At 73.1% G+C, this 201,004-nt stretch carries 191 protein-coding genes; 99 read left to right on the top strand and 92 right to left on the bottom strand.

From position 1 onward, the window contains the following. A partial coding sequence (locus tag ABD268_RS15405; protein ID WP_344153999.1) for an HNH endonuclease signature motif containing protein occupies positions 1 to 564 on the top strand: 564 nt, incomplete at its 5' end. 178 nt (positions 565 to 742) lie between these two features. Here ABD268_RS15405 and ABD268_RS15400 read toward each other — a convergent pair. Beyond that, entirely contained in the window at positions 743 to 1,339 is a 597-nt protein-coding gene (locus ABD268_RS15400) for a hypothetical protein (protein ID WP_344153997.1), read from the bottom strand. Positions 1,340 to 1,473: 134 nt separating this feature from the next. Continuing rightward, complete coding sequence (locus tag ABD268_RS15395) at positions 1,474 to 2,121, bottom strand: maleylpyruvate isomerase N-terminal domain-containing protein (RefSeq protein WP_344153994.1); 648 nt, start codon at positions 2,119 to 2,121, stop codon at positions 1,474 to 1,476. A gap of 152 nt (positions 2,122 to 2,273) precedes the next feature. On the opposite strand from ABD268_RS15395, the gene ABD268_RS15390 reads away from it, so the two are divergent. The 5 genes from ABD268_RS15390 to ABD268_RS15370 all read left to right on the top strand — a co-directional run bounded on the left by ABD268_RS15390 (position 2,274) and on the right by ABD268_RS15370 (position 7,177). Further along, positions 2,274 to 2,645, top strand: a complete 372-nt coding sequence (locus ABD268_RS15390; protein WP_344153991.1) for a YciI family protein — start codon at positions 2,274 to 2,276, stop codon at positions 2,643 to 2,645. A gap of 17 nt (positions 2,646 to 2,662) precedes the next feature. After that, a complete protein-coding gene (locus ABD268_RS15385) occupies positions 2,663 to 3,892 on the top strand; it encodes an RNA polymerase sigma factor (protein WP_344153988.1) in 1,230 nt (409 codons plus the stop codon). Positions 3,893 to 4,080: 188 nt separating this feature from the next. Beyond that, positions 4,081 to 6,006, top strand: coding sequence for a M3 family metallopeptidase (locus ABD268_RS15380; RefSeq protein ID WP_344153985.1), 1,926 nt, complete (start codon positions 4,081 to 4,083; stop codon positions 6,004 to 6,006). Positions 6,007 to 6,152: 146 nt separating this feature from the next. After that, the gene (locus ABD268_RS15375; protein WP_344153982.1) at positions 6,153 to 6,791 is read left to right on the top strand and encodes a PadR family transcriptional regulator; all 639 of its coding nucleotides are present in this window, start codon (positions 6,153 to 6,155) and stop codon (positions 6,789 to 6,791) included. Continuing rightward, positions 6,788 to 7,177 carry a DUF1707 SHOCT-like domain-containing protein gene (locus ABD268_RS15370; RefSeq protein ID WP_344153979.1) on the top strand — a complete coding sequence of 130 codons (390 nt, stop codon included), beginning with the start codon at positions 6,788 to 6,790 and terminating at the stop codon, positions 7,175 to 7,177. The genes ABD268_RS15375 and ABD268_RS15370 overlap by 4 nt, the downstream gene beginning before the upstream one ends. A 32-nt stretch (positions 7,178 to 7,209) precedes the next feature. On the opposite strand, the gene ABD268_RS15365 is transcribed toward ABD268_RS15370, so the two are convergent. Beyond that, positions 7,210 to 8,001: a hypothetical protein gene (locus ABD268_RS15365; RefSeq protein WP_344153976.1), complete on the bottom strand. Its 792-nt coding sequence runs from the start codon at positions 7,999 to 8,001 to the stop codon at positions 7,210 to 7,212. Positions 8,002 to 8,057: 56 nt separating this feature from the next. Between ABD268_RS15365 and ABD268_RS15360 the strand changes: the two genes are divergently transcribed. The 5 genes from ABD268_RS15360 (at position 8,058) to ABD268_RS15340 (ending at position 13,064) form a co-directional block, all read left to right on the top strand. Continuing rightward, positions 8,058 to 8,333, top strand: coding sequence for a DUF3311 domain-containing protein (locus ABD268_RS15360; RefSeq protein WP_344153973.1), 276 nt, complete (start codon positions 8,058 to 8,060; stop codon positions 8,331 to 8,333). Next, positions 8,330 to 10,000 (top strand): monocarboxylate uptake permease MctP, encoded by a 1,671-nt coding sequence (gene mctP, locus ABD268_RS15355; RefSeq protein ID WP_344153970.1) that lies wholly within the window; start codon positions 8,330 to 8,332, stop codon positions 9,998 to 10,000. Before ABD268_RS15360 ends, mctP begins: the two co-directional genes overlap by 4 nt. Before the next feature lie 88 nt (positions 10,001 to 10,088). Next, entirely contained in the window at positions 10,089 to 11,306 is a 1,218-nt protein-coding gene (locus ABD268_RS15350; protein WP_344153967.1) for an acyl-CoA dehydrogenase family protein, read from the top strand. Continuing rightward, positions 11,306 to 12,406, top strand: a complete 1,101-nt coding sequence (locus ABD268_RS15345; protein ID WP_344153964.1) for an FUSC family protein — start codon at positions 11,306 to 11,308, stop codon at positions 12,404 to 12,406. Before ABD268_RS15350 ends, ABD268_RS15345 begins: the two co-directional genes overlap by 1 nt. A 7-nt stretch (positions 12,407 to 12,413) precedes the next feature. Then, on the top strand, positions 12,414 to 13,064 hold the full coding sequence (locus ABD268_RS15340; RefSeq protein ID WP_344153961.1) for a hypothetical protein: 651 nt from the start codon (positions 12,414 to 12,416) through the stop codon (positions 13,062 to 13,064). Positions 13,065 to 13,182: 118 nt separating this feature from the next. On the opposite strand, the gene ABD268_RS15335 is transcribed toward ABD268_RS15340, so the two are convergent. From ABD268_RS15335 to ABD268_RS15315, 5 genes are all read right to left on the bottom strand, one after another. Then, positions 13,183 to 14,085 carry a GNAT family N-acetyltransferase gene (locus tag ABD268_RS15335; RefSeq protein WP_344153958.1) on the bottom strand — a complete coding sequence of 301 codons (903 nt, stop codon included), beginning with the start codon at positions 14,083 to 14,085 and terminating at the stop codon, positions 13,183 to 13,185. Then, positions 14,082 to 15,005, bottom strand: a complete 924-nt coding sequence (locus ABD268_RS15330) for a GNAT family N-acetyltransferase (RefSeq protein ID WP_344153955.1) — start codon at positions 15,003 to 15,005, stop codon at positions 14,082 to 14,084. The genes ABD268_RS15335 and ABD268_RS15330 overlap by 4 nt, the downstream gene beginning before the upstream one ends. Before the next feature lie 146 nt (positions 15,006 to 15,151). Continuing rightward, positions 15,152 to 15,757 carry a YceI family protein gene (locus ABD268_RS15325; RefSeq protein ID WP_344153952.1) on the bottom strand — a complete coding sequence of 202 codons (606 nt, stop codon included), beginning with the start codon at positions 15,755 to 15,757 and terminating at the stop codon, positions 15,152 to 15,154. Positions 15,758 to 15,851: 94 nt separating this feature from the next. After that, a complete protein-coding gene (locus tag ABD268_RS15320) occupies positions 15,852 to 17,039 on the bottom strand; it encodes an acyl-CoA dehydrogenase family protein (protein WP_344153949.1) in 1,188 nt (395 codons plus the stop codon). Positions 17,040 to 17,130: 91 nt separating this feature from the next. Continuing rightward, the gene (locus ABD268_RS15315) at positions 17,131 to 17,271 is read right to left on the bottom strand and encodes a hypothetical protein (RefSeq protein ID WP_344153947.1); all 141 of its coding nucleotides are present in this window, start codon (positions 17,269 to 17,271) and stop codon (positions 17,131 to 17,133) included. A gap of 262 nt (positions 17,272 to 17,533) precedes the next feature. Between ABD268_RS15315 and ABD268_RS15310 the strand changes: the two genes are divergently transcribed. The 5 genes from ABD268_RS15310 to ABD268_RS15290 all read left to right on the top strand — a co-directional run bounded on the left by ABD268_RS15310 (position 17,534) and on the right by ABD268_RS15290 (position 24,643). Further along, positions 17,534 to 17,803 (top strand): hypothetical protein, encoded by a 270-nt coding sequence (locus ABD268_RS15310; protein WP_425573737.1) that lies wholly within the window; start codon positions 17,534 to 17,536, stop codon positions 17,801 to 17,803. Between the two features lie 71 nt (positions 17,804 to 17,874). Continuing rightward, positions 17,875 to 19,710, top strand: coding sequence for a glutamine--fructose-6-phosphate transaminase (isomerizing) (glmS, locus tag ABD268_RS15305; protein WP_344153944.1), 1,836 nt, complete (start codon positions 17,875 to 17,877; stop codon positions 19,708 to 19,710). Between the two features lie 124 nt (positions 19,711 to 19,834). After that, positions 19,835 to 21,604, top strand: a complete 1,770-nt coding sequence (locus ABD268_RS15300; protein ID WP_344153941.1) for a DEAD/DEAH box helicase — start codon at positions 19,835 to 19,837, stop codon at positions 21,602 to 21,604. Between the two features lie 94 nt (positions 21,605 to 21,698). Next, complete coding sequence (locus ABD268_RS15295) at positions 21,699 to 22,715, top strand: SGNH/GDSL hydrolase family protein (protein WP_344153938.1); 1,017 nt, start codon at positions 21,699 to 21,701, stop codon at positions 22,713 to 22,715. 20 nt (positions 22,716 to 22,735) lie between these two features. After that, positions 22,736 to 24,643 carry a penicillin-binding transpeptidase domain-containing protein gene (locus tag ABD268_RS15290; RefSeq protein ID WP_344153935.1) on the top strand — a complete coding sequence of 636 codons (1,908 nt, stop codon included), beginning with the start codon at positions 22,736 to 22,738 and terminating at the stop codon, positions 24,641 to 24,643. A gap of 39 nt (positions 24,644 to 24,682) precedes the next feature. Here ABD268_RS15290 and ABD268_RS15285 read toward each other — a convergent pair whose 3' ends face one another. Further along, positions 24,683 to 26,782 (bottom strand): elongation factor G-like protein EF-G2, encoded by a 2,100-nt coding sequence (locus ABD268_RS15285; protein WP_344153932.1) that lies wholly within the window; start codon positions 26,780 to 26,782, stop codon positions 24,683 to 24,685. 326 nt (positions 26,783 to 27,108) lie between these two features. On the opposite strand from ABD268_RS15285, the gene ABD268_RS15280 reads away from it, so the two are divergent. Together ABD268_RS15280 and ABD268_RS15275 are read left to right on the top strand one after the other, a co-directional pair. Then, complete coding sequence (locus ABD268_RS15280) at positions 27,109 to 28,566, top strand: NAD-dependent succinate-semialdehyde dehydrogenase (protein ID WP_344153929.1); 1,458 nt, start codon at positions 27,109 to 27,111, stop codon at positions 28,564 to 28,566. Positions 28,567 to 28,605: 39 nt separating this feature from the next. Then, the gene (locus ABD268_RS15275; protein WP_344153926.1) at positions 28,606 to 29,589 is read left to right on the top strand and encodes a DUF2332 domain-containing protein; all 984 of its coding nucleotides are present in this window, start codon (positions 28,606 to 28,608) and stop codon (positions 29,587 to 29,589) included. A 6-nt stretch (positions 29,590 to 29,595) separates the two neighbouring features. Here the strand turns inward: ABD268_RS15275 and ABD268_RS15270 are convergent, their stop codons facing one another. The 5 genes from ABD268_RS15270 to ABD268_RS15250 form a co-directional block, all read right to left on the bottom strand. Then, the gene (locus ABD268_RS15270) at positions 29,596 to 30,591 is read right to left on the bottom strand and encodes a LuxR C-terminal-related transcriptional regulator (RefSeq protein ID WP_344153923.1); all 996 of its coding nucleotides are present in this window, start codon (positions 30,589 to 30,591) and stop codon (positions 29,596 to 29,598) included. A gap of 10 nt (positions 30,592 to 30,601) precedes the next feature. Beyond that, positions 30,602 to 31,210 (bottom strand): TIGR03086 family metal-binding protein, encoded by a 609-nt coding sequence (locus ABD268_RS15265; RefSeq protein ID WP_344153920.1) that lies wholly within the window; start codon positions 31,208 to 31,210, stop codon positions 30,602 to 30,604. Beyond that, entirely contained in the window at positions 31,207 to 32,181 is a 975-nt protein-coding gene (locus tag ABD268_RS15260) for a sigma-70 family RNA polymerase sigma factor (RefSeq protein WP_344153918.1), read from the bottom strand. The genes ABD268_RS15265 and ABD268_RS15260 overlap by 4 nt, the downstream gene beginning before the upstream one ends. Positions 32,182 to 32,259: 78 nt before the next feature. Then, positions 32,260 to 33,882 (bottom strand): glycerol-3-phosphate dehydrogenase/oxidase, encoded by a 1,623-nt coding sequence (locus tag ABD268_RS15255; RefSeq protein ID WP_344153915.1) that lies wholly within the window; start codon positions 33,880 to 33,882, stop codon positions 32,260 to 32,262. Continuing rightward, the gene (locus ABD268_RS15250) at positions 33,879 to 34,508 is read right to left on the bottom strand and encodes a TetR/AcrR family transcriptional regulator (RefSeq protein ID WP_344153912.1); all 630 of its coding nucleotides are present in this window, start codon (positions 34,506 to 34,508) and stop codon (positions 33,879 to 33,881) included. Before ABD268_RS15250 ends, ABD268_RS15255 begins: the two co-directional genes overlap by 4 nt. Before the next feature lie 17 nt (positions 34,509 to 34,525). Between ABD268_RS15250 and ABD268_RS15245 the strand changes: the two genes are divergently transcribed. Both ABD268_RS15245 and ABD268_RS15240 read left to right on the top strand, forming a co-directional pair. Then, positions 34,526 to 36,109, top strand: a complete 1,584-nt coding sequence (locus ABD268_RS15245) for an FAD-binding oxidoreductase (protein ID WP_344153909.1) — start codon at positions 34,526 to 34,528, stop codon at positions 36,107 to 36,109. Next, complete coding sequence (locus ABD268_RS15240; RefSeq protein ID WP_344153906.1) at positions 36,106 to 37,035, top strand: diacylglycerol/lipid kinase family protein; 930 nt, start codon at positions 36,106 to 36,108, stop codon at positions 37,033 to 37,035. Before ABD268_RS15245 ends, ABD268_RS15240 begins: the two co-directional genes overlap by 4 nt. Before the next feature lie 131 nt (positions 37,036 to 37,166). Here ABD268_RS15240 and ABD268_RS15235 read toward each other — a convergent pair whose 3' ends face one another. After that, positions 37,167 to 37,868 carry a pirin family protein gene (locus ABD268_RS15235; RefSeq protein WP_344153903.1) on the bottom strand — a complete coding sequence of 234 codons (702 nt, stop codon included), beginning with the start codon at positions 37,866 to 37,868 and terminating at the stop codon, positions 37,167 to 37,169. Positions 37,869 to 37,883: 15 nt separating this feature from the next. Here ABD268_RS15235 and ABD268_RS15230 point away from each other — a divergent pair, with 15 nt between their 5' ends. After that, entirely contained in the window at positions 37,884 to 39,245 is a 1,362-nt protein-coding gene (locus ABD268_RS15230) for a GH1 family beta-glucosidase (RefSeq protein WP_344153900.1), read from the top strand. Between the two features lie 18 nt (positions 39,246 to 39,263). Here ABD268_RS15230 and ABD268_RS15225 read toward each other — a convergent pair whose 3' ends face one another. The 3 genes from ABD268_RS15225 to ABD268_RS15215 are packed head-to-tail and all read right to left on the bottom strand — an operon-like array spanning position 39,264 to position 43,042. After that, a complete protein-coding gene (locus ABD268_RS15225; protein ID WP_344153897.1) occupies positions 39,264 to 40,409 on the bottom strand; it encodes an aminotransferase class I/II-fold pyridoxal phosphate-dependent enzyme in 1,146 nt (381 codons plus the stop codon). A gap of 21 nt (positions 40,410 to 40,430) precedes the next feature. Then, complete coding sequence (locus ABD268_RS15220) at positions 40,431 to 42,449, bottom strand: oxidoreductase (protein WP_344153894.1); 2,019 nt, start codon at positions 42,447 to 42,449, stop codon at positions 40,431 to 40,433. Next, positions 42,446 to 43,042 carry a PadR family transcriptional regulator gene (locus ABD268_RS15215; protein WP_344153892.1) on the bottom strand — a complete coding sequence of 199 codons (597 nt, stop codon included), beginning with the start codon at positions 43,040 to 43,042 and terminating at the stop codon, positions 42,446 to 42,448. The genes ABD268_RS15220 and ABD268_RS15215 overlap by 4 nt, the downstream gene beginning before the upstream one ends. A 121-nt stretch (positions 43,043 to 43,163) precedes the next feature. Between ABD268_RS15215 and ABD268_RS15210 the strand changes: the two genes are divergently transcribed. The 6 genes from ABD268_RS15210 (at position 43,164) to ABD268_RS15185 (ending at position 50,888) form a co-directional block, all read left to right on the top strand. Further along, the gene (locus ABD268_RS15210; protein ID WP_344153890.1) at positions 43,164 to 47,429 is read left to right on the top strand and encodes an nSTAND1 domain-containing NTPase; all 4,266 of its coding nucleotides are present in this window, start codon (positions 43,164 to 43,166) and stop codon (positions 47,427 to 47,429) included. Positions 47,430 to 47,549: 120 nt separating this feature from the next. Beyond that, positions 47,550 to 47,864 carry a hypothetical protein gene (locus tag ABD268_RS15205; protein WP_344153888.1) on the top strand — a complete coding sequence of 105 codons (315 nt, stop codon included), beginning with the start codon at positions 47,550 to 47,552 and terminating at the stop codon, positions 47,862 to 47,864. Positions 47,865 to 47,903: 39 nt separating this feature from the next. Continuing rightward, the gene (locus tag ABD268_RS15200) at positions 47,904 to 48,365 is read left to right on the top strand and encodes a DUF4396 domain-containing protein (RefSeq protein ID WP_344153886.1); all 462 of its coding nucleotides are present in this window, start codon (positions 47,904 to 47,906) and stop codon (positions 48,363 to 48,365) included. Between the two features lie 17 nt (positions 48,366 to 48,382). Beyond that, on the top strand, positions 48,383 to 49,255 hold the full coding sequence (locus ABD268_RS15195; RefSeq protein ID WP_344153884.1) for an ABC transporter substrate-binding protein: 873 nt from the start codon (positions 48,383 to 48,385) through the stop codon (positions 49,253 to 49,255). Beyond that, positions 49,252 to 50,109, top strand: a complete 858-nt coding sequence (locus ABD268_RS15190) for an amino acid ABC transporter permease (protein ID WP_344153881.1) — start codon at positions 49,252 to 49,254, stop codon at positions 50,107 to 50,109. The genes ABD268_RS15195 and ABD268_RS15190 overlap by 4 nt, the downstream gene beginning before the upstream one ends. Next, a complete protein-coding gene (locus tag ABD268_RS15185) occupies positions 50,106 to 50,888 on the top strand; it encodes an amino acid ABC transporter ATP-binding protein (RefSeq protein WP_344153878.1) in 783 nt (260 codons plus the stop codon). Before ABD268_RS15190 ends, ABD268_RS15185 begins: the two co-directional genes overlap by 4 nt. A gap of 242 nt (positions 50,889 to 51,130) precedes the next feature. Here the strand turns inward: ABD268_RS15185 and ABD268_RS15180 are convergent, their stop codons facing one another. Next, entirely contained in the window at positions 51,131 to 52,081 is a 951-nt protein-coding gene (locus ABD268_RS15180; RefSeq protein WP_344153875.1) for a hypothetical protein, read from the bottom strand. Positions 52,082 to 52,680: 599 nt separating this feature from the next. Between ABD268_RS15180 and ABD268_RS15175 the strand changes: the two genes are divergently transcribed. The 10 genes from ABD268_RS15175 to ABD268_RS15130 all read left to right on the top strand — a co-directional run bounded on the left by ABD268_RS15175 (position 52,681) and on the right by ABD268_RS15130 (position 62,884). Beyond that, complete coding sequence (locus ABD268_RS15175) at positions 52,681 to 53,838, top strand: CaiB/BaiF CoA transferase family protein (RefSeq protein ID WP_344153872.1); 1,158 nt, start codon at positions 52,681 to 52,683, stop codon at positions 53,836 to 53,838. 23 nt (positions 53,839 to 53,861) lie between these two features. After that, positions 53,862 to 54,593, top strand: a complete 732-nt coding sequence (locus ABD268_RS15170; RefSeq protein WP_344153869.1) for a glutamine amidotransferase — start codon at positions 53,862 to 53,864, stop codon at positions 54,591 to 54,593. Between the two features lie 66 nt (positions 54,594 to 54,659). After that, positions 54,660 to 55,400, top strand: coding sequence for a hypothetical protein (locus ABD268_RS15165; protein WP_344153866.1), 741 nt, complete (start codon positions 54,660 to 54,662; stop codon positions 55,398 to 55,400). A 46-nt stretch (positions 55,401 to 55,446) separates the two neighbouring features. Further along, positions 55,447 to 56,892 carry a flavin-containing monooxygenase gene (locus ABD268_RS15160; protein ID WP_344153862.1) on the top strand — a complete coding sequence of 482 codons (1,446 nt, stop codon included), beginning with the start codon at positions 55,447 to 55,449 and terminating at the stop codon, positions 56,890 to 56,892. 67 nt (positions 56,893 to 56,959) lie between these two features. Further along, positions 56,960 to 57,154: a CsbD family protein gene (locus ABD268_RS15155; protein WP_344153859.1), complete on the top strand. Its 195-nt coding sequence runs from the start codon at positions 56,960 to 56,962 to the stop codon at positions 57,152 to 57,154. Positions 57,155 to 57,376: 222 nt separating this feature from the next. Then, positions 57,377 to 58,927, top strand: coding sequence for a DEAD/DEAH box helicase (locus tag ABD268_RS15150; RefSeq protein WP_344153855.1), 1,551 nt, complete (start codon positions 57,377 to 57,379; stop codon positions 58,925 to 58,927). Positions 58,928 to 58,982: 55 nt separating this feature from the next. Continuing rightward, positions 58,983 to 59,669 carry a CPBP family glutamic-type intramembrane protease gene (locus ABD268_RS15145; protein WP_344153852.1) on the top strand — a complete coding sequence of 229 codons (687 nt, stop codon included), beginning with the start codon at positions 58,983 to 58,985 and terminating at the stop codon, positions 59,667 to 59,669. A gap of 241 nt (positions 59,670 to 59,910) precedes the next feature. Further along, positions 59,911 to 61,554, top strand: a complete 1,644-nt coding sequence (locus ABD268_RS15140) for a lipase family protein (RefSeq protein ID WP_344153849.1) — start codon at positions 59,911 to 59,913, stop codon at positions 61,552 to 61,554. Then, positions 61,542 to 62,396 (top strand): hypothetical protein, encoded by an 855-nt coding sequence (locus ABD268_RS15135; protein WP_344153846.1) that lies wholly within the window; start codon positions 61,542 to 61,544, stop codon positions 62,394 to 62,396. Before ABD268_RS15140 ends, ABD268_RS15135 begins: the two co-directional genes overlap by 13 nt. Positions 62,397 to 62,515: 119 nt before the next feature. Beyond that, positions 62,516 to 62,884 carry a hypothetical protein gene (locus ABD268_RS15130; protein WP_344153844.1) on the top strand — a complete coding sequence of 123 codons (369 nt, stop codon included), beginning with the start codon at positions 62,516 to 62,518 and terminating at the stop codon, positions 62,882 to 62,884. Here the strand turns inward: ABD268_RS15130 and ABD268_RS15125 are convergent. Further along, on the bottom strand, positions 62,881 to 63,789 hold the full coding sequence (locus ABD268_RS15125; RefSeq protein ID WP_344153841.1) for an NAD(P)H-binding protein: 909 nt from the start codon (positions 63,787 to 63,789) through the stop codon (positions 62,881 to 62,883). The two genes, ABD268_RS15130 and ABD268_RS15125, sit on opposite strands and share 4 nt — an antisense overlap. A gap of 68 nt (positions 63,790 to 63,857) precedes the next feature. Further along, positions 63,858 to 64,601 carry a MerR family transcriptional regulator gene (locus ABD268_RS15120; RefSeq protein WP_344153838.1) on the bottom strand — a complete coding sequence of 248 codons (744 nt, stop codon included), beginning with the start codon at positions 64,599 to 64,601 and terminating at the stop codon, positions 63,858 to 63,860. A 201-nt stretch (positions 64,602 to 64,802) separates the two neighbouring features. Between ABD268_RS15120 and ABD268_RS15115 the strand changes: the two genes are divergently transcribed. Both ABD268_RS15115 and ABD268_RS15110 read left to right on the top strand, forming a co-directional pair. Next, entirely contained in the window at positions 64,803 to 66,014 is a 1,212-nt protein-coding gene (locus ABD268_RS15115) for an acetyl-CoA C-acetyltransferase (protein WP_344153835.1), read from the top strand. Between the two features lie 223 nt (positions 66,015 to 66,237). Then, complete coding sequence (locus ABD268_RS15110) at positions 66,238 to 68,472, top strand: 3-hydroxyacyl-CoA dehydrogenase NAD-binding domain-containing protein (RefSeq protein WP_344153832.1); 2,235 nt, start codon at positions 66,238 to 66,240, stop codon at positions 68,470 to 68,472. A gap of 89 nt (positions 68,473 to 68,561) precedes the next feature. Here ABD268_RS15110 and ABD268_RS15105 read toward each other — a convergent pair whose 3' ends face one another. Continuing rightward, positions 68,562 to 69,152 (bottom strand): hypothetical protein, encoded by a 591-nt coding sequence (locus tag ABD268_RS15105; protein WP_344153829.1) that lies wholly within the window; start codon positions 69,150 to 69,152, stop codon positions 68,562 to 68,564. 177 nt (positions 69,153 to 69,329) lie between these two features. Between ABD268_RS15105 and ABD268_RS15100 the strand changes: the two genes are divergently transcribed. The 5 genes from ABD268_RS15100 to ABD268_RS15080 are packed head-to-tail and all read left to right on the top strand — an operon-like array spanning position 69,330 to position 73,976. Continuing rightward, a complete protein-coding gene (locus tag ABD268_RS15100; protein WP_344153826.1) occupies positions 69,330 to 70,586 on the top strand; it encodes an acyl-CoA dehydrogenase family protein in 1,257 nt (418 codons plus the stop codon). Next, positions 70,583 to 71,386 carry an SDR family NAD(P)-dependent oxidoreductase gene (locus tag ABD268_RS15095; protein ID WP_344153823.1) on the top strand — a complete coding sequence of 268 codons (804 nt, stop codon included), beginning with the start codon at positions 70,583 to 70,585 and terminating at the stop codon, positions 71,384 to 71,386. The genes ABD268_RS15100 and ABD268_RS15095 overlap by 4 nt, the downstream gene beginning before the upstream one ends. Then, positions 71,386 to 72,732, top strand: a complete 1,347-nt coding sequence (locus tag ABD268_RS15090) for a phosphotransferase family protein (protein ID WP_344153820.1) — start codon at positions 71,386 to 71,388, stop codon at positions 72,730 to 72,732. Before ABD268_RS15095 ends, ABD268_RS15090 begins: the two co-directional genes overlap by 1 nt. Further along, positions 72,732 to 73,427 (top strand): histidine phosphatase family protein, encoded by a 696-nt coding sequence (locus ABD268_RS15085; RefSeq protein WP_344153817.1) that lies wholly within the window; start codon positions 72,732 to 72,734, stop codon positions 73,425 to 73,427. The genes ABD268_RS15090 and ABD268_RS15085 overlap by 1 nt, the downstream gene beginning before the upstream one ends. A gap of 27 nt (positions 73,428 to 73,454) precedes the next feature. Continuing rightward, on the top strand, positions 73,455 to 73,976 hold the full coding sequence (locus ABD268_RS15080; protein WP_344153814.1) for a TetR/AcrR family transcriptional regulator: 522 nt from the start codon (positions 73,455 to 73,457) through the stop codon (positions 73,974 to 73,976). Here the strand turns inward: ABD268_RS15080 and ABD268_RS15075 are convergent. Beyond that, positions 73,960 to 74,748 (bottom strand): SDR family oxidoreductase, encoded by a 789-nt coding sequence (locus ABD268_RS15075; RefSeq protein WP_344153811.1) that lies wholly within the window; start codon positions 74,746 to 74,748, stop codon positions 73,960 to 73,962. The genes ABD268_RS15080 and ABD268_RS15075 overlap by 17 nt on opposite strands. 29 nt (positions 74,749 to 74,777) lie before the next feature. Here ABD268_RS15075 and ABD268_RS15070 point away from each other — a divergent pair, with 29 nt between their 5' ends. Beyond that, positions 74,778 to 75,152 carry a VOC family protein gene (locus tag ABD268_RS15070; RefSeq protein ID WP_344153809.1) on the top strand — a complete coding sequence of 125 codons (375 nt, stop codon included), beginning with the start codon at positions 74,778 to 74,780 and terminating at the stop codon, positions 75,150 to 75,152. Positions 75,153 to 75,178: 26 nt separating this feature from the next. Continuing rightward, positions 75,179 to 76,486, top strand: coding sequence for a flavin-containing monooxygenase (locus ABD268_RS15065; protein WP_344153806.1), 1,308 nt, complete (start codon positions 75,179 to 75,181; stop codon positions 76,484 to 76,486). Positions 76,487 to 76,514: 28 nt separating this feature from the next. On the opposite strand, the gene ABD268_RS15060 is transcribed toward ABD268_RS15065, so the two are convergent. Next, complete coding sequence (locus ABD268_RS15060; protein WP_344153803.1) at positions 76,515 to 77,159, bottom strand: RDD family protein; 645 nt, start codon at positions 77,157 to 77,159, stop codon at positions 76,515 to 76,517. Between the two features lie 223 nt (positions 77,160 to 77,382). On the opposite strand from ABD268_RS15060, the gene ABD268_RS15055 reads away from it, so the two are divergent. From ABD268_RS15055 to ABD268_RS15005, 11 genes are all read left to right on the top strand, one after another. Then, the gene (locus ABD268_RS15055; protein WP_344153800.1) at positions 77,383 to 78,042 is read left to right on the top strand and encodes a PadR family transcriptional regulator; all 660 of its coding nucleotides are present in this window, start codon (positions 77,383 to 77,385) and stop codon (positions 78,040 to 78,042) included. Next, positions 78,039 to 78,761 carry an ABC transporter ATP-binding protein gene (locus tag ABD268_RS15050; RefSeq protein ID WP_344153798.1) on the top strand — a complete coding sequence of 241 codons (723 nt, stop codon included), beginning with the start codon at positions 78,039 to 78,041 and terminating at the stop codon, positions 78,759 to 78,761. Before ABD268_RS15055 ends, ABD268_RS15050 begins: the two co-directional genes overlap by 4 nt. Beyond that, a complete protein-coding gene (locus ABD268_RS15045; protein ID WP_344153795.1) occupies positions 78,758 to 81,430 on the top strand; it encodes an ABC transporter permease in 2,673 nt (890 codons plus the stop codon). The genes ABD268_RS15050 and ABD268_RS15045 overlap by 4 nt, the downstream gene beginning before the upstream one ends. A 68-nt stretch (positions 81,431 to 81,498) precedes the next feature. Beyond that, positions 81,499 to 82,134, top strand: coding sequence for a TetR/AcrR family transcriptional regulator (locus ABD268_RS15040; protein WP_344153792.1), 636 nt, complete (start codon positions 81,499 to 81,501; stop codon positions 82,132 to 82,134). Beyond that, on the top strand, positions 82,131 to 83,003 hold the full coding sequence (locus ABD268_RS15035; RefSeq protein ID WP_344153788.1) for a TIGR03084 family metal-binding protein: 873 nt from the start codon (positions 82,131 to 82,133) through the stop codon (positions 83,001 to 83,003). Before ABD268_RS15040 ends, ABD268_RS15035 begins: the two co-directional genes overlap by 4 nt. Then, positions 82,996 to 84,729: an acyclic terpene utilization AtuA family protein gene (locus tag ABD268_RS15030; protein WP_344153786.1), complete on the top strand. Its 1,734-nt coding sequence runs from the start codon at positions 82,996 to 82,998 to the stop codon at positions 84,727 to 84,729. The genes ABD268_RS15035 and ABD268_RS15030 overlap by 8 nt, the downstream gene beginning before the upstream one ends. After that, positions 84,726 to 85,883 carry an acyl-CoA dehydrogenase family protein gene (locus ABD268_RS15025; RefSeq protein WP_344153783.1) on the top strand — a complete coding sequence of 386 codons (1,158 nt, stop codon included), beginning with the start codon at positions 84,726 to 84,728 and terminating at the stop codon, positions 85,881 to 85,883. Before ABD268_RS15030 ends, ABD268_RS15025 begins: the two co-directional genes overlap by 4 nt. Next, the gene (locus ABD268_RS15020; RefSeq protein WP_344153780.1) at positions 85,880 to 87,502 is read left to right on the top strand and encodes an acyl-CoA carboxylase subunit beta; all 1,623 of its coding nucleotides are present in this window, start codon (positions 85,880 to 85,882) and stop codon (positions 87,500 to 87,502) included. Before ABD268_RS15025 ends, ABD268_RS15020 begins: the two co-directional genes overlap by 4 nt. A 5-nt stretch (positions 87,503 to 87,507) precedes the next feature. Further along, entirely contained in the window at positions 87,508 to 89,553 is a 2,046-nt protein-coding gene (locus ABD268_RS15015; protein ID WP_344153777.1) for an acetyl/propionyl/methylcrotonyl-CoA carboxylase subunit alpha, read from the top strand. After that, on the top strand, positions 89,550 to 90,716 hold the full coding sequence (locus tag ABD268_RS15010; protein WP_344153775.1) for an acyl-CoA dehydrogenase family protein: 1,167 nt from the start codon (positions 89,550 to 89,552) through the stop codon (positions 90,714 to 90,716). The genes ABD268_RS15015 and ABD268_RS15010 overlap by 4 nt, the downstream gene beginning before the upstream one ends. A gap of 37 nt (positions 90,717 to 90,753) precedes the next feature. Then, positions 90,754 to 91,809: a YihY/virulence factor BrkB family protein gene (locus ABD268_RS15005; protein ID WP_344153772.1), complete on the top strand. Its 1,056-nt coding sequence runs from the start codon at positions 90,754 to 90,756 to the stop codon at positions 91,807 to 91,809. On the opposite strand, the gene ABD268_RS15000 is transcribed toward ABD268_RS15005, so the two are convergent. From ABD268_RS15000 to ABD268_RS14960, 9 genes are all read right to left on the bottom strand, one after another. Further along, positions 91,777 to 92,523 carry a tyrosine-protein phosphatase gene (locus ABD268_RS15000; protein WP_344153769.1) on the bottom strand — a complete coding sequence of 249 codons (747 nt, stop codon included), beginning with the start codon at positions 92,521 to 92,523 and terminating at the stop codon, positions 91,777 to 91,779. The genes ABD268_RS15005 and ABD268_RS15000 overlap by 33 nt on opposite strands. A gap of 61 nt (positions 92,524 to 92,584) precedes the next feature. Further along, positions 92,585 to 93,157 carry a protein-L-isoaspartate O-methyltransferase family protein gene (locus ABD268_RS14995; protein WP_344153766.1) on the bottom strand — a complete coding sequence of 191 codons (573 nt, stop codon included), beginning with the start codon at positions 93,155 to 93,157 and terminating at the stop codon, positions 92,585 to 92,587. A 52-nt stretch (positions 93,158 to 93,209) separates the two neighbouring features. After that, complete coding sequence (locus ABD268_RS14990; RefSeq protein WP_344153763.1) at positions 93,210 to 93,995, bottom strand: DUF1295 domain-containing protein; 786 nt, start codon at positions 93,993 to 93,995, stop codon at positions 93,210 to 93,212. 7 nt (positions 93,996 to 94,002) lie between these two features. Then, on the bottom strand, positions 94,003 to 95,319 hold the full coding sequence (locus tag ABD268_RS14985) for a class I SAM-dependent methyltransferase (protein WP_344153761.1): 1,317 nt from the start codon (positions 95,317 to 95,319) through the stop codon (positions 94,003 to 94,005). Beyond that, complete coding sequence (locus ABD268_RS14980) at positions 95,319 to 96,668, bottom strand: class I SAM-dependent methyltransferase (protein ID WP_344153759.1); 1,350 nt, start codon at positions 96,666 to 96,668, stop codon at positions 95,319 to 95,321. The genes ABD268_RS14985 and ABD268_RS14980 overlap by 1 nt, the downstream gene beginning before the upstream one ends. Before the next feature lie 3 nt (positions 96,669 to 96,671). Beyond that, positions 96,672 to 98,789 carry an FAD-dependent oxidoreductase gene (locus ABD268_RS14975; RefSeq protein ID WP_344153757.1) on the bottom strand — a complete coding sequence of 706 codons (2,118 nt, stop codon included), beginning with the start codon at positions 98,787 to 98,789 and terminating at the stop codon, positions 96,672 to 96,674. Next, entirely contained in the window at positions 98,789 to 99,517 is a 729-nt protein-coding gene (locus ABD268_RS14970) for an anti-sigma factor (RefSeq protein WP_344153755.1), read from the bottom strand. The genes ABD268_RS14975 and ABD268_RS14970 overlap by 1 nt, the downstream gene beginning before the upstream one ends. 49 nt (positions 99,518 to 99,566) lie before the next feature. Next, positions 99,567 to 100,169 carry an ECF RNA polymerase sigma factor SigK gene (sigK, locus tag ABD268_RS14965; protein ID WP_344153753.1) on the bottom strand — a complete coding sequence of 201 codons (603 nt, stop codon included), beginning with the start codon at positions 100,167 to 100,169 and terminating at the stop codon, positions 99,567 to 99,569. 38 nt (positions 100,170 to 100,207) lie between these two features. Continuing rightward, the gene (locus tag ABD268_RS14960) at positions 100,208 to 100,855 is read right to left on the bottom strand and encodes a fasciclin domain-containing protein (RefSeq protein ID WP_344153751.1); all 648 of its coding nucleotides are present in this window, start codon (positions 100,853 to 100,855) and stop codon (positions 100,208 to 100,210) included. A 209-nt stretch (positions 100,856 to 101,064) separates the two neighbouring features. Here ABD268_RS14960 and ABD268_RS14955 point away from each other — a divergent pair, with 209 nt between their 5' ends. Continuing rightward, positions 101,065 to 101,418: a GYD domain-containing protein gene (locus tag ABD268_RS14955; protein WP_344153749.1), complete on the top strand. Its 354-nt coding sequence runs from the start codon at positions 101,065 to 101,067 to the stop codon at positions 101,416 to 101,418. Positions 101,419 to 101,433: 15 nt separating this feature from the next. Here ABD268_RS14955 and ABD268_RS14950 read toward each other — a convergent pair whose 3' ends face one another. Then, entirely contained in the window at positions 101,434 to 102,960 is a 1,527-nt protein-coding gene (locus tag ABD268_RS14950) for a molybdopterin-dependent oxidoreductase (RefSeq protein WP_344153747.1), read from the bottom strand. A gap of 56 nt (positions 102,961 to 103,016) precedes the next feature. On the opposite strand from ABD268_RS14950, the gene ABD268_RS14945 reads away from it, so the two are divergent. The 7 genes from ABD268_RS14945 (at position 103,017) to ABD268_RS14915 (ending at position 111,929) form a co-directional block, all read left to right on the top strand. Further along, complete coding sequence (locus tag ABD268_RS14945) at positions 103,017 to 103,799, top strand: enoyl-CoA hydratase-related protein (protein WP_344153744.1); 783 nt, start codon at positions 103,017 to 103,019, stop codon at positions 103,797 to 103,799. A gap of 107 nt (positions 103,800 to 103,906) precedes the next feature. Further along, on the top strand, positions 103,907 to 104,443 hold the full coding sequence (locus ABD268_RS14940; RefSeq protein ID WP_344153741.1) for a SigE family RNA polymerase sigma factor: 537 nt from the start codon (positions 103,907 to 103,909) through the stop codon (positions 104,441 to 104,443). After that, positions 104,440 to 105,714, top strand: a complete 1,275-nt coding sequence (locus ABD268_RS14935) for a hypothetical protein (RefSeq protein WP_344153738.1) — start codon at positions 104,440 to 104,442, stop codon at positions 105,712 to 105,714. The genes ABD268_RS14940 and ABD268_RS14935 overlap by 4 nt, the downstream gene beginning before the upstream one ends. 113 nt (positions 105,715 to 105,827) lie before the next feature. Beyond that, entirely contained in the window at positions 105,828 to 108,020 is a 2,193-nt protein-coding gene (locus tag ABD268_RS14930) for a HelD family protein (protein ID WP_344153735.1), read from the top strand. Between the two features lie 135 nt (positions 108,021 to 108,155). Next, on the top strand, positions 108,156 to 110,111 hold the full coding sequence (locus tag ABD268_RS14925) for an anthranilate synthase family protein (protein WP_344153732.1): 1,956 nt from the start codon (positions 108,156 to 108,158) through the stop codon (positions 110,109 to 110,111). Beyond that, positions 110,101 to 110,685 carry an anthranilate synthase component II gene (locus tag ABD268_RS14920; RefSeq protein WP_344153730.1) on the top strand — a complete coding sequence of 195 codons (585 nt, stop codon included), beginning with the start codon at positions 110,101 to 110,103 and terminating at the stop codon, positions 110,683 to 110,685. Before ABD268_RS14925 ends, ABD268_RS14920 begins: the two co-directional genes overlap by 11 nt. Further along, positions 110,682 to 111,929, top strand: coding sequence for an anthranilate synthase component I family protein (locus ABD268_RS14915; RefSeq protein WP_344153728.1), 1,248 nt, complete (start codon positions 110,682 to 110,684; stop codon positions 111,927 to 111,929). Before ABD268_RS14920 ends, ABD268_RS14915 begins: the two co-directional genes overlap by 4 nt. A gap of 69 nt (positions 111,930 to 111,998) precedes the next feature. Here the strand turns inward: ABD268_RS14915 and ABD268_RS14910 are convergent, their stop codons facing one another. Next, the gene (locus ABD268_RS14910) at positions 111,999 to 112,280 is read right to left on the bottom strand and encodes a hypothetical protein (protein ID WP_344153726.1); all 282 of its coding nucleotides are present in this window, start codon (positions 112,278 to 112,280) and stop codon (positions 111,999 to 112,001) included. Positions 112,281 to 112,657: 377 nt separating this feature from the next. Between ABD268_RS14910 and ABD268_RS14905 the strand changes: the two genes are divergently transcribed. Together ABD268_RS14905 and ABD268_RS14900 are read left to right on the top strand one after the other, a co-directional pair. Next, positions 112,658 to 113,062 (top strand): VOC family protein, encoded by a 405-nt coding sequence (locus ABD268_RS14905; RefSeq protein WP_344153723.1) that lies wholly within the window; start codon positions 112,658 to 112,660, stop codon positions 113,060 to 113,062. A 76-nt stretch (positions 113,063 to 113,138) separates the two neighbouring features. Beyond that, entirely contained in the window at positions 113,139 to 113,615 is a 477-nt protein-coding gene (locus tag ABD268_RS14900; protein WP_344153720.1) for an SRPBCC family protein, read from the top strand. A gap of 28 nt (positions 113,616 to 113,643) precedes the next feature. Here the strand turns inward: ABD268_RS14900 and ABD268_RS14895 are convergent, their stop codons facing one another. The 3 genes from ABD268_RS14895 to ABD268_RS14885 form a co-directional block, all read right to left on the bottom strand. Further along, positions 113,644 to 114,933 carry a PP2C family protein-serine/threonine phosphatase gene (locus tag ABD268_RS14895; RefSeq protein WP_344153717.1) on the bottom strand — a complete coding sequence of 430 codons (1,290 nt, stop codon included), beginning with the start codon at positions 114,931 to 114,933 and terminating at the stop codon, positions 113,644 to 113,646. Positions 114,934 to 115,020: 87 nt separating this feature from the next. After that, complete coding sequence (locus ABD268_RS14890; RefSeq protein WP_344153714.1) at positions 115,021 to 116,310, bottom strand: HNH endonuclease signature motif containing protein; 1,290 nt, start codon at positions 116,308 to 116,310, stop codon at positions 115,021 to 115,023. Between the two features lie 180 nt (positions 116,311 to 116,490). After that, complete coding sequence (locus tag ABD268_RS14885) at positions 116,491 to 117,201, bottom strand: SMP-30/gluconolactonase/LRE family protein (RefSeq protein WP_344153711.1); 711 nt, start codon at positions 117,199 to 117,201, stop codon at positions 116,491 to 116,493. Positions 117,202 to 117,268: 67 nt separating this feature from the next. On the opposite strand from ABD268_RS14885, the gene ABD268_RS14880 reads away from it, so the two are divergent. Then, positions 117,269 to 117,691 (top strand): hypothetical protein, encoded by a 423-nt coding sequence (locus tag ABD268_RS14880; RefSeq protein ID WP_344153709.1) that lies wholly within the window; start codon positions 117,269 to 117,271, stop codon positions 117,689 to 117,691. 58 nt (positions 117,692 to 117,749) lie between these two features. On the opposite strand, the gene ABD268_RS14875 is transcribed toward ABD268_RS14880, so the two are convergent. Next, the gene (locus ABD268_RS14875) at positions 117,750 to 119,129 is read right to left on the bottom strand and encodes a TrpB-like pyridoxal phosphate-dependent enzyme (RefSeq protein WP_344153706.1); all 1,380 of its coding nucleotides are present in this window, start codon (positions 119,127 to 119,129) and stop codon (positions 117,750 to 117,752) included. Positions 119,130 to 119,356: 227 nt separating this feature from the next. On the opposite strand from ABD268_RS14875, the gene ABD268_RS14870 reads away from it, so the two are divergent. From ABD268_RS14870 to ABD268_RS14860, 3 genes are read left to right on the top strand one after another with little or no spacing between them, the layout of a single operon-like run. Beyond that, the gene (locus tag ABD268_RS14870; protein ID WP_344153703.1) at positions 119,357 to 120,580 is read left to right on the top strand and encodes a cytochrome P450 family protein; all 1,224 of its coding nucleotides are present in this window, start codon (positions 119,357 to 119,359) and stop codon (positions 120,578 to 120,580) included. A 54-nt stretch (positions 120,581 to 120,634) separates the two neighbouring features. Next, the gene (locus ABD268_RS14865; RefSeq protein WP_344153700.1) at positions 120,635 to 121,066 is read left to right on the top strand and encodes an SRPBCC family protein; all 432 of its coding nucleotides are present in this window, start codon (positions 120,635 to 120,637) and stop codon (positions 121,064 to 121,066) included. Beyond that, positions 121,063 to 121,668 (top strand): TetR/AcrR family transcriptional regulator, encoded by a 606-nt coding sequence (locus ABD268_RS14860; RefSeq protein ID WP_344153698.1) that lies wholly within the window; start codon positions 121,063 to 121,065, stop codon positions 121,666 to 121,668. Before ABD268_RS14865 ends, ABD268_RS14860 begins: the two co-directional genes overlap by 4 nt. 10 nt (positions 121,669 to 121,678) lie before the next feature. On the opposite strand, the gene ABD268_RS14855 is transcribed toward ABD268_RS14860, so the two are convergent. Next, a complete protein-coding gene (locus ABD268_RS14855; protein WP_344153696.1) occupies positions 121,679 to 122,005 on the bottom strand; it encodes a hypothetical protein in 327 nt (108 codons plus the stop codon). Positions 122,006 to 122,144: 139 nt separating this feature from the next. On the opposite strand from ABD268_RS14855, the gene ABD268_RS14850 reads away from it, so the two are divergent. The 6 genes from ABD268_RS14850 to ABD268_RS14825 all read left to right on the top strand — a co-directional run bounded on the left by ABD268_RS14850 (position 122,145) and on the right by ABD268_RS14825 (position 129,828). Then, complete coding sequence (locus ABD268_RS14850; RefSeq protein ID WP_344153694.1) at positions 122,145 to 122,366, top strand: NAD(P)H-binding protein; 222 nt, start codon at positions 122,145 to 122,147, stop codon at positions 122,364 to 122,366. After that, positions 122,353 to 123,159 (top strand): NAD-dependent epimerase/dehydratase family protein, encoded by an 807-nt coding sequence (locus ABD268_RS14845; protein ID WP_344154009.1) that lies wholly within the window; start codon positions 122,353 to 122,355, stop codon positions 123,157 to 123,159. The genes ABD268_RS14850 and ABD268_RS14845 overlap by 14 nt, the downstream gene beginning before the upstream one ends. Positions 123,160 to 123,291: 132 nt before the next feature. Beyond that, the gene (locus ABD268_RS14840; protein WP_344153691.1) at positions 123,292 to 123,861 is read left to right on the top strand and encodes a DUF2231 domain-containing protein; all 570 of its coding nucleotides are present in this window, start codon (positions 123,292 to 123,294) and stop codon (positions 123,859 to 123,861) included. Between the two features lie 71 nt (positions 123,862 to 123,932). Then, positions 123,933 to 126,320, top strand: a complete 2,388-nt coding sequence (locus ABD268_RS14835) for an ATP-binding protein (RefSeq protein ID WP_344153688.1) — start codon at positions 123,933 to 123,935, stop codon at positions 126,318 to 126,320. A gap of 119 nt (positions 126,321 to 126,439) precedes the next feature. After that, positions 126,440 to 127,423 (top strand): DUF5995 family protein, encoded by a 984-nt coding sequence (locus ABD268_RS14830; protein WP_344153685.1) that lies wholly within the window; start codon positions 126,440 to 126,442, stop codon positions 127,421 to 127,423. A 68-nt stretch (positions 127,424 to 127,491) separates the two neighbouring features. Continuing rightward, positions 127,492 to 129,828 carry a helix-turn-helix transcriptional regulator gene (locus ABD268_RS14825; RefSeq protein ID WP_344153682.1) on the top strand — a complete coding sequence of 779 codons (2,337 nt, stop codon included), beginning with the start codon at positions 127,492 to 127,494 and terminating at the stop codon, positions 129,826 to 129,828. Positions 129,829 to 129,840: 12 nt separating this feature from the next. Here ABD268_RS14825 and ABD268_RS14820 read toward each other — a convergent pair whose 3' ends face one another. After that, positions 129,841 to 130,194 carry an STAS domain-containing protein gene (locus ABD268_RS14820; protein WP_344153679.1) on the bottom strand — a complete coding sequence of 118 codons (354 nt, stop codon included), beginning with the start codon at positions 130,192 to 130,194 and terminating at the stop codon, positions 129,841 to 129,843. Positions 130,195 to 130,438: 244 nt separating this feature from the next. On the opposite strand from ABD268_RS14820, the gene ABD268_RS14815 reads away from it, so the two are divergent. Next, on the top strand, positions 130,439 to 130,579 hold the full coding sequence (locus ABD268_RS14815; RefSeq protein WP_344153676.1) for a hypothetical protein: 141 nt from the start codon (positions 130,439 to 130,441) through the stop codon (positions 130,577 to 130,579). Positions 130,580 to 130,607: 28 nt separating this feature from the next. On the opposite strand, the gene ABD268_RS14810 is transcribed toward ABD268_RS14815, so the two are convergent. Beyond that, positions 130,608 to 131,327, bottom strand: coding sequence for a hypothetical protein (locus ABD268_RS14810; protein ID WP_344153672.1), 720 nt, complete (start codon positions 131,325 to 131,327; stop codon positions 130,608 to 130,610). Positions 131,328 to 131,612: 285 nt separating this feature from the next. Between ABD268_RS14810 and ABD268_RS14805 the strand changes: the two genes are divergently transcribed. After that, positions 131,613 to 131,999: a spore germination protein GerW family protein gene (locus tag ABD268_RS14805; protein WP_344153670.1), complete on the top strand. Its 387-nt coding sequence runs from the start codon at positions 131,613 to 131,615 to the stop codon at positions 131,997 to 131,999. 114 nt (positions 132,000 to 132,113) lie between these two features. Further along, positions 132,114 to 132,326, top strand: coding sequence for a maltokinase N-terminal cap-like domain-containing protein (locus ABD268_RS14800; protein WP_344153667.1), 213 nt, complete (start codon positions 132,114 to 132,116; stop codon positions 132,324 to 132,326). Here ABD268_RS14800 and ABD268_RS14795 read toward each other — a convergent pair. From ABD268_RS14795 to ABD268_RS14725, 15 genes are all read right to left on the bottom strand, one after another. Continuing rightward, entirely contained in the window at positions 132,323 to 132,742 is a 420-nt protein-coding gene (locus tag ABD268_RS14795; protein ID WP_344153664.1) for an NUDIX domain-containing protein, read from the bottom strand. The two genes, ABD268_RS14800 and ABD268_RS14795, sit on opposite strands and share 4 nt — an antisense overlap. Positions 132,743 to 132,774: 32 nt before the next feature. Beyond that, on the bottom strand, positions 132,775 to 133,608 hold the full coding sequence (locus ABD268_RS14790; protein ID WP_344153661.1) for an alpha/beta fold hydrolase: 834 nt from the start codon (positions 133,606 to 133,608) through the stop codon (positions 132,775 to 132,777). 107 nt (positions 133,609 to 133,715) lie between these two features. Then, a complete protein-coding gene (locus ABD268_RS14785) occupies positions 133,716 to 133,970 on the bottom strand; it encodes an acyl carrier protein (RefSeq protein ID WP_344153658.1) in 255 nt (84 codons plus the stop codon). A gap of 2 nt (positions 133,971 to 133,972) precedes the next feature. Further along, complete coding sequence (locus ABD268_RS14780; RefSeq protein WP_344153655.1) at positions 133,973 to 135,343, bottom strand: 2-oxo acid dehydrogenase subunit E2; 1,371 nt, start codon at positions 135,341 to 135,343, stop codon at positions 133,973 to 133,975. Beyond that, positions 135,340 to 136,326, bottom strand: coding sequence for an alpha-ketoacid dehydrogenase subunit beta (locus ABD268_RS14775; protein ID WP_344153652.1), 987 nt, complete (start codon positions 136,324 to 136,326; stop codon positions 135,340 to 135,342). Before ABD268_RS14775 ends, ABD268_RS14780 begins: the two co-directional genes overlap by 4 nt. 3 nt (positions 136,327 to 136,329) lie before the next feature. Next, positions 136,330 to 137,313 (bottom strand): pyruvate dehydrogenase (acetyl-transferring) E1 component subunit alpha, encoded by a 984-nt coding sequence (pdhA, locus tag ABD268_RS14770; RefSeq protein ID WP_344153650.1) that lies wholly within the window; start codon positions 137,311 to 137,313, stop codon positions 136,330 to 136,332. After that, positions 137,310 to 139,040, bottom strand: coding sequence for an acetate--CoA ligase (gene acsA, locus ABD268_RS14765; RefSeq protein ID WP_344153649.1), 1,731 nt, complete (start codon positions 139,038 to 139,040; stop codon positions 137,310 to 137,312). Before acsA ends, pdhA (ABD268_RS14770) begins: the two co-directional genes overlap by 4 nt. A gap of 98 nt (positions 139,041 to 139,138) precedes the next feature. Further along, positions 139,139 to 139,960, bottom strand: a complete 822-nt coding sequence (locus ABD268_RS14760; RefSeq protein WP_344153647.1) for a hypothetical protein — start codon at positions 139,958 to 139,960, stop codon at positions 139,139 to 139,141. Between the two features lie 20 nt (positions 139,961 to 139,980). Beyond that, the gene (locus ABD268_RS14755) at positions 139,981 to 141,339 is read right to left on the bottom strand and encodes a phosphoribosyltransferase family protein (RefSeq protein WP_344153644.1); all 1,359 of its coding nucleotides are present in this window, start codon (positions 141,337 to 141,339) and stop codon (positions 139,981 to 139,983) included. Positions 141,340 to 141,371: 32 nt separating this feature from the next. After that, a complete protein-coding gene (locus ABD268_RS14750) occupies positions 141,372 to 142,901 on the bottom strand; it encodes a sensor histidine kinase (RefSeq protein ID WP_344153641.1) in 1,530 nt (509 codons plus the stop codon). Then, entirely contained in the window at positions 142,898 to 143,626 is a 729-nt protein-coding gene (locus ABD268_RS14745; protein ID WP_344153638.1) for a response regulator transcription factor, read from the bottom strand. The genes ABD268_RS14750 and ABD268_RS14745 overlap by 4 nt, the downstream gene beginning before the upstream one ends. Positions 143,627 to 143,672: 46 nt before the next feature. Then, the gene (locus ABD268_RS14740) at positions 143,673 to 144,530 is read right to left on the bottom strand and encodes a fructosamine kinase family protein (RefSeq protein WP_344153635.1); all 858 of its coding nucleotides are present in this window, start codon (positions 144,528 to 144,530) and stop codon (positions 143,673 to 143,675) included. After that, positions 144,527 to 145,090, bottom strand: a complete 564-nt coding sequence (locus tag ABD268_RS14735) for a low molecular weight protein-tyrosine-phosphatase (protein ID WP_344153632.1) — start codon at positions 145,088 to 145,090, stop codon at positions 144,527 to 144,529. Before ABD268_RS14735 ends, ABD268_RS14740 begins: the two co-directional genes overlap by 4 nt. Further along, complete coding sequence (locus ABD268_RS14730; RefSeq protein WP_344153629.1) at positions 145,087 to 145,485, bottom strand: phage holin family protein; 399 nt, start codon at positions 145,483 to 145,485, stop codon at positions 145,087 to 145,089. Before ABD268_RS14730 ends, ABD268_RS14735 begins: the two co-directional genes overlap by 4 nt. A gap of 18 nt (positions 145,486 to 145,503) precedes the next feature. Next, positions 145,504 to 146,175 carry a GntR family transcriptional regulator gene (locus tag ABD268_RS14725; RefSeq protein ID WP_344153626.1) on the bottom strand — a complete coding sequence of 224 codons (672 nt, stop codon included), beginning with the start codon at positions 146,173 to 146,175 and terminating at the stop codon, positions 145,504 to 145,506. A gap of 109 nt (positions 146,176 to 146,284) precedes the next feature. On the opposite strand from ABD268_RS14725, the gene ABD268_RS14720 reads away from it, so the two are divergent. Next, positions 146,285 to 146,848, top strand: coding sequence for a VanZ family protein (locus ABD268_RS14720; RefSeq protein ID WP_344153624.1), 564 nt, complete (start codon positions 146,285 to 146,287; stop codon positions 146,846 to 146,848). Between the two features lie 25 nt (positions 146,849 to 146,873). Next, positions 146,874 to 147,953, top strand: a complete 1,080-nt coding sequence (gene hisC, locus ABD268_RS14715; protein ID WP_344153622.1) for a histidinol-phosphate transaminase — start codon at positions 146,874 to 146,876, stop codon at positions 147,951 to 147,953. A 27-nt stretch (positions 147,954 to 147,980) separates the two neighbouring features. Here the strand turns inward: hisC and ABD268_RS14710 are convergent, their stop codons facing one another. From ABD268_RS14710 to ABD268_RS14700, 3 genes are read right to left on the bottom strand one after another with little or no spacing between them, the layout of a single operon-like run. Further along, positions 147,981 to 149,255 carry an MFS transporter gene (locus tag ABD268_RS14710; RefSeq protein ID WP_344153619.1) on the bottom strand — a complete coding sequence of 425 codons (1,275 nt, stop codon included), beginning with the start codon at positions 149,253 to 149,255 and terminating at the stop codon, positions 147,981 to 147,983. After that, positions 149,252 to 149,833, bottom strand: a complete 582-nt coding sequence (locus ABD268_RS14705) for a helix-turn-helix domain-containing protein (protein WP_344153616.1) — start codon at positions 149,831 to 149,833, stop codon at positions 149,252 to 149,254. The genes ABD268_RS14710 and ABD268_RS14705 overlap by 4 nt, the downstream gene beginning before the upstream one ends. Positions 149,834 to 149,888: 55 nt before the next feature. Next, positions 149,889 to 150,533, bottom strand: a complete 645-nt coding sequence (locus tag ABD268_RS14700) for a hypothetical protein (protein ID WP_344153613.1) — start codon at positions 150,531 to 150,533, stop codon at positions 149,889 to 149,891. Positions 150,534 to 150,748: 215 nt separating this feature from the next. Here ABD268_RS14700 and ABD268_RS14695 point away from each other — a divergent pair, with 215 nt between their 5' ends. Together ABD268_RS14695 and ABD268_RS14690 are read left to right on the top strand one after the other, a co-directional pair. Then, the gene (locus tag ABD268_RS14695; RefSeq protein WP_344154006.1) at positions 150,749 to 151,663 is read left to right on the top strand and encodes a glutathione S-transferase C-terminal domain-containing protein; all 915 of its coding nucleotides are present in this window, start codon (positions 150,749 to 150,751) and stop codon (positions 151,661 to 151,663) included. A gap of 10 nt (positions 151,664 to 151,673) precedes the next feature. After that, positions 151,674 to 152,588 (top strand): cation diffusion facilitator family transporter, encoded by a 915-nt coding sequence (locus ABD268_RS14690; protein WP_344153610.1) that lies wholly within the window; start codon positions 151,674 to 151,676, stop codon positions 152,586 to 152,588. Between the two features lie 28 nt (positions 152,589 to 152,616). Here the strand turns inward: ABD268_RS14690 and ABD268_RS14685 are convergent, their stop codons facing one another. Genes ABD268_RS14685 through ABD268_RS14675 form a run of 3 tightly spaced genes read right to left on the bottom strand, consistent with a single transcriptional unit; the run spans position 152,617 to position 156,691 of the window. After that, positions 152,617 to 154,452, bottom strand: a complete 1,836-nt coding sequence (locus ABD268_RS14685) for a sugar phosphate isomerase/epimerase and 4-hydroxyphenylpyruvate domain-containing protein (RefSeq protein ID WP_344153606.1) — start codon at positions 154,450 to 154,452, stop codon at positions 152,617 to 152,619. Further along, positions 154,452 to 155,330: a shikimate dehydrogenase gene (locus ABD268_RS14680; protein WP_344153603.1), complete on the bottom strand. Its 879-nt coding sequence runs from the start codon at positions 155,328 to 155,330 to the stop codon at positions 154,452 to 154,454. Before ABD268_RS14680 ends, ABD268_RS14685 begins: the two co-directional genes overlap by 1 nt. After that, a complete protein-coding gene (locus tag ABD268_RS14675) occupies positions 155,327 to 156,691 on the bottom strand; it encodes an MFS transporter (RefSeq protein WP_344153600.1) in 1,365 nt (454 codons plus the stop codon). The genes ABD268_RS14680 and ABD268_RS14675 overlap by 4 nt, the downstream gene beginning before the upstream one ends. Positions 156,692 to 156,801: 110 nt before the next feature. Here ABD268_RS14675 and ABD268_RS14670 point away from each other — a divergent pair, with 110 nt between their 5' ends. Further along, on the top strand, positions 156,802 to 157,836 hold the full coding sequence (locus ABD268_RS14670) for a LacI family DNA-binding transcriptional regulator (protein WP_344153597.1): 1,035 nt from the start codon (positions 156,802 to 156,804) through the stop codon (positions 157,834 to 157,836). A gap of 131 nt (positions 157,837 to 157,967) precedes the next feature. Here the strand turns inward: ABD268_RS14670 and ABD268_RS14665 are convergent, their stop codons facing one another. Continuing rightward, entirely contained in the window at positions 157,968 to 158,435 is a 468-nt protein-coding gene (locus tag ABD268_RS14665) for an SRPBCC family protein (RefSeq protein ID WP_344153594.1), read from the bottom strand. Positions 158,436 to 158,623: 188 nt separating this feature from the next. On the opposite strand from ABD268_RS14665, the gene pdhA (ABD268_RS14660) reads away from it, so the two are divergent. From pdhA (ABD268_RS14660) to ABD268_RS14645, 4 genes are all read left to right on the top strand, one after another. Then, complete coding sequence (pdhA, locus tag ABD268_RS14660) at positions 158,624 to 159,787, top strand: pyruvate dehydrogenase (acetyl-transferring) E1 component subunit alpha (RefSeq protein ID WP_425573734.1); 1,164 nt, start codon at positions 158,624 to 158,626, stop codon at positions 159,785 to 159,787. Next, positions 159,784 to 160,767, top strand: coding sequence for an alpha-ketoacid dehydrogenase subunit beta (locus tag ABD268_RS14655; protein ID WP_344153591.1), 984 nt, complete (start codon positions 159,784 to 159,786; stop codon positions 160,765 to 160,767). The genes pdhA (ABD268_RS14660) and ABD268_RS14655 overlap by 4 nt, the downstream gene beginning before the upstream one ends. Before the next feature lie 10 nt (positions 160,768 to 160,777). Next, entirely contained in the window at positions 160,778 to 162,259 is a 1,482-nt protein-coding gene (locus ABD268_RS14650; RefSeq protein WP_344153588.1) for a dihydrolipoamide acetyltransferase family protein, read from the top strand. A 136-nt stretch (positions 162,260 to 162,395) separates the two neighbouring features. After that, positions 162,396 to 163,724 carry a serine/threonine-protein kinase gene (locus ABD268_RS14645; protein WP_344153584.1) on the top strand — a complete coding sequence of 443 codons (1,329 nt, stop codon included), beginning with the start codon at positions 162,396 to 162,398 and terminating at the stop codon, positions 163,722 to 163,724. A 31-nt stretch (positions 163,725 to 163,755) separates the two neighbouring features. Here ABD268_RS14645 and ABD268_RS14640 read toward each other — a convergent pair whose 3' ends face one another. Next, positions 163,756 to 164,616, bottom strand: a complete 861-nt coding sequence (locus ABD268_RS14640) for an SDR family oxidoreductase (protein WP_344153581.1) — start codon at positions 164,614 to 164,616, stop codon at positions 163,756 to 163,758. 34 nt (positions 164,617 to 164,650) lie between these two features. Beyond that, positions 164,651 to 166,144 carry a carboxyl transferase domain-containing protein gene (locus ABD268_RS14635; RefSeq protein ID WP_344153578.1) on the bottom strand — a complete coding sequence of 498 codons (1,494 nt, stop codon included), beginning with the start codon at positions 166,142 to 166,144 and terminating at the stop codon, positions 164,651 to 164,653. Positions 166,145 to 166,196: 52 nt separating this feature from the next. On the opposite strand from ABD268_RS14635, the gene ABD268_RS14630 reads away from it, so the two are divergent. After that, on the top strand, positions 166,197 to 166,802 hold the full coding sequence (locus ABD268_RS14630) for a nitroreductase family protein (protein WP_344153575.1): 606 nt from the start codon (positions 166,197 to 166,199) through the stop codon (positions 166,800 to 166,802). A 3-nt stretch (positions 166,803 to 166,805) separates the two neighbouring features. On the opposite strand, the gene ABD268_RS14625 is transcribed toward ABD268_RS14630, so the two are convergent. The 5 genes from ABD268_RS14625 to ABD268_RS14605 all read right to left on the bottom strand — a co-directional run bounded on the left by ABD268_RS14625 (position 166,806) and on the right by ABD268_RS14605 (position 171,917). Next, positions 166,806 to 167,816 (bottom strand): NAD-dependent epimerase/dehydratase family protein, encoded by a 1,011-nt coding sequence (locus ABD268_RS14625; protein WP_344153572.1) that lies wholly within the window; start codon positions 167,814 to 167,816, stop codon positions 166,806 to 166,808. Between the two features lie 4 nt (positions 167,817 to 167,820). Next, positions 167,821 to 169,395 carry a M1 family metallopeptidase gene (locus ABD268_RS14620; protein WP_344153569.1) on the bottom strand — a complete coding sequence of 525 codons (1,575 nt, stop codon included), beginning with the start codon at positions 169,393 to 169,395 and terminating at the stop codon, positions 167,821 to 167,823. Beyond that, complete coding sequence (locus ABD268_RS14615) at positions 169,395 to 169,964, bottom strand: RNA polymerase sigma factor (protein ID WP_344153566.1); 570 nt, start codon at positions 169,962 to 169,964, stop codon at positions 169,395 to 169,397. The genes ABD268_RS14620 and ABD268_RS14615 overlap by 1 nt, the downstream gene beginning before the upstream one ends. Positions 169,965 to 170,217: 253 nt before the next feature. Next, complete coding sequence (locus tag ABD268_RS14610; RefSeq protein WP_344153563.1) at positions 170,218 to 171,021, bottom strand: ABC transporter permease; 804 nt, start codon at positions 171,019 to 171,021, stop codon at positions 170,218 to 170,220. Beyond that, positions 171,018 to 171,917 (bottom strand): ABC transporter ATP-binding protein, encoded by a 900-nt coding sequence (locus tag ABD268_RS14605; RefSeq protein ID WP_344153560.1) that lies wholly within the window; start codon positions 171,915 to 171,917, stop codon positions 171,018 to 171,020. The genes ABD268_RS14610 and ABD268_RS14605 overlap by 4 nt, the downstream gene beginning before the upstream one ends. A gap of 123 nt (positions 171,918 to 172,040) precedes the next feature. Between ABD268_RS14605 and ABD268_RS14600 the strand changes: the two genes are divergently transcribed. After that, positions 172,041 to 173,540 carry a serine/threonine-protein kinase gene (locus tag ABD268_RS14600; protein WP_344154001.1) on the top strand — a complete coding sequence of 500 codons (1,500 nt, stop codon included), beginning with the start codon at positions 172,041 to 172,043 and terminating at the stop codon, positions 173,538 to 173,540. 48 nt (positions 173,541 to 173,588) lie between these two features. On the opposite strand, the gene ABD268_RS14595 is transcribed toward ABD268_RS14600, so the two are convergent. Next, the gene (locus ABD268_RS14595; RefSeq protein ID WP_344153557.1) at positions 173,589 to 174,230 is read right to left on the bottom strand and encodes a hypothetical protein; all 642 of its coding nucleotides are present in this window, start codon (positions 174,228 to 174,230) and stop codon (positions 173,589 to 173,591) included. 134 nt (positions 174,231 to 174,364) lie between these two features. Between ABD268_RS14595 and ABD268_RS14590 the strand changes: the two genes are divergently transcribed. Then, positions 174,365 to 175,873, top strand: a complete 1,509-nt coding sequence (locus ABD268_RS14590; protein WP_344153554.1) for an amidohydrolase — start codon at positions 174,365 to 174,367, stop codon at positions 175,871 to 175,873. 41 nt (positions 175,874 to 175,914) lie between these two features. Here ABD268_RS14590 and ABD268_RS14585 read toward each other — a convergent pair whose 3' ends face one another. The 4 genes from ABD268_RS14585 to ABD268_RS14570 all read right to left on the bottom strand — a co-directional run bounded on the left by ABD268_RS14585 (position 175,915) and on the right by ABD268_RS14570 (position 178,363). Continuing rightward, a complete protein-coding gene (locus ABD268_RS14585) occupies positions 175,915 to 177,054 on the bottom strand; it encodes an RNA polymerase sigma factor (RefSeq protein WP_344153551.1) in 1,140 nt (379 codons plus the stop codon). A gap of 9 nt (positions 177,055 to 177,063) precedes the next feature. Then, positions 177,064 to 177,471, bottom strand: coding sequence for a YciI family protein (locus ABD268_RS14580; RefSeq protein WP_344153548.1), 408 nt, complete (start codon positions 177,469 to 177,471; stop codon positions 177,064 to 177,066). A gap of 269 nt (positions 177,472 to 177,740) precedes the next feature. After that, positions 177,741 to 177,884, bottom strand: coding sequence for a hypothetical protein (locus ABD268_RS14575; RefSeq protein ID WP_344153545.1), 144 nt, complete (start codon positions 177,882 to 177,884; stop codon positions 177,741 to 177,743). Between the two features lie 44 nt (positions 177,885 to 177,928). Continuing rightward, positions 177,929 to 178,363 carry a MarR family winged helix-turn-helix transcriptional regulator gene (locus ABD268_RS14570; RefSeq protein ID WP_344153542.1) on the bottom strand — a complete coding sequence of 145 codons (435 nt, stop codon included), beginning with the start codon at positions 178,361 to 178,363 and terminating at the stop codon, positions 177,929 to 177,931. A gap of 152 nt (positions 178,364 to 178,515) precedes the next feature. Here ABD268_RS14570 and ABD268_RS14565 point away from each other — a divergent pair, with 152 nt between their 5' ends. Then, positions 178,516 to 179,700, top strand: a complete 1,185-nt coding sequence (locus tag ABD268_RS14565) for an MFS transporter (RefSeq protein WP_344153539.1) — start codon at positions 178,516 to 178,518, stop codon at positions 179,698 to 179,700. Here ABD268_RS14565 and ABD268_RS14560 read toward each other — a convergent pair whose 3' ends face one another. Beyond that, positions 179,701 to 180,627 carry an SGNH/GDSL hydrolase family protein gene (locus ABD268_RS14560; RefSeq protein ID WP_344153536.1) on the bottom strand — a complete coding sequence of 309 codons (927 nt, stop codon included), beginning with the start codon at positions 180,625 to 180,627 and terminating at the stop codon, positions 179,701 to 179,703. It abuts the gene before it with no gap. A gap of 95 nt (positions 180,628 to 180,722) precedes the next feature. Between ABD268_RS14560 and ABD268_RS14555 the strand changes: the two genes are divergently transcribed. Next, positions 180,723 to 181,733, top strand: coding sequence for a cation diffusion facilitator family transporter (locus ABD268_RS14555; RefSeq protein WP_344153533.1), 1,011 nt, complete (start codon positions 180,723 to 180,725; stop codon positions 181,731 to 181,733). Between the two features lie 21 nt (positions 181,734 to 181,754). On the opposite strand, the gene ABD268_RS14550 is transcribed toward ABD268_RS14555, so the two are convergent. The 4 genes from ABD268_RS14550 to ABD268_RS14535 all read right to left on the bottom strand — a co-directional run bounded on the left by ABD268_RS14550 (position 181,755) and on the right by ABD268_RS14535 (position 184,960). Further along, positions 181,755 to 182,393, bottom strand: a complete 639-nt coding sequence (locus tag ABD268_RS14550; protein ID WP_344153530.1) for a fasciclin domain-containing protein — start codon at positions 182,391 to 182,393, stop codon at positions 181,755 to 181,757. 33 nt (positions 182,394 to 182,426) lie between these two features. Then, entirely contained in the window at positions 182,427 to 183,155 is a 729-nt protein-coding gene (locus ABD268_RS14545) for an anti-sigma factor (RefSeq protein WP_344153527.1), read from the bottom strand. After that, complete coding sequence (locus tag ABD268_RS14540; protein ID WP_344153524.1) at positions 183,152 to 183,697, bottom strand: RNA polymerase sigma factor; 546 nt, start codon at positions 183,695 to 183,697, stop codon at positions 183,152 to 183,154. The genes ABD268_RS14545 and ABD268_RS14540 overlap by 4 nt, the downstream gene beginning before the upstream one ends. Before the next feature lie 81 nt (positions 183,698 to 183,778). After that, positions 183,779 to 184,960 carry a PucR family transcriptional regulator gene (locus ABD268_RS14535; protein WP_344153521.1) on the bottom strand — a complete coding sequence of 394 codons (1,182 nt, stop codon included), beginning with the start codon at positions 184,958 to 184,960 and terminating at the stop codon, positions 183,779 to 183,781. A gap of 97 nt (positions 184,961 to 185,057) precedes the next feature. Here ABD268_RS14535 and ABD268_RS14530 point away from each other — a divergent pair, with 97 nt between their 5' ends. After that, complete coding sequence (locus tag ABD268_RS14530) at positions 185,058 to 186,185, top strand: ferredoxin reductase (RefSeq protein WP_344153518.1); 1,128 nt, start codon at positions 185,058 to 185,060, stop codon at positions 186,183 to 186,185. A gap of 28 nt (positions 186,186 to 186,213) precedes the next feature. After that, on the top strand, positions 186,214 to 187,440 hold the full coding sequence (locus tag ABD268_RS14525; protein ID WP_344153515.1) for a fatty acid desaturase family protein: 1,227 nt from the start codon (positions 186,214 to 186,216) through the stop codon (positions 187,438 to 187,440). Between the two features lie 10 nt (positions 187,441 to 187,450). Here ABD268_RS14525 and ABD268_RS14520 read toward each other — a convergent pair whose 3' ends face one another. From ABD268_RS14520 to ABD268_RS14505, 4 genes are read right to left on the bottom strand one after another with little or no spacing between them, the layout of a single operon-like run. After that, positions 187,451 to 188,086, bottom strand: coding sequence for an HAD family hydrolase (locus tag ABD268_RS14520; RefSeq protein WP_344153512.1), 636 nt, complete (start codon positions 188,084 to 188,086; stop codon positions 187,451 to 187,453). Beyond that, complete coding sequence (locus ABD268_RS14515; RefSeq protein ID WP_344153509.1) at positions 188,083 to 188,559, bottom strand: PTS sugar transporter subunit IIA; 477 nt, start codon at positions 188,557 to 188,559, stop codon at positions 188,083 to 188,085. The genes ABD268_RS14520 and ABD268_RS14515 overlap by 4 nt, the downstream gene beginning before the upstream one ends. Next, a complete protein-coding gene (locus ABD268_RS14510) occupies positions 188,556 to 188,789 on the bottom strand; it encodes a PTS sugar transporter subunit IIB (protein WP_344153506.1) in 234 nt (77 codons plus the stop codon). Before ABD268_RS14510 ends, ABD268_RS14515 begins: the two co-directional genes overlap by 4 nt. Then, on the bottom strand, positions 188,786 to 189,847 hold the full coding sequence (locus tag ABD268_RS14505) for an SIS domain-containing protein (protein ID WP_344153503.1): 1,062 nt from the start codon (positions 189,845 to 189,847) through the stop codon (positions 188,786 to 188,788). The genes ABD268_RS14510 and ABD268_RS14505 overlap by 4 nt, the downstream gene beginning before the upstream one ends. 132 nt (positions 189,848 to 189,979) lie before the next feature. Between ABD268_RS14505 and ABD268_RS14500 the strand changes: the two genes are divergently transcribed. The 3 genes from ABD268_RS14500 to nagA are packed head-to-tail and all read left to right on the top strand — an operon-like array spanning position 189,980 to position 193,178. Further along, positions 189,980 to 190,795 (top strand): GntR family transcriptional regulator, encoded by an 816-nt coding sequence (locus ABD268_RS14500; protein ID WP_344153500.1) that lies wholly within the window; start codon positions 189,980 to 189,982, stop codon positions 190,793 to 190,795. After that, positions 190,792 to 192,048: a PTS transporter subunit EIIC gene (locus tag ABD268_RS14495; RefSeq protein WP_344153497.1), complete on the top strand. Its 1,257-nt coding sequence runs from the start codon at positions 190,792 to 190,794 to the stop codon at positions 192,046 to 192,048. Before ABD268_RS14500 ends, ABD268_RS14495 begins: the two co-directional genes overlap by 4 nt. Positions 192,049 to 192,050: 2 nt before the next feature. Continuing rightward, positions 192,051 to 193,178, top strand: coding sequence for an N-acetylglucosamine-6-phosphate deacetylase (gene nagA, locus ABD268_RS14490; RefSeq protein ID WP_344153489.1), 1,128 nt, complete (start codon positions 192,051 to 192,053; stop codon positions 193,176 to 193,178). Between the two features lie 17 nt (positions 193,179 to 193,195). Here the strand turns inward: nagA and ABD268_RS14485 are convergent, their stop codons facing one another. From ABD268_RS14485 to pgm, 7 genes are all read right to left on the bottom strand, one after another. Continuing rightward, positions 193,196 to 194,875: a formate--tetrahydrofolate ligase gene (locus ABD268_RS14485; RefSeq protein WP_344153486.1), complete on the bottom strand. Its 1,680-nt coding sequence runs from the start codon at positions 194,873 to 194,875 to the stop codon at positions 193,196 to 193,198. Beyond that, a complete protein-coding gene (locus ABD268_RS14480; RefSeq protein ID WP_344153483.1) occupies positions 194,876 to 195,433 on the bottom strand; it encodes a cyclodeaminase/cyclohydrolase family protein in 558 nt (185 codons plus the stop codon). It abuts the gene before it with no gap. Between the two features lie 75 nt (positions 195,434 to 195,508). Next, positions 195,509 to 196,234 (bottom strand): ABC transporter permease subunit, encoded by a 726-nt coding sequence (locus tag ABD268_RS14475; protein ID WP_344153480.1) that lies wholly within the window; start codon positions 196,232 to 196,234, stop codon positions 195,509 to 195,511. Continuing rightward, positions 196,231 to 197,145, bottom strand: coding sequence for an ABC transporter ATP-binding protein (locus ABD268_RS14470; protein ID WP_344153477.1), 915 nt, complete (start codon positions 197,143 to 197,145; stop codon positions 196,231 to 196,233). Before ABD268_RS14470 ends, ABD268_RS14475 begins: the two co-directional genes overlap by 4 nt. Positions 197,146 to 197,194: 49 nt before the next feature. Next, the gene (locus ABD268_RS14465; protein WP_344153474.1) at positions 197,195 to 198,130 is read right to left on the bottom strand and encodes an ABC transporter permease; all 936 of its coding nucleotides are present in this window, start codon (positions 198,128 to 198,130) and stop codon (positions 197,195 to 197,197) included. After that, positions 198,114 to 199,046: an ABC transporter ATP-binding protein gene (locus ABD268_RS14460; RefSeq protein WP_344153471.1), complete on the bottom strand. Its 933-nt coding sequence runs from the start codon at positions 199,044 to 199,046 to the stop codon at positions 198,114 to 198,116. Before ABD268_RS14460 ends, ABD268_RS14465 begins: the two co-directional genes overlap by 17 nt. A 60-nt stretch (positions 199,047 to 199,106) precedes the next feature. Continuing rightward, the gene (gene pgm, locus ABD268_RS14455) at positions 199,107 to 200,762 is read right to left on the bottom strand and encodes a phosphoglucomutase (alpha-D-glucose-1,6-bisphosphate-dependent) (protein ID WP_344153468.1); all 1,656 of its coding nucleotides are present in this window, start codon (positions 200,760 to 200,762) and stop codon (positions 199,107 to 199,109) included. Positions 200,763 to 201,004: the final 242 nt, after the last annotated feature.

Raw genomic sequence — 201,004 nt, 5'->3', positions numbered from 1 at the left:
GACCTGCCCCCGGACTGCCACGGCGCAAGACCCCGGGTCACCGTCACCACGTCCCTGGAGGTGCTGCGCCAGCAGATCGACTGGGCCACCCTCGGCACCACCACCTACACCACTGGCGCCAGCACCGGCGCGCCCCTGGGTGCGGTCACCGACGACGGGCTCGAGCTGGCGCCCTCGGTGATCCGCCGGCTGGCCTGCGACGCCGACATCATCCCCGTCGCCCTCGGCGGCCGCGGCGAGGTCCTCGACGTCGGCCGCACCTGCCGACTGGTCACCCCAGCGATCTGGCGGGCCGTGGTCTGCCGGGACCGGCACTGCGCCTTCCCCGGCTGCACCCGGCCCCCGCTCATGTGCCACGCCCACCACATCACCCACTGGGCCGACGGCGGCCACACCAAGCTCGAGAACCTCGTCCTGCTCTGCGGCCAGCACCACCGGGTCATCCACCACACCCCCTGGCAGGTCCGCCTCAACCCCCACGACGGCAGACCCGAGTTCCGGCCCCCACCCAAACGCGGGCACCCACCCCCGGAGTGGATCAGAAGCAGACCCCGACGCGAGTGACGTAGGGGCGACCGGCCTCTTGGCAGCGCCCGGAGTCCGTCCCTCCTCTCCCATGTCCGTTACGCCCGGCTCGGCTCATCGAGGGCGGACGTGCCCGAACGGTGCTCGCAGTGACTGGACCCTCAGCGTGCAGATCTCCCGGGCCCGACGCGGGACCCAGGAGATCGATCGATGCCGCTCAGACCGTCTGTACGTCTGGCCGGGCGAGGGGGCGCCCGGCGGGCTCCTGAACCCGGCGGGCGTGCCAAATCCCGAGGGCGACGAGCACCAGCAGGAGTCCGGCGCCCACGAGGGAGACGATCGCGGCGATGCCGGCGATCGTGCCGATGGTCGCGAACGCGTAACCGTAGAGCAGCAGGCCGCGCAGGGTGTTGCCCATGAAGAGCGTCTGGCGCAGGCCGCCGAGCGCCTGCCCTTCGGCGGAGGCCTTCTGCTGGTCGGTCATGGCGATGTACTCACCGCTGACCTCCTCGTAGGTGCGGCCGTCGCTGGCCCCGTTCATGTGGACCAGGATGTAGTGGTCGGCGAAGGCCTTGGCCTCGGGCCCGGTGTCGAGCGGGCTCCCGGCGTACTCCTCGAGTGCGTTCCGGTCGGCCGCGGGCAGGCTCTGCAGGGCCTCACCCTCGGGCATGGTGATGCCCTGCATGGACAGCTGATCGTGGACCTGGTCTCCGATGAAGGCGTTGGCCCACACCAGGAGGCCTCCGGCCACCAGCAGCACGGCGGCCAGGCCGACGCCGGCTCCTGAGATGAGCTTGTCGAGTGCCGAGCGCATTGTTCGTCTCCTTGGACTAGTGCGTGATTGTTGTGTATGCAATTGAAAGTTAAATGAGTGGGCCGAGCGGGCGCAGGGCCGGAGGTCGGCTTGTTTCGGCCAAAGGTCCCTTCCCCGCGGGACTTCTGGGGGGCCTAGGCCGGCTGCGGCTGATCGTCCTCGCGCGGCCCGAAGACGCACAGGGCGTCGAGCTGGCCGACGTCCAGCCCGGGCTGCCCCCAGGCCTGCATCTGCCGGCGCGAGCGGCGGGAGAAGATCGCGCGGTAGAGCTCGTACGGCGCCACCTCGGCCGCGGCCTCGACGTCCGGGTCGCCCCACACGCTGCCGTCGCAGCGCACGGTCACGCCGGCCCGACCGACGAGGCGGGGGCCGGCGGAGTCGAGCACCGGGCGCCACAGCTGCTCGGGCAGGCGGCCCAGGGCAAGGGCTTCGTGGAGGTCGGCGTGGTGGACGGTGACGTCCCAGACCAGCGCCGGGCTGGGGCTGTCGGCGACCGAGTCGGCGACCGCGTCCTGCTGTGCGCGGATCTCCTCGACCAGCACGGTGAGCGGGAGCCGGGCCCGCTCCCCGACGTGACGGGCGGTCCACTCCGGGCCGGGTGCGCCGTCCATCCGCCCGGACAGCGCGTCAGCGGGGCCGCCGGCGAGGTGGGCGTAGACGTCCGCGACGGTCCAGGCGGGGGTGGCCGGCACGTGGGTGGACAGCTGCTCCTCGGCCAGGTCGGTCGCGAGCTTGGTCAGCGCGGTGACGTTGTCGCGGTAGAGCTGTCCCCAGTCGGTCACGGGATCACCGTAGGGCCGCAGCGTCCGGGTGTCGCCGCGCGTCCACGCTGGGAACGGAAGAACTTTTCGGAGAAGGTGTCTTATCCGGGCTGACCCGTTCGTGGAGAAGGTGTCCGGGCCAGCGGGGCCCGAGGATTCGAGGAGGAAGAGCCATGACGCAGTACCTGCTGTCCGTGCACCACGTCGAGGGCGAGCCGATGCCGGAGACGATGGAGGAGATGCAGCCGATCTTCGAGGCCGTGGACCGCTTCAACGACAAGCTGCGCGCCGAGGGCGCCTGGGTGTTCGCCGGGGGACTGCACCCGATCTCCTCGGCCACGACCGTCGACGCCACCGGTGAGAAGCCGATCGTGACAGACGGGCCGTTCGCGGAGTCCAAGGAGTGGCTGGGCGGCTTCTGGGTCATCGAGGCTCCGGACCTCGACGCGGCGCTGCGCTGGGCCACCGAGGGGTCTCGCGCCTGCGCCGGGAAGGTCGAGGTCCGTCCCTTCCAGGACGAGCCCCCCGCGGACGAGCCGGCCTGAGGCCCGGCGGGCGGCCGATGGGTGCCACGGACGAGATCGAGCGGATCTACCGCGCCGAGTACGGCCGGGTGGTCGCCTCCCTGGTGCGGCGCTTCGGCGACATCGACGTCGCCGAGGACGCCGCCGCGGAGGCGCTGCTCGCCGCCGTCGAGCGGTGGCCCGTGCACGGCGTACCACCCAACCCGGGCGGGTGGCTGACGACCACCGCGGGCAACCGCGCGATCGACCGGCTCCGCCGCGAGTCGCACCGCGGCGCCAAGCACCGCGCCGCCCTCCTCGTCATGGACGACACCCCGCACGAGCCGACCGGCGTCGTGACCGACGACCGGCTTCGGCTGGTCTTCACCTGCTGCCACCCCGCCCTCGCGCCCGAGGCGCAGGTGGCGCTGACCCTCCGCCTGCTCGGCGGCCTGACCGTCGCCGAGATCGCGCAGGCCTTCCTGGTCCCCGAGACGACGATGGCGCAGCGGCTCACCCGCGCGAAGCGGAAGATCAGGGAGGCCCGGATCCCCTACCGGGTGCCGGCCGCCGAGGACCTCCCGGCCCGGCTCTCGGCCGTGCTCGCGGTGGTCTACCTCATCCACAACGAGGGCTACCTCGCCAGCGGCGCCGGCGCCCCGGTCCGCGCGGAGCTCACCGGCGAGGCGATCCGGCTGGGGCGGCTGCTGCACGACCTGCTCCCGGAGTCGCCGGAGGTGGCCGGCCTGCTCGCGCTGATGCTGCTCAGCGAGGCGCGGCGCCCGGTGCGGGTCGCCGGCGGCGAGCTGGTGCCGCTGCCCGACCAGGACCGCGGCGGCTGGGACCGGGACCTGATCGCCGAGGGGCACGCGCTGGTCCGCGAGTGCCTGGCCCGGTCCGACCGGACCGGCATCGGCCCCGGGCAGTACCAGCTGCTGGCCGCGGTGAACGCCGTGCACACCGACGCGCCCACCACCGCCGACACCGACTGGGCGCAGATCGCCGCGCTCTACGCCCAGCTCGAGGCGGTCGCGCCCAGCCCGATCGTCACCCTGAACCGGGCGGTCGCGGTGGCCGAGCTCGACGGACCTGAGGTGGCCCTGGCGATGGTCGACCGGCTGCCGCTGGCGGCGTACCACGCCTGGCACGTCACGCGTGCCGAGATGCTGCGCCGGCTCGGCCGCAGCGACGAGGCGCGCACGGCGTACGACGCCGCGATCGAGCTGGCGGGCAACGAGGCCGAGCGGGCCTACCTGACGCGGCGCCGGGGGACGCTCCGGGCCCCGTGAGCCCGGGCCCAACGACTCTGGGGGCGGGACCCGGCCGCGCCTAGCGTCGCGGGCAGGAGGCGAGGCCCGTGTGGTTCTGGATCATGATCATCGTGCTGGTGATCGCGTTGGTGGGGGTCATGCTCGGGGCCCGGCGCCGGCGCTGAAAGTGCGCGCCTGACCGGCGGCTTGCCGCCTAGGGTGGCGGCGTGACCGAAGCCCTGACGCCGCTCGCCCTGCCCGACGCCGACCACGCCGAGGAGTGGGTGGAGGGGCGGACCCGCGACGGGCTGGCGGCCGCGCGCGAGCTGGCCGGACGGCTCCGGTCCGAGCCGCCGGCCGACGCCCTCGCCGCGCTGCGCACCTGGGACGAGATCACGCTGCAGCTGGGCAACGTGGACGCGGTCGGCTCGCTGTGGGCCAACGTGCACCCGCTGGAGCCGGTGCGCACCAGCTGCGAGCGGGCCCAGGTCGAGGTCGACAGGCTCGCGACCGAGCTGCGCCAGGACCGCAGGCTGTACGACGTCTTCGCGGCGCTGGACCCCGCCGGCCTGGATCCGGCCGCCACCCGGCTTCTCGACAAGACCCTCGAGGACTTCCGGCGGGCAGGCGTGGACCGGGACGACGCCACCCGCGCCCGGCTCACCGAGATCAACGAGCGGCTGACGACGCTCGCCCAGGACTTCTCCCGCACCATCCGCGACGACGTCCGGACCGTCCGGGTCACCCCGGAGCAGCTCGACGGGATGCCCGCGGACTGGCTCGCGGACCACCCCGCGGACGACGAGGGGCTCGTCACCGTCACGACCGACTACCCGGACTCGGTGCCGGTGCGGATGTTCGCCCACGACCCGGGGGTACGCCGCGAGGTCACCGTCGCCTTCCTCAACCGCGGCTGGCCGCAGAGCGAGCCGCTGCTCACCGAGATGTTCGCGCTGCGCCACGAGCTCGCGAACCTGGTCGGCCACCCCGACTGGGCCTCCTACGACGCCGCGGTGAAGATGATCGGGACCGGCCCGGCCATCCCCGAGTTCATCGACCGGATCACCGCCGCTGCCGAGGACCCGATGCGGCGCGACCTCGAGGTGCTGCTCGAGCGGTTCCGTCGCGACGCGCCGGACGCGACCGCGATCGACCAGGCCGACGCGAGCCACTACGGGGAGCTGGTCCGCAAGGAGCAGCTCGACGTCGACGCCCAGCTGGTGCGCACCTACTTCGACGCCGCCAAGGTGCGCCAGGGCCTGCTCGACGTCACCGGCCGGCTCTTCGGGCTGCACTGGGAGCCGGTGGCCGACACGCCGACCTGGCACGAGGAGGTCACGGCGTACGACGTCCGCGACGCCGACGGCGGTGCGCCGTTCGCCCGGATCTACCTCGACCTGCACCCGCGCGAGGGCAAGTACAAGCACGCGGCCCAGTTCACCCTGGCCGACGGCGTCGCCGGCCGGCAGCTCTCGGAGGGTGCGCTGGTCTGCAACTTCTCCCGCGGCCTGATGGAGCACGACCACGTGGTCACGCTGTTCCACGAGTTCGGCCACCTCGTCCACCACGTGCTCGCCGGCCGCGCCGAGTGGACGCGCTTCTCCGGGGTCGCCACCGAGTGGGACTTCGTGGAGGCGCCCAGCCAGATGCTGGAGGAGTGGGCGTGGGACGCCGACATCCTGCGCAGCTTCGCCACTAACGCCGACGGCGAGCCGATCCCCGCCGACCTGGTCGCGCGGATGCGGGCGGCCGACGACTTCGGGAAGGGCTACCACGCACGCACGCAGATGTTCTACGCCGCGATGTCCTACTGGTTCCACACCGAGCGGCCGGCGGACCTGACCGCGCGGATGCGCGAGCTGCAGGCGGCGTACTCGCCGTTCCCGTGGATCGAGGACACCCACATGTTCGCGAGCTTCGGCCACCTCGGGGGCTACTCCTCGGCGTACTACACCTACATGTGGTCGCTGGTCATCGCCAAGGACCTGTTCAGCGCCTTCGACCCCGAGGACCTGTTCGCGCCCGAGGTGGCCCGCCGCTACCGCGACCTGGTGCTGGCCCCCGGGGGAAGCAGGGACGCCGCCGACCTGGTCGCCGACTTCCTCGGCCGCCCGTACACCTTCGACGCGTACGCCGCCTGGCTGGCGCGCTGAGCAGCGCGGCGCGCTCGCCGGGGCGGGATCGTGCCCCGGTGAGATGTGCCCGAAGAGCCCTTGTCCGGCGTCCCCTCACGCGTACTATGGCGATATATCGCGAACTGTCGACGATAGTCCGCGCCGCGACGGCCTGGGAGGGCGAGATGGGCAGCTGGGACATGGGGAACTGGGCGAGCTGGGGCGGTCCGTGGCCTGCCGGCCGGCCGGGAGGAGGCGGGCTGCCGGGACCGCCGCCGTGGGTGGCCGGGCTGTTCGGCGCGCCCCAGCAGGAGCAGCGTGGACCCAAGGTCCGGCGCGGCGACGTGCGGGCGGCGATCCTCGACGTGCTGCGGGCCAGCCTGAAGGCGGGTGAGCCGGTCAACGGCTACCAGGTGATCCAGCAGATCGCCGAGCGGTCGGGCGGCGCCTGGCGGCCGAGCCCGGGCTCGGTCTACCCGACCATCCAGCAGCTCGAGGACGAGGGCCTGGTGGAGGCCGACGACGAGCGCGGCCGTCGCACGCTGCGGCTGACCGCCGCCGGTCAGACCTACGTCTCCGACAACGCCGACGAGCTGGCCGCCGTGTGGACCCCGTTCGAGTCGCCCCGGCGCGACCAGGAGCACGGCGTCGGCTTCTCCGACCTCAAGCCCGAGATCGGGCAGGTGATGGGCGCGGTCTGGCAGATCGTCACCCAGGGCTCCGAGCGCCAGCGGCGCGACGCGGTCGAGATCCTCGTCGACACCCGGCGTCGCCTCTACGGACTGCTGGCCGACGGCGACGAGGGGGACGAGGCGACGTCATGAGCGACCAGCACCTCCGGCTCAGCGACGCCGAGCGCGACCGGGCGGCGACCGAGCTGGCCGAGCACTACGCGCAGGGCCGACTCACCCCCGAGGAGCACGGCGACCGGCTGGACCGGATCTGGGCCGCCCGGACCCGTGGCGAGCTGACGCCGGTCTTCCGGGACCTGCCCGGCAGCGCGTACGCCCCCGCCCCGCTGCGCGGTCTCTGGCCGGCGGCGCCTCCCGCGCCGAGGCCGCGCGGCCTGCCCGGCCCCCTGATCGCCCTGCTGGTGGTGCTCCTGGTGATCACCGTGCTGACGCACATCCCGATCATCCTGATCGGGCTGCTGGTCTGGTTCTTCGTGGTCCCGCGGCTGCGCCGCCGCACCACCGTCCGGCGCTGGTGACCCGGCGACGAGCTGCCGTGAAGGCCAGGTGGTCAGCTCACCGCCAGCCCGTTCGCGAGCAGCTCGTCGGTCCAGGCGAAGCAGGAGGCCGAGAGCTCGGCCAGGTCGCCGTTGCCGGGCAGCAGCGCCGAGATCCGGTTCGCCACGTCGGCGGGCAGGTCGGTGTGCAGGTAGCGCAGCCCGTAGTCGTGGCGCCAGGGACAGTGCTCGATCCGCAGCAGGCGCACCAGCGGCGAGAGCGCGAAGTTCAGGTAGAACGCGATCGCCTCGGGCATCTGGCCGCGACGCAGTGACCGGTTGACCAGCCACTCGGCGGTGGCGCGCCGCTGCACGATCTGCTCGACGCCCTCCTCGATCGCGCGTCGCATCGCCTCCTCGTCGTCGTGGCGCAGCTCGACCAGCCCGTCGGGGTCGTGCACCACGATCGGGGTGCCGTGCCGGCGAACGTCGATGAACCGGTGTGCGTCGGAGAGCTCGGAGATGTGCAGGTCGACGATCCGGGTCGGCTCCTTGAGCGCTCCCGGCCGCTGCTGGTGGTTGACGAAGCACTGCCGGCCGTCCGGCCAGGTCGCCCTCGGCAGCTCCCACACGTGGTCGACGTCGAAGTCCTCGCGGATCCTGGCCACCAGCCGGTCGTGCACGGCATCGGCCTCGCCCGGGGTGCACAGCAGGTCGACGTCGAGGTCCGACCACTCGTCGTACCCGCCCGTGGCGGCGGAGCCGCCGACCCACACGACGCGGACGTCGGGGTCCGTAGCACCCTGGTCGGCCAGCCAGGCCAGCCAGTCGTCGTAGCGGGACAGGTCCGTGACGAAAGAATTCATGGTGGCTATGGTCACACCCGGCCCGAAAACGGGTACCACTCACTCGGAGGGTACTGATGACAGACAATTCCCCTCGCCCGTCGGGCGACTCGTCACGAGGACTCTGGGTCCTCATCCTGGTGCTGCTGGCACCGGCAGTGGTGATCCCGCTGCTGGTCCCGCTCTACGACAAGACCGACCCCACCCTGTGGGGCTTCCCCTTCTTCTTCTGGGCCCAGCTGGCGATGATCCCGGCCGCCGTCGTGCTCACCGTGGCCTCCTACTACCTCGCGAAGAGCGCCGACCGTCGTGACCGGGCGGCCCGGGCGGCGGGACGGGGGGCACAGCGATGAGCGGCGTCAGCACCATCACGTTCAGCGTCTTCCTGTTCTTCTTCCTGCTGGTCACGGTCCTCGGCTTCGCGGCCGCCCGCTGGCGTCGGGCGAAGGCGCTGGACAACCTCGACGAGTGGGGCCTCGGCGGCCGCGGCTTCGGGACGTTCATCGCCTGGTTCCTGATCGGCGGTGACCTCTACACGGCGTACACGTTCGTGGCGGTGCCCGCCCTGCTGTACGCCGGCAGCTCGATCGGCTTCTTCGCGGTGCCGTACACGATCGTGATCTACCCGCTGATCTTCCTGTTCCTGCCGCGGCTGTGGTCGGTCTCGCACCGGCACGGCTACGTCACCCCGGCCGACTTCGTGCAGGGCCGCTACGACAGTCGCCCCCTGGCGACCGCGGTGGCGCTCACCGGCATCCTCGCGACGATGCCCTACATCGCGCTGCAGCTGGTCGGCATGCAGGTCGTCCTCGAGGTGATGGGCATCGGCACGGACAGCGACAACTGGTTCGTCAAGGACCTCCCGCTGTTCATCGCCTTCGTGGTGCTCGCGGCGTACACCTACTCCTCGGGCCTCCGGGCACCCGCGCTGATCGCGTTCGTCAAGGACCTGCTGATCTACATCGTGATCATCGCCGCCGTGCTCTACCTGCCCTCGCAGGTCGGCGGGTGGGACAACATCTTCGCGACCGCCACCGACTCGTTCGCGAGCTTCAACAGCTCGAACGCCGACGCGATCGCCGCCGGCCAGGCCGCCCCGAAGGGCGTGATCCCGGCGCCGCTGCTGCACTGGGCGTACGCCTCGCTGGCCCTCGGCTCGGCGCTGGCGCTGTTCATGTACCCCCACTCGGTGACCGCGGTGCTGTCGACGCGGGAGCGCTCGGTGATCCGCCGCAACGCCGCGCTGCTGCCGGCGTACTCCTTCCTGCTGGGGCTGCTCGCCCTGCTCGGCTTCGTCGCCATCGCGGCCGGGGTCAAGGTGACCAACCCGCAGCAGGCGGTGCCGCAGCTGTTCGAGAACGAGTTCCCCGACTGGTTCGCCGGCGTCGCGTTCGCGGCCATCGTGATCGGCGCCCTCGTGCCCGCCGCGATCATGTCGATCGCGGCCGCGAACCTGTGGACCCGCAACATCTACAAGGCGTTCATCAACCGGGGCGCCACCCCCTCCCAGGAGGCGCAGCAGAGCAAGCTGGCCTCGCTGCTGGTGAAGTTCGGCGCGCTGGCGTTCGTGCTGTTCGTGTCGACGACCTACGCCCTCGACCTGCAGCTGCTCGGCGGCGTCTGGATCCTGCAGACGTTCCCTGCGATCGTGATCGGGCTCTACACCCGGTTCTTCCACCGGACGGCGCTGTTGGTCGGCTGGGCGGTCGGCATGCTCTACGGCACGTGGACGGCGTACAACAACCCGAAGGTCGGGGACCCCGGGAGCCACTTCGGCAGCCCGCTCGACCCGTTCCTGAGCGTGCCCTGGTCGGACTGGATGCCCTTCGACACCTTGATGTACATCGGTTTCACCGCCCTGCTGCTCAACCTGGTGGTGAGCGTCGGCCTCTCGGTCGGGCTGCGCGCGATGAACATCGACGAGGGTGTCGACCAGACCCACCCCGACGACTACCACGCGGACCTCGGCGACGAGGGCGTCGAGGAGGAGCTGGACCCGGGGGCGCCCGCCCACGCCTGAACGTCTCGGGGCTGACGCGTGCGTCCCGGCGCACGCCTCAGCCCCGAGACAGGGTTTCGGGGCGGTCCGGACTGGCTACTGTCGAGGCGTGACGACCCCATCGTTCGACCTCGACCAGGACCACCTCGACCTGCGGGAATGGGTCCACACCTTCGCCGCGGACGTCGTCCGTCCGGCCGCGGCCGAGTGGGACGAGCGGGAGGAGTTCCCCTGGCCGGTGCTCGAGGAGGCGGCCAAGATCGGGCTCTACTCCCTGGACTTCTTCGCCACCCAGGCGTTCGACGAGACCGGGCTCGGCATCCCGATCACCATGGAGGAGCTGTTCTGGGGTGACGCCGGCATCGGCCTCTCGATCGTCGGCACCGCGCTGGCCGCGGCGGGGGTCCGCGCCAACGGCACCGACGAGCAGGTCGGTGAGTGGGTGCCCCAGATGTTCGGGTCGCCCGGTGACCTGAAGCTCGCGGCGTTCTGCTCCTCCGAGCCCGACGCCGGCTCCGACGTCGGCGCGATGCGCACCCGCGCGACGTACGACGAGGCGAGCGACGAGTGGGTGCTCAACGGGACCAAGACCTGGGCCACCAACGGCGGCCTCGCCGACGTCCACGTCGTCACCGCGGTGGTCGACCCCGAGCTGCGCACCCGCGGGCAGGCCAGCTTCGTGGTGCCGCCCGGGACCAAGGGCCTCAGCCAGGGCCAGAAGTTCCACAAGCACGGCATCCGCGCCTCCCACACCGCCGAGGTGGTCCTCGACGGCGTGCGGGTGCCGGGGCGCTGCCTGCTCGGCGGCAGGGAGAAGCTCGAGGCCAGGATGGCCAGGGCGCGCGAGGGGACCGGCTCCGGCGGCGCGAACGCGAGCATGGCGACCTTCGAGCGGACCCGGCCCGCGGTGGGCGCGCAGGCCATCGGCATCGCGCGCGCGGCGTACGAGGTGGCGCTGGACTACGCGAGGACCCGCGAGCAGTTCGGCAAGCCGATCATCGAGAACCAGGCGATCGCGTTCATGCTGGCCGACATGGCCACCTCGATCGAGGCCTCCCGGCTGCTGGTGTGGCGGGCCGCGTGGATGGCGCGCCAGGGCAAGAGGTTCGAGAACGCCGAGGGGTCGATGTCCAAGCTGTTCGCCGGCGAGACCGCGGTGAAGGTGACCGAGCGCGCCATGCAGATCCTCGGCGGCAACGGCTTCACCCGCGAGTACCCGGTCGAGCGGATGGCGCGCGACGCGAAGATCTACACGATCTTCGAGGGCACCTCCGAGATCCAGCGACTGGTCATCGCGCGTTCGATCTCGGGCTCGCCCATCCGCTGATGCGAGAGGACCTGCGCGCCCGGGTGCGCGAACGCTGGGACGACCCGGTCTTCTGGTCCGCGGTGGTCCAGGTCGCCAAGACCGTGGCCGCGGCGGTGATCGCGTGGATGATCGCGACCCGGGTGTGGCACCTGCCGCTGTCGTTCCTCGCGCCCTGGGCGGCGCTGCTGGTCGTGCACTCGACGGTCTACCGCACCTTCTCCGAGGGTGCCCGCCAGGTCGGCGGAGCCGTGCTCGGCGTGCTGGTGGCCTGGGCGGCGGGGAACCTGTTCGGCCTCGGCCCGACCTCGGTCGCGGTCGCGCTGCTCGTCGGCTTCGCGGCCGGGGCGCTGCCCTGGCTGTCGGGCCAGGGGACGGCCGTGGCGGCGACGGCGGTCGTCGTGCTGACCACCGGTTTCGCCACCGACGACACCATGCTCGTGCACCGTCTCTCGGACACGGCCATCGGGATCGCCACCGGCCTGCTGGTCAACCTCGTCGTCTGGCCGCCGCTGCGGGCGCGCACCGCCATCGCCGCCATGAACGCCCTCGACGACCGGATCGGCGAGCTGCTCGGCGACATCGGGGACGGCCTCGCGGCCGGGTGCACGCGGGAGGACGTGCGCGGCTGGATCGACCGGACCCGGGGCCTCGACCAGGACGTCGACCAGGCCTGGGCGCTGGTGCGGCAGGCCCGCGAGAGCGCGCGGATGAATCCGCGCCGCTCCGCACAGGCGCTGCGCAACCCGCAGGAGTGGCTCCTGCTGCTGCGCCGGCTCGAGCAGGCCGTCGCCGAGACCCGCAGCATGGCCGAGACGATCGACCACGGCATGGACGAGAGCGGCGACTGGCGGTCGGTCTTCCGGGAGGCGTACGTCGTGCTCCTGCGTGACGCCGGGCGGGCGATCACCTCCGCGGACCCGGTCTCGATCCTCGCGGTCCGCGACCGGCTCAACGACCTCGTCGACCGGCTCGGCTCCGAGCAGCCCGCCCCCCGGCTCTGGCCGGTCTACGGCGCGCTGATCATCAACCTGCGCAACATCGTCGACTCGATGGACGAGGTGGCCAAGGCGAACCCGCTGAGCCAGCCGCCGCTCCCGTTCGCCCGGACCGGGCTGTGACCCGGTGGTGACCCGGCGTACGACGGGTGGCGCGGCCCGGGGCGAGCGGCACCGGTTCCGCGGGTCGATCGCCGGCGCCGGCAGCACCAGCGGGACCAGGGTGGTGGTCGGTCAGTGGCGCGAGTCGCCCCTGGGCTCCTTCTCCGACGCGATGGTCGAGACCGCCTCCGGTCACCGGGTGCTGCTCGCGCCGCGGCCCGAGGTGGCCGAGTTCATCGAGGCGACGTACCGCTTCGACGAGACCCGCATCGAGCCGGTCGAGATGGTCGTGGCGGGTCGGACGTGGTCGTTCCGCTCCCCGTCCCTCTCGCTGGACCTCACCGTGGGTGGCCGGACGCCGGTGGGCCGGCTGCTGCGGTGGGTGCCCGCCCGGGTCGCCGAGAGCCCGGCCTGGTGTGCCCTGACCGACCCGGTGGCGCGGGTGGTGCTGCGCGGGGTCCGGACCCGCGGCACCGCCGGCAACGGGCGCCGCGAGTGGTACGGCGCCACCGACACCCGCGCCGTGACCGCCGCGGGCGGCCGCTTCGACGGGCTGGAGCTGGGCGATCTCGCACCCGTCGACCCGCCGTGCCGCTTCGGGTTCTCCTCCACTCCGCGGCGACCCTCGGTCACCGAGGTCGTCACCACCGTCGAGTCGGCGCAGTTGTACCGGCAGTGACCGTCGAGTCGGCGCAGTTGTACGCCGAGCGAGGTCAAACTGCGCCGACTCGGCCGGGCCGCAGCGTGAAACTGCGCCGACTCGGCCGGGCTGGGGCGTGAAACTGCGCCGACTCGGCTCAGAGGTCGATGGCGCGGTTCACCCAGGTGGAGGTGACGACCATCCCGACCCGCTCGTAGATCTCGCGGGCGCCGGCCCGGGTGTCGGTCGAGAGGTAGGAGCGAACCGCGCCGTGCTCGCGGGCCCGGGCGAAGGCGTCGGCCAGGAGGCTGCGCGAGAGGCCGCGGCCGCGGTGGTCGGGGCGGACGGCGACGCGGGCGACGTACCCGCTCTCGCCGGAGAGGAAGACGTGGGTGGCACCGACGAGCTCGCCGCCCGGCGCGTGCAGCAGCCGGAGGTTCCACGGCTCGAAGCCGGGGCGCCCCCAGACCATTGCGCCCCAGTCCTCCAGACTGTGCCGCTGACGGTCTGACCACTCGAGGAACGCGTCCTCGACCAGGGTCCACGCCGCCTCGTGGTCGGCCTCGGTCGCGTCGCGGAGCGTGAAGCCTCCGGGCAGCGGCTGCTCGTCGATCCGACGACCCTCCGGAAGCTCGAGGTCCCAGGCCGTCCAACGCAGCCGGTATCCCAGGTCCGTCATCAGCCGGTCGGCCGCGCTGCCCTGCGGCACCTGGGTGCCGATGACCGTCGACCCGGCCGCGCGGGCGGTCGCCTGCAGCCAGTGCGCGATGGCGGTGCCGATGCCGCGTCCCTGGTGGTCGGGGTGCACCGCGGCGTACGCCGTGTCCGGGCCGGCAAGATCGCCGTACCCGACCAGGCTGTCCCCCTCGAAGACGCCGATCGTGCTCGTGGTGATGTCGTACGACGGGCGCTGCCAGTCGCTCACGACATCCTCGAGCGTCAGGTCCGGCTCGCCCAGGTCGACGACCTCCTCCGCCGCGATCGCGGCATGGACGCCGGGGCCGTCGGCCATCGTGAGCGGCCGGGCGGTGAGGCCCGCGGGGAGGTCGAGGTGGGTCATCGGGTCGCCGCCGGCGTGACCTCGATGGCGCGGTTGACCCAGACCGACGTGATCTGCATGCCGACCTTCTCGTAGAGGCCGAGCGTGCCGGTGCGGGAGTCGGTGGAGAGCTCGCAGCGCTCGGCGCCGCGCTCGACCGCCTGGGCGAAGGCGTCGACCAGGAGCGCCTGGGCCAGGCCCTTGCCGCGCTGGTCCTGGCGGGTCGCGAGCCGGGCGATGAAGGCGCACGTCGGGCTCATCTGCACGACGGCCAGGGCGACGACCTCGCCGGCCGGGTCGGTGACGACGCGGAGGTTCCACGGCTCGAAGCCGGGCCGGCGCGGGATCTCGGCCTCCCACTGCTCGAACGGCTCGCGCTCGCGGGCCGACCACTCCAGGAAGGCGTCCTCCTGCACGGTCCAGCAGGCGCGGTGGTCGTCCTCGGTGGCCGCGCGGACGGCGTACCCCTCGGGCAGCGGGCGCTCCGGGATCCGCGCGCCCTCGGGGAGCTGCAGGACCCAGCTGGTCCAGCGCACGTGGTAGCCGAGAGACTCGAGCAGCTTGTCGCCCGGCGAGTCCTGCGGCACCGGCATGCCGATGACGGAGGCGCCCGCCTCGCGGGCCCGGGCCTGCATCCACAGGGCGAGCCGGGTGCCGATGCCGCGGCCGTTGTGGTCGGGGTGCACCGAGGCGTCGCCCCGGTCGCCGGTGGTCACCTCGGCGTAGCCGATCAGCCGGTCACCCTCGAAGACGCCCACGGCGTGCTCGCTGACGACGTACCCGGGGACCTGCCAGTCGGCGACGATGTCGGCCTCCTCGATGGAGACCTCGCCGGTGTCGGCGAGCTGCTGGGCGGCCATCACCGCGGTCACCGCGGCGGCGTCGGAGGCGACCAGCGGCCGAGCGGTGAGGCCGGCGGGGAGGTCGAGCGTTGCGGTCATGCGCGTCATTGCAGCAGGAAATGGCCGACGGGGCCGCCGAATTTTCTCGGCGGCCCGGTCCGGACCGTGGTGCAGCAGGGTGGTCTCGACAAGCTCGACCACCGGGCCGAGCTCGACCACCGGGCCGAGCTCGACCACCGAAGGTGTCAGGCGCTCTGGATCGCCGAGACGTCGAACTCGAGCTTGATCTTCTCGGAGACGAGCACGCCGCCGGTCTCGAGTGCGGCGTTCCAGGTCAGGTCCCAGTCCTTGCGGTTGATCGCGGTCGCACCCTCGAAGCCGACCCGCAGGTTGCCGAAGGGGTCGCGGGCGGAGCCGGTGGACTCGAACTCGATGGTGACCGGCTTGGCAACACCCTTCATGGTCAGGTCGCCGGTGATCAGCCAGGTGGACTCGTCCTCGCGCTCGACCTTGGTCGAGACGAAGGTGATCTCCTTGTTGTTGTCGGCGTCGAAGAAGTCGGCGGAGCGCAGGTGGCCGTCGCGGTCGGCGACGCCGGTGTCGATGCTGCCGGTCTGGATGGTCAGCTCGACCTTCGAGGCGCCCGGGTTCGCGGCGTCGATGTGGGCCGTGCCCGAGAAGTCGGTGAACTGGCCGCGCACGGTCGTGACCATGGCGTGGCGGGCGCTGAAGCCGAGCCGGCTGTGGGTCGGGTCGATGGTGTAGTCGCCGGTGATGTCCCCGACGGCGGCGGTGGGGGCGTCGAAGGTCTCGACGGGGGCGGCGGTCTTGGTGCTCTTGAAGAAGTTCATGGTCTGCTCCTGCGGTCGGGTTTGTTCAACTTTCAATCATTCAAACCGGACCTCGGTCCGTTTCATTCCCCGACAGGTGTGATCTGGGACACGCTCACCGGAACGCCGACTCCCCGGTCAGCGCCTGGCCGATCACGAGCTGGTGCACCTCGGAGGTGCCCTCGTAGGTGAGCACCGACTCCAGGTTGTTGGCGTGCCGCATGAGCGGGTACTCCAGCGTGATCCCCGCGGCGCCGAGGATCGTGCGGCACTCGCGGGCGATCGCGAGCGCCTCCCGGGTGTTGTTGAGCTTGCCGACGCTGATCGCCGGCGCGGGCAGCCGGCCCTCGTCCTTGAGTCGGCCGAGGTGGAGGGCGAGCAGCATCCCCTTGCCGAGCTCGACGGCCATGTCGGCGAGCTTGGCCTGGGTGAGCTGGTAGGACGCCAGCTGCCGGTCGAAGATCTCGCGCTCGCGCGCGTAGGCGATCGTCGTCTCGAGGCAGTCGCGCGCCGCGCCCAGCGCGCCGAAGATGATCCCGAACCGGGCCTCGGTCAGGCAGGACAGCGGGCCGGAGAGCCCGCGCGCCTCGGGCAGCATCGCCGACGCGGGCAGTCGTACGCCGTCCAGCGCCAGCTCGGCGGTGACCGACGCGCGCAGCGACATCTTGTGCCGGATCTCGGTGGCGGTGAAGCCGGGGGTGCCGGTGGGCACCACGAAGCCGCGCACCCCCTCGTCGGTGCGCGCCCAGATGACGGCGACGTCGGCGACCGAGCCGTTGGTGATCCACATCTTGTTGCCGGTGAGCACCCAGTCGCCCTGCCCGTCGGGGGCCGCGTCACGGACGGCGCGGGTGCGCATGCCGCCGGGGTTGGACCCGAAGTCCGGCTCGGTGAGACCGAAGCAGCCGATCGCCTCCCCGGTCGCCATCCGGGGCAGCCACTCCTCCTTCTGCTCCGGGGAGCCGTGCTTCCAGATCGCGTACATCGCCAGCGACCCCTGCACCGACACGATCGAGCGCAGCCCGGAGTCGCCGGCCTCCATCTCCAGGCAGGCGAGCCCGTACGCCGTGGCGCTGGTGCCCGCGCAGCCGTACCCCTCGAGGTGCATGCCGAGCAGCCCGAGCTTCCCGAACTCCAGGGCGAGGTCACGCACCGGCACCTCCCCGCGCTCGTACCAGCCCGCGATCTCCGGTCGCAGCCGGTCGTCCACGAACGCGCGCACGGTGTCGCGCATGGCGCGGTCCTCCTCGGAGACCAGGGAGTCGGTGTCGAGCAGGGCGAGGGGGGAGAGCGGTCCGGTCATGCCCCCATCATGGCCCGCCCCGGACGCACGAGAGCCGCGGTCCCCGTCGGGGATCGCGGCTCCGGGTGCCGTCTGCGTCAGGCGCTGTGGGTCAGGCGGCGTGGGAGTGCGCCGGGGTCTCGGACGGGGCGTCGGGCGCCGCCACCCAGCGAGCCTCCAGGTGCGCCCACCCACGCTCGTCGACGACCCTCACCCACGTCTGGACGAGACCGCCAGTCATCTGCGTGTTCATGTCAGGACACCTTTCGTTCACCTTCTGTTCACCAAGCGTACCTCACCTCCACCAGGAGGGGTGGAATTCCGCCAAGAACGGCCTCGACGCTCCATTCCGGGGTCCGCTGAAGGCGTCAGGAGCGGCGTCCGCTCCCCTGTGACGGGAGGTGGTCCCACTGCCCGCCGGGCGTCACGCGGCCGTCTCCGGGGATTGCCGACTTCCTGCCCGATTTCGGGCAGGAAGTTGCCGCTGGGGATGGCGCGGGTGCAGCATCGGCGTCGTGCCTGCCCCTCCGGATGCCGCGCTCGTCGCCCGCATCGCCGCCAGCACCGGGCTGTCGCCCGCGGAGGCGGCCCGGGTCGTCGAGGACGTCGTCGCCTTCCACGCCGAGCCGGTGGAGGACTACGTGCGGCGCAGGCACGCGCAGATGAAGACCTACGGGGCGAGGAACGACGAGATCTTCGCCCGTATCGCCGAGGAGCTGGCCGGCCGCGTGGTCGCCGCCCCCGGTCTCAGCGAGCGGCAGCTGCGCCGCATCGTCTATGGCTGATCTCGACCCGGTCGCTGCGCGACCTGCTCGATCAACGAACACGCGAGAACGAACCACGAGGGAGACAAGAGATGTGCGGAATCGTCGGGTACGTCGGCGGCCAGCAGGCCGCGCCGCTGCTGCTGGAGGGCCTGACCAGGCTCGAGCACCGCGGCTACGACTCGGCCGGGGTGGCGGTGCTGGGCACCTCCGGGGTCCGGGTGGCCAAGAAGGCCGGCCGGGTCCGTGACCTGAGCGATGAGCTGCCGAAGCGGTTCGCCGGCAAGGTCGGCATCGGGCACACCCGCTGGGCCACCCACGGCCCGGCGACCGACGTCAACGCGCACCCGCACACCGACACCAAGGGCGACGTGGCGGTGGTCCACAACGGGATCATCGACAACGCCGCCGCGCTGCGCCAGCAGCTGGCCGACGACGGCGTCGACCTCGTCTCCGACACCGACACCGAGGTGCTCGCCCACCTGGTGGCGCGCTCGGACGCGGACACGCTCGAGGGCAAGGTGCGCGACGCGCTCGCGCTCGTCGACGGGACCTACGGGATCGCGGTCATGCACGCGGACTTCCCGGACCGGCTGGTCGTCGCCCGCAACGGCAGCCCGCTGATCATCGGCGTGGGCGAGAAGGAGATGCACGTCGCCTCCGACCTCGCCGCCCTGGTGCGCTACACGACCACCGTCGCCCACCTCGACGACGGCGAGCTGGCCACCCTGACCGCGACCGGCTTCACGACGTACCGCCAGGACCCCGGCTCCAGTGGGCTCAGCACCACCGGCAAGGCCGCCACGACCGTCGACATCGACCCCGCGGCGTACGACGCGGGCGAGTACGACTCGTTCATGTACAAGGAGATGCTCGAGCAGCCGGCCGCGGCCGAGCGGGTGCTGCGCGGCCGCCTCGACGAGCGGTTCGGCACCGCCCACCTCGGCGGGCTGAACATGGATCCACGTGAAACCAGGGCGATCCGCCGCGTGAAGATCCTCGGCTGCGGATCGGCGTACTACGTCGGCCAGATGGGCGCGGCCCTGCTCGAGGAGCTGGCCCGGATCCCGGCGGACGCCGAGGCGGCCAGCGAGTTCCGGTACCGCAACCCGGTCATCGAGCCGGACACGCTCTACGTCGCGGTCAGCCAGTCCGGCGAGACCATCGACACCCTGCTCGCGGTCCAGGAGGTCCGGCGCAAGGGCGGCCGGGTGGTCGGCCTGGTCAACGTCGTGGGCAGCGCGATCGCGCGCGAGTGCGACGGCGGAATCTACCTGCACGCCGGCCCCGAGGTGGCGGTCGCCTCGACCAAGGCGCTGACCAACATGTTCCTCGGCTTCGCGCTGCTCGCCCTCCAGCTCGGCCGGGTGCGCGACCTGTCCATCGCCGACGGCAAGCGGCTGATCGAGGGCCTGTCCCGGATCCCCGGCCAGATCGCGCAGATCCTGGAGCGGGAGGACGAGCTGGCCGAGGTCGCCACCCGGCTCGCGGAGTCGGAGAGCCTGTTCTTCATCGGCCGGGTCCGCGGCTTCCCCGCCGCCCGCGAGGGCGCGCAGAAGTTCAAGGAGATCTCCTACCGGCACGCCGAGGCCTACCAGACCTCCGAGCTCAAGCACGGCCCGCTGGCGCTGATCTCCGAGGCGGTGCCGACCGTCGCGGTCGTGCCGGACGACGAGCTGACCAGCCGCAACGTCGGGGCGCTGCACGAGATCGCGGCCCGGCGCGGTCCCCTGGTCGTGGTCACCCACGAGGGGGTCGACCTCGGCGAGGTCGCGGCGGTGCGGATCGACGTACCCCGCAACGAGCGCGAGCTGGACCCGATCCTGCTCACCGTGCCGCTGCAGATGCTGGCCTACCACGCCGCGCTGCACCTCGGTCACGACATCGACAAGCCGCGGAACCTGGCGAAGTCGGTCACCGTCGAGTAGTCACGGGTACGCCGTACGACGGGCCCCGAGCGCGGCGCATACGGCGCGCTCGGGGCCGGCGTGACGCAGGACTCCGCGTCCGCGAATCGGACGCGGGGGTGGGGACCCACTACCGTCGTACTCCATGAGTACCGAAGAGAACGAGCCCATCCGCGAGGAGACCCCGACCTTCGCTGAGCTCGGGCTCGACGACGCGGTCCTCAAGGCCCTGCGCGACGTGGGCTACGAGACCCCGTCGGCGATCCAGGCGGCCACCATCCCGCCCCTGCTCGAGGGCCGCGACGTCGTGGGCCTGGCCCAGACCGGCACCGGCAAGACCGCCGCCTTCGCGCTGCCGATCCTCTCGCGCCTCGACCTGCGGCAGAAGACGCCCCAGGCGCTGGTGCTCGCCCCGACCCGTGAGCTGGCGCTCCAGGTCTGCGAGGCCTTCGAGAAGTACGCCGCCCGCCTCAAGGGCGTGCACGTGCTGCCCGTCTACGGCGGTCAGGGGTACGGCGTGCAGCTGTCCGCCCTGCGCCGCGGCGTGCACATCGTCGTGGGCACCCCCGGCCGGATCATGGACCACCTGGAGAAGGGCACGCTGGACCTGTCCGAGCTGCGCTTCCTGGTGCTCGACGAGGCCGACGAGATGCTCAACATGGGCTTCGCCGAGGACGTCGAGACGATCCTCGCCGACACCCCCGCGGAGAAGAACGTCGCGCTGTTCTCGGCCACCATGCCGAGCCAGATCCGCCGGATCTCCAAGAAGTACCTCAACGACCCGGTCGAGATCACGGTCAAGAACAAGACCGCCACCGCGGCCAACATCACCCAGCGCTACCTGACGGTGTCCTACCCCCAGAAGGTCGACGCCCTCACGCGCATCCTCGAGGTCGAGAACTTCGAGGGGATGATCGTCTTCGTCCGCACCAAGAACGAGACCGAGACCCTCGCCGAGAAGCTGCGGGCCCGCGGGCTCTCGGCCGCCGCGATCAACGGCGACGTCGTCCAGGCCCAGCGCGAGCGCACCGTCAACCAGCTCAAGTCGGGCAAGCTCGACATCCTGGTCGCCACCGACGTCGCCGCCCGCGGCCTCGACGTCGAGCGGATCAGCCACGTCGTCAACTACGACATCCCCACCGACACCGAGTCCTACGTGCACCGGATCGGCCGCACCGGCCGCGCCGGGCGCAAGGGTGACGCGATCTCGTTCGTGACGCCGCGCGAGCGCTACCTGCTCAAGGCGATCGAGAAGGCCACCCGTCAGCCGCTCACGCAGATGCAGCTGCCGTCGGTGGAGGACGTCAACGTCACCCGGCTCGCGCGCTTCGACGACCAGATCACCGAGGCGCTGGCCAGCACCGACCGGATCGAGAAGTTCCGCGACATCGTGGCCCACTACGTCCGGGAGCACGACGTGCCCGAGGTCGACGTGGCCGCGGCGCTCGCGGTGGTGGCGCAGGGCGAGACCCCGCTGCTGCTCGACCCGGCGCACGAGGTCCGGATCGCCCGCGACCAGCGCCCGCAGCGTGACGGCGCCGGCCGCGGCGACCGTCCCGAGCGCGGCGAGCGCCGCCCGCGCGGCCGCACCGACGTCCCGATGGCGACCTACCGGATCGCGGTCGGCAAGCGCCACAAGGTCGAGCCGCGCCAGATCGTCGGCGCGATCGCCAACGAGGGCGGACTCTCCCGCAGCGACTTCGGGCACATCCAGATCCGTCCCGACTTCTCGCTGGTCGAGCTGCCGGCCGAGCTGCCCGGCACCGCGTGGGACGCGCTGCAGACCACCCGCATCTCCGGCAAGCTCATCGAGCTGCGCCGCGACGAGGGTGCCCCGTCCCGCGGCGCGCAGGGTCCGGAGCGTGGCGGGTACGACCAGAAGCGGAAGCCGCGGGCCAAGAAGCCGAAGTACTAGACCAGGCCGGACGACGCTGGTCAGCACGGGACCTCCGGTGCTTGAGTGAGGCAGGCCACATCGGGGTGGCCGCTCGGCACTCTCGGAGGTCCTCGTGCGCGTCCACCCGCGTCTGCTCGCCCTTGCCGTCCTCGCCCTCTCCGTCCTGGGCTGCGTCACCGCGCTGCCCGCCCCGGCGGCACCCGCCGCGGCGGCGGCCCCGTCGTACGTCGCCCTCGGTGACTCCTACTCCTCGGGCGTCGGGACCCGCAGCTACCTCGACGACGGGACCAGCTGCCAGCGCTCGACGTACGCCTACCCGAGCCTGATCGCGGCGGCGCGCGGCTACGCGCTGAACTTCCGCGCCTGCTCCGGCGCCAAGATCCCCGACGTCACCAACACCCAGCTCGGCGCGCTCACGTCCACCACCAGCTACGTGACGATCTCGATCGGCGGCAACGACGCCGGGTTCGCCGACGTGCTCACCGAGTGCGCGCAGCCCGGCTGGATGAGCAGCTGCAACGGTGCCATCGACGGTGCGCAGTCCTACATCAACAACAAGCTGCCGTCGGCACTGTCGACGCTGTACGCCGCGATCCGCGGCCGGGCGAGCGCCGCCAAGGTGGTCGTGGTGGGCTACCCGCGGATCTTCAACGGGGAGGACTGCAACGCCGGCACCTGGTTCTCGCCGGCCGAGGAGACCCGGCTGAACGCCACCGCCGACCTGCTCAACAGCAAGCTCGCGAGTGCCGCCTCGGCGCATGCCTTCGCCTTCGCCAACCCGACCAGCCGGTTCGTCGGGCACGCGGTCTGCGACGACGTCGAGTGGCTCAACGGGCTGTCGTACCCGGTCAGCGAGAGCTACCACCCCAACCGCGCCGGCCACTCGTCCGGCTACACCCCGCAGGTCAGCCCGCTGCTCACCGGCGCCACCGTGACGGTCAGCGCGGCCACGCTCCGGGCCGCGGCCGCCTCCGGGGGCGCGCTCGCCGCCCGGCAGCGGGCGTACGCCGCCCAGGACGCGGCGATCGTGCCGGAGTCCTTCACGGCCCCCGACCTGACCGGCCGCGAGGCGCGCGTGGCGGCGCGCCGGGCCGGTGTCGACCTCGACCACTGGCTCGCACGCCACTGAGGGCTGGTAGAACCGGGGCCATGGGGGCTCACCGGACCAACGCCTGGACCACCACCGCCGGTCTCGCCACGACCGCGCTCGTCGGCGTGCTGCTGGCCGGGTGCGACTCGGTGTCGAAGGTGACCGGCCCGGACCCCGACGAGGCGGCCGACTCACTGGCCGGCGCCCTGTCCTCGGGGACCTTCACCGACGTGGCATTCACCCAGCAGACGCCGGGCGAGGTCACGAAGGACTACACCGCGACGGTCGAGGGGATGGGCGGCACCGAGCCCGCCGTGACGGCCGGCGCGGTCGAGGAGTCCGGCGACTCCGCCACCGCCACGCTCACCTGGACCTGGCCGGTCGGTGGCCGGGAGTGGACCTACGACACCGAGGCCCGGATGACCGAGGTCGACGACGAGTGGCAGGTCGCCTGGGACCGCGCGCTCGTCGAGCCCAGCCTCACCGACGGCTTCACCCTGGACCTGACGCCGATCGCGGCCGGGCGCGGCCAGATCCTCGGTGCGCGGGGCAGCAAGCTGGTCACCGAGCGGCCCGTGGTCCGCTTCGGCATCGACCGCTCGCGGGTGCCGGCGAAGCGCGCCGGCGCCTCCGCGCGCCGCCTCGCCGCGCTGGTCGACATCGACGCCTCGGCGTACGCCAAGCGGGTCGAGGCCGCCGGCGACAAGGCGTTCGTGGAGGCCATCGTCTACCGCGCCGACGCGGTGCCGGAGTCGGTGGGGGACAACTACGAGGGCATCCCGGGCGTGCTCGCCCTCGGCGACGACCTGCCGCTGGCGCGGACCAAGGAGTTCGCCGCGCCGATCCTGGGCACCGTCGGCGAGGTGACCGCGGAGATGGTCAAGGACCACCCGGAGGTCTACCAGCCCGGTGACGAGGCAGGCCTCTCCGGGCTGCAGGCGAGGTACGACGACCGGCTGCGGGGCACGCCGGGGGCCGTGGTCGACGCGGTCGGGTCGGACGGCAAGGATCGCGAGCTGTTCCGGGTCGGGCCCACGCGGGGCAAGCCGCTGCAGCTGACCCTCGACGAGGAGCTCGAGCTCACGGCCGAACGGCTGCTCGCCGACGTCGGGCCGGCGAGCGCCCTGGTCGCGATCCGTCCCTCGACCGGGAACATCCTGGCCGCCGCGAACGGGCCCGGGAACAACGGCTACAACATGGCGACCTACGGGCAGCTGGCGCCCGGCTCGACGTTCAAGAGCGTCAGCACGCTCGCGCTGCTGCGGGCCGGCCTGACGCCGGACACGGTCGTGCCGTGCACGGCGACGATCACGGTCGACGGCAAGTCGTTCAAGAACTACTCCGACTACCCGGCCGGCGGCATCGGCCGGATCCCGCTGCGGACCGCGCTCGCCAACTCGTGCAACACCGCCTTCATCTCCCAGGCCGGGAAGCTCGGCAACCAGGACCTGGGTGACTCGGCCGCCTCGCTCGGCCTCGGGGTCGACCACGACCTCGGCTTCCCGGCGTACTTCGGGAGCGTCGAGCCGGCCGCGTCGGACACCGAGGCCGCGGCGGACATGATCGGCCAGGGCAAGGTGCTGGCCTCGCCGATGGTGATGGCGACCGTGATCGCCTCGGTGCAGTCCGGCTCGCTGGTCGTGCCGCGCCTGGTCACCTCGGTCGACGTCTCCGCGCCCGACGGGGTCACCCCGGTCTCGGAGCAGGAGGCCGGGTCGCTGCGCTCGATGCTGCGCGGCGTGGTGACCTCCGGCAGCGGCAGCCAGCTGCTCGACGTACCCGGCCCGCCGGTGATCGCGAAGACCGGTACGGCGGAGTTCGAGACCGACGGGAAGGTGCTCACCCACGCCTGGATGATCGCCGCCCAGGGTGACCTCGCCGTCGCCGTCTTCGTCGACAGGGGCGAGTCCGGCTCCGGCACCGCCGGCCCGATCCTCGAGGCGTTCCTGCGGGCCGCGCGTTCGTGAGGGGGCACTTTCCCCGGCTGACCGGGGAAAGTGCCGCGCCTACCGCTCCCGCGGGGGGATCCGGGCGGCGACGTCGTCGGGCATCGGCTCGTAGTGCGCGAAGGACCGGGTGAAGGTGCCCGAGCCGTGGCTGGCCGAGCGCAGGTCGACGGTGTAGCGGACCAGCTCGGTCTGCGGCACCTCCGCCACGATGCTGGTCCGGTCCTCGCCGACCTTGTCGGTGCCGAGCATCCGGGCGCGGCGGGCGGAGAGGTCGCTCATCACCCCGCCCACCAGGTCGTCGGGGACGATGACGGTGACCGTGTCGAAGGGCTCCAGCATCGTGATCGTCGTCGACGCCGCGGCCTCGCGGAGCGCGAGCGCCCCGGCGGTCTGGAAGGCCATGTCGGAGGAGTCGACGCTGTGCGCCTTGCCGTCGGTGAGCGTCACCCGCAGGTCGACGACCGGGTGGCCGTTGCGGACCCCGCGCTCCATCTGGGCGCGCAGCCCCTTCTCGACGCTGGGGATGAACTGGCGGGGCACGGCGCCGCCGACGACCTTGTCGACGAACTCGAAACCGGCCCCCTCGGGCAGCGGCTCCACCTCGATGTCGCACACCGCGAACTGGCCGTGCCCGCCGGACTGCTTCACGTGCCGGCCGTGGCCCTTGGCCGGCCCGGCGAACGTCTCGCGCATCGACACCGTGAACGGCACCTGGTCGACGTTGACGCCGTACCGGGAGGTGAGCCGCTCGAGCAGCACCTCGGCGTGCGTCTCGCCCATGCACCACAGCACGAGCTGGTGGGTCTCGGCGTTGTTCTCGATCCGCAGCGAGGGGTCCTCGGCACCGAGCCGGCCCAGTGCCTGGGAGAGCTTGTCCTCGTCGGCCTTGCTGTGCGCGACGATCGCGATCGGCAGCAGCGGCTCGGGCATCGACCACGGCCGCAGCACCCGGGGGTCCTCGACCGACGAGAGTGTGTCGCCGGTCTCGGCGCGGGTCAGCCGCCCGACCGCGCCGATGTCGCCGGCCACGATCCGGGAGGCGGGCACCTGGACGCGGCCGAAGGGGTACGCCAGCGCGCCGAGCCGCTCGTCCTCGTCGTGGTCGTCGTGGCCGGAGGTCTCACCGAAGAACGACGTGAAGTGGCCCGAGACGTGCACCGGCTGGTCCGGCAGCAGCGACCCCGAGAAGACGCGCACCAGGCTCAGCCGCCCGACGTACGGGTCGCTGGTGGTCCGCACGATCTCGGCCACCAGCGGCCCGTCCGGGTCGCAGGAGATGGACGGGGTCGCCTTGCCGGACGGGGCGAACACGTCGGGCGCCGGGTGCTCGGAGGGCGACGGGAAGCCGCGGGTGGCGAGGTCGAGCAGCTCGCGGCAGCCGACGCCGGTCGTCGAGCAGACCGGCACCACCGGGAAGAACGTCGCGCGGGCCACCGCCCGCTCGAGGTCGGCGGTGAGCACGTCCTCGGCGATCTCCTCCCCGCCGACGTAGCGGTCCATCAGCGTCTCGTCCTCGGACTCCTCGATGACCGCCTCGATCAGCTCGCCGCGCAGGTCCTCCGGCGCCTCCCCACCCGGGGCAAGCAGCCCGGTCAGCGCGGTCACCTCGTCGCCGGAGCGCTGGGGCACGTAGAGCGGCAGCACCTTGTCGCCGAAGGCCTCCTGGGCATGGCGGAGCAGCCCGTCGTAGTCGGCACGGGCCTGGTCGAGCTTCGTGATCACCACCGCGCGCGGCATGCCGACGTCCGCGCACTCGCGCCACAGCGTCAGGGTCGCGTCGTCCACCCCCTCGTTGGCGGCCACCACGAACAGGGCGCAGTCGGCGGCTCGCAGGCCGGCCCGCAGCTCGCCCACGAAGTCGGCGTACCCGGGGGTGTCGACGAGGTTGACCTTGGTGCCGTCGTGGACGAGCGGCGCGACCGCGAGGGAGATGGAGCGGTTGTGCGCCTGCTCGGACTCCTCGAAGTCACAGACGGTGCTTCCCTCCCGCACCGACCCGGCACGGGTGAGGGCACCCGAGGCGGCGAGCAGCGTCTCGACCAGGGTGGTCTTGCCGGAGCCCGACGGCCCCACCAGCACCACGTTGCGGACCCGGTCCGGGCTGCTCGCCTCCAGATCCTGGCCCGATGCTCTGCGCGAGCTCCCCTTGTCCGCCATGTCGTCACCTCGTTCTCGGGCCGTCCGGCCGCCAGGCATGTCTGACTCCGAGGCAACTCCTGTCGGGGCCCGGGCGCAAGGGTCCAGCGGGCGGAGTCTCGACCTGCTCACGCCGGCGCGCGGGGGCCAGGCCCCCGCGCACCGGGTCCGGCTCTGCCGACGACAGGGGACGAAGCGGCGGCGGAGCAGGGGAGAACCCCTCACTGCATGGGGTCAGCAAGGGGTTCGCGTCGACCACAAGGTGCTCCCTCCGGAGTCGACCGTCACAGAATCCCATGACCGCCGGGGGCCTGTCTCTGGTTTGAAGTACGTGCTTGGCTGGGCCCATGAACGGACTCGATCTCCTCGGCCCCGACCAGCGGGGCCTCTTCATCGGCGGCACCTGGCGCGAGGCGGAGGACGGTGCACGCTTCGACGTGATCGACCCGGCCGACGGCTCGGTGATCACCGACGTGGCCGACGCCTCGATCCCCGACGCGGTCGAGGCGCTCGACGCCGCGGTGGCCGCGCAGGCCGACTGGGCGGCCACCCCGCCGCGCGAGCGCGGGGAGATCCTGCGCCGGGCCTTCGAGATGATCATGGAGCGCGCCGACCAGCTCGGCCACCTGATGAGCCTCGAGATGGGCAAGACGGTCAAGGAGGCCAAGGGCGAGGTGGCCTACGGCGCCGAGTTCTTCCGGTGGTACTCCGAGGAGGCGGTCCGGATCCACGGCCGCTGGATGCAGGCCCCCGCCGGCGGCAGCCGGCTGCTGACCATCAAGAAGCCCGTGGGCCCCTGCCTGTTCATCACGCCGTGGAACTTCCCGCTGGCGATGGGCACCCGCAAGATCGGCCCCGCGATCGCCGCCGGCTGCACGATGGTGATCAAGCCGGCCGCCCAGACACCGCTGACGATGCTGGCCCTGGCCGCGGTCCTCGCCGAGGCCGGCCTCCCGGCCGGCGTGCTGAACGTGGTGACCACCAAGCACACCGGCGAGCTCAGCGAGACGCTCCAGGCCGACGACCGGCTCCGCAAGGTCAGCTTCACCGGGTCGACCGGCGTGGGCCGGCTGCTGGTGAAGCAGTCCGCCAACCAGCTCCAGCGGGTCAGCATGGAGCTCGGCGGCAACGCGCCGTTCCTCGTCTTCGACGACGCCGACGTCGACGCCGCGGTGGACGGGGCGATGATCGCGAAGATGCGCAACATGGGCGAGGCCTGCACGGCCGCGAACCGGTTCCTCGTGCACGCCGACGTCGCCGAGGAGTTCGCCGAGAAGCTCGGCAAGCGGATGGGGGCGCTCACCCTCGGCCGCGGCCAGGACGACGGCGTCGACGTCGGCCCGCTCATCGACGAGAAGGCCGTCGAGTCGGTCAGCCAGCTCGTCACCGACGCCGTGCACGACGGCGCCCGGGTGGTCGTCGGCGGCGAGGCGCCGGGCGGCGACGGCTACTTCTACCCGCCGACCGTGCTGCTCGACGTGCCGGCCGACTCCGCGATCAACGTCGAGGAGATCTTCGGCCCGGTCGCCCCGATCACCACCTTCGAGACCGAGGCGGAGGCGGTCCGGCAGGCCAACGCCACCGAGTACGGCCTGTCGTCCTACGTCTTCACCCGCGACCTGTCGCGCACGATCCGGCTCGCGGAGGCGCTCGAGTTCGGCATGGTCGGGGTCAACACCGGCCTGGTCTCCAACCCGGCGGCGCCGTTCGGCGGGGTGAAGGCGAGCGGGTTCGGCCGCGAGGGCGGCTTCGAGGGCATCGAGGAGTACCTCGAGACCACCTACGTCGCGCTGCCGGTGACCTGACGCCGGACCGACCACCGGGCTGCGGCAGGATCGACGACCATGGAGCTGCACACCGACGTCGTCACCCAGTACGCCGACTTCGCGGCCTACGCGCGGGGGTACTCCCCGTGCCTGGAGGAGTGGTCCCTCGGCGTGGTGGACGACCCCGAGGTGCAGGCCTGGATCGCGGGCCTGCCGGGCATCAAGCAGCAGCCGAACCTGGTCTTCGCCGCGGCCCGGTGGCACGGCGTACCGGCTCCCGGGGCGTACGCCGCGCTGCGGGACGCGCTGCTCGGCGACGACGGCCGGATCCGCGCCACGATCCTCGAGCGCTCGACGCAGACCAACGAGGCCGGGCGCCTGGCCACGCTCACCCCGGCGTTCGCGGCGTTGTCGGCGGGGGAGCCGATGGCGCTGCTGGAGGTCGGCGCGAGCGCGGGGCTGTGCCTCTACCCGGACCGGTACCACTACGAGTGGAGCACCGACGGGGGGACCGTGACCGCCGGCGACGGGCCGACGCTGGCCTGCGCCGTCACCGGACCGGCCCCGCTGCCGGCCGAGCCGCCCACGGTGGCGTGGCGCGGCGGTGTCGACCTCAACCCGCTCGACGTCACCGATGACGACGCGATGCGGTGGCTGACCACGCTGGTCTTCCCCGAGCACGACGAGCGCCGGGCGCTGCTGGAGCAGGCGATCGCGGTGGCGCGCACCGAACCGCCCGAGATCGTCCGCGGCAACCTGCTCGAGGAGCTGCCGGACCTCGTCGACCGGGTGGCCGCGCACGGCCCGGTGGTGGTGTTCCACACCGCCGTCATCGCCTACCTCGAGCCGGACGACCGCGTGCGGTTCCACGAGATGATGACCGGGCTGGTGGCCGAGGGCCGCTGCCACTGGGTGAGCAACGAGGGCAAGCGGGTGCTCCCGGACGTGACGGCGACCGGTCCCGAGGTGCCCGACGAGCTCGCCACCTTCGTGATGGGGATCGACGGGCGTGCGGTCGCCTGGACGCACGGCCACGGCCACGCGATGACCTGGCTGGGCTGACTCCGGTCAGACCGGGAGGCCCAGCGTCGCCGCGAGGCGGGCGCGGGACGGGATCTCGAGCTTGCGGTAGACGTGGGAGAGGTGCCACTCGACGGCCTTGACCGTGACCACGAGCTCCTGGGCGATCTCGCGGTTGGTGAGCCCGTGGGCGGCCAGCCGCGCGACCCGGCGCTCGGAGGCGGTGAGCGCCGCGAGCGCCTCGGCCCGGACCCGGCGGGGAGGCTCGCCGAGCCGCTCGAGCAGCCGACGGACCCGGCCCTGGAGTGGCCAGAGCTCCTCGCCGCCGGCGTACTCCTCGGCGCGGCGCAGCAGGGTGAGGGCCTCCGCCGTGCCCCTAGCGCCCGGAGTCAGCATCAGCAGCCCGGCGAGGTCGGTGTCGATCTGCGCGGCCAGCCGCCCGGCCGGGAGCCCGTCGAGGCTCGCCCGGGCCCGGCGGAGCAGGGACAGCGGGTCGGCGCCGGCATCGGTGGTCGCGACCGTCCGCAGCGCGAGGGCCACGGCGTACGGCGACCCGGCGTGCTGCACCAGGTCGAGCTGCTCGCGCGCCAGCCGCGCCGCCTCGGTGCGCTGGCCGAGCCGCACCGCCGCGAGCGCGGCCCCCAGCCGCCACGGCACCAGGCCGGGGTCGATGTCGTGCCCCTCGAGCAGCCGGCCCGCCAGGGCGAAGTGCCGGGCGGCGCGCTCGGGCTCGCCCAGGGCAGCGGCCAGCTCCCCGTGCGCGTGCTGCGCCAGCGCCCCCGTCGGCCCGGGCAGCACGCGGTGCGGCGCCAGCGCGTCGCCGAGGGCGAGCGCCTCGCCGAGGTCGCCGCGGGCGAGGCGGCAGTCCATGGTCGCGGCGAGGAGCAGCACCGTGCCGGCGTCGGGGAGAGCGGCCGCGTCGCGCAGGCCGTCGAGGGCCACCAGCGCCTCGGTGGTCAGGCCCGCGCGGGCCAGCGCGTACCCGCCGAGCAGGGCCTCGGGGAGGTCGCCGAGGGCGCCCTCGACTGCCTCGGACCCGTGCACGGTGCACAGGTTAGGAAGCGGCGCCCGGTCCCGTGCCCGGATTGGCGCGAATCCGTCGTGGTGGACCAGTCAGGTCACGGCCCAGGAACGCGAGCAGCCGGGCGTCGTACGCCGTCCCGGTCGCGGTCAGCTCGGCGCCGAACCGCACCCCGCGGTCCTCCGCGGACACGACGAGGTGCGCCACCGGCAGGAGGTCGCGGGCCAGCCGGGGCGGGACCGGGGCGCCGCGCCCGGTCGCCTGCGCCACGTCCCAGCCGTGCACGGCCACCTCCAGCGCGGCGGTGGCGACGAGCAGCGGCGCGGCCACCGGGAGGTCACCCACCGTCACCAGGCGGGGCGTGGCCCGGGCCCAGGCCCCGAGCAGGGCGCAGGCCTTGTCCTGCAGGGCCGCGACCGGGCTCGGCGACGGGGCCGGCGGGCGCACCTCGACCCAGCCGGCGGCCGCCTCGGTGAAGGCGTCGAGGGAGTCGGCCATGTGGGCGAGCAGCCCGTCGAGCCGCCACGCGGAGCAGGGGGTGGGCCGGTCGAGGACGTCGTCGTCGACGTCGGCGAGGGCGACCCGGGTGTAGCCCAGCGACCGCTCCAGCAGCTCGACGGCACCGTCGAGCGCGGGAATCACCGGGCGACCGGGGCAGGGTGGTCGGCGGGGAGCCGCTCGGGCAGCCCGAAGGTGGCGAACAGCCGCGGGTCGAAGAACGCGCTGACGTGGCGGACCAGGTCGCCGTCCAGCTCGAGGACCTGCAGCTGGAACGGGTGGAAGTCGCCCTCGGGGGCGCGCATGTAGAGGCCGAACGCGGGCTGGCCGTTGGCGGACGTGGCGAGCATCGGCATGTCGTGGGAGCCGCCCGGGCACTCGTTGCCGATCAGCCAGCCGATCTTCGCCGGCCCGCGGAACCAGCTGGTGAACGGCGGCATCTCCCAGACCGCCTCGGCGGTGAGCATGCTGACGATCGTGTCGACGTCCTTGCGCCAGAACGCCTCGACGTACCGGTCCAGCAGCTGGTGCTGCGCGGGGGTCAGGTCGGGCCGGACCGTCTCCTCGGTGAGCCGGCGGTCGGCGAGCTGGGCGTGGGCGCGCTGGAGCGCGGAGTTCACCGCCGCCGTCGAGGTGTCCAGCGCCTCCGCCACCTCGGCCGCGGACCAGCGGAGCACGTCGCGCAGGATCAGCACCGCGCGCTGCCGGGCCGGCAGGTGCTGGAGGGCCGCGACGAACGCGAGGCGGATGGAGTCGCGCTCGGCGACCACGACGGCGGCGTCCGGGACCGGCTCGAGCCAGGCGATCTCGTGGTCCAGCTCGAGCGCGTCCCCGGCGAGCGCGTCGGGGGTGCCCAGGCCGGCCGGCAGCGGGCGGCGGGGCCGCCCCTCCAGGCTGGTCAGGCAGACGTTGGTCGCGATCCGGTACAGCCAGGTCCGCACCGAGGACCGGCCCTCGAAGTCGGCCGCGGCCTTCCATGCCCGCAGAAAGGTCTCCTGGACGAGGTCCTCGGCCTCGTGGACCGACCCGCTCATCCGGTAGCAGTGCGCGAGCAGCTCGCGCTGGTAGCGCTGCGTCAGCGTCGGGAAGTCATCCAGCTCGGTGCTCGTGCTCATCTGCCTGCTCCCTCGTCGTCCGTCCAGTCTGCCTCGTGGGGCAGACCGGCGTCGACGCCCGAAGTCATCGGTGTCGGGTCATCGGGGGCGGGCGGCGATCTCGAGCGCCCGCTCGGCGGCGGGCCGGGCGAGCTCGCGGTCGGCGAGGACGAGGCCGACGCGCGTACGCCGGTCCAGCAGGTCGTCGACGTCGGCGGCGCCCTCGTGGGTGACGCCGAAGAGCAGCTCGGCGAGGGTGACCGGGATGCCGTCGGCGACCGGGGCGAGCAGCTCCTCGTCACCCAGTCCGCTCACCTCGCGGGCGGCGGCCAGCACCAGCTCGGCGTCGGTGCCGTAGCGGCGGACCAGCCGGGGCGAGAGCTCCAGCCGGGCCAGCTCCTCGCGCGGAGCGGCGCCGAGCAGCGGCAGCCGGCGGGTGCGGCACGGCCTCGCGGCCAGGCCGGCTCCGGCGAGGGCGGCGTCCACGGCGTCCTCGGCCATCCGGCGGTACGTCGTGAGCTTGCCGCCGACCACGGTCACCACTCCGGTCCGGGAGGTGAGCACGGCGTGCTTGCGGGACAGGTCGGCGGTGGCGCCGCCGGGGGTGGCACCGTCGGCGCCGTCCGAGGACATGTCGAGCAACGGGCGCAGCCCGGCGAACGCGCCGACGACGTCGTCGCGGTGGAGCTGGCGGGCGAACGCGGCCGAGACGACGTCGAGCAGGAAGCCGATCTCGGGCTCCGACGGCTCGGGCACGTCCGGGACCGGACCCTCCACCGGCTCGTCGGTGAGGCCCACGTAGACGGTGCCGTCGGGCTGCGGCAGCACCAGCACGAAGCGGTTGGTCTCGCCCGGCACCGGCGCGAACACCGAGACCTGCAGCCCGGGCACGCTCTCGGCCCGGAGCACCAGGTGGGTGCCGCGGCTGGGCCGCAGGGTCACCTCGTCGACGAGGTCACCGGCCCAGACGCCGGCGGCGTTGACGACGCCGCGGGTGTGCACGGTCGAGGTCGCGCCGGTGAGCTCGTCGCGCAGCTCGACCTCGGTCCCGGTGGCCGACAGCACGCGGACGTGGGTGCGCACGTGGGCGCCGTACGACGCGGCGGTGCGCGCCACCGTGGTGACCAGCCGGGCGTCGTCCTCGAGCTGGCCGTCCCAGGACAGCAGGCCGCCGCGCAGGCCGGCGGGGCGCAGCGCGGGCGCCAGCCGGAGGGTCTCGGTGGCCGACAGCCGGCGCGGCCGGGGCAGCGTCTCGGGGTGGGTGCGGGCGCCGCGGCGCAGCGCGTCGCCGGCGAGCAGGCCGGCCCGGGTGACGCCGGCCTGGAGGCGGGTGACCGCGGAGTTCAGCGGCACCACCATGGGCATCGGCCGGGCGAGGTGGGGCGCGGTCACCTCCATCAGGATGCCCCGCTCGACCGCGCTCTCGTGGGCGACGCCGACCTGCCCCTTGGCCAGGTAGCGCAGCCCGCCGTGGACCATCTTGGAGGACCACCGGGAGGTGCCGAACGCCAGGTCGTGGGCGTCGACCGCCAGCACCCGGAGCCCACGGGTGGCCGCGTCGAGCGCGACCCCGGCGCCGGTGATCCCCAGCCCGACGACCACCAGGTCGACGTCCGTGGGTGCGTCGGCGAGCCCCGGGGTGATGCGCCGGGAGGCTGCGGCTCGGTCACCAACCGTGAGATCCCGGCTCCCGGACCTGCGGTTCCTGACCGGCTGCGTCATGGCAGCAGCGCCCGGGTCAGCAGCTCGGCGAGCTCGGCGTCGAGCTCGTCCGCGCTGACCGTGTCGTCGACCATGGTGTGGGTCGAGAGCACGAAGCCGTGGGTGGCGAGCACCAGGCTGCGGGCGATGGCCACCGGGTTGCCGGCGCGGACCGCCCCGGACTCCTGGCCCTGCCGGATCGCCGCCGCCACCATCTCCAGGATCGCGTCCTGGGAGCGGCCGCGGCGGGCGAGCAGGTAGGGCAGCAGCAGCTCGGGGTCGAGCTCGACGATGCGCAGGAACAGCTCGTTCTCCCGCAGGTTGCGCACCGACCCGACGAGGTCGCCGACCAGCCGGTCCACGGCCGACGCCTCGGGGTCCTCGGTGGCGACGATCGCGGCCACCACGCCGGCCCACTCCCGGGTCATCAGGTCGCCGAGCAGCTGCTGCATGTCGGACCAGGTGCGGTAGATCGTCATCCGGGACACCCCGGCCCGGCGCGCCACCTCGGTGAGCGTCGTACGCCGCCAGCCGAGGTCGAGGATGCAGTCCCGGGCGGCGTCGAGGTAGCCGTCCCTGGGGCCGGGCTCGTTCTCCCGCTGGTTGCTGCGCGGGCCCTCGGAGCCGTTGTGACGAAGTGACGTCATGTGTCACACTGTAACACGTGCCCCCCGAGAAGACCGCGGTCGAGATGCACCCCCAGCGCTGGGGCGATCCCGCCGCCGCCGCCCCCCTGCCCGAGGCCGCCCGCGGCCTGATCGAGATGGCCTTCGGCCTGGTCGAGCGACCCGCGGTGACGGCCGCCCCGCTGCCGGCCCCGGCGATCGAGCCGGCCCTGCTCGCGGGCCTGCGCGACCTGCTCGGCGCCGAGCACGTGCTCACCGACGACGACTCCCGCCGGCTGCGCACCCGCGGCAAGTCGACCCCGGACCTGCTGCGCGCCCGCGCCGGTGACCTGTCCGACGCGCCGGACGCCGTGGTCCGGCCCGGGGGTGCCGACGACGTCGCGGCCGTGATCGCGTTCGCGGTCGAGCACCACCTCGCGGTGGTGCCCTTCGGTGGCGGTACGTCGGTGACCGGCGGCCTGGCCGCGCGTCGGGACGGGTACGCCGGGCTGGTCAGCCTCGACCTGTGCCGGATGAAGCGGCTGGTCGACGTCGACCCCGTCTCGATGACCGCCACCCTGGAGCCCGGCCTGCGCGGCCCCGAGGCCGAGGCGCTGCTGGCCGAGCTCGGGCTGACCCTCGGCCACTACCCGCAGTCCTTCGAGTACGCCTCCATCGGCGGCTTCGCCGCGACCCGCTCCAGCGGCCAGTCCAGCGCCGGCTACGGCCGCTTCGACTCGCTGGTCGTCGGGCTCACCGTCGTCACCCCGAACGGCCCGCTGACCCTGGGCAGCGCCCCCGCCAACGCGGCCGGCCCCGACCTGCGGCAGCTGGTGCTCGGGTCCGAGGGCGCCTTCGGGGTCATCACGTCGGTGACGGTGCGGGTGCGCCGGCTGCCGGCGGTGAAGCTCTACGAGGGCTGGCGGTGGCCGTCGTTCAGCGCGGGCGCCGCCGCGATGCGCGCGCTGGCCCAGTCCGAGCTGCTGCCGACGGTCATCCGGCTCTCCGACGAGGCCGAGACCTCCCTGAACCTCGCCCGGCCCGACGAGATCGGCGGCAGCGGCGCCGGTGGCTGCCTGATGATCGCCGGCTTCGAGGGCGAGCGGGAGGCCGTCGCGGCCAGGCAGGCGGCCGCGACCGCGGTGCTCACCGGCCTCGGCGGCGAGTGGCTGGGGGAGGAGCCGGGCCTGGCCTGGGCGCACGGCCGCTTCCACGCGCCGTACCTGCGCGACGCGCTGCTCGACGTCGGCGTCCTCGTCGAGACCCTCGAGACCGCGACCTTCTGGTCGAACGCCGAGCGGCTGTACGCCGACGTGAAGGCCGCGCTCGAGTCGGCGCTCGGCGACCCGACGATGGTGCTCTGCCACGTCTCGCACGTCTACGAGACCGGTTGCTCGCTCTACTTCACGGTGGCGACCAGCGAGGGTGACGACCCAGTCGGGCGGTGGCTGACGGCGAAGGCCGCCGCCAGCGACGCGATGATCGCGGCCGGCGCGACGATCACCCACCACCACGCGGTCGGCACCGACCACAAGCCGTGGCTGGCCCAGGAGATCGGGCCGGTCGGGGTCGGCATCCTGCGCGCGGTCAAGGCCGAGCTCGACCCGACCGGGATCCTCAACCCGGGGGTCCTCATCCCATGAGCGCCCTGCCGCAGCCCGGGCCCCGCAGCTTCACCTTCCTGGTCAACCCCGCCTCCGGGGGCGGGGCCGCGCCCGACGCGGTGGTGCCGGTGGCCCGGCTGCTCCGCGAGGCCGGCGCCACGGTCGACGTGACCTACTCGCCCGGCCCGAAGGCGATGGTCTCGCTGGTCGGCGAGGCCGTCGGCCGGGGCGACGTGGTGGTGTCGGTCGGCGGCGACGGGATGCTCTCCTCGCTCGCCGGGCTGGTCGCCGACGGCGGCGGCACGCTCGCGGTGCTGCCCGCCGGACGGGGCAACGACTTCGCCCGGATGCTCGGGCTGCCCGCCGACCCCGTCGGCCAGGCGCGCCTGCTGCTCGAGGGCTCGGTGCGCCGGGTCGACCTGCTCTCGCTGTCCCTGCCCGGCGCTCCGCCGCGCGTGGTCGCGGGATCGGTCTACTCCGGCGTGGACGCCCGCGCCGCCGAGCTGGTGGACCGGGCGCACCGGCTGCCCCGGCGGCTGCAGTACCCGTACGCCGCGCTGCGGTCGCTGGCCACCTACCGGCCCGGCCGCTACCGGGTCTCGGTCGACGGCGTGGAGCGCGAGCACTCCGCCGCCACGGTCGTCGTCGCCAACTCCGCCTACTACGGCCAGGGCATGAAGATCGCGCCCGCGGCCGCGGTCGACGACGGGCGTCTCGACGTCGTCGTGATCGAGGCGGCCTCGCGCCTGGAGCTGATGCGCTCGCTGCCGAAGGTGTACGACGGCTCCCACGTCGCCCTGCCCGAGGTCACCGTCCTGACCGGCACCCGGGTCGAGCTGCGGGCCCGCTCCCGGATGCCCGTCCCGGTCGGTGGCGACGGCGAGCCGCTGGGCGTGCTGCCCGGTCTCGGCGACGACCCCGCCACCGTCGAGCTGCTGCCCGGCGCCCTGTCGATCGTGGCCTGACGCCGTAGGGCAGGCTCTTTCACCGGCTGACCGGGGCTGAAAGTGGAACTTGTCGGGGGAAGCGCCACCTGACAAGTTCCTGTTTCACCGGCTGGCGGGTGAAAGTGCCGGCTCCCATCAGGCCGGCGTGGTCAGCTCGTGAACGTCCAGACGAGCAGCTCGGTGGGCACGGCGGCGGTCAGCTCGAGACCCGGCTGGTCGGTGATCCGGAAGGCGTCGCCGTCGGCCAGCGGCTCGGCCAGCGAGGACCGGGTCAGGGCGCCGCGGGTCACGAAGACGTGCTGCCTCGGCTCGTCGGGGAGGGTGACGGTGGCGCCGCCGGGCAGCCGGGCCACCCAGAACGTCGCGGCGGCGCTGCCGATCCGCACCGTGGCGTCGGAGCGGTGTCCCGAGGCGACCGGCACCAGCTGCCCGTCGGGCAGGGTCACCCGCGCGGCGGCGTACGACGGCTCGATCCCGGGCACGTCGGGCGTCAGCCAGGCCTGCACGAAGCGGGTCGGCCCGGCGTCTGGCGCGGCCATCTCACGGTGCTCGATGCCGGACCCGGCCGACTGCACCTGCACGGTCCCGGGCCGGACCAGCGCCGCGGACCCGGTGCCGTCGGAGTGCTCCAGCGCCCCCTCCAGGACCCAGGTCACGATCTCCACGTCGGCGTGCCGGTGCTCCTCGAACCCGGCGCCCGCGCGGAGCCGGTGGTCGTCGTGGCAGACCAGCGGACCGAACCCGACGTTCCCGGGGTCGTAGTGCCCGCCGAAGGAGAACGAGTGCCGGGTGAGGCGTCCCTCATCTCGGGTACTGAAGCGTTCCGAACTCCGGCGGATCTCCACGGCCACGGGCACAATTGTGCCGTGCCCTCCCCCCAGCCGCCGCGCCGGTTCCCCGAGCTGCCCGCCGGCTTCCGTTTCGGCACCAGCACCGCGGCGTACCAGATCGAGGGGGCGGCCACCGAGGACGGCAGGGGCCCCAGCGTCTGGGACACCTTCTGCGCGCAGGAGGGGAGGATCGCCGACGGGTCCACCGGGGACGTGGCCTGCGACCACTACCACCGGTACGCCGAGGACGTGGCGCTGATGAGGCGCCTGGGCGCCGGCGGCTACCGCTTCTCGCTGTCCTGGCCGCGGATCCAGCCGACCGGCGCGGGCGCGCCGAACGAGAAGGGCCTCGACTTCTACGACCGGCTCATCGACTGCCTGCTCGAGTCCGGGGTGGAGCCGATGGTGACGCTCTTCCACTGGGACCTGCCGCAGGAGCTCGAGGACGACGGCGGCTGGCTGAACCGGGCCACGGTGGACCGGTTCGCCGAGTTCGCCGCGATCGTGGGGGAGCGGTACGCCGACCGGGTGGAGCACTGGATCCCGGTCAACGAGCCCAACGTGTTCTCGTTGCTCGGCTACGCCACCGGCGTGCACGCGCCCGGCCGCACCCTGATGTTCGACTCGCTGCCGGTCTCCCACCACCTGCTGCTCGGCCACGGCCGCGCGGCGATCGCGCTCCGGTCCGCCGGCGCGACCAGCATCGGCTGCGCCAACAACCACGCGCCGATGTGGCCGGCCAGCGACGACGAGGCCGACGTCGGGGCGACCAAGCTGTTCGACGCGCTGTGGAACGGCATGTACGTCGAGCCGATGCTGCTGGGTCGCTACCCCCGCGACCTGATGCCGCTGATGGAGGACGTCATCGCCGACGGCGACATGGCCACGATCCGCCAGCCGCTCGACTTCTACGGGGTCAACTACTACAACCCGATGAAGATCGCGGCCGCCGGCGAGGAGTCGGAGATGCCGTTCGCGTTCCCCGAGCTGGTCGGCTACCCGACCACGGACCTCGGCTGGCCGGTCGTCCCGGACGCCTTGCGGGAGTGGCTGATCACGCTACGGGCCCGCTACCGCGCCGCGCTGCCGCCGATCATGATCACCGAGTCGGGATGCGCCTACGGCACGGGCCCCGACGAGCACGGCGTCGTCGACGACCAGCCGCGCATCGACTACCTCGAGGCGCACCTGGACGCCGTCGCCACCGCGATCCGGCGCGGCGTGGACGTGCGCGGCTACTACACCTGGTCGCTGCTGGACAACTTCGAGTGGGCCGAGGGGTTGACCCAGCGGTTCGGGCTCGTGCACGTCGACTACGAGACCCAGAGGCGCACGCCGAAGCGGTCCTTCGACTGGTACGCCGCGATGATCGCCGCCCAGCCCAAGCACGCCGGCTGAGCGGCGCCGGGCAGCCGGTCAGCCCGTCAGTGCCTTCGCCAGCCGGCCCACGATCGTCTCGAGGCGCTCCGGGCTGGTGGCGAGGTTGAGCCGGGCGTGCCCGGCCAGCCCCGGCTGGTAGTCCGCGCCGGGGGCGACCCGGACGCCGTGCTCCAGCCCGGCCGCCGCCGGGTCGTCGTGGCCGTAGGCGCGCAGGTCGAGCCAGGCCAGGTACGTAGCCTCCAGCGGCCGCATCCGGGCCTCGGGCAGGTGGGCGGCGAGGAGGTCGGCCAGCAGCGCGCGCTGCTCGTCGAGCCGGCGCACCAGGGCGGCGTGCCAGTCGTCGCAGTCGCGCCACGACGCCACCGCCGCGATCATGCCGAGCGGCGAGTAGGCGTGGTTCTGCGGCAGCGGCACCCCCCGCAGCCGCGCCTGCTCGGCCGGGTCCAGGACGACGACCTGGGCGGTGTGCAGCCCGGCGGTGTTGAACGTCTTGGACGGGCTGGTCACCAGGATGCCGCGCTCGTCGACCGAGAGGTACGGCGTGAACACTGGGCCATTCGTCCTCTGGAGGCCCGGGAGCACCAGCGGCCCGTGGATCTCGTCGGCGACCACGCGGGCGTCGTACCGACGGGCCAGTGCGGCGAGCGCCTCCAGCTCCGCGCGTCGCGGCACCCGGCCGAGCGGGTTGTGCGGGTTGCAGAGCAGCAGCGTGCGGGCGCCCGCGCGGAACGCGTCCTCGATCGCCGCGAGGTCCAGCGCGGCGTCGGTCGCGTCCGGGTCGAGCTCGACCGCCACCATCTCCCGGCCCGCGATCGCGACCACGTCGCGGAACGGCGGGTAGCAGGGCAGGGGCACGACGACCGGTCCCGGTGGGCAGAGCACCTCGAGGACGAGCCGGATGCCGGCGATCACGTCCCCGACGACCACGGACGCGTCGTCGGGCGGCGACCAGCCCCAGTGCCGCTGCGCGAACCCGGCGAAGGTCGCGCCGACCCCGCCGTCCCCGAAGGGCGGGTAGCCGGCCGTGCCGCGGCGTACGGCGTCGGTCAGCGCGGCCACCACCGGTGGCGCCAGCGCGTAGTCCATCTCCGCCACCCAGGCCGGCACCACACCCGGCTCGACGGCGCCCCACTTCAGCGGCAGGGCGGCCCGTGCTTGCTCGTCGGTGAGATCAACGATCACGTGGCCGAGGCTAGCCGCGTGTCACAGGCCGGCGGCGACCCGCGTCCCCTGCTCGATCGCGCGCTTGGCGTCCAGCTCGGCGGCCACGTCGGCGCCGCCGACCAGGTGGACGTTCGAGCCGGCGGCGACCAGGTCGTCGTACAGGTGCCGCACCGACTCCTGGCCGGCGCACAGCACCACGTGGTCGACGTCCAGCACCTGCGACTCGCCGTCCACGGTGTAGTGCAGGCCCGCGTCGTCGACCCGGTCGTAGGTGACCCCGCTGACCTGCACCACGCCGGACTGCTTGAGCACCGCCCGGTGCGCCCAGCCCGAGGTCTTGCCGAGCCCGATGCCGATCGGGGTGGTCTTGCGCTGCAGCAGGGTGACGTCGCGGACCGGGGTGCGCGGCTTGCGCTCGGTCAGCCCGCCGGGGTGCACGCCGGGGTCGCCGACACCCCAGTGCGCCATCCAGTCGTCCAGGCCGTCGGCCGGGTCGTGGGTGAGGAAGTGGCTGACGTCCACGCCGATCCCGCCGGCGCCGATCACGGCCACCCGCCTGCCGGGGACGACCGCACCGCTGAGCACCTCGGCGTACGACGCGACCTTGGCGTGGTCGATGCCGTCGAGCTGCGGGGTCCGGCCGACCACGCCGGTCGCCACCACCACCTCGTCGTACGCCGCGAGGTCGGGCGCCGTGGCCTCGGTGTCGAGCCGGACGTCGACGCCGAGGACCTCGAGCCGGCGGGTGTAGTAGCGCAGCGTCTCGCGGAAGTCCTCCTTGCCGGGCACCTGCATCGCGAGCCGGAACTGCCCGCCCAGCTCGGGCGCCTTCTCGAACAGGGTGACGGCGAAGCCGCGCTCGGCGGCCGAGACCGCGGCCGCGAGCCCGGCCGGGCCGGCCCCGACCACGGCGACGGACCTCGCGCGGCGGGTCGGTCCCAGCTCGAGCGGCGCGAGGACGAGCGTGGTCTCCCGGCAGGCGCGCGGGTTCACCAGGCAGGACGCCTTGCGGTTCTGGAACACGTGGTCCAGGCACGCCTGGTTGCAGGCGATGCAGGTGTTGATCTCGTCGGCGCGGCCGGCGGCGGCCTTGGCGACGAAGTCGGGGTCGGCCAGCAGCGGGCGCGCCATCGAGACCAGGTCGGCCTCGCCGGCGGCCAGGATCGACTCGGCCGTCTCGGGGCTGTTGATCCGGTTCGAGGCACAGACCGGGACGGACACCTCGGCCTTGAGCCGCGCCGTCGCCCACCGCCAGGCCCCCTGCGGGACCTGGGTGATGATCGTCGGCACCCGCGCCTCGTGCCAGCCGATGCCGGTGTTGAGCACGGTGACGCCGGCCTCCTCGAGCCCGTGCGCGAGGTCGACGACCTCCTCCCAGGTCTGGCCGCCCTCGACCAGGTCGAGCAGCGAGATCCGGTAGACGATCGGGAAGTCGTCGCCGACCAGCTCCCGGGACCGGCGGACGACCTCCAGCGGGAACCGCATCCGCTTCTCCGCGGTGCCGCCCCACGCGTCGGTGCGGTCGTTGGTGCGGGCGGCGAGGAACTGGTTGACCAGGTACCCCTCCGAGCCCATGATCTCGACCGCGTCGTAGCCCGCCTTCCGGGCCAGTGCCACGCTCCGCGCGAAGTCGGTCGCGGTGCGGTCCACCGCCCGCGTCGACAGCGCGCTCGGCCGGAACGGCGTGATCGGGGACCTCTGCCGGGACGCCGAGACGCTGAGCGGGTGGTAGCCGTACCGTCCCGCGTGCAGCACCTGCAGCGCGATCGCGCCGCCCTCGTCGTGCACCGCCCCGGTGACCTCGCGGTGCCGCATCGCATGCAGCCGCGTGGTCATCTCCGAGGCGAACGGCTTGAGCCAGCCGCGCTTGTTGGGGGCGTAGCCGCCGGTGACGATCAGGCCGACGCCGCCGCGGGCGCGCTCGGCGAAGTACGCCGCCAGCGCCGGCAGGTCGCGGACCCGGTCCTCCAGACCGGTGTGCATCGAGCCCATCACCACGCGGTTGCGCAGCGTGAGGCCGCCCAGCTCGATCGGGGACAGCAGGTGGGGGTAGTTCATCGGGATTCCTCCGGCGATCGGGCTGGGTCTTCCGGTGATCGGGCTGGGTCTTCCGGTGATCGAGCCTGTCGAGATTCCAGGTACTCGGTGAGCCACTCGACCCAGAACCGCTCGAGGCGGATGCCGCCGCGCAGGACGAGGTACTGGTCGAGCTCGTGGCCGGTGAGGGCCTCGGGGTGGGGGTGGTCGCGCTTCTCCAGCTGCTCGTAGTGGGCGAGCCGGAGCCGGTGGTCGGCGAGGTTGGCGCGGACGACCTCGAGCACCGCCCCGCGGTCGCCGTACGACGCGCCACGCATCTTGACGGCCAGCTCGCTGCGCAGCGGCTCCATCGGGGTCGGCTCGGCGAGCCAGCCGGCAAGCACCCGCTCGCCGGCCGGCGAGACGGCGTACTCCTTCTTGTCCGGACGGCCGGACTGGGCGACCTCGGTGACGGTGACCCAGCCGTCGGCGTCCATCCGGGCCAGGACCCGGTAGATCTGCTGGTGCGTGGCGTGCCAGAAGAAGCCGATCGAGCGGCCGAACCGCTTCGCCAGCTCCAGCCCCGACGCGGGCTGCTCGCGCAGGGCGACCAGCAGCGCGTGTTCGAGGGCCATGCGCTCAGGATGCCCGACCTATGCAACGAGTTGCAATAGGGCGTCGATCACCACCAGCGGGGCAGGAGTGACGTCGATGGGCCATTGACCGGGCCTCGGGCCGGTGACGAGAGTCGAGACCATGGGCATCGCGCTGCTCGGGCCCCTGGACGTCGACGGCTCCCGCGCGGCGCTGGGAGCGCGGGACCGCGTGGTGCTGGCGGCCCTGGCCATGGGCCCGCGCCGCACGCTCACCGCGGAGCAGCTCGCCGACGCGGTCTGGGGAGCCTCGCCGCCGGCGTCGTGGCGCAAGAACCTGCAGAGCTGCATCGTGCGGCTGCGCCGGGTCCTCGGCGCGGACGCGATCGTGACGACGCCGCAGGGCTACCGGCTGGCCGTCCCGCACGACGACGTGGACGCCGACCTCTTCGAGCGGCTGGTGGCGCGTGGCCAGGAGCTGCTCACGCTCGGCGAGACCGAGCGGGCGGCGTACACGCTCGAGCGGGCCCTCGCGCTGTGGCGGGGGCCACCGCTCGCGGAGCTGGAGGAGTGGGAGCCGGGCCGGATCGAGGCGGAGCGGCTCGAGGAGCTGCGGTGCGAGGCGGAGGAGCACTGGGTCGACGCGTCGCTGCGGTCCGGCCACCACGGCGAGGTGCTGGCCCAAGCGCAGGCGATGGTGCGGGCCAGCCCGTTGCGGGAGCGGCGCTGGCAGCTGCTGGCGCTGGCGGAGTACCAGTGCGGCCGGCAGGGCGAGGCCCTGCAGACCCTGGCCGACCTCCGCCGGATGCTGGCCCAGGAGCTCGGCATCGACCCGGATCCCGGGAGCGCCGACCTCGAGCAGGCGATCCTGCGCCATGACCCGGTGCTCGACGTGCACCCGGCGGCGACCGCGGCGTCCGACCGCTCGCCGTACCCCGGGCTGAGCGCGTACGACGTCGCCGACGCCGAGGCGTTCTTCGGGCGGGAGCGGGACATCTCGGCCTGCCTCGACCGGCTGCGGACCACCGGCGTGCTGGCCGTCGTCGGGCCGTCCGGCACTGGGAAGTCCTCCCTGGTGCGCGCCGGCGTCGCGGCCTCCCTGCGCCGCGAGGGGTACGACGTGGAGGTCGTCACCCCCGGTCCCCGCCCGCTCGACGCCCTGCCCGCCCGGGGCCGGCCGCGGCGTCGTTCGGTCCTCGTCGTCGACCAGTGCGAGGAGGTGTTCACGCTCTGCGACGACCCGGCGGCGCGCACCGCCTTCCTGGACCGGGTCGTGGCGCGGGCCGGGAGCCCGGGCGACCCCGGCCTCGTGGTGGCCCTGCGCGCGGACCGGACGGGGGACCTCACGACGCACCAGGCCTGCGGCCGCCTCGTCGAGCGCGGCCTCTACCTGCTCGCGTCCATGCGCGAGGACGACCTCCGCGCCGCGATCGAGGGGCCGGCCCGCCAGGCCGGCCTCGTCGTCGAGCCGGGCCTCGTCGACCTGCTGCTGCGCGAGGTCGAGGGGGAGCCGGCCGCGCTGCCGCTGCTCTCGCACAGCCTGCGCGAGACCTGGCTGCGCCGCGAGGGCCGGTCCCTGACCGTGGCCGGCTACCGGGCCTCCGGCGGCATCCGGGAGGCGGTGGCCCGCACCGCGGAGGACGTCTACACGCGGCTCGACGTCCACCAGCGCGACCCGCTGCGTGACCTGCTGCGGCGCCTGGTGGCGCCCGGCCCGGACGGGCAGCCGGTGCTGTCGCGGGTGCCGCTGCGGCTGGTGACCGCCGACCCGGTCCAGGCCGCGATCGTGGACACGCTGATCCGCTCCCGCATCCTGAGCAGCGACGAGGTCTCCGTCGCGCTGACCCACGAGGCGATCGTGCGCGCCTGGCCGCGGCTGCGCCGCTGGCTGGACGAGGACCTCGAGGGCCGGCGGATCCTGCACCACCTCGCCGGCGCCGCGGACGCGTGGGACCGGCTCGGCCGCCCGGCGAGCGACCTCTACCGCGGGGCCCGGCTCCAGCAGGCGCTCGAGTGGTGCGGCCGGGAGCGCCCCGAGCTCGCGCCCGCCGAGCGGGACTTCCTCGAGTCCGGCTGGCGGCTGGCCGAGACCGAGGAGCAGTCGGAGCTGCGGCAGGCCCGCGAGCAGTCCCGGATGATCCACCGGCTGCGGCTGGTCCTGGCCGGGGCGCTGGTCCTCCTGCTCGCGGCGCTGGCGGCGACCGTCTACGCGGCGCACCAGGGCCGGGTCGCGGACCGGAGCGCGAGCCGGGCCCGAGCCGCGGAGGTCGATGCGGTCGCCCGCGGGGCGGGTGCGAACGCCCTGGTGACGCGGGACGTCGACGAGTCGCTGCTGCTCGCGGTGGCCGGCGTACGCCTCGACGACTCGGTCGACACCCGCAACAGCCTGCTGGCGGCCATCGGCAGGTATCCCGCCCTCTTCGCCTCGACGCCGATGCCGGGGCAGGCGCAGGTGCTGCGGCTCGACGTCAGCCCGGACGGGGAGCGCGTCGCCACGATGGACGACCGGCACCGCGTCCGGCTGTTCGACGTCGACAGCGGTGCCCTGCTGGCGCAGCGGCAGGCGGGGGTGGAGCTGGCCGACGCGACCGTGCGCGAACGGCTCCTGGCGTTCTCCCCGGGGGGCCGCACCCTGGCCGTGGGGCTCACCGCGACGCGCGGGCCGTCGGTGGAGCTGCTGGACGCGCGGACGCTGCGCCCGCAGGGCGCGGGCCTCGCGGGGGCCGGCACTCAGGGCTGGCTGGTGACCGACCTGTCGTTCAGCCAGGACGGGCGGCACCTGGCAGCCGGGGTGCGGCGTGTCGGTGCCGCTGGGTCGGGATCGGGGGCGCCCTCGGCCGCGGCCCTGGTCTGGGACCTGCGCCGCGGCGGCGGTCCGGCCACGGTCGACCTGCACGGCGCGAGCTGGCAGTCCGTGGCGCTGAGCCCGGACGGGAGGGTGCTCTACACGACCACGCCGCTGGTCCGGCACGACCTCGTCGGCGGAGGGTCTCGGGTGCTCGGCGCCTCCGGCCTCGACAATCTGTCGATGAGCCCGGACGGCCGGCTGCTGGCCGGGGTGGAGGGTGGTCACGCCGTGCTCCGGGACGGTCGGTCGGGGCGCCTGGTGACCCGCCTGCGCAGCGGCCTGGACGTCGCCCAGGTGCGCTTCTCCACGGACGGTCGCCGGCTCGCCCTGGTGGAGTGGAACGAGCGCCAGGTCGAGATCTGGCAGGTCGCGGCCGACCGCCCCAGGCGGCTGACCACGGTCGCGCTGGACCGCGGGTCGTTCCGGGCCGTGGACTTCTCGGGCGACGCGTCGTACCTCGTGTCGACCAGCGGAGCGTCCACGCTGCGGCGGTGGGACCTCACCGGGCAGCGGCACTACGTCCGCCGTGGCAGCCAGCCGGACCGGCGCGTCCTCGGGGGGTTCGGCGACGTGGCCCCCGACGGCGAGCGCGAGGTGTTCCTGCCCTTCGAGGGGGGCGGCTTCGGCTTCCGGGACCTGGAGTCCGGGGCCGAGACCCGGGTGGTCCCCTGGGGGGAGGGCTTCCGGCACACGCTGGGCACCTGGCACCCGGACGGGATCCACTACGCCACGGCCGTGGGGGACCGGCTGCGGGTCTGGGACGTGCGCTCCGCCCGGAGGGTGGACGGCGCCCGGCTGCCCTCGCGGCGGGTCACCGAGATCGACTACACCCCCGACGGGTCGCGGCTCGCCGTGGCCGAGCTGAGCGGCCGGGTCTCGATGCTGGCGACCTCGACCTGGGAGCCGGTGGGCCGACCGGTCGAGGTGGGGGAGCCCGTGTCCTGGGTGCAGGTCGCCCCCGACGACCGCACGGCGGTGGTGCTGACGGGCGGACCGAGCGGGAACGACCTCTGGATCGACGCCGCCTCCGGCTGGGCCGTGCTCGACCTCGAGCAGGGGAGGGTCGTGCGCCGGGGCGACCTGGGCTTCGCCGACACCAGCTGGCTGGGCCTGTCCCCGGACGGCCGCTACGCGGCGATCACCGGCGGCAGCCCGGCCGAGCGGCTGGACCCGACCGGCACCGACGGCAGGCTGGCGGTCATCGACCTGCGCACCGGCCGCCTGGTGCGCACCCCGGTCGTGGCCCACGCCGGTGCTGCCTGGCAGCTGGACTACTCCCCGGACGGGTCGCGCATCGTGACGGCCGGCCTGGACGGCACCGTCGCCCTCTGGGACGCCGAGGCGGGCACCCTGCTCAGCCGGGTCGAGATCGAGGGCCGTCCCTTCGTGGGCGTGGCGTTCCTGCCCGACGGACGCTCCGCCCGGGCCGTGGAGTGGGGGACCGGCCGGACCTGGATCTGGGACCTGAGCGCCCGGAGCGCCCTGTACTACGCCTGTCGGGCCGCCGGCCGCGAGCTCACCCTCGAGGAGTGGCGCGAGCACTTCGGCGACCGGCCGTACGAGCGCGTCTGCGAGAGCTGACCGGCGGGACACCCGGCGGGATACCCGGCGGATACCGGTGCGGGGCCGGGCGCATACCCGGTCCTGGCAGACCTGGAGGCAGCCGCGGAGCATCCGGCTCCGCCTGTCGAAGGACCCGTCATGAACCGCTACTCGTTGAGGGCCGACTCCCGCCGCTGGTGGTGGCCGGCCGGAGCCGCCGGTGTCGCCGCCTCGGCAGTGCTCGCGGTCTCGCTGCTGGCCACGCCGTCCACCTCCTCCGTCGGTCCGCAGCCGGTCGGGGAGCTCCAGCGCGGGTACGCGCACATCCCGACCGACGACGTCCAGCGCGGGTACGCGCACATCCCGTACCGCCGCTGCCCGCCGCCGCCGGACCCGGCGTACGTCGGGGTCCCGTGGGTCGCGCACACCGACGAGTGCCCGACGCTGGCCCACTGGTGGACCTACGTGCGCTGACCTTGACCTATACCCCTAGGGGGTATATGTTCCCGTGCCATGAACTCCTCCTGGAAGATGGCCGTCACCGCGACCCTGCACTGCCTCACCGGCTGTGCCATCGGTGAGGTGCTCGGCATGGTGCTGGCGACCTGGTGGGGCTGGGGCAACCGGGCGAGCGTGGTGCTGTCGGTCGCCCTGGCGTTCTTCTTCGGCTACCTGCTGACCTTCACCGGCGTACGTCGTGCCGGGCTGGACGTGCCGACCGCGGTCCGCACCGCGCTGGCCGCCGACACCGTCTCGATCCTCACCATGGAGGTCGTCGACAACGGGTTCCTGGTGCTGTGGCCGGGCGCGATGGACGCCACGCTGGCCGACCTGCTGTTCTGGGTCACGCTCGCGGCGTCGCTGGCGATCGCCTTCGTGGTCACGGTGCCGGTCAACCACTGGATGATCGGGCGCGGCAAGGGACACGCGGTGGTCCACGAGATGCACCAGATGGATGAGCACACGCACCACTGAAACCGTAGAATTTGCCCATGAGCCTGCGTGGATCCGTCGTCACCCTGCCGTTGCTGCTGCCGGTTCTCCTGGGTGCCGCCGCCTGCGCGCCCTCGGACGAGAGCCCGACCGCCTCCGACTCGAGCACCGGCGCGGCCTCCTGCGCCAAGGCCGACCTGCCGCTCCGCGAGCCCGGCACCCTCACGATCGGCACCGACTCCCCGGCGTACGACCCGTGGTTCAGCAACAACGACCCGACCAACGGGAAGGGCTACGAGTCGGCGGTGGCGTACGCCGTGGCGGACCAGCTCGGGTTCTCCCGGGACGAGGTCACCTGGGTGAAGGTGCCGTTCAACAGCTCCTACAAGCCCGGGCCGAAGGACTTCGACTTCGACATCAACCAGATCTCCATCACGCCCGCCCGGGCCCAGGTCGTCGACTTCTCCGACGGCTACTACGCGGCGTCGCAGGCGGTGATCGCGCTCAAGGGCACGCCGGGTGCCGAGGCCACCAGCCTCGACGACCTGAAGGGCCTGCGGCTCGGGGCGCAGACCGGGACCACCTCGCTGACCGCGATCCGCGACGTGATCCAGCCCGACCAGGACCCCGCCGTCTTCGAGGACACCAACGCGGCCAAGCAGGCGCTGCAGAACGACCAGGTCGACGCGATCCTCGCCGACCTCCCGACCGCGTTCTACATCAGCGCCGTCGAGATCCCGAACAGCACGATCGTCGGGCAGTTCCAGCCCGAGACCGGGCAGCAGGAGGAGTTCGGCATGCTCTTCGAGAAGGGCAGCGGGCTGGTGCCCTGCGTCAACGACGCGCTCGCGACGCTCCGGAGCGACGGCACCCTCGACGACCTGGAGAAGAAGTGGCTCTCCGACGTCGTCGACGTGCCGACGCTGCAGTGAGCGACTCCTCCGCCTGGTCGCCGAGTCCGCGGGAGCTGGAGCGCCGGCTGCTGCGGCGCCGGCTGCGGCTGCGGTCGACGCTGATCGCCGCGACCGCCCTCGTCGTCGTGTTCGTGGGGCTGGCGGTGCTGGTGGTCACCTCGCCGGGGTGGGACCGGGTCCGCGAGGCGTTCTTCAACGGCCACCACGCGCGCGCCTCGCTGCCGGAGATCCGGGACGCCTTCTGGCTGAACGTGAAGATGTTCATGATCGCCGAGCCGCTGATCCTGGTGCTGGCGCTGTCCCTCGCGATCGCCCGCAGCGCCCGGTCGCCCTGGCTGGTCCCGCTGCGCGTCGCCGCGGTCGGCTACACCGACGTGATCCGCGGGATCCCGACGATCCTGCTGATCCTGCTGCTCGGCTTCGGCATGCCCGGCCTGCGGCTGCAGGGGGTCCCCAACAGTCCGTTCTTCTGGGCCACCACCGCCCTGGTCATCTCCTACAGCGCCTACGTCGCCGAGGTCTTCCGGTCCGGCATCGAGTCGATCCATCCCTCGCAGCTCGCCAGCGCCGAGGCGCTCGGGCTCGGGCGCGCGCAGACGATGCGCTTCGTGGTGGTCCCGCAGGCGGTGCGCCGCGTCGTACCCCCGCTGCTCAACGACTTCGTCTCGCTCCAGAAGGACACGGCGCTGGCGTCCACGCTCGGGGTGTTCGAGGCGGTCTTCGTCGCCCGCGACTACACCAACTACAACTTCAACTACACGCCGTACGTCGTGGTCGCGCTGTTCTTCGTGGCGCTGACGATCCCGCTGGCCAGGTTCACCGACTGGCTCGGACGGCGCTACGCCGAGCGCGAGCGGGCGGGGGCGCGATGAGCCGCCCCGCCGGGGCGGCCCCCGCCGACCTGGCCCCCTCCGAGACGTCGCTGCTCGAGGTGAGCGACCTGCGCAAGTCGTACGGCGAGCGCGTGGTGCTCGCCGACGTCGACCTGGTCGTGCGGCCCCATGACGTGGTCTGCCTGATCGGCTCGTCGGGCTCGGGCAAGTCGACGCTGCTGCGCTGCCTGAACCTGCTCGAGGACATCGACGACGGCGTGATCCGCTTCGACGGACGGGAGATCTCCGACCCCCGGGTCGACCGGCGGGCGGTGCGCAGCCGGATGGGCATGGTCTTCCAGGCCTACAACCTGTTCCCGCACCTGACCGTGCTGGAGAACTGCACGCTCGCGCCCCGGCGGGTGCACGGCCTGTCGCGGGCCGAGGCGGAGGCCCGGGCCCGGGCGCTGCTGGAGCAGTTCGGCCTCTCCGACCAGGCCGGCAAGCATCCCGACCGGCTCTCGGGCGGCCAGCAGCAGCGGGCCGCGCTGGTGCGGGCGCTGTGCACGTCGCCCACCCTGCTGCTGCTCGACGAGATCACCGCCGCGCTCGACCCCGAGCTGGTCGGCGAGGTGCTGACCATCGTGCGCGACCTGGCCGAGCAGGGCACCACGATGATCCTGGCCACCCACGAGATGAGCTTCGCCCGCGAGGTCGCCACCAGCGTGTGCTTCCTGCACGAGGGCCGGATCCTCGAGCAGGGGCCGCCCGACCAGATCCTCACTGCTCCGCGCGAGGCCCGGACGCGGCAGTTCCTGCGGCGGGTGCTGCCGGGCTGAGCTGGCCGGCCGGCCGGGCGTGCCCACGGCTGCTGCTGCGGCGGCGGCCCGCGAGTGGCGGTGAGCTGGCCACCGAATGGGTTGCCGGAATGGTGGCTGGTTCACCGCTGGTCGGGCGGGGCTGGGGGTGGCGGTGAGCTGGCCACCGAATGGGTTGCCGGAATGGTGGCTGGTTCACCGCTGGTCGGGCGGGGCTGGGGGTGGCGGTGAGCTGGCCACCGAATGGGTTGCCGCAACGGTGGCTAGTTCACCGCCCGGTGGTTGCGCGGGCCGACGGCCGCCGAGACGGGAGCGAACAGCAGCCGCCACTGTTCGCCGAACTCCGGCGGCGGCCCGTCGTACCCGTTGGCCACCAGCGCCCGGAACACCTCGCCCACCAGGGTGCGGGCGTGGGCGAGCTTCTCGTGGGTCACCTGGACGTAGGTGATCTGCGCACCGCGCATGAGGGCGTAGCGGTCCAGGTCGGCGACGTACTGCTCCCGCTCCTCCTGGTGCTGCGAGCCCTCGTACTCGACCACCGTCCGCCAGCGTCGGTAGACCAGGTCGCCGATGACGGTCACGTTCTCACCGACCGGGACAGAGGTGTTGACATCAGGGGGCTGCAGGCCTGAGAACTCGAGGACCGAGCGTGTCTCCGACTCCTTCAGTGACCGTGCGCGGGCATCGAGGTGGTCGAGGATCCACACCGCTTCGTGTGCACCCTCGCGCCACGGTGCGGAGAGCGCGAGCGCGCGCACCTCCTCCACGGTGATGTGGCCGTGGTGCAACAACCAGTCGCCGATCTTGATCAGGTCGATCACCCGGGCTCGCGCGGCGTAGGAGATGAACGCGGCGGCGGGTGTCACACCGACGTCGTCGGTCGGCGCGAGCTTCCGGGTGCGATGGAGGAAGACGCCCTCGATGGCCGCGTGGTGGTCGCCCTCGACCACGAAGCGCAGGGGCCACTGCGACCCGAAGTCCAGGCCGAGCTGCCGCAGACGGCTGAGGCCGGTCAGGTGCGCGGAGTCCGGGAGTGCGAGCCGGGCCGCCTCGACCCAGTCCGGCTCCGTCAGCTCGTGGTCCACGTGACGCCAGACCCCGGGGAACACGCGGACGAACCTCCGGCCCTCGAGCATGCGAGAGGTGAGGCCTGCCGCGAGAGCCTGCTGGCGGGTGAAGGGTCCGGCCCTGAGGGCCTCGGGGACAGCTCGCATGCGTCGATGCCACCGGTCACCGGGGACGGAAGAGACCGGGGTCGGGGGCCGCTGTGGACGGCGGTGCGGTGCCGCAGCCTGTGGACAGTCGCCGGCGCGGTCTGGGGCGGTGGGTGAGCCACCGATTCGGCGGCCTGAATGGTGGCCAGCTCACCGCTGCGGGCGGGGGTCGGTGTCGGGCGGTGGGTGAGCCACCGATTGGGCGGCCTGAACGGTGGCCAGCTCACCGCTGCGGGCGGGGGTCGGTGTCGGGCGGTGGGTGAGCCACCGATTCGGCGGCGCAAATGGTGGCCAGCTCACCGCTGCGGGCGGGGGTCGGTGTCGGGCGGTGGGTGAGCCACCGATTCGGCGGCCTGAACGGTGGCCAGCTCACCGCTGCGGGCGGGGGTCGGTGCCGGGCGGTGGGTGAGCCACCGATTGGGCGGCCTGAATGGTGGCCAGCTCACCGCTGCGGGCGGGGGTCGGTGTCGGGCGGTGGGTGAGCCACCGATTCGGCGGCCTGAACGGTGGCCAGCTCACCGCCAGCGGCGCCACCCGCGTCCCCCGCGACAGCTGCGCCACCCTCCCGACCGTGACAGCGCCAATGTCATGATCGCCTCATGAGCTACGAACTCGGCCAGGGGACAGGACCGCTGCGCGGCGTGAAGGTCGTGGAGATCGCCGGCATCGGGCCGGGGCCGCACGCGTGCATGATCCTGGCCGACCTCGGGGCCGACGTGATCCGCGTGGAGCGGCCGGGCGGGCAGCTGCTGGCCGGCGGGCCGCACAACCTGCTCAACCGGGGCCGCCCGAGCGTCGCGCTCGACCTGAAGCAGCCCGAGGCGATCGCCACGGTCCTCGAGCTGGTGAAGGACGCCGACCTGCTCGTCGAGGGGATGCGTCCCGGCGTCGCCGAGCGGCTCGGGCTCGGGCCCGAGGAGTGCCACGCGGTCAACCCGCGACTGGTCTACGGGCGGATGACCGGCTGGGGCCAGGACGGCCCGCTGGCGCAGGCGGCGGGGCACGACATGAACTACATCTCCGTCGCCGGCGCCCTGCACGGGCTCGGCCAGGACAAGGCCCGGCCGCACTTCCCGGCCAACCTGGTCGGCGACTTCGGCGGCGGCTCGACGTACCTGGTCATCGGCCTGCTCGCCGCGCTCCTCGAGGCGCGGGTCGGCGGCGAGGGGCAGGTGGTGGACGCCGCGATCGTCGACGGCACCGCGCACCTCAACGCGATGACCGCGGCGTTCCTCGCGGCCGGCACGTTCACCGAGGAGCGGGCGAGCAACCTGCTCGACGGCGGCGCGCCGTACTACGACCTCTACGAGACCGCCGACGGGCGGCACATGTCGGTCGGGCCGCTGGAGCCGCAGTTCTACGACCTGTTCGTGGACCTGCTCGGCATCGCGGAGGAGGCCCCGGACCGCTTCGACCCCGAGCGCGCCGAGGAGCTCCGGACGCTGATCGCCGAGCGGTTCCGCAGCCGCACCCAGGCCGAGTGGGTGGGGGTCTTCGAGGGCACCGACGCGTGCGTGGCGGGCATCATCCCGATCAGCGAGGCCGCCGAGCACCCGCACCTCAAGGCCCGCGAGACGTACGTCGTGCGCGACGGCATGCTCCAGCCCAGCCCGGCCCCGCGCTTCTCGCGCACCAGGGCCACGCTCACGTCCCCGCCGACACCGCAGGCCGGGTCGGACACCCGTGAGGCCCTGGCCGCCTGGGGGGTCGGGGACGTCGACGGTCTCATCGCCCGGGGCGCCGCGGTCCAGGCCTGAGCCGCAGGCCCGACAATGGGACGGTGAAACCGTTCCTCTTCCTCGGCACCCGCGCCGAGGACGACGTCGCCGAGAGCGAGTACGCCGCGGTGCTGCGCTGCGCCGGCCTCGACGAGCACGACGTACGCCGGGTGCGGCTCGAGCGCGACGAGCTCGGCATGGTCGACCTCGACGACTGGTCGGGGATCGTGCTGGGCGGGGGGCCGTTCAACATCAGCGACCTGGCGTCGGAGAAGTCGCCGGTCCAGCACCGGGTCGAAGCGGAGCTGCGGGGCCTGGCCCTCAAGGTCGTCGCGGAGGACTTCCCCTTCTTCGGCGCCTGCTACGGCATCGGCACCCTCGGCTCCCTGCACGGCGGCGTGGTCGACCGGACCCACGGCGAGCCGATCGGCGCGGTCGGCGTCACCCTCACCGACGCCGGACGGCTGGACCCGCTGTTCGCGCCGGTCCCGCCGTCGTTCCAGGTCTTCCTCGGCCACAAGGAGGCCGTGTCCCGCCTGCCCGAGGACGCGGTGCTGCTGGCCTCCTCGGCGGCCTGCCCGGTGCAGGCGTTCCGGCTCGGGCAGAACGTCTACGCCACCCAGTTCCACCCCGAGCTCGACGTCGACGGCCTGTGCCTGCGCATCGACGCCTACCGGCACCACGGCTACTTCGACCCGCCCCGGGCCGAGGAACTGATGGCGCTGGCCCGGGTCGCCGTCGTCACCGAGCCGCCGCGGCTGCTCGCCCGGTTCGTCGAGCTCTACGCCCGCTGAGCAGCCGGTGAGGCCCGGGGTCGTTGGACCCTGACGTGGCCCGTGTGCCACGCACACGCTGGGGAGATGGAGACGACGTCCGAGACGCCCACGGCACCGGGAGCCGATGCGGCGCTGCTGGAGGCGATGCTGAACCTGACCAGGTTCCATCGTGAGCACGAGAAGTTCTACGCCTCCGCGCCCCGGGAGCAGGCGGTCGTGCTGCAACGGCACGCACGCAGCCTCCAGGCGCTGGCCGACACCTGGTCCGCCGCCGAGGCCGGGCACCGCCCGGTCCTCAGCCCCTACGAGGGTGCCGAGGAGCTCAACAGCCCCGCCGCGCTCCAGCTCGACGGGGTGTTGTTCATGGAGGGCGAGGGCCGGCCGGCCGAGATCGCCCACCTGATCCGCGACCTGCGCCGCGCGGCCGAGGACCAGCGGGAGATCGCCGAGTGGCTGTCCTCGGCGATGGAGGCCTCGTGGGGTGTCGCGTCCGCGCTGCTCGACATCGACGGCCTCGCGGACATGCTGGGCGAACGGCACCGGATCATCGCCAACGACTGGCAGGCGGCCACGATGGGTGGGGTGACGAGCCGGGTCCTCGACCGCGCCGCGGACATCCTGGAGCGGGTCGACTTCACCCCGGCGGCCCTCCGCGCAGACCTGGCGGACGGACGGGTGGCCGCCGGACTCGTCTACTCGGCGGCCGAGCTGATCTCCCACGCCGCCGACCTGTGCTGCGACTCCGCGGGGCTCGTCCACGGCAACGAGCGCCGGTGGCGCGTGTTCCGCCAGCGGGTCGCCGAGGTGGTGGCCGCCCAGCAGTGACGAGACCGGCGTGAGGGTCTTGTGACCGAGCAGTAGGTTCCGTGCCATGAGCACGCGACCCGAGCACGTCGACGTCCTGGTCATCGGCGCCGGCCTCTCCGGCATCGGCGCCGCCTGCCGGCTGCGCACCGAGCACCCGCGGCGCAGCCTCGCGATCCTGGAGAGCCGCGGCGCCAGCGGCGGCACCTGGGACCTCTTCCGCTACCCGGGCATCCGCTCCGACTCCGACATGTTCACCTTCGGCTACCGCTGGCGTCCGTGGCCCGGTGACCGGGCGCTCGCCGACGGCCCGTCGATCCTGGAGTACGTCCGCACGGTCGCCGAGGAGTACGCCGTCGACGAGCTGGTCCGCTACCACCACACCGTGCGCCGGGCGTCGTGGGACTCCGACACCGCGCTGTGGACCGTCGAGGTCGACCGGGACGGCGAGCCGGTGACGATGACGACGAGCTTCCTCTACGCCTGCTCGGGCTACTACGACTACGACGGCGGCTACTCCCCGGAGCTCCCGGGGGCCGAGGAGTTCGCGGGCGAGATCGTGCACCCGCAGGCCTGGCCCGAGGACCTCGACCACACCGGCAAGCGGGTGGTCGTCATCGGCAGCGGCGCCACCGCGGTCACCCTGGTCCCGGCGATGGCGGGCGAGGCCGAGCACGTCACGATGCTGCAGCGCTCCCCGTCGTACGTCCTCTCCCGGCCGGCCCGCGACCCGCTGGCGCAGCGGCTCGAGAGGCTGCCGACCCGGCTGAGCTTCCCGATCGTGCGGTGGAAGGCGATCCTGCTCGCGGTGCTGACCTACCAGCTCGCCCAGCGCCGGCCCGACTTCGTGAAGGGGCTGGTGCGCAAGGCGACCGCCCAGCAGCTGCCGCCCGAGGTGGACGTCGACGTGCACTTCAACCCGGCGTACAACCCCTGGGACCAGCGGCTCTGCTTCGTGCCGGAGGGCGACCTGTTCCGGGCGCTCCGCCACGGCACCGCCTCGATCGTCACCGACCACATCGAGACCTTCACGGAGAAGGGGATCCGGCTCCGGTCCGGCGAGGAGCTGGTGGCCGACGTCATCGTGACCGCGACCGGCCTGAACCTCAAGCCGATGGGTGGGATCGAGCTGGTCGTCGACGGGGAGAAGGTCGACGTCGCGCAGACCATGACCTACCGCACGCTGATGCTCAGCGACGTGCCCAACTTCGCCTTCACGATCGGCTACACCAACAACTCCTGGACGCTGAAGGCCGACCTGGTCGCCGACTACGTGTGCCGGGTGCTCGCGCACCTCGACGAGGTCGGCGCCCGGACGGTGGTGGCGCCGCGGGACCCGGACGTGGCGGAGGAGCGGCTGCTGACGTTCAGCTCCGGCTACGTGCTGCGCGCGCTGGACCGGCTGCCCAAGCAGGGCGACCGCGAGCCGTGGAAGCTGCGGCAGAACTACCTGTACGACGTCCGCTCGCTGCGCCGGGGCCGCCTCGACGACGGCGTCCTGAGGTTTGTCTGACCGGCTGGCGGGCACGAACCACGTGTCACGCGCGGCGCCCGCCGCACGACGATCGACGGAGGATGCGATGAGCTTCAGCGACAAGGCCGGCAACAAGGCCGAGGACCTCGGTGGCAAGGCCAAGGAGGCCACCGGCCGGGCCACCAACGACGAGAACCTCGAGGCCGAGGGCAAGGGCGACCAGACCAAGGCCTCGGCCAAGCAGGCCGGCGAGCACGTCAAGGACGCCGCCAAGGACGTCAAGGACGGCCTCAGCAAGTAGAGGCCCCGAAGTAGTGCCAAATTGGGCGCCAACGGGCTGCTGACCCTAGAGTGGGCTCAGCAGCCCGTTCCGTCTTGCCTCGGGCTTCCGCGCCGGCCGACCCTGAGCACCACCCCGCACGACAACCTGGGCGCCGCGCCCCTCCTCGTGAGGCCTGCTTCTCAGCTCCCGCCGCCGGCGGGATCAGCTTGGCGAGACACGCCAACAGTGAGTGATTCCCCCTTGTCTTCTGCAGTTGCTGGTCAGTCCACCCTGTCCTTCTCCGAGCTCGGCGTCCCCGCCGACCTCTGCGCGGTCCTCGCCGACCGCGGCATCACCACCCCCACCCCCATCCAGACCGCCACGCTCCCTGACTCGCTCGCGGGTCGTGACGTGCTGGGCCGTGGCCGCACCGGCTCCGGCAAGACCTACGCCTTCCTGCTGCCGCTGGTGGCCCGGCTGGTGGCCTCCGGCCGCCAGGCCCGCCCGACCGCGCCGCGTGCCCTGATCCTGGCGCCGACCCGTGAGCTGGTCGGCCAGATCCAGGAGGCGCTCGAGCCGCTGGCCGCGACCGCCGGGCTCTCCACCCGCACCGTCTTCGGGGGCGTGGGTCAGAACCCCCAGGTCCAGGGCCTGCGCCGCGGCGTCGACATCGTCATCGCCTGCCCCGGCCGGCTCGAGGACCTGATCGGCCAGGGCCACTGCACGCTCGGCTCGATCGAGACCACCGTGCTGGACGAGGCCGACCACATGGCCGACCTCGGCTTCCTGCCGGCGGTGCGCCGGCTGCTCGACCAGACCCCGAGGAACGGCCAGCGGCTGCTCTTCTCGGCCACGCTCGACAAGGCGATCGACGTGCTGGTCAAGCGGTTCCTGAGCTCGCCGGTCACCCACGAGGCGGACTCCGCGCAGTCGCCGGTGGCGGCCATGGACCACCACGTGCTCCACCTCGACCGCGAGCACCGGGTGCCCGTCCTCGTCGACCTGACCAGCGCGCCGGGCCGCACGGTCGTGTTCACCCGCACCAAGCACGGCGCCAAGGCGCTGACCCGCCAGCTGAACAAGAACGGCGTCCCCACCGTCGAGCTGCACGGCAACCTGAGCCAGAACGCCCGCACCCGCAACATGGACGCCTTCCACTCCGGCAAGGCGACGACGCTGGTCGCCACGGACATCGCGGCCCGCGGCATCCACGTCGACGACGTGGCGCTCGTGGTCCACGCCGACCCGCCGGTCGAGCACAAGGCCTACCTGCACCGCTCGGGACGTACGGCGCGGGCCGGGGCCGCCGGCACGGTCATCACGCTGATGACCGACGAGCAGGTGCGCGACGTCCGCGACCTGACCCGTGCGGCCGGCATCAAGCCGACGACCACGCGCATCAACGGTGCCGCGCACCCGGTGCTGGTCCAGCTCGCTCCCGGCGACCGGGTGACCGTGCCCGGTGGCCTCGTGGTCGAGGCGCCCGCGCCCGCGCAGGGTGGCGGCAGGCCGAACGGTGGCGACGGCTCCGGGGCTCGCTCCGGTGGCGGCCGCAACCGCTCCCGCCGCGGCCGCGGCGGCCAGGGCTCGCGCGGCACCGGCGGCGCGTCGGGCCAGGCGAAGGGCTCGGCCGGGAGCGCGTCCGGTGGCAAGCCCGGTGGGAAGCCCGGTGGCAAGCCGGGCGGCTCCGCCAACGGCTCGGGCAACGGCGGCGGCTCGCGTCGCCGCTCGGGCGCCGGGGCGAAGGGCGGCCAGTCCCGCCCCGGGTCGGGCACGCACAGCGCCGCGTCGTTCAGCTCCGGGCGCCGCTGACCCAGGGTCCGTGCTCTCCCCCTCCCCCGTACAGTCGCGGCCGAGGGGGTGAGCCGTGCGGACCTGGTTGCAGCGAGCGTTGTGGGACGTCGTCCCGCGCGACCACCGGGAGACGCCGCAGGCGCTGCGGCGTCGCCAGGTGGTCACGATCGCCTTCGTGGTGCTCGGCGGCCTGGTGCTCGGCTTCTCGCTGCGGATCGAGCCGGGCAGCGCCTGGTTCTACCCCGCCACCCTGGTCCTGGCGGGGGTGTGGACGGTGGGGGCGTTCGCGTCCGGTCCGCTGCACCTCGGCCGGATCGCGCACTCCACCGGGCTGCGCCGCCCCGTGGCCACCCCGATCGTGCTGGGGCTCGGGCTCGTCGGCGTCTTCCTGCTGGGCGGCCTGGTGGTCCGGCAGGTGCCGTTCCTCGACGAGCAGGTGCGCTCCGTCCTCGACCACGCCGACGAGGGTGCGTGGCCGCTGCTGGTGCTGGTGACCGTCGTCAACGGCATCGCCGAGGAGCTGTTCTTCCGCGGCGCGGCGTACGCCGCCGTGACCCGCTACCCGGTCCAGGTCACGACCGTCGCCTACACGCTGGCCACGCTGGCCACCGGCAACGTGATGCTGGCGTTCGCGGCGGTGCTGCTGGGCGTCGTCGTCGGCCTGCAGCGCCGGGCGTCGGGCGGGATCCTCGGCCCGGTCCTCACGCACGTGACGTGGTCGGTCTCGATGCTGTTCCTGCTGCCCTGGCTCTTCGGCTGATCCGGCCGTCGCCGTACCTGAACCCGGTGCGTCTCCCGAGACCGAGGCGGTCTGCGGTCTAGCCCAGGAATGGGTTCCCGGGAGTGGCCAGGCGCGCGTGCAGGCGCAGCAGGCGAGCCGGTAGGCAAAGAGTTGCAGCATTCTGTCTCCAGCCCCTGACCCTGGTGCCAGCATCCCGTCACCGGCCCAGGTGGGGCCACCAGCTCGGGGGTGCTGCATGTCGCATCGGAGACCTCGCTCGTTGCCCCGCTCCGTCGTCGCGGTGGTCATCGCGGCCGTCGGAGCGCTCGTCGTCCCAGCAGCTGCCGCTCCGGCGGACGCCGCCGACGACGTCGGCATCCGGTTCGACGGAAGCCCCGGCACGGCAGCCCCGCCCTCGACGCTGGGCGGCTACCTCATGACGCCGTTCGACCCCGACAGCCGGGACCACACCTGGGTCGACTCCGCCGAGGGGCCCACCGGCGACGTCATCTTCGACAGCCCGATGTACCACGCAACGGTCGGCAGCGACTGGGCCACCTGGAGCCACGGCTACACCGGCGACGTGTACCAGAGCAGCTCCAGCAACGAGACGATCATCCTGCCGCAGGGAACTCGGGCGTTCTACTTCTACGCCGAGCCTGACCCGTTCGACTACATCGACATCGTCGCCCAGACCGCGGACGGCACGTCGTCGGGCGACGTGATCGTCAACGGCCGCGGCGGCGCCCGCTACTACGGCTTCTACGCCACCAGCGCCGAGCCGCTCTCGTTCATCACGATCAGCTCGTCCACCGACTTCGCGATCGGCGAGTTCGGCATCGCCTCCGGCAGCACCACCGATGCTGCGGCGCAGGTGCTGTTCGTCCACGGCGTCACGCAGAGCTACACCGACGACACCCTCTTCGCGGGCCTTCGCGGGCCGCTGCGTGACACCTACGGCGCGCAGCTCGTGAACAGCTTCGAGTACTACCAGGACAAGGGCGACGACACCGGCTCCGGGTGTGATCCGGAGGCCGCCGGCCAGGCCGTCCCGCCCACGCCGGACCCCGCCGTGGGGATGCCGTACGACGCCTCCCAGAACGGTGCCCTGTGCGACAGCCAGGGCGACATCGGGCAGAACGCCGTACGCCTCGACCACGAGGTCCAGCGGCTGTACCACGCCCACGGCGACCGACCGGTGATCCTGATGGGCTACAGCATGGGCGGCGAGACGATTCGGTCCATGCTCGCGTACTCGACCTACGCCGGAGACGGCGTCGCCGAGACCATGGTCGACTCGGTGCTCCTCATGCACGGCGTCGAGCAGGGCTCCTGGATCGCGGGTGCGTCAGGGATCGCCGATCTCCCGCTGGCCGGAGGCGCCATCAGCGACCTCATCGGCAAGATCGCACCCAACCCCGGGCGCCCCGCGGTCCGCGAGTTCTCACCATCGGGCGACTACATGCGCTGGCTGGCCTCGCACTCCGACAGGCTGCCTGACATCCCGATGTACAACACGTGGGGTGACGAGCGGGTCTACATGCACTCGTGCGCCCTCTACCTCTTCTGCCACGACACCTTCATGAGCTCCGAAGGCGACGTGATCCTCCAGCCGGGAACCGACGACCCGACCGAGATCCCGAGCGGGGGCGGCCATCGCTTCCTACCGGGGGGGTCGTCCGCGACGCGCTGGCAATGGGCCGAGACGCAGAAGCTCTACTGGGACCCAACCGTCGACGACAAGATGACCCTGCTGATGATCGACCTCGTCAAGTCGCCGATATTCCACAGCAACTACCCGCACACTCAGGACGAGCTGACCGTCAACGACTGCCAGACCGGCGAGCCAGTGAAAGAGACCACGGAGCTGCTCCGGGTCGTGACCGCGCGGATGGAAGGAACGACGTACACATGCGCACCCTGACCAGGATCTCGGGCCGGCGACGGGTCGGCTACACCGTCGCGGCGGCTGCCACCGTCGTGGCCCTCGGAGTCGTGTCCGTGGCGGCTGACCTGACGACCAGCGCGTCCACGTCGAAGGCTGATGCGGCAGCGCCCCCGGCGTACGAGCAGCTCACCAGCGGCTTCCTCGACAAGTCCTCGAGCGACTACTTCCGGATCGATCTGGACAAGACGAGCGCCGACTACGGGCACTTCGTGATCGCGATCCCCGGCGTCGGGCTGGCCTGGGCGCACGGCACCGCGACGGTCTCGCCGCACTCGCCCACCTCCACCACGCTGAGCTTCGACGGGCCGGGCTACCTTGCCGCTGACGCGGTCCTCGACACCGAGTTCGGTGTCAACTACCGACCGCAAGGCGACATCAAGGACGTGCCGGTGAAGCTGCGGGGTGAGATCGACGGCAGGCATGGGACAGGGAGCATCAACGTCTGGATCGACGGCACCCAGTACCACCTGTCCGCGGCGCCGGCGGTGGGCGGCGCCGACCCGGTGGCTGCCCAGCTCGCGGCGTCGCTGGTGGGGCAGGACTGGAAGGCCGTGTACGCGTTGGCCGACGACAGCCTGCGCGCCGACATGTCACAGACCGAGTTCGTCACCTGGATCCAGGGTGAGCTGGGCTCCGGTCACGTCGACGACGTCACGATCACCGGCGACATCACCTACACCACGACGAGCACCGGGATCTCCTACGCCCAGGTGCCCGTGCACGAAGCGGTGACCGTCGATGGTCAGAGCAAGAGTGCCGATGCGACGCTTGTCCTCATCCACGACCAGGGTTCCTGGCGGTGGTTGACCACGAAGTGACGGGCGGCCGACGCGGCCAGGGCGCGGGCCGGTGGGTACAGGCCCTGGCCGCGGCATGCCTGGTGCTCAGCACTGCCGCGTGCGGCCAGCCCCATCCGACGCTCGAGGAGCTCCGGAAGGTGCCCGAGGTGTCGCTCCACCCGCCCGGTGCGACCGCGATCAGGCACGGCGGCGTGGACTCGGACAACAAGATGGGCGGCAACGCCGCAATCCTCACCGACGTGTACGCCACCGACGACACTCCGGCGGCCGTGCTCGACTACTACCGCAACCACCTGGGGTCCGGGTGGACGGAGAACGACGACGCCGGCACGCGCGCCACGCAGTGGGCAGACAGTGCTGCCTGGGAGTCGGACTCGTACCTCTTGAAGGTCGGCATCGACGACAAGGCCTATCGGTCGCGGGTGGCTGCCGGGGACCCGGACGTCGCAGGGAGGCGCACCCTGTTCGAGGTGCAGCTCCAGGCGAACCCGGAGAACGCCTCCTAGCGCGTACCGCCCTCGTCGAGCGCGCGGCGTACCGCCTCCTCGTAGGGCAGCGGGTCGCCCGGCACGACGTCGCGGATCGAGTGGTCGGTGACGACGACCTCGGTGCCCATGGAGTCGATCAGGTTCCGGCCCGTGGTGACGTCGATGTCGGTGATGAGCGCCAGCCAGTACGACGACAGCCGGGGCGTCAGCACCGGCACGCGCACGATCGGCACCCGGTGCCCGGCCGAGATCTCGGCCGCCACCTGGAGCATCTCGAGGTAGGTCATCTCCTTGGGCCCGCCGATCTCGAAGACCCGGTCGTAGGCCTCGGGCCGGCCGATCACCCCGGCCAGGTAGCGGACCACGTCGTCGAGCGCGATCGGCTGGGTGCGGGTCGAGACCCACTTCGGCACGATCATCGCCGGCAGGTTCTTCACCAGCTGGCGGGTCAGCTCCCAGGAGATGCCGCCGGCCCCCACCACGATCGCGGCGCGCAGCACGGTCACGGGCACGCCCGCCTCGCCCAGCAGCCCCTCGACCTCGCGGCGCGAGCGCAGGTGCGGCGAGAGCTTGTCGTCGTCGGAGCCCAGGCCGCCCATGTAGACGATCTGCTGGACCCCGGCCGCCGCGGCGGCCCGGCCGAAGGTGCGCGCGGCCTCGGCGTCCTTGCGCTCGAAGTCCGGGTCGTCCAGCGAGTGCACCAGGTAGACCGCCACGTCGGTCCCCTCGAGCGCGTCGCTGAGCGAGGCGCGGTCCTCCACGTCCCCGCCCACGGGCTGGCCCGGCCCGTCGTACGACTCGGGCCGGCGGGTCATCGCCCGCACCTTCAGGCCGCGGTCCACCAGCACCGGGACCAGGCGCTTGCCGATGAAGCCGGTGGCGCCGGTCACCAAGACCGTGGGCTGCTCGAGGGGTTCGCTCATGCCCCCACCCTAGGAACCGCCGCCCAGAAACGGGGCCAGAAACGGGGGCGGAGACGGGTGCTGCCGCCTCAGGAGCCGTTCGGGGTGCGGCGGGCCCGCTGCGCGATGCCCTCGCGCTTGGTCTCGTCCATGGCGCTCTCGTAGGCGGCCACCAGGCTGGCGATCGACAACGGCTTGAGGCGCTCGACCACCTCGCGGACGCGCTCGGGCGAGGTCCCGGACTCCTTGTAGACCGGCCAGGCCTTGGTGCGGAAGACCTCGTAGAGCTCCTCGGCGATCTGCCGGCCGTGGGTGGCGTACACGTCGGCGGCCGCCAGTGCCGCCTCGGTCGGGAAGCCGAGGTCGAGCAGGCCGAGACCCACGGAGAGCTGCGAGACGACCACCTGGTGCTTGCCGCGCCGGCCCGGGAAGACGACACCGAGGGCGGCGAGCGTGGTCAGGTCATCGTCACCGAGCTCGCGCCCGGCCCGCTGGTCGAGCTCGGCCCGCGACATCTCGATGGGGGACTCGTGCTGCCACGGCGCCAGCATCGTGCGCTGCAGGGCGATGTCGGCGGGGCTGGCGTCGCGGGGGATGTTGGCGACGTACCGCTCGATCGCCGAGAGCGTGAAGCCGTGGCTCTGCAGCTCCTGGACCAGCTCGAGCCGGGCCACGTGGTCGGCGGTGTAGTAGCCCGAGCGGCCGCGCCGGATCGGCGGCGGGACCAGGCCCTTGGTGGTGTAGAAGCGGATGTTGCGCACGCTCATGCCGACCCGGGTGGTCAGCTCGTCGAGCGTGAGCAGGTCACGCGGCGTCTCGACGGTCTCCGTCATCGCGCTCCTTCCGGTCCCGTGGTGAGCCAGGCCACAAGGGGGCTTCCCTTGACCATGACAGCAATAGTGTCACAATCGAGGGAAGTCGTGGTCTCGACAAGCTCGACCACCGGGCAAGCTCGACCACCGGGCAAGCCCGACCACCGGGCGAGCTCACCATCTCCGGCGAGCTCGACCATCTCCAAGAACGCAAGGACGGTCATGGCAGAAGCATTCGTGTACGACCACATCCGTACGCCGCGCGGCAAGGGCAAGAAGGTCGGCTCGCTGCACGAGGTCAAGCCGGTCGACCTCGTGGTCGGCCTGCTGGACGAGATCAAGGTGCGCAACCCCGGGCTGGACCCGAACCGGGTCGACGACGTCGTGCTCGGCGTGGTGTCCCCGGTCGGCGACCAGGGCGGCGACATCGCCAAGACCGCCGCGCTCAAGGCCGGTTACCCCGAGACGGTGGCCGGCGTGCAGCTCAACCGCTTCTGCGCCTCCGGGCTGGAGGCGGTCAACCAGGCCGCCTCGCGCGTCCGTGGCGGTTTCGAGGACCTGATCCTCGCCGGCGGCGTCGAGTCGATGAGCCGGGTCCCGATGGGCTCCGACGGCGGCGCCTGGGCGATGGACCCGGACACCGCGCTGAAGACCGGGTTCGTCCCGCAGGGCATCGGCGCGGACCTGATCGCGACGATCGAGGGCTGGAACCGCGACGACGTCGACGCCTACGCGGCCGAGTCCCACCACCGCGCCGCCAAGGCCTGGGCCAACGGCTACTTCGCGAACGCGGTGATCCCGGTCCGGGACCTCAACGGGATGACGGTGCTCGACCACGACGAGACCATCCGCCCTGACACCAGCCCCGAGGGCCTCGGTGCGCTCAAGCCGTCGTTCGCCGACATCGGCGCCCAGGCCGGCTTCGACGACGTGGCCCTGGAGAAGTACCACTGGGTCGAGCGGATCGACCACGTCCACCACGCCGGCAACTCCTCCGGCATCGTCGACGGCGCCGCGATCATGGCCATCGGCAGCGAGCAGGTCGGCACCGACCTCGGGCTCACCCCGCGGGCCCGCATCCTCGCCACCGCGGTCTCCGGCGCGGACCCCACGATCATGCTGACCGGACCTGCTCCGGCCGCCCGCAAGGCGCTGGCCAAGGCCGGACTGTCGGTCGAGGACATCGACCTGTTCGAGATCAACGAGGCCTTCGCGGCCGTGGCCATGCGGTTCATGCGCGACATGGGCATCAGCCACGAGATCACCAACGTCAACGGCGGCGCGATCGCCATGGGCCACCCGCTCGGCGCCACCGGCGCGATGATCCTCGGCACGCTCGTCGACGAGCTCCAGCGGCGCGACCAGCGCCGCGGCCTCGCCACGCTCTGCGTCGGCGGCGGCATGGGGATCGCGACGATCGTCGAGCTTGTGTGACTTGGACACCGCGCGAGGAACGAGCGCGGTGTCCTCAAGTCGCCAGGTCGAGCAGCGACCGCGGCCGAGGTACGAGGTCGCGACAGAGCGTGTCGAGACCCGGTGAGCCGACAGGCCACGTCAACTGCGAACGCCAACTCCAGAACCCAGGCCCAGGTGGTTTCGAGGCTCAGGCGCTGAGCGCCCTCGCACCTCAACCACCGATCCCCAGAACAGGAACCCCATGAGCACTACCGAGACCCAGACCGCGGTGCGCTACGACAAGGACGCCGACGGCATCGTCACCCTCACCCTCGATGACCCCACCGCCAGCGCCAACACGATGAACGACCTCTACATCGCCTCCATGGCCGCGGCGGTGGACCGGCTGTACGACGAGCTGGCCCAGGACGAGAAGAGCGTGACCGGCGTCGTGGTCGCGAGCGCGAAGAAGACCTTTTTCGCCGGCGGCAACCTGAAGAAGATGGTGCAGGCGACCAAGGACGACGCCGCCGACGTCTTCAAGGCCGGGGAGAGCGTGAAGGCGGCGCTGCGCCGCCTCGAGCAGCTTCCTCGCCCGGTCGTCGCCGCGATCAACGGCGCCGCGCTCGGCGGCGGCCTGGAGATCTGCCTGGCCTGCAACCACCGCGTGCTCGTCGACGACCCCCAGGTCCAGGTCGGGCTGCCGGAGGCCTCGCTCGGCCTGCTGCCCGGCGGCGGTGGGGTGACCCGCACCGTCCGGATGCTCGGCATCCAGTCCGCGCTGATGGACGTCCTGCTGCAGGGCACCCGCTTCAAGCCCGCGCAGGCGCTCGAGAAGGGCCTGGTCGACGAGCTGGTCGCGACCCGCGAGGAGCTGGTGCCGGCCGCCAAGGCCTGGATCAAGGCCAACCCCGACGCGGCCCAGAACCCGTGGGACCAGCCGGGCTACAAGATGCCCGGCGGCACCCCCAGCAACCCCAAGCTCGCGGCGTTCCTGCCGGCGTTCCCGGCGCTGCTGCGCCAGCAGACCAAGGGCGCGGTCTACCCGGCGCAGCGGGCGATCCTGTCCGCCGCGGTCGAGGGGGCGCAGGTCGACTTCGACACCGCCTCGCGGATCGAGTCGCGCTACCTGACCAACCTGGTCGTCAACCAGGGCTCGAAGAACATGATCCAGGCGTTCTTCTTCGACCTCCAGGCGATCAACTCCGGCTCGCTGCGGCCGGACGGGATCCCGCCGTACAAGGCCGTCAAGGTCGGCGTGCTCGGCGCCGGCATGATGGGCGCCGGCATCGCCTACTCCTGTGCCCGGGCCGGCATGGAGGTCGTGCTCAAGGACGTCGCCGCCGAGAGCGCCGCGAAGGGCAAGGCGTACAGCGAGAAGCTGCTCGACAAGGCGATCGCCAAGGGGCGCTCGACCGAGGAGAAGAAGGCCGAGCTACTGGCGCGCATCACGCCGACCGCGGACCCGGCCGACCTCGCCGGGTGCGACCTGGTCATCGAGGCGGTCTTCGAGGACCCGACGCTGAAGAGCAAGGTCTTCGCCGAGATCGCCGAGCACGTCACTGGTCATGAGAGGGGCGACGCGCTGTTGTGCTCCAACACCTCCACGCTGCCGATCACCGAGCTGGCCAAGGGCGTGGACCGGCCCAAGGACTTCATCGGGCTGCACTTCTTCAGCCCGGTCGACAAGATGCCGCTGGTGGAGATCATCCGCGGTGAGCAGACCTCCGACGAGGCGCTGGCCAAGGCGTACGACGTGGTGCAGCAGATCCGCAAGACCCCGATCGTCGTCAACGACAGCCGCGGGTTCTACACCTCGCGGGTGATCGGGACCATGGTCAACGAGGGCCTCGCGATGCTCGCCGAAGGCGTGCACCCGGTCTCGCTGGAGCGGGCCGCGACCCAGGACGGCTACCCGGTCGGCACCCTCCAGCTCTCCGACGAGCTGAACATGGAGCTGTTCAAGAAGATCAGCACCGCGACCCGCGCCGCCGTCGAGGCCTCCGGGCAGACCTACGAGCCGCACCCGGCGGAGGCGGTCATCGACACGATGATCGAGCTCGGGCGGCCCTCGCGGCTCAAGGGTGCCGGCTTCTACGACTACGACGAGTCCGGCAGGCGCCTTTCGCTGTGGAAGGGCCTCGCCGACACCTTCCCGGTCGCCTCTGCCGAGACCGGCAAGGAGCAGCCGCCGTTCCAGGACGTCAAGGACCGGCTGCTGTTCGTGGAATCCCTCGAGACCGCGAAGTGCTTCGAGGAGGGCGTGATCACCTCGGCGGCCGCGGCCAACATCGGCTCGATCATGGGCATCGGTTTCCCGCCGATGACCGGAGGCGCCGCGCAGTACATGCAGGGCTACGAGGGCGCGGACGGTGAGATCGGCCTCGCGGCGTTCGTCAAGCGCGCCGACGAGCTCGCCGAGCGGTACGGCGACCGGTTCCGGCCGACGGCGTACCTGCGGTCGATGGCGGAGAAGGGCGAGACCTTCCCCGCCTGACCGGCCCGCACCGCGACGCAGGCCGGCCCGCCCACCTCCCTCCGACGTGGGCGGGCCGGTGCGCGCTCAGGTTCGGCCCCCGCTGGTGCTCAACGGTGCTGGAACCAGGGGTGGTGCAGGTCGTAGAACGTGGCGTCCTTCATGGCGTAGTCCAGGTCCGCCATCACGTCGGCCGGTGGCTGCACCTGCTCGCCGCGGCGGGCGCTCTCCTCGTCGGTGAAGGCCACCGTCTCGGTGAAGGTGCCGTCGGGCTCGATCGCCAGCGTGGCCCCGAGGATGTCCGGGCGCAGCTCGTGCAGCAGCGTGGTGTCGGCCATCATCGCCTTGAGCCGGGCGGGGTCGTCGACCTTGCCGCGGATGACCTGGACGAACCCGGCCTGGTCGGAGCCGCCCTCCATCATCAGCGTGACGTCGTCGCAGTCGTGGTACTCGACCGGTCCGTCCATCAGGGCCATCATCTGCTCGGCCCAGGCGCCCTGCTCGGGGCGGTTGGAGTTGGCCATCGCGGTCTCGCGGGACTCGAAGCGGACCACGCCGATGAACATGTCGTCGTCGGTGAAGCCGTAGGTGCCGCCGAGCCAGCCACTGGCACCGGACCCGACCTCGTCGACCCACCGCTGGGCCATCGCGCGCAGCTCGTCCTGTCTCCTGCACTTCCCCTGGATGATCTGGATGAACACAGCTCGGCCCTCCTCTCCGCAGGCCACCTCCGGGGTGAGGCGGCACCCTGCTCGCCTTTCGACGCTATTGCGGTGCCGGGACGTCGTCCATGACGCGATCGGGGGAAAAGGCGGGGGCTCGAGCAGTCCGCGGACGGGTGGGCGGGAGGCCGTCGCGCCCCGGCTAGGGTGCCGGGCATGGACTTCGCTCCGTCCGAACGGGCCGCCGACCTGACCGCACGCGTGGCCGAGTTCATGGCCGAGGAGATCGCGCCGGTCGAGCCCGGCTACCACCGCGACCTGGCCGACCTGCGGCGTAGCGGCGACCCGTGGCAGCCCCTGTCGGTCCTCGAGGAGCTCAAGGCCAAGGCCCGGGCGCGGGGGCTGTGGAACCTCTTCCTCCCCCGGGAGCACGCCGGGGACTACGCCGTGCGGTTCGGCACCGACGGCGGGGAGGGCCTGAGCAACGTCGACTACGCCCCGCTGGCCGAGCTGATGGGGCGCTCCGCGATCGCCCCGCTGGTGTTCAACTGCAACGCCCCGGACACGGGGAACATGGAGGTGCTGCTGCGCTACGGCTCGCCCGAGCAGAGGCGCGAGTGGCTGGAGCCGCTGCTGGACGGCCGGATCCGCTCGGCGTTCACGATGACCGAGCCCGACGTCGCCTCCTCCGACGCCACCAACATGGAGGCCACCGCCGTCGTCGACGGCGACGAGGTCGTGGTCAACGGCCGCAAGTGGTGGTCCACCGGGGTCGGCCATCCCGACTGCCAGGTCCTCGTCTTCATGGGGCTGACCGATCCCGAGGAGGACCGGCATCGCCGGCACTCGATGGTGCTGGTGCCGCGGCACGCCCCCGGGGTGAAGGTCGAGCGGATGCTCGACACGATGGGCGTGCACGACGAGCCGCTGGGCCACGGCGAGGTGTCCTTCACCGACGTGCGGGTGCCGGTGGCCAACATCATCAGCGGTCCGGGCGAAGCGTTCGCGATCGCGCAGGGCCGGCTGGGCCCCGGCCGGGTGCACCACTGCATGCGGCTGATCGGCCTGGCCGAGCTGGCACTGGAGCTGGGGTGCACCCGCGCGCTCGAGCGCAGTGCCTTCGGCAAGCCGCTGGCCAACCTCGGCGGCAACCGCGAGCGCATCGCCGAGGCCCGGATCGCGATCGACCAGGCCCGGCTCCTGGTGCTCCACGCGGCGTGGAAGCTCGACGTCGGCGGGCCGCTCAACGCGCTCTCGGAGGTCTCCCAGATCAAGGTGGCGGTGCCGGCGATGGCCCAGAAGGTGATCGACATGGCGATGCAGCTGCACGGCGGCGGCGGGCTCTCCTCGGACTTCCCGCTGGCCGGCGCCTGGACCGCGGCCCGCGCCCTGCGGCTGGCCGACGGTCCCGACGAGGTCCATCGCGGCGTCGTCGCCCGGCTCGAGCTCGGCAAGTACGGGGCCGCGCGATGAGCCGGGTGCTGGTCACCGGCGCGGCCTCGGGGCTCGGGGCGGCACTCTGCGCCGCCTTCGAGGCGCGTGGGGACGAGGTGCTGCGGACCGATGTGGTCTCGACCGGCTCGACCACCGGGGCGGGCTCGACCACTGGGGTGGGCTCGACTGCCGGGATGGACCTGAGGCTCGACATCACCTCGGACGCCGACTGGGCGGCGGCGCTCGCGCACGTGACGGACAGCTGGGGCGGCCTCGACATCCTGGTCAACAACGCGGGCGTCGCCGGCGGCGGCCGGCTCGACGTGGCCACCATGGGGGAGTGGGAGTGGATCACGAACGTCAACCTGTTCGGGGCGGTCCGCGGCACCCGCACGTTCGTCCCCATGCTCAAGCGACAGCGCTCGGGCGCGATCGTGAACGTCGCGTCCCTCGCCGGCCTCGTGCACCCCGCCGGGATGGCGTCGTACAACGCGGTCAAGGCCGCGGTCGTCGCGCTCACCGAGACCACCGGCCACGAGCTCGCGGCGTACGGCGTGACCGCGCACGTCGTGTGCCCGTCGTACTTCCGCACGAACCTGATGGCCTCGCTGCAGGGTGAGGACGCCGCCCTCGGCACGGTGATGACGCGGCTGGTCGAGAGCTCGCCCATCACCGCCGACGACATCGCGGCCGCGGTGGTCGAGGGGCTCGAGCGCGGCGACGAGCTGATCGTGCCGGACCAGCCCGCCCGGGACGCCTGGGCGCTCAAGCAGCACGACCGGGCGGCGTACGACGCGGTGATGCGGGCGCAGGCCGCGAAGCTCGAGAAGGGGATCTGATGGTCTCGACAGGCTCGACCAACGACGACCGCTCGACCAACGACGACCGCTCGACCAACGACGACCGCTCGACCAACGACGACCGCTCGACCAACGACGACCGCTCGACCAACGACGACCGCTCGACCAACGACGACCGCTCGACCAGCGACGGCCGCCCGATCGAGGGGAACCCGGCGAAGCCGGTCCGCGACGAGGACGCCTTCGACGTGGAGGCCGTGGCCGCCTGGCTGCGGGACCACGCCGAGGAGTTCGTCGAGGACCTGGTGGGCACGCCCGAGGTCCGGCAGTTCCCGGGTGGCGCCTCGAACCTGACCTACCTGCTCAGGTACTCCGCGCGGGATCGGGTGCAGCGAGAGCTCATCCTGCGGCGACCGCCGGCGGGAGCGAAGGCCGCCAGCGCCCACGACATGGGCCGCGAGCACCGCATCCAGTCCGCGCTGGCCCCGGTCTTCCCCTACGTGCCCCGGATGGTGGGGTACTGCCGGGACGAGTCGGTGATCGGCTCGGAGTTCTACGTCATGGAGAAGCTCGAGGGCACGATCCTGCGTCGCGACCTGCCCTGGCCGCTCGCCGAGGACGAGGCGTCCGCGCTGTGCGAGCGTGCCCTCGACGTGCTCGTCGACCTGCACTCCGTCGACGTCGAGGCGAGCCCGGAGCTGGCCCGGCTCGGCCGCGGCGAGGGGTACGTCGCGCGTCAGGTGTCCGGCTGGATCGACCGCTTCGAGAAGGCCCGCACCGACGACACCGGTGACTGGTCCGACATCACCGCGTGGATCGAGGAGCACCAGCCCGCCGACGTGGGCCAGCGCCTGATCCACAACGACTTCCGCTTCGACAACATGGTGCTGGATGCCGGCGGCCCGGATACGGGTGCCTCCGGTCGGGAGCTGCGGATCATCGGTGTGCTCGACTGGGAGATGGCCACGGTGGGCGACCCGCTGATGGACCTCGGCGGGATGCTCGCCTACTGGGTCGAGGCGGGCGACGACGAGTTCTTCCAGATGTTCCGTCGCCAGCCGACCACCGAGCCGGGCATGTGGACCCGCGCCCGGATCGTCGAGCACTACTGCGCCCGGATGGGGTTCGAGGTCACCCCCGAGCAGTGGCGGTTCTACGAGGTCTTCGGGCTGTTCCGGCTGGCCGTGATCGCCCAGCAGATCTGGTACCGCTACTACCACCGGCAGACCACCAACGAGGCGTACGCCGTGTTCGGGCCGGCCGTGGGCTACCTGGAGACGCGCTGCCGACAGATCCTGGTCTCGACAAGCTCGACCAACGAAGACCGCTCGACCAACGAAGACCGCTCGACCAACGAAGACCGCTCGACCGGCGAGGGACGCTGATGGGGGTCCTGCTGCTGGTCCGCCACGGCCAGGCCTCGTTCGGCGCCGACGACTACGACGTGCTGTCCGAGACCGGGTGGGAGCAGAGCCGGCTGCTCGGCGCCTGGCTGGCCGAGCGCAAGGTCGTGCCCGACGTGATCTGGCGCGGCGACATGCGCCGGCACCGGGAGACCGCCGAGGGCATGCTGTCCGGGGGCGGCTGGGACACCGCCGTCGAGGTCGACCCGGGCTGGAACGAGTTCGACCACCTCGGCGTCGTGGCGGCCTACGCCGAGGCCGAGGCCGACGTCCCGTCCGGCAGCGCGGAGATGCACGGCGTCGACCGCCGCGAGTTCCAGCGCATCTTCGAGCGGGCCACCGCGCGCTGGACCTCGGGGGCCCACGACGACTACCCCGAGTCGTACGCCGCCTTCGTCGCGCGGGTCCGCGGCGCCCTCGAGCGTGCCTGTGCGGCCGTGGGGCCCGGCGGGACGGCGGTCGCGGTGAGCTCCGGCGGCCCGATCGCCGCCGCCTGCGCGGCCCTCGTCGACCCCACCGGCGAGGACCCGGCCACCTCGGCCCGGCTCTGGGCCCGCTTCAACACCGTGACCGTGAACTCCTCGGTCACCCGGGTGGTCGTCGGCTCCACCGGCCCGCGCCTGCTGACATTCAACGAGCACCCGCATCTCGAGGGCGAGCACCTCACCTACCGCTGAGCCCGGCCTGATCGCAACATCCTCCTGATGGACCGGCTGGACTCGGTCCTCCACGCCATGTTCCGTCTCGTGGTGACCAATGGCCTCCCCGGGCCTTCGTTGCGATCAGTCGCGCGCGAGGCCGGAATCAGTGCGTCGGGCATCGTCAACCACTTCGAGGGCGCGGAGCGGATGTGGACGCTCGCGGCCCACAGGTGGGCGGCGGACCGTGCGTCGTCCCAGATCTATGTCACCGAACCGACCAAGGTGATCGCGCTCTTGGCCCAGAACGCGGACGGCGTGCACGACCAGGCGTTCGACCTGGCACTCACCGTGATCGGCCTCGGTCATCCCGGTGTGGCCGCGGCGATGGCGGATTTCCGTCGGTCCGAGCGGGAACGGCTCGCTCGAGTGGTCCCGGAGCTCGGACGGCGGGATCTGGACCTCTTGGTCGCAGTGATCGAGGGGTTGCGCTTCGCCATGAGCCTGGGCGAAGGGGCGCTGTCCGTGGAGCGGGCTCGAGCTGCACTGGAGCAGTTCGTCGGCGAGCTGCTCACATCAGCTTCTTGAACACCGGCAGCGGGGCGTGCTTCATCACCACCGACAGCGGCGCCCAGGGCAGCGCCGGCACGTGGGCCGAGGCCTTCTCCTTCTCGATCGCCTCGACCATCGCGCGCACGCCCTTCTCGGTGCTGACCATGAGCGGGGTGCTCTGGGCGACGCGCTCGTTCATCTCCGAGGCGATGTAGCCGGGGTAGAGCACGGTGACCTTGATCGGCTTGCCGAGCAGCTCGTTGCGCAGGCCCTCGGCCAGGTGCGCGACGCCGGCCTTCGTGGCGGCGTACGTCGTCATCGACTTGGGCAGCCCGCGCATGGCCGACATCGAGGAGATCATCACGAGGTGGCCCGCGTCCTGGGCGCGGAAGATCTCCATCGCGGCCTCGGCCTGGGTCAGCGCGCCGACGAAGTTGGTCATCGCGGTCTCGCGGTTGGCCGCGTGGCCGCCGGTGCCCAGCGGGGCGCCCTTGCCCAGGCCGGCGTTGATGACGATCCGGTCGATCGTGCGTCCGTCCGCGGCGAAGTCGTCGCGGAACGCGCGGAACACCTCGAAGACCTGGTCGGCGTCGTTGACGTCGAGGGCCCGGATCTCGATCCGCGGCCGTGCTGAGCCTGCGGAGGAGCTCGCGGCCAGGATCTCGTCCCGGAGCTCCTCGAGCCGCTCGATCCGGCGTGCGCACAGCGCGAGGTCGTGTCCGGCGGCCGCGAACTGGCGCGCCATCTCGGCGCCCAGCCCGGAGGAGGCACCGGTGATCAGGATGGTCTTCGACGTGACTCTGCTCATGGAACCTACTCTCGCGTAGGGTCGCGGACATGAGTGGACGGGTCGTGCATTTCGAGATCCCCTTCGACGACGGCGACCGGGCGCGGTCGTTCTACAGGGAGGCCTTCGGCTGGCAGCTCATGGACCTGCCGGGCATGTCCTACACGCTCGCCACGACCGGGCCGACCGGGGAGGAGGGCGCCACCGAGCCCGGCTTCATCAACGGCGGGATGCTGCGCCGGCAGAACCCGAACGACACCCCGGTCATGGTGATCGAGGTCGACGACATCGACGCCGCGCTCGCGAAGATCGAGTCCCTCGGCGGCCAGACGCTGCTCGGCCGGCAGCAGGTCGGCGAGATGGGCTGGGCGGCGTACTTCAAGGACGTCGAGGGCAACAGCATGGGGCTGTGGCAGTCCGTATGAGCCGGGGCCGCATGAGCAGGGGCAGCATGAGCGTCTGCCTCATCGGGGCCGGCGCGTCCGGCATCACCGCGGCCCAGGTGCTGGCCGCCAAAGGCATCGACTTCGACTGCTTCGAGATGGGCTCCGGGGTCGGCGGCAACTGGCGCTACGACAACGACAACGGCGTGAGCTCGGCCTACCGGTCGCTGCACATCAACACCTCGCGCACGGCGATGGAGTACGCCGCGTACCCGATGCCGGAGGACTACCCGGACTACCCGAGCCACTGGCAGATCGCCGCCTACTTCGACGACTTCGTGGACCACTTCGGGCTGCGGGAGCGGATCACCTTCCGCACCGAGGTCGTGAAGGTGGTCTCGGCCGACGGGGGGTACGACGTCACGATCCGCGCGGTCGACGGCAGTGGGGAGCCCGAGACCAGGCACTACGAGCACGTGCTGGTGGCGAACGGCCACCACTGGGATCCGCGCTGGCCGGAGCCGTCGTTCCCCGGAAGCGAGACCTTCCCGGGCACCCAGATGCACGCCCACTACTACCGGACGCCCGACGTCTTCGAGGGCCGGCGCGTGGTGGTCCTCGGGATCGGCAACTCCGCCACCGACATCGCGGTCGAGTCCTCCCGGGTCGCCGACGAGACCTACCTGGCGATGCGGCGGGGCGCGCACGTGCTGCCGAAGTACCTCTTCGGCGTGCCGACCGACCACCTCACCAGCTCGCCGCTGGCCCGCGGCCCGCTGCCGATGCAGAAGCTCGGCATGAAGGCGATGCTCCGGCTCGCGGTCGGCCGGATGACCGATTACGGCCTGCCCGAGCCCGACCACGACGTGCTCCAGGCACACCCGACGATCAGCGCCGACCTGCTGACCCGGCTCGGCCACGGGGACATCACCGTGAAGCCGAACATCGACCGGTTCGAGGGCTCGAAGGTGTTCTTCACCGACGGCAGCGGGGTCGAGGCGGACGTGGTCGTCTACTGCACCGGCTACCGGGTGAGCTTCCCGTTCCTCGACGAGACGGTGGTGCGCGCCGAGGACAACCACGTCGACCTCTACCGGCGGGTCGTCGCGCCGGAGCACCCGGGCCTCTACTTCATCGGGCTGATCCAGCCGCTCGGCGCCGTGATGCCGCTCGCCGAGGAGCAGGCGCACTGGGTGGCCGAGCTGGTCGCGGGCGAGGTGACGCTGCCGCCGGTGCCCGAGATGCGGGCCCAGATCGAGGCGTACGACGCGGCCGTGCGGAAGCGGTACGTCGCCTCGAAGCGGCACACGATCCAGGTCGACACCCACACCTACCGCGGCGAGCTGCGCCGGGAACGCAGAACCCGCCGGGCCTGAGCCCGGCGGGTCCTCGAGTACGTCGGCGTCAGCCCTTGGGCTGGTTGACCACGATCGTGCTCATGATCTTGTCGGCGAAGGTCTGGCGCTTGGAGTCCCACAGCGGCCACAGGTAGCCGATGTAGCAGATGCTGTCGACGATGTGGCACAGGTAGCGGACGAAGGCCATGCCGGCGCCGATCGGCTGGCCGGTCCGCTCGGCGATGAGCTTGATGCCGAGCACGCCCTTGCCGATCGAGTAGCCGGTCCGGCCCTGCTTCATGCAGGTGTTCCAGACGAAGAACGCGATCGAGGTGATGACGCCGACCAGGATCAGGATCGCGGAGGCCGCCCCGCCGTCCATGCTCGTCGTGGTGGTGCCGTCGGCGTTCGTCGTCGTCTCGGCGGAGGCGATGAGGATGCCGTAGCCGATCCACAGCGGGAAGCCGGCCAGCGAGGTGAGCAGCGCGTCGACCAGGTAGGCGCCGACCCGCTTGAACCAGTTGGCGTAGTCGGGGGCCATGCCGTAGCCCGGCATGCCGTACCCGGGCTGCCCGTAGGCGGGCTGTCCGTACGCCGGCTGGCCGTACCCGGGCTGCTCGCCGTACGGGTTGGGCTGCTGCTGGGCGTAGGGGTCGGGCTGCTGGTCGTACGGGTTCTGCGGGCCCTGGGGCGGGTTCCCGGTGCTGGACATCGTGTTCCCCCTGGTGGTGGGTCGAGCCGGTGGGTGGGTCGAAGGTGGCGCCAGCGTAGTGATGGCCGACCCGCACAGGTGTTCCCCCGCGCCACAACCGGCCAAACGTGTCCCGGCAGTTCCGGGGCCACTGAGGTGCATACGTGCGAGGTGCATACGTGGTATACATACCCGGTATCCATCGGTCACGGGGGCCGGTGGGCAACCGCCCGGGGAGGCGCGGATGTCTGTCAAGCAGGCACTGTTGGCGCTGCTGGAGCAGGGGCCGATGTACGGCTACCAGCTCCGCGCCGAGTTCGAGCAGCGGACCGGGGCGACCTGGCCGCTCAACGTCGGGCAGGTCTACACGACCCTGACCCGGCTGGAGCGTGACGGTCTCGTCGAGAGTGCCGAGGGCGCCGAGGACGAGGCCGACCTGGGCGCCGCTCAGGGAGCCAGCCATGGCGTGATCTACCGCGTCACCCCGGCCGGTCGGGACGAGGTCGCGGCGTGGTTCACCACGCCGGTGCCGCGCACCCAGCCGCCCCGCGACGAGCTCGCCATCAAGCTCGCCATCGCCGTCACCGTCCCCGGTGTGGACGTGGGCCGAGTGATCCAGCAGCAGCGCTCGGCGACGATGGCGGCGCTCCAGGACTACACCCGGCTCAAGCGCGGCGGTCGCGCCGCGGCGCCGGAGGATCGTGCCGACATGGCCTGGAGCCTGGTGCTCGACTCGCTGGTCTTCGCCGCCGAGGCGGAGATCCGCTGGCTGGACCACTGCGAGTCCCGGCTCCGCCGCGCCGCCGCCGAGCGGTCCCCGATGGGTGAGAAGTCCCCGGTGGCCGAGAAGTCCCCGGTGGTCGAGCCTGTCGAGACCACGCGCACGAAGGAGCCCCGCCGATGACCGCCGTGCTCCACCTCGACGAGGTGACCCGCGTCCACGGCGAGGGCGCGACCGAGGTGGTCGCCCTGCGCGCGGTCTCGTTCGCGGCGTACGCCGGCGAGCTGGTCGCGGTGATGGGCCCCTCCGGCTCCGGCAAGTCCACGCTGCTGACCCTGGCCGGCGGGCTGGACCAGCCGACGTCCGGCACGGTGTCGGTGGAGGGGTCCGACCTCGCGACGCTCGGCCACAAGGGCCGTGCGCGGATGCGGCGTACGTCGGTGGGCTACGTCTTCCAGGACTTCAACCTGATCCCGGCGCTCACCGCTGCCGAGAACGTCGCCCTGCCGCGCGAGCTGGACGGCGAGCGCACCAGGTCCGCCCGCCGGGCGGCCCGGGCCGCGCTGGACGAGGTCGGCATCGGTGAGCTCGCCGACCGGTTCCCCGACGAGATGTCGGGCGGCCAGCAGCAGCGGGTGGCGATCGCCCGCGCGGTGGTGGGGGAGCGCCGGCTGATCCTGGCCGACGAGCCGACCGGCGCCCTCGACACCGAGACCGGCGAGGACATCCTGCGGCTGCTGCGGGCCCGCTGCGACGCGGGCGCCGCCGGGGTGCTGGTCACCCACGAGGCGCGGCACGCCGCGTGGGCGGACCGGGTGGTCTTCCTGCGCGACGGCGTCGTGGTCGACGAGTCGGGCTCGACCCCGGTGGACGCCCTGCTCGAGCCGGACCTCGCGCGATGAGCAGCTGGCTGTCCGGCTGGCGGCTCGCGCTGAGGCTGGCCCGCCGTGACGCCCTGCGGTCCCGGGGCCGCAGCATCCTGGTCCTGGTGATGATCGCGCTCCCGGTGCTGGGGGTGATCGCCGCCGACGTGGTGCTGCAGACGCAGGACGTGTCCGGGGCGGAGTCGCTCGACCGGCGGCTCGGGGCCGCGGACGCGCGGGTGAGCTTCCAGCAGGGCATCGGGAGGGTGCAGCAGTCCTTCGACCCCGACGAGGCGTCGAGCGGCGACGGGGCTCCGGGCCGGCACCTGGATCCCTCCCGGCTCGCACGGGTGCGCTCGGTGCTCGGGCCCGACGTGCCGGCGATCCCGGTCAGCCGGGGCAGCGTCAGCGTCGACACCGACCATGGCGCCGTGTACGCGGAAACCACGCGCGTCGACCTGACCGACCCGCTCGCCGACGGCCTCTTCGACGTGACCGCCGGCCGCGCGCCGACGGCCTCCGACGAGGTGGTCGTGAACTCGGCGCTGGCCGACCGCGGCTTCGCCCTCGGTGACCGGCTCGAGGTGCAGGGCGCTGACTTGCGGGGCGAGGGGCCGTTCACGGTCGTCGGGATCGGCGAGTCCGCGACGTACCGCGGTTACCCCGTCCTCGTCGGAAGCTCCGCCGAGCTCGTCGACCATGGCAACGGGATGAAGACCTGGCTGGTCGGCGGCGGCCCCGTCTCCTGGGACCAGGTGCGGGAGATCAACGCGGTCGGCGGCCTGGTGCTCTCCCGGGCGGTGATGCTGGACCCGCCGCCGGAGTCCGCGATCCCCGCCGAGATCCGCAGCTGGTCGACCGGGACCGACCAGGCCGTGGTCGCGGTCGTCGTCCTGATCGTGGTGATGGCGCTGATCGAGGTCGTGCTCCTCGCGGGGCCGGCCTTCGCCGTCGGCGCCCGCCGCCAGTCGCGGTCGCTCGCGCTGATGTCCGCGACCGGCGGGACGCCCGCCCAGGCGCGGCGTGTGGTGCTCGCCGGCGGGATCGTGCTCGGCACGACGGGTGCCGCCCTCGGCGTGCTGCTCGGGATCGGGGCCGCGTGGCTGTTGATGCCGCTCGTGCAGCGGTTCTCGAGCTCCTGGTTCGGACCCTTCGACGTGCCGTGGCCGCACCTGGCCGGCATCGCGGCGTTCGGGCTCGTCAGCGCGCTGCTGGCCGCGGTGGTCCCGGCGTGGATCGCGTCCCGCCAGGACGTCGTGGCGGTGCTGGCCGGGCGCCGCGGCGACCGCGCGCCCGGCCTGCGCTCGCCGGTGCTCGGCGTCGTGCTGCTCGGCGCCGGCGTCGCGGGGGCGGCGTACGGCGCGCGGTCGACGTCCAACGGCGAGTACTTCATCGCGGGCGCAGCGATCGTCGCCGTGCTCGGGATGATCCTGCTGGTCCCGGTCGTGGTGGTCGGGCTCGCGAGGTTCTCCGGCCGGTTGCCGCTGACGCTGCGGTACGCCGTCCGCGACGCCGCGCGGCACCGGACCCGGACCGTGCCCGCGGTCGCGGCGGTGGCCGCGACCGTCGCGGGCGTGGTCGCGCTCGGGATCGCGAACACCAGTGACGAGGCCCAGAACGAGGCGGAGTACGTCCCGCAGCTGGCGATCGGCCAGGCGTCGATCACCCAGTGGAAGCCGCGCGAGGCCGCATGGCCGCGGCTGCGGGCCGCCGTGGAGCGGTACGTCCCGGACGCCGCGATCACCGAGGTGCGCGGGATCCCGTCCAGCACCCCGGGCGGCGGCACCGTCGACCTCGCCTTCCGGGTGCGCCACGACGACGGACTGCTCGACGTCTACGGCTCGGCGCTCGGGTCCTCGGTGCTGGTGAGCGACGGGGACCTGCCCACCGTCGTGCCCGGGGTCGCGGAGGCGGACGTCGCCCGCGCCGGCGCCGCGCTGCGGGCGGGACGTGCGGTCGTCTTCGCCTCGCACCGGGTGCGCGCCGACGAAGTACGCGTGACCGGCAGGAGCTATCCCGCACAGGGTGGCCGCGCCCACCTGCTGGGGAAGGTCGACGTCCCCGCCGTGTTCGTGCGGATCCCGGAGGGCCTGGGCACGATCCAGGCGGTCGTGCCCGGCTCGGTCGCGGCGGCCCTGGAATCCGAGTTCACCGCCCCCGCCACGGTGGGGCTGCTGATCGACGCGACGATCACCGCGGGGCAGCAGAAGGACCTCGACGAGGCGGTCCTCGGGATCTCCGACGACACCGGGTTGTACGTCGAGCGCGGCTACCAGGCGCCCGACGAGACGAAGATCCTGCTGCTGGTCCTCGGGGTGCTCGGCGGCGTGCTCATGCTCGGCGGCACGCTGACCGCGACGTTCCTCGCGCTCTCCGACGCGCGCCCCGACCTGGCCACGCTGTCGGCGGTGGGCGCCTCACCGCGCACCCGTCGCGGCGTCGCGGCGGCGTACGCGCTCGTCGTGGGGTTGGTCGGCGGCCTGCTCGGCATCGTGGTCGGGTTCATCCCGGGCGTCGCGATCACCTACCCGCTGACCGGCAGCTCCTGGCGGGCCACCACGGCGACCGGTGAGGCCCTGCCCTCGCACTTCCTCGACGTGCCCTGGCTGCTGGTCGGGTCCCTGGTGGTCGCGCTGCCGCTGCTCACCGCCCTGGTGGTGGGGCTGACCGCCCGCTCGAGGCTTCCGTTGGCGGGCCGCCTGACCTGAGCGGCAGACCACGACCGCACAAAAAGTCAGTCTTGACTGTTTGTTCATGGCGGCCCCATGCTGGCGGGGTGAGCAGCCAGCCGGGGACGGTCCGCGTCCCGCAGGAGGAGCGCACCCGCGCGATGCGGGCGCGGCTGCTCGAGGCGACGGTCGAGTGCCTGGTCGAGCGCGGCTTCAGCGGCACCTCCACGACGCTGGTCTCCGAGCGTGCCGGGGTGAGCCGTGGTGCCCAGCTGCACCACTTCCCGACCAAGAACGCCCTGGTGGTGGCCGCGGTCGAGCACCTCACCGAGGTCCGGGGCGCCGAGCTGGAGAAGGCGGCGGCGGCGCTGCCCACCGGCAGGCGCCGCACCCGTGCGGTGCTGCAGATGCTGGCCGACCACTTCACCTCGCCGGTCTTCACCGCCGCCCTCGAGCTGTGGGTGGCCGCGCGCACCGACGAGACCCTGCTGGCGGCCGTGGCGCCGCTGGAGCAGCGGGTCGGTCGCCAGACGCACCGGCTCACCGTCGAGCTGCTCGGGGCCGACGAGTCCCGGCCGGGAGTCCGGGAGCTCGTCCAGGCCACGCTCGACCTGGTCCGCGGGCTCGGGCTCGCCAACACGATCACCGACGACGCCCGGCGGCGCCGCCGGATCCTCGACCAGTGGGCCGTCGCCCTCGACGACGCCCTCGCCGACGACGATCTCCAGGGGGAGACCGCATGACCGACCTGCTCGACGCGCTGCTCGCGGACCTGAAGGCCGAGGGCGACCTGCTCTGGAACGCGGTCGCCGGCCTCGACGAGGACGGCTGGCGCACACCCACCCCGGCGGCCGGCTGGGACGTCGCCACCCAGGTCGCGCACCTGCTGTGGACCGACGAGGTCGCCGTCGCCGCGGCCACCGACAAGCAGGCCTGGGACGCGCTGGTGCTGCGGGCCATGGAGGACCCGACCGGTTTCGTCGACGCCTCGGCGCACGAGGTCGCGCGGCTCTCGCCGCCGGCGCTGCTCGCCCGCTGGGGCAAGGCCCGCGCGGCGCTCGCGACGGCGCTGCGGGACCATCCGGCCGGCGAGAAGATGCCGTGGTTCGGTCCCCCGATGTCGCCCGCCTCGATGGCCACCGCCCGGTTCATGGAGACCTGGGCGCACGCGGCCGACGTGTACGCCGCCCTCGGGATCGAGCAGTCGGCCCTCCGTGATCGGCAGAGCGACCGGATCCGCAACGTCGCCCACCTGGGCGTGCGAACCCGCGACTTCGCCTTCTCGGTGCACCGGCTGGAGGCGCCGGCCGAGGAGTTCCGGATCGAGCTGAAGGCGCCGTCCGGCGAGGTGTGGACGTGGGGTCCCGAGGGGGCCGCGCAGTCGGTGACCGGATCGGCGTACGACTTCTGCCTGCTGGTCACCCAGCGGGTGAACCGCGAGGACACCGACCTGGTGGCCGTCGGCGAGGACGCCGAGCGGTGGCTGGGGATCGCGCAGGCCTTCGCCGGCCCGCCCGGTGAGGGACGCGCCGCCGCGTCGGTCGAGCCTGCCCCCTCGTCGGTCGAGCCTGCCCCCTCGTCGGTCGAGCCTGTCGAGACCCGTCATGAGTGATCTCGACAGGCTCGATCACCGGTTGGTCGTCGGCAACTGCTCCGGCTTCTACGGCGACCGGCTCTCCGCGATGCGCGAGATGCTCGAGGGCGGGCCGCTGGACGTGCTGACCGGCGACTACCTCGCCGAGCTGACCATGCTCATCCTCGGCAAGGACACGATGAAGGACGCGTCGCTGGGCTATGCGCGGACGTTCGTCCGCCAGGCCGAGGACTGCCTGGGCCTCGCCCTGGAGGGGGGCGTGAAGATCGTCGCCAACGCCGGTGGTCTCAACCCCGCGGGCCTGGCCGACCGGCTCCGTGAGGTCGCGAAGGGACTCGGGCTCGACGCGAGCGTCGCCCACGTCGAGGGCGACGACCTGCGCCCGCGCGCCGAGGAGCTGGGCTGGGAGGGGGCGCTGACCGCCAACGCCTACCTCGGCGGCTTCGGCATCGCCGCCGCGCTGCGGGGCGGCGCCGACGTGGTCGTCACCGGCCGGGTCACCGACGCCTCGCTGGTCGTCGGGCCCGCGGTCGCGCACTTCGGCTGGGGACCCACGGCGTACGACGAGCTGGCCGGCGCGGTGGTCGCCGGACACGTCCTGGAGTGCGGCACCCAGGCCACCGGCGGCAACTTCTCGGGCTTCCGCAGCCTGCCGCACGACGGCCGGCCGCTGGGCTTCCCGCTCGCCGAGCTCGGCGCGGACGGCTCGAGCGTGATCACGAAGCACGACGGCACCGGCGGGGCGGTCACCGTCGACACGGTGACCGCGCAGCTGGTCTACGAGATCCAGTCCACCCACTACCTCGGCCCCGACGTGACCACCGAGCTCGACTCGGTGCAGCTCGAGCAGCAGGGCCCGGACCGGGTGGCGATCTCCGGCGTGCGTGGCTCGGCCCCGCCCGAGCAGCTCAAGGTGTGCGTCAACGAGCTGGGCGGGTTCCGCAACTCGGTGGAGCTGGTGCTCACCGGCCTCGACATCGAGGAGAAGGCCGAGTGGGTGCGGAGGCAGCTGGCCCCCGCGCTGCGCGCAGCGTCGGTCACCTGGACCCGCACCGCCACCCCGCCGCCCGACGCCGACACCGAGGAGGGCGCATCCTGCCTGCTGCGGTGCACGGTCATGGACCCCTCGCCCGACCCGGTCGGCCGCGCGTTCACCAGCGAGGCCGTCGAGCTGGCGCTCGGCTCCTACCCGGGCTTCACGATGACGGCGCCTCCCGGCCCGCCCACGCCGTACGGCGTCTACCGCCCCGCGTACGTCGACCGCGCCGCCGTCACCCACACGGTCGTGCACGCCGACGGCAGCCGCGAGGAGGTCCCGGACCCCACCACGTTCGGTGAGGTGCCGCCCGACGCCGGCCTCCGCCCCTCGCCGTACCCCGCCCCGGCCGACGCCCTCAACCGCCGGATGCCGCTCGGGTCGTTCGTGCACGCGCGCTCCGGGGACAAGGGCGGTGACGCGAACCTCGGGCTGTGGGTGGTCCACGACGGCTCGGAGAAGTACGACGCCCGCGTCACCTGGCTGACCAAGCTGATCACCCCCAAGAAGATCCACGAGCTGGTCCCGGAGGCGGCCGACCTCGAGGTCGAGGTCTTCGTGCTGCCCAACCTCGGTGCGGTCAACGTGCTGGTCCGGGGGCTGCTCGGCCAGGGCGTCGCCGCCTCGACCCGGTTCGACCCGCAGGCCAAAGGGCTCGGCGAGTGGGTCCGGTCGCGGATCGTGCACATCCAGGAGGGGTTGTTGTGACCGAGCATCGGGCGGCCCTGCGTGCGACCGCGGCCGAGTTCGTGCGCCGCGAGGTGGCCCCCCACCTGCAGGAGTGGGAGGACGCGGGCATGGTCCCGCGCGAGCTGCACGCGGCCGCCGCGAAGCAGGGCCTGCTCGGCGTCTCGTTCCCGGAGTCCGTGGGCGGCGAGGGCGGCGACCTGCTCGACTCGGTCGCCCTGCAGGAGGCGATGTTCGAGGCCGGTGCCTCCAGCGGCCTGATGGCCGCCCTGTTCACCGGCGGCATCGCGCTACCGCACCTGGCCGCCAACGGCTCGCCCGAGCTCGTCGACCGGTTCGTCCGGCCGGCGCTGGCCGGTGAGAAGATCGGCTCCCTGGCGATCACCGAGCCCGGCGGCGGCTCGGACGTCGCGGGCATCCGCACCACCGCACGGCGCGAGCCAGGGGCGGATGGCGACGTCTACGTCGTCAACGGCGCCAAGACCTTCATCACCAGCGGGGTGCGCGCCGACTTCGTGACCACTGCCGTGCGCACCGGAGGCCCGGGACATGCGGGGGTCAGCCTCCTGGTCATCGAGAAGGGCACGCCCGGCTTCACCGTCGACCGCGCCCTGGCCAAGATGGGCTGGCACTGCTCCGACACCGCGGAGCTGTCCTTCGTCGACGTCCGGGTCCCCGCCGCCAACCTGGTCGGCGAGGAGAACTCGGGCTTCTACCAGATCGCCGAGCAGTTCGTGGTCGAGCGGATCGCGCTCGCGGTGCACGCCTACGGCATCGCGGCCCGCTCGCTGGAGCTCGCCGCGGCGTACTGCCGCGACCGCGAGACCTTCGGCCGGCCGCTCATCGCCAACCAGGTGGTCCGCCACAAGCTGGTCGAGATGCGCCGGCAGGTGGAGGTCGCCCGCACCTACACCCGCGAGGTGGCCCGCCGGCACACGGTCGGGGCCCCCGAGGACAGGCACAGCGTGGTCGCCGAGGCCTGCCTGGCCAAGCAGACCGCCTGCGACGCCGCGACGTACGTCTGCCACGAGGCCGTCCAGCTGCACGGCGGGACGGGGTACATGCACGGGACCGAGGTGGAGCGGCACTACCGCGACGCCCGGATCCTGCCGATCGGAGGAGGAGCGACCGAGGTGCTGACGGATCTGGCCGCAAAGCTGCTGGGGTACGCATGAGCGACAACAGGACCGCGATGCTCGACAAGCTCGCCGAGCTGGAGGCCGAGCACGCCAAGGCGGTGGCCGGCGGCGGCGAGAAGTACGTCGAGCGCCACCACGCCCGGGGCAAGCTGCTGCCGCGCGAGCGGATCGAGCTGCTCATCGACGAGGGCAGCGCGTTCCTCGAGCTCAGCCCGCTGGCCGGCTGGGGCTCGGACTTCACGGTCGGCGCGAGCGTGGTGACCGGCATCGGCGTCGTCGAGGGCGTCGAGTGCATGATCACCGCCAACGACCCGTCGGTGAAGGGCGGCGCGAGCAACCCGTGGACGGTCAAGAAGATCTTCCGGGCCTCCCAGATCGCCGAGGAGAACGGGCTCCCGACGGTCGCGCTGGTCGAGTCCGGGGGCGCGGACCTGCCCACCCAGAAGGAGATATTCATCCCGGGCGGGAAGCTCTTCCGCGACATCACCCGCTCCTCGGCGGCCAAGCAGCCCACGGTCGCGATCGTCTTCGGCAACTCCACCGCGGGCGGGGCCTACGTGCCCGGCATGAGCGACTACACGGTGATGGTCAAGGAGCAGGCCAAGGTCTTCCTCGGCGGTCCGCCGCTGGTGAAGATGGCCACCGGCGAGGAGTCCGACGACGAGTCGCTCGGCGGCGCGGAGATGCACGCGCGGATCTCCGGCCTCGCCGACTACCTCGCCGAGGACGAGCACGACGCGCTGCGGATCGGCCGGCGCATCGTGGCCCGGCTGAACTGGCGCAAGCGGGGTCTCGACACGCTCGCCGGCGCTCGCTGCTCGACCAGCGAGGGCGACCCGAGCGGGCATGCCGAGACCTACGCCGAGCCCGACGCCGACTCCGACGGCCTGCTCGACCTGATCCCCACCGACCTCAAGGAGCCGTTCGACCCGCGCGAGGTGATCGCCCGGCTGGTCGACGGCGTCTCGCCCACCAACGGCCGCGCCTTCGACGAGTTCAAGCCGCTCTACGGCCCCTCGCTGGTGACCGGGTGGGCGAGGATCCACGGGCGGCCGATCGGCATCCTCGCCAACGCGCAGGGCGTGCTGTTCTCCGAGGAGGCGCAGAAGGCCACGCAGTTCATCCAGCTGGCCAACCAGGTCGACGTGCCGCTGCTCTTCCTGCACAACACCACCGGCTACATGGTCGGCAAGGAGTACGAGCAGGGCGGCATCATCAAGCACGGCGCGATGATGATCAACGCGGTCAGCAACAGCACCGTGCCCCACCTGAGCGTGATCATGGGGGCGTCGTACGGCGCCGGCAACTACGGCATGAACGGCCGCGCCTACGACCCGCGCTTCCTCTTCACCTGGCCCAGCGCCAAGTCCGCGGTGATGGGGCCCGCCCAGCTCGCCGGCGTCCTCAGCATCGTGGCCCGCGCGGCGGCCGAGGGTCGCGGCAAGGCGTACGACGAGGAGGCCGACGCGGGCATGCGGGCCTTCATCGAGGCCTCCGTGGAGGAGCAGAGCCTGCCGTTCTTCCTCTCCGGGATGCTCTACGACGACGGGGTCATCGACCCGCGCGACACCCGGACCGTCCTGGGCATCTGCCTGTCCGTCATCGAGAACAAGGCGTACAGCGGCACCGACCGCTTCGGCGTCTTCAGGATGTGACCCGCATGATCAACCGCCTCCTGGTCGCCAACCGCGGCGAGATCGCCCGCCGGGTCTTCGCGACCTGCCGCCGGCTCGGCATCGAGACCGTGGCCGTGCACTCCGACGCCGACGTGGGGCTGCCGTTCGTCCGGGAGGCCGACGCCGCGGTGCGGCTGCCCGGCACCAGCCCGACCGAGACCTACCTCGACGCCGCGCTGGTGCTCGAGGCGGCGCGCCGCACCGGCGCCGACGCGATCCACCCCGGCTACGGCTTCCTCTCCGAGAACGCCGCCTTCGCGCGCGCCGTCCTCGACGCCGGCCTCACCTGGGTCGGACCGGCGCCGGAGTCGATCGAGCAGATGGGCTCCAAGGTCGAGTCCAAGAAGCTGATGGAGGCCGCGGGCGTCCCCGTCCTCGGCAACCTCACCCCCGACACGGCCACCGAGGCCGACCTCCCGCTCCTGGTGAAGGCGTCGGCCGGCGGCGGCGGCCGGGGCATGCGCGTGGTGCGCGCGCTGGCCGACCTGCCGGACGAGATCGACAGGGCCGCGGCCGAGGCGGAGTCGGCGTTCGGGGACGGCACCGTCTTCGTGGAGCCGTACGTCGAGCGCGGGCGGCACGTCGAGGTGCAGGTCGTCGGCGACGGCGAGGGCCAGGTGCTGGTGCTCGGCGAGCGGGACTGCTCGCTCCAGCGGCGGCACCAGAAGGTCGTGGAGGAGTCGCCGGCTCCGGAGCTCTCGGCCGAGACGGCCCACGCGCTGCACGAGGCGGCCCGCAAGGCCGGGGAGGCGATCCGCTACCGCGGGGCCGGGACCGTCGAGTTCCTCTACGACCCGCAGACGGGCCGGTTCTGGTTCCTGGAGATGAACACCCGGCTCCAGGTCGAGCACCCGGTGACCGAGCTGGTGCACGGCGTCGACCTGGTCGAGATGCAGATCCAGGTCGCGGAGGGTGCCGGGGTCCCGGAGCTCGCCTCGCTTGCCGCTCGGGCGCCGGGCGGGCACGCGATCGAGGTGCGGCTCTACGCCGAGGACCCGGCCCGGGACTGGCAGCCGCAGAGCGGGACGCTGACCGCCTTCGACGTCCCCGGCGTCAGCGTCGAGTTCGCAGTGCTCGATCGTGCCGGGCTCGGCCGCGCCGGGCTGCGGCTGGACGCCGGCTTCGAGGCCGGCAGCGAGGTCTCGACGCACTACGACGCGATGCTCGCGAAGGTCATCGCGTGGGCCCCGACCCGGACCCAGGCCGCGCGACGGCTGGCGGGGGCGCTCGCCGGGGCCAGGCTGCACGGGCCGGCCACCAATCGCGACCTGCTCGTGTCGGTCCTGCGTGACCCCGCGTTCCTGGCGGGCCGGGTGAGTACCTCCTTCCTGGTTGATCGAACGTTCGATCAACCGGGAGAGGGTCCCTCACGAGCCGCTGCCACGGCCGCGGCGCTCGCGCTCGCAGAGCGGTCCCGCGCGTCGCGGACCGTCCAGCGCGGCATCCCCGTCGCCTGGCGCAACGTCCTCTCCCAGCCGCAGCGCATCGAGCTCGAGGCCCCCGACGGGTCACGGAGCACGGTCGAGTGGCTCGGCGGCCGGGACGGCTACGCCGTCGACGACTTCGTGGTGGTCGCGGTGACCGCCGACTCCGTGACGCTGGAGGCCGACGGCGTGCGTACGACGTACGACGTGGCGGTGGCCGGGGACGCGGTGGACGTCGACTCGCCGCGGGGCCACGTGCGGCTGACGCGGGTGCCCCGGTTCACCGACCCGGCCGACGCGGTGGCCAGCGGCTCGCTGCTCGCCCCGATGCCCGGCACCGTCGTGACCGTGGCGGTCGAGGCGGGCGCGCACGTCGAGGCCGGCCAGCCCGTGCTGGTCCTGGAGGCCATGAAGATGCAGCACACCGTGAGCGCGCCGCACGCCGGCGTGGTCACCGAGATCGACGTGAAGCCCGGCGACCAGGTCGCCGCCGGCGAGGTGATGGCCGTGGTCTCGACAGGCTCGACCACCGAGGACAGCTCGACCACCCGGGACAGCTCGACCACCGAGGGTGGCTCGACCACCGACGAGAGCGAGGAAGCATGACCAGCGTTGCGTTCAGCGAGTCCGAGGAGCGGCAGACCCTGCGCAGGGAGGTGTCGCGCCTCGCCGCGAAGTACGGCCGCGAGTGGTTCACCGAGAAGGCCCGGGCCGGCGAGAAGACCACCGACCTGTGGCTCGAGATCGGCAAGAACGGCTACCTCGGCATCAACATCCCCGAGGAGTACGGCGGCGGTGGCGGCGGCATCGGCGACATCGCCGCGGTCTGCGAGGAGCTGGCGGCCCAGGGCTGCCCGCTGCTGCTGATGGTCGTGTCCCCGGCGATCTGCGGGACGATCATCTCCCGCTACGGCACCGAGGAGCAGAAGCGGCGCTGGCTGCCCGGCATCTGCGACGGCACCGGCACCATGGCGTTCGCGATCACCGAGCCCGACGCCGGCACGAACTCCCACAACATCACCACGACCGCCCGCAAGGACGGCGACGGCTGGGTGCTCAACGGCCGCAAGATCTACATCTCCGGGGTCGACGAGGCCGACAACGTGCTCGTCGTCGCGCGGACCGAGGACGCCAGGACCGGCAAGCTCAAGCCCTGCCTGTTCGTGGTGCCCACCGACGCCGCGGGCTTCGAGGCGAAGTCCATCCCGATGGAGATCGTCAGCCCCGAGCTGCAGTTCCAGGTGTTCATCGACGACGTGCACCTGCCCGCCGACGCCCTCGTGGGTGACGAGGACGGCGGCCTGGTGCAGCTGTTCGCCGGGCTGAACCCGGAGCGGATCATGGCGGCGTCGTTCTCGACGGGACTCGGTCGGTTCGCGCTGGACCGGGCCACGGCGTACGCCAAGGAGCGCGCGGTGTTCAAGGACGCCATCGGCTCCCACCAGGCGATCGCGCACCCGCTGGCCCAGTCCCACATCGAGATCGAGCTGGCCCGGCTGATGACCCAGAAGGCGGCCGCGCTCTACGACGCCGGTGACGACATGGGCGCCGGCGAGGCCGCCAACATGGCCAAGTACGCCGCCGCCGAGGCCGCCTGCGACGCCGCCGACCGTGCGGTCCAGACCCACGGCGGCAACGGCATCACCCAGGAGTACGGCATGGCCGGCCTGCTGGTCGCGACCCGGGCCGGCCGGATCGCGCCGGTCAGCCGGGAGATGATCCTGAACTTCGTGGCCATGCACTCGTTGGGGCTGCCGAAGTCGTACTGACGCCGGATCGCGGGGTCGGCCCGGTAGCGTGGCCGCCGTGGGGAAACTGTCCGACCGCCTGGACCATGGCCAGCGGCGATTTCCCCCGGTGGCCGTCCCGATCGCGGTCGTCTACAAGTACAACGACGACCAGGGCAACTACCTCGCCGCGATCCTCACCTTCTACGCGTTCATCGCGATCTTCCCGTTGCTGCTGCTGGCCTCGAGCATCTTCGGCTTCATCCTGCAGGGTCGCCCCGAGCTGCAGCAGGAGGTGCTCAGCTCGACGCTGAGCCAGTTCCCGATCATCGGCGACCAGCTCGGCCGGCCCGAGGGCCTGCACGGCTCGACCGCCGGCGTGGTCATCGGTGCGGTCGCGGCGCTCTACGGCTCGCTCGGTCTGGGGACCGCGATCCAGAACGCGATGAACACGGCGTGGTCGGTGCCCCGCAACAGCCGCCCCAACCCGATCCTGCTGCGGCTCAAGAGCCTGCTGCTGGTGATGACGGCCGGCGCCGCGGTGATCACGATCTCGGTGCTCTCGGTGCTCGCGAGCAGCACCCAGGTCCTCGGCGGCTCGGCGGACGCCACGATCCAGTGGCTGATCCGGGTGGCGACGGTGCTCGTGATCGGGCTGCTGCTGACCCTGCTCTTCCGGGTCGCGGCGGCGCGGCGGCACAGCTGGCGCAGCGCCGTCCCCGGTGCGTTCACGCTGGCCGTCCTCTGGCAGCTCCTGCAGTACGTCGGCGCCTGGTACGTCACCCACGTCCTCGCCGAGACCAGCGCGATGAACCAGACCTTCGGCCTGGTCCTCGGTCTCATCGGCCTGCTCTTCCTGGCCTCGGTGATGGGGGTGCTCGGCATCGAGGTCAACGTGGTGCTCGCCCGGCGGCTGTGGCCGCGGGCGCTGCTGACGGCGTTCAAGGACGACGTCGACCTCACCGACGCCGACAGGCGCGCCTACACCGCCTACGCGCAGGCCCAGCGGCACAAGGGCATCGAGTCCGTCGAGGTCACCTGGGACAACCTCCCGGTCGTCCGGGACCCCGTCGAGAAGCGTGAGCCCGTCGAGAAGCGGGGCTCAGCCGAGCAGGCGGACCCGGACCCGCGCTAGGACCTCGTCGTCGAGTCCCAACCCGTCGCCGAGGTAGCCGTCCAGGGAGCCGTACGCCGCGTCCGCCGCGGCCCACCCGACGCGCAGGTAGTGCTCGTCGGCGACCAGCACCCGCTCGTAGACCGGGACCAGCTCCTCGCCGAGGGCGGTCGCGACCATGGTGAGGTACCTCCCGCGGCTCGCCCGCGTGCGCTCGTTGGTGAGCAGGTAGTCCTCGAGGACCACCTCGTCCGGCACGCCGGCGATGGCGAGCAGCAGCGCGGCGGCCCAGCCGGTGCGGTCCTTGCCGGTCGTGCAGTGGACGAGCTGCGGGCCGTCCTCCCGGGACACCCGGGTCAGGAACGCCCCGAAGGCCCGGCGGGAGGCGGGGTCGTCGACGAAGCTGCGGTAGACCCGCTCCATCAGCGCGGTCGCCGCCGGCTCGTCGGGCAGGTCGATGAGGTCGTCCATCGGGATGCCCGCGACGTCGAAGTGGCGCCAGGTCGCTCCCGGGACGACCGCGTCCGGGTGGGCGACCACCTCCTCGGCGGTGCGCAGGTCGTGGATCGCGGTCAGCCCGAGCCCCACCAGGGCCAGCGCGTCGGCGTCGTCGAGCTGGAGCTCACCGGAGCGGTAGACCAGGTGGCGTCGCATCCGTCGGCCGTCCCGGGTGCGGTGCCCGGGTCCCGCGACGTCGCGAAGGCTGTCGAGCGAGGCGAGTCGGGGAAGGCTCACGAGCGCGAGGATACGGAGCCGACCCCAGCGAGCCCCGGTCAGCGAGTGGTCAGCGCGGCGGTCAGCGCCGTGATCGGCGGAGGGGCACGAACCGGTAGCTGCCGTGCCGGCTGGTCTCGACCCGCCCGTCCCGGTCCTTGACCGCGAGCACCATCCGGCCGGAGACCGGGACGACCATCCGGCCCTCGGGCGCGAGCTGCTCGAGGAGGTCGACGGGGAGCGTGCGGGCGGCGGCGGAGACCAGGATCCGGTCGTACGGCGCGTGGCTGGGCACGCCCAGCACGCCCGGCTCGGCGGCGACGATCCGCGCCCAGGGCTGGTCGGTCCGCGCGAGGTTCGCCGCGCCGAACCCAACCAGGTCGGGCTCGATCTCGACGCCCACCACCTCGCCACGCGGCCCGGTCAGGTGGGCCAGCAGCGCGGTGGTCCACCCGGAGCCGGAGCCCACGTCGAGCACCCGCTGCCCGGGCCGCGCGTCGAGCAGCCGCAGCATCTCCGCGACCGTGCGCGGCTGGGAGCTCGTCTGGCCGTGGCCGATGTCGAGCGGCCCGTCGAAGGAGGCGCGCCGTCGCTGGGCCTCGGGCAGGAACCCGGTCCGCGGCTCGGCCCGGAACGCTTCGGTGACGGCGTCCATGTCTCCCCATTCAAGCCCCCCGGGTCAACCTCCAGGGTCAGGCACGGCACGGTCAGGACCGGGGCGGCAGCGGGAAGAACATCGACGTGCGGGCGGCGTACTCGGGGTAGCCCGGCCGCTTCATCATGGTCTGCTCCAGCAGCCGGGCGCCGGTCGCGAAGACCAGGAACCAGGTCATCGCGACGGGCGCCAGCACGGTCAGCAGGCCGGGCAGCCAGCCCGAGGCGAGCCCGCCGACCAGCCACAGGCCCCACCACACGCACGCGTCCCCGAAGTAGTTGGGGTGGCGGGTCCACCGCCACAGCCCCCGGTCCATCACCGGACCGCGGTCGGGGTCTCGCTTGTACGCCGCGAGCTGGGCGTCGCCGACGGCCTCGAAGACCAGGCCGACCAGCCACAGCACGCTGCCCGCGACCACCACGGGCCACCAGCGCACCGACAGCGCCGCCCCGACCTGGACCGGCAACGAGATGAACCACATCGCCACGCCCTGGACGAGGAACACCTTGCGCACCGCGACCCCGAACCCGACCTCGCGGACCGGACCGCCGAGCAGCTTCTCGTACCGCGGGTCCTCCCCGTGGCCGACGGCCCGGCGGCGGATGTGCCAGGCCAGGCGGAGACCCCACAGCCCCACCAGCCCGAGCACCAGCCACCGCCGGGCCGGGTCACCGTCCGCGACCGCCGCCGTGCCGGCGGCGATCGCGACGAACCCGAGGCCCCACGCGACGTCCACGACCGCGACCCGGCCGACCGCGCGCGCGACCAGCGCGGCCACGGTCATCACGACCGCGGCGGTCAGCAGGCCGACGGCCAGGCTCGTCAGGACCTCGCTCACGGGGAGGTCACCAGGACCGGGTCGCGGGCAGGTCGTGGGGACCGTCGGGGCGGACCATCAGGATCTGGTCGACCCCCATCCGGCCGTCCCGGAACGCCATCGCGCCGCCGACGAGGTAGAGCCGCCAGACGCGGACGACCTCCTCGCCGACCAGCTCGGTCAGCCGGTCGACATTGCCCTCGAACCGCTCCAGCCACCCGGCCACGGTGAGCACGTAGTGCTCGCGCAGCGCGTGCACGTCGCGCACCTCGAGCCCCCCACGCTCGAGATGCGCGACGGTCTCTCCCACCGGCCGCATGTACATGTCGGGCGCGATGAAGGACTCGATGAACGGCCCGCCGCCCGGCCACCGGCCGGTGCGTGACATCTGCTGGACCAGGACCCGGCCGCCCGGCCTCACCGACCGGCGCAGCACCTCGGCGTACGTCGGGTAGTTGCCCTCGCCGACGTGCTCGCCCATCTCGATCGAGGAGACCGCGTCGTAGCTGCCCCACTCGGACTCGGGCACCTCGCGGTAGTCCTGGAGTCGGATCTCGACCCGGTCGGCGAGGCCGCGCTCGGCGATCCGGGCGTCGATGAAGCGCTTCTGCTCGGCGGCGATCGTGACGCCGGTGACCTTCGCGCCGAAGTGCTCGGCGGCGTGCAGGGACAGCGACCCCCAGCCGCAGCCGACGTCGAGCAGCGTCATCCCCGGCTCGAGGCCGAGCTTGCGGCAGACCAGCGAGAGCTTGGCGCGCTGCGCCTCCTCGAGGCTCACGTCCGGGGACTCGTGGTAGCCGCAGGAGTAGGCCATCGAGTCCTCGAGGATCAACGAGTAGAACTCGTTGGACAGGTCGTAGTGGTGGCTGATCGCGCGCCGGTCCCGCAGCACGCTGTGCAGCCGGCCCCGGATCCGCGCCTGGGAGGCCGGGGGAGCGGGCGGGCGACCCAGTGCACCGATACCGGCGGCCGTGCGCACCGCCTGCGCGATGGCCGCCAACGGGGGTCGCCCGCCGCCCAGCTCCCGGTCGCGGGCGACCGAGAACGCATGGGTCAGCGCCGCGTCGAGGTTGTGGTGCACCTCGAGCTCGCCGGTCACGTAGGCCTGCGCGGCGCCGAGCTCGCCCGGGTGCCACAGCAGCCGGCGTACGGCGTCGGGCGAGCGCAGCTCCACCAGCGGAGCGCCCGCCGGCCCGGCCTCGGAGCCGTCCCAGGCCCGCAGCCGCACCGGCAGGTCGCCCCCGATGAACGGCCGCACCGCCTCGGCCAGCCGCTCCGCGACGCCGGTCGGGCTGGCTCCCTCGGTGGTCGAGCTTGTCGAGACCACGCCGTCGACGGCTGTCATCACACTTCCTCCGGTCGGGCGAACGTGAGCTGGTTGACGTCGATGTAGCCGGAGGCGAACCCGGCGCGGGAGTACTCCAGGTAGAAGTGCCACATCCGGCAGAAGGTCTCGTCGAAGCCGAGCTCGCGGACCCGGTCGGCGGCCGCGAGGAACGCCGCGTCCCAGCGGCGCAGCGTCTCGGCGTAGTGGGCGCCCATCGCGAGCCGGTCGGTGATCCGCAGGTCGGTGTGGCGCCGGGTGATCTGGTCGATCACCTCGACCGAGGGCAGGAAGCCGCCGGGGAAGATGTACTTGTTGATCCAGGTGTAGGTGTTCCGGGTCGCCAGCATCCGGTCGTGCGGCATGGTGATCGCCTGGATCGCGACCCGGCCGCCCGGGGCGAGGACCCGGTCGATGGTCTCGAAGTACGTCGGCCAGTACTGGTGGCCGACCGCCTCGACCATCTCCACCGACACCACCGCGTCGTAGCGGACCCCGCTGGTCGAGCCCGTCGAGACCGCGCGGTAGTCGCAGAGCTCGACCTCGACGAGGTGGCTCAGGCCGGCGGCGGCGATCCGCTGGTCGGCCAGCTCCTTCTGCTCGCTCGACAGGGTGATGGTGTGCACCCGCGCGCCGCGGCGCGCGGCGCGGATCGCGAGCTCGCCCCAGCCCGAGCCGATCTCGAGCACCCGGGACCCCTCGCGGACACCGGCCTGGTCGAGCAGCCGCTCGATCTTGCGGACCTGGGCCTCCAGCAGGTCGTCCCCGCCCGCGGTGTCGCGGGGGTACGGCGCGGTGGCACGGGAGTGGTCGCCCCGCTCGACGACGTCGGAGGTGAACAGCGCCGCGGAGTAGCTCAGTGACGGGTCCAGGAAGAGCTGGAACAGGTCGTTGGACAGGTCGTAGTGGTGGGCGATGTTGCCGCGGGTGTTGCGCTCGGTGTTGCGGTGCCGGCGCGGCGTGCGGGGCACGACCAGCGCGCGCAGGCGTTGGAGCGACTCGGGGACCAGGTGCTGCATCTCGCCGGCCAGCACGGTCAGGAAGCCGGCCAGGTCCTCGGCGTCCCAGGCCCCGGTCAGGTAGGACTCGCCGAACCCGATCAGGCCCTGGGTGCCCACTCGCGCGAAGAGCTCGTCGGGTCGCCGCACGACCATCACCGGGCCGCCGCGGCCGTAGGTCTCGGTGTGGCCGTCGCTGGGGTCGCCGGTGGTCGAACCGGACGCGACCACCACGGTCACCGGGAGGCGGCGGACCGCGGCGAGGAACAGCCGGCGGGCCACCTTGGCCGAGACCGTGGCGCGCGGCCCGGTGGGGACCGTGTCCAGTCCGGGCCACGCCGTGACGTCGGGACGGGTGGGGGTCAGGGTCATGCGTCAGACGCCTTCCTGGTGGTGCTGCGGTCGCGGTCGGACCGGCAGGCGGCGGACCCACAGCCAGATGCCGTGGGAGCGGATCAGGATCGAGCCGCGCAGGGCGGCGGGGGCGGCGCGCAGCGCCTGGAGCCGGGTGGCGCGGCGCGAGGTACCCCCGGGGGTGCGGGTCCCGGTCAGGGACGCGCTGAACACCGCACCATCGTCGGTGCGGAGGCTGACGGCGACGTGCAGCCGGTCACCGGGCACGGGAACGGCCAGCTCGTAGGTGCCGTCGGTGCCGTGGAACGGCGAGACGTACATCGCCTTCGGCGTCGTCGCGCGGCCCTGCTCGTCGGGGTGGACGAGGTAGGCGTGCCGGTCGCCGTAGGTGTTGTGCACCTCGACGACGGTCGCGGTCTGCGCGCCGGCGGCGTCGAAGCACCAGAAGACGCTGATCGGGTTGAAGCAGTAGCCGAACGCCCGCGGCTGCGCCGCCATCAGCACCCGGTCGGCCTCCAGCCCGTGGTCGGCCAGGAACGCGTCCAGGTTCTCCCGGATGGTCCGCGACGGGTCACCGAGGTGGTCGCGGCCCTCGAAGCTGCCCAGAAAAGGGCGGAGAAGAGGGCGCAGCAGCGGCCCGTGGCCGGGCAGGTCGTCGAGGTCGACCAGCCAGGTGTGCGAGCGGTGCTCGAAGGTACGCCGGAACGGACGGCGGCGGGTGTGCCGGATCGTGGTGGCGTACACCCCGGTCAGCTCGCTCGCTGGTCGAATGGTGGTGGCGGTGGTCCCGGGCAGCTCGCTCGCTGGTCGAGTAGCCCGCGAGGAACGAGCGGGCGTGTCGAGACCCGGTGAGGTGCTCGACCAGCTCAGCCCGAGCCGCTCCGCGGCCTCGACCCCGGAGCGCGCACCGTCCTCGTGGAACCCCCAGCCGTGGTAGGCGCCGGCGAAGGCGACCCGGTCGGTGCCGATGGTCGGCAGCCGCCGCTGCGCGGCGACCGACTCGGGGGTGTAGAGCGGGTGCTCGTACTCCATCCGGTCGATCACGGTGGCCGGGTCGACGAGGTGCTCGCCACCGAGCGTGACCAGGTAGCGGGTCTCGGCGTCGAGCCGTTGCAGCCGGGTCAGGTCGTAGCTGACGGTGACGTGGCCCAGCGCCTCGGTGGGGCGCAGGAAGTTCCAGGACGCCCAGGCGTTCCGGGCGTGCGGCATCAGCGAGGTGTCGGTGTGCAGCAGCGCGGTGTTGGGGGAGTACGGCATCGCGCCCAGCACCTCGCGCTGCGCGGGGGTCGGCTCGGCGAGCATCGCCAGCGCGTGGCCGGGATGGGTCGCGACGACGACCGCGTCGTACGCCTCGACGTGGCCGTTGCCGTCGGTCACCTCGACGCCGGTGGGGGTCTCGAGGACCGAGGTGACCTTGGTGCCGGTGCGGATGTCGTCCAGGCCGGCGGCGACCCTCTCGACGTAGGTCCGCGAGCCGCCGGTCACGGTCCGCCACTGCGGCGAGCCGAAGACCTGGAGCATCCCGTGGTGCTGCAGGAACGCGAAGAGGTAGCGCGCGGGGTAGTCCAGCGCCAGCTCGGGGTCGCACGACCACACCGCCGCCACGACCGGCTCCATGAAGTGCCGGGTGAAGTACGCCGTGAACCCGCCGGCGCGCAGGAACTCGCGCAGCGTCACGTCCTCCCCGGAGCCCGCGAGCAGCGCCTTCGCGCGCCGGTGGAAGCGCGGGATCTCGGTGAGCATCCGCAGGTACGCCGGCCGGGTCAGGTTGTCGCGGGCCGGGAAGATCCCGCGCCGGCCGAGCGCGCCGGCCCACTCCAGGCCGGACTCGTCGTCGCGGATCGACATCGACATGTCGGAGTCCTGGGTCGCGACGCCGAGCTCGGCGAAGAGCCGCAGCAGGGTCGGGTAGGTGCGCTCGTTGTGCACGATGAACCCGGTGTCGATCGCGAGCGGCCCGTCGGGGCCGTCGACGAGGTGGGTGTCGGCGTGCCCGCCGAGCCGGTCGTCGGCCTCGTAGAGCGTCACGGCGGCAGCGCCTCCGGCGCCGTCGACACTGCCGGCCGCGACGTGCGCGGCGGTCAGCCCGGCGACCCCGGAGCCGATGACGGCGACCCGGCGGGGAGGAGTGGTCCGCATCAGGCGGTCTCGAAGCTGAAGACGGCCACGGGGTCTGAGGTGGGCACCCGGGAGCCGCCAGCGGGCTCGACGGTGATGCCGGCACCCAGCGCGTTCGCGAGGTCACCCTCGAGCACCACGGTGGAGTCGGCGGCGGTCATGAGTCCGCCGGAGACCGGGACCATGCCCTCGTCGGCGTCCTGGAGCCACATCTCGTAGACCTTCCCGACCGGGAGCGCGGGCAGTCCCTCGGTGCTGACGACGAACTGGTTCAGCGACTTCGACGCGACGATGGTCGCCTCGCCGCCGTCGACCCTGCGGGTCACGCTGACCGCGTCGGGGGCGTTGCGGACCCGGTCGGCGGCGCTGACCGGGGGTGCCTGGGTGGTCTCGTCGGACCAGGGGTGCCACACCACGCCTCCCGCCCCTAGCGCGGCGACCACCGCGGCGGCGGCGACCAGCGGGGCGACCCACCGGCGACGGCTGCGCCCGGTGTGCTGGGCAGGGGGCGGCGTCACCGGCGGCAGCGGCCGCACCGTGGCGACCTCGGCGAGGAGGCGCTCGCGCAGGGCGGCCGGCGGCTCGGCGGCGGAGGTCTCGGCGAGCAGGCCGGCGGCCTCGCGGAGGCCGTCGACCTCGGCGCGGCACTCCGCGCACTCGGCGAGGTGGCGCTCGAACTGGGCGCGCTCGATGTCGTCGAGGGCGTCGATGGCGTAGGCGCCGGACAGCGCGTGGATGTCGCTGGTCATTCGGGGCCCCCGTTCGAAGCGGAGCGAAGCGAGCACTCGAATGGGGTGATCATCGGCCTACTCCCATCGCGTCTCGAAGTCTGATCAACCCGTCGCGGATCCGGGTCTTGGCGGTGCCGACCGGCAGGTCCAGCATCGTCGCCACCTCCGTGTGTGTGTATCCCCCGAAGTACGCCAGCTCCAGCGCCTCGCGCTGGACCTCGGTGAGGTTCTCCAGCGCACCCCGGACCCGGCGGGCCTCGAGCGAGGCCTCGGCGGCCTCGGCGGTCGCGTCGTGGTCGACCGGCTGGTTCTGCTGGTGGTACGCCACGTCCCGGCGGGACGAGGCCTCGGCCGACCGGACCCGGTCGACCGCCTTGCGGTGCACGATCGTGAGCAGCCACGCCACGGCGCTCCCGCGGTCCGGGTCGAACCGCGACGCGGTCCGCCAGACCTCGAGGAAGGCCTCCTGGGTGACCTCCTCGGCCTGGGCCGGGTCCCGGACCACGCGCAGGGCGAGCCCGAACGCGCGGCGCGAGGTGGCGTCGTACAACGCTGCGAAGGCGCCCTGGTCGCCGCGACTGGAGAGCCTGAGCAGCTCGCCGAGCGCAGGACCCCCCGGGGTCCCCTCCGAGGAGGGGACGCCGGGGGTCACGGGCCGGAACTGGTCCACGACGTGATCCTTGCCCATCTGGTGAAAAGTTGAACCGGTCAGGACGGCATCAGCACGGAGTCGATGACGTAGACCGTGGCGTTGGCCGTCGGGATGTTGCCGCAGAGGACCTTGGCGCCGTCGACGGTCATCCCGTTCTCGTCGCCCTCGACGGTGATCTGGTCCTTGGCCAGCGTGTCCTGGGTGCCCGCGACCTGTGCGGGGTCCAGCTGACCGGCGACCACGTGGTGGGTCAGGATCTTGGTCAGCGTCGCCTTGTCCTTGAGGACCGCGTTGAGGTCCTTGGACGGGATCTTCGCGAACGCGTCGTCGGTCGGCGCGAACACGGTGAGGCCGTCGGCGGAGTTCAGCGTGTCGACCAGGCCGGCCTTGCCGACCGCGGCGACCAGCGTCTTCAGCAGCGGGTTGGCGCTGGCGGCCGAGGCGACCGGCTCGGTGGCCATGCCGTCGAAGGAGCCGCCACCCGAGGTCGGGATGGCCGAGCAGCCGGGGCCGAAGGTCTGGGCGCCGGCGTCGGAGGCCATGCCGGAGGACATGTCGTCCGAGGGGCTCTCCTTCATGGAGCTCGAGCCGCTGTCGGTGGCGGCGCTGCTGGAGTCGTCGCTGCCGCAGGCGGCGAGGCCGAACGGAATGGTGAGTGCCAGGGCGGCGATTCCGGTGGCCCGCTGGGCGGTGGTGCGCTTCATGGGGGTGACCTTCCGTCGGTGTCTGCTTACGTGAGGCGTTCGGCACCGGGTGCGGGGGCGGATTGGCCGGATCCGCAGTTTTTTCCGAAAGACCCGGGGCGTCGCCGGGTACTTCGCCCCTAGCCGGGCCTCCCGGATCGGCGAAGGCTCGCAGGGACGGTCGCGTGCGACCGATGCCGCGGCCGAGACCTACACCTGAGGAGGCCGACATGGCGCAGTACCTTCTGGAAGTTGCCTACACCCCCGAGTCCTGGGCCAAGCAGATCCGGGACCAGGGCAACGTGCTGGACCGGATCCAGCCACTGCTCGAGGCGTCCGGCGGGCGCATCGAGAGCATGTTCTACGCCTTCGGCGACTACGACCTGGTCGGCATCGCGGACTTCGCCTCGCCGGAGGGTGCCGCCGCGTTCTCGCTCGCCGCGACGGCGGGCGGAGCGGTCAAGACGTTCAAGACGACGCCGTTGCTGACGATCGAGCAGGGACTCGACGCGATGGCCCGCGCCAGCGAGGCGGCCAAGGGCTACCGGCCGCCGGTCGACACGCCGGCCGGCCACCGCGCCTGAGCGAGGTCGCCCGGCTCAGGCGACCGTGACGACGATCTGCTGGATGCCGCTCGAGCCCTCCGGGAACGGGGTGGCGCGGGCGGCGGTCTGCTCCTCGTCCTCCCCGTTGACGGCGCGGACGGCGAGCGTGTGCTGGCCCTTCTCGGCGGTCCAGGGCAGGTACCACTGGCGCCAGTAGTCCTGGCCGGCCGACGGGCCGAGCCGCGCCTCCTGCCAGCCGCCGCCGTCGATGCGGACCTCGACCTTCTCGACACCGCCCTGGTGCTGGGCCCAGGCGACCCCGCCGATGACGGTGCGGCCGGCGTCGATCGTAGAGAGCGGCTTGGGCGTGTCGATCCGGCTCGCGATCTTGATGGGGGCGTCGGTGGCCCAGTCCCGCTGGGTCCAGTAGGCGTCCTGCTCGGCGTACGTCGTCAGCGTCATCCGGGTGATCCACTTGGTGGCGCTGACGAAGCCGTAGAGCCCCGGCACCACCATCCGGGCCGGGAAGCCGTGCTGGACGGGCAGCGCCGCGCCGTTCATGCCGATCGCGATCATCGCGTCGCGGCCGTCGGTGGCCAGGTCGAGCGGGGTGCTGATCGTCATCCCGTCCACGTCGGTGCTGAGGATCTGGTCGGCCGACGTGTGGTCGATGCCGGCCCGGTCGAGCAGGTCGGTCAGCGGTACGCCGAGCCAGCGGGCCGCGCCGACGTACCGGCCGCCGACGTCGTTGGAGACGCAGGTCAGCGTGATGTCGCGCTCGATCAGCTCCATCGAGGCCAGGTCGTCGAAGCTGAACGTGACCTCGCGGTCGACGTCGCCGTCGATGGTCAGCGACCAGCTGCCCAGGCTGACCACGGGGAGGGTGAGCCGCGTGTCGACGCGGTAGAAGTCGTCGGCCGACGTCCGGAACGGCGTGATCCCGGGGACCCGGTCGTCGAGCCCGGCGGGGAACGCCGGGGCCGGGTCGGCGGCCGCGGGGAGGTCGACGTTCTCCGGGCGGGTGCGGTAGGACGTGATCCATCGGCCGGCGCCGCCCATGACCGCGGCCGCCGCGGCCAGCGCGCCGGCCGCGACCAGCACGCCCCGGCGGCTCGCGCCACCCGCCTGGTCGCCCCGGTGGGCGCCACCGGCCCGGCCGGGGGCGGCGCGGACCAGCCAGGCCAGCGCGGCCACCCCGGTGCCGGCGGCCGCCAGGCTGGGGAGGAGGTCGGCCACGCCCGCCGTGGGCCGGGTCAGCGCCGCGCTCGCCGCGACCGCCACCAGGACGACCAGCAGGCCGGCGCCGAGGGCGAACCGGCGGCGGGCGAGCAGGCCCGCCACCGCGGCGAGCAGCAGCACGCCGGCCAGCACGGACCCGACGAGGACCGTCTTGTCGTTCGTGCCGAAGTGGGCGATGGCCCACTCCTTGAGCGGGGTGGGGGTCAGGTCGATGACGGTCGAGCCGACGGCCAGCACGGGGGAGGCGGCGGGCTCGGTGAGCGCGGCCACGAGGTGCCCGGCCGCGACGCCGACGATGGTCGCGAGGACGCCGAACCCGGCATGGAGCAGTCGTGTCGTCATGGACCGTGGTTCGGAGCGGCGGCGGCTCCGGATGGCGGTGCGGCAGGATGTGCGCCATGTCTGACGCCTCCCAGGACTCCGCACACGAAACTGCCGCCGACCTCGTCCACTACGCGGCCGGTGACGCCGTCGCCACCCTGACCCTGGACTCCCAGCACAACCGGAACGCGCTGTCGCGCCGGCTCGTGGCCGAGCTGTTCGCCGGGTTGGAGCGGGCCGAGGCCGACGACGACGTCCGGGTCGTGCTGATCCGGGCCGAGGGCAAGGTCTTCTGCTCCGGCGCCGACCTGTCCGAGGCGACCGAGGGCGGCATGGAGGAGGGCGCACGCCGGATCGTCGAGCTGCAGCGGCTGATCGTGTCCATGGACAAGCCGGTGGTCACCCGCCTGCACGGCGCCGTGCGGGCGGGCGGGATCGGGATCGTGGCCGCCTCCGACCTCGCGATCGCCTCCGAGGACGCCACGTTCGCGCTCACCGAGGTCAAGCTGGGGCTGGCCGCGGCGATCATCTCGCTGACGGTGCACCACCGGATGAGCCCGCGCGCCTCCTCGCTGACCACCCTCGGCGGCGAGGTGTTCACCGGGCGCGACGCCGCGGCGTACGGCCTGGTCACGACGGCGGTGCCGGCCGACGGGCTCGACGCCGAGGTGGACCGTCTCTGCGCCTCGCTCGCGACCGGCGCCCCGCAGGGGCTGCGCGAGTCCAAGCGGATCCTCAACCGGGACCTGATCGCGCGGATCGACGCGCACGGCGAGGAGATGGCCGAGCTCAGCGCGCGGCTGTTCGCCTCCGACGCCGCCCGCGAGGCGATGACGGCGTTCCTCTCGCGGAAGAAGTAGCCCGAAGAACCTGCGCTGCGCAGGCAACCATCCGCCGCGGCCACCGGGTAGGACCCGGTATGACTGCACTGGCCGGATCGCGGGCGCGATCCACCTCGGGGGGACCGGTGACCGACCCACGGGCCGACGGCCCGACGAGCCGGGTCGACTTCGACGAGTTCGTCGCGGCCCGGTCGAGCGGGCTGCTCCGCACGGCGTACCTGCTCACCCACGACCACGCGCTCGCCGAGGACCTGCTCCAGACGGCGCTCACCAAGGCGTGGTTCGCCTGGGGGCGCATCGACGGGCACCCGGAGCCCTACGTGCGCCGGATCCTGGTCAACACCTACGCGACGTGGTGGCGACGCCGCTGGACCGGCGAGGTCGCGACCGAGGAGCTGCCCGAGACGCACACCGGCGACGGCACCGCGGCCTCCGACACCGGCCAGGACCTGTGGACCGCGATGGAGCGGCTGCCGAGGCGGCAGCGCGCGGTGGTGGTGCTGCGCTACTTCGAGGACCTCACCGAGGCCGAGACCGCCCGGCTGCTCGGCTGCTCGGTCGGGACCGTGAAGAGCCAGGCCAGCAAGGCGCTCGCGAAGCTGCGGATCGACCCGGCGCTGGCCGTCGACGAGATGGCCGCCGAGAAGGAGGACCTGCGATGAGCACCATGGACGACCTGCGCGGCACGCTGGACCGCCACGCCGCGGAGCTGACCGACCATGACGTGCACGTCCGCCCGGTCGCGGTGCGCGAGCGGATCCGTGTCGTACGCCGCCGCCGTCGCACCGCCGTCGGCGCCGTCGCCGCGAGCGTCGTGGCGGCCATGGCGGTCACGCTCACCCTCCCGCTCGCGGGTGACCGGAAGGCGCCGGTCGCGGACCGGACGCTGGCGGGTCACGAGGCACCGCGGACGATGAGCTCGCTCGGCTACACCTTCACGTTCGCCGAGGGGCGAGAGGGCGAGGGCAGGGTCCGGCTCCGCCTCGCTCCCTCGGACGGTCCGCGCCTGGTCAGCTGGGCGACGTCGGGCCCGGACGACGAGGTCACGCTGCGGGGCGTCGACGAGGGACCTCGCACGGTCACGACCGAGGACTTCGGTGACTTCGTGCGCGTGCCCCCGCGGCGGGCCGGCACCGTCTCCGTCACCGGTGAGGGTGCCGTCGCGCTGGCGGTCTACGACCTGAGCGGGGCGGCGCCCGGTGACACCTCGGACGGGATCACCTTCCGCGACGACGTGGCCGGCCAGCGGCTGCTCGCCGACGCGATCGGCGAGCCGGGCGAGGCGGACCTCGGCTTCGACCTGTCGACCGACGGCGGGGCCCTCCCGATCTCCTACCTGTGCTCGGGCGGCCCCGGTGACGCCTGGCTCCACATCTCGGTCAACGGTGGCGGGGCCGTCTCGGGCAGCGGGTGCGACGACCCACTCTTCGACCCGGCGGGCAACGGTGGGATCACCACCTACCCGGACGCCGAGGAGGCGAGGGCGCTGCGGGTGCGGATGTGGGTGACCCACGGGCAGCACGGCGACGTGGTCGAGGACCCCGACCTCCGCATCGCGGTGGCCGCCTACGCCCCCGCGCCGTCGGCGGGTCGGCTGGCGGGCTGGCCGGTCCCGCTGACGAGGGAGTACGGCGGTCATCTCTGGCGCCTGGTGGACACCAAGGCGGGGGCACCGGGCACGCGGGAGCTCACGGTGCGCGGCGTCGACGGTCAGGAGACGCTCGTCGAGATGAGCTTCGCCCGCACGGGCCGGGCCGTGGTCCGCACGCTCGAGGACGGACGTCCGGGGGAGTCGACGTTCTCCGCCGGCGGCTCCGGCTCGACCGAGGCGGTGATCCCCGCGACCGGCGGCACCGCCGGCCTGCGCGCGGGCGGCGACGGCCTGCGTCCCGACCTCGAGCTCGGCCTGGCCACCTACGTCCGCGCCGACTGACCCGGGGGGATTCCGCCGTGCGGCCGAGAGCCAGCAGGTAGGCTTGTCGACTCGCCAGTCCGCGCGCCGGGCCGGCCACGGGGGAAGTCTTCAGGGTTTGAGGGGATCGGTCGTTGTCAGAAGAGCTCGTCGAGAACGAGGTCGCCACCGAGCAGGCATTTGTGGACAAGGTCCACGTCCAGCTCGCGACGTCGGCGAAGGCTGCGCAGGAGCTGGCCCGCGAGGGCCACGGGCGCGGCCGGCTGGGCCACGAGGGTGGCCTGGTCGAGCGCGACGCCATGGTGTTCCAGGCCGCGAAGCGGATCGCGCAGCTCGACGCCGCGCACGAGGGTCTGGTCTTCGGCCGCCTCGACCTCAGCCACGACCTGGACCCGGAGCCGCGCTACGTCGGCCGGATCGGCCTGCGCGACGAGAACCGTGACTCGCTGCTGATCGACTGGCGCGCGCCCGCGGCCGCGGTCTTCTACCAGGCAACGGCGGCCGAGCCGCACGGCGTCGTCCGCCGTCGGGTGCTGCGCTGCCTGGGGCCGAAGGTGGTCGGGGTCGAGGACGAGCTGCTCGACGCCGAGGCCCTCGACCGTTCGGGGGCGGACCTCCCGATCATCGGCGAGGGTGCGCTGATGGCGCAGCTGTCCCGCGCCCGCGACCGCTCCATGCACTCGATCGTCGCGACCATCCAGGCCGAGCAGGACAAGGCGATCCGCGCGCCCGGCAAGGGCGTCGTCACGATCTCCGGCGGCCCCGGCACCGGCAAGACGGTCGTGGCGCTGCACCGCGCGGCGTACCTCCTCTACACCGACCGCCGCCGCTACGAGGGCGGTGGCGTGCTCGTCGTCGGCCCGAGCGGCGTGTTCATGCGCTACATCGAGCGGGTGCTGCCCTCCCTGGGCGAGACCGCGGTCGCGCTGCGCAGCCTCGGCGAGGTCGTCGACGGCGTCCGCGCCACCCGCCACGACGAGCCCGCGGTGGCCGACGTGAAGGGCTCGGAGCGGATGGCCGAGCTGATGCGGCGTACGGCGCGGCAGCAGGCGCCGGGCAGCCCGCAGGAGTTCCGGGTGTTCTGGCGCGACGACACGATCGTGCTCGACCGGGGCACCCTGGGCCGGCTGCGCCGCCAGCTGATGTCGCAGGGCCGCCGCAACCGCCAGCTGCCCCGGATCGCGCACACGCTGCTGGACGCGATGTGGCGCCAGGTGCGCGGTGAGCGCGGCCGGGAGCGCGGGCGCGAGGCGTTCAACGACGAGATGCTCTCGCACCAGGCGTTCGTGGACTTCGCCCTCGCCTGGTGGCCGCCGCTCGACGCGCCGCAGGTGCTGTCGTGGCTGCGCGAGCCCGAGTTCTTCTCCCGCGTGGCCGAGGGGGTCCTCGGCCCGGAGGAGCAGCGGCTGCTGGCCAAGTCGTGGTCCGGCGACGGCTCGCTCTCGGTCGAGGACGTGGCGCTGCTCGACGAGCTGCGCTACGCGCTGGGCGACGTGCCGGCCCGCACCGAGGACGAGCGCGACCTCGACGACACCTCGCTGCTCGAGGGTGGCGTGGACATGCAGGAGCTGCTCACGGCGGCCGACCGCGAGTACGCCCCGACCGGCCGGGCCTGGGCGCCGCCCACCCACCGGATCGAGGACGACGGCTACGCCCACGTGCTGATCGACGAGGCGCAGGACCTCACGCCGATGCAGTGGCGGATGGTGGGCCGGCGCGGTCGCACCGCGACGTGGACGATCGTCGGCGACCCCGCCCAGTCGTCGTGGCCGGTGCCCGAGGAGGCCGCCTCCGCCCGGGCGGCCGCGCTCGAGGGCAAGGTGGTCCACGAGTTCCACCTGTCGACCAACTACCGGAACTCCTCGGAGATCTACGCCCACGCCGCGGCGTACGCCCAGCGGGTCGGCCTCGACGCCGACCTGCCCACCGCGGTCCGGTCCACCGGCGTCGAGCCGGTGGTGCTCACCGGGGTCCCCGACCTCGAGAGCGCGACCCGGCAGGCCGTCGCCGAGATCGCCGGCCAGGTCGGCGGCACCGTCGGGATCGTCGTGCCGGTCGCCCGGCGCTCCGAGGTGAACGCCTGGCTGGCGTCCTGGCCGGAGCTCGCCGACGACGCCGCCGGTGCGCGTGCCGCGGTCGACTCCTCGGTCACCCCGTCCGGCGAGGACCGGGTCGTGGTGCTCACCGGCCTCGACACCAAGGGCCTGGAGTTCGACGGCATCGTGGTCGTCCGGCCCCAGGAGATCGAGGACGAGTCCGCGACCGGCAAGGCCACCCTCTACGTCGTGCTCACCCGCGCCACCCAGCTGCTCACCACGATCTCCTAGGCCGAGTCGGCGCAGTTTGACGCCGTACGACGGCCGAGGCGGCGCAGTTTGACGCCCGGGGCCGGTACAACTGCGCCGACTCGGCGGGTCTGGGACGCACAACTGCGCCGACTCGGCTGGAAGTAGGGTTTCGCCATGCCTTCCACGACCGATGCCCGGGCCGCGATCGAGGCGCTCCAGGGGCACGAGGCGTGGGCGATCATCCGGCGCTCCACGCGGGCCGGGGACCGCCCCACCGTCGGTCTGGTCGGGGGCCGGCGCCACGTGGTCGAGTCGATCCTCGACGTGCCGCTCGAGGAGGGCGTGCCCGAGGACGGCCACATCGCGGACCGGCTGCTCGCGATCCCGTTCCGCCAGGTGGCCGAGCGCGGCTTCGAGGTGCACGACGACGGCACCCCGCTGGTCGTGGTCGACGTCGAGACCGAGTCGGAGTTCTCGGTCGCCGAGGTGATCGAGGCGATCGACGACGCCGGGCTCGACTTCGCGGACCGCGGTGGCTTCGAGACCGACGACCAGGAGTACGGCAAGCTCGTCGAGTCGATCATCCGCGACGAGATCGGCCAGGGCGCGGGCGCGAACCTCGTCATCGGCCGCCACTACCGCGCCCAGGTCGCCGACTGGGGCCCGGACAAGGCCCTCACCGTCTTCCGCCGGCTGCTCGAGCGTGAGCGCGGCGCGTACTGGACCTACGTCTTCTTCACCGGCGACCGCTACCTGATCGGCGCCAGCCCCGAGCGGCACGTCTCCATCCACGCCGGCGACGTCCGGATGAACCCGATCAGCGGCACCTTCCGGATCCCCACCGAGGCCGACACCACGGAGTCGCTGCGGGACAGGCTCCTCGACTTCCTCCACGACGAGAAGGAGATCTACGAGCTCTTCATGGTCGTCGACGAGGAGCTGAAGATGATGTGCGACATCTGCAACGAGGGCGGCCAGGTGCTCGGCCCGTTCCTCAAGCCGATGAGCCGCCTCGTCCACACCGAGTACCTCCTCGCCGGCCGCACCAGCCGCGACCCCCGCGAGGTGCTGCGCGACACGATGTACGCCGCCACCGTCACCGGCTCGCCGGTGGAGAACGCCTGCCGGCTGATCAAGCAGTACGAGCCCGAGGGCCGCGGCTACTACGGCGCCGCGCTCGCGATCCTGGGCCGCGACTCCGTGGGCGGGCCCGTGGTCGACAGCCCGATCGTGATCCGCACCGCCGACGTCGACCCGGCCGGCAACCTCACGGTGACGGCCGGCGCCACGCTGGTGCGCGACTCGGACGCGGCGTACGAGGTGGCGGAGACCCACGCCAAGGCCGGCGGCATCCTCAGCGCCTTCGGGCTGGTCCCGCCCGCACCGGTCCCGAGCGTCGACCTCGCCGAGCTGGTCAGCGACGAGGACGTGCTGATCACGCTCAACGCGCGCAACCGGCGGCTCTCGACGTTCTGGCTCACCGACCAGGGCGGCTCGGCCCCGGACCCGCGGCTGGCGGGGAAGAGCGTGGTGATCCTCGACGGCGAGGACGACTTCGTGAACATGCTGCGCCACCTGCTCGGGGTGCTCGGCATGAGCAGCACGGTGGTGCGCCACGAGGACATCCCGGACGGCCTCGACGGCTACTTCGATCCGTGGGACCTGGTCGTCGTCGGGCCCGGCCCGGGCGACCCGCGGGACGGCGACGACCCGAAGATGGCGAGGCTGCGCGCGGCCGTGGCGCACCTGCTCGAGCGGCGGCAGCCGTTCCTGGCGGTCTGCCTGGGCCACCAGGCGCTGTGCCACCAGCTCGGGATCCCGCTGGCCTACAAGGACATCGTCTTCCAGGGCACCCAGTCGCCGGTGGCGATCGACGGGCGCACCGAGCGGGTCGGCTTCTACAACACGTTCGTCGGGCGGGTCCCGCCCGGGGGCACCCCCCTCCCGGACGGCGTCTCGGTCGAGGCAGACCCGGAGTCCGGCGACATCCACCTGGTGCGCGGCCCGCACTACCGGGGGATCCAGTTCCACGCCGAGTCCATCCTGACCGAGCACGGCTACGACCTGGTCCACGACCTGGTGAGCGGCCTGCTGCTCGACGACCCCGGACCCGACGGGCGTGACGGCTAGCGTCCACGTGGTCGTCGTGGACCACCACGACTCCTACACCTGGAACCTCGTCCACCTCGTCGCCTCGGTCACCGGGGAGCTGCCGACCGTGGTGCAGCACGACGAGGTGTCGGCCGCGGAGGTCCTCGGGTTCACCCACGTGGTGCTCTCACCGGGCCCGGGGCACCCCGCCGTGGCCGCCGACTTCGCGGTCGGCCGCGAGGTGCTGCTCGCCGCGACCCGCCCGGTGCTGGGCGTCTGCCTGGGGATGCAGGGCCTGGTCACGGCGTACGGCGGCACCGTGGACCGGGTGCGTCCCGCGCACGGTGAGGTGGTGGCGGTGCGGCACGACGGCGCCGGCGTGTTCCGCGGCCTGCCGCAGGGCTTCCCGGTGGTGCGCTACCACTCGCTGGCCGCGGTCGACCTGCCCGACTGCCTGACGGTGTCGGCGAGCTGTGTGGACGAGGACGGCAGCGAGGTGGTGATGGGGGTGCGGCACCGGTCGCTGCCGCTCGAGGGCGTGCAGTTCCACCCCGAGTCGATCCTCTCCGAGCACGGCGCCGCGCTGGTCGCGAACTTCCTGGGCGCCCCATGAGCACCGACCCGGTCGTCCACTTCCGCGAGGTCGCGACCACCCGGTCACGCTGCTTCTGGCTCGACGGGGGCGGCGCCCGGGAGTGGTCCGGCCGCCGCTCGGTCATCGGCTGGCTGGACGAGGACGACGTGTCGCTGACGTACGACGCCGTCGCCCGCCGGGTCACCCGGCACCGGGGCGGCCGCGCCGAGGTGGTCGGGGACGACATCTTCGCCGCGCTCGAGGGGGAGCTGGCCGCCGGCGAGGCGGGCGACCAGTGGTTCGGCTACCTCGGCTACGCCGCCCGCCCGGACCTCCCGGCGCGGCTGCCCGCACCCGGCGGCCTGCCGGACGCGGTGTGGATGCGGCCGCGCCACGTCCGCCTCTTCGACCACCCGCCGGTGGCCCGCGCGGCGGACCCGGTGGCCGGCGTCCCGGACGTCGCGGTCCCGGACAGCTATGGGGCCGCGTTCGCGCGGGTGCAGGAGCACCTGCACGCCGGCAACACCTACGAGGCCAACCTGACCTACCGACTGGACCGGGAGAGCGACCTCGACCCGGTGACGGCCTACCTCCGGCTCCGCGAGCTCAACCCCGCGCCGTACGCCGGGTTCCTCCAGCACGACGTGCCCGGCCACCGGGCGTGGCTGCTGAGCTCCTCGCCGGAGCGCTACGCCCTGGTCACTGCCGACCGGCAGCTGGAGACCAAGCCGATCAAGGGCACCACGCCGCGCGGCGCGACGCCGGCGGAGGACGCGCTGCTGCGCGAGCGGCTGCGCACCGAGCCGAAGTTCCGCAGCGAGAACCTGATGATCCTGGACCTGCTCCGCAACGACCTGTCGATGGTGTGCGACCCCGGCACGGTCGAGGTGCCGGTGCTGATGGAGGTGGAGTCCTACCGGTCCGTGCACCAGCTGGTCTCGACCGTGCGCGGCCGGCTGCGCGACGACGTGTCCACGGTGCGGGCGCTGCACGCGCTGTTCCCCGCGGGGTCGATGACCGGCGCCCCGAAGCTGCGCACGATGGCGGTCATCGAGGAGGTCGAGAGCTCACCGCGCGGCGTCTACGCGGGTGCCTTCGGCTGGCTCGCCGCCGACGGGCGCGCCGACCTCGGCGTGGTGATCCGGTCGCTGGTGACCGGCGGGAACGGGTCCTGGTCGCTGGGCACCGGCGGCGGCATCACGGTCCGCTCCGACCCGGCCGAGGAGTACGCCGAGTCCCGCTGGAAGGCCGAGCGGCTGTTGCGGGTCTTCGACCAGGGCTGAGCGGACCCGCGTCCACGTTGGCGGCAGCTGCCGGCGGAGGGCCGTGGACAGCCCCTCCGCGGGGGCGCCTCACGCCTTCTTGCGGCGTACCGGGCTGCTCACCTTCTTGGTGCTGGTGCCGGTGGACTTCTTGGCGGCAGCGGTCGTCTTCCTGGCGGCGCCGCTCGGCTTCTTGGCCGCCTTCTTCGTCGCCTTCTTGGCCGTCGAGGCCGCCTTCTTGCCGGTCTCGACGGGCTCGGGCGGGAACCACACCACCTTGGTGGCCTTGGCCTTCGCCACGAACGACGCGCCGCGAGCGGCCCACTGCTCCCTGTCCGTGACGCCCTTGATCCGGTCCTTGATGTCGATCATCTGCTGCTTCCCTCCCGTTCGATCCGCGAACGCGGATCACCCTCTTGTCCTCCTCGTGCCCAGACGGCGGGTGGATTACTCAAGCGCGGCGGAAGTGGATCGGCCGGCCTGCCGGCTGCAGGCGGGCTTTCGGGTGGGAGTGCCTAGGGTGATCCACGTGGGCGTGAGGCTGCGGGAGCTCGAGGATGCCGATCTCGACGAGCTCTTCGAGTGGGAGCGAGATCCGGGTGCCGTCGCGATGGCGGCCTTCACGAGAGCGCAGCCGTCCGACCGTGCTGCGTTCGACGGGAACTACCGGTGCGTCCGCAGCGACCCCGACGTCCATCTACCGCCTCACCGACTGACCCGTCGCGGTCGTTGACGCCACAGGAGGACCCATGCCCAGCCGCATCGCCGTGATCGCCATCGATGCCGTGCGACCCGAGCTCGTCGCCGAGTTCTGGTGCGAGGTCCTGGGTTGGCGGGTGGTCGCTGACGACGGGGAGGTCGTCAGCATCGGCCCCGCGGACTCGACGTGGCCCACGATCGACATCGCCGCCGTGCCCGAGGGGAAGGTGGTGAAGAACCGGCTGCACCTCGACCTCCGGGCCGACGGCGCCACCACGCAGCAGGAGCTGCAGCGGTTGCTGGCACTGGGGGCACGTCGTACCGAGGTGGGTCAGGCGCCGGACTCGTCCTGGGTCGTCCTGGCCGACCCGGAGGGCAACGAGTTCTGCCTGCTGTCCCGCTCGGTGCAGGAGGTCATTGACGAGACACCGAGGCCTGAGGACAGTTCGAGGTGACCGACCACCTTGGTGCCGCGTCGACGGCGTCCCACCGGGACCCGGCGGTGCCCGGCCGGCCGGTGGGAGGTTCACCGTGTCCTCTGCGAGCCGGAAGCCGTTGCACTTCGCCTACGGGGCCGTGGTCCCGCTCCCGCCCGAGGAGGCGTTCGCCTTCGTGTGCGACCCGCTGAACTGGCCGTCGTTCTTCTCGTCGTTGCGCGACTCGAGCAAGGGCCCGGACTGGGGGAGCGTCGGTGGCCGAGGCCAGATGTCCAACGTCGTGCTGGGCCGGAGCATCGTCTCGGAGATCGAGGTGACGGTGTGGAACCCCCCTCACGAGTTCCGGTACCTCTCCCACCAACCGGGCACACCCCCGCTCGACAACCGGAGGGTCTTCGAGCCCGTTGCGGAGGGGACCCGGCTGAGCGGCACGACGGAGGTCACCCCACGCCCCGGTCTGCCGGGCCTCGTCGACCGCGCCCGGGTGCTGGCGGTCCGGCGCATCTTCGCGGCGGCGATGATCCAGCTGCCCGAGGCTGCGCGGGCCTCCCAGGCGCCGCCCCCGGACTGAGCCGGCGGCCTGGCTGGTGGATCCAGGCTCAGGCCAGCGGCCTGCTCACCCGGAGCCGGTCGGCCCCGTGGGCGCTGCCGCGGTCCTGTCCGTGCCCGCCGTGCCAGTCCAGGCACAGCACGGTGGCGTCGTCGCTGAGCACCTGGCCGGTCGCGATCAGGACGCGGTCGGCCAGGCTCCGCACGGCCTCGCGCGGGTGCAGCGCCCTGGTGGCCAGGATCGCTGCCGAGAGGTCCACGCCGACCGCGTTGCGCTCGAGCATGCCGTCGGTCACGAACACGACCCGGTCCCCGGGCGTCAGGGTGATCCGGCTGGCGCGATAGGTGGTGTCCTCGAACAGGCCGAGCGGGAGGTCCACGGGCAGGTCGACAGTGCTGACGTGGTCCCCGCGGGCGAGGTACGGCGCGACGTGCGCCGCGTTCACCAGGTCCAGGGACCCGGTGCGCAGGTCCACGCGTCCGACCAGGCCGGTGACGAAGTCCTCGAGCCCGCTGGCGGCTGCGTGCTCGAGCAGCGCCTGGTTCGTCGCGCCGACCTGCTCGAGCAGTGCGGCGCCCTCGTTGCGGGCGTTGCGCAGGCTTCCCACGCACAGGGTGGCGGCCAGGGCGGCGCCGACGCCGTGGCCCATCGCGTCGGTCAGGGACAGGTGGAGGGCGTCGCGCGCCAGGCTGAAGTCGAACGTGTCCCCGGCGATGGCGGCCGCCGGCTCCAGCCAGCCCGCGAGGGTGAAGGCGCCGGCCTCGCAGGTCTGCGGCCCGGGGAGCAGTCGGTGCTGGATCTCCGCGGACAGGCTCAGGGGCCGGGTGCGCTGGCCCCACTCGTAGAGGTCGGTGTGCCGTCGGTTGGCGATCACCACGAAGGCCAGCAGGTGGGCGAACCGGGCGATCTCCTCCACCGAGTCGGCGGGGGGCTCCTCAGGGAGGATCAGCTCCAGCAGGCCGATGACCTCGCCGCGTTGCGTCACCGGGGCCAGCACCTCCCACTGCCCGGGACCGTCTGATCCCGCAGGCCGGGAGCCGGGCGCGATCACCCGCACCTCCTGGGAGCGCACCGCCTGCTCGGCGGGACCGCCGTCGAAGGGCACCACGGTCGCGGACTCCTCGAGGTCCCGCCGCTCGTCCGGGCCGAGCGGGACGACCACGGCTCCCTCGGAGGGGTCGATCCGGATGTGTGCGAGCCGCACCAGTGCCCGCCCCGACAGGTCTGCGATGAGGAAGGACACGCGGGTCGCATCCAGGGCCAGCCCGAGCTCGCGGGTCACCGCCTCGACGGCCTCGACCGGCGAGGCAGACTCTGCGGCCTCCAGCGCACGTGCCATGGCTCGCTGACCCTGGCCTTCATCCACACCTGAGCATAGGACTCCGAGGCGTCGGCAGGTCGCGAAACCGCGCGGGCGGACCGAGCCTCAGCGCAGCCGGCTGGTGCCCGTGCGGGTGACCCGGTAGCTGCGGCCGAGCGGGAAGTGCCAGGTGTAGCTGCCGTCCGCGTTGCGCTGGTAGCGCCAGTGCCGGGCGGTCTTGCCGCGGTGATGTCGCCGGCAGAGCGGCGCGAGGTTCTCGGGGTTGGTCTGTCCCGGCGGGCCGTGCTCGTCATACGGGACGATGTGGTCGAGGTCACAGCTGCGGGCGTCGGTCTCGCACCAGGGAAACACGCAGTGCTCGTCGCGCAGGATCACGAGCTCGCGCATCTCCTCGTCCGGGTCGTGCCGGTCGATCGCGCGGGTGGAGGCCAGGTCGAGCACCGGGACCACCGTGGCCCGGGAGTGCTTGAGCCAGTCCCGGATCCGGTCCATGGTGACCGGCCCGAGCCGCTCGGCGGCGCCGAGTGCGCCCGGGTCGTCGAGGTCGTCGGCGCTCACGTGGACGTAGATGCGGGTCCTGGCGCTCGGCCCGCTGCTGCCGGCGGCACCCGAGGCCTGGTCGGCGATCACGCCGAGCGCCCTGGCCTTGCGGATCTCCAGGGGTGAGTCGTCCCCGTCCAGCCGCAGCTGCTCGGCGACGTGGCAGACCAGGTCGTGGAACCTGGTGAGGTCCAGGGTGTCCCCGGTGGCCTCCAGCCAGGTTGTGCCCGCCCAGGCGCCGGGTCCATCCGCCGGGCCGTGGCGCAGCGTCACGCCCCAGCTTGCTCGGGCCTGCTCCTCCTCGTCGGCGACCTGGTCGGGGTCGAAGGCGGCCTTGGCGTCGGCCACCGCGCGCTCGATCCGCCTCGGGCCGCAGGTGCCGGCGATCCCAGCCAGCTCCGCGTCCACGTAGGCGGCGGCCGCCCGCGACAGGGAGGAGGTGGCCTGGGCGATCCGGCGGGCGCGGAAGGACGGGATCTCCAGGTCCTCGACCCGCCGCCAGATCCGGGGCAGCCGGTGCTGGAGGTCGAGCACGTCAGACATCAGCTGGGTCGCGGCGAAGGTGGAGATCTGCAGGGCGGCGCCGATCTGCTCGGCCGCGAACGGCTTCACCGCCGGCGTGCCGTCCCCACCGACGCGCAGGTCGCAGCCGGCGGCCTCCCCGCCCGCGTCGCTCCACGAGGCCGGGCCGAGGTCGTCGGCAGGGTTCACCGCGCACCACTGGGCGACGTACCGCAGCTTGCGCCGCTCCGCGGCCCGGCACTGGATCTCCGCCTCCTCGGCGAGCTCGAGCAGCAGGTCCGCGTCGAGGTCCTCGACCACGACCGGGAAGCCCATGTTGTCCGTCTCGATCACAGGACCACTCAAGCACCCGGCACCGACAGTGCCAGGACGGTCGACGGGAGGCCTGTGGACAGCCGGCGATCGGGCCGAACCGGAAGCCCGAGGAGCTACCGACCGGGGCGGAGCGAGCCGCCATCACGTCGGAGGCGGACGCACCCGACGCCGAGTCACCTCGTATGGACACCACGCAGTTCACCTGCCCGCGCGATCGACCTCGACCGTCTCCAGCACCCTGCCGCCCTCGCCGACCCGACGACAGTGCCGGTTGGGCACGTCCGCGTACCAGACGGCGCCGTCGGCATCGAGGCAGGTGCCGTCCGGTGCAGCCTCGCCGCCCAGCTCGGCCCGGCTCCGGCGGTCCGTGAGCGAGCCGTCCGCGGTGAGGGCGAAGGCCGTGAGTCGGTGGGCGTGCGACTCCGCGACGATGAGTGTCGAACCGTCCGGGGTGACCGCCATGCCGTTCGGGAACCACAGGTCGTCGGCGACCTCTCGGGTCTCGCCGTCGGGGGTGACGACCGCGGCGATGCCGGGACGAGGCTCCTCACCGGGCATCGATCCGGGCATGTTCACGAAGGCACGACCGAGGGGGTCGACGACGATCTCGTTCCACGGACGACCGGTGCCGCCGTACGGCGCTAGGTCCGGGCCGACGGCGACACCCTGGTGCGTCGTGTTGATCTCGCGGCCGTCAGGCAGCAAGTCGACCGAGAACGGAAGTCCCTCCATCCGGCGGACGACCTCGGTGCGACCTTGCGGGTCGACGGTGACGACCTCACCGGCCAGCCAGTCGCACACCCAGAGCTGATCGTCGTGCGCCAGCGGGGCGACTCGCCCATCGCGAGTCCGGTGGCCAGCACGCGCGTCGTCATGCTCAGTCAGACCGAGCCCACCGCGAGAACTCATCGTGGCACCGAGCGCCGGGTGTAGCGTCGAGACACGAGTCGGTACCGAGACCTGGCGAGGTGCGGGCATGCGACTGGACCACCTGTGCGACGTGAGCTGGAGCTACGACCTGCTCCACGAGGTCGAACCCTCGCCGGCCAGTGACGGCCGGATATACGGTCAGGGCACGGCCACCTTCGTGGGACGGCTGTCGGGATCCGCGAGGTGGTCCAACTTCCCCCGCATCCGCGGCGGACATGCCCTACCCGACGCGCGGGGAGTCATCCAGGTGCCCGGCCCCGGTGAGGTGCTGTTCGCCCTGACCGGCCTGTCGTCACTCGACGACGGCCGAGGCATCCACGTGATGACCTTTCAGACCGCCGTGTCGTCCCACCTCTGGCTCAACGATGCGATTGCCGTCGGCGAGGGCACGATCGACGTGGAGCAGGCGCGCCTCGCCATGCGCTACTACGAGTGCGGGGTCGAGGAGGTCCCTGACTTCATGGGCTGACTCTTCAGAGGCCGCGATTGCGCACGACTCCTCCGGTCGCGGGCCCATCCCGGGATGGTCAGGCGAGCGTCGGCAGTCGGGAGAGCGCCTCGGCCACCGCGGCCTGGATGTCGGCGTCCTCCCAGGCGTGGTCGACGACATTGCCGGACAGGTAGGCGTCGTATGCCGCCAGGTCGAGGTGGCCGTGCCCGCACAGCGCGGTCAGGATCACCTTCTCCTCGCCGGTGTCCTTGCACCGCACCGCTTCCTCGATCGCAGCCGCAAGGGCGTGCGTCGGCTCCGGCGCGGGCACGATGCCCTCGGTCCGGGCGAACAGCACCCCGGCGGAGAAGCACTCGGTCTGCGGCTTGGCGACCGCCTCGATCTCGCGGGTCTCGTAGAGGTGGCTGATCAGCGGGCTCATCCCGTGGTAGCGCAGCCCGCCGGCGTGGATCGGGTCCGGCACGAAGTCGTGGCCGAGGGTGTGCATCTTCATCAACGGTGTCATCCCCGCGGTGTCACCGAAGTCGTACGCGTACGTGCCCTGGGTCAGCGAGGGGCACGCGGCCGGCTCCACCGCCCGCACGGTCGGGCTCATCCGGCCCGCCCACCTCTCCCGCAGGAACGGAAACATCAGCCCGCCGAAGTTCGACCCGCCGCCGGTGCAGCCGACGAGGAGGTCGGGGGTCTCCCCGGCCTGCGCCAGCTGGAGCAGGGCCTCCTCACCGATGATCGTCTGGTGCATCAGCACGTGGTTGAGCACGCTGCCGAGCGCGTAGTTGGACGTCGGGTCCTGCGCCGCGACCTCGACGGCCTCGCTGATCGCGATCCCCAGTGACCCGGTCGAGTCGGGGTGCGCGGCCAGGATCCTGCGACCCGCCTCGGTCAGCTCCGAGGGGCTCGGGTGCACGGTGCCGCCGAACGTCTCGATCATCATCCGCCGGTAGGGCTTCTGGTCGTACGACGCTCGCACCTGCCAGACCTCGCAGGCCAGCCCGTACTGGGCGCAGGCGAACGCCAGCGCCGTGCCCCACTGGCCGGCGCCGGTCTCCGTGGTCAGCTTCCTGATCCCGGCCCTGGCGTTGTAGAACGCCTGGGGAACCGCGGTGTTCGGCTTGTGCGAGCCGGCCGGCGAGACCCCTTCGTACTTGTAGTAGATCCGCGCCGGCGTGCCCAGCGCCTTCTCCAGCCGGTGCGCGCGGTACAGGGGGCTGGGCCGCCACAACCGGTAGACGTCGAGCACCTCCTCGGGGATGTCGACGTACCGCTCGGTGGAGACCTCCTGCAGGATCAGGTCCATCGGGAACAGCGGCGCCAGGTCGTCCGGCCCCACCGGCTGCCCGGTCCCCGGGTGCAGCACCGGCGGCGGCGGCGTCGGGAGGTCGGGCAACACGTTGTACCAGCGGGTGGGCATCTCGCTCTCGTCGAGCTGGAACTTGTGCTGCTGCACGTGGGACATGGCGCCTCCCGCCCTCGCTACGACTGGTCTCTCCGAGACTAGTGATCGCGTGACCAGCCGCGCACTCCCGCGCGCAGCCGTGGCCCTGGTCGCCCACCTCTGGCTCGACCGGAGCCGCCACGTGGAGGACGATGGTGTCGTGACCCAGAGGCGTCCCGGTGACGGGGCCGATCGAGCCTGATCCTTCGAGCTGACCTGGTGGGCTCGGGACGCCGAGAGGTGGCGTCATGACCCGGACCCAGATCCCCGCACTGCGTCGGTGGGGCGACTACGACCGCGACAACCCCTATCCCCTGTTCGCCGAGGTGCTCGAGCAGGGTCCGGTGCACGAGGTCACGCTGACCGACGGTCACCGGGCGTTCCTGGTCATGGGCTATGACGCCGCCCGCGAGGCGCTCAACCATCCGGGCCTGTCCAAGGACATGGAGGCGGCGCTGGACGCGGAAGGTGCCGTGGTCGCCGAGGGGCTGCCGGGCCGCGACTTCGCCCGGCACATGCTGAGCGTGGATCCGCCTGACCACACGCGGCTCCGCAGGCTCGCCACTCCCAGCTTCACGCGCACCCGCCTCGCTCCTCTCGAAGCCCGCATCGTCGAGACCACCGGGGCCCTGCTCGACGACCTCGAGGCCCGGGAGGGTCCGGTCGACCTCGTGGCCGGCTTCGCCCTGCCCCTGCCGTTCTCGGTCATCGGCGAGCTCCTCGGCGTCGAGCGCCGCGAGCAGGAGCGGCTGGCCGGCTGGTTCGCGACGCTGATGACGCCGTACCCCGGAGCCGTGCCTCCCGACGAGGCCGTCGTGGCGTCCGGCTCCATCGTCGACTGCCTGGGCGACCTCGTCGACCGCAGGCTGGCCCGGCCGACCGACGACCTGGTGGGTGACCTGGCCCGCGCCGCCAAAGCCGGGACGATCACCCGCAAGGAGCTCATGTCCTCGCTCTTCCAGCTGGTCGTGGCGGGACACCACACCACCACGAGCCTGATCGGCAACGGGGTGGCGGCCCTGCTCCAGCATCCCGAGCAGTGGGAGACGCTCGCCGCCGACCCGGCCCTCGTGCCACAGGCGATCGAGGAGCTGCTGCGGTACGACGCCCCCGTCCCGCACTCGACGTTCCGCTATGCCACCAGCAACGTCACGATCGCGGGAACCGAGATCCCGGCCGGCGTCCAGGTGGTCGTCAACCTGGCGACCGCGGGGCGCGACCCCGCACGCCACGACGACCCGCACGAGCTCGACGTCACCCGGCCGTCGGTGGACCACATGGCCTTCGGCCACGGCATCCACCACTGCCTCGGTGCGCGCCTGGCCCGACTCGAGGCCAGGATCGCCTTCACCGCGCTGCTCGCGAGGTTCCCGCACCTTCGGCTGGCTGTGGACCACCGCGACCTGCGCTGGGACCACGGGGACGGGCTCGTGCTGCGAGGGCTGTCCGAGCTGCCCGTCCACCTGGCCTGAGGACATCGCGGCTCAGGCTGGTGCACCCGACCGCCTCGATGTACCGTTTGGTACATGAAGAGGTACTTCGAGACCACCAGGCACATCGACGCGCCGCCCCGGGCGGTCTGGGAGGTGCTCTTCGACGTCGCTCGTTGGCCCGAGTGGACCCCCACGATCGACAGCGTCGAGCGCCTCGACGACGGACCGTTCCAGCTCGGCTCCCGGGCCAAGGTCCGCCAACCCCGGCTCCCGCAGGCGTCGTGGGAGGTGACCGAGGTCGCGGACGGTCGCAACTTCACCTGGGAGGCCGAGGGGCCGGGGATGCGGACGATCGCGCGGCACGAGGTCGTCCCGGACGCCACCGGCTCCTCCGTCAGGCTCAGCATCGAGCAGACCGGCCCGATGGGCGCCGTCGCCGCCCTGGTGTGGCGGGGGCGCACGCAGCGCTACATCGACCTCGAGGCCGAGAGCCTGGACCAGCGAGTCACCGGCCCGACCGCGTGACGCAGCGCGCTGCGGACGGCGCTCGTACGCCGGCACACCAGCGCCTCCTCGACGCCGCGGTCGACCACTTCGGCCGCCACGGCATCGGCGACACCAGCCTGCGCGGGATCGCCGAGGCGGTGGGCACCAGCCACCGGATGCTGATCTACCACTTCGGGTCGCGCGAGGGCCTGCTCGCCGAGGTGACCCGTGAGGTGGAGGCGCGCCAGCGCGCGGTGATGACCGCGACGTACGACACCGACCTGCCACCCCTCGAGGCCGGCGCCAGGTACTGGGAGGACACCGTGGAGGCGACGCTGCGCTACGGGCCGCTGTTCTTCGAGCTCGCCGCGCACGCCATGCAGGGCAGGGAGCACGCCTCGGCCCTGCGCGAGGAGCTGATCGGGGCGTGGCTGCCGTCCGTGACGGACCTCTGCCGGGCGATCGGCCTGCCCGAGGCGCAGGCCGGGACCCATGCGCGCCTCGCCCTCGGCGCCGCCCGGGGGCTGCTCCTCGACCTGCTCGTCAGCGGCGAGCGGGAGGAGGTCGCCCGGGCTGCGGACCTGCTCAACCGGCTGCTGCTGCTCTCCGCAGAGACCGGCGGTGCCGGCGCGGATCGGTGACGGGAGGCTGTCAGGCCCGGGGCTCGTCCTCGGCTCCTCGCTGCTCGCGCCGCTCGTGGAGGCGCTGCTGGGCGGCCGGCAGGAAGGCCAGGCAGGGGGCGTCGGCCCAGGGGTGCTTCTCGTTGAGGTGGAAGATCCACCGGTCCATCGCCGCCATGAAGCCGTTGTCCCCGCCGGGGCGGTAGGCCGACCAGCTGCGGTGGCCCCGGGCCACGCACTCGGAGCAGCTGATCTTGTAGACGAACTGCTGGTGCTCGTCGAGGTCGATCTTCACCCTCGCCAGGGGGCCGGCCTGTGCGGCGGCCTTCCTCTCGCGCGCCGATCGGCTCGCCGTCATGTCGCACTCCTGTGTGTCGGGCACCCAGACCCTACGCCCCGCCCGGCTCGGAGAAACGGCCGGTGAACCGGGCGTTCCGGTGAAGACCATCCGCAGGACGCACTGTTCGCGGGCGGACGGAGGAGACAGGCTGGGTGCCATGAACCTCGTCCTGCTCACGGGAGCCTCCGGGTTCCTCGGCATCCATGTCCTGCAACGCCTCCTCGACGAGGACTGCCGGGTCCGGGCGTTCGTGCGGACACCCGCGAAGCTGCACGAGAACCTCGCCCTTCTCGGCGTGGACCCCGAGGACCAGCGCATCGAAGTCGTCCCCGGCGACATGACCGACGGCGCCGCGGTTCGGCAGGCTGCGCGGCTGTGACCGGGTCGTCCACGCCGCCGCCACGTTCTCCTACCGGCGCCGCGACGCGCAACGGATGCTCCAGGAGAACCAGGTCGGCACGACCACGGTCCTGGACGCGGCGATCGAGGCCGGGTGCTCCGGCATCGTCCACGTGTCCTCGATCGTCGCCCTGCTGCGAGCCGGGGCGAGGTTGGACCACGAGAGCCCGCTCGGTGTCGCGCTCGGCCCGTACACCCGGAGCAAGGTGGACTCCGAGCGCGTCGCACGCGACCGGCAGGCCGCCGGCGCCCCGGTCACCATCGTCAACCCGGGCGCGATCCTCGGCCCGCGCGATCCGTACCTCGGCGAGAGCGACGGGGTGATCCGGGACATCCTGCGCGGACGCCTCCCCACCTGGCCACGGGGCGGGATGCAGTGGGTGGACGTCCGGGACACCGCCGACGTGGTGGTCGCCGCCCTCGGCCGGCCCGGGCGCCGCTACCTGGTGCCCGGCGAGAACGTCTCGCTCCCGCACGAGACGCTGCGAGCCGTGACCGGACGCCGGCTCCCCGCGGTGCGCATGCCGCTCAGGGCCGCGCTGCCCGTGCTGCAGCTCGGCTACAACACCGGCTGGTCGTTCCTCCCGCACACGGTCGAGGGGGCCCGCGTCATCGCGCTCGACACCCGCGTCGACTACTCGGCGACGGTCGACGAGCTCAGCATCGGCGGACGATCCCTGGCCGAGTCCATGCGGGACAGCGTGCGCTGGCTCGCCGAGGCCGGCCACATCGGTCCCCGCGCCGCCGGGCGCTGCTTCGACAGCCCGCGCTGACCCGACACCCGGTGGATCCGCTCGCCAGGCGCGGTGAGCGCTCCGTTGACCTCGCGTCCCCGGCGGGTCAAGGATGGAACGACGTCGCTCCGGCGCAGCCCGCGACATCCACGACACCCCGAGGAGAAGCGAATGAGCCCCGACGAAGGGTCCCCCAGGATCGTGCGCTGGACCCTTCGGCTCGAGGACGCCACCGCGCTCGACCGGCCGGTGCGTGCGTTGGAGCCGGCGATCCGGGTCCTGTTCGGCACCGGCACGCGAGCCTCGGTGCTGCGCGGTGAGTGGCTGGGCCACGCAGTCCACCCGGTGCTCACCGACATCCCGCTCGGCACCTGGACCTCGGCAAGCCTGCTGGACCTGCTCGGTGGGCCTGACACGTCCGCCGCGGCCCAGAAGCTCATCGGCACCGGTCTGCTCGCTGCCGGCCCGACCGCGTGGGCCGGATGGGCCGAGTGGTCGGCCGCCACGTCGCGCGACAAGCGGGTGGGCCTCGTCCACGCTGTCACCAACGGGGTCGCCATCGGTGTCTACACGGCCTCATGGGTTGCCCGTCGGCGGGGCCGCCACGGCACCGGGGCCGGCCTCGCCCTCGCTGGTGCGGCCGTCTCAGGTCTTGGCGCCTACCTGGGCGGCCACCTGACGGAGGCGCGCAAGGTGGCGAGCCGCCACCCCGCCTACGACGAAGCTCCGCCAGGGCTCTGAGGAAGGACGCGGCGGCGGACCCCGGACCGCGCCCACCTGCGCGGCCTGCGCGGGACTACGCTTGACGCGCGATGGGTGGGACCTCGGCGGAGCGGCGGAGCAACGTGCCCGCGGAGCTGTCCAGCTTCGTGGGGCGCAGGCACGAACTGTCCTCGGTGCGTGCCGGTCTGGCCTCGCACCGGCTGGTGACGCTGCTGGGACCGGGTGGGATCGGCAAGACCCGGCTGGCGTACCGCGCGGCGGCCGACCAGGAGCGCAGCCTGGCCGACGGTGCGTGGGTCGCGGAGCTGGCCCCCGTGCAGGTGCCCGAGCTGGTGCCCGAGACGGTGGTCGGGACGCTGGGCATCCGGTCCGCCGAGCGGGGCAGCGCCACCGAGCGCCTGGTCGCGCACCTGCGCGGCAGGCAGCTGCTGCTGGTCCTCGACAACTGCGAGCACGTGCAGGAGGCCGCCGCGGCGCTGGCGGCCGAGCTGCTGGCGAGCTGCCCGGGCGTCCGGGTGCTGGCCACCAGCCGGCACGCGCTGGCGCTGCCCGGCGAGCTGGTGCTCCCGGTGCCCCCGCTGCCGATGCCGGGCCCCGGCCGGGCCGCCGGCTCCCCGGAGGCGCTGATGCACTACGACGCCGTCCGGCTCTTCGTCGAGCGGGCCACCGCGAGCTGGTCGTCGTTCCGGGTCACCGCGGCCAACCAGGACGCGCTGGCCGAGCTGGTCCGGCGGCTCGACGGGATGCCGCTCGCGATCGAGCTGGCCTCGGTGCGGGCGCGTTCGCTCACGGTGCACCAGATCCTCACGCGGCTCAGCGACCGCTTCGCCCTGCTCACCCGGGGGAACCGCGCGGCGCTGCCCCGGCAGCAGACGCTCCAGGCGCTGCTCGACTGGAGCCACGACCTGCTCCAGCCGGAGGAGCGGCTGGCGTGGGCGCGTGCCTCGGTGTTCCGGGGCGGGTTCGACCTCGAGGCCCTGGAGGCGGTCGCCTGCGACGACGACCTGCCCGCCGCGGCGCTCCCCGACGTCGTCGACGGGCTCGTGGCCAAGTCGATCCTCGTGCACGAGCAGGCAGTGATCGGCGGTGTGGCGCGCTTCCACATGCTCGAGTCGCTGCGCGAGTACGGCGACGCCCGGCTGGCCGAGGCGGGCGGCGCCGCGCCGTACGCCGAGCGGCACCGCCGGTGGTACGCCGGCCTGGCCGCGACCGCCGCCGCGGAGCTGTTCGGCCCGGCCCAGGTCGACTGGTTCGCCCGGCTGCGCGCCGACCACGACAACCTCCGCGCGGCGCTCGAGCGGCTGGCGCACGACCCGGCCGACGCGGCCGAGGGCCTGCGGATGGCCGTTTCGCTGCAGCACCACTGGGTCATGGTGGGCCGCTTCGGCGAGGGCCGGGGGTGGACGGAGCGGCTGCTGGCCCGGCTGCCGGCGGCGGGCGCCGACGAGCCCGTCGAGCGCAGCGTCGTGCGGGCCGCGGGCCTGGAGGTCGCCGGCCGGTTGGCGGTCCTGCAGGGGCAGATCGACGTCGGCAGGCCGCTGCTGGAGGAGGCGCTCGCGGCGGCGACGGCAGCCCGGGACGCCACCTGGCGCGCACACGCCCTGCACGGGTTCGCGCTGGCCTCGGCCTTCTGGGGCGAACCGGCCGCGGCGCTGCCGCTGCTGGAGGAGGCGCTGGCGCTGCACCGGGAGGGCACCGACCCGTTCGGGGTCCCGCTCGCGCTGGTCCAGCTGGCCACCGTGCACGCCACCCTGGGCGACCCCGACCGGGCGATGGCGCACGCCGAGGAGTGCATCGCGCTGAGCGAGGCCGCCTCGGAGCGCTGGTGCGCCGCGATGGCGCGCTGGGTGGAGGCACTGGTCCAGTGGCAGCTCGGCCGCGCGGCCCGGGCGCGCACCTACGCCCGCGACGTGCTCCGTCTCAAGGAGCCCTTCGGCGACCGGATGGGGATGGCGATGTCGGTCGAGGTGGTCGCGTGGGCCGAGTCCGAGGCGGGCCACGCCGCGGACGCCGCCCGGCTCCTCGGCGCGGTGCAGGCGGCGCTCGACTCGATCGGCGCGAGCCTCTTCGGCCACCTGCACGACGACCACGAGCGCTGCCTGGACCGAACCCGCGAGGCGCTGGGCGAGGCCGCCTTCAGGCGCGCCTTCGAGGAGGGGACGACGCTGCGCTTCGACGAGGCGGTCGCGCGCGCGGTCGGGCGACGTACGCCGGCTGCCGCGGCCGACGGCGACGAGGTCCGGCTGACCCGGCGGGAGAGCGAGATCGCCGAGCTGGTGGCCGAGGGCCTGACCGACCGCGAGATCGCCGAGCGGCTGGTGCTGGCGCGGCGCACGGCCGAGGGACACGTCGCCCGCATCCTCGGCAAGCTCCACGTCACCTCCCGGGACCAGGTGGCCGCCTGGGTGGCCTCCCAACGACAGGAACAGCGGCAGGACCAGCGATCGGACCGGCGATCGGACCGGCGATCGGACTAGACCGCTGGCCCGCGGCACCCCCGTGGCATCCCCAGTCTTGGGGAAGGGAGGCAGACCATCCCCCCTGGTCTTGTGCAGCATGGCGGGTGCTCATGGCGCTGCCTGGGGAGGGATCTACGTTGTCCGCGAAGCTGATTCGTCATGCCCGCTGGACGGGGGCAGTCCTGGCGGGAGTGCTCGTCGCCGCGCTCGTCGCGGTCGGGCCGTCCACGTCCGCGGCCACGCAGACGAACGTGGCCTGGTCGTCGTACCTCGCGGGCTGGACCGACGAGTACATACCGACCAGCGACAACGACTGCGTCGCGGGCAGGGACAAGTGCCTCAAGGCGACGCTCAAGGAGCTGGCGCGGATCGCCGACGGCACGGCGGAGGACTGCTCGCACGACGCGATCTTCGCCCGTGCCTACCTGCGCATGACGCAGACCTACGGGTGGAGCCGGGACATCGCCGGCTACTACGAGGACGTGCCCTTCGCCAACCACCAGGACGCCGTCTTCGCGAAGTACTACACCGACGCCTACTACGCCTATCAGTCCGGCGACCGGGCCTCGGTGCCCGAGGCGTGGCGCATCACCTTCGACGCCTCGCGGGACGAGCAGGTCAGCGGCACCGGGAGCCTGCTGCTCGGGATGAACGCCCACATCAACCGCGACCTGCCGTTCGTCCTCGCCGCCGTCGGGCTGGTCGCGCCGGACGGCTCCTCGCGCAAGCCGGACTACGACGCGGTCGAGAAGTGGCTCTACACCGCCACCGAGCCGCTGGTGGCCGAGTTCGCCGCCCGCTTCGACCCCACGATCGACGACGGGTCCGACCCCTTCGGGATCAGCAACGCGGCGCTGTTCCAGCTGGTCTCCGGCTGGCGCGAGACGGCCTGGCGCAACGCCGAGGCCCTGGTGTCGGCGCCGACCCCGGAGGCACGGGACAAGGTCGCCGCGTCGATCGAGGCCGAGGCCACGGACGGGGCGAAGACGCTGCTGGCCACGCAGTCCTACGTCGCGCCCCTCACGTCGCCGGGTCCCCGGGACGAGTGGTGCGCCGCGCACCACGACGACGCGCCGCCGCTGGCCTACGACTTCGGTGCCGCGGAGCCCTACGGCTACTAGACGACGACAGGCCGTCGACCGCCCGGTCGAAGGCGGCTCGGACGCGCGGGGGCGGAAGGAGACACTGGGTGGGAGTCACCCGACGCAAGGTCGAGGACACCACGCCGCACCCGACGCACCTGCCGACGCCGCACCCGTGGCCGGCCGTGGTGCCGGCGCGTCCGGGTGACCCCCTGCTGGGGCGACGCCAGGAGCTCACCGACCTGCGGCGGACGCTGGGCTCGGCCCGGCTGGTCACGCTCACCGGGCCGGCCGGGATCGGCAAGACGACGCTGGCCCGTGCCGCCGCGGCCGACCACGAGCGGGCCCGCCGGGAGGAGACGTGGACCGTCGACCTCGCCGACCTGGTCGATCCCGACCTCCTGGGGCACTCGGTGGCCGGCGCCTTCGGGGTCCGGTTGCCGTACGGCGCTGCCGGCGCCGGCGACCTCGCCGCGGCGGTCAGCGACCGTGCCGGACTGCTGGTGCTCGACGGCTGCGCGGCGATGCTCGACGCGACGGCGGCGCTGGTGACGGTGCTGCTCACCACGGCGCCGCGGCTGCGGGTGCTGGTCACGTCCCCGCGGCAGCTCGGTGTGACCGGTGAGGTGGTGGTGCCGGTCGGGCCGCTGGCGGCCGAGGAGGCGCAGGCGCTCTTCGCCGCCCGGGCGGCCGCCGCGCTGCCGTCGTTCCGGCTCACCGAGGACAACGCGGCCGCGGTCGCGGGGCTCTGCGACGTGCTCGAGGGGGTTCCGCTCGCCGTCGAGCTGGCGGCGGCCCGGGTCCTCGTGCTGTCGCCCCGGGGCATCCTCGACCGGCTGTGCGCTCGGGAGGGTGACCGGCAGCGGCTGCTCGCCAAGGGTGCGCGGGACGCGCCGCCGCGGCAGCGGTCGCTGCGCGCGTCGCTGGAGGCGAGCAACGACCTGTGCACCCCCCAGGAGCGGCTGCTGTGGGCCCGGCTGTCGGTCTTCACCGGTGGGTTCCCCCTGGAGGCCGCCGAGGCGGTGTGCGCCGGCGACGGCATCGACGAGGCGGACGTGCTCGACCTCGTGGACGGGCTGCTGGAGAAGTCGGTGCTCACGCGCGAGGACGACGGCGCGACGTACGCGCGCTTCCGGATGCTGGAGTCGCTGCGCGAGTACGCCGCCGAGCAGCTCGGCGCGGAGCAGCAGCTGGCCGGGCGGGGCCGGCACCTGGCCTGGTGCGCCGACCTGGTCCGCGCCGCGGCGAACTCCTCCTTCGGCCCCGCGCAGGCCGAGTGGTACCGCACCCTGCGCCGCGAGCACGGCAACCTGCGCGAGGCGCTCCGCCACGCCCTCGGCACCCCCGCGGACGCGGGGAGGGCCCTGGAGATGGTGACCGCGCTGGAGCCGTACTGGACGGTGACCGGGCGGCTGAGCGAGGCCCGGCACTGGCTGGCGCGGGTGTCGGCGGTCGCCGAGGCCGACGCGGGCACCCGGGCCCGCGCGCTCGCGCTGGGGGCCTGGACGGCGACCCTGCAGGGGGAGCCGGCCACCGGTCGGTCCCTGCTGGACCAGGCAGCGGCGCTGCTCGCCGGTGGCGCCGCCGACGACGCGGTCACCGCGCGCCTGCTCGTCGCGCGCGCCGTCGAGGTCGCGTGGCAGGGCAGCCCCGCCGAGGCGCTGGCGCCGCTGGAGCAGGCCGTGGCCGCCGCACGCGCGGCCGGCGACGGGTCCCTGGAGTCCACGGCGCTGCTCGTCTGGGCCCTGAGTCGCAGCTTCACCGGTGACCTCGACGGCGCCGGTGCCGCGCTCCGGGCGTGTGTGGACCTGACCGGCCGGGCCGGGGAGGTGCACGTCCGGTCCTACGCGCTGTCCGCGCTCGGGATGCTCGCGCTGCTGCGTGGCGACCCGGACGCGGCCGCCGCCCTCGAGGTGCAGGCCCTGGAGATGACGACGGCCCTCGGTGACCGCTCGGCCACGGCGTTCGTCCTCGAGGTGCTGGCCTGGGTGGCCGCCGCCGAGCGGCGTCGGGAGCGCGCGGCGACCCTGCTCGGCGCCGCCGACGCGCTGTGGCGGCGCCTGGGCGTGGACCCGGACGGCGTGCCGTACCTGTCGGCGAACCGGCGGCACAGCGAGGAGCATGCCGGGATCGACCGCGGCGACGCCGCCTTCCGTGCGGCGTTCCGGCGCGGCGCGGCGTTGCCCGACGAGCAGGTCGTCGCCCTGGCGCTGGAGCAGGCGCCGGTCGAGGAGGAGCCGGAGGAGGTCCCGCTGACGCGCCGGGAGCTCGAGGTGGCCGGGCTGGTCGGGTGCGGGCTCTCCAACCGGGAGATCGCCGAGCAGCTGAAGATCTCCCAGCGCACCGTGGAGAGCCACGTCGAGAACACCCTGCGCAAGCTCGGCTTCGGGTCGCGCACCCAGGTGGCGGCGTGGGTGGTCGAGCGGGAGGCCCGGCACCGCTGAGCCGGTCGCAGGTCAGGCCGGCGCGGCGGTGGCAGGGGGCGCGACCTCCAGCCGGTCCGTGACTCCGCACAGGTGCATGAACCGCCAGACGAACGAGCTGGCCCGGACGACCGCGACCTCCCGGCCCTGCGCCTCGTGGATCCGGCGCAGGGTCACCAGCGCCCGGAGGCCGGCGAGGTCACAGAACCTCAGCTCACCCAGGTCGATCAGCACCATCGTCAGGTCCGGTCGCGCGGAGTAGTCGTCCCGGGGCACCTCCCCGGCGCTGCTCAGGTCGAGCTCGCCGCTGAGGGCGAGGAAGAGGCAGGGGGACTCGGGGACCAGCGAGACGTGCATGAGGCTGGGGCGCTGTGACGGCTCGGGCATCGCGGCATCACTCCGGGGGGCAGTCCGAGAAGGGCTCTGATGAACATCGATCGTGGCGCACCCCACACGATCCGGCCTCCGCGGGACTACGGAGTCGACTACGTAAGTCCCCTGCGTATCTCCCGGGCAGGCGTCAGGATCGTGGTGTGACGCGAGCTTTCGGACCGGACGCCGCCGCGGGACCTCGTCCCCCGCGAGGCCCGGTCCGCCGCTGGCTGCTGGCCCGGCCGGCAGCAAGTTCGTCGTGCTCGAGCTGGTCGACCTCGTCTTCGGTGACGCCGTGAGCCTGGGCGGGTTCATCCCCGTCACGGTGCTCGTCGTGGCCCTGCTGGCCTCCCGGGCCGGCGTACGACGCCTCGTCGACGACACCCCGGCCGCCCCCTGATCCCGACGGAGCCGGACCGCCGCCGGTCCTACCGGATCGAGTCCGCGACCGAGGAGATGGCCGCCGCCAGCAGGAAAGCCCACCCACCGGTGAGCCGCCGGGCCGGGTTGCGCGGCGCCGGCACGAGCGGCGTCGGCCCGGCCAGGAGCAGGTACGCCGCCATCCCCAGCGGCGTGGCCACGCACATCAGCCAGAACCACGCCCACCGGGTCGCCCGCCAGGGCTCGGGTGAGCCCACCAGCACCAGCAGCGTGCTCACCCAGAGGGCCAGCAGCAGCCAGGAGGTCCAGTCCGGGAGCCGCCAGCCGAGCAGGTCTGTCGACCGGTGGGTCCGGTCGACGGTGACGACCTCCAGCCCGGGCCGTACGGCCTGCAGGCGCGTGCCGAGGTCCTCGCCGATGACGGCGGTGGCCTCGCCGCGCTCGCTGCCGCGGGGTGCCCGGCCGAGAGGTCGGGCCTCGATCACCGTGGTCGTGTAGCCGAGCAGCCCGCGACGCCAGTGCACCTCCACGGTGGAGAAGCCCCGCGCCTGCGCGCTCATGCCGCCGGCGATCCGGACCTCGTGCACCTCGCCCGCCGCGACCGCGTGCTGCAGGTCCCGCAGCGACGACTGTCGTTCGCCGACCACGACGGCGATCACCACCATCAGCGCCCAGCCGAGGAGGAGGGCCAGTCGCCATCCCCGCGCGGAGGCGCTCCAGGGGTCGGGTCGTCGCGCGGTCGCCGTCTCGACGACCGTGGCCGTCATCGGACGGCCCCGTGATTCCCCCGGTGCACGAACGGATCCTAGGCCGACCGGGCGCGGCGGGGCGCCGCATGTCAGGATCGAGGCGATGGACGACATGGACTGCGACAACTGCGGCGCCCGGATGCGCTGGGAGACCTCACACTCGCGTTGCGACCGGTGCGGGTACATCCGCCCGTGCTGTGAGGGTGCCCCGGTGACGGCGAGCTGCGTGGTGCCGCGCGCCGAGTAGCGGCGGGGGACCTTCAGCCCTGTCAGCCCCCCGGGCCCGCGCACAGGGTGGACCGCATGAAGGTAGCGGAGATGGTGAACAGCGCCCGGGACGTGATCACGGTCAAGCGGGTCTACGGCGACCCGGTCGAGAAGGACGGGCTGACCGTCATCCCGGCGGCCGTCGTCTCGGGCGGCGCGGGTGGCGGTACCGGCCACGACGAGAAGGGTGGCGAGGGCGAGGGCGGCGGCTTCGGAGTGGCCAGCCGTCCGGCCGGCGCCTACGTGATCAAGGGCGGGCAGGTCAGCTGGCGGCCCGCGGTGGACGTCAACCGGATCATCACGATCGTCGGCGCGGTGCTGATCGCGTACCTGATCAGCCGGCCGCGGATGGTCCGGGCCCGCTCGGCCGCGGCCAAGTGGCAGATGCTCGCCGAGCGTCGACGGGCCAGGGCGCGCGCCTGAGGTGCGCGCCTGAGGGGTGCGCGTCTGTTTTGAACAAACGTTCGTTCAAAACAGACGAGGGTGTGCCCGCCGCGCACCAAGCCGGTGTCCGGTGCCGGGGCTAGGGCCCAGCCCATGGCGCTGCTGAACAAGGCAACCCTGACCCCGTCCAAGCGCGAGCTGAGGGACGCCTGGCTGCCGACCCGGCCCTGGGCCACGGGGGAAGCGGCGGACCTGCGGCCCGTGGTCGCCTACCGGTTCGACGACCCGGCCGGCGAGGTCGGCCTCGAGGGTTTCCTGCTGGGTGGCGTCGACGGGTCGGTGCTGCTGGCCGGCGTACGCGCCTAGTCGAGGCCGAGCAGCCTTGGCAGGTCCTCACGCAGGTGCGCGGGCTGCAGCCCGAGGTCGTGGAAGTCGTCCACGCCGGCCCACACCAGCTCGAAGCTGTTGTCGGGGCCGTGCGCCTCGAGCTCCGGCCCGGACAGCGCGGGCGAGCCCTCCACGTCGGTCATCAGGAAGTAGCGCGCCTCCCGGCCGTCGTGCTCGGCCTCGAGGAGCTCGAAGTCCACGCGGGCCTGCAGGGTGCTCTCCTCCCACAGCTCGCGGACCGCGGCCTGCTCGAAGGTCTCCCCGGGCTCGACGCTCCCGCCGGGCAGCACGGCGTAGTCCCGGCCGGCGCGGTGCCGCTTGATCACCAGCAGCTCGCGGCCGCGTCGTACGACGGCGACCGCGCGCGGTCCGGGCGGGGCGGGGTCGGCGTTCACGCCGGAGAATGTGTCACAGAACACGCGGCCCGTCAGGAAGCCTGGGTCTCCTCGTCGCCGGCCACCCCGATCACGTTGGTGATCACCTCCGCGAACCGCCGGGGGTCGGCGAGCAGCCAGCTGTGGTTGCCCGGGACGGTGACCACCTCGGGGCCACCGAGCGCGACCGCCAGGGACTCCGCGCACGCCCAGGGGAGCACGCTGTCGTCGCGGCCCCAGACGATGACGACGGGCAGCCCGCGCTGCTTGAGCTCCTCCAGCTCCTCGGCCAGGTTGGCGTCGCGGGCCAGGCGGCCCACCTTCCACAGCGTCGTGGGGTGCAGCAGGAAGTTCGGCACCGCGTCGGCGGCGATCACCGGCACCACCCGGGTGAAGGCGCGCACCGAGAGCGCGTGCGCGGCCAGGTGCAGCCCCCAGTCCCAGATCGGCCGGTCCGCCAGCAGCACCGGCAGCTCCCCGCGGTTGGCCCACACCGACCCGCCGATCGAGTTGACCAGGACCAGCTGCGCGACGACGTCGGGGTGGTCGTGGGCCGTGCGCAGGGCCACGCCACCGCCGAACGAGTGGCCGACCAGGGTGACCGGCTCCTCCACGCCGAGCTCGGTGAGGAACGCGGCGACCCAGTCGGCGTACCCCTCGAGGCTGAACTGCTCGGCCGGGAGCGGGACGGTGCCGCCGAACCCGGGCAGCGCCGGCGCGAGCACCCGGACCCCGCGGCCGACCAGCCGCTCCAGGCCGTGCCGGTAGGTGCGGTGCGAGAGGCCCCAGCCGTGCAGGAAGACCACCGGCGGGCCGTTGCCGGCGACGCCGTACGACGCCGGCCGGCCTCCGACCAGCATCGTGCGCCAGGTCATCTGTGTCCTCATGCTCGGACCTCCTCGTCGAGGGCCCGAGCCTCTGAGCCGAGTGTGACGCGGTGTCGCGTGTCACAGGGGGTCCGGAAGTCCCGAACTGAGGGACCTGTGGGCACCTGTCAACGAGTGAGGAATGCGATGCAGGAGCGCATCGTGCGCAGCTGCGGGTAGTCGTCCTCGTCGATCCGGACCCCGGTCGTGGAGCTGAGCTGCTCGACGAAGGAGAGGAAGTCGAGGGAGTCCAGCTCCAGCTCGGAGCGCAGGACGCCGTCGTCGCCGACCTCCTCGAGGTCGGCGTCCGGGACGATCCGCAGCAGCGCGTCGGCAACGGCCTCGCGGGCCCGGGCGTCGGTGAGCGTGGTGGGGTCGGGCATGGTCACAGGTCCTCCGGGTGCTGGAGACGCTCGTCGACGGCCGCGAGGAAGCGGCCGCCGGTGAAGCCGTCGGTGGCGCGGTGGTCGGCGGCGAGGGTGGCCACCGTCAGCGGGCGGACGCCGAGCAGCCCGTCGACGGCCCACGGCCGGTCGGCGACCCGGCCGAAGCCGACCAGCGCCACCTGGGGCGGGTAGATCACGCCGTGCACCGACTCCACCCCCTGCTCGCCGAGGTTGGTCACGGTGAGGGTGGGGTCGCTCAGCTCGGCGCGGCGGAGCCGGCCGGCGCGGGCCCGGGTGACGAGGTCGCGCATCCCGGCCATCAGCTCCTCGACGCTGCGGGTGTCGGCGTCGTGCAGCGCCGGGGCGACGAGCCCGCCGCCGCGCAGCGAGATCGCGACCCCGACGTGGATCCCGGCGCCGGGCCGGAACCCGTCGTCGACCCAGAAGCCGTTGAGCGCCGGGTTCGCGGCCGCGGCGAGCGCGGTCGCCTTGAGCAGCAGGGCCGCGGGGACGAGGCGCTCGGTGACGGGCAGGTCGCGGTTGCGCTCGCGCATCCAGGCCAGCGCTCGGTCGAGGTCGATGGTGGCGGTGAGGTAGTAGTGCGGGATCTCCCGCTTGGACCGGGCCATCACGGTCGCGATCGTGCGGCGCATCTCCTCGCGGCGCGCGGCCTGGCTGGACGCCGGGGGCTTCGCGGCCTTGGCCTCCGGGGTGGTGGGCTCCGGGGTGGCGGGCGTCGTGGGCTGCTCGGCCTGCGCGGCCGCTGCCCGCACGTCGGCGGCCCGGACCGGTCGCGTCGACGGGGCCGGCACCTGGTCGAGGTCGACGCCGAGCTCGCGGGCCAGCCGCCGGGCGTACGGCGTGACGCGGGCGGCCCGCGGCTCCGGGTGCGCGGCGGCGCGGTCGACGTCGGCGCGGGTGATGGCGCCGCCGCGGCCGGTGCCGCTGACGGTGGTGAGGTCGACGCCGAGCTTCTCGGCCTCGCGGCGCACCAGCGGTGAGCTCACGTGCGGCGCGTGCGGTGGGTGCGGCGCGTGCGGTGCCTGCGCAGCGTGGTGCGGTGGGTGCGGTGCGGCGACGACGGCGGCCGCGGGTGCCGGGGCCGGCGCCGCGGCGGCCGGCACCTTCTCGGCGCCCAGCGGCGCCATGGTGGCCAGCACCGCCCCGACCGGGACCCGGGTGCCGGGCTCGACCACCAGGTCCTGCACCACGCCGTCGGCGAAGCTCTCGACCTCGACCGCCGCCTTGGAGGTGTCGACGACCGCGAGGAGGTCGCCCTTGTGCACGCTGTCGCCGGGCTTGACCAGCCACTCCAGCAGCGTGCCCTCGTCCATGTCCGCGCCCAGCGACGGCATCGTGAAGTCGCTCATCCAGCCTCCCGGGTGCGCCGCGCGGCCGCCGCGATCGTCTCCGGCTGGGGCAACGCCGCCTCCTCGAGGTGCCGCGGGTAGGGCAGCGGGACCTCGGCGGTGCAGACCCGCTCGACGGGGGCGTCGAGCTCGTAGAACGCCTGCTCGGTGATCCGTGCGCTGATCTCGGCGGAGAGGCTGCCGCTGCGCCAGCCCTCGTCCACGACGACGGCGGCGTGGGTGCGGCGTACCGACGCCAGGATCGTCGCGTCGTCCAGCGGCCGGAGCGTGCGCAGGTCGATCACCTCGGCCGAGACGCCCTCGGCCGCCAGCTGCTCGGCGGCGGTCAGCGCCTTGGCGACGCAGCCGCCGTACGCGACGACCGTGACGTCGTCGCCGGCCCGCCGCACCGCCGCGCGGTCGATGTCCACCGCTCCGGCGTCCTCGGCCAGCTCGCCCTTGAGGTTGTAGAGCGAGCCGTGCTCGAAGATCAGCACCGGGTCCGGGTCGGCCAGCGCGGTCGCGAGCATCCCGCGCGCGTCCTCCAGGGTCGTCGGGGCGAGGACCCGCAGCCCGGGGATGTGCGCGTACCACCCCTCCAGGCTGTGCGAGTGCTGCGCGGCGAGCTGGCGACCGGCGCCGGTGGTCATCCGGATCACCAGCGGCACGTTGAACTGGCCGCCCGACATGTGCAGCAGCGAGGCCGCGTTGTTGAGGATCTGGTCGAGCGCCAGCAGGCTGAAGTTGACGGTCATGATCTCGACGATCGGCCGCATCCCGCCGATCGCGGCGCCGATGCCGGCGCCGACGAACGCCGACTCCGACAGTGGAGTGTCCCGGATCCGCTCCGGGCCGAACTCCTCCAGCAGCCCGAGGCTGACCGCGAAGCAGCCGCCGTAGCTGCCGACGTCCTCGCCCATCAGGAAGACCCGGTCGTCGGCGCGCATCGCCTCCCGCATCGCGGCGCGCATCGCCTCGCGGTACGTCGTCTCCACGGTCGGCACCGGTCACGCACCGCCCGCCGGGCTGGTCACGAAGCGGGTCAGGTCCTCGACCGGCTCCTCCGGCGCCTGGTCCGCCGCCTCGACCGCTCGGTCCAGCAGCGCGGCGACCTCCGCCTCGAGCGCGGCCAGCTCCTCGTCGTCGAGCTGGCCCTCCTTCTGCATCAGCTCCTGGAAGCCGAGCAGCGGGTCGTGGGCCCGCCAGGCCGCGACCTCCTCCTTGGTGCGGTACCGGTCCGGGTCGTACATCGAGTGCGCCCGGAACCGGTAGGTGCGCAGCTCCAGGAACACCGGCGCGCCGCCGCCGCGGATCTCCTCGACCGCCCGGGTCGCGGCGTCCTCGACGGCCAGGACGTCCATCCCGTCGACCGGCCAGGCCGCCATGCCGTACGACGAGGCACGCAGCGCGAGGTCGGTCTGCGCGTGCTCCTTGGCCAGCGCGGTGCCCATGGCGTAGCGGTTGTTCTCGCAGCAGAAGAGGACCGGCAGCCGCCACAGGGCGGCCAGGTTCATCGCCTCGTGGAACTCGCCCTCGGCCACCGCGCCGTCGCCGAAGAAGCACACGGTCACCCGGTCCCGGCCCTGCATCCGGTCCGCGAGCGCAAGCCCGACGGCCAGCGGGATGCCGCCGGCGACGACGGCGTTGCCGCCCACGAAGCTGGTCTCCTTGTGGAACAGGTGCATCGAGCCGCCGCGACCGCGGCTGCACCCGGTCTGCCGGCCGAACATCTCCGCCATCACCGCGTCCAGCGGGACCCCACGCGCCAGGGCGTGCCCGTGCTCGCGGTAGGTCGAGACCACCGCGTCGTCGGGCCGCAGCGCCGACATCACCCCGGTGGCCACGGCCTCCTCGCCGACGTAGAGGTGCAGGAAGCCGCGGATCCGGGTGGCGCTGTAGAGCTCGGCGCAGAGCTCCTCGAAGCGCCGGATCAGCAGCATCGTGCGCAGCAGCTCCTGGTGGTGCTTGGTCTGCGGGGCCTGGGCGCTCACGGGGTCCGCTCCAGGGTCGACAGGTCCCCCTCGGGGAGCCCGAGCTCGCGGGCCTTGAGCAGGCGCCGCATCACCTTGCCGCTGCTGGTGTGCGGCAGGTGCTGGTCGAAGTCGATCTCCTTGGGCGCCAGCCCGCCGAGCCGGCGGCGCCCGAACGCGAGCAGCTCCCGGCGCAGGTCCTCGGTCGGCTCGAACCCGTGGCGCAGCGTCACGAACGCCTTGACCACCTCCCCGGCGACCGGGTCGGGCTTGCCGATCACCCCGGACTCGACGACGGCGGGGTGCTCCATCAGCGCGGTCTCCACCTCGAACGGGCCGATCAGGTGGCCGGCGGACTTGATCACGTCGTCGGCGCGGCCGACGAACCAGACGTAGCCGTCCTCGTCGGTGCGGGCGAGGTCCCCGCTGAGGTACCAGCCGCCGGCGAAGCAGGCCCGGTAGCGCTCCTCCTCGCCGAGGTAGCCGCGGAACATCGACGGCCAGCCCGGCCGCAGCGCGAGCTCCCCGGTCACCCCGGGCTCGGCGACCCGCGCCTCCCCGTCCTCGACGAGCGCCCGGCCGTCCTCCCCGCGGACCAGCACCGCGGCCTCGATGCCGGGCATCGGCCGGCCCATCGAGCCGGGCCGGATCTCCATGCCGGGGTAGTTGCTGACCATGATCGCGCCGGTCTCGGTCTGCCACCAGTTGTCGTGGATCGGCTTGCCGTAGGCCTCCAGCCCCCAGGTGACGACCTCGGGGTTGAGGGCCTCGCCGACGCTCGCGATGTGGCGCAGGACCGAGAGGTCGTGCGTCTGCGCCGCGTCCGCGCCGTACTTGAGCAGCATCCGCAGGGCGGTGGGTGCGGTGTACCAGACGTTGACCCGGTGCACCTCCAGGAGCCGGTACCAGGCCCGGGCGTCGAACTCTCCGGCGTAGCTGATCAGCGTGGCGCCGTGCGTGAGCGGCGCGATGATGCCGTACGACGTGCCGGTCACCCAGCCCGGGTCGGCGGTGCACCAGAAGACGTCGCCGGGGTGGAGGTCGAGGGCGAACCGGGCCGTGGCGTGGTGGGCGACGACGGCCTCGTGCACGTGGACCGCGCCCTTGGGCTTGCCGGTGGTGCCGCTGGTGAAGTGCAGCAGCGCCGGGTCCTCGGGGTCGGTCGGGGGGATCGTGAACTCCTCGGAGGCGAGGGCCATCAGGCCGGTGAGGCTGGCGGTGCGCTCGTCGGTCGGCTCGCCCACCACCAGCACGTGCTCCAGCGACGGCAGGTCGTCGAGCAGCCCGGCCACCTTGCGCCGGTGCAGCGAGGGGGTGGTGACCAGGACGCGGGCGCCGCTGAGGCGCAGCCGCTCCCGGATCGGCTCGGGGCCGAAGGAGGAGAACAGGGGCGAGAACACCGCGCCCCGCTTGAGCGTGCCCATCGCGGCGACGTACTGCTCCTGCTGGCGCCCGAGCAGGGTCATCACCCGGTCGCCCTTGCCGATGCCGAGGTCGGTCAGCACGTTGGCGAACCGGTTGGTCTCCCGGCGCAGCTGCTCGTACGTCGTGGTGCTGACGACCCCGTCCTCCTCGACGCAGCGCAGCGCGACCCGGCCGCCGTCGCCCGCGTCGACGTGCCGGTCGACCGCCTCGTACGCGATGTTGAGGCCGCGCTCGCCGGGCAGCCCGGCCAGCTCGGCCCGGGCCTGCTCCCAGGTGAAGGTGCGGCGGAGCTCGTCGTACGACGGCGAGGTCAGGTGCGGCACGTGCGGCTCCTTCCGGGTGCCGCCAGTCAACGGGGCGGCGCCGGGTGGGTGCAGGGTCGAAGGTCGGCTGCGGGCAGGGCCATGGGTCAGCGGGGGCCTCAGTCGCCGTGGCGGACGAACTCGACCGAGGCGACCATCGCCTGCAGCTGGTGCAACGTGGAGGCGGGCGTGCCCGGCAGGTGCGCGGCCATCACCAGCAGCGGGTCCCCGTCGACGTCGACGACCCACAGGTCGAGGTCTGCCCTCGGGCCCGGGGAGCTGATGACGCCCTGGTCGACGGTGTCGACCAGCTCGAGGTCCGCCCCGGCCGGGCAGGTCGCATCGGGCGTGGTCCGCACGTGCAGGTGGGTGGTGGGGTTCCCGAAGCGCTGCACCGGCTCGGGCGGCGTGATCAGGTGCATGCGCGGCATCCGGGCCAGCGCCCCGACCAGCTCGTAGGACGACTCGTTGGGGGTCGGGGTCCGCCAGGACTCCCGGCGCCCGCACGGGTAGGACATGACGCCGGTGACGTCGAGCACGAGGAGGCTGGCGTACCCGTCGCCGTCCCACCGCACCGGGCCCTCCGCGGCGTACCACCCGTCGAAGGTCGTGAGCCGGACCGTGAGGTCGTCGAGCTGCCAGGACGGCTGGAGCTCGTAGACGGCGCGCTCGAGCGGGGGCGTGTCGTCCCGGGCCGTCGAGTCGGGGAAGCGGACGTCCGGCCAGCGGTGGACCTCGAGGCCCGCCGCGGCCGCGGTCGACAGCGGGGTGTGCCGGTTGCCGGAGCCCTGGGTCAGGGACAGGACGCCGACGGACAGGGCGAGGACCACCACCACCGAGACGAGGAGCCCGCGGCGGTGGGCCGCCATCGCGCGTGCGACCTTCCGGCCTCGTGGGGGGCGGTCACGCCCCTGGCTCAGGGTCTCCTTCTGCTCGTCCATGGCGTGCCTCCACGTGGCGCCTAGGGGTGCCGACCCGCGACCGGCGCCCGGGTCTCGACGCTCGGGGTGAGGTGGGTGAGGAACCAGTCCCGGGCGAGGGCGGCCACCCGCTCCAGCGCCCCGGGCTCCTCGAAGAGATGGGTGGCGCCCGGCACCACGACCAGGCTCGAGGCCTCCAGCCGCTCCTGGGCATGTCGGTTGAGCTGCAGCACGGCCTGGTCGTGGCCGCCGACGATCAGCAGCGTCGGAGCCCGGACCCGGGCGAGGTGCCCGGCGGCGAGGTCGGGACGTCCGCCCCGGGAGACCACCGCGGACACGTCCAGCACGGCGTCGGTCGCGGCGACCAGCGCGGCCGCCGCGCCCGTGCTCGCGCCGAACAGGCCCAGCGGCAGGCCGCGGCACCCCGGCTGCTCGCGCAGCCACGTGCAGGTGGCGACCAGGCGTCGGGCGAGGAACTCGATGTCGAAGACGAGGGAGCGGTCGCCCTCCTCGGCGTCGGTGAGCAGGTCCAGCAGCAGGGTGCCCAGGCCGGCGTCGCCGAGGACCTGTGCGACCCGGCGGTTGCGCGGGCTCAGCCGGCTGCTGCCGCTGCCGTGGGCGAAGGCGACCAGGCCGCGCGGCCGGGTCGGTACGTCGAGGATGCCGGCCAGTGGCCGCGGCGCGCCGGGCGCCGGGATCAGGACCTCGCGCGGCGTCCCCGGGCCCGGGTCCCGCACCGGCTCCGGGGCGTCGGGGGTGTCCGGGGCCCACGTGGCCCGGTCGAGGAGCGCCACCACCTCCGCGTCGTCGACCTGACCGAAGTCGCGGTAGACCTGCCCGACGGCCCAGAACGGGTACGGCGTGTCGAGGCAGACCATGTCGTCGAGCTCGCGCTTCATGTCCGCGACGGTCCGGCTCGATGCGACGGGCACGGCCAGCACCACCGCGCGGGCGCCGTGGGCGCGCGCCACCTGGCAGGCGGCGCGGGCGGTGGCGCCGGTCGCCACCCCGTCGTCGACGACCAGGGCCAGCCGGTCCTCCAGGGAGACCCGCGGCCTGGTCCCGCGCAGCCGTTGCGCCCGGGACTCCAGCTCGGCGCGGCCGGCGCGCTCGAGCTCGTGCATCTGGTCGTCGGTGATCCGGGTGCTCGCCAGCACGTCCCGGTTGACGACGACGACGCCGTCCTCGCCGACCGCCCCGACCGCCAGCTCGGGTTGGAACGGGACCCCGAGCTTGCGGACCAGGATGACGTCGAGCGGCGCGCGCAGCCGCCGGGCGACCTCGAAGGCCACCGGGACGCCGCCTCGCGGCAGGCCCAGGACGACGGGGGCCTCGTGGCGGTACGCGTCCACTGCCCGCGCCAGCTGGCGGCCGGCGTCGGCACGGTCCTCGAACATCATGGCGGGTCACCTCCCGGTACGGGCCGACCCATTCACGCTCTGCCCGTCAGGTCTCCTCCGCTAGGGGCGTTGGGCCCGTAGGGCTGGACGTGTCCGGGCAGCCGCAGCGTGAGCCGGGCGCCGCCCTGCTGGGAGCTCCCGGCGGCGACGGCGCCGGAGTGTCGGGAGGCGACCTGACGCACGATCGAGAGCCCGAGGCCGGAGCCGGGCATCGAGCGGGACTCCTGGGACCGGTAGAAGCGGTCGAAGACGTGCGGCAGGTCGGCGGGGGCGATGCCGGGGCCCTGGTCCTCCACGGTGAGCACGCCGTGGCTGAGCCGGACGGTGACCGTGCCCTCCGGCGGGCTCCACTTGGCGGCGTTGTCGAGGAGGTTGGTGATGGCCCGCTCGAGGGCGGCGGGCTCGCCGACCACCCACCACGGGTTGCTCGCCACGTCGAAGGTGACGCCCGGGGCGCGCCGGCGGACCCGGGCGATGGCCCGGTCCACGACCTCGGAGAGGTCCACGCACTCGACCACGTGGGTCAGCGGCTCGTCGCGGGCCAGCTCGACCAGGTCGCCGATCAGGGTGGTGAGCTCCTCGATCTGGGCGCGGACGTCCTCCAGCAGCTCCCGCCGGGCCTCCTCGGGCAGGTCGTGGCTCCCGCCCGGCCCGTCGGCCTGGGCGAGCAGGTCGAGGTTGGTGCGCAGCGAGGTGAGCGGGGTGCGCAGCTCGTGGCCGGCGTCGGCGACCAGCTGGCGTTGCCGGTCCCGGGACGCCGACAGCGCGGTCAGCATCTGGTTGAAGGCGGTGGCCAGCCGTGCGATCTCGTCGTCACCCTCGACGGGCAGCGGGGTGAGGTCCTCGGTCCGGGCGATGTGCTCGACCGAGGTGGTCAGCCGGCGCACCGGCCGCAGCCCGTTGCGGGCCACGCCCCAGCCGGCCATGCCCGCCGCGATCACGCCCGCGGCGCCGAAGAGGAGCATCACCGCGCCGAGCCGGTCGAGGACCCGCTGCTGGGGGCCGAGCGGCTGGGCGAGGACCAGCGCCCCGCCGGTCTCGGTGGGGACGGCGACGACCCGGTAGTCGATCCCGCCCGCGTTGATGGTGCGGATGCTGTAGCTGGAGCGGTGGTCGACGACGTCGACCTCCTGCTGGCCGAGGCTCAGCTTGGGTCCCCGGTCGATGGAGCGGGTGTCGTGGGCCGGGGTGATGTAGCCGATCCGGACGTCGGCGGCCCCGAGCGCGGCCGAGGGGATCGGGGAGTTGGAGCTCAGCAGCTCGGAGAGCGCGTTGGAGCTCGCCGCCTGGTGCGCCCGGTCGAGCAGCGACTGGTCGAGCGTCGACTGCAGCTGCATCCGCACCGTGACGTAGGCGCCCATCGCCACGAACGCGACCGCGACACCCACCGCGATCGTGGTCAGCAGGGTGACCCGGCTGGCGAGCGAGCGCCGGTAGTGCCAGCGGCGGTCGTCGCCCCCCTCCCCGAGCGGCACGGGCCCGACCGGCATCGCCCCCGGCGGCACCGTCCCCGGCGGCACTGTCCGGCCGTCCGGTGGCGGGGGTGGGGGCAGCGAGCTCATGACTCCTTCAGCACGTAGCCCACGCCCCGGACCGTGTGGATCAGCCGCGGCTCGCCCTCGGCCTCGGTCTTGCGCCGCAGGTAGCCGACGTAGACCTCCAGCGAGTTGGCGGTGGTGGGGAAGTCGTAGCCCCAGACCTCCTCGAGGATGAACGAGCGCTCGAGGACCCGCCGGGGCCGGCGCAGGAACATCTCGAGCAGCGTGAACTCGGTCCGGGTCAGCTCGACCGGCCGGTCGCCGCGGCGCACCTCGCGGGTGGCGATGTCCATGGTCAGGTCGGCGAAGGTGAGCGTCTCGTCGGCGGCCTCCTCCGGGGTGACCACCCGGCGCAGCAGGGCGCGCAGCCGGGCGAGCAGCTCCTGGAGCGCGAACGGCTTGGTGAGGTAGTCGTCGGCGCCCGCGTCGAGGCCCTCGACCCGGTCGCCGACCGCGTCGCGGGCGGTGAGGACCAGGATCGGTACGTCGTTGCCGGCGGCCCGCAGCGCCCGGGTCGCCTCGATGCCGTCGAGCCGCGGCATCATCACGTCCATGACCACCACGTCGGGCAGCGCCCCGGCCCCGGAGGTGCTGAGCCCGGCCAGCGCCTCGGCGCCGTCGGCCGCCAGGCTCACGTCGTACCCGTTGAACTCCAGCGAGCGGCGCAGTGACTCGCGCACGGCCTTGTCGTCGTCGACCACGAGGACGCGGGGCTTCGGCAGGCTCCCTGAGGACGGTGAGGCGGTCACGCTCCCACTCTGCCAGCCCAGCCTGAGTCGGGACTGAGAGTTGGGGTCAGCTGTAGCGGCGCGCCGTGTCGGCGGCCCGGGGGCCGTAGCCGCCGCCGAAGAGGCAGGCGTGGACCAGCAGCGGGAAGAGCTGGTGGAGCCCGACCCGGTCTTGCCAGCCGTCGGCGAGCGGCGCCGCCTCGGCGTACGCGTCGAGGACTCGCGGCAGGTTGGGCAGCCCGAACAGCGCGAGCATGGCCAGGTCGGTCTCGCGGTGCCCGCCGTGCGCCGCCGGGTCGATGACGTGGGCCTGCCCGTCGACGCCCCACAGCACGTTGCCGTTCCAGAGGTCGCCGTGCAGCCGCGCCGGCGGCTCCTCCGGGACCAGGTCGGCCAGGCGCCCGAGGACGGCCTCGACCGCGGCCGCGTCGTCGTCGTCGATCGCGCCGCGGTCGCGCGCGAGCTTCAGGTAGGGCAGCACCCGACGGCCGGCGAAGAACTCCGCCCAGGTGTCGGCGGGCCGGTTGGGCAGCGGCAGCCGGCCGATGTAGCCGTCCCGGTCCAGGCCGTACGACGGGGCGCCGGCGCCGTGCGTGGCCGCCAGCGCCCGGCCGAACGAGGTGGCGGCGTCGACGGAGCTCTTGCCCGGCTCGACCCAGGCGAGGATCAGGCACTCGTGGTCGACCGCGAGCACCTCCGGCACGCGGACGCCGCCGGCCTCGGCGAGCCAGCGCAGCCCGCGGGCCTCGCTCTCGAAGAAGTCCGGCGGCGCGCTCGGGAGCGTCTTCATCAGCGCCGTGGTGCCGTTGTTGAGCCGGAGCCGGGTGGCGGTCGCGATGTCGCCGCCGGCGACGGGGGCCGTGGCCACCACGGCCGCGCCGAGGAGGTCCTCGGCGCGCCGGGCGACCAGCGGCTGCCTGGTCACCCGAGCTGTGTCCTCAGCTGGGCCACGATGGTCGCGGCCGTGCGCTCCACCATGGCGAGCACCTCCTCGAAACCGGCGTGCCCACCGTAGTACGGGTCCGGCACCTCGCCACCCGGTTCGTCCGGATCGAAGTCGCGGAACAGCCGGACCCGCCCGTGCCCCTCGGTGGTCGAGCCGTGCCCCTCGGTGGTCGGGCCGTGCCCCTCGGTGGTCGAGCTCGTCGAGACCACGTCCGCCAGGTTCGCGGCGTCCATCGCCAGCACCAGGTCGAACTCGTCGAGCCAGGTGGCGGCGAACTGCTGCGCCCGGTGGCGGGAGGGGTCGTAGCCGGCGGCGGTCAGGGTGGCGGCGGCGCGGTGGTCCATGGGCCGGCCGACGTGCCAGTCGCCGGTCCCGGAGCTGGCGACGGTGATCCGGTCGGCGAGGCCGGCCTCGGCCACCCGCGAGGTCAGCACGACGTCGGCCATCGGGGAGCGGCAGATGTTGCCGAGGCACACCAGCGCGACGGCGTAGCGGCCCTCGGTGCGGGGTGCCGGCAGCGCTGGTCCGGGAGCGGTCACCGGCGCCGGGTGTCCGGCTCCATGAGCCCGTCGACGACCCAGTCCACGATCGTGATCACGATCGCGCCGCCGACCGCGGTCCAGAAGCCCTCGACGTGGAAGCCGATGTCGAGCTGGCCGGCCAGCCAGCTGGTGAGCATCAGCATGGCGGCGTTGATGACCAGCAGGAACAGGCCGAGGGTCAGGATGATGAACGGGATCGAGAGGATCTGCAGGACCGGCTTCACGAACGACGAGACGATGCCGAGGATCAGCGAGACCAGCAGCAGCGGGACCAGCTTCTCCTGGATCTCGGCGCTGCCGTGGGTGGGCCCCTCGAAGTAAATGCCCTCGAAGAGCCAGGTCGCCACGGCCAGCGAGAACGCCGTGCCGGCCAGCCAGGTGAGGAATCGCACGAGCCGATCCTAGGCCGACTAGAGCAGGTCGAGCGCGTCGAGGAGCGACTTCTCGGCGGCGGCGAGGTGCTGGCCGAGGTACGCCGAGGCCGCGTCGACGTCGCCGCCCTCCAGGAGCTGGAGCAGCCGGGTGTGGGAGTCGACCTCGTCGTGGGCGTTGCGGCGGATCCGGTCCACCTGGGCCAGGGCCAGTCGGAGCTCGAAGACCAGGGCCTCGGCCATGTGCACGAGGCGCGCGGACCCGGTCAGCCCGACCAGGGACACGTGGAAGGCGAGGTGCCGCTCGTTCAGCTCCTGGTAGGTCCCGCCGGCCCGGACCGCGGCGGTGTAGTCGGCCAGGCCGGCGCGCACCTGGGCCTGCAGCTCCTCCGACGCGACGGGCCAGCGTCGTACCCCCGCCCCCTCCAGCACCGCGCGGGCCCGGCAGACGTCACGGATGGAGTCGGGGCTGGGGGAGGCCACGGCGACCCCGCGGTTGGGCTCGCGGACCGCCAGCTTCTCGGCCACCAGCACCGACAGGGCCTCGCGGACCGTGGGCCGTGAGACGCCGAGGGAGTCGGCGAGGGCCACCTCGCGCAGCGGCGTGCCGGACCCCAGCTCGCCCTCGAACATCGCCCGGCGCAGCTCCTGGACGGCCCGGTCGACGGTCGAGGAGTGCTCGAGGCGCAGTGTCCCGAACTGCTCGCCCACGATGTCTCCTCACGGTTGGTGTCGCCCATTGTCGTCCAGGAGCCGCGCATCGCGGAGTTCACGCTCCGCCGCTGGAGCGGGCCGTCGCCGGGCTGGGTAGCCTCGGCCCGTGTTCCCGGTCGGTGGGGTGGGCGTGATGCTGCTCGGCGTCGCGCTGTCCGGCCTGCTCTTCCTGCTGCTCGCGATGGCGACCCGGCGCCGGCTCGGCACCGTGTCCGCGTTCGCGTTCGCCGGTCTGCTCTGGTCGGTGGTGGTGATCGCCTGCGTCACCCTGATCCCCGCCCAGGGCGCCCCGGGCGTCGTGTCCGCCGAGGGTCGGCTCTCGGGCTGCTCGTGGGACATCGGCGGCCCCGCGCCGGAGGGCTTCTGGATCTTCCAGAGCGGGCAACGGGCGCTCAACACCGCCCTGTTCGTGCCCTCGGGCGTGCTGCTGGTGCTCTGCGTCGCCCGGTGGCGGGCGGGCTGGGTGCTGGTGCCGCTCGGGCTGGCCGGGCTCGCGGCGTACTCCGCGGGGATCGAGGCGACCCAGCTGGCGCTGGCCCGGATCGACCGGGCCTGCGACGTCACCGACTTCGTCGACAACGTCACCGGGGCGGCGCTGGGCGTGGCGATCGGGATCGTCCTGGTGCCGGTGTTCCGGCCGTGGCGGGGCAGGACCCGGCGGCACCGCTGACGCGCCGGCCACTACTCTCGGCCGCATGACCGGCCCCGACACCCCTCAGCCACGCCCCAACATCGGCGCGATCCCGCCGTACGTCGCGGGGAAGCCGCCGACGGTCCGGCCGGGCATGACGTCGTACAAGCTCTCCTCCAACGAGAACCCCTACCCGCCGCTGCCCGGTGTGGTGGAGGCGGTGCAGGAGGCGGTCGGCTCCATGAACCGCTACCCGGACATGGGCAGCGTCGCGCTCTACGAGGCGCTCTCGGAGAGGCTCGGCGTGCCGGTCGGGGACCTGTCGCTGGCGACCGGGTCGGTCGGCCTGATCTACCAGCTCGTGCAGGCCTTCTGCGAGCCCGGCGACGAGGTCGTCTTCGCGTGGCGCTCCTTCGAGGCCTACCCGATCGCGGTCACCGCGGCGGCCGCCACCGCGGTCAAGGTGCCGGTGCTCGCCGACGGTCGCCACGACCTCGACGCGATGGCCGCCGCGATCACCGACCGGACCCGGGTGGTGCTGGTCTGCACGCCCAACAACCCCACCGGTCCGGCGGTCACCCAGGCCGAGCTGGACGCGTTCCTGGCCAAGGTGCCCGCCCGCGTGCTCGTCGTCGTGGACGAGGCCTACGTCGAGTTCGTGCGGATGGACGACCCGGTCGACGGCCTCGCGACCTACCGCTCGCACCCGAACGTCGTGCTGACCCGCACCTTCTCCAAGGCCTACGGCCTGGCCGGCTTCCGGGTCGGGTACGCCGTCGCACCGGCGCCGATCGCGGCCGCGCTGCGGGCGGTCTCGCTGCCGTTCGGCGTCTCGACCGTCGCCCAGGCGGCGGCCATCGCCTCCCTCGAGCGCGAGCCCGAGCTGCTCGAGCGGGTCGAGGCCCTGGTCGCCGAGCGGACCCGGGTCGTCGACGGCCTCCGCGACGCCGGCTGGGACGTCCCGGAGGCGCAGGGCAACTTCGTGTGGTTCGAGCTCGGCGACCGGACCGCCGACTTCGCCGCTGCCGCGGACGAGGTCGGCATCGTGGTCCGCCCGTTCGCCGGCGAGGGCGCCCGGGTCTCGATCGGCGAGGACGAGGCCAACGACCGGCTCCTCGTCCTGGCCAAGGAGTTCCAGAAGTAGCGCCGACCCGTCGCTCGTCGGCGCCGGTCAGCCGGTGACCGGCGCCGGCTCGGCGTCCTCCCGGGATGGGCTGACGGCCGGTCGGTGGTCCATCTCGCGCCACTTCGGGTCGGCGGCGGGCAGCATCGTGACCAGGAAGTACGCCGCGCCGCAGGCGAGCATGGCGACGGTGAGTCCGAAGCCGCTGACCAGCCCGCCACCGAGCAGGCCGCCGAGCGGCATCAGCGCGAAGCAGAGCGCCGCGGTCAGCGACGACACCCGGCCGACGAGGTGCTTCGGGATCCGCTCGTAGATCACCGCGCCCAGCATCGGGTTGATGAAGCCCGACCCGAAGCCGCTCACCGCCGCCACCAGCAGCACCAGCCACAGCGGGTTGTCCCAGGCGAGGACGAAGAACCGCGGGGAGCCGCACACCAGGAACGCGATCAGGTAGGTCTTGTAGCGCGGCAGCCCGGCCGCCCAGGTCGCGGCGCAGATCGCGCCGAGGGCCGCGGTGCCGCCGAAGACACCGAACAGCACGCCCATGACCGCGGGCCCGCCACCCCACTCGCGTGCCCAGACCGGCACGAGCACCGACGCGTAGGCGACGTCGAGCAGGTTGGTCAGCGCCACCATGAGCGCGATGGCCACCAGCACCCGGTCGCCGCGGAGGAAGTCCCAGCCCTGGCGCAGCTGGGCGAGGTACGGCGTGGGGTCGGCCCCCGCCTCCGTCTCGTCGGCCGCGGGCCGGCGCAGGGAGGTCGTCGCCCAGCCGAGGATCGCGGCCGAGACGCCGAAGCTGACCGCGTCGACGACCAGCGCGTTGGCAGCGCCGATCAGCGCGATCAGGCCGCCCGCGAACACCGCGCCCAGCAACGTCGCGGACCGCTCGACCGTGGCGTGCAGCCCGGTCGCCCGCTCCATCGGCACCTCCGCGGCCTCCACCACCGACGGCACGATCGAGCTCTTGGCGGCGTCACCCGGACCGCGCAGCGCGCCCGCGCAGGCCACCAGGGCGAGGAAGACGCCGAACGGCAGCAACCCGGCGGCGTACAGCAGCGGGATCGCACCCACGACCACCATCGAGCCCAGGTCGCAGCTGATGCTGACCCGGCGCGGGCCGACCCGATCGATGATCGGGCCGCCGAGCACCTTGAGCAGCACCAGCGGCAGCATCTCGAAGAGCGCGACCAGGCCGGTCTTCATCGGGGAGTCGGTCGTGACCAGCACGAAGTAGGGCAGCGCCAGCATCGAGACCCGGGTCCCGGTCAGCGAGACCGCCTCGGAGGTGAGCCAGCCGTACAGGGGCTTCCTGGTGCTCATGACTGCTCTCCTTCGCTGCCCGTGGCGGTGCCCGGGCGGGGGTAGGCGTTGATCTGGATGATGAAGTCGGCGGCGTCCTCGGTGTCGTCCTCCTCGACGTCGTCGAACGTGTCCGCGAGGGCCTGCACCAGCGCGCGGGCGCGGGCCGGGGTGAGCCGGATGCCCCAGTCGCTGAACGTCGACGCGTTGCGCCACTCGTCGGACAGCTGCCCACGCTCCTCGACCGCCCGCTGGAGCTGCTCGGTCATCACGATCGCGACCGACTGCACCAGGGCGTCGAGCGTCTCCCGGGTCGCCTGGTCGGGGTGCTCCTCCCGTGCGGTCCGCGTGGACTGGTGGGCCGCCTTCCACCACCGGTCCCGGGCGTTGCCGCGCTCGGTGTCCTCCACCACGAAGCCGTGCTGGGCGAGCTGGCGCAGGTGGTAGGACGTGGCGCCGGTGTTGAGCCCGAGCCGTGCGGCCAGCGTGGTGGCCGTGGCCGCTCCCTCGGCGCGCAGCAGGCCGAGCATCCGCAGCCGGACCGGGTGGCTCAGCGCCTTCATGCCCGCCGGTGACGGGGTGATCGAGGTGAGGTCCATGGCAGCAGCGTAGAACTGCAAAGGACTGTTTGCAAAGAGTCCTTTGTAAAATCTGTCAGAGGGCGTGCGCCTCCGCGCGCTGCTTGAGGCCGAGCAGCATCCGGCGCTCCATCACCGCGTGCGGCAGCTCGATGCCGAGGTAGTAGGCCAGTGCCCGCGGCTCCCGGTCCACGTGCGAGCGCGCGATCAGCCGGCAGGTCCCGTCGCTGTCGGGCTCGATCACGTAGGCGCCCCACCCCTCGATGACCAGGGCGTGCGGCGGGTCGACCTCGGCGAAGCGGGTGGCGACCCCGGGGACGAGCGTCAGCGGGTCACCCGGCCGCACGTCCTGCCACTCGGGGTGGATCCGGGTGGCGGTCCGCAGCCGGCAGCCGGCGAGGTTCTCCAGCCAGTCGTAGGAGTAGAAGCCGCCCCGGTCCTGGCCGATCTGCACCAGCCAGCGCCACACCGCCTCGGCGGGCGCGCGCACGGTGACGGCGCGGGTGGCCGTCGAGAGGGGTCGGCCCGGCCCGTCGCCGGGCAGGCGGCGGCGCCGCTCCTCCCCGGTGGCGCCCCAGTGCTGCAGCCACGGCCGCACCAGCACGGCGTACACCCAGGGCGCCGCCAGCCCGGCGCCCGTGACCGCCCACGCCGTACGCCGGGCCGCGGGGCGGCGGCAGCGCGCCGGCCAGCGGCGTACCGCGGCGACCGGCGCGACCACGGAGCCAGCGCCAGCAGCAGCGGACCTGCCGAGACCACCGTGAGCGCGCGGACCAGCTGCAGGGGCGTGGGCTTCGTCGTCATGGCGCGACCCTCCGCCGCGGCCCCGGTGCGCGGCAGGGCCGGACGTCCCGGTTGGGCCGCCGTGATCATGGGTACGGCTGGGGCGTGAGCGATGCGACGTTCGTCAAGCCGGGCCAGGACTACGACCGGGACATGGACTACATCCCGGACCGGATCACCCGGGACGCCCGCAAGCCCGACCACGGGCCGGTCGAGGGGGACCTGTGGCCGGTCGAGCCCGGCCGCTACCGGCTGGTCGCGGCCCCCGCGTGCCCGTGGGCCAACCGCTCGCTCATCGTGCACCGGCTGCTCGGGCTCGAGGACGTGATCTCGGTGGGGCGCCCCGCGCCGACCCACGACGAGCGCAGCTGGAGCTTCGACAACGACCCCGGTGGCACGGACCCGGTGCTCGGCATCCACCGGCTGCAGGAGGCGTACTTCGCGCGGGTCCCGGACTACCCGCGCGGCATCACCGTGCCGGCGATCGTCGACATCCCGACCGGCCAGGTCGTGACCAACGACTTCCCGTGGATCACCCACGACCTCTTCTTCGAGTGGACGGAGCTCCACCGTGCGGACGCGCCGGACCTGTGGCCCGAGGACCTCCGCGAGGAGATGGAGGAGGTGATGGAGCGGGTCTTCACAGAGGTCAACAACGGCGTCTACCGGTGCGGGTTCGCCGGCTCACAGGAGTCCTACGACCGCGCCTACGACCGGTTGTGGGCCGCCCTGGACTGGCTCGAGGACCGGCTGACCGGGCGGCGCTACCTGATGGGCGACCGGCTCACCGAGGCCGACGTCCGGCTCTTCACGACGCTGGCCCGCTTCGACGCGGTCTACCACGGCCACTTCAAGTGCAACCGGCAGAAGCTCAGCGAGATGCCGGCGCTGTGGGGGTATGCCCGCGACCTGTTCCAGACGCCGGGCTTCGGGGAGACGATCGACTTCGACCAGATCCAGGCGCACTACTACGTCGTGCAGCGCGACCTCAATCCCTCGCAGATCGTCCCGAAGGGCCCCGACCGGTCCGTCTGGACGACCCCGCACGGCCGGGAGTCGCTCTCCTAGGCTGGCCCCCATGGGTCACGACCACGGGCACGCCGCCGGCCGCGCCGAGGACCGAAGCCGGCTGCGGTTCGTCCTCGCCGTCACGGCCACGGTCATGGTGGTCGAGCTGGTCGGCGCCTGGCTGGCCGGGTCGCTCGCGCTGCTGGCCGACGCCGGCCACATGGCGACCGACGTCGCCGCGATCGTGCTGGCGCTGGGCGCGTCGTACGTCGCCACGCTGCCGGGCGGGCCGCGCTCCACGTTCGGCTACCACCGCGCCGAGATCCTCGCCGCGCTGCTGAACGCGCTGGTGCTGCTGGTCCTGTGCGGCTACCTGCTGTACGCCGGGATCGGGCGGCTGGCCGATCCCGCGGACGTCGACGCCGGACCGATGATCGCGTTCGCGGCGGTCGGCCTGGTCGCCAACGGCGTCTCGATGCTGGTGCTCAGCCGGTCGGAGACCGGCTCGCTCAACCTGCGTGGCGCGGCGACCGAGGTGCTCGGCGACCTGCTCGGCTCGCTGCTCGCCGTGCTGGCGGGCATCGTCATCCTCACCACCGGCTGGCACCAGGCCGACGCGGTCGCCTCGCTGCTGATCGCGGTGCTGATCCTGCCCCGGTCGCTGGTGCTGCTGCGCGACTCGGCGGTCGTGCTGCTCGAGATCGCCCCGCACGACCTCGACCTCGCAGAGGTCGAGCGCCACCTGCGCGCGATGCCCGGCGTCGTCGACGTGCACGACCTGCACGCCTGGACGATCACCAGCGGCATCCCCAGCCTGTCGGCGCACGTCACCGTCACCGACGAGGCGCTGGACGAGCACGGGGTCGGTGGCATCCTCGACCGGCTCTGCGCCTGCACGGTCGACGACTTCGGGGTCCGGCACGCGACGTTCCAGGTGGAGCCGGTCAGCCACCGCGAGCACGAGGACCTCGGCGAGGCCCACTGAGCGACGCCCGGGGCGACGGCACTCCGGCTCACCCCGCCTGCGCCGCCAGCCGCACGTGCGTGCCGGCGGCGCCGTAGCCGTCGTACCCGCCCCGGCGCTCGAGCAGCTCCACGTGGAAGCCGGTGGGCAGCGGCAGCGTGAACGCGTGCAGCAGCTCGCCGCCACCCAGCCGGTCGTAGAGCAGCTGGTGCTCCCGCAGCTCGGCCAGCATCTCCGGGTCCAACCCGAAGCGGGCGTCGAGGTCGACGTAGTAGTTGTCGGGCACCGGCATCAGCGCCACCCCGCGCGACCGCATCGCCCGCACCTGCGCGGCCACGTCGCCGCAGGCGAACGCGACCTGGGTGATCCCCGAGCGCCGGGGCCGGCCGGGCCGGACCTCCTCGACGTTGAGCACCACGCGCAGGTCACCGTCAGCCGGCCGGAGCGCCCGGCTGCGCAGCCGGCCATGCGGCTCGATGAACTCCTCCACCGACCCCGGGGTCAGGTCGAAGAGGGTGCGGAAGAACGCGACCTCCTGGTCGAAGTGCTCGGGAGGTACGGCGACCGCCACGTGGTCGATCCCGAGCCAGCCGGCATCGATCTCGGCTTCGGCACCGGGACGGGCGTCGGGATGCGCGTCGGCGTCGGACGGGTCGAAGTCGCGCTGCCAGTCGTCGGCCGCACCCGGCTCGGCGCTCACGAACACGTGCAGGCCAGAGGGGGAGGTGATGCCCGGCAGCAGCGCCTCGCCGGCGCCGCGGGTCCGGTCGACCGCCGGCCACAGCAGCGCCTTGGCGCGCGCGGCCACCGCCTCCACCGCGGGCGCGGCCACCCCGAGCGCGTGCGGCAGGGCGCCGGCCGGCTGCGGGGTCTCGTTGACCACCACCTGCGCCCGGCCGTTGCGCCACCGGGTCACCGGCTTGCTGCGGTGCCGCCCGGCGACGCCGAAGCCCAGCGACTCCAGCAGCGCCGGGACGCCGGGGCCGGCGGTGACCTCCAGGAACGCCGCGTCGGCGCGCGGCGGCGGTGGCGGGGCACTGGCGAGCGAGGCACTGGTGATTGGGCCGTCGACGACCACGGCCAGCTGGTCCTCGAGGAAGATCAGCGAGCGCATCGCGTCCCGCGCGGTCCCGGCCGGATCGGCCTCCCGGACCGCGTCGCTGAACACCTCCAGCGAGAGCGGGCCGCGGTAACCCGCACGCAGCACCGCGGCCACCACGCCGGTGACGTCGAGCGTGCCCTGGCCGGGGAAGCACCGGAAGTGTCGGCTCCACTCGAGCACGTTCATGTCGAGCAGCGGCGCGTCGGCCACCTGCAGGAAGCCGATCCGGTCGCCGGGCACGCCGTCCAGCGCGGTGCCGTCGTCGCCGCGGGCGAGCAGGTGGAAGGTGTCGACCGCGAGCGTGACCGCGGGGTGGTCGGCACGGCGTACGACGTCCCAGGCATCGCCGACGCGGTTCAGGTTCCGACCCCAGGCGAGCGCCTCGAACGCGACCGTGACGCCGTACGACGCTGCGAGCTCGCCGACCCGGCGCAGCTGCTCGGCGGAGAGGTCGCGGTCGTCGCGGGCGTCGGCGCCGACGTGGGAGCAGGCCAGGAACGTCGTCACGCCGAGCTCGGCCATCACCTCGAGCTTGGTGCGGACCCGGTGCAGCACCGCGCCGAACCGCTCCGGGGCCACCCCCTCGAGGTCGCGGACCGGCTGGAACAGGTCGATGGTCAGCCCCAGGTCGGCGCAGCGGCGGGCGACCTCGCGGGGGCTCAGCGGGCTGGCGACCAGGTCGTTGTCGAAGAGCTCGATGCCGTCGAAGCCCGCCGCGGCGACCGCGGCGAGCTTGTCGGCGAGCAGCCCGCTGAGCGAGACGGTGGCGATGCCCTTGCGCATCAGGCGGTCAGCTCCCGGAAGTGCCGCGACATCCGGTCGGCGTCCGGGACGCGGCCGGTGAAGTACTCGAACGCGCCGACGGCCTGGTGCACCGCCATCCCCCCGCCGGGGACGACCCGGCAGCCACGGGACCGGGCGAGGCGGATCAGCTCGGTCTCCAGCGGGAAGTAGACGATGTCGGAGACCCACAGCCCGTCGTGGACCAGCCGGCCCGGCACCGCCGTACCCGGGTGGCCGAGCATGCCGATCGGGGTGGCGTTCACCAGGCCCTGCGCGTCGGCGAGGGCGCGCTCCAGGTCGGAGACCGCGGTGACCCGGTGGTCGCCGAACCGCTTCGCGAGCCGCACCGCGCAGGCGTCGGCCCGGTCCCGGTCGGCGTCGAGGACCGCCACGTGCGCGGCGCCCTGCTCGAGCAGGCCGTAGCCGACCGCGACCCCGGCGCCGCCGGCGCCGACGAGGACCACCCGGTCCTCGACGGCGTCCGGGAGCTCCTGCCGGAAGGCCCGGCCGTAGCCGGACCAGTCGGTGTTGCGGCCCAGCGCCCGGCCGTCGCGGAAGACCACGGTGTTGACCGCGCCGAGGTCGGCGGCGTCGTCGGAGAGCTCGTCGAGCAGCGGCACCACCGCCTGCTTGAACGGGTGGGTGATGTTCAGCCCGTCGAAGCCCAGCCGCCGGGCCCAGGCGAGGACCTCGCGGAGGTCCTCGGCCCGGAGACCGGTCTGCGCGGCGTCGATGATCCGGTAGCTCAGCAGCAGCCCGGACTCGCGGCCCTCCCGCTCCTGCATCGCCGGGGTGAGCGAGGCGCCGATGCCGGCGCCGACCAGGCCGAGGAGGTACGACGTCTGCTCGGCGCCCGGCGCCCCGACCGGGGGGGTCACGACGCCGCGCCGACCGTGACGGCCCGGGCCTCGACCCGGGCGGCTGCGCGCCGGCCGACCTCGCGGGTGGGGACCCGGTGGGTGCCGGACGGGCCGCTGAGCACGGCGATCGCGGAGATCAGGCAGGCGCCGGCGGCGAAGGCCGCGACCTTCCACCAGTTGTCGGCGTCGCCGCCCATGAGCGCACCGGCGATGGTGGGCGTGAATCCGGCGAGAGCGAAGCCGAACTGGGTGCCGACGGCCATCCCGGACAGCCGGACGCTGGTGGGGAAGTACTCCGCGTAGGTGGCCGGCCACACGGCGTTCGGCATCGAGTACACGACGCCGGCCAGGGCGACGCCGAGGACGAAGGTCAGCGGGACGTTGCCGGCGTGGATCGCGGCGAGGAACACGACGACCAGCACGGCGCTGCCGAGCAGGCCGGAGACGAAGACCGGCTTGCGGCCGACGCGGTCCGAGAGGCGCGCCCAGTAGGGGATGGTGGCGATGGCGACCAGGTTGGCGACGATCGCGAGCCAGAGCATGGTGGTCGAGCTGATGCCGATGCCGTAGTCGTCGGAGGTGGCGAAGTTCAGCGCGAAGACCTGGAAGGTCGTGTTGACCATCGCGATGAAGGCGGCGAAGAAGACCCGCAGCACGCCGCGCCAGTGGTGGCGGAAGAGCAGCCCGAGCGGGGTGTGCGAGGCCGCGGTGGTCATGTCGGACTCGGCCTCGAACTCCGGGGTCTCGTCCAGCGTGCGGCGGATCGCGAAGCCGATCAGCACCACCAGGGCGCTGAGCCAGAACGGCACCCGCCAGCCCCACGCGAGCAGCTGGTCCTCGGGCAGGACCGCGGCGAGCGGCAGGAAGACCGCCGGGGCGAGCACCTGGCCGCCCTGGGTGCCGCTGAGCGTGAAGCTGGTGAAGAAGCCCCGCTTGTCGTCGGGGGCGTGCTCGAAGGACATCGAGTTGGCGCCGGCCTGCTCACCGGCGGCGGAGAGGCCCTGCAGCAGGCGCAGCAGCACGAGCAGCGCCGGGGCCAGCAGGCCGACCTGGTGGTAGGTCGGCAGGCAGCCGACCAGGAAGGTCGAGCTGCCCATCAGCAGCAGGGTGCCGACCATGACCTTCTTGCGGCCGAGCCGGTCGCCGATGTGGCCCATGAAGAACGAGCCGATCGGGCGGGCGACGTACGCGACGCCGAAGGTGGCGAAGGCGGCGATGGTCGCGGCGGAGTCGTTGCCCTCGGGGAAGAAGATCTTGGGGAAGACCAGCGCGGCGGCGGTGCCGTAGATGGCCAGGTCGTAGTACTCCAGGGCGCTGCCGCTCCAGGCGGCGAGCGCCGCCTTCTTCGGCGTACGCCGGGTGGTGTGCTGCTCGGTCATGTCGGTTCCTTCGGTCTCACCCTGCTGGTCCAGGGGGCTTGCCGTCGAGTGTCGAAGTGGCCGCCGTCACATGGCAAGCGTTTGCCATTTCTTGCCATAGACTGCTGTCCGTGGCCACTCCCCAGCCTCCCGAACGGCGGGCAGAGCGTCGCCGCCGCGCGACCATCACCGACGTCGCCGAGGCGGCCGGGGTTGCCGCGTCGACGGTCTCCCGGGCGTTCACCCGGCCCGGGCGGGTCAACCAGCACACCCGCGACCACGTGCTCGCGGTGGCCGAGGAGCTCGGCTACACCCCCAACCCGGCCGCCCGGGCGCTGGAGTCCGGGCGCACCAACACGCTCGCGCTGCTGGTCCCCGACATCACCAACCCCTACTTCGCCGGGGTGATCAAGGGCGCCGAGCGGGCGGCGGCCGCCGCGGGGCTGACGCTGGTGCTGGGCGACACCCAGGAGAACCCGGCCGCCGAGGAGCAGCTGATCCGCCGGCTCGGCCCGGCCGTGGACGGCTTCGTGCTGAGCGCCTCCCGGCTGCCCGACGACGAGCTGCGCCGGGCCGCGGAGCTGAACCCGATCGCCCTGGTCAACCGGGCCACCCCGGGCGTCGCGTGCGTGGTCGCCGACTACGACAACGGGACCCGGCAGATCGTCGACCACCTCGCCTCGCACGGCCACCGGTCCTTCGTGTTCCTCGGCGGGCCCGCGGAGTCCTGGTCGGGGGCGCGGCGCTGGGCCGGGCTGCGCGCCGCCGCCGAGGTGCACGGGATGACGACGGCGAGGTTCGGGCCCTACTTGCCGACGCTGGCCGGCGGCCCGGCCGCCGCGGACGCGGTCCTGGCCGCCGGGGCGAGTGCGGTGGTCGCCCACAACGACATGCTCGCGATCGGGGTGATGCTGCGGCTGGCCGAGCGCGGGGTGGACGTGCCGGGCGAGGTCAGCGTCGTCGGCTTCGACAACATCGTCGGGTCGGACTTCTGCAGCCCCGCGCTCACCACCCTCGCCGAGCGCACCGAGGACGCCGGCGCCCGCGCGGTCGAGGCGCTGGTGCAGCAGGCGCACGCCCGCGCCTCGGCACCGGCCGCCCGGGTGCTGCCGACGCAGCTCGTCGTACGCCGCTCCTCGGGGCCGGCGCCGGGCTCGCGACCCTGAGGGTTGTCAGGGAGAAGTGGCACCTGTCAGGTGGCCGTCCCCCTGACAGGTGCCACTTTCCCCGGTCAGCCGGGGAAAGTGCCCAGCCCCGCAAGTGCCGCCCCGACTACCCCCGCTGCCCTCGCGGATGCTCATCCGCCCTCGCCCGACCGGGCCGCGTCCGACTCGGCCGCCGCGCGCAGCCGGACCAGGGTCTCCTCGATGCCTCGCTGGTTGCGTCCGGGGAAGCCGGTGACCTCGATGAACTTCGTCCACACCGCGTTGTAGCGCGAGTAGTCGAAGCTCTCGGTCACCCGGGTGCCGCCGTCGGCGGGCTCGAGCTCGTAGCGCCAGCGGTGGCCGCCGAAATGCCGCCACGCGATCCGGCGGTCCTCCTCGAACTCCACGACCCGGTTCCGGATCTTGTACGGCAGGCCGAACATCTTCATGTCCATCCCGAACTCGGCGCCCTTGGCGAGGCGCTCGGGGCCCGAGACCCTGCCCTGCAGGGTGCCGGAGCCGTCGATCCGGGGATGCTGCCGGGGGTCGGCCAGGATCGCGAAGACGACCTCGGGCGGCGCGGCGACCGTCGTGCTGGCGGAGACGATGCGAGAGCTCATGTCCCGACCCTAGGCGGGTGTCCCGAACCGGGGCCGCTGGATTGGCCCCGGCCCACGGCCCCCCGGTAGGTTGTGCCCGAGCCCGTTGTGGTCCCGATCACAGAGCGCACCACCCCCGCGCCGCTGACCGGATCCCGCCGATCGGCAAGTGGAGACCCCGCGACGCCGATGACCTCGAAGGAGTGCACGTGACCCAGTCCGGAAGTCCTGGCTTCGGCCCCGACCTGGTGGAGGTCTTCGGACCTTCCCAGCAGGACGGCGGCCCCGAGCTCGTCCAGCTGCTCACTCCGGAGGGTGAGCGCGTCGAGCACCCCGAGTTCAGCTTCGACCTCGACGACGAGGCGGTGCGCGGCTTCTATCGCGACATGGTCCTCACCCGCCGCATCGACACCGAGGCCACCGCCCTGCAGCGCCACGGCGAGCTCGGCATCTGGGCCCAGCTGCTGGGCCAGGAGGCCGCGCAGATCGGTGCCGGCCGCGCGCTGCGCCCGCAGGACTACGTCTTCCCGACCTACCGCGAGCACGGCGTCGCCTACTGTCGCGGCGTCGACCCGCTCAACCTGCTCGGCCTCTTCCGCGGGGTCGACCACGGCGCCTGGGACCCGAACGAGAACAACTTCGGGCTCTACACGATCGTCATCGGCGCGCAGACCCTGCACGCCACCGGCTACGCGATGGGCATGCAGCGCGACGGCGTCGTCGGCACCGGCGACCCGGACCGCGACGCCGCGGTGATCGCGCACTTCGGTGACGGCGCCTCCTCGCAGGGCGACGTCAACGAGGCGTTCATCTTCGCCGCCTCCTACAACGCGCCGGTCGTGTTCTTCTGCCAGAACAACCAGTGGGCGATCTCCGAGCCGATCGAGCGCCAGACCCGGATCCCGCTCTACCAGCGGGCCCTCGGCTTCGGCTTCCCCGGCGTCCGGGTCGACGGCAACGACGTGCTGGCGACGTACGCCGTCACGCAGGCCGCGCTCCAGCGCGCCCGGGACGGCCAGGGACCCACCTTCGTCGAGGCCTACACCTACCGGATGGGCGCGCACACCACGACCGACGACCCGACCCGCTACCGGCTCTCCGACGACGTCGAGCACTGGAAGCTCAAGGACCCGATCGCCCGCGTCGAGGTCTACCTCAAGCGCAACGGCCTGGCCGACGACGCGTTCTTCGAGGCCGTCCGGCAGGAGGCCGAGGACCTCGGCCACCACCTGCGGGAGGGCTGCAAGGCGCTGCCGGACCCGAAGCCGCTGGACATGTTCGACCACGTCTACGCCGAGGAGCCCGAGGAGCTGCGCATCCAGCGCGAGGGCTACGCGGCGTACCTCGAGAGCTTTGAGGGGAGCCACTCGTGAGCAACCAGAAGATCACGCTCGCCAAGGGCCTCAACATGGGGCTGCGCAAGGCGATGGAGGACGACCCCAAGGTCCTCGTGATGGGTGAGGACGTCGGCAAGCTCGGCGGCGTCTTCCGGATCACCGACGGCCTGCAGAAGGACTTCGGCGAGGACCGCGTCATCGACAGCCCGCTCGCGGAGTCCGGCATCGTCGGCACCGCGGTCGGCATGGCGCTGCGCGGCTACCGCCCGGTGGTCGAGATCCAGTTCGACGGCTTCGTCTACCCGGCCTACGACCAGATCGTCTGCCAGGTCGCGAAGATGCACTACCGGTCCAAGGGGCGCAGCAAGATGCCGATGGTGATCCGGATCCCGTTCGGTGGCGGCATCGGCGCGGTCGAGCACCACAGCGAGTCGCCGGAGGCGCAGTTCGCGCACACGCCGGGCCTGAAGGTCGTCGCGTGCTCGAACCCGGTGGACGGTTACTGGATGATCCAGCAGGCCATCGCCAGCGACGACCCGGTGATCTTCCTCGAGCCCAAGCGGCAGTACCACGCCGACAAGGCCGAGCTCGACGAGTCCGCGACCCCGGAGCCGCTGTTCACCTCGCGGGTCGTCCGCCAGGGCACCGACGTCACCGTGCTGGCCTACGGGCCGACGGTGAAGACCGCCATGAAGGCCGCCGAGGCCGCCTCCGGTGAGGGCAAGTCGCTGGAGGTCATCGACCTGCGCACGCTCTCGCCGCTGGACATGGGTCCGGTCCTGGAGTCGGTACGCCGTACCGGCCGCGCCGTCGTCACCCACGAGGCGCACGTCAACCTGGGCATGGGGTCGGAGCTGTCCGCCCGGATCACCGAGGAGTGCTTCTACTCCCTGGAGGCCCCGGTGCTGCGCGTCGGCGGGTTCGACACGCCGTACCCCGCCTCGCGGATCGAGGAGGACTTCCTCCCCGACCTCGACCGGGTGCTGGACGCCGTCGACCGCTCGCTGAGCTTCTAGGAGCCCCTTCATGTCTGAGTTCAAGCTGCCCGACGTCGGCGAGGGCCTCACCGAGGCCGAGATCGTGGCCTGGAAGGTCAAGGTCGGCGACGTCGTCGCGATCAACGACATCATCGTCGAGATCGAGACCGCCAAGTCGCTGGTGGAGCTGCCGTCGCCGTTCGCCGGCACCGTGCTGGACCTGATGGTGCCCGAGGGCGAGACCGTCCCCGTCGGCACGCCGATCATCGCGATCGGCGACGCCTCCGCGGCGCCGGCCGAGCCGGCGCCCGAGGCGGCTCCGCAGGCCTCGGAGGCGGAGATGGACCTGTACAACCCCCGCGCCTCCGGTGGCGGCGAGGGCGAGAGCCTGGTCGGCCGCAACAAGGTCGAGCGCGGCGCGGTCCGCCGTCAGCGCCGCGCGGCGACGCCGGGGGTGGCTGTCGGCGCGAGTGCCGCCCACGTGCAGACCCAGGGCGCCTTCGAGCCCGGCCCGACGCCGGACGTCGAGGACTCCGACGAGCCCGCGGTCCCGGCCACCTCGGCCCGGCCGGCCGCCGCGCGCGAGCAGGCGCCGGCACTGGTCCCGTCCGCGGCCACCACGCCGTCGGAGGCGCGCGCGCTGGCCAAGCCGCCGGTGCGCAAGCTGGCCAAGGACCTCGGCATCGACCTCGCGCAGGTCTCGGCCACCGGGCCGAACGGCACCGTGACCCGCGCCGACGTGGAGGCGGCCGCCGGCTCGGGAGAGACGTCATACGCTCCGGCCGCCCCGGCGACCACCTCGTACGACGTCCCGGCCGGCGAGCGGGAGACCCGCGAGCCGATCAAGGGCGTCCGCAAGATGATGGCCGGCGCCATGGTGCAGTCGGCGTTCACCGCGCCGCACGTCACCGAGTGGATCACCGTCGACGTCACCCGGACGATGGAGTTCGTCGACCGGCTCAGGACGCGGCGCGAGTTCCGCGAGGTCAAGGTCTCGCCGCTGCTGGTGCTGTCCCGCGCGGTGATGCTGGCGATGCGGCGGACCCCGGAGATCAACTCGTTCTGGGACGAGGCCGCCCAGGAGGTCGTCTACAAGTCCTACGTCAACCTCGGCATCGCCGCGGCGACCCCGCGCGGGCTCGTCGTGCCCAACGTCAAGGACGCGCAGGACCTCTCCCTGCTCGAGCTCGCGGGTTCCCTCAACCAGCTCACCGCGACCGCGCGCGAGGGCAAGACCCAGCCGGCCGAGATGAGCGGCGGGACCTTCACGATCACCAACGTCGGCGTCTTCGGCGTCGACGCCGGCACCCCGATCATCAACCCGGGCGAGTCGGCGATCCTGTGCTTCGGCGCGGTCCGCAAGCAGCCGTGGGTCGTCTCGAACGGCCGCGAGGACGAGCTGGCGATCCGCCAGATCACCACGCTGGCGCTCTCCTTCGACCACCGGCACATCGACGGCGAGAAGGGCTCGCGCTTCCTCGCCGACGTCGCCGGCATCCTCGAGGACCCCGCCTCCGCCCTGCTGTTCTGACCCTGCCGTTCGAGGGCGACCCCGTCGCTCGTCGAGGGCTCAGCGCGCCGACCCGTCGTCAGCTGACGACGGGTCGGCGAGCTTTTCGACTGCGGCTGGGCGGCGTATCTGCGGCGGGCTGGGGTAGGACTGGGGCGTGACTGTGCACGGTGGCCACCCCGCGCCCGCGGAGATGATCGGTCCCTACCGCGTGGGCCGGCGGCTCGGGGGCGGCGCGATGGGCGTGGTCTTCGAGGCCGTCGACACCGGGCTCGACCGCCGGGTGGCGCTCAAGGTGATCTCGCTGCACCTGGCCGACGACCCGGACTTCCGGGCCCGGTTCACGCGCGAGGCGCAGGCCCAGGCCTCCCTGGACTCCCCGCACGTCGTGCACGTCTACGCCCACGGCGAGGCCGACGGGCGGCTCTACATCGCGACGCAGCTGGTCCCCGACGGCGACCTCGGGATGATGCTGCGGGCCCACGGTGCGCCGCCGCCGCGGATCGCCCTGGACCTGATCGCCCAGGTCGCCGCGGGGCTCGCCGACGCCCACGCCGCCGGGCTGGTGCACCGCGACATCAAGCCGGCCAACGTGCTGCTGCGTCGCCGGGAGCGCGACACCGCGGCGTACCTCGCCGACTTCGGGATCGCCCGCCAGGTCGGCGCGGAGCAGACCCGGCACACGGTCGGCGCGATCGGGACGCCGAGCTACATGGCGCCCGAGCTGCACACCGGAGGGACCGCCGGGGTCGCCAGCGACGTCTACTCGCTCGGGTGCCTGCTGTGGGCCACGGTCAGCGGGAGCGCGCCGTACGCCGGCACCTCCGACTACCAGGTCGTGTCGGCCCACCTCGAGCAGCCGGTGCCGCAGCTCGACGGCACCAGCCCGCTGGTCGAGGGGGTCAACCGGATCCTGCGCACCGCGATGGCCAAGCGCCCGGAGGAGCGCTACCCCTCGGCCGCCGCGATGCGCGACGAGCTGCGGGCGGCGCGCGGGCTGTCCGACCAGGCGCCGGCTGCCGCCCCCGGGCCACGCCGCCGGCCCCGCGCCGCGGTGCTGGTGGGTCTCGTGGCGCTGCTGGTCACGCTCGGCGTCGCGACGGCGTACGCCGTGACGTCCGGTGGCGGGGAGGAGCCGACGCCGCCGGTGGTCGACGACTCACCGACCGCGGCGCCGACCTCGCCCCCCACCTCGGCGCCCACCTCGCCGTCGGCTACCACCGGCGCAACCTCGGCGTACGAGGAGAAGGACGAGAAGAAGGCGGCCCACGAGTTCGCCGTGGCGCTGAAGGAGCAGGGGCTCATGGACGGCAAGCAGTCCGAGTGCGTGGCCGACGCGCTCGTCGCGGACGTCGGGCTCGACACGCTGGTCGCGCAGGGCTTCTTCGACGAGGAGCTGAGGTTCCTCGACCCGGACCTGGGCGACGAGCCGCAGCTGAAGGAGGCCCTCACTGCCGCCACGCTCCGCTGCCTGGCCGCCCCCTGAACCCCACGAGGACCGGCAGAGTCGGGTCGGCTCAGCGCCGGCGCCGCATCGCCGACAGCTTCGTCGCGACGCCGGCCACCTTGTCGAGCACGCCGAGCGCGATCGGGCTGACCTGCGGGCCCCGGGGGGCGAGCGGGTTCAGCAGCGCGTCGGTGCCGCCGTCGACGAAGAGCACCGAGCCCACCACCAGGCTGGCCGCGTCGGAGAGCAGGAAGCCGATCGTGGCCGCGACCTCCTCGGGCCGGCCCGGGCGGCCGAGCGCGCTCGGGTAGGCGTCCGCGAACACCCCGAGCTGCGGGTCCTCGCGCAGCCGGTCGGTCATCGGGGTGGCGATCAGCCCGGGGGCGACGGCGTTCAGCCGGACCCCCGCGCCGGCCCAGTCCTGCTTCACGCCCTCGCGGCGCACCCAGTAGGCCAGCGCCGCCTTGGTGGCCGGGTAGACGTGGACCGCCTCGAGCTCCGCCGCGGCGGCCCGCGCCGCCGCCTCGCCGTCGCGCAGGCAGGCGGTGGCCACCTCGGAGCTCCAGCCGGGCTGTGCGGTGATCGAGTTGGAGGCGAGCACGACCACCGCGCCGTCGCCGGCCGCGGCCAGCTGCGGACGCAGCCCGGTCACCAGCGCCACGGCGCCGAAGAAGTTCACCGACACCACCGCCTGCGGGTCCACGCCGGTCAGCCCCGCGATGCCGGCCGCCGGGATCACCCCGTGCACCACGTCGGTCAGGTCCTGGACGCCGGCCACCGCGGCCGCCCGGCCCGCCGCGGTCGACAGGTCCGCGACCACGTCCGCCTCGTGCAGGTCCACGGTGATCACCCGGTGCCCCTGCTCGCGCAGCAGCACCGCGGTCGCGGCGCCGATCCCCGAGGCGGCCCCGCTCACGACGTACGTCCTCATGGGCCAGAACTGTAACGCGTTCTAGTGACCGACCTCAGGCGTAGCGGCGGGCCCGGTCGGCGGGGGAGCCCGGGCCGGCGTCGAGGAGCGCGGCGAGCTCGTGCTCGAGCACCGCGCCGACCCGCTGGCAGAACGCCTCGGGCTCGTCGGCGGCGTCGGGCAGCTCGGCCACGATCCGGTCCACGATCCCCAGGTCGCGCAGGTCGAGGGCGCGCACCCGCTGGGACCGGGCCATCTCCGGGGCGTGGTCGAGGTCGCGGTGCACGATCGCGCTGGCGCCCTCGGGCGGCAGCGGCGAGAGCCACGCGTGCTGGGCCGCGACGACCCGGTCGGCGGGCAGGAACGCCAGCGCGCCACCGCCGTTGCCCTCGCCCAGCATCAGGCACAGCGTCGGGGCGTCGAGGGTGACCAGGTCGGCCAGGCAGCGGGCGATCTCGCCGGCCAGGCCGCCGTTCTCGGCATCCGCGGACAGCGCCGCCCCCTGGGTGTCGATCACGGTCACCAGCGGCAGCCCCAGCTCCGAGGCCAGCCGCATCCCGCGCCGCGCCTCGCGCAGCGCCTCGGGACCCATCGGGTGGTCGGCGGTCTGGCCGCGCCGGTCCTGGCCGAGGAAGACGCACGGCGCCTCCCCGAAGCGGACCAGCGCGAGCAGCAGGCCGGGGTCGTGCTCGCCCTGCCCGGTGCCGTTGAGCGGGATCACGTCGCTGGCGGCGTACTTCAGCAGCCGGCGTACGCCGGGCCGGTCCGGCCGGCGCGACCGGGTGACGGCGTCCCAGGTCTCGACGTCCGGCAGCGGGGTCAGCGGCACCGGGGCGGGGACCGGCTCGATGCCGTGCCGGGGCGCGAGCAGGATCGCCAGCGCCCGGTCGAGGATCCCCGCGATCTCGTCGGGGGCGACGACGGCGTCGATGATGCCGCGCGTGTAGAGGTTCTCGGAGGTCTGCACCCCCTCGGGGAACGGCCGGCCGTAGAGCGCCTCGTAGACCCGCGGGCCCAGGAAGCCCACGAGCGCGCCCGGCTCGGCCACGGTCACGTGGCCCAGCGAGCCCCACGACGCCATCACGCCGCCGGTGGTGGGGTGGCGCAGGTAGACCAGGTACGGCAGGCCGGCCGCCTTGTGCGCCGCCACCGCCTCGGAGATCCGCACCATCTGCACGAACGCCGGGGTGCCCTCCTGCATCCGGGTCCCGCCGCTGACCGGCGCGGCGAGCAGCGGCAGCCCCTCGCGGGTCGACCGCTCGATCGCGGCGACCAGCCGGTCCGCGGACGCGCGCCCGATCGACCCGGCCAGGAACGCGAACTCGCCCATCACGACCGCCACCCGGCGACCGTGCATCAGGCCCTCGCCGCTGAGCACGGACTCGTCGACGCCGCTCTTCTCGGCCGCGGCGGCCAGCTCCGCGGCGTACTCCTCGGAGATGCCGGTCCGCACCGGCGGCACGTCCCAGGACGTCCACGACCCCTCGTCGAGGACCAGGTCGATCAGGTCGGCCGCGGAGAGCCGCGCGGGGCGGGGCGTCGTCGTCATTCAGCGAAGGCTAGTGCGGGAACAGCCGACCGCGGCGGGCTGTTCGCCAGTCGTGACCCTCGACGCCTCGCCGACCCTGCTGCCGCTGCTGCGCGACCGCCGCAGCACCCGTTCGTACGACGCCGCGCACGTGCTCGCCGACGACGAGCTGCGCGCGATGCTCGACGCGGCGCGGTGGGCGCCCTCGGCGGGCAACTCCCAGCCCTGGTCCTTCCTCGTCGCGCGGCGCGGCGACCCGGCGCACGAGCGGTTCGTGCCGCTGCTCTCCCGCGGCAACCAGTCCTGGGTGCCGCGCGCGAGCGCGCTGGTCTTCTCGCTCCACCAGGTCGCCTCCGGTCCGGAGGAGGATGCCCTCAGCTACTCCGACTACGCGGCCTACGACCTCGGCCAGGCGGTCGCCCAGCTCAGCGTGCAGGCGCTCGCCCTCGGGCTGGCCGTGCACCAGTTCGCCGGCTTCGACCACGAACGGCTCGCGGAGGTGGCCGGGGTGCCGCGGCACTGGCGGGTCACCACCGGCATCGCCCTCGGGCGGGCGTTGCCCCCGGAGGAGGCCGGCGACCCGCTGGCCCGCGAGCGGGACAGCCGCCCCCGGGCGCGCCGGCCGCTGGCGGAGGTGGCGTACGCCGGGGTCTTCGGCGAGGCCCTGTCCCTGGAGTGACCCTCAGGACCGCTCGTGCCAGGCGGCGAGCACCTTCTCCTCGTCCTCGCGCGACCAGCCGGTGACGACGGCATCCGGGGTCTCCCGCAGCCAGAGCAGGGTGTCGCGGGCGGTCTCGGAGAGCGGGCGGGTGGTCAGCCCGGCGTCGTACGACGCGGTCACGTCGTGCGCCATCAGCCCGGCGTACTCCGGCAGCGGCAGCCACAGCGGGATGGCCCGCGGGCCCATCCACGGCTCCACCTCCTGCTCGGCGAGGAACCCCTGCTCCACGGCGGTGAACGTGGTGGACGTCGGGTCGTGCAGGCCGAGCTCGCGGGCCGCGGCCGCGACCGCGTCGGTGAACGCCGCGCGGGTCGTCGCCAGGCCGGTGCCGTCGAAGGTGCCGGCGCGGCGCGACTCGGCGCACGTGACGATCCAGGCCGCGAGGTCGCGGACGTCGATCACCTGGACCGAGTCGTCGGGGGTGCCGGGGAGCAGCACCTCGGGGTGCTCGGCGGTGTCCGCGAGCCGCGCCGCCCAGTAGGCGAACCGGCCGGACGGGTCACCGGGGCCGATGATCAGCCCGGGCCGGACCACCGTCGCGGAGGCGGCGCCCTCGGCGACGGCCTGCTCGCAGGCGACCTTCATCGGGCCGTAGGCCTCGGGGTCCTCGCGCAGGTCGACGTCCTCGGGCCGTGGCTCGTGCAGTGGCAGGGCGCCGGGTCCGCCGCCCGGCGTGGAGTCGTCGGCGTAGACGTTGATGGTCGACACGAAGACCCAGTGGGCGCTGGGGAAACGCGTCACCGCGGCCCGCACCCAGGACGGCTGCCGGCCCACGTCGACGACCGCGTCGAAGGTGTCGGTGAGCTGCTCGGGCAGCCCCTCGGAGCGGTCGGTGACGACGTGCCGCGCCCCGTCGGGGATCGACCCCGAGGAGCCGCGGCAGGCGCAGGTGACGTCGTGGCCACGGCGTACGGCCTCCTCGGCCACCGCGCGGGAGAGGAAGACCGAACCGCCGAGCACCAGGAGCTTCATGGGTTCACCCGACCCCGGGGCGGGTCATCCGGGCAAGGCTGTTCGCCGTCGGCGGAACGAGCGACGGGTCGGCGTCAGGTGGTGGGGGAGAGGTCTTCCCGAGCAGCCAGGCGTCGAAGAACGGCGCCAGGTCGCGGCCGGTCCGCTGCGACCAGAACGACACCAGGTCGTCGTACGACGCATTGGCGTCCTCGTGGGCCTTCGGCCACGCGCGGACCACGGACCAGAACGTCTCGTCACCGACCCGTTTGCGCAGCTCGTCCCACATCAGCGCCGGGCTGTAGTAGACGTTGCCCTCGCCGAAGGTCGCGGGGTCGTAGTCGGCCGCCGGGCCGGACTCGCGGCGCATCTGCGGCTCGGCGTCGGCCCAGCGCCGCATCAGGTCCCGCACGGCGAACCCGTCGTGCTCCGCCTGCCACAGCCCCTGCAGGTAGAGCGCCATGCCCTCGCTCATCCACAGGTCGCGCCAGTCCGACGGGGTGACCTCGTCGCCGTACCACTGGTGCACCATCTCGTGGACGATCACCTCCGGCGAGGTGGTGTAGTCGGTCATCCCGAGCGTGATCATGGTCTGGGTCTCCATGCCGCTGCGCGAGTCGACGAGCACCACGCCCAGCGAGGAGAACGGGTAGGGCCCGAGCCTGTCCTCGATCCAGTCCAGCTCGTCGGCCGCCGGTCGCAGCCCGCGGACCAGCCGGGGCCGGTCGCCGGGGACCCAGTACGTGACGGGCACACCGCTCGCCGAGCGGTCCCGGACCATCCGGAGCTCGTCGATCGCGATCGTGGTGAGGTACGACGCCGCCGGCTCGTCGAGGTGCCAGCGGGTGACCGTGGTCCCGCCGGTCTCCTCCCGCGACTCGAGGGTGCCGTTGGCGACGCCGACCATCGGGGAGGGGACGGAGATCGTGAAGTCGTAGAGCGCCTTGTCCGACGGCTGGTCGTTGACGGCGTACCACGAGTAGGCGCCGAACGGCTCCTGCATCGTCCACACCCCGCCGTCGTCGGTGACCGTCCAGCCCAGCGTGCTGAAGTCGGAGCGGGTGGTGGGCGCGGAGACCGGCCGCGGGCTGCCGGCGTACTTGAGGACGAGCGTGTACCGCCGGTCGGCCGTGACCGGTGCGTGCACGACGAGGTCCTTGCCCTCGTGGTCGTACGACGCGTCGTCGCCGTCGACGGCCACCGACGAGACGTGCAGCGCCTGGCCCAGGTCGAGCCGGAACTCCTCGGCGTCGGAGGTTGCCCGGAAGACCAGCTTCTCCACGGCCGTGAGGGTCTGCGAGCCCGGCGTCCAGGCCAGGTCGAGGTCGTAGTGCAGGGCGTCGACGCCGGGGTCCCCGACCTGCGGGTAGACCCGGTCCTCGACGGGGGTGCTCAGCGCGGCGCCCAGGCTCGGGTCGTCGGTGTCGACCTCGTGAGGGTCGCTCGCCGGCTGCACGGTGCCGGCGTCGGCGGCCGTCGTGGCCCGGGTGCTGCGCTGCGGCGGCGGGATCGAGTCCTCGGACCCCGAGGTGCAGCCGGAGAGCAGCAGCGACCCGGCGGCCAGGGTCGCCGCGGCGAGCCGAGCGCGGGGGGCACGCATCAGTCCCCGGCCCGCAGCAGCGGGCGCGCGAGCTTGCGGCCGTGGTGGATCTGCGCCTTGACCGTGCCGAGCGGTGCGCCGACCTGCTCGGCGATCTCCTCGTAGGACATCCCGTAGACGTCGCGGAGCAGCAGCGGCTCCACGAACTGGGGGTGGTCGCGCTCGATGCTCTCCATCGCCTCGAGCAGGTCGAGGCGGGTGCCGGCGATGACGCTGGTGGTGCGCGGGTCGGGTTTCTCCAGCGGCAGCACGTCGCTGGCGACCGCCTGGTTCTTCATCCGGCGGTAGGTCGTGCGGGCGGAGTTGACCGCCACCACGTGCATCCACGTGGTGAACCGGCCACGCCCGCCCCAGGAGCCGATCTTGTTGGCGATGTTGAGCAGCGCCTCCTGGCAGGCGTCCTCCGCGTCGGGGGTGTGGGGCAGCACGCCGCGGCACACGTTCAGCGCCCGGGGCCGGACCGCCCCGAGCAGCAGCTCCATCGCCTCGCGGTCGCCGTCCCGGGCCCGTCGCGCCAGCTCGTCGATCTCGTCCGGTGTGCGCGCGTCCACGCTCGTCTCGCCAGTCATGCCCCTTGTTCCCTTCCCCGTTGCGTGGAGACTAGAGCACGTCTCGGGTCGGAACCTGCTGCGCCGGCTTTCGCATCCGATCTGGCGGCGTTGTCGGCGGCTCGTCGGGACTCCGTCCCGCCTTCGCGCCTCCGCCTTGCCAGATACGGCGCGAAATCCTGCTCGCGACGGCACCGACCCGAGAGACGCACTCTGGACCAGCGCACCGGACGGCGTCCGGTGCGCTGGCAGTTCTGCGGGGGAGGGGATGCGGCTACTTGACCTCGGAGCGGAGCACCAGCCGGAGCCCGATCGCGAGCGGGACGACCAGCCAGACCAGGCTGGTCACGCCCACCTGGGCCCACTGCTCCCCGGTCACGCCGCCGTTGAACAGGAATCCCTGCGCGTAGTTGAAGTCCACCCACGGCTGCAGGTCCCGGAACCACCCCTGGCTGGTCGCCAGCAGCGCGGCCAGCGTCGGCAGCACGAACGACCAGACGAAGTAGGTCACGATCGCGCCCGGCGAGTTCCGGATCAGCACCCCGAGCATGAACCCCATCAGCAGGCCGAGCACGTTGCCCAGCACGATGGTGGACAGGTGCAGCGGGCCGTCGTCCCAGACGGTGTCCACGCCCGCGATGGTGGAGCCGACGATGTTGCCCAGCGCGCCGATCACCATGGCCACGACCATCGAGACGACCGCGATCGTCACCGCCACGATCGCCTTGGCGGCGACCACGCGCCCGCGGTGCGGGACCAGCGTGAACGTCGTGAGCCCGCTGCGCTGGCTCCACTCGCTGGTGACCGAGAGGATCGCGACCATCGGCAGGATCACCGCCATCGGGAAGCCGATCGCGGCGGCGAAGCTGTCGTAGGTCAGCTCCGAGTCGGGCGCCCACAGCACCACGGCGGTCGTCGCGAGCAGCGCGGTGATGCCGATGCTGGTCAGCAGCCAGAAGCCCGACCGGGTGTCGAACGACTTGCGGGCCTCCACGGCCACCAGCCGGGAGAGCGGGATCGGCGCGGGTGCGGTACGCCGGGTGACGGGCCGCGCCTCGGTGAGGGTCATGGTGGTCATGCGACAAGTCCTTCTCTCTGGGTGTCGGCGGTGAGCTCGAGGAACATCTCCTCCAGGCCGGCCCCGTCGGCTGGGCGCAGCTCGTGCAGCGCGATGCCGGCCTGCAGGGCGACCCTGCCGACCAGCTCGGGGTCGGCCTCGGTGCGCAGCGTGTCGTCGTCGGTGGGGGTGTGGTGGATGCCGGACGCGGACAGCGCCACGGCCAGCCGGTCGCGCTCGGAGGAGCGGACCACGGTGCCGGCGGCCTCGAGCAGCTCGGCCTTGGTGCCCTGCGCCACGATCCGGCCACGCCCGATGACGACCAGGTCGTCGGCGATGACCTCGATCTCGTGCAGCAGGTGCGAGGAGAGCAGCACGGTGGCGCCGCGGTCGGCGTACCCGCGCAGCAGGTCGCGCATCCAGCGGATGCCGGCCGGGTCGAGCCCGTTGGCGGGCTCGTCGAGGATCAGGACCTCCGGCTCGCCGAGCAGCGCGGTGGCGATGCCGAGCCGCTGCCGCATGCCGAGGGAGTAGTGGCGCACCCGGCGCCCGGCCTCCTCCGGGGTCAGGCTGACCAGCTCGAGGATCTCGTCGACCCGGGTGGCCGGCAGGCCCATGGTCCGGGCGGCGACGGTCAGGATCTCGCGCCCGGTCCGGCCCGCGTGCTGCGCGGAGGCGTCCAGCAGCACGCCGGCCGTCAGCCCCGGGTTGGGGAGGTCGGCGAACCGGCGCCCGCACACCTCGGCGGTCCCGGACGTGGGGGGCGTGAGCCCGACCAGGACCCGCATGGTGGTGGACTTGCCGGCGCCGTTCGGGCCGAGGAACCCGGTCACCCGACCGGGCTGTGCGGTGAAGGAGACGTCGTCGACGGCGGTGAAGTCGCCGTACTTCCTGGTGAGGGCGTGCACTGTGATCATGCGAAGAAGCCTCGCCCCGGGAGGCCGGTCCGCGCATCGGGGAAGCCGCTGAGCGCGACCCCGGACTCCGACCCTGACCTCCCTCGGGGTCGACCCCGAGGGGCCCATAATGCGGGGGTGTCCATGCCCTCCCGCCTCGGCCGCTACGCCGTGCGCCGACGCATCGGGTCGGGGGGCTTCGCCACCGTCTGGCTGGCCTACGACGAGCAGCTGGACTCGCCGGTCGCGGTGAAGGTGCTGGCCGACAACTGGACCGAGGACCACCACGTCCGCCAGCGGTTCCTCGAGGAGGGGCGCTACCTGCGCAAGGTGGAGTCCCCGCACGTCGTCTCGGTCTACGACGCCGGCGAGCTCGACGACGGCCGGCCCTACCTGGTGATGTCGTACGCCGACCAGGGGACGCTGGCCGACCGGCTCGAGGTCGAGGGGCTCACCCCGGGGCAGGCGCTGGAGGTGGTCCGCCAGGTCGGCGCCGGGCTCCAGGCGCTCCACCAGCGCGGCATCCTGCACCGCGACGTGAAGCCGGCCAACGTGCTGTTCCGGACCGTCGACCCGGCGACCGGGGCCGCCGGGGCCGGCGAGGTCCGGGCCATGGTCGGGGACCTCGGGCTCGGCAAGGCGCTGGACATGTCCTCGCGGCTGACCATGATCGCCGGCACCCCCTCCTACGTCGCCCCCGAGCAGGCCCAGGGCGAGGGGCTGGACGCGCGGGCCGACCAGTACTCGCTCGCCTCGCTGGCCTACCTGCTGCTCGCCGGCCGCCCGGCGTACGCCCACGCCTCGCTGGCGGCGGCCGCCAGCCCCGGGCCCCCGGCCCCGCTGTCCACCCCCGACCGGCAGTTCCCGGCCGACGTGGAGGCCGTGGTGGCCCGCGGCCTGGCGCCTGACCGGGAGGACCGCTGGCCCGACGTGAGTGTGTTCGTCGAGGCCCTGGCGGCGGCGCTCGACGACCGGTCCGCGACCCCGACCCCGGCCCCGGCGCCGTGGCTGTCCACGGACCCGCAGCTCACCCGGCCGGGGGCGGCCCCGTCGCCGCGGACGCCGTCCCGGGACCTTGCCGCGCCGGTGCCGCCCCGCCGCGGCCGGCGGCGGGCGGTGGGTGTGGCGGTCGGCCTGGTCGCGCTGGCCGTGGGCCTCGCCGCCGGCTACCTCGCCGAGCGGCGGACCGGCCGGGAGGCAACGGTCAGCGACGCCCAGGGCAACCTGTCGGTGACCGTGCCCGGCGACTGGGACCGGGCGGTCGCCGCGGACGGCTGGACGCCGCCGAACGACCAGGACCCGGCGTCCGCGGCGGTCTACCCGGCGCTGTCGGTCGGCACCTCCCGGCACTGGAACGCCGCCGGCACGGCGGGGCAGGGGGTCTTCCTCGGCATCCTGCCCGGTACGCAGCTCCCCGCCCAGGTGCCCCGGCACCCCGAGTGCGCCGAGGCGCAGGAGCCGGTGGAGGACACCGTCGACGGCAACGCGTCGGTCACGGTCGTCTACGGATCCTGTCCCGGCGGGGTCACCGTCGAGCGGGTCGTGCAGGTGGCCGAGAACCGGTTGCTGTGGGTGCAGGTCCGCAGCGCCGACCGCGCCACCGCCAACTCGGTGCTGGACGCCGTCCGGACCCACGGCATCTGACTCGCGGGCACGCTGCCCACGGGAGGTCTGCTCAGGCCACGTCGCTGGTCACTGCACGTTGCCGATGCTCTGGGACACCTGCTCCATCAGGTCCTCCAGCCCGGCCCGGTCGACCTCGCGCCCGACCACGGACATCTCGAACTTCGCCTCGGTCTCCCCGGCGATGCCGAACCAGCGGAAGGTGTTGAACCGCTTCCGGTCCGTCGTCGGGTCGCGGTAGCTGAACGACAGCAGGTCCTGGGTCTGGCCGCGGATCTCCACGTCCTCGTAGCCCGCCTGCATCGCCGCCAGCTTCTGCGCGACCATCGCCTCCTTGGACTTGTGCTCGTTCGAGAGCTTCACGCGCAGGCTGTAGCCCCCCACCGTGGGCTCGCCCGCCGGTCGCCACCGGATCTCGTCGAGCGCCTCCTCGGTGGGCACCCAGCCCTTCGGCGCGGCGTACACCCACTCGAAGGGGGCGTCGCCCAGCGTGTGCCGGCGGTAGGACAGGCTCGGCTGCAGCGGCGGGTAGCCGATGTCCGGGGCGAAGTCGCGGACCGGGTCGACCGGGATCGACGGGCTCGAGGCGGGCACGGGCGCGGCCTGGGCCATGGTCAGCGGCTCCTCGCGGAGCAGGTGCGCCGCGGCGAACCCCCCGGCCACCCCGAGCAGCGCGAGCGCCACCGCAGCCCCGAGTCCCCGCATCCCCATGCCGAGAACCGTAGCCCCACGCCGGCCCGTCGTTCGTTGGCGCGCTGGGTACGCCGAGCCGTCGCCTCGTCCACGTCGGGAGCACGCCCACCCGTCGCTTGTCTCCCACCAGCCCGGCGTTAGCGTTGCCGACCGTGACGAGCCACCTGATCCGCGATGCCCGCCTCGTCCCGCTCGCACCGGGTGAGGAGGCCCCCGACCGCCCGCTCTACCTCCACGTCGAGCGGGGCGTGGTCAGCGCCGTCGGCCCCGCGCTCGCCCGGCCGGACGGCGTCGAGGAGAGCGACGCCGAGGGCCGGTGGCTGATCCCGGGGATGTGGGACCAGCACGTGCACCTGGCCCAGTGGACGCTCGCCTCGCAGCGCCTCGACCTCGGCGGCGCCCGGTCGCCGGAGGACGTGACCCGGGCCGTCGCCGAGCGGATCGCCGAGTGGCCGGACCACCCGGTCATCGGGTGGGGCCACCGCTCCGGCGGCTGGGACCGCGACGTCACGGTCTCCGAGCTCGACGTGGTCTCCGGCGACACCCCGGTCGTCCTGATCAGCGGCGACGGGCACCACGCCTGGCTCAACACCACCGCGCTGATGCACCTGGCGATGCCGGTGCGCGACTCGGTCGTGCGTGAGGCCGAGTGGTTCGCGGCGTACGCCCGCCTCTCCACGCTCGTCGGCGACGACGGCACCTCGCCCGAGGCCTACCGGCGCACCCTCGAGCACGCCGCGTCGATGGGCATCGTCGGGATCGTGGACTTCGAGTTCAGCGGCGGCGCCCGGGAGTGGGCCGAGCGCTGGGCGGCGGGCGCCGACCTGCTGAAGATCCGGATGGCGACCTACGCCGACACCCTCGAGGAGGTCATCGCCGCGGGCCTGCGCACCGGCCACGCCCTCCCGGGTTGCGGCGGCCGGGCCACCATGGGCCCGCTCAAGATCATCAGCGACGGCTCGCTCAACACCCGCACCGCGTGGTGCTGCGAGCCGTACGCCGACGCGCACCGCCTCGAGTACCCCTCCGGCCAGCCCAACCTCTCCGGCGACGAGCTCCGCGTGCTGCTGGCCCGTGCGCACGAGTCGGGCCTCGAGGTCGCGACCCACGCCATCGGCGACGCCGCGGTGGCGGAGGCACTCGCGTCGTACGCCGCCACCGGCGCCCGCGGCTCGATCGAGCACGCCCAGATGGTCGGCCGTGACGACGTGAAGCGGATGGCCGAGCTCGGCATCCGCGCCAGCATCCAGCCCGCGCACCTGCTCGACGACCGCGACCTGACCGAGAAGATCTGGGGCGACCGCTCGGAGCGCTGCTTCGCGTTCCGCTGGATGCTCGACGACGGCGTGGAGCTCGCGATGGGGTCGGACGCCCCGGTCTCCGCTCTGGACCCGTGGCTCGCGATCGCGGCCGCCGTGCACCGCAGTGGGGACGAGCGCGCGCCCTGGCACCCCGCGCAGTCGCTCACCCCGCGCGAGGCGCTGGCCGCCTCCGTCGACGGGCAGCCGATGGTGCAGCCGGGCTCCCGTGGCGACCTGGTGCTGCTCGACCGCGACCCGCTGGAGGAGAGCGGCGACTCCGCGGCCACGGCCGAGCTGCTGCGCACCATGCCGGTGGCCGCCACCTTCGTCGACGGCACCGCGGTGCACGACGTCCGCTAGCTAGCGGGACGGCAGCGGGCCCGGCCGCCACCCGCCCGGCGTCACCTGCGCGCGTTGAGCCGCGCAGCCTGGCGCGTCAGGTGGTCGCGCTCGGCGAGGTTCGGTGCCTGCCGGGCCGCCTCGGCGTACAGCCGGGCCGCCGTCGCCAGGTCGCCGTCGCGCTCGTGGAGGTACGCCGCCACCGCGGCGTGGCGGGGCAGTGAGTCGTCCACCTTCGCGAGTGCGGCCAGCCCGGCGCGCGGGCCGTCGGCCTCCCCGACCGCCACCGCGCGGTTGAGCCGGACGACCGGGCTGTCGGTGAGGCGGGCGAGCTCGTCGTACCACTCGACGATCTGGACCCAGTCGGTCTCCTCGGTGGTGGGGGCGTCCGCGTGGAGTGCCGCGATGGCGGCCTGGGCCTGGAACTCGCCCAGCCGGTCGCGGGCGATGGCCGTCTGCAGGACCTCGATGCCCTCGGTGATCAGCCCGGTGTCCCAGCGGTCCCGGTCCTGCTCGGCGAGCGGCACCAGGCTGCCGCCGGGCGCGATCCGGGCGGCACGCCGGGCGTGGTGGAGCAGCATCAGGGCGAGCAGCCCCGCCACCTCGGGGTGGTCGATCCGGGCCGCGAGCTGCCGGGTGAGCCGGATCGCCTCGGCGGCGAGGTCGACGTCGCCGGAGTAGCCCTCGTTGAAGACCAGGTAGAGGACGCGGAGCACGGTGCCGACGTCCCCGGGCTGGTCGAACCGCACGCCGGCGACGGTCCGCTTGGCCCGGCTGATGCGCTGCGCCATGGTCGCCTCCGGCACCAGGTAGGCCTGGGCGATCTGGCGGGTGGTCAGCCCGCCGACGGCACGCAGCGTCAGCGCGACCGCTGACGACGGGGTCAGCGACGGGTGGGCACACAGGAAGTAGAGCCGGAGCGTGTCGTCCACCGCGGGGGCGGGCCCGGGCGCCGGCTCCTCGTCGACGAGGTCCTCGCGCCGGCGGCGGGCGGACTCCGCCCGAGTGGCGTCGAGGAACCGGCGCCAGGCCACGGTGACCAGCCAGCCCTTCGGGTCACGCGGCGGCTCGGTCGGCCAGACGCGGAGCGCCTCGAGCAGCGCGTCCTGCACGGCGTCCTCGGCCGCCGCGAAGTCGGCTCCGCGGCGGACGAGGATCCCGAGCACGCCCGGCGTCAGGCTCCGCAGGAGCTGCTCGTCCACGGGAGGCGGTCAGTCCGTGATGGTGGGCGGCTCGGTCAGGAACGGACGCAGCTCGAGCCACTCGTGGATCGGCTTGCCGCCCGCTCCGGGGGCCGCGGACAGCTCACCGGCCAGCGCCACGGCGCGCTCGTAGCTGTCGACGTCGATCACCATCCAGCCGGCGATGAGGTCCTTGGTCTCGGCGAACGGGCCGTCGGTGACCGGCGGGCGACCCTCGCCGTCGTACCGGACGAACGTCCCCTCGGGGGCGAGCGCCTGGCCGTCGACGAGCTCGCCGCTCCCCTCGAGCCGGGCCGCGAAGTCGTGCATGTACCGCATGTGGGCCGAGATCTCCTCCGGCGTCCACCGGTCCATCGGGACGTCGTTCACCGCAGCCGGGGCGCCGCGGTAGTGCTTGAGCAACAGGTACTTGGTCATGGTGGTGCTCCTCGGTGCTGGTGCGACCCATTGTGGTCGCGTTCACACCGGGGACGGAGCCGGTCACGGGTTCTCGACATGACCGGCCGACTTTTCTCGGACTCGGTCTCTGCCTGAATCCACCGCTCTCCGCCTGCTGCGCGCCACCATCCGGGCACGCTGGCTGCGTTGCCGAGGCTCGAAAGACGTCCAGTCTGCCTTCGCCCCGGCGCCTTGCCAGCGCACCCGTCTGGTGACGCTCGCGACGGCGGCCATCGGTGGAGCCAGGCTCAGAAGGGGTCGGGTGCGGGTTCGACGTCGGGCGTGGTGCCGGGGTCCTCGCCGGGCATCGGCTCGGGCGCGGGCATGGTGTCGGGGTCGCCGCTGGGGACGACGTCGGGGTCCGGGGTGGGTTCGGTGGGAGCTGTCGTCATGACGGGTCCGTACCCGCATGCCGTGGCCTCATGAGGCCCGGGCCTCAACCCGTGACGGCCTTGACCAGGTCGGCCAGCTCGGGGGTGTTCTCGGCCTCGGTCAGCGCCGCCTCGAGTGCGGCGTCGTGCGCCGGCCGCGCCCGGTCCAGCGCCGCGCGCCCGGCGGGCGTCAGCTCGGTGTAGATCCCGCGCCGGTCGTCGGCGCACAGGATCCGGGTCAGCAGGCCGCGCTCCTCGAGCCGGTTCACGAGCCGGGTCGAGGCGCTCGGGGAGAGTCCGGCCGCGCGGCCGAGCTGGGCCATCCGCATGTGCCAGCCGTCCTGGCGCGACAGTGCGTCCATCACGGTGAACTCCACGACCGAGAGGCCGTGCTCGGCCTGCAGCGCCTTCTCCAGGCGGCTCTCGATGAGCTGGTGCAGGGCGGCCAGCCGGCGCCAGCCCTGGGCACGGACCTCGACGGCCTCGTCGCTGATTCCCACGTCGTCTCCTGCGTGCGGCGCTGTCCTGCGGTGGTGTCGAGGGCCATTGTAGCAACGTTTTGCAATAGACCGCGTGTGCAACTAACGTCGCTCTCAAGCACAGATGTTGCACGCGCGGGATAACGCCCCGCGCACGATTCGGAGGTGGACCCATGAGACCCGGACTGCTCGCCCTCGCCGTCGGCGGCTTCGGCATCGGCCTGACGGAGTTCGTCATCGCCGGCCTGCTCCCCGAGGTGGCGGCCGACTTCGCTGTCTCCGAGGCCACCGCCGGCTGGCTGATCTCGGGCTACGCGCTCAGCGTCGCGGTCGGCGCGATCGGCCTCACCGCCGGCGTGAGCCGGCTGCCCCGCAAGCAGGTGCTGCTCGGCCTGATGGTGCTGTTCATCGTCGGCAACCTGCTCTCGGCGGTCGCCTCGACGTACGCCGTGATGCTGGCCGGCCGCATCGTCGCGGCCCTGTGCCACGGCGCGTTCTTCGGCATCGGCTCCGTCGTGGCGGCGAGCCTGGTCGAGCCCGCGAGGAAGGCCGGCGCGATCGCCCTGATGTTCGGGGGCCTCACCATCGCCAACGTGCTCGGCGTGCCGCTCGGCACCCTGCTCGGCCAGCAGCTGGGCTGGCGCTCCACCTTCTGGGCGATCACCGCCATCGGCGTCGCCGCGTTCGCCGCCATCGCCGTGCTGGTCCCCGGCACGCGTGCCGAGGACGCCGGCAACCTGCGCCACGAGCTGCGCGCGTTCCGGCACGGCCAGGTCTGGCTGTCGCTGGTGATGACCGTGCTCGGCTTCGGTGGCATGTTCGGCGCCTTCACCTACATCGCCTACACGCTCACCGAGGTCAGCGGCTTCGCCGCCGGCGCGGTGCCCTGGCTGCTCGTGCTCTTCGGTGCGGGCCTCTTCGTGGGCAACCTCCTCGGCGGCCGCGCGGCCGACGTGGACGTCCCTCGCACGCTGCTCGTGGTGCTGGCGGGCCTCGCCGTGGTGATGGTCGGCTTCGCGCTCACCGCCGGCTCGCAGGTCGCCACCGTCGTGGCGCTGGTGCTGATGGGCGCCTTCGGGTTCGCGACCGTGCCCGGCCTGCAGATGCGGATCATGACGTACGCCGGAGCGGCGCCGACGCTGGCGAGCGGCGCCAACATCGCGGCGTTCAACGTCGGCAACGCCCTGGGCGCCTGGCTCGGTGGGCTGGCCATCACCGCCGGGCTCGGCTACACCTCCCCGCTCTGGGTGGGTGCCTCGCTGGCGCTCGCCGCGCTGGTCGTCCTGGTCGGCGCCGAGCGCGCCGCCCGTCGTACCTCGGCCCGGCAGCACCGGACCGAGGAGCTGCTCCTGGCCTAGCTAGAGGGCGTCCAGCACCAGCCGTGCCACGGCCTTCTGCTCCGCCGCGAAGGGGTGGAAGGCCAGGGCGCGGTTCGGGTCGGTGGCCTGGCCGTTGATCCACGGGTCGTCGGCGCAGATGTCGTGGCCGGCGCTGGGACCGAACGTGTCGACGTACGCGTCGGCCTTGCCGGCGCCCCGCTCCACCGCGGCGGCCAGGCCCTCGTTGATCCGGCGGGCGTAGGCGTAGTCGCCGGCGGCGAGGGGCAGCAGCGAGCGGCACGAGCCCTGGTCCGGGAGGATCTGGGGGTAGCCGACGACCACGACCCGGGCGTGCGGCGCGCGGTCCCGGATGCCGGTCACGATCGCCGCGACGTGGCCCCGGATCTGCCGCAGCTCGCGGGCGAGCTGGTCGGTGCCGCCGGAGGTGAACTGCGCCTCGCAGGGCGCCCCCTGCGGGTCGGAGGACCGGAGCCGGACGCAGGTGCCGATCAGCGTGGCGAAGAGGTTGAAGTCGTTGCCGCCGATGCCGACGGTGACCAGGTCGGTCTCCTCGGTGAGGGCGTCGAACTGCGGCGGCTGCGGCTGGTCGCCGGTCCGCTGGACCCCGACCATCGAGCCCGAGTCGGCGCCGCTGCAGCTGACGTCGACCAGCTCGGTGCCCGGCAGCGCGGCGGCGACCAGGGCTGGGTAGTTGTCGGTCGACCGCAGGCACCCGTTGGTGACGTCGGTCTCCGGCACCAGCGGCGCGGCGGTGTAGGAGTCGCCGAGCGCGACGTAGCGCGCGTACCGCCCGGCGTCCGTGGCGGTCGGGACGTCGGCGTCGGGTGTCGGCGCGGACTGCTCCGCGACGCCCGCCCGGACCCCCTCGTCGCCCTGCGAGCAGCCGGCGGCGCCGAGGGCCAGCGCCAGCAGCCCCGCGGCGAGGGCTCGGGTCGTGCGGGTCATGGGCACCTCCTGCGGGGGAACGGTACGGGTGTGCACCCAGAAGTCGGGACCCGCCCCGAGGCGTGAGGTGGCGCCCCGGCGGGTAGGACTGTGGGGTGACTTCCCAGGACGTGAGAGACGACAGCGCCGCCCCGGTGTCGGTCGAGGTGCCCGACGACCAGGGCAAGGGCGGCGAGTCCACGCTCACCGTGCTCATCGCGCTCGTGGCCAACGGGCTGCTCGCCGCGGCGAAGACCGTGGCCGGGTTCCTCACCGGCTCGGCCTCGATGATGGCCGAGGCTGCGCACTCCTGGGCGGACACCGGCAACGAGATCTTCCTGCTGATCGCGGAGAAGATGGGCAAGAAGCCGCGTGACGAGCAGCACCCGCGCGGCTACGGCCGGGCGACCTACATCTGGTCGCTGGTGGCGGCCTTCGGGCTCTTCTCGGCCGGCGCGGTGGTCTCGATCTGGCACGGCATCAGCGAGCTGTTCGCCGAGCCGGAGACGCCCAGCTACACGATCAACTACATCATCCTCGGCATCGCGTTCCTGCTCGAGGGCTCGTCGTTCCTCCAGGCGTCGCGGCAGGTGCACGGGGCCTCGAAGCGGTGGGGGATGCACCCGCTGCGGTTCGTCGAGCGCACCTCCAACCCGACGCTGCGGGCGGTGTTCTTCGAGGACTTCGCCGCGCTGCTCGGCATCCTGCTCGCCGGCGGTGGCATCGCGATGCACCAGCTCACCGGTGACCCGGTGTGGGACGCGATCGGCTCGCTGGCCGTCGGCGTGCTGCTGGCCTTCGTCGCGGTCTTCCTGATGCGGCGCAACATGGACTACCTGCTCGGGGAGGGGTCGGCCGAGATGCGTGACCGGGTCCTGGCCGGCCTGTGCAAGCACCCGGCGATCGACAAGGTCACCTACCTGCACGTCGAGTGGGTGGGCCCGAGCCGGCTCTTCGTCGTCGCCGCGGTCGACCTGACCGGCGACGACGCCGAGCCCGACCTCGCCCGCCGGCTGCGCGCCGTCGAGCGCGAGGTGGAGGACAACGACCTGATCGAGGACGCCGTCCTCACCCTCGCGCACCCCGACGACCCGGCGCTCACGCACTGCGAGGTGCCGCAGCGCTGAGCCTGGATCCCAGGCTGAACCTCACAGGTTGCTCGGCCGCAGCACCTTGTGGATGCCGTGGGCGATCTGGCGGTTGCCCCGGTTGATGTCCAGCGCCGCGGTGATCAGCCTCGGGTTGCGGTCGTCGAAGTCGCGGTCGTTCAGCCGGATGTCGTGCTTGCGCACGTTCACCCTGATCACGCCGCCCTCGGCGGTCCGCAGCTTCACGCCGTCGGCCTTGACCGCCTGGTCGGAGGTGATCGTGGCGCCCGGGACGACGTGGTAGAGCAGGATCGTCTCGAGCAGGTCCACGTCCGCGACGGACGCGACGGCCGCGAAGGTGGCCTTCTCGGTCTTCGGCGTCTTCCCGGTCAGGTCGGTCACGAGACGCCGGAAGGCCGCGTCGGTCGGGATGAACGCGGTGACCCGCTTGCTGCCCTGGGTGAGCACCCCGACCGGGCTGTCCGGCCTGGCCTCCAGCACGGTCAGGACCGCCTTCTCGACGATGTCGAAGTCGCGCCAGTTGTGGTCGAGCTTGGTGCCGTCGGCGGCGAGGACCGCGGCGAGGCTCTTGGTGCCGGCCTTGGCCGCCTTGTCGTTGTCGGCCGCGTGCGCGGGTGCGACGCCCAGGCCCAGCGACAGGACGGCGGCGAGGGCGGCGGTGGTGCGGAGCTTCTTCATGGTGGTTCCTCTCTGGTTGGTGTGGGTGAGCTGTCACGAGGTGGTGGGGCGCTGCGCGTCGTACGACGCGCGCAGCACCGAGGTGACGGAGTGCTGGGGGTCGCCGTCGTCGGCCTCGAGGCTGACGTCGACGGCGCTGTAGCGGTCGAGCAGGCGGTCGTCGATCTCGAACGACGCCCGCCCACTGGGGCCGAGCTGGCCGAGCGGGAGCATCTTGCGGCTGGCCGGGTCGAGCAGCCACGCCTCGTAGAACTCGCCGCGATGGGCCCGGGGCAGGTCGCTGGTGGTGATCGTCATCTCGGTGCTGCCGGCGGGTCCGGTCGTCATCAGGACCCGGCCGCCGGCGGCCCCCTCGACGGGGTCGAGCGGGGCGCTGACCTGCGGCTGCGGGCCGGGCGGCTGGCCCGGGTCCCCCGGGCCCCGCGTGACGAACGTGGTCGCTCCGGCGATCGCGACGACCGTGGCCGCCGCGGCCAGCAGCCCCAGCGCCCGCGGCGACCCGAGCGCCCGCGGCAACCCGAGCGCCCGGCGCTGCCGCGCGCGGAAGGGTGGGCGGGGCGGCAGCGCCGGGACGGCCTCGACGGTCGGTGGGCGGGCGGCGAGGGTGCGCGCCGACCGGCTGAGCATCGCGTTCGCGGTCGCCAGCTCGGCCAGCTCGGTGCGGCAGCCGGGGCAGCCGTCGAGGTGGTCGCCGGCCTCGGCGGCCAGCGGGTTCGACAGCTCTCCGCGCAGCAGCGCCAGCAGGTCGGGGTGGGCGCTCATGCCGCACCTCCCTCGCGGAGCCCGTCGCGCACCAGGGCGCCGAGCCGGCGCGTGGCCCGTGAGGTGCGGGCCTTGACGGTCCCGATCGGTACGCCGAGGTGCGCGGCGATCTCACGCTGGGTGAGCCCTGCGTAGTAGGTCAGCTCGAGGGCCTGGCGCTCGTGCTCGGGGAGCCGGGCCAGCGCCGCGCGGACCTCGGCGGCCTCGGCGTACCGCTCGGCCGTCTCGCGGCCGTCCTCGCCGACCAGGTCGCGGGCCGCCTCGACGTCCACGACCCGGTGCCGCCGGGCGCGCAGGGCGTCGACGGCCCGCCGGTGGGCGATGGTGAACAGCCAGGTGCTGAACCGCTGGGCGGGCTGGTAGCGCGACGAGTGCCGCCACACGTCGAGGAAGGTCCGCTGCAGGACGTCCTCGGCCTCGTCGGGGCCGACGTACCGACGCAGGTAGGCGAGCAGGCTCGGACCGTACGCCGCGTAGGCGTCCTCGAGCGCCGCCTCCTCGCGTCGCGCGAGTCGGAGCCCGATGGCCTCGCCGCTGTCCATGCAGGTGATTCGGCGGCGGGGCCGGAACGGTTGCCGAATTGCACAAACATTTCAACAACTTGTTGAAATTTGGTGGGGGTGTCAGATGTGGTCCGCCCCCAGCGCGATGGTCAGGGCGAGCACCGTCGAGGGGTCGTCGAGCCGGTCGCCGTACAGGTCGCGCAGCTGGCCCATCCGGTAGCGCACCGTCTGCGGGTGCACGAACAGCTCCTCCGCGACGTCGTCGCGGCGGCCGTGGTGCAGCAGCCAGGAGCGCAGCGTGTCGGCGAGCTTCTCCGCCGAGCCCGGGCGCAGCCCCTCCAGCGGGGCCAGCACCTGGGCACGCAGGTCGGCGAGGGCCTCGGGGTCGGCGCAGAGGACGAGCTGGGCCAGGTGCGCCTCGGTGTCCTCGACCACCCCGAGGCCGCGGGCCCGGATCGCGCGGTCGTAGGACGCCCGCACCTCCAGCCACGGCCGGGCCGGGCCGGCGAGGGCGCCGCGGCCCAGGATCGCCCGCAGCAGCGCGGGCCGACGGCGACCGTGCGCGTCCGGGACCAGCAGCAGCGCGTGGTCGTCGAGGTCGGGCAGGTCGGCGGCCACCAGCGTCCGTGACGCCACGGCGGCCAGCACCGGCCGGACCTGGGCCTCCGGGACCACGACGGCGGTGAGCGTGGTGGGGGCCTCCCAGCCGGCCCGCTCGGCGGCGGCGACCACGGTCTCGGGGGACGCGCCCTGGAGCAGGTGCCGGGCGATCCGCTCCAGCAGCCGCTGCCGGACCCGTCCGGTCGTGGCGAGCTCGTCGGTGTGGCCGGCGACGCTGGCCGCGGAGAGCTCGTCGATGTAGGCGAACACCAGCTCCGCGAAGTCGACCAGGGTCTCGGCGGGCACGCCGCTGGACACCGCGGTGGTCGACATCTCGCGCCAGGAGACCCGCGCGCCCACCCGGTAGGCCGCCAGCAGCGCCTCCGTGGTGCGTCCGCTGCGCGCCTCACCGCGGCCGAGCTGGTAGGCGCCCTCGACGGCCGGGGCGGTCGGTGTACGCGGGTCCGCGCCGCGGCGGCCACTGGCCAGGGACAGGAAGCCGCCGAGCGCGAGCTGGACGGCGTTGCGGATGTTCTCGCCCATCGGGCCGGTGAGCGCGCCCTCGTAGCTGGGGACCTCGGCGATGATGGCCGTGACGGTCTCCTCGGCGACCGCGGGCAGGCGCGAGCGCATCTCGGCAACGGCGTCGGCGGGCAGCTGGAGCCGGTGACCGGCGGTACGACGAGTGGCGGGGCGGGGCATCTGCAGCCTCCTTTTGTGCGTAGCGAACAAATGTGACCTACGTCTTCATGCTCGACGGACAGGACTTTACGCCTTCCGATGAAGGACAGTGGAGTCCATGAGCACCGTTGTCACTCCCCGTGTCTCCGGCGCGACGTCCGCCACCACCGCCCGGTCGCCGCGCCGCAGCCTGCGCGACGGCCTGCGCCGCTTCGCCGAGGCCGCGGTGACCCCGCTCGAGCTCGACGACGTGATGGACGTCTTCCACCCGTTGCGCGCGGGTGCCGAGCTGCGCGGGAAGATCGTGTCCGTCCACCCGGAGACCGACCAGTCCGCCACCCTGCTGATCAAGCCCGGCAAGGACTGGGCCGGGCACGTGCCGGGCCAGTACGTCCGGATCGGCGTCGACGTCGACGGCGTCCGCCTCTGGCGCACCTACTCCCTCACGCACGGCCCGCGCCGCGACCGCTGCATCAGCATCACGGTCAAGGCGATCCCCGACGGCGTGGTCTCCAACCACCTCGTCCACCGGGTCCGTGCCGGCCAGATGGTGCAGCTCGGCCAGGCCGAGGGCGACTTCGTCCTCTCCGACCCGATGCCGGACAAGCTGCTGCTGGTCACCGCGGGCTCGGGCATCACCCCGGTGATCGGGATGCTGCGCAACCTGTTCTCGCGCGCCGAGCCGGTGCAGGCCGACATCGTGCTGCTCCACTCCGCGCTGTCGCGGTCCGAGGTGATCTTCGGCGAGGAGCTGCGGCGCTACGCGGCGGCGGGCCGGCTCCGGCTGGTCGAGATGCACACCGACGTCCACGGGATGCTCGACGTGGCGGACCTCGACGAGATCGTCCCCGACCTCGACGAGCGCACGACGTACGCCTGCGGCCCGGTCGGCCTCCTCGACGCGCTGGAGGAGCACCACGCGGTGCGGGAGCTGCCGCTGCACATCGAGCGGTTCCGCTCGGCGGTGGTCGCCACGGGCGAGGGCGGCACCGTCTCGTTCGCGAAGAACGGCACCGTCCTCGAGGCCGACGGCGCCACCCCGATCCTCGACGCCGCCGAGTCGGCCGGCGTGCTCATGCCGAGCGGCTGCCGGATGGGCATCTGCTACGGCTGCGTGCTCCCGCTGCGCGAGGGTGCCGTGCGCGACCTGCGCAACGGCGAGCTGACCACCGCCGCCCCCGGAGACGGCGTCCTCATCCAGACCTGCATCTCGGCCGCCGCCGGGCCCTGCGACATCGACCACTGATCGCCCGACCCCCCGAAGGAGCGACCTCATGACTGTCATCCAGAAGAAGCCCACCAACCCGATCGCCCACCTCACCCCCGAGGACATCGAGCAGATCGGCATCGAGCTCGACGCCATCCGCCAGGACGTCATCGACTCCCGCGGCGAGAGCGACGCGGCGTACATCCGCCGGGTCATCGACGTGCAGCGCAAGGTCGAGTTGGGCTCGCGCGCTGTCCTGCTCTTCAGCGCCTTCCCGCCCGCCTGGGTGCTCGGCACCGTCGGCCTGAGCGTCTCCAAGATCCTCGACAACATGGAGATCGGCCACAACATCCTGCACGGCCAGTGGGACTGGATGCGCGACCCGAAGATCCACTCGACCACCTGGGAGTGGGACAGCGCGACCCCGGCCGAGCAGTGGAAGCACAGCCACAACGAGCTGCACCACACCTACACGAACGTGATCGGCAAGGACAACGACCTCGGCTACGGCATCATGCGCGTCGACGAGGACCAGCCCTGGCACCCCTTCCACCTCGGCCAGCCGCTGTGGAACTTCGTCAACATGCTCTTCTTCGAGTACGGCATCGCGGCGTACGACCTCGAGCTCGGCGCCACGATCAAGAGGAAGCAGACCAAGGACCCGGAGTTCCAGCGGCGCCTCAAGCAGGTGCTCGGCAAGATCCGCAAGCAGGCGACCAAGGACTACGTCGTCCACCCGGCCCTGTCGATCCCGACCGGCTCGTTCCTCTCCACGCTGGCCGCGAACTTCGTGGCCAACACCGTGCGCAACGTGTGGAGCCACTCGATCATCATCTGCGGCCACTTCCCCGAGGGCGTCGAGACCTTCGAGAAGCGCTCGATCGACGGCGAGACCCGCGGTGAGTGGTACGTCCGGCAGATGCTCGGCTCGGCCAACATCTCCGGCTCGAAGGCGATGCACATCCTGAGCGGCAACCTGTCGCACCAGATCGAGCACCACGTCTTCCCGGACCTGCCGTCCAACCGGTACGCCGAGATCGCGCCGCGGGTGAAGGCGCTGTTCGAGAAGTACGACCTCAACTACCACTCCGCGCCGATGCCGCAGCAGGTCGCGAGCGCCTGGCACAAGGTGGTCCGGCTGTCCCTGCCCAACGGCTGGCTGGCCACCACCAACGCGAAGAACGCCGTGCCGCAGCTGAAGATGCTCTACAAGATGGCCACCGGTGGCCCGCGGATCCGCCGCGCCGCGCAGGCCCGGCTCAACCAGCAGGCCCGCAAGGCCCAGGCCGCCTGAGGCCCGGGGGTCAGCGAAGCAGGTCGACCACGCCGCGGAGGTCGGGGAGCACCACGTGCGCCCCGGCCCTCGTGAGCTCGGGCTCGGTCCAGGTCGTGGTCACGCCGACCACCCGGCCGACGCCGGCGGCGACCGCGGCCGCGACGCCCGCGGGGGAGTCCTCGGCGGCCACGCAGTCGGCCGCGGACACCCCGAGGCGCTCGCACGCCAGCAGGAAGCCGGCCGGGTGCGGCTTGCCCTCGGTGACGTCCCGCGCGGTGACGACCACGTCGATGTGGTCGAGCACGCCGAGCCCCTCGCCGACAGCGAGCGAGACCCACGCCGGCCGGGCCGAGGTCACGATCGCGACCGGGATGCCGGCGGCGCCCGCCGTGTGCACCACGTCGTGGGCGCCCGGCACCGGCTCCGGGGTGGCGTCGTCGGGGACCCGGGCGCGGACCTCGGCGGCCAGCTCGTGCGGGTCGTGCTGCGACCAGGGCCCGGGCTCGACCGCGAAGACGTCCTCGGCCCGGCGGCCGGTGAAGATCCCGAGGTCGTCGATCACCCAGCCCCGGTCGGCGAGGAAGACGCGGTAGGCCTCGCGGTGCAGCGGCTCGGAGTCGACCAGCGTGCCGTCCAGGTCGAGCAGCAGCGCGGCCGGCCTCACGCGGTGACGGTGAACAGCACGTCGCCGACCTTCGCGACGGCGTCCGCGGCCGGGGCGGGCACCGAGCCCTTGGGCCGGTCCATGGCCACCACCGGCACGATCGTCGAGATGTCCTCGCCGCTGATCGTGGCCGGGTCCCAGCGCACCATCGGGTCACCCGCCGCGACGGTCGACCCCTGCTCGGCGAGGACCTCGAAGCCCACGCCGTCGAGCCGGACCGTGTTGATGCCGAGGTGCACCAGCACCCCGACCCCGTCGGCACCCAGCACGACGAACGCGTGCGGGTGGACCTTGACGACCTTGCCGGCGATCGGCGACACGACGGTCACCTTGCCGGGGTCGGGGTCGATGGCGACGCCGGGACCCACCATCTCCGAGGAGAAGACCGGGTCGGGGACCTCGGACATCGGCACCAGCCGTCCCGGGCAGGGGACCAGCACCTCGACCGGCCCCGCGGCAGCGGGAGCGGTCACATCAGGTCCTCGATGTCCTCGGCGAGCGTGTCCGCCTCGGGGCCGACGACGACCTGCACGACGTTGCCGGACTTCATCACGCCGTGCGCGCCGGCGCTCTTGAGCGCCTTCTCGTCGACCAGCGCACCGTCCTTGACCTCGGTGCGCAGGCGGGTGATGCACGGCTCGATCTCGACGACGTTGTCGGCGCCGCCGAGTCCGGCGAGGATCTGCTCGGCCTTGCTGTTCATGCGTTCTCCTTCGGGGTGGACGGGTCGGTGGCGGTGACCTTGGCCAGGCCGCGGGGGTTGTCGGGGTCCAGGCCCAGCGCGCGGGCGAGCCCCTCGACGACCAGCTGCGCCGGGACGATCGCGCCCAGCGGCGCCAGCGCCTCGGGGAGCTCGGGGCCTGGCACGTGCACGGCGCACGCGTCGGCGAACGCGGGGTCCCCGCCGATGCCGACCACCGTGGCGCCGCGGCCGGCGAGGTCGCCGGCGAGCTCGACCATCGGCTCCAGCAGCGGGCCGTCCGGCGCGGCGACGAGGACCGCGGTCATGCCGCTCGTCACCACCGAGATCGGGCCGTGCCGCAGGTCGGCGTAGGAGTAGCCGCGGACCGGCCGCAGGCAGGTCTCCTCCAGCTTCAGGGCCGTCTCGAGCGCGGTGCCCATCATCAGGCCGCGCCCGGACACCACGGCGTACGCCGCGTCCCGCAGCGCCGCGACCGCGGCGTCGACGCCCTGCGGGTCGTGCACCAGCCGGTCCACCTCGGCGGGCACCCGGTCCAGCTCCGCGTCGAGGACCCAGGGCTCCGGCGCGAGCGCGGTGCCGAGGACGGCCATCGCCACGAGCTGGGTCAGGTAGGTCTTGGTGGCCGGCACGGCCAGCTCGGGCCCGGCCTGCGTGATGAGCGCGAGGTCGGCGTACTCCGCCAGCGGAGAGCCCTCGACGTTGGTGACCGCGAGGGTCGCCGCGCCGTTCGTGCTGGCCCAGGCCTGGGTGTCGACGATCTCGGTGGTCGCCCCGGACTGCGAGACGCAGACGACCAGGGCGTCGGAGAGGTCCAGCCGGGACCGGTAGTGGGTGGCCACGCTGGGCGAGAGCAGGCTGCCGAGCATGCCGGCCCGGGTCTCGAGCAGGTAGCGCCCGTAGACGGCGGCGTTGTCGCTGGAGCCGCGCGCGGCGAACAGCACCTGCCGGCGGCCCTGGGCGAGCTGCCGGATCTCGGGCCTGGCCGGCAGCAGGCTCTCGAGGGTGAGGCGTACGGCGAGGGGCTGCTCGGCCACCTCGGCGGCCATCCGGCTGCTCACGCGATCTCCTCCTGACCTGTCCATTGCTCCGGCTGGGGGGCCTTGACATCCGCAGCGACCGTGACCATCCTCACAACTGGTACGGACCAGACCGTACCAGCGCCTCCAGTGGTCGTCGAGAGGTCCAGCTCCTTGTCCAGTACCCGTCCGGCCCGGGTCATCACCGATGGCCCCCGCCCCAAGCACGCGCAGCTGAGCGACGTGCTGGCCGACCTCGCGGTGCACGAGCTCGGCCCGGACGCGGCGATCCCCTCCGAGCGCGACCTGATGACGACGTACGACGTCTCGCGGGCCACGGTGCGCAAGGCGATCGACAGCCTCGTCGCCGACGGGCTGCTGCACCGGATCCACGGCAAGGGCACCTTCGTGGCCCGCCCGCGGCTCGAGAGCCGGCTGCACCTCGCGTCCTTCAGCCAGGACATGCGCCGGCGCGGGCTGACCCCGTCGACCCGGCTGCTGAGCATCGAGCTCGACGAGCCGCCCGCCGACGTCGCCAAGGCGCTGGACCTCAGCGCCGACGGCTCCGCGTGGCGGCTGGACCGGGTGCGGCTCGCGGACGGCCAGCCGATCGCGCTCGAGAACGGCTGGTACCCCCGCGCCTTGCTGCCCGGCCTGGACCGGCACGACCTGGGCGGCTCCCTGTACGGGCTGCTCGCCGACGTCTACGACCTCGCCATCGACAGCGCCGAGCAGACGCTGTGGGGCGAGACCGCCGACGCGGCGACCGCGCGCCGGCTCGACGCCCCCGTGAACACTCCCCTCCTGGTGTTCCGGCGCGTGTCGTACGCCGCCGGGCGGCCGCTGGAGTACGTCGTCTCCCGCTACCGCGGCGACCGCTACCAGCTCCACATGTCCCTGGGCCGGGACGACCTCGGCACCGCACGTGCGTCCACCCCAGCACCCGCCTCACCACAGAAGCAGGGAATCTCCGAAGGGAAGCAAGCGTGACCACCACAGACGCGTCCTCGGGCGCCACCCCCACCGAACGGCGCAGGTTCAACCTCGCCCCGGTCCAGAAGTTCGGCCGCAGCCTGATGCTGCCGATCGCCGCGCTGCCGGCGGCGGCGCTGCTGCTGCGGCTGGGTCAGGCGGACCTGCTCGGGGCCGACGGCCTCGGGTGGGACCACGTCGCGGCCGTGGTCGGCGCCGCGGGCAACGCGCTGTTCGCGAACCTGCCCCTGCTCTTCGCGGTCGGCGTCGCGATCGGCATGGCGCGGAAGGCGGACGGCTCGACCGCGCTCGCGGCCGTCGTGGGCTACCTCGTCTTCAAGGGCGTCGGCGACGCGATGTCGCCGTTCGTGCTCGGTGAGCCCGGTGAGGGCGAGACCCAGGAGCTGATCAACTACGGCGTCCTCGGCGGCATCGTGATCGGCCTCGCCGCGGGCTTCCTGTGGCAGAGGTACCACCGCATCAAGCTGCCTCCCTACCTCGCCTTCTTCGGCGGCCGGCGGTTCGTCCCGATCCTGATGTCGTTCGTCGCGATCGTGCTGTCGGTGCTGATGAGCCTGGTCTACCCAGCATTCAACTCCGGCCTGACCAGCCTCGGCGAGTGGGTCACCAACAACGACGTCATCGGCGGCTTCGTCTACGGCACGCTCAACCGCCTGCTGATCCCGCTCGGCCTGCACCACATCCTCAACAACCCGCCGTGGTTCACCTTCGGCTCCTACGAGGGATCCGCCGGAGTCGTGCACGGTGACATCCCGCGCTTCCTGGCCGGCGACCCGACCGCGGGTGCGTTCATGACCGGCTTCTTCCCGATCATGATGTTCGCGCTGCCGGCCGCCGCGCTGGCGATCTGGCACGAGGCCCGTCCGCAGCACAAGAAGGCCGTCGGCGGCATCATGCTCTCCGCCGCGCTGACCGCGTTCCTCACCGGTGTGACCGAGCCGCTGGAGTTCGCGTTCATGTTTGTCGCCTGGCCGCTCTACGTGATCCACGCGCTGCTCACCGGCACCTCGCTGGCGCTGGTGAACGCGCTCGGGATCAAGGACGGATTCGGGTTCTCAGCGGGCCTGTTCGACTACGTGCTCAACTTCAACATCGCGACGAAACCGCTGTGGCTGATCGTCATCGGACTGGGCTACGCCGCCCTCTACTACTTCCTGTTCCGGGCCGTGATCCGCAGGTGGAACCTGCGGACCCCGGGCCGCGAGGAGGAGGACGACGAGTCCGCCATCGAGGCCGACACGAGCGCCTGAGGATGCTCCTGTCTGCTGGTCGGGTGGTCACCCCGGCGCGGGTCTTCGCGCCGGGGTGGCTGCACGTCGAGGGGGAGCGGATCGCCGAGGTCGGACCGGGCGCACCGCCGCGTCCGGCCGACGTCGGGCTTCCTGCCGCCACGGTCGTGCCGGGGTTCGTCGACACCCACGTCCACGGGGGCGGGGGAGCGTCGTTCGACGGCGGCGACCAGGAGGCAGGCGCGACGGCGGTCCGCTCCCATCTGGTCCACGGCACGACCACGATGATGGCGAGCCTGGTGAGCGCGAGCCCGTCGTCCATGGCGGACTCGGTGGCCCGGCTCGCCGACCTCGTCGACGACGGCCTGCTCGCCGGCATCCACCTCGAGGGCCCGTGGCTGAGCCCGCGCTACGCCGGCGCGCACGACCCCGACCTGCTCACCGACCCCAAGCCCGAGCAGGTCGACGCGCTGCTGGAGGCCGGCCGCGGCCACGTCCGGATGGTGACGCTGGCCCCGGAGCTGACCGGCGGCCTCGACGCCATCCGGCGGCTCACCGCCGCCGGCGTGACGGCCGCGATCGGCCACACCGACGCGACGTACGACGTGGCGCGTGCCGCGCTCGACGCGGGCGCCGGCGTGGGCACCCACCTCTTCAACGCGATGCGCGGCCTGCACCACCGCGAGCCCGGACCGATCACGGCGCTGCTCGAGCACCCGGACGCGTACGTCGAGCTGGTCGCCGACGGCGTGCACGTGCACCCCGCGGTGCTCCGGCTCGCGGCCCGGGCCAAGCCGCACCTGACTGTGCTGGTGACCGACGCGATGGCCGCGGCCGCGGCCGCCGACGGCGACTACCGGCTCGGCCGGCTCACGGTGACCGTGCGCGAGGGCGTCGCCCGGCTGGCCGACACCGGCGCGATCGCCGGGTCGACGCTCACCATGGCGGCCGCCGTCCGCTACGCCGTCCAGGTCGCCGGGGTGCCGATCGAGGACGTGGTCCGCGCCGCCACCGCCTCGCCCGCCGCGCTGCACGGCCTGGAGCGGGTCGGCGCGCTGCGCCCCGGGTTCGACGCCGACCTCGTCGTCCTCGACGACGACCTGGCCGTCCAGCGGGTGATGCGGCGCGGGGTGTGGGTGACTGCTGCCTGAGCGACCTCGACGCCGGGTCAGGACAGGCCCACGATGGTCCCGTCGTCGAGCAGGTCGATCCGGGTGGCGGCCGGCGCGCTCGGCAGGCCGGGCATCGTCATCACGTCCCCGCAGACGAGGACCACGAAGCCCGCGCCCGCGGCGAGCCTGACCTCGCGCACGTGCAGGTCGTGACCGGTCGGCGCTCCGCGAAGCGTGGCGTCGGTCGAGAACGAGTACTGCGTCTTGGCGACGCAGACCGGCAGCCTGCCGTAGCCGTCCGCCTCGAGACGGTCGAGTCGTCGCTTGGCTTTGCCGTCCCACGTCACGCTGGACGCTCCGTAGAGCCGATGGGCCAGTGTCTCCGCCTTCTCCTTGAGCGGGAGTCCGTCGGGGTAGGTGAAGGAGAACGCCGAGGGGTCGGCGTCCTCCAGCAGGTCGAGCACGCCCTTCGCCAGGTCGGTCGCGCCGGCGCCCCCGTCGACGAAGTGAGTGGCCGGATGGGTCCGGACCCCGAGGCCATCGACCAGCTCGACCACCCGGGCCACCTCCGTGTCCGTGTCGGTCGGAAACCGGTTGAGCGCCACCACGCACGGGATCCCGTAGACCTCACGGACGTTGCGCAGGTGCCGCTCGAGGTTCTCCATGCCGCGCTCCACGGCACCTGGATCCTCCCGCCCGAGGTCGGGCACGTCCACCCCGCCGTGGAACTTGAGCGCCCGGACCGTGGCAACCAACACCGCGGCATCGGGACGGAGCCCGGACTTGCGGCACTTGATGTCGACGAACTTCTCCGCACCGAGGTCGGCCCCGAAGCCGGCCTCCGTGACGACGTAGTCGGCCAGCCGCAGCGCCGCCCGGGTGGCGATGACTGAGCTGCATCCGTGCGCGATGTTCGCGAACGGTCCACCGTGCACGAACGCCGGGGTGTGCTCCAGCGTCTGCACCAGGTTGGGCGCGAGCGCGTCCCGCAACAGCACCGCCATCGCGCCGTGGGCGTCGAGCTCTCGGGCTGTGACCGGCTTCTTCTCCCGGGTGTGGCCGACGACGATGTCGCCGATTCGGCGCTTGAGGTCGGCCCAGGACTCGGTCAGGCAGAAGATCGCCATCAGCTCGGAGGCCACCACGATGTCGAAGCCATCCTCGCGTGGGTAGCCGTTCGAGGGGCCGCCGAGTCCGACCACCACGTTCCGAAGCGCCCGGTCGTTGAGGTCGAGCACCCGCTTCCAGTCCACAGACCGGACGTCGATGCCCAGCGCGTTGCCATGCTGGACGTGGTTGTCCAGCAACGCCGCCAGCAGGTTGTTCGCTGCCGCGATCGCCGCGAAGTCACCGGTGAAGTGCAAGTTGATGTCGGTCATCGGCACCACCTGTGCCCATCCGCCGCCTGCCGCGCCGCCCTTCATGCCGAAGACCGGACCCATCGACGGTTCGCGCAGGCAGGCCATCGTCCTCAGCCCCAGCCCTCGCAACGCGTCAGCCAGCCCGACCGTGGTCGTCGTCTTGCCCTCGCCCGCCGGCGTCGGGGAGAGCGCTGTCATCAAGATCAGCTTGCCGAGCGGCCGGCTCTCGAGGGACTGGAGATAGCCGAGGTCCACCTTCGCCTTGTGGTGGCCGTAAGGCACCAGGTGGACCGGATCGATCCCGAGCTCATCATGGGCGACCTGGGTGATGGGGTGCAGCTCAGCGGCGTTCGCGATCTCGATGTCCGACAGCACTCAGGCCCTCTCCTTCGTGACGCCCATGCGCCGCAGTAGTCGAGAGCGGACCTCGGAGTCCGGCAGCCGGCTCAGATTGGACTCCACGTTCATCCTCGCGATGGCGGAGCCTGCCCTGGCCACCTCACCGGCCGCGACCAGGTCGGAGAGCAGCCCGGCCCGGGCCGCGGGTCGCAGCAGATCGATCAGGACCAGCACCTCGATCGCGGTCTCGACGACTTGCGCCTGCGGCTCGGACGCACCCAGGAGCGCTGCGCCGATGGCTGAGCGCCGCTCCTCGTCGTCAGGCGACACTCCGTGGGGAAGTGCCCACGCTTCGGCCACGGCACCGAAGGCCCGCTCGTCGTCGACCGCCAGCTGTTGCGCCCGGCTGACGAGCCGTTGCGCCCGCTCGACCAGCGCGGGGGCCTCGCAGTAACGCGCCACCATCGCCACGAGGGCCGCGGCCTGGGCGGTGCACAGGGCTGCGACCGAGCCACCCGCCGGGGTCGGTGTCCGGGCGGCGAGACGGCCCAGGAAGTCGGCGACCGTCCCGGCGTCCACATCAGCGTCGCGCACCACAAGCCCACGCTAGTGCCGCGCGCGCCCGGCGCAAGCCCCTCCGGGCCGACAGCCTCGCTCGTCCGGCGGCGGCTACTCGTCCCCGGTGAGGTTGAACGCTCGGAGCCGGCGCCCGGTCAGCCACACGCCGAGCACGATGACGACCACGTTCGCGACCAGGGCGTACCCCATCCCCAGGCCGTCGACGAGGGGCACGTCGGCGACGGGCTCGGCGATCGCGGCGGACCAGCGGCTGACACTGAGCCACCGGACCCCGTCGAGCAGGCCGCCGAGCAGGCTCTCCCAGATCAACAGGTAGATCAGGCCGACCACGACGGCGTGCCGGGTCAGCACCGAGAGCAGGGCGAAGAGCGCGCAGTAGGCGAGGCCGCCGGCGAGCGCCCCGAGGGCGAACCCGAGCCCGAACGCCGGATCGCCGGTGCGCAGGACCAGGCCCGCCGCCAGGACGGGGACGACGGCGAAGGCCACCACGCAGGCCGCCGCCACCGCAAGCTTGCTCAGGACGATGGTGTAGCGCGAGATCGGCTTGGCGAGCAGGTAGGAGATCGACCCGTCGTCGATCTCCGGCGCCAGCAGCCCGGTGGTCGCGAGGAGGGCCACCAGTGGCACGACCACGACCAGCCCCAGGCCGTAGAGCGTGTGCCGGGCGGCCAGCTCGTCCTCGCCGACGAGCAGGCGGACCAGCACGGCCAGCCCGACGAGCACGGCCGGGAGCACGAACAGCAGCACACCCCGGCGCCGGCCGAAGACGCTCTGGACCCCGATCCGCGCGACGGTCGTCGAGAAGGCGACGCTCATGCCGACACCAGGTAGGCGAAGACGCTCTCCAGCGACTCGTCGGTGGGTGTGACCTCGAGCAGCCGGATCCCGTGGTCGCGGGCCAGGCGCGGCAGGACCTGGCTGAACCGGCCGAAGTCGGACGCCTCGATCTCGATGCCGCCCTCGGGCCGCAGCCGGGCGCCGCGGACCGAGTCGTCGGCCAGCAGGGCGGAGGCCATCGTCCGGTCGTCGTCGGTGCGGAGCACGAAACGGTTGGGCCGGTCGGTCATCAGCCGCCGGATCGCCCCGAAGTCACCGGAGGCGGCGTGCCGGCCCGCCACGACGACCTCGATCTGGCGCGCCACCTGCTCGACCTCCTCGAGGATGTGGGAGCTGAAGAGCACGGTGCGGCCCTCGGCGCCCATCGTGCGCAGCAGCTCCATCAGGTGCATCCGCTGGCGGGGATCCATGCCGTTGAAGGGCTCGTCGAGCAGGAGCACCGACGGGTCGTGGACCAGCGAGGACGCCATCTTGATCCGCTGCCGCATCCCCTTGGAGTACGTCGAGATCGTCCGGTCCTGTGCGTCCGTCATCTCGACCAGGGCGATCGACGCCTGCGCCGCGGCACCCGGGTCGGCCAGCCCGTGCAGCTCGGCGTTCGCGACCACGAACTGCCGCCCGGTCAGGTAGTCGAAGAGCGCCTCGCGCTCGGGGACCAGGCCGATCTTGCGGTAGACCGCCTCGTTGCGCCACAGCGGCTCGCCGTCCAGGGTGACCGTGCCGGTCGAGGGTGCGAGGAACCCGGACATCATCGCGATCAGCGTCGACTTGCCGGCGCCGTTCGGACCGAGCAGCCCGGTCACGCCGGGCCCGATGGTCATGGAGACGTCGTTGACGGCGACGACGTTGCGGTACCACCGCGACACGTGCTCCAGCACGATGGTGCTCATGCGGGGTCCCCGCGGAAGCGTGAGCGCAGCGAGCGGTTTCGTGGGGTGTTCATGCTGCCACCTTCCGGTAGCGGGCCAGCATGGCGCCGACCGAGCCGACGACCACGACCGCGGTGGTGGCGAGGTAGAGGAGCCCCATGCCGGCGCCCGAGGGTGGGGTGGCCGTCGCCTCCGGTGCGTCGAAGAGGACGACCTGGACACCGTTGACCAGGGTGTACGGCGAGAACAGGCCGGCGACCTGGCCGACCGTCCCGTGGCCGGAGTCCAGGGAGATCCCCTGGATCGTGGAGACGACCGTGTAGCTGACCAGCAGCACGACGATCACGGCGGCCACCGCGAGCCCCCGGCGGATGGTCAGCGCGGAGACCAGCGCGGCCAGGCCGGACAGGCACGCCGCCAGCAGCGCCGCCCCGACCAGGGCGCCGAGCACCCTCCCGGTCTCCCGGCCGAGCGGGAGCCCGGCGAGCAGGCCACCGACGTACATCAGCAGCAGCGGCGCGGCGACCAGCACGAACGTCGCGACCGTCAGCGACGCCAGGCGCACCAGGACGTACGTCGTGCGCCGCATCGGGCGTGCGAGGTAGAGCGTGATGGTCCGGAACCGGAGGTCGCGGGAGATGAGCGCGGGTGCCTGGGAGGCGACGAAGACCGAGATCAGCAGCTGGGTGGTGATCGGGTAGGTGGAGTAGGCGACGATCTGGTCGTCGAGGCCGAGCAGGTTCTTCGCCTGCACCAGGACGCCCACCAGGATCAGGGCCGGCAGCAGCATCACGCCGAGGAGGATCATCGGCAGCACCTTGGAGCGGCCCGACCTGCCGAGGCCGTAGCTGTTGCGCAGCCCGGTGACGAAGAAGGCCCGGGCGACGGCCGGCTCCCCGAGCCGGGGCCCGGTGTAGGACCGGTAGCCGAGGTCGTGGATGACGGCGGTGCTCGGCGGCAACGGCGACGGAGTGGTGGGCACCGGCTCCTCAGACGGGCTGGACACTGCCGGCACCTCCCTCGCGGAAGACGTCCTCGATGCGGTGGTGCCGCTCCTGCATCCGGACCAGGCCGAGCCCGAGGTCGACGACCAGGTCGCGCACGACGTCGCGGGTCAGCTGGTCGTGCACCTCCACCTCAACCATGCGGCCCTCGGCGGGCCGGGCGCGCAGGCCGGCGTCGACCAGGGCCTGCCCGAGCAGCCGATCGGCGTCCGGCTCGCCCTGGACCTCGACCAGCAGGGTTCCGGTCGTGTGCAGGAACTCCGTCGTCGCCGAGGACCGCAGCAGGCGCCCGCTGTCGAGGACGACGACGTGGTCGCTGACCCGCTCGAGCTCGCCGAGCAGGTGGGAGGTGACCAGGACCGCGATCCCGAACTCGGTGCCGATCCGGCGGACCAGCGCGAGCATGTCGTCGCGAGAGGACGGGTCGAGGCCGTTGGTCGGCTCGTCGAGCAGCACCAGTCGCGGGTCGTGGACGAGCGCCTGGGCCAGCTTGGCGCGCTGCTTCATGCCGGTCGAGTAGCCGCCGATCGGGCGGTAGCGCTCCTCGGCGAGCCCGACGTGGCGGAGCACGTCGGAGGCACGCTCACGGGCCGCGGCGTACGGCAGTCCGGACATCTGCCCGAGGTGGACGACCAGGTCGCTCGCCGACACGTCGGCCGGCAGGCAGTCGTGCTCCGGCATGTAGCCCACGAGCGAACGGATCAGCCCGCCCTCGGTGGCGACGTCGTGCCCGAGGACGGTGGCGGTCCCGCTCGTCGCCGGGAGCAGCCCGAGCAGGATCTTGATCAGCGTCGACTTGCCCGCGCCGTTGGCGCCGACGAGCCCGGTCACGCCCTCCCCGACGCGCACGTCGAGGCCGTCGAGGGCGGTCACGCGCGGGTACCGCATCGTCAGACCCGCGGTTTCGATGACCCCCACGACATCAACGTAACCGCTCGCGCCTCCCGCGACCCGCGAACGCGAGGGTCGGAAGGTGCCTCAGCCCAGCGCCGCGCTGACGACCTCGCGGGCCTCCTCCTGGACCTGGGCGAGGTGGTCGGGGCCGCGGAACGACTCGGCGTAGATCTTGTAGACGTCCTCCGTCCCCGACGGCCGCGCCGCGAACCACGCCGACTCGGTGACCACCTTGAGCCCGCCGATCTTCGCGCCGTTGCCGGGCGCCTCGGTGAGCTTGGCGGTGATCTCCTCTCCGGCGAGCTCGGTGGCCTTCACGTCGTCCGGCGACAGTGCGGCCAGCTTGGCCTTCTGGTCGCGGTCGGCCGGGGCGTCGATGCGCGCGTACGCCGGGTCGCCGTGCCGCTCGACCAGCGCGGCGTAGTGCTCCGAGGGCGTCTTGCCGGTCGTCGCCCGGATCTCCGAGGCGAGCAGCGCCAGCAGGATGCCGTCCTTGTCCGTGGTCCACGTGGTGCCGTCGGTGCGCAGGAACGACGCGCCCGCGGACTCCTCGCCGCCGAAGCCGAACGAGCCGTCGATCAGCCCCGGCACGAACCACTTGAACCCGACCGGGACCTCCACCATCGGCTTGTCGAGCGAGGCGGCCACCCGGTCGATCATCGAGGAGGAGACCAGCGTCTTGCCGATCCGGGCGGACGCCGGCCAGTCCGGGCGAGCGCCACCGAAGAGGTACCCGATCGCCACCGCGAGGAAGTGGTTCGGGTTCATCAGCCCGGCGTCCGGGGTGACGATGCCGTGCCGGTCGGAGTCGGCGTCGTTGCCGGTCGCGATGTCGTACTCGTCCTTGCGCCGGATCAGCGAGGCCATCGCGTTCGGGGAGGAGCAGTCCATCCGGATCTTGCCGTCCCAGTCCAGCGTCATGAAGTGCCAGGTCGCGTCGACCAGCGGGTTGACGACGGTCAGGTCCAGGCCGTGCCGCTCGGCGATCTCGCCCCAGTAGGCGACGCTCGCGCCGCCCAGCGGGTCCGCGCCGATCCGCACCCCGGCGCCGCGGATCGCGGCGAGGTCGAGCACGTTCGGCAGGTCGTCGACGTAGGTGCCCAGGAAGTCGTACGACGACGCGGCCGCGCGCGCCCGGGCGAACGGGATCCGCCGTACGCCCGTCAGCCCGCCCTTGATCAGCTCGTTGGCGCGCGCGGCGATCACCGAGGTCGCGTCGGTGTCGGCCGGGCCGCCGTGCGGCGGGTTGTACTTGAAGCCCCCGTCGCTCGGGGGGTTGTGCGACGGGGTCACCACGATGCCGTCGGCGAGCCCGCTCCCGGTGGTCGAGCCGGACGAGGCCTTGCCCCGGTTGGCGCGCAGGATCGCGTGGGACACCGCCGGCGTGGGCGTGTAGCCGTCGCGGTCGTCGACCAGCACGGTCACGTCGTTCGCGGCCAGCACCTCCAGCGCGGTCGCCCACGCCGGCTCGGAGAGTCCGTGGGTGTCGCGCCCGATGAACAGCGGCCCGTCGTACCCCTGCTCGCGCCGGTAGTCGCAGATCGCCTGGGTGGTCGCGAGGATGTGCGTCTCGTTGAACGCCGTCCTGAGCGAGCTGCCGCGGTGTCCGCTGGTGCCGAAGGCAACCTGCTGGTCGACGTCGTCGGGATCGGGGACCCCGGTGTAGTACGCCGTCACCAGGTGGGAGACGTCGACGAGGTCCGAGGGCTCGGCGGGCTGTCCTGCGCGGGGGTCGGCCATGCGGTCATCATGCCGGGTGAGTGAGTGTGGGGACACCGGGATCGGTTCGGGGGTTGTCGATCTGGTGGGTTGAGTTCTCCGGCGGGGGCCGGATTCACCGGCGGGGGCCGGGCTGTCTTTCGGCGGGGTCTCGGGGTCTCATCGGTGGGGTCGGCTGCGCGGGCAGGGCGCCGTCGCTTGCTTCGCCGTTGGCGCCGCAGCGTCGTCTGCTTGGGGTTGCGCGCCGTGGCGGCGCCCCCCGG

The organism is Nocardioides koreensis, assembly GCF_039531775.1.
GTDB lineage: Bacteria > Actinomycetota > Actinomycetes > Propionibacteriales > Nocardioidaceae > Nocardioides > Nocardioides koreensis.
This window is presented reverse-complemented; position numbering and strand designations above follow the sequence as displayed.

Coding starts and splice junctions, on each gene's coding strand:
- ABD268_RS15075 (WP_344153811.1), bottom strand. CDS start 74,748: ATGAGCAGAGTCACGTCGAAGACCATCCTGATCACCGGTGCCTCCTCC.
- ABD268_RS14665 (WP_344153594.1), bottom strand. CDS start 158,435: ATGAGCTCTCGCATCGTCTCCGCCAGCACGACGGTCGCCGCGCCGCCC.
- ABD268_RS14625 (WP_344153572.1), bottom strand. CDS start 167,816: ATGAAGCTCCTGGTGCTCGGCGGTTCGGTCTTCCTCTCCCGCGCGGTG.
- ABD268_RS15330 (WP_344153955.1), bottom strand. CDS start 15,005: ATGACCGCAACGCTCGACCTCCCCGCCGGCCTCACCGCTCGGCCGCTG.
- ABD268_RS14605 (WP_344153560.1), bottom strand. CDS start 171,917: ATGATCACAGTGCACGCCCTCACCAGGAAGTACGGCGACTTCACCGCC.
- ABD268_RS15160 (WP_344153862.1), top strand. CDS start 55,447: ATGAGCACGCGACCCGAGCACGTCGACGTCCTGGTCATCGGCGCCGGC.
- ABD268_RS15175 (WP_344153872.1), top strand. CDS start 52,681: ATGAGCTACGAACTCGGCCAGGGGACAGGACCGCTGCGCGGCGTGAAG.
- ABD268_RS15045 (WP_344153795.1), top strand. CDS start 78,758: ATGAGCAGCTGGCTGTCCGGCTGGCGGCTCGCGCTGAGGCTGGCCCGC.
- ABD268_RS15325 (WP_344153952.1), bottom strand. CDS start 15,757: ATGAACTTCTTCAAGAGCACCAAGACCGCCGCCCCCGTCGAGACCTTC.
- ABD268_RS14690 (WP_344153610.1), top strand. CDS start 151,674: ATGGGTCACGACCACGGGCACGCCGCCGGCCGCGCCGAGGACCGAAGC.
- ABD268_RS15290 (WP_344153935.1), top strand. CDS start 22,736: ATGGGGGCTCACCGGACCAACGCCTGGACCACCACCGCCGGTCTCGCC.
- ABD268_RS15165 (WP_344153866.1), top strand. CDS start 54,660: ATGGAGACGACGTCCGAGACGCCCACGGCACCGGGAGCCGATGCGGCG.
- ABD268_RS14580 (WP_344153548.1), bottom strand. CDS start 177,471: ATGACCAAGTACCTGTTGCTCAAGCACTACCGCGGCGCCCCGGCTGCG.
- ABD268_RS15155 (WP_344153859.1), top strand. CDS start 56,960: ATGAGCTTCAGCGACAAGGCCGGCAACAAGGCCGAGGACCTCGGTGGC.
- ABD268_RS14575 (WP_344153545.1), bottom strand. CDS start 177,884: ATGACGACAGCTCCCACCGAACCCACCCCGGACCCCGACGTCGTCCCC.
- ABD268_RS14910 (WP_344153726.1), bottom strand. CDS start 112,280: ATGATCGACATCAAGGACCGGATCAAGGGCGTCACGGACAGGGAGCAG.
- glmS (WP_344153944.1), top strand. CDS start 17,875: ATGTGCGGAATCGTCGGGTACGTCGGCGGCCAGCAGGCCGCGCCGCTG.
- ABD268_RS14945 (WP_344153744.1), top strand. CDS start 103,017: ATGTCTGACGCCTCCCAGGACTCCGCACACGAAACTGCCGCCGACCTC.
- ABD268_RS14790 (WP_344153661.1), bottom strand. CDS start 133,608: ATGAGGACACAGATGACCTGGCGCACGATGCTGGTCGGAGGCCGGCCG.
- ABD268_RS15315 (WP_344153947.1), bottom strand. CDS start 17,271: ATGAACACGCAGATGACTGGCGGTCTCGTCCAGACGTGGGTGAGGGTC.
- ABD268_RS14610 (WP_344153563.1), bottom strand. CDS start 171,021: ATGACCACCATGACCCTCACCGAGGCGCGGCCCGTCACCCGGCGTACC.
- ABD268_RS15080 (WP_344153814.1), top strand. CDS start 73,455: ATGGACCGGCTGGACTCGGTCCTCCACGCCATGTTCCGTCTCGTGGTG.
- ABD268_RS15070 (WP_344153809.1), top strand. CDS start 74,778: ATGAGTGGACGGGTCGTGCATTTCGAGATCCCCTTCGACGACGGCGAC.
- ABD268_RS14835 (WP_344153688.1), top strand. CDS start 123,933: ATGGGTGGGACCTCGGCGGAGCGGCGGAGCAACGTGCCCGCGGAGCTG.
- ABD268_RS14685 (WP_344153606.1), bottom strand. CDS start 154,452: ATGCGCAAGGGCATCGCCACCGTCTCGCTCAGCGGGCTGCTCGCCGAC.
- ABD268_RS14530 (WP_344153518.1), top strand. CDS start 185,058: ATGAGCACCGTTGTCACTCCCCGTGTCTCCGGCGCGACGTCCGCCACC.
- ABD268_RS15085 (WP_344153817.1), top strand. CDS start 72,732: ATGGGGGTCCTGCTGCTGGTCCGCCACGGCCAGGCCTCGTTCGGCGCC.
- ABD268_RS14545 (WP_344153527.1), bottom strand. CDS start 183,155: ATGAGCGCCCACCCCGACCTGCTGGCGCTGCTGCGCGGAGAGCTGTCG.
- ABD268_RS14960 (WP_344153751.1), bottom strand. CDS start 100,855: ATGAAGCGCACCACCGCCCAGCGGGCCACCGGAATCGCCGCCCTGGCA.
- ABD268_RS15210 (WP_344153890.1), top strand. CDS start 43,164: ATGGGCATCGCGCTGCTCGGGCCCCTGGACGTCGACGGCTCCCGCGCG.
- ABD268_RS14475 (WP_344153480.1), bottom strand. CDS start 196,234: ATGAGCGTCGCCTTCTCGACGACCGTCGCGCGGATCGGGGTCCAGAGC.
- ABD268_RS15370 (WP_344153979.1), top strand. CDS start 6,788: ATGAGCGACCAGCACCTCCGGCTCAGCGACGCCGAGCGCGACCGGGCG.
- ABD268_RS15215 (WP_344153892.1), bottom strand. CDS start 43,042: ATGGCCCTCGAACACGCGCTGCTGGTCGCCCTGCGCGAGCAGCCCGCG.
- ABD268_RS15285 (WP_344153932.1), bottom strand. CDS start 26,782: ATGGCGGACAAGGGGAGCTCGCGCAGAGCATCGGGCCAGGATCTGGAG.
- ABD268_RS14600 (WP_344154001.1), top strand. CDS start 172,041: ATGCCCTCCCGCCTCGGCCGCTACGCCGTGCGCCGACGCATCGGGTCG.
- ABD268_RS15200 (WP_344153886.1), top strand. CDS start 47,904: ATGAACTCCTCCTGGAAGATGGCCGTCACCGCGACCCTGCACTGCCTC.
- ABD268_RS14980 (WP_344153759.1), bottom strand. CDS start 96,668: ATGACCCTGACCCCCACCCGTCCCGACGTCACGGCGTGGCCCGGACTG.
- ABD268_RS15095 (WP_344153823.1), top strand. CDS start 70,583: ATGAGCCGGGTGCTGGTCACCGGCGCGGCCTCGGGGCTCGGGGCGGCA.
- ABD268_RS15275 (WP_344153926.1), top strand. CDS start 28,606: ATGGAGCTGCACACCGACGTCGTCACCCAGTACGCCGACTTCGCGGCC.
- ABD268_RS14780 (WP_344153655.1), bottom strand. CDS start 135,343: ATGAGCGACTTCACGATGCCGTCGCTGGGCGCGGACATGGACGAGGGC.
- ABD268_RS14850 (WP_344153694.1), top strand. CDS start 122,145: ATGAACCTCGTCCTGCTCACGGGAGCCTCCGGGTTCCTCGGCATCCAT.
- ABD268_RS15320 (WP_344153949.1), bottom strand. CDS start 17,039: ATGACCGGACCGCTCTCCCCCCTCGCCCTGCTCGACACCGACTCCCTG.
- ABD268_RS15180 (WP_344153875.1), bottom strand. CDS start 52,081: ATGCGAGCTGTCCCCGAGGCCCTCAGGGCCGGACCCTTCACCCGCCAG.
- ABD268_RS14820 (WP_344153679.1), bottom strand. CDS start 130,194: ATGCCCGAGCCGTCACAGCGCCCCAGCCTCATGCACGTCTCGCTGGTC.
- ABD268_RS15135 (WP_344153846.1), top strand. CDS start 61,542: ATGCGCACCCTGACCAGGATCTCGGGCCGGCGACGGGTCGGCTACACC.
- ABD268_RS15060 (WP_344153803.1), bottom strand. CDS start 77,159: ATGTCCAGCACCGGGAACCCGCCCCAGGGCCCGCAGAACCCGTACGAC.
- ABD268_RS14540 (WP_344153524.1), bottom strand. CDS start 183,697: ATGGACAGCGGCGAGGCCATCGGGCTCCGACTCGCGCGACGCGAGGAG.
- ABD268_RS15385 (WP_344153988.1), top strand. CDS start 2,663: ATGGGTGCCACGGACGAGATCGAGCGGATCTACCGCGCCGAGTACGGC.
- ABD268_RS14750 (WP_344153641.1), bottom strand. CDS start 142,901: ATGAGCTCGCTGCCCCCACCCCCGCCACCGGACGGCCGGACAGTGCCG.
- nagA (WP_344153489.1), top strand. CDS start 192,051: ATGCTCCTGTCTGCTGGTCGGGTGGTCACCCCGGCGCGGGTCTTCGCG.
- ABD268_RS15280 (WP_344153929.1), top strand. CDS start 27,109: ATGAACGGACTCGATCTCCTCGGCCCCGACCAGCGGGGCCTCTTCATC.
- ABD268_RS14560 (WP_344153536.1), bottom strand. CDS start 180,627: ATGACCCGCACGACCCGAGCCCTCGCCGCGGGGCTGCTGGCGCTGGCC.
- ABD268_RS14695 (WP_344154006.1), top strand. CDS start 150,749: ATGGACTACATCCCGGACCGGATCACCCGGGACGCCCGCAAGCCCGAC.
- ABD268_RS14800 (WP_344153667.1), top strand. CDS start 132,114: ATGGCGCTGCTGAACAAGGCAACCCTGACCCCGTCCAAGCGCGAGCTG.
- ABD268_RS15125 (WP_344153841.1), bottom strand. CDS start 63,789: ATGAGCGAACCCCTCGAGCAGCCCACGGTCTTGGTGACCGGCGCCACC.
- ABD268_RS15090 (WP_344153820.1), top strand. CDS start 71,386: ATGGTCTCGACAGGCTCGACCAACGACGACCGCTCGACCAACGACGAC.
- ABD268_RS14470 (WP_344153477.1), bottom strand. CDS start 197,145: ATGAGCACCATCGTGCTGGAGCACGTGTCGCGGTGGTACCGCAACGTC.
- hisC (WP_344153622.1), top strand. CDS start 146,874: ATGACCGGCCCCGACACCCCTCAGCCACGCCCCAACATCGGCGCGATC.
- ABD268_RS15400 (WP_344153997.1), bottom strand. CDS start 1,339: ATGCGCTCGGCACTCGACAAGCTCATCTCAGGAGCCGGCGTCGGCCTG.
- ABD268_RS14970 (WP_344153755.1), bottom strand. CDS start 99,517: ATGACCAGCGACATCCACGCGCTGTCCGGCGCCTACGCCATCGACGCC.
- ABD268_RS15240 (WP_344153906.1), top strand. CDS start 36,106: ATGAGCGCCCTGCCGCAGCCCGGGCCCCGCAGCTTCACCTTCCTGGTC.
- ABD268_RS15335 (WP_344153958.1), bottom strand. CDS start 14,085: ATGACCCACCTCGACCTCCCCGCGGGCCTCACCGCCCGGCCGCTCACG.
- ABD268_RS14985 (WP_344153761.1), bottom strand. CDS start 95,319: ATGACAGCCGTCGACGGCGTGGTCTCGACAAGCTCGACCACCGAGGGA.
- ABD268_RS15020 (WP_344153780.1), top strand. CDS start 85,880: ATGAGCGACAACAGGACCGCGATGCTCGACAAGCTCGCCGAGCTGGAG.
- ABD268_RS15185 (WP_344153878.1), top strand. CDS start 50,106: ATGAGCCGCCCCGCCGGGGCGGCCCCCGCCGACCTGGCCCCCTCCGAG.
- ABD268_RS14640 (WP_344153581.1), bottom strand. CDS start 164,616: ATGAGGACGTACGTCGTGAGCGGGGCCGCCTCGGGGATCGGCGCCGCG.
- mctP (WP_344153970.1), top strand. CDS start 8,330: ATGAGCGGCGTCAGCACCATCACGTTCAGCGTCTTCCTGTTCTTCTTC.
- ABD268_RS14595 (WP_344153557.1), bottom strand. CDS start 174,230: ATGGGGATGCGGGGACTCGGGGCTGCGGTGGCGCTCGCGCTGCTCGGG.
- ABD268_RS14550 (WP_344153530.1), bottom strand. CDS start 182,393: ATGAAGAAGCTCCGCACCACCGCCGCCCTCGCCGCCGTCCTGTCGCTG.
- ABD268_RS15030 (WP_344153786.1), top strand. CDS start 82,996: ATGAGTGATCTCGACAGGCTCGATCACCGGTTGGTCGTCGGCAACTGC.
- ABD268_RS14885 (WP_344153711.1), bottom strand. CDS start 117,201: ATGAGTTCTCGCGGTGGGCTCGGTCTGACTGAGCATGACGACGCGCGT.
- ABD268_RS14755 (WP_344153644.1), bottom strand. CDS start 141,339: ATGATGTTCGAGGACCGTGCCGACGCCGGCCGCCAGCTGGCGCGGGCA.
- ABD268_RS14840 (WP_344153691.1), top strand. CDS start 123,292: ATGAGCCCCGACGAAGGGTCCCCCAGGATCGTGCGCTGGACCCTTCGG.
- ABD268_RS14810 (WP_344153672.1), bottom strand. CDS start 131,327: ATGACGGCCACGGTCGTCGAGACGGCGACCGCGCGACGACCCGACCCC.
- ABD268_RS15300 (WP_344153941.1), top strand. CDS start 19,835: ATGAGTACCGAAGAGAACGAGCCCATCCGCGAGGAGACCCCGACCTTC.
- ABD268_RS15360 (WP_344153973.1), top strand. CDS start 8,058: ATGACAGACAATTCCCCTCGCCCGTCGGGCGACTCGTCACGAGGACTC.
- ABD268_RS14785 (WP_344153658.1), bottom strand. CDS start 133,970: ATGCCCGACCCCACCACGCTCACCGACGCCCGGGCCCGCGAGGCCGTT.
- ABD268_RS14870 (WP_344153703.1), top strand. CDS start 119,357: ATGACCCGGACCCAGATCCCCGCACTGCGTCGGTGGGGCGACTACGAC.
- ABD268_RS14650 (WP_344153588.1), top strand. CDS start 160,778: ATGTCTGAGTTCAAGCTGCCCGACGTCGGCGAGGGCCTCACCGAGGCC.
- ABD268_RS15195 (WP_344153884.1), top strand. CDS start 48,383: ATGAGCCTGCGTGGATCCGTCGTCACCCTGCCGTTGCTGCTGCCGGTT.
- ABD268_RS14510 (WP_344153506.1), bottom strand. CDS start 188,789: ATGAACAGCAAGGCCGAGCAGATCCTCGCCGGACTCGGCGGCGCCGAC.
- ABD268_RS15055 (WP_344153800.1), top strand. CDS start 77,383: ATGTCTGTCAAGCAGGCACTGTTGGCGCTGCTGGAGCAGGGGCCGATG.
- ABD268_RS14535 (WP_344153521.1), bottom strand. CDS start 184,960: ATGCCCCGCCCCGCCACTCGTCGTACCGCCGGTCACCGGCTCCAGCTG.
- ABD268_RS14760 (WP_344153647.1), bottom strand. CDS start 139,960: ATGGACGAGCAGAAGGAGACCCTGAGCCAGGGGCGTGACCGCCCCCCA.
- ABD268_RS14615 (WP_344153566.1), bottom strand. CDS start 169,964: ATGACTGGCGAGACGAGCGTGGACGCGCGCACACCGGACGAGATCGAC.
- ABD268_RS15260 (WP_344153918.1), bottom strand. CDS start 32,181: ATGAGCACGAGCACCGAGCTGGATGACTTCCCGACGCTGACGCAGCGC.
- ABD268_RS14975 (WP_344153757.1), bottom strand. CDS start 98,789: ATGCGGACCACTCCTCCCCGCCGGGTCGCCGTCATCGGCTCCGGGGTC.
- ABD268_RS15390 (WP_344153991.1), top strand. CDS start 2,274: ATGACGCAGTACCTGCTGTCCGTGCACCACGTCGAGGGCGAGCCGATG.
- ABD268_RS15010 (WP_344153775.1), top strand. CDS start 89,550: ATGACCAGCGTTGCGTTCAGCGAGTCCGAGGAGCGGCAGACCCTGCGC.
- ABD268_RS15100 (WP_344153826.1), top strand. CDS start 69,330: ATGGACTTCGCTCCGTCCGAACGGGCCGCCGACCTGACCGCACGCGTG.
- ABD268_RS14875 (WP_344153706.1), bottom strand. CDS start 119,129: ATGTCCCACGTGCAGCAGCACAAGTTCCAGCTCGACGAGAGCGAGATG.
- ABD268_RS14855 (WP_344153696.1), bottom strand. CDS start 122,005: ATGACGGCGAGCCGATCGGCGCGCGAGAGGAAGGCCGCCGCACAGGCC.
- ABD268_RS15375 (WP_344153982.1), top strand. CDS start 6,153: ATGGGCAGCTGGGACATGGGGAACTGGGCGAGCTGGGGCGGTCCGTGG.
- ABD268_RS14525 (WP_344153515.1), top strand. CDS start 186,214: ATGACTGTCATCCAGAAGAAGCCCACCAACCCGATCGCCCACCTCACC.
- ABD268_RS15250 (WP_344153912.1), bottom strand. CDS start 34,508: ATGACGTCACTTCGTCACAACGGCTCCGAGGGCCCGCGCAGCAACCAG.
- ABD268_RS14935 (WP_344153738.1), top strand. CDS start 104,440: ATGAGCACCATGGACGACCTGCGCGGCACGCTGGACCGCCACGCCGCG.
- ABD268_RS15345 (WP_344153964.1), top strand. CDS start 11,306: ATGCGAGAGGACCTGCGCGCCCGGGTGCGCGAACGCTGGGACGACCCG.
- ABD268_RS14865 (WP_344153700.1), top strand. CDS start 120,635: ATGAAGAGGTACTTCGAGACCACCAGGCACATCGACGCGCCGCCCCGG.
- ABD268_RS15365 (WP_344153976.1), bottom strand. CDS start 8,001: ATGAATTCTTTCGTCACGGACCTGTCCCGCTACGACGACTGGCTGGCC.
- ABD268_RS14880 (WP_344153709.1), top strand. CDS start 117,269: ATGCGACTGGACCACCTGTGCGACGTGAGCTGGAGCTACGACCTGCTC.
- ABD268_RS15035 (WP_344153788.1), top strand. CDS start 82,131: ATGACCGACCTGCTCGACGCGCTGCTCGCGGACCTGAAGGCCGAGGGC.
- ABD268_RS14955 (WP_344153749.1), top strand. CDS start 101,065: ATGGCGCAGTACCTTCTGGAAGTTGCCTACACCCCCGAGTCCTGGGCC.
- ABD268_RS14675 (WP_344153600.1), bottom strand. CDS start 156,691: ATGACCGAGCAGCACACCACCCGGCGTACGCCGAAGAAGGCGGCGCTC.
- ABD268_RS14905 (WP_344153723.1), top strand. CDS start 112,658: ATGCCCAGCCGCATCGCCGTGATCGCCATCGATGCCGTGCGACCCGAG.
- ABD268_RS15015 (WP_344153777.1), top strand. CDS start 87,508: ATGATCAACCGCCTCCTGGTCGCCAACCGCGGCGAGATCGCCCGCCGG.
- ABD268_RS15115 (WP_344153835.1), top strand. CDS start 64,803: ATGGCAGAAGCATTCGTGTACGACCACATCCGTACGCCGCGCGGCAAG.
- ABD268_RS14995 (WP_344153766.1), bottom strand. CDS start 93,157: ATGGACGCCGTCACCGAAGCGTTCCGGGCCGAGCCGCGGACCGGGTTC.
- ABD268_RS14950 (WP_344153747.1), bottom strand. CDS start 102,960: ATGACGACACGACTGCTCCATGCCGGGTTCGGCGTCCTCGCGACCATC.
- ABD268_RS14635 (WP_344153578.1), bottom strand. CDS start 166,144: ATGACGACGACGCCCCGCCCCGCGCGGCTCTCCGCGGCCGACCTGATC.
- ABD268_RS14895 (WP_344153717.1), bottom strand. CDS start 114,933: ATGGCACGTGCGCTGGAGGCCGCAGAGTCTGCCTCGCCGGTCGAGGCC.
- ABD268_RS15205 (WP_344153888.1), top strand. CDS start 47,550: ATGAACCGCTACTCGTTGAGGGCCGACTCCCGCCGCTGGTGGTGGCCG.
- ABD268_RS14710 (WP_344153619.1), bottom strand. CDS start 149,255: ATGAGCACCAGGAAGCCCCTGTACGGCTGGCTCACCTCCGAGGCGGTC.
- ABD268_RS15120 (WP_344153838.1), bottom strand. CDS start 64,601: ATGACGGAGACCGTCGAGACGCCGCGTGACCTGCTCACGCTCGACGAG.
- ABD268_RS15050 (WP_344153798.1), top strand. CDS start 78,039: ATGACCGCCGTGCTCCACCTCGACGAGGTGACCCGCGTCCACGGCGAG.
- ABD268_RS14805 (WP_344153670.1), top strand. CDS start 131,613: ATGAAGGTAGCGGAGATGGTGAACAGCGCCCGGGACGTGATCACGGTC.
- pgm (WP_344153468.1), bottom strand. CDS start 200,762: ATGGCCGACCCCCGCGCAGGACAGCCCGCCGAGCCCTCGGACCTCGTC.
- ABD268_RS14620 (WP_344153569.1), bottom strand. CDS start 169,395: ATGCGTGCCCCCCGCGCTCGGCTCGCCGCGGCGACCCTGGCCGCCGGG.
- ABD268_RS15255 (WP_344153915.1), bottom strand. CDS start 33,882: ATGACGCAGCCGGTCAGGAACCGCAGGTCCGGGAGCCGGGATCTCACG.
- ABD268_RS14925 (WP_344153732.1), top strand. CDS start 108,156: ATGCCTTCCACGACCGATGCCCGGGCCGCGATCGAGGCGCTCCAGGGG.
- ABD268_RS15220 (WP_344153894.1), bottom strand. CDS start 42,449: ATGAACTACCCCCACCTGCTGTCCCCGATCGAGCTGGGCGGCCTCACG.
- ABD268_RS15110 (WP_344153832.1), top strand. CDS start 66,238: ATGAGCACTACCGAGACCCAGACCGCGGTGCGCTACGACAAGGACGCC.
- ABD268_RS15065 (WP_344153806.1), top strand. CDS start 75,179: ATGAGCGTCTGCCTCATCGGGGCCGGCGCGTCCGGCATCACCGCGGCC.
- ABD268_RS14565 (WP_344153539.1), top strand. CDS start 178,516: ATGAGACCCGGACTGCTCGCCCTCGCCGTCGGCGGCTTCGGCATCGGC.
- ABD268_RS14705 (WP_344153616.1), bottom strand. CDS start 149,833: ATGGACCTCACCTCGATCACCCCGTCACCGGCGGGCATGAAGGCGCTG.
- ABD268_RS14915 (WP_344153728.1), top strand. CDS start 110,682: ATGAGCACCGACCCGGTCGTCCACTTCCGCGAGGTCGCGACCACCCGG.